This is a genomic window from Nitrogeniibacter aestuarii, assembly GCF_017309585.1.
Classification (GTDB): domain Bacteria; phylum Pseudomonadota; class Gammaproteobacteria; order Burkholderiales; family Rhodocyclaceae; genus Nitrogeniibacter; species Nitrogeniibacter aestuarii.
On record NZ_CP071321.1, the window covers coordinates 4,312,071 to 4,537,964 of the forward strand.

The 225,894-nt window shown below is 63.8% G+C and carries 227 protein-coding genes and 3 pseudogenes (2 of these 230 running past the window's edge); 102 read left to right on the plus strand and 128 right to left on the minus strand.

Going from position 1 to position 225,894, the window contains the following annotated elements; translation table 11 throughout:
* The 5 genes from J0W34_RS20030 to J0W34_RS20050 all read right to left on the minus strand — a co-directional run.
* Positions 1-164 carry the beginning of a sigma-70 family RNA polymerase sigma factor gene (locus J0W34_RS20030; RefSeq protein WP_230969964.1) on the minus strand. The gene continues 400 nt to the left of window position 1, outside the view, so 164 of the gene's 564 nt are visible here — the first part of the coding sequence; its start codon is at positions 162-164; its stop codon lies off the left edge, out of view.
* On the minus strand, positions 164-1,657 hold the full coding sequence (locus tag J0W34_RS20035; RefSeq protein ID WP_230969965.1) for a DUF4384 domain-containing protein: 1,494 nt from the start codon (positions 1,655-1,657) through the stop codon (positions 164-166). Before J0W34_RS20035 ends, J0W34_RS20030 begins: the two co-directional genes overlap by 1 nt.
* 28 nt (positions 1,658-1,685) lie before the next feature.
* Entirely contained in the window at positions 1,686-2,012 is a 327-nt protein-coding gene (locus tag J0W34_RS20040; protein ID WP_230969966.1) for a hypothetical protein, read from the minus strand.
* A 23-nt stretch (positions 2,013-2,035) separates the two neighbouring features.
* Positions 2,036-3,337 carry a hypothetical protein gene (locus J0W34_RS20045; RefSeq protein WP_230969967.1) on the minus strand — a complete coding sequence of 434 codons (1,302 nt, stop codon included), beginning with the start codon at positions 3,335-3,337 and terminating at the stop codon, positions 2,036-2,038.
* 207 nt (positions 3,338-3,544) lie between these two features.
* Complete coding sequence (locus J0W34_RS20050) at positions 3,545-4,837, minus strand: hypothetical protein (protein WP_230969968.1); 1,293 nt, start codon at positions 4,835-4,837, stop codon at positions 3,545-3,547.
* A 363-nt stretch (positions 4,838-5,200) separates the two neighbouring features.
* On the opposite strand from J0W34_RS20050, the gene J0W34_RS20055 reads away from it, so the two are divergent.
* Positions 5,201-5,683, plus strand: a complete 483-nt coding sequence (locus tag J0W34_RS20055) for a GFA family protein (RefSeq protein ID WP_227816012.1) — start codon at positions 5,201-5,203, stop codon at positions 5,681-5,683.
* 18 nt (positions 5,684-5,701) lie between these two features.
* Here the strand turns inward: J0W34_RS20055 and J0W34_RS20060 are convergent, their stop codons facing one another.
* The 4 genes from J0W34_RS20060 to J0W34_RS20075 form a co-directional block, all read right to left on the minus strand.
* Positions 5,702-6,943, minus strand: coding sequence for an eCIS core domain-containing protein (locus J0W34_RS20060; RefSeq protein WP_230969969.1), 1,242 nt, complete (start codon positions 6,941-6,943; stop codon positions 5,702-5,704).
* A gap of 99 nt (positions 6,944-7,042) precedes the next feature.
* The gene (locus tag J0W34_RS20065) at positions 7,043-8,374 is read right to left on the minus strand and encodes a mechanosensitive ion channel family protein (RefSeq protein WP_230969970.1); all 1,332 of its coding nucleotides are present in this window, start codon (positions 8,372-8,374) and stop codon (positions 7,043-7,045) included.
* A gap of 59 nt (positions 8,375-8,433) precedes the next feature.
* The gene (locus J0W34_RS20070; protein ID WP_227816009.1) at positions 8,434-9,519 is read right to left on the minus strand and encodes a CNNM domain-containing protein; all 1,086 of its coding nucleotides are present in this window, start codon (positions 9,517-9,519) and stop codon (positions 8,434-8,436) included.
* Positions 9,520-9,708: 189 nt separating this feature from the next.
* Complete coding sequence (locus J0W34_RS20075; RefSeq protein ID WP_230969971.1) at positions 9,709-10,413, minus strand: P-loop NTPase family protein; 705 nt, start codon at positions 10,411-10,413, stop codon at positions 9,709-9,711.
* Between the two features lie 230 nt (positions 10,414-10,643).
* Here J0W34_RS20075 and J0W34_RS20080 point away from each other — a divergent pair, with 230 nt between their 5' ends.
* Entirely contained in the window at positions 10,644-11,048 is a 405-nt protein-coding gene (locus J0W34_RS20080) for a heme-binding protein (protein WP_227816007.1), read from the plus strand.
* Positions 11,049-11,079: 31 nt separating this feature from the next.
* Here J0W34_RS20080 and J0W34_RS20085 read toward each other — a convergent pair whose 3' ends face one another.
* The 4 genes from J0W34_RS20085 to pgaA all read right to left on the minus strand — a co-directional run bounded on the left by J0W34_RS20085 (position 11,080) and on the right by pgaA (position 15,663).
* Positions 11,080-11,541: a hypothetical protein gene (locus J0W34_RS20085; protein WP_227816006.1), complete on the minus strand. Its 462-nt coding sequence runs from the start codon at positions 11,539-11,541 to the stop codon at positions 11,080-11,082.
* Between the two features lie 139 nt (positions 11,542-11,680).
* The gene (gene pgaD, locus J0W34_RS20090) at positions 11,681-12,211 is read right to left on the minus strand and encodes a poly-beta-1,6-N-acetyl-D-glucosamine biosynthesis protein PgaD (RefSeq protein WP_227816005.1); all 531 of its coding nucleotides are present in this window, start codon (positions 12,209-12,211) and stop codon (positions 11,681-11,683) included.
* Positions 12,166-13,443, minus strand: coding sequence for a poly-beta-1,6-N-acetyl-D-glucosamine synthase (pgaC, locus tag J0W34_RS20095; RefSeq protein ID WP_227816004.1), 1,278 nt, complete (start codon positions 13,441-13,443; stop codon positions 12,166-12,168). The genes pgaD and pgaC overlap by 46 nt, the downstream gene beginning before the upstream one ends.
* A 9-nt stretch (positions 13,444-13,452) precedes the next feature.
* A complete protein-coding gene (gene pgaA, locus J0W34_RS20100; RefSeq protein WP_230969972.1) occupies positions 13,453-15,663 on the minus strand; it encodes a poly-beta-1,6 N-acetyl-D-glucosamine export porin PgaA in 2,211 nt (736 codons plus the stop codon).
* A gap of 240 nt (positions 15,664-15,903) precedes the next feature.
* Here pgaA and J0W34_RS20105 point away from each other — a divergent pair, with 240 nt between their 5' ends.
* Entirely contained in the window at positions 15,904-16,785 is an 882-nt protein-coding gene (locus J0W34_RS20105) for a PA14 domain-containing protein (protein ID WP_230969973.1), read from the plus strand.
* 13 nt (positions 16,786-16,798) lie between these two features.
* Here J0W34_RS20105 and J0W34_RS20110 read toward each other — a convergent pair whose 3' ends face one another.
* From J0W34_RS20110 to J0W34_RS20150, 9 genes are all read right to left on the minus strand, one after another.
* Positions 16,799-17,893, minus strand: a complete 1,095-nt coding sequence (locus J0W34_RS20110; protein ID WP_230969974.1) for a flavin monoamine oxidase family protein — start codon at positions 17,891-17,893, stop codon at positions 16,799-16,801.
* Positions 17,894-18,048: 155 nt separating this feature from the next.
* Positions 18,049-18,684, minus strand: a complete 636-nt coding sequence (locus J0W34_RS20115) for an alpha-ketoglutarate-dependent dioxygenase AlkB family protein (protein ID WP_230969975.1) — start codon at positions 18,682-18,684, stop codon at positions 18,049-18,051.
* Between the two features lie 10 nt (positions 18,685-18,694).
* The gene (locus tag J0W34_RS20120) at positions 18,695-19,048 is read right to left on the minus strand and encodes a cytochrome b5 domain-containing protein (protein WP_230969976.1); all 354 of its coding nucleotides are present in this window, start codon (positions 19,046-19,048) and stop codon (positions 18,695-18,697) included.
* Positions 19,045-20,295, minus strand: coding sequence for a ferredoxin reductase family protein (locus J0W34_RS20125; RefSeq protein ID WP_230969977.1), 1,251 nt, complete (start codon positions 20,293-20,295; stop codon positions 19,045-19,047). The genes J0W34_RS20120 and J0W34_RS20125 overlap by 4 nt, the downstream gene beginning before the upstream one ends.
* The gene (locus J0W34_RS20130) at positions 20,292-20,591 is read right to left on the minus strand and encodes a hypothetical protein (RefSeq protein WP_227815997.1); all 300 of its coding nucleotides are present in this window, start codon (positions 20,589-20,591) and stop codon (positions 20,292-20,294) included. Before J0W34_RS20130 ends, J0W34_RS20125 begins: the two co-directional genes overlap by 4 nt.
* Before the next feature lie 152 nt (positions 20,592-20,743).
* Positions 20,744-22,183, minus strand: coding sequence for a choice-of-anchor I family protein (locus tag J0W34_RS20135; RefSeq protein WP_230969978.1), 1,440 nt, complete (start codon positions 22,181-22,183; stop codon positions 20,744-20,746).
* Positions 22,184-22,263: 80 nt separating this feature from the next.
* Entirely contained in the window at positions 22,264-23,469 is a 1,206-nt protein-coding gene (locus J0W34_RS20140; RefSeq protein WP_230969979.1) for a multidrug effflux MFS transporter, read from the minus strand.
* 94 nt (positions 23,470-23,563) lie between these two features.
* The gene (locus tag J0W34_RS20145; protein ID WP_230969980.1) at positions 23,564-23,908 is read right to left on the minus strand and encodes a hypothetical protein; all 345 of its coding nucleotides are present in this window, start codon (positions 23,906-23,908) and stop codon (positions 23,564-23,566) included.
* A gap of 5 nt (positions 23,909-23,913) precedes the next feature.
* The gene (locus J0W34_RS20150) at positions 23,914-25,425 is read right to left on the minus strand and encodes a YifB family Mg chelatase-like AAA ATPase (RefSeq protein ID WP_230969981.1); all 1,512 of its coding nucleotides are present in this window, start codon (positions 25,423-25,425) and stop codon (positions 23,914-23,916) included.
* A gap of 106 nt (positions 25,426-25,531) precedes the next feature.
* On the opposite strand from J0W34_RS20150, the gene J0W34_RS20155 reads away from it, so the two are divergent.
* Entirely contained in the window at positions 25,532-26,065 is a 534-nt protein-coding gene (locus J0W34_RS20155; RefSeq protein WP_227815992.1) for a GNAT family N-acetyltransferase, read from the plus strand.
* A gap of 7 nt (positions 26,066-26,072) precedes the next feature.
* Here the strand turns inward: J0W34_RS20155 and J0W34_RS20160 are convergent, their stop codons facing one another.
* From J0W34_RS20160 to J0W34_RS20190, 7 genes are all read right to left on the minus strand, one after another.
* Complete coding sequence (locus tag J0W34_RS20160) at positions 26,073-27,164, minus strand: DUF1513 domain-containing protein (RefSeq protein WP_230969982.1); 1,092 nt, start codon at positions 27,162-27,164, stop codon at positions 26,073-26,075.
* Positions 27,154-28,173 (minus strand): imelysin family protein, encoded by a 1,020-nt coding sequence (locus J0W34_RS20165; RefSeq protein WP_230969983.1) that lies wholly within the window; start codon positions 28,171-28,173, stop codon positions 27,154-27,156. The genes J0W34_RS20160 and J0W34_RS20165 overlap by 11 nt, the downstream gene beginning before the upstream one ends.
* Positions 28,173-29,636 (minus strand): di-heme oxidoreductase family protein, encoded by a 1,464-nt coding sequence (locus J0W34_RS20170; protein ID WP_230969984.1) that lies wholly within the window; start codon positions 29,634-29,636, stop codon positions 28,173-28,175. Before J0W34_RS20170 ends, J0W34_RS20165 begins: the two co-directional genes overlap by 1 nt.
* Before the next feature lie 78 nt (positions 29,637-29,714).
* Positions 29,715-30,971: an imelysin family protein gene (locus J0W34_RS20175; RefSeq protein ID WP_230969985.1), complete on the minus strand. Its 1,257-nt coding sequence runs from the start codon at positions 30,969-30,971 to the stop codon at positions 29,715-29,717.
* A gap of 158 nt (positions 30,972-31,129) precedes the next feature.
* Positions 31,130-32,134 (minus strand): tRNA dihydrouridine(20/20a) synthase DusA, encoded by a 1,005-nt coding sequence (gene dusA / locus J0W34_RS20180; RefSeq protein WP_230969986.1) that lies wholly within the window; start codon positions 32,132-32,134, stop codon positions 31,130-31,132.
* 71 nt (positions 32,135-32,205) lie between these two features.
* The gene (locus J0W34_RS20185) at positions 32,206-32,457 is read right to left on the minus strand and encodes an accessory factor UbiK family protein (protein ID WP_227815986.1); all 252 of its coding nucleotides are present in this window, start codon (positions 32,455-32,457) and stop codon (positions 32,206-32,208) included.
* A complete protein-coding gene (locus J0W34_RS20190) occupies positions 32,454-32,675 on the minus strand; it encodes a hypothetical protein (protein WP_230969987.1) in 222 nt (73 codons plus the stop codon). Before J0W34_RS20190 ends, J0W34_RS20185 begins: the two co-directional genes overlap by 4 nt.
* Before the next feature lie 78 nt (positions 32,676-32,753).
* On the opposite strand from J0W34_RS20190, the gene J0W34_RS20195 reads away from it, so the two are divergent.
* From J0W34_RS20195 to J0W34_RS20220, 6 genes are all read left to right on the plus strand, one after another.
* On the plus strand, positions 32,754-33,443 hold the full coding sequence (locus tag J0W34_RS20195; protein WP_227815984.1) for a TorF family putative porin: 690 nt from the start codon (positions 32,754-32,756) through the stop codon (positions 33,441-33,443).
* Between the two features lie 54 nt (positions 33,444-33,497).
* The gene (locus tag J0W34_RS20200) at positions 33,498-33,836 is read left to right on the plus strand and encodes a P-II family nitrogen regulator (protein ID WP_227815983.1); all 339 of its coding nucleotides are present in this window, start codon (positions 33,498-33,500) and stop codon (positions 33,834-33,836) included.
* Positions 33,837-33,850: 14 nt separating this feature from the next.
* Entirely contained in the window at positions 33,851-35,158 is a 1,308-nt protein-coding gene (locus J0W34_RS20205) for an ammonium transporter (RefSeq protein ID WP_230969988.1), read from the plus strand.
* A gap of 587 nt (positions 35,159-35,745) precedes the next feature.
* Positions 35,746-36,696, plus strand: a complete 951-nt coding sequence (locus tag J0W34_RS20210; protein ID WP_230969989.1) for a DnaJ C-terminal domain-containing protein — start codon at positions 35,746-35,748, stop codon at positions 36,694-36,696.
* A 3-nt stretch (positions 36,697-36,699) separates the two neighbouring features.
* Positions 36,700-37,008, plus strand: coding sequence for a chaperone modulator CbpM (locus J0W34_RS20215; protein WP_230969990.1), 309 nt, complete (start codon positions 36,700-36,702; stop codon positions 37,006-37,008).
* 400 nt (positions 37,009-37,408) lie between these two features.
* Positions 37,409-37,903: a hypothetical protein gene (locus J0W34_RS20220; protein ID WP_230969991.1), complete on the plus strand. Its 495-nt coding sequence runs from the start codon at positions 37,409-37,411 to the stop codon at positions 37,901-37,903.
* Between the two features lie 605 nt (positions 37,904-38,508).
* Here J0W34_RS20220 and purU read toward each other — a convergent pair.
* Complete coding sequence (purU, locus tag J0W34_RS20225; protein ID WP_230969992.1) at positions 38,509-39,384, minus strand: formyltetrahydrofolate deformylase; 876 nt, start codon at positions 39,382-39,384, stop codon at positions 38,509-38,511.
* Between the two features lie 40 nt (positions 39,385-39,424).
* Entirely contained in the window at positions 39,425-40,033 is a 609-nt protein-coding gene (thrH, locus tag J0W34_RS20230) for a bifunctional phosphoserine phosphatase/homoserine phosphotransferase ThrH (RefSeq protein ID WP_230971705.1), read from the minus strand.
* Positions 40,034-40,265: 232 nt separating this feature from the next.
* Here thrH and J0W34_RS20235 point away from each other — a divergent pair, with 232 nt between their 5' ends.
* Positions 40,266-40,583, plus strand: a complete 318-nt coding sequence (locus tag J0W34_RS20235) for a hypothetical protein (protein WP_227815977.1) — start codon at positions 40,266-40,268, stop codon at positions 40,581-40,583.
* Positions 40,584-40,652: 69 nt separating this feature from the next.
* On the opposite strand, the gene metW is transcribed toward J0W34_RS20235, so the two are convergent.
* The 11 genes from metW to gshA form a co-directional block, all read right to left on the minus strand.
* Positions 40,653-41,237, minus strand: coding sequence for a methionine biosynthesis protein MetW (gene metW / locus J0W34_RS20240; protein ID WP_230969993.1), 585 nt, complete (start codon positions 41,235-41,237; stop codon positions 40,653-40,655).
* A 112-nt stretch (positions 41,238-41,349) separates the two neighbouring features.
* Positions 41,350-42,471, minus strand: a complete 1,122-nt coding sequence (metX, locus tag J0W34_RS20245) for a homoserine O-succinyltransferase MetX (protein WP_230969994.1) — start codon at positions 42,469-42,471, stop codon at positions 41,350-41,352.
* A 141-nt stretch (positions 42,472-42,612) separates the two neighbouring features.
* Positions 42,613-44,346, minus strand: coding sequence for a phosphoenolpyruvate--protein phosphotransferase (gene ptsP / locus J0W34_RS20250; protein WP_227815974.1), 1,734 nt, complete (start codon positions 44,344-44,346; stop codon positions 42,613-42,615).
* A 76-nt stretch (positions 44,347-44,422) separates the two neighbouring features.
* Entirely contained in the window at positions 44,423-44,692 is a 270-nt protein-coding gene (locus tag J0W34_RS20255) for an HPr family phosphocarrier protein (protein ID WP_227815973.1), read from the minus strand.
* A gap of 26 nt (positions 44,693-44,718) precedes the next feature.
* The gene (locus J0W34_RS20260) at positions 44,719-45,111 is read right to left on the minus strand and encodes a PTS sugar transporter subunit IIA (protein WP_227815972.1); all 393 of its coding nucleotides are present in this window, start codon (positions 45,109-45,111) and stop codon (positions 44,719-44,721) included.
* Positions 45,112-45,184: 73 nt separating this feature from the next.
* The gene (locus J0W34_RS20265) at positions 45,185-46,213 is read right to left on the minus strand and encodes an FAD:protein FMN transferase (protein WP_230969995.1); all 1,029 of its coding nucleotides are present in this window, start codon (positions 46,211-46,213) and stop codon (positions 45,185-45,187) included.
* 42 nt (positions 46,214-46,255) lie between these two features.
* Entirely contained in the window at positions 46,256-47,308 is a 1,053-nt protein-coding gene (locus tag J0W34_RS20270; protein ID WP_230969996.1) for a M48 family metallopeptidase, read from the minus strand.
* Complete coding sequence (locus tag J0W34_RS20275) at positions 47,308-48,372, minus strand: YjgN family protein (protein ID WP_230969997.1); 1,065 nt, start codon at positions 48,370-48,372, stop codon at positions 47,308-47,310. The genes J0W34_RS20270 and J0W34_RS20275 overlap by 1 nt, the downstream gene beginning before the upstream one ends.
* Before the next feature lie 144 nt (positions 48,373-48,516).
* Positions 48,517-49,452 (minus strand): glutathione synthase, encoded by a 936-nt coding sequence (gene gshB, locus J0W34_RS20280; RefSeq protein ID WP_230969998.1) that lies wholly within the window; start codon positions 49,450-49,452, stop codon positions 48,517-48,519.
* Positions 49,452-49,706 (minus strand): hypothetical protein, encoded by a 255-nt coding sequence (locus J0W34_RS20285; RefSeq protein ID WP_230969999.1) that lies wholly within the window; start codon positions 49,704-49,706, stop codon positions 49,452-49,454. Before J0W34_RS20285 ends, gshB begins: the two co-directional genes overlap by 1 nt.
* Positions 49,703-51,001: a glutamate--cysteine ligase gene (gene gshA / locus J0W34_RS20290; RefSeq protein WP_227815966.1), complete on the minus strand. Its 1,299-nt coding sequence runs from the start codon at positions 50,999-51,001 to the stop codon at positions 49,703-49,705. Before gshA ends, J0W34_RS20285 begins: the two co-directional genes overlap by 4 nt.
* Before the next feature lie 372 nt (positions 51,002-51,373).
* On the opposite strand from gshA, the gene J0W34_RS20295 reads away from it, so the two are divergent.
* Positions 51,374-52,489 carry a ComEA family DNA-binding protein gene (locus J0W34_RS20295; protein ID WP_230970000.1) on the plus strand — a complete coding sequence of 372 codons (1,116 nt, stop codon included), beginning with the start codon at positions 51,374-51,376 and terminating at the stop codon, positions 52,487-52,489.
* A 6-nt stretch (positions 52,490-52,495) separates the two neighbouring features.
* Here J0W34_RS20295 and J0W34_RS20300 read toward each other — a convergent pair whose 3' ends face one another.
* Positions 52,496-54,142 carry an ATP-binding protein gene (locus tag J0W34_RS20300; protein WP_230970001.1) on the minus strand — a complete coding sequence of 549 codons (1,647 nt, stop codon included), beginning with the start codon at positions 54,140-54,142 and terminating at the stop codon, positions 52,496-52,498.
* A 232-nt stretch (positions 54,143-54,374) separates the two neighbouring features.
* Between J0W34_RS20300 and J0W34_RS20305 the strand changes: the two genes are divergently transcribed.
* Complete coding sequence (locus J0W34_RS20305; RefSeq protein WP_230970002.1) at positions 54,375-55,544, plus strand: hypothetical protein; 1,170 nt, start codon at positions 54,375-54,377, stop codon at positions 55,542-55,544.
* Positions 55,545-55,562: 18 nt separating this feature from the next.
* Here J0W34_RS20305 and pdsR read toward each other — a convergent pair whose 3' ends face one another.
* Positions 55,563-56,258 (minus strand): proteobacterial dedicated sortase system response regulator, encoded by a 696-nt coding sequence (gene pdsR / locus J0W34_RS20310; protein WP_230970003.1) that lies wholly within the window; start codon positions 56,256-56,258, stop codon positions 55,563-55,565.
* A gap of 163 nt (positions 56,259-56,421) precedes the next feature.
* On the opposite strand from pdsR, the gene J0W34_RS20315 reads away from it, so the two are divergent.
* From J0W34_RS20315 to J0W34_RS20330, 4 genes are read left to right on the plus strand one after another with little or no spacing between them, the layout of a single operon-like run.
* Positions 56,422-58,536, plus strand: a complete 2,115-nt coding sequence (locus J0W34_RS20315; protein WP_230970004.1) for a marine proteobacterial sortase target protein — start codon at positions 56,422-56,424, stop codon at positions 58,534-58,536.
* A 36-nt stretch (positions 58,537-58,572) separates the two neighbouring features.
* Entirely contained in the window at positions 58,573-59,310 is a 738-nt protein-coding gene (locus J0W34_RS20320) for a class GN sortase (protein ID WP_230970005.1), read from the plus strand.
* Positions 59,307-60,314 carry an alpha/beta hydrolase gene (locus J0W34_RS20325; protein ID WP_230970006.1) on the plus strand — a complete coding sequence of 336 codons (1,008 nt, stop codon included), beginning with the start codon at positions 59,307-59,309 and terminating at the stop codon, positions 60,312-60,314. The genes J0W34_RS20320 and J0W34_RS20325 overlap by 4 nt, the downstream gene beginning before the upstream one ends.
* Complete coding sequence (locus J0W34_RS20330) at positions 60,311-61,165, plus strand: DUF817 domain-containing protein (protein WP_230970007.1); 855 nt, start codon at positions 60,311-60,313, stop codon at positions 61,163-61,165. Before J0W34_RS20325 ends, J0W34_RS20330 begins: the two co-directional genes overlap by 4 nt.
* 95 nt (positions 61,166-61,260) lie before the next feature.
* Here J0W34_RS20330 and J0W34_RS20335 read toward each other — a convergent pair whose 3' ends face one another.
* Both J0W34_RS20335 and J0W34_RS20340 read right to left on the minus strand, forming a co-directional pair.
* Entirely contained in the window at positions 61,261-61,698 is a 438-nt protein-coding gene (locus J0W34_RS20335) for a cache domain-containing protein (protein ID WP_230970008.1), read from the minus strand.
* A gap of 264 nt (positions 61,699-61,962) precedes the next feature.
* Positions 61,963-62,862, minus strand: a complete 900-nt coding sequence (locus tag J0W34_RS20340) for a LysR family transcriptional regulator (protein WP_230970009.1) — start codon at positions 62,860-62,862, stop codon at positions 61,963-61,965.
* Between the two features lie 129 nt (positions 62,863-62,991).
* On the opposite strand from J0W34_RS20340, the gene J0W34_RS20345 reads away from it, so the two are divergent.
* The 5 genes from J0W34_RS20345 to J0W34_RS20365 all read left to right on the plus strand — a co-directional run bounded on the left by J0W34_RS20345 (position 62,992) and on the right by J0W34_RS20365 (position 66,150).
* Positions 62,992-63,537 carry a carboxymuconolactone decarboxylase family protein gene (locus J0W34_RS20345; RefSeq protein ID WP_227815955.1) on the plus strand — a complete coding sequence of 182 codons (546 nt, stop codon included), beginning with the start codon at positions 62,992-62,994 and terminating at the stop codon, positions 63,535-63,537.
* Positions 63,538-63,595: 58 nt separating this feature from the next.
* Positions 63,596-64,177: a pyridoxamine 5'-phosphate oxidase family protein gene (locus J0W34_RS20350; protein ID WP_230970010.1), complete on the plus strand. Its 582-nt coding sequence runs from the start codon at positions 63,596-63,598 to the stop codon at positions 64,175-64,177.
* Positions 64,178-64,217: 40 nt separating this feature from the next.
* On the plus strand, positions 64,218-64,691 hold the full coding sequence (locus J0W34_RS20355; RefSeq protein WP_230970011.1) for a nuclear transport factor 2 family protein: 474 nt from the start codon (positions 64,218-64,220) through the stop codon (positions 64,689-64,691).
* Positions 64,692-65,035: 344 nt separating this feature from the next.
* The gene (locus tag J0W34_RS20360; protein ID WP_230970012.1) at positions 65,036-65,326 is read left to right on the plus strand and encodes a hypothetical protein; all 291 of its coding nucleotides are present in this window, start codon (positions 65,036-65,038) and stop codon (positions 65,324-65,326) included.
* A gap of 92 nt (positions 65,327-65,418) precedes the next feature.
* Positions 65,419-66,150, plus strand: coding sequence for a hypothetical protein (locus tag J0W34_RS20365; RefSeq protein WP_230970013.1), 732 nt, complete (start codon positions 65,419-65,421; stop codon positions 66,148-66,150).
* A gap of 208 nt (positions 66,151-66,358) precedes the next feature.
* On the opposite strand, the gene J0W34_RS20370 is transcribed toward J0W34_RS20365, so the two are convergent.
* A complete protein-coding gene (locus tag J0W34_RS20370; RefSeq protein ID WP_230970014.1) occupies positions 66,359-67,720 on the minus strand; it encodes an SPFH domain-containing protein in 1,362 nt (453 codons plus the stop codon).
* 182 nt (positions 67,721-67,902) lie between these two features.
* On the opposite strand from J0W34_RS20370, the gene J0W34_RS20375 reads away from it, so the two are divergent.
* Entirely contained in the window at positions 67,903-69,369 is a 1,467-nt protein-coding gene (locus J0W34_RS20375; protein WP_227818091.1) for a circularly permuted type 2 ATP-grasp protein, read from the plus strand.
* A 2-nt stretch (positions 69,370-69,371) separates the two neighbouring features.
* Positions 69,372-70,361: an alpha-E domain-containing protein gene (locus J0W34_RS20380; protein WP_227818092.1), complete on the plus strand. Its 990-nt coding sequence runs from the start codon at positions 69,372-69,374 to the stop codon at positions 70,359-70,361.
* A gap of 50 nt (positions 70,362-70,411) precedes the next feature.
* On the opposite strand, the gene ccmI is transcribed toward J0W34_RS20380, so the two are convergent.
* From ccmI to J0W34_RS20430, 10 genes are all read right to left on the minus strand, one after another.
* Positions 70,412-71,647: a c-type cytochrome biogenesis protein CcmI gene (gene ccmI / locus J0W34_RS20385; protein ID WP_227818093.1), complete on the minus strand. Its 1,236-nt coding sequence runs from the start codon at positions 71,645-71,647 to the stop codon at positions 70,412-70,414.
* Positions 71,644-72,129, minus strand: a complete 486-nt coding sequence (locus J0W34_RS20390; RefSeq protein WP_230970015.1) for a cytochrome c-type biogenesis protein — start codon at positions 72,127-72,129, stop codon at positions 71,644-71,646. The genes ccmI and J0W34_RS20390 overlap by 4 nt, the downstream gene beginning before the upstream one ends.
* Complete coding sequence (locus J0W34_RS20395; RefSeq protein WP_227818095.1) at positions 72,126-72,719, minus strand: DsbE family thiol:disulfide interchange protein; 594 nt, start codon at positions 72,717-72,719, stop codon at positions 72,126-72,128. The genes J0W34_RS20390 and J0W34_RS20395 overlap by 4 nt, the downstream gene beginning before the upstream one ends.
* 7 nt (positions 72,720-72,726) lie before the next feature.
* A complete protein-coding gene (locus J0W34_RS20400; RefSeq protein ID WP_230970016.1) occupies positions 72,727-74,700 on the minus strand; it encodes a heme lyase CcmF/NrfE family subunit in 1,974 nt (657 codons plus the stop codon).
* Positions 74,697-75,143: a cytochrome c maturation protein CcmE gene (gene ccmE / locus J0W34_RS20405; RefSeq protein WP_227818097.1), complete on the minus strand. Its 447-nt coding sequence runs from the start codon at positions 75,141-75,143 to the stop codon at positions 74,697-74,699. Before ccmE ends, J0W34_RS20400 begins: the two co-directional genes overlap by 4 nt.
* The gene (ccmD, locus tag J0W34_RS20410; RefSeq protein WP_227818098.1) at positions 75,140-75,340 is read right to left on the minus strand and encodes a heme exporter protein CcmD; all 201 of its coding nucleotides are present in this window, start codon (positions 75,338-75,340) and stop codon (positions 75,140-75,142) included. Before ccmD ends, ccmE begins: the two co-directional genes overlap by 4 nt.
* Entirely contained in the window at positions 75,337-76,098 is a 762-nt protein-coding gene (gene ccmC, locus J0W34_RS20415) for a heme ABC transporter permease CcmC (RefSeq protein WP_227818099.1), read from the minus strand. The genes ccmD and ccmC overlap by 4 nt, the downstream gene beginning before the upstream one ends.
* Before the next feature lie 57 nt (positions 76,099-76,155).
* On the minus strand, positions 76,156-76,824 hold the full coding sequence (gene ccmB / locus J0W34_RS20420; protein ID WP_227818100.1) for a heme exporter protein CcmB: 669 nt from the start codon (positions 76,822-76,824) through the stop codon (positions 76,156-76,158).
* On the minus strand, positions 76,818-77,444 hold the full coding sequence (ccmA, locus tag J0W34_RS20425; protein ID WP_230970017.1) for a cytochrome c biogenesis heme-transporting ATPase CcmA: 627 nt from the start codon (positions 77,442-77,444) through the stop codon (positions 76,818-76,820). Before ccmA ends, ccmB begins: the two co-directional genes overlap by 7 nt.
* A 92-nt stretch (positions 77,445-77,536) precedes the next feature.
* Positions 77,537-77,740, minus strand: coding sequence for a hypothetical protein (locus J0W34_RS20430; protein WP_230970018.1), 204 nt, complete (start codon positions 77,738-77,740; stop codon positions 77,537-77,539).
* On the opposite strand from J0W34_RS20430, the gene J0W34_RS20435 reads away from it, so the two are divergent.
* Positions 77,739-77,999 carry a hypothetical protein gene (locus tag J0W34_RS20435; RefSeq protein ID WP_230970019.1) on the plus strand — a complete coding sequence of 87 codons (261 nt, stop codon included), beginning with the start codon at positions 77,739-77,741 and terminating at the stop codon, positions 77,997-77,999. The two genes, J0W34_RS20430 and J0W34_RS20435, sit on opposite strands and share 2 nt — an antisense overlap.
* A 20-nt stretch (positions 78,000-78,019) precedes the next feature.
* Here J0W34_RS20435 and J0W34_RS20440 read toward each other — a convergent pair whose 3' ends face one another.
* From J0W34_RS20440 to J0W34_RS20510, 15 genes are all read right to left on the minus strand, one after another.
* The gene (locus J0W34_RS20440) at positions 78,020-78,652 is read right to left on the minus strand and encodes a NapC/NirT family cytochrome c (protein WP_227818103.1); all 633 of its coding nucleotides are present in this window, start codon (positions 78,650-78,652) and stop codon (positions 78,020-78,022) included.
* Between the two features lie 24 nt (positions 78,653-78,676).
* Positions 78,677-79,126 carry a nitrate reductase cytochrome c-type subunit gene (locus J0W34_RS20445; protein WP_227818104.1) on the minus strand — a complete coding sequence of 150 codons (450 nt, stop codon included), beginning with the start codon at positions 79,124-79,126 and terminating at the stop codon, positions 78,677-78,679.
* Complete coding sequence (gene napH / locus J0W34_RS20450; RefSeq protein WP_230970020.1) at positions 79,123-80,037, minus strand: quinol dehydrogenase ferredoxin subunit NapH; 915 nt, start codon at positions 80,035-80,037, stop codon at positions 79,123-79,125. The genes J0W34_RS20445 and napH overlap by 4 nt, the downstream gene beginning before the upstream one ends.
* A complete protein-coding gene (gene napG / locus J0W34_RS20455; RefSeq protein ID WP_230970021.1) occupies positions 80,034-80,876 on the minus strand; it encodes a ferredoxin-type protein NapG in 843 nt (280 codons plus the stop codon). Before napG ends, napH begins: the two co-directional genes overlap by 4 nt.
* A 54-nt stretch (positions 80,877-80,930) precedes the next feature.
* On the minus strand, positions 80,931-83,474 hold the full coding sequence (gene napA, locus J0W34_RS20460; protein ID WP_230970022.1) for a nitrate reductase catalytic subunit NapA: 2,544 nt from the start codon (positions 83,472-83,474) through the stop codon (positions 80,931-80,933).
* Positions 83,475-83,476: 2 nt separating this feature from the next.
* On the minus strand, positions 83,477-83,737 hold the full coding sequence (locus tag J0W34_RS20465) for a chaperone NapD (protein ID WP_227818108.1): 261 nt from the start codon (positions 83,735-83,737) through the stop codon (positions 83,477-83,479).
* Positions 83,734-84,231 carry a ferredoxin-type protein NapF gene (gene napF, locus J0W34_RS20470; RefSeq protein WP_230970023.1) on the minus strand — a complete coding sequence of 166 codons (498 nt, stop codon included), beginning with the start codon at positions 84,229-84,231 and terminating at the stop codon, positions 83,734-83,736. The genes J0W34_RS20465 and napF overlap by 4 nt, the downstream gene beginning before the upstream one ends.
* Positions 84,232-84,372: 141 nt before the next feature.
* Complete coding sequence (locus J0W34_RS20475; protein WP_227818110.1) at positions 84,373-85,782, minus strand: exonuclease domain-containing protein; 1,410 nt, start codon at positions 85,780-85,782, stop codon at positions 84,373-84,375.
* Between the two features lie 36 nt (positions 85,783-85,818).
* Complete coding sequence (locus J0W34_RS20480; protein WP_227818111.1) at positions 85,819-86,007, minus strand: DUF3460 family protein; 189 nt, start codon at positions 86,005-86,007, stop codon at positions 85,819-85,821.
* Between the two features lie 79 nt (positions 86,008-86,086).
* Entirely contained in the window at positions 86,087-88,276 is a 2,190-nt protein-coding gene (locus tag J0W34_RS20485) for a RelA/SpoT family protein (protein WP_407941178.1), read from the minus strand.
* 55 nt (positions 88,277-88,331) lie between these two features.
* Positions 88,332-88,547 carry a DNA-directed RNA polymerase subunit omega gene (gene rpoZ, locus J0W34_RS20490; protein WP_227818113.1) on the minus strand — a complete coding sequence of 72 codons (216 nt, stop codon included), beginning with the start codon at positions 88,545-88,547 and terminating at the stop codon, positions 88,332-88,334.
* A gap of 6 nt (positions 88,548-88,553) precedes the next feature.
* The gene (gene gmk, locus J0W34_RS20495) at positions 88,554-89,168 is read right to left on the minus strand and encodes a guanylate kinase (protein ID WP_227818114.1); all 615 of its coding nucleotides are present in this window, start codon (positions 89,166-89,168) and stop codon (positions 88,554-88,556) included.
* 54 nt (positions 89,169-89,222) lie between these two features.
* A complete protein-coding gene (locus J0W34_RS20500) occupies positions 89,223-90,986 on the minus strand; it encodes a tetratricopeptide repeat protein (RefSeq protein ID WP_230970024.1) in 1,764 nt (587 codons plus the stop codon).
* Between the two features lie 73 nt (positions 90,987-91,059).
* The gene (locus J0W34_RS20505) at positions 91,060-91,737 is read right to left on the minus strand and encodes a PEP-CTERM sorting domain-containing protein (protein ID WP_230970025.1); all 678 of its coding nucleotides are present in this window, start codon (positions 91,735-91,737) and stop codon (positions 91,060-91,062) included.
* Positions 91,738-91,788: 51 nt separating this feature from the next.
* A complete protein-coding gene (locus tag J0W34_RS20510; protein ID WP_230970026.1) occupies positions 91,789-99,696 on the minus strand; it encodes an Ig-like domain-containing protein in 7,908 nt (2,635 codons plus the stop codon).
* 367 nt (positions 99,697-100,063) lie between these two features.
* On the opposite strand from J0W34_RS20510, the gene J0W34_RS20515 reads away from it, so the two are divergent.
* The 4 genes from J0W34_RS20515 (at position 100,064) to J0W34_RS20530 (ending at position 105,919) form a co-directional block, all read left to right on the plus strand.
* Positions 100,064-102,202: a type I secretion system permease/ATPase gene (locus tag J0W34_RS20515; protein WP_227818118.1), complete on the plus strand. Its 2,139-nt coding sequence runs from the start codon at positions 100,064-100,066 to the stop codon at positions 102,200-102,202.
* Positions 102,203-102,212: 10 nt separating this feature from the next.
* Positions 102,213-103,523 (plus strand): HlyD family type I secretion periplasmic adaptor subunit, encoded by a 1,311-nt coding sequence (locus J0W34_RS20520; RefSeq protein WP_230970027.1) that lies wholly within the window; start codon positions 102,213-102,215, stop codon positions 103,521-103,523.
* Positions 103,524-103,526: 3 nt separating this feature from the next.
* Positions 103,527-105,209 carry a TolC family protein gene (locus J0W34_RS20525; protein ID WP_230970028.1) on the plus strand — a complete coding sequence of 561 codons (1,683 nt, stop codon included), beginning with the start codon at positions 103,527-103,529 and terminating at the stop codon, positions 105,207-105,209.
* Positions 105,210-105,484: 275 nt separating this feature from the next.
* On the plus strand, positions 105,485-105,919 hold the full coding sequence (locus J0W34_RS20530) for a hypothetical protein (RefSeq protein ID WP_227818121.1): 435 nt from the start codon (positions 105,485-105,487) through the stop codon (positions 105,917-105,919).
* Between the two features lie 61 nt (positions 105,920-105,980).
* On the opposite strand, the gene nifS is transcribed toward J0W34_RS20530, so the two are convergent.
* The 4 genes and pseudogenes from nifS to J0W34_RS20550 form a co-directional block, all read right to left on the minus strand.
* A complete protein-coding gene (gene nifS, locus J0W34_RS20535) occupies positions 105,981-107,198 on the minus strand; it encodes a cysteine desulfurase NifS (protein WP_227818122.1) in 1,218 nt (405 codons plus the stop codon).
* Between the two features lie 137 nt (positions 107,199-107,335).
* Positions 107,336-108,241: a Fe-S cluster assembly protein NifU gene (gene nifU / locus J0W34_RS20540; RefSeq protein WP_227818123.1), complete on the minus strand. Its 906-nt coding sequence runs from the start codon at positions 108,239-108,241 to the stop codon at positions 107,336-107,338.
* 12 nt (positions 108,242-108,253) lie between these two features.
* Positions 108,254-108,577: a HesB/IscA family protein gene (locus J0W34_RS20545; RefSeq protein ID WP_227818124.1), complete on the minus strand. Its 324-nt coding sequence runs from the start codon at positions 108,575-108,577 to the stop codon at positions 108,254-108,256.
* Positions 108,578-109,076: 499 nt separating this feature from the next.
* Positions 109,077-110,727: pseudogene (locus J0W34_RS20550) on the minus strand (N-acyl-D-amino-acid deacylase family protein).
* Between the two features lie 458 nt (positions 110,728-111,185).
* Here J0W34_RS20550 and J0W34_RS20555 point away from each other — a divergent pair.
* Positions 111,186-112,469, plus strand: a complete 1,284-nt coding sequence (locus J0W34_RS20555) for an NADH:flavin oxidoreductase (RefSeq protein ID WP_230970029.1) — start codon at positions 111,186-111,188, stop codon at positions 112,467-112,469.
* 1,269 nt (positions 112,470-113,738) lie between these two features.
* Here J0W34_RS20555 and J0W34_RS20560 read toward each other — a convergent pair.
* Positions 113,739-114,824: an IS110 family RNA-guided transposase gene (locus J0W34_RS20560; RefSeq protein ID WP_230970030.1), complete on the minus strand. Its 1,086-nt coding sequence runs from the start codon at positions 114,822-114,824 to the stop codon at positions 113,739-113,741.
* 248 nt (positions 114,825-115,072) lie between these two features.
* Here J0W34_RS20560 and J0W34_RS20565 point away from each other — a divergent pair, with 248 nt between their 5' ends.
* The 5 genes from J0W34_RS20565 to J0W34_RS20580 all read left to right on the plus strand — a co-directional run bounded on the left by J0W34_RS20565 (position 115,073) and on the right by J0W34_RS20580 (position 117,232).
* On the plus strand, positions 115,073-115,345 hold the full coding sequence (locus tag J0W34_RS20565) for a hypothetical protein (protein ID WP_230970031.1): 273 nt from the start codon (positions 115,073-115,075) through the stop codon (positions 115,343-115,345).
* Between the two features lie 101 nt (positions 115,346-115,446).
* On the plus strand, positions 115,447-115,776 hold the full coding sequence (locus J0W34_RS20570; RefSeq protein ID WP_227818184.1) for a hypothetical protein: 330 nt from the start codon (positions 115,447-115,449) through the stop codon (positions 115,774-115,776).
* Positions 115,777-115,860: 84 nt separating this feature from the next.
* Positions 115,861-116,247: a hypothetical protein gene (locus tag J0W34_RS22345; RefSeq protein ID WP_227818183.1), complete on the plus strand. Its 387-nt coding sequence runs from the start codon at positions 115,861-115,863 to the stop codon at positions 116,245-116,247.
* Between the two features lie 43 nt (positions 116,248-116,290).
* Positions 116,291-116,542, plus strand: a complete 252-nt coding sequence (locus J0W34_RS20575) for a hypothetical protein (RefSeq protein ID WP_230970032.1) — start codon at positions 116,291-116,293, stop codon at positions 116,540-116,542.
* Positions 116,543-117,055: 513 nt separating this feature from the next.
* Positions 117,056-117,232 carry a hypothetical protein gene (locus J0W34_RS20580; protein ID WP_227818181.1) on the plus strand — a complete coding sequence of 59 codons (177 nt, stop codon included), beginning with the start codon at positions 117,056-117,058 and terminating at the stop codon, positions 117,230-117,232.
* 371 nt (positions 117,233-117,603) lie between these two features.
* On the opposite strand, the pseudogene J0W34_RS20585 reads toward J0W34_RS20580, so the two are convergent.
* Positions 117,604-118,629: pseudogene (locus J0W34_RS20585) on the minus strand (IS110 family RNA-guided transposase).
* A gap of 23 nt (positions 118,630-118,652) precedes the next feature.
* On the opposite strand from J0W34_RS20585, the gene J0W34_RS20590 reads away from it, so the two are divergent.
* Both J0W34_RS20590 and J0W34_RS20595 read left to right on the plus strand, forming a co-directional pair.
* The gene (locus J0W34_RS20590) at positions 118,653-119,228 is read left to right on the plus strand and encodes a hypothetical protein (protein ID WP_230970033.1); all 576 of its coding nucleotides are present in this window, start codon (positions 118,653-118,655) and stop codon (positions 119,226-119,228) included.
* Between the two features lie 18 nt (positions 119,229-119,246).
* Positions 119,247-119,747 carry a hypothetical protein gene (locus J0W34_RS20595; protein WP_230970034.1) on the plus strand — a complete coding sequence of 167 codons (501 nt, stop codon included), beginning with the start codon at positions 119,247-119,249 and terminating at the stop codon, positions 119,745-119,747.
* 267 nt (positions 119,748-120,014) lie between these two features.
* On the opposite strand, the gene J0W34_RS20600 is transcribed toward J0W34_RS20595, so the two are convergent.
* Complete coding sequence (locus J0W34_RS20600) at positions 120,015-120,950, minus strand: LysR family transcriptional regulator (RefSeq protein WP_230970035.1); 936 nt, start codon at positions 120,948-120,950, stop codon at positions 120,015-120,017.
* A 106-nt stretch (positions 120,951-121,056) separates the two neighbouring features.
* Between J0W34_RS20600 and J0W34_RS20605 the strand changes: the two genes are divergently transcribed.
* Together J0W34_RS20605 and J0W34_RS20610 are read left to right on the plus strand one after the other, a co-directional pair.
* On the plus strand, positions 121,057-121,608 hold the full coding sequence (locus J0W34_RS20605) for a pyridoxamine 5'-phosphate oxidase family protein (protein WP_230970036.1): 552 nt from the start codon (positions 121,057-121,059) through the stop codon (positions 121,606-121,608).
* On the plus strand, positions 121,605-122,198 hold the full coding sequence (locus tag J0W34_RS20610) for a glutathione S-transferase family protein (protein ID WP_230970037.1): 594 nt from the start codon (positions 121,605-121,607) through the stop codon (positions 122,196-122,198). The genes J0W34_RS20605 and J0W34_RS20610 overlap by 4 nt, the downstream gene beginning before the upstream one ends.
* Here J0W34_RS20610 and J0W34_RS20615 read toward each other — a convergent pair.
* The 9 genes from J0W34_RS20615 to nifE all read right to left on the minus strand — a co-directional run bounded on the left by J0W34_RS20615 (position 122,195) and on the right by nifE (position 127,759).
* Entirely contained in the window at positions 122,195-122,611 is a 417-nt protein-coding gene (locus tag J0W34_RS20615; RefSeq protein WP_227818175.1) for a hypothetical protein, read from the minus strand. The genes J0W34_RS20610 and J0W34_RS20615 overlap by 4 nt on opposite strands.
* 2 nt (positions 122,612-122,613) lie before the next feature.
* On the minus strand, positions 122,614-122,949 hold the full coding sequence (locus J0W34_RS20620; protein WP_230970038.1) for a hypothetical protein: 336 nt from the start codon (positions 122,947-122,949) through the stop codon (positions 122,614-122,616).
* 5 nt (positions 122,950-122,954) lie between these two features.
* On the minus strand, positions 122,955-123,227 hold the full coding sequence (fdxB, locus tag J0W34_RS20625; RefSeq protein WP_227818173.1) for a ferredoxin III, nif-specific: 273 nt from the start codon (positions 123,225-123,227) through the stop codon (positions 122,955-122,957).
* Positions 123,228-123,229: 2 nt separating this feature from the next.
* Positions 123,230-123,448: a CCE_0567 family metalloprotein gene (locus J0W34_RS20630; protein ID WP_227818172.1), complete on the minus strand. Its 219-nt coding sequence runs from the start codon at positions 123,446-123,448 to the stop codon at positions 123,230-123,232.
* Between the two features lie 153 nt (positions 123,449-123,601).
* On the minus strand, positions 123,602-124,063 hold the full coding sequence (locus J0W34_RS20635; RefSeq protein WP_230970039.1) for a NifX-associated nitrogen fixation protein: 462 nt from the start codon (positions 124,061-124,063) through the stop codon (positions 123,602-123,604).
* A gap of 33 nt (positions 124,064-124,096) precedes the next feature.
* Positions 124,097-124,513: a SoxR reducing system RseC family protein gene (locus J0W34_RS20640; RefSeq protein ID WP_230970040.1), complete on the minus strand. Its 417-nt coding sequence runs from the start codon at positions 124,511-124,513 to the stop codon at positions 124,097-124,099.
* Positions 124,510-124,983 (minus strand): NifB/NifX family molybdenum-iron cluster-binding protein, encoded by a 474-nt coding sequence (locus tag J0W34_RS20645; protein WP_230970041.1) that lies wholly within the window; start codon positions 124,981-124,983, stop codon positions 124,510-124,512. Before J0W34_RS20645 ends, J0W34_RS20640 begins: the two co-directional genes overlap by 4 nt.
* Positions 124,946-126,352 carry a nitrogenase iron-molybdenum cofactor biosynthesis protein NifN gene (gene nifN, locus J0W34_RS20650; protein ID WP_230970042.1) on the minus strand — a complete coding sequence of 469 codons (1,407 nt, stop codon included), beginning with the start codon at positions 126,350-126,352 and terminating at the stop codon, positions 124,946-124,948. Before nifN ends, J0W34_RS20645 begins: the two co-directional genes overlap by 38 nt.
* Before the next feature lie 9 nt (positions 126,353-126,361).
* The gene (gene nifE, locus J0W34_RS20655; RefSeq protein ID WP_230970043.1) at positions 126,362-127,759 is read right to left on the minus strand and encodes a nitrogenase iron-molybdenum cofactor biosynthesis protein NifE; all 1,398 of its coding nucleotides are present in this window, start codon (positions 127,757-127,759) and stop codon (positions 126,362-126,364) included.
* Positions 127,760-127,986: 227 nt separating this feature from the next.
* Here nifE and J0W34_RS20660 point away from each other — a divergent pair, with 227 nt between their 5' ends.
* On the plus strand, positions 127,987-128,592 hold the full coding sequence (locus J0W34_RS20660) for an OmpW/AlkL family protein (RefSeq protein ID WP_227818166.1): 606 nt from the start codon (positions 127,987-127,989) through the stop codon (positions 128,590-128,592).
* A 120-nt stretch (positions 128,593-128,712) separates the two neighbouring features.
* Here J0W34_RS20660 and J0W34_RS20665 read toward each other — a convergent pair whose 3' ends face one another.
* The 7 genes from J0W34_RS20665 to J0W34_RS20695 form a co-directional block, all read right to left on the minus strand.
* The gene (locus J0W34_RS20665; RefSeq protein WP_227818165.1) at positions 128,713-129,033 is read right to left on the minus strand and encodes a DUF3325 domain-containing protein; all 321 of its coding nucleotides are present in this window, start codon (positions 129,031-129,033) and stop codon (positions 128,713-128,715) included.
* A complete protein-coding gene (locus tag J0W34_RS20670; protein WP_227818164.1) occupies positions 129,026-130,708 on the minus strand; it encodes a PepSY-associated TM helix domain-containing protein in 1,683 nt (560 codons plus the stop codon). The genes J0W34_RS20665 and J0W34_RS20670 overlap by 8 nt, the downstream gene beginning before the upstream one ends.
* Before the next feature lie 13 nt (positions 130,709-130,721).
* The gene (locus J0W34_RS20675; protein WP_227818163.1) at positions 130,722-131,075 is read right to left on the minus strand and encodes a hypothetical protein; all 354 of its coding nucleotides are present in this window, start codon (positions 131,073-131,075) and stop codon (positions 130,722-130,724) included.
* Positions 131,076-131,149: 74 nt separating this feature from the next.
* The gene (locus J0W34_RS20680) at positions 131,150-133,555 is read right to left on the minus strand and encodes a TonB-dependent siderophore receptor (RefSeq protein ID WP_230970044.1); all 2,406 of its coding nucleotides are present in this window, start codon (positions 133,553-133,555) and stop codon (positions 131,150-131,152) included.
* Positions 133,556-133,887: 332 nt separating this feature from the next.
* Positions 133,888-134,910 carry a FecR domain-containing protein gene (locus J0W34_RS20685; RefSeq protein ID WP_227818161.1) on the minus strand — a complete coding sequence of 341 codons (1,023 nt, stop codon included), beginning with the start codon at positions 134,908-134,910 and terminating at the stop codon, positions 133,888-133,890.
* Positions 134,907-135,446, minus strand: a complete 540-nt coding sequence (locus J0W34_RS20690; protein WP_227818160.1) for a sigma-70 family RNA polymerase sigma factor — start codon at positions 135,444-135,446, stop codon at positions 134,907-134,909. The genes J0W34_RS20685 and J0W34_RS20690 overlap by 4 nt, the downstream gene beginning before the upstream one ends.
* A gap of 426 nt (positions 135,447-135,872) precedes the next feature.
* On the minus strand, positions 135,873-136,256 hold the full coding sequence (locus J0W34_RS20695) for a hypothetical protein (protein WP_227818159.1): 384 nt from the start codon (positions 136,254-136,256) through the stop codon (positions 135,873-135,875).
* 489 nt (positions 136,257-136,745) lie between these two features.
* Here J0W34_RS20695 and J0W34_RS20700 point away from each other — a divergent pair, with 489 nt between their 5' ends.
* The 6 genes and pseudogenes from J0W34_RS20700 (at position 136,746) to J0W34_RS20725 (ending at position 145,308) form a co-directional block, all read left to right on the plus strand.
* Complete coding sequence (locus tag J0W34_RS20700) at positions 136,746-138,650, plus strand: ATP-dependent nuclease (protein ID WP_227818158.1); 1,905 nt, start codon at positions 136,746-136,748, stop codon at positions 138,648-138,650.
* Positions 138,651-138,738: 88 nt separating this feature from the next.
* Positions 138,739-140,991 carry an nSTAND3 domain-containing NTPase gene (locus tag J0W34_RS20705; RefSeq protein WP_227818157.1) on the plus strand — a complete coding sequence of 751 codons (2,253 nt, stop codon included), beginning with the start codon at positions 138,739-138,741 and terminating at the stop codon, positions 140,989-140,991.
* Between the two features lie 195 nt (positions 140,992-141,186).
* Positions 141,187-142,619: pseudogene (locus J0W34_RS20710) on the plus strand (IS1182 family transposase).
* A gap of 432 nt (positions 142,620-143,051) precedes the next feature.
* Positions 143,052-143,546, plus strand: a complete 495-nt coding sequence (locus J0W34_RS20715; protein WP_227818156.1) for a hypothetical protein — start codon at positions 143,052-143,054, stop codon at positions 143,544-143,546.
* 162 nt (positions 143,547-143,708) lie between these two features.
* Positions 143,709-144,866 carry a GGDEF domain-containing protein gene (locus J0W34_RS20720; RefSeq protein ID WP_227818155.1) on the plus strand — a complete coding sequence of 386 codons (1,158 nt, stop codon included), beginning with the start codon at positions 143,709-143,711 and terminating at the stop codon, positions 144,864-144,866.
* Between the two features lie 211 nt (positions 144,867-145,077).
* A complete protein-coding gene (locus J0W34_RS20725) occupies positions 145,078-145,308 on the plus strand; it encodes a DUF2789 domain-containing protein (protein WP_227818154.1) in 231 nt (76 codons plus the stop codon).
* Between the two features lie 228 nt (positions 145,309-145,536).
* Here J0W34_RS20725 and J0W34_RS20730 read toward each other — a convergent pair whose 3' ends face one another.
* From J0W34_RS20730 to rsxA, 10 genes are all read right to left on the minus strand, one after another.
* Positions 145,537-146,478 (minus strand): GAF domain-containing protein, encoded by a 942-nt coding sequence (locus J0W34_RS20730; protein WP_227818153.1) that lies wholly within the window; start codon positions 146,476-146,478, stop codon positions 145,537-145,539.
* A 144-nt stretch (positions 146,479-146,622) separates the two neighbouring features.
* The gene (locus J0W34_RS20735; protein ID WP_227818152.1) at positions 146,623-147,132 is read right to left on the minus strand and encodes a hypothetical protein; all 510 of its coding nucleotides are present in this window, start codon (positions 147,130-147,132) and stop codon (positions 146,623-146,625) included.
* Positions 147,129-147,512: a hypothetical protein gene (locus J0W34_RS20740; RefSeq protein WP_227818151.1), complete on the minus strand. Its 384-nt coding sequence runs from the start codon at positions 147,510-147,512 to the stop codon at positions 147,129-147,131. The genes J0W34_RS20735 and J0W34_RS20740 overlap by 4 nt, the downstream gene beginning before the upstream one ends.
* Positions 147,496-147,774 carry an RnfH family protein gene (locus J0W34_RS20745; RefSeq protein ID WP_227818150.1) on the minus strand — a complete coding sequence of 93 codons (279 nt, stop codon included), beginning with the start codon at positions 147,772-147,774 and terminating at the stop codon, positions 147,496-147,498. Before J0W34_RS20745 ends, J0W34_RS20740 begins: the two co-directional genes overlap by 17 nt.
* A 13-nt stretch (positions 147,775-147,787) precedes the next feature.
* The gene (locus J0W34_RS20750; protein WP_227818149.1) at positions 147,788-148,480 is read right to left on the minus strand and encodes an electron transport complex subunit E; all 693 of its coding nucleotides are present in this window, start codon (positions 148,478-148,480) and stop codon (positions 147,788-147,790) included.
* On the minus strand, positions 148,477-149,148 hold the full coding sequence (gene rsxG / locus J0W34_RS20755) for an electron transport complex subunit RsxG (RefSeq protein ID WP_230970045.1): 672 nt from the start codon (positions 149,146-149,148) through the stop codon (positions 148,477-148,479). Before rsxG ends, J0W34_RS20750 begins: the two co-directional genes overlap by 4 nt.
* A gap of 1 nt (position 149,149) precedes the next feature.
* On the minus strand, positions 149,150-150,244 hold the full coding sequence (locus J0W34_RS20760) for an RnfABCDGE type electron transport complex subunit D (protein WP_227818147.1): 1,095 nt from the start codon (positions 150,242-150,244) through the stop codon (positions 149,150-149,152).
* Entirely contained in the window at positions 150,241-151,791 is a 1,551-nt protein-coding gene (rsxC, locus tag J0W34_RS20765) for an electron transport complex subunit RsxC (protein WP_227818146.1), read from the minus strand. Before rsxC ends, J0W34_RS20760 begins: the two co-directional genes overlap by 4 nt.
* Before the next feature lie 10 nt (positions 151,792-151,801).
* Positions 151,802-152,329, minus strand: coding sequence for an RnfABCDGE type electron transport complex subunit B (locus J0W34_RS20770; protein WP_230970046.1), 528 nt, complete (start codon positions 152,327-152,329; stop codon positions 151,802-151,804).
* Positions 152,330-152,339: 10 nt separating this feature from the next.
* The gene (gene rsxA, locus J0W34_RS20775) at positions 152,340-152,918 is read right to left on the minus strand and encodes an electron transport complex subunit RsxA (protein WP_227818144.1); all 579 of its coding nucleotides are present in this window, start codon (positions 152,916-152,918) and stop codon (positions 152,340-152,342) included.
* A gap of 262 nt (positions 152,919-153,180) precedes the next feature.
* Between rsxA and nifL the strand changes: the two genes are divergently transcribed.
* From nifL to J0W34_RS20790, 3 genes are all read left to right on the plus strand, one after another.
* Positions 153,181-154,710 (plus strand): nitrogen fixation negative regulator NifL, encoded by a 1,530-nt coding sequence (nifL, locus tag J0W34_RS20780; RefSeq protein WP_230970047.1) that lies wholly within the window; start codon positions 153,181-153,183, stop codon positions 154,708-154,710.
* A gap of 22 nt (positions 154,711-154,732) precedes the next feature.
* On the plus strand, positions 154,733-156,355 hold the full coding sequence (gene nifA, locus J0W34_RS20785) for a nif-specific transcriptional activator NifA (RefSeq protein ID WP_230970048.1): 1,623 nt from the start codon (positions 154,733-154,735) through the stop codon (positions 156,353-156,355).
* A 162-nt stretch (positions 156,356-156,517) separates the two neighbouring features.
* Complete coding sequence (locus J0W34_RS20790) at positions 156,518-157,975, plus strand: rhomboid family intramembrane serine protease (RefSeq protein ID WP_230970049.1); 1,458 nt, start codon at positions 156,518-156,520, stop codon at positions 157,973-157,975.
* Here the strand turns inward: J0W34_RS20790 and J0W34_RS20795 are convergent.
* A complete protein-coding gene (locus tag J0W34_RS20795; protein WP_230970050.1) occupies positions 157,972-159,414 on the minus strand; it encodes a tetratricopeptide repeat protein in 1,443 nt (480 codons plus the stop codon). The genes J0W34_RS20790 and J0W34_RS20795 overlap by 4 nt on opposite strands.
* Before the next feature lie 233 nt (positions 159,415-159,647).
* Here J0W34_RS20795 and J0W34_RS20800 point away from each other — a divergent pair, with 233 nt between their 5' ends.
* The 3 genes from J0W34_RS20800 to J0W34_RS20810 all read left to right on the plus strand — a co-directional run bounded on the left by J0W34_RS20800 (position 159,648) and on the right by J0W34_RS20810 (position 161,640).
* Positions 159,648-160,343: a Bax inhibitor-1/YccA family protein gene (locus tag J0W34_RS20800; protein ID WP_230970051.1), complete on the plus strand. Its 696-nt coding sequence runs from the start codon at positions 159,648-159,650 to the stop codon at positions 160,341-160,343.
* 69 nt (positions 160,344-160,412) lie between these two features.
* Entirely contained in the window at positions 160,413-160,874 is a 462-nt protein-coding gene (locus tag J0W34_RS20805) for an LPXTG cell wall anchor domain-containing protein (RefSeq protein ID WP_227818138.1), read from the plus strand.
* A 142-nt stretch (positions 160,875-161,016) separates the two neighbouring features.
* The gene (locus J0W34_RS20810; protein ID WP_230970052.1) at positions 161,017-161,640 is read left to right on the plus strand and encodes a glutathione S-transferase family protein; all 624 of its coding nucleotides are present in this window, start codon (positions 161,017-161,019) and stop codon (positions 161,638-161,640) included.
* 45 nt (positions 161,641-161,685) lie between these two features.
* On the opposite strand, the gene J0W34_RS22255 is transcribed toward J0W34_RS20810, so the two are convergent.
* Positions 161,686-162,273, minus strand: a complete 588-nt coding sequence (locus J0W34_RS22255) for a PEP-CTERM sorting domain-containing protein (RefSeq protein ID WP_265332855.1) — start codon at positions 162,271-162,273, stop codon at positions 161,686-161,688.
* Positions 162,274-162,565: 292 nt separating this feature from the next.
* On the opposite strand from J0W34_RS22255, the gene J0W34_RS20820 reads away from it, so the two are divergent.
* The 14 genes from J0W34_RS20820 to J0W34_RS20885 all read left to right on the plus strand — a co-directional run bounded on the left by J0W34_RS20820 (position 162,566) and on the right by J0W34_RS20885 (position 174,045).
* Entirely contained in the window at positions 162,566-162,892 is a 327-nt protein-coding gene (locus J0W34_RS20820; RefSeq protein ID WP_227818136.1) for a (2Fe-2S) ferredoxin domain-containing protein, read from the plus strand.
* Between the two features lie 14 nt (positions 162,893-162,906).
* On the plus strand, positions 162,907-163,179 hold the full coding sequence (locus J0W34_RS20825) for a nitrogen fixation protein NifZ (RefSeq protein WP_230970053.1): 273 nt from the start codon (positions 162,907-162,909) through the stop codon (positions 163,177-163,179).
* The gene (locus J0W34_RS20830; RefSeq protein ID WP_230970054.1) at positions 163,176-163,739 is read left to right on the plus strand and encodes a flavodoxin; all 564 of its coding nucleotides are present in this window, start codon (positions 163,176-163,178) and stop codon (positions 163,737-163,739) included. Before J0W34_RS20825 ends, J0W34_RS20830 begins: the two co-directional genes overlap by 4 nt.
* Complete coding sequence (locus tag J0W34_RS20835; protein WP_227818133.1) at positions 163,736-164,035, plus strand: hypothetical protein; 300 nt, start codon at positions 163,736-163,738, stop codon at positions 164,033-164,035. The genes J0W34_RS20830 and J0W34_RS20835 overlap by 4 nt, the downstream gene beginning before the upstream one ends.
* 68 nt (positions 164,036-164,103) lie before the next feature.
* Positions 164,104-164,856 (plus strand): molybdate ABC transporter substrate-binding protein, encoded by a 753-nt coding sequence (gene modA / locus J0W34_RS20840; protein WP_230970055.1) that lies wholly within the window; start codon positions 164,104-164,106, stop codon positions 164,854-164,856.
* 96 nt (positions 164,857-164,952) lie between these two features.
* Entirely contained in the window at positions 164,953-165,813 is an 861-nt protein-coding gene (gene modD / locus J0W34_RS20845) for a ModD protein (protein WP_230970056.1), read from the plus strand.
* On the plus strand, positions 165,810-166,202 hold the full coding sequence (locus J0W34_RS20850) for a NifB/NifX family molybdenum-iron cluster-binding protein (RefSeq protein WP_230970057.1): 393 nt from the start codon (positions 165,810-165,812) through the stop codon (positions 166,200-166,202). The genes modD and J0W34_RS20850 overlap by 4 nt, the downstream gene beginning before the upstream one ends.
* Positions 166,203-166,220: 18 nt before the next feature.
* On the plus strand, positions 166,221-166,889 hold the full coding sequence (modB, locus tag J0W34_RS20855; protein WP_230970058.1) for a molybdate ABC transporter permease subunit: 669 nt from the start codon (positions 166,221-166,223) through the stop codon (positions 166,887-166,889).
* Entirely contained in the window at positions 166,886-167,959 is a 1,074-nt protein-coding gene (gene modC / locus J0W34_RS20860) for a molybdenum ABC transporter ATP-binding protein (RefSeq protein ID WP_230970059.1), read from the plus strand. Before modB ends, modC begins: the two co-directional genes overlap by 4 nt.
* 115 nt (positions 167,960-168,074) lie before the next feature.
* Positions 168,075-170,924, plus strand: a complete 2,850-nt coding sequence (locus J0W34_RS20865) for a type VI secretion system Vgr family protein (protein ID WP_230970060.1) — start codon at positions 168,075-168,077, stop codon at positions 170,922-170,924.
* Entirely contained in the window at positions 170,921-172,048 is a 1,128-nt protein-coding gene (locus J0W34_RS20870; protein WP_230970061.1) for a hypothetical protein, read from the plus strand. The genes J0W34_RS20865 and J0W34_RS20870 overlap by 4 nt, the downstream gene beginning before the upstream one ends.
* 3 nt (positions 172,049-172,051) lie before the next feature.
* Positions 172,052-172,795, plus strand: coding sequence for a hypothetical protein (locus tag J0W34_RS20875; RefSeq protein WP_230970062.1), 744 nt, complete (start codon positions 172,052-172,054; stop codon positions 172,793-172,795).
* Between the two features lie 16 nt (positions 172,796-172,811).
* Positions 172,812-173,411, plus strand: a complete 600-nt coding sequence (locus J0W34_RS20880) for a hypothetical protein (protein ID WP_230970063.1) — start codon at positions 172,812-172,814, stop codon at positions 173,409-173,411.
* 43 nt (positions 173,412-173,454) lie between these two features.
* Positions 173,455-174,045 (plus strand): HD domain-containing protein, encoded by a 591-nt coding sequence (locus J0W34_RS20885; RefSeq protein WP_230970064.1) that lies wholly within the window; start codon positions 173,455-173,457, stop codon positions 174,043-174,045.
* A 27-nt stretch (positions 174,046-174,072) separates the two neighbouring features.
* Here J0W34_RS20885 and J0W34_RS20890 read toward each other — a convergent pair whose 3' ends face one another.
* Complete coding sequence (locus J0W34_RS20890) at positions 174,073-174,711, minus strand: glutathione S-transferase family protein (protein ID WP_230970065.1); 639 nt, start codon at positions 174,709-174,711, stop codon at positions 174,073-174,075.
* A gap of 9 nt (positions 174,712-174,720) precedes the next feature.
* Positions 174,721-175,314, minus strand: a complete 594-nt coding sequence (locus J0W34_RS20895; RefSeq protein ID WP_230970066.1) for a 2-hydroxychromene-2-carboxylate isomerase — start codon at positions 175,312-175,314, stop codon at positions 174,721-174,723.
* Positions 175,315-175,425: 111 nt separating this feature from the next.
* Here J0W34_RS20895 and J0W34_RS20900 point away from each other — a divergent pair, with 111 nt between their 5' ends.
* The gene (locus tag J0W34_RS20900; protein WP_230970067.1) at positions 175,426-176,325 is read left to right on the plus strand and encodes a LysR family transcriptional regulator; all 900 of its coding nucleotides are present in this window, start codon (positions 175,426-175,428) and stop codon (positions 176,323-176,325) included.
* On the opposite strand, the gene J0W34_RS20905 is transcribed toward J0W34_RS20900, so the two are convergent.
* The 3 genes from J0W34_RS20905 to J0W34_RS20915 form a co-directional block, all read right to left on the minus strand.
* Positions 176,322-177,104 carry a TIGR01458 family HAD-type hydrolase gene (locus J0W34_RS20905; protein ID WP_230970068.1) on the minus strand — a complete coding sequence of 261 codons (783 nt, stop codon included), beginning with the start codon at positions 177,102-177,104 and terminating at the stop codon, positions 176,322-176,324. The genes J0W34_RS20900 and J0W34_RS20905 overlap by 4 nt on opposite strands.
* A 42-nt stretch (positions 177,105-177,146) precedes the next feature.
* Positions 177,147-178,487: a (Fe-S)-binding protein gene (locus J0W34_RS20910; RefSeq protein ID WP_230970069.1), complete on the minus strand. Its 1,341-nt coding sequence runs from the start codon at positions 178,485-178,487 to the stop codon at positions 177,147-177,149.
* A gap of 108 nt (positions 178,488-178,595) precedes the next feature.
* Positions 178,596-179,744, minus strand: coding sequence for a GGDEF domain-containing protein (locus tag J0W34_RS20915; protein WP_230970070.1), 1,149 nt, complete (start codon positions 179,742-179,744; stop codon positions 178,596-178,598).
* 216 nt (positions 179,745-179,960) lie between these two features.
* On the opposite strand from J0W34_RS20915, the gene nifB reads away from it, so the two are divergent.
* The 10 genes from nifB (at position 179,961) to J0W34_RS20965 (ending at position 188,292) form a co-directional block, all read left to right on the plus strand.
* Positions 179,961-181,460: a nitrogenase cofactor biosynthesis protein NifB gene (gene nifB / locus J0W34_RS20920; protein WP_230970071.1), complete on the plus strand. Its 1,500-nt coding sequence runs from the start codon at positions 179,961-179,963 to the stop codon at positions 181,458-181,460.
* Positions 181,461-181,956: 496 nt separating this feature from the next.
* Positions 181,957-182,238 (plus strand): 4Fe-4S binding protein, encoded by a 282-nt coding sequence (locus J0W34_RS20925; RefSeq protein ID WP_227817554.1) that lies wholly within the window; start codon positions 181,957-181,959, stop codon positions 182,236-182,238.
* A 47-nt stretch (positions 182,239-182,285) separates the two neighbouring features.
* Positions 182,286-182,729 carry an ArsC/Spx/MgsR family protein gene (locus tag J0W34_RS20930; RefSeq protein ID WP_230970072.1) on the plus strand — a complete coding sequence of 148 codons (444 nt, stop codon included), beginning with the start codon at positions 182,286-182,288 and terminating at the stop codon, positions 182,727-182,729.
* Between the two features lies 1 nt (position 182,730).
* Positions 182,731-184,005 carry an FprA family A-type flavoprotein gene (locus J0W34_RS20935; protein WP_227817552.1) on the plus strand — a complete coding sequence of 425 codons (1,275 nt, stop codon included), beginning with the start codon at positions 182,731-182,733 and terminating at the stop codon, positions 184,003-184,005.
* Positions 184,006-184,202: 197 nt separating this feature from the next.
* On the plus strand, positions 184,203-184,490 hold the full coding sequence (locus J0W34_RS20940) for a 2Fe-2S iron-sulfur cluster-binding protein (RefSeq protein ID WP_230970073.1): 288 nt from the start codon (positions 184,203-184,205) through the stop codon (positions 184,488-184,490).
* 75 nt (positions 184,491-184,565) lie between these two features.
* Positions 184,566-184,931 (plus strand): 2Fe-2S iron-sulfur cluster-binding protein, encoded by a 366-nt coding sequence (locus J0W34_RS20945; protein WP_230970074.1) that lies wholly within the window; start codon positions 184,566-184,568, stop codon positions 184,929-184,931.
* 67 nt (positions 184,932-184,998) lie between these two features.
* Positions 184,999-185,571: a nitrogen fixation protein NifQ gene (locus J0W34_RS20950; RefSeq protein ID WP_230970075.1), complete on the plus strand. Its 573-nt coding sequence runs from the start codon at positions 184,999-185,001 to the stop codon at positions 185,569-185,571.
* Between the two features lie 6 nt (positions 185,572-185,577).
* Entirely contained in the window at positions 185,578-186,516 is a 939-nt protein-coding gene (gene draG, locus J0W34_RS20955; RefSeq protein ID WP_230970076.1) for an ADP-ribosyl-[dinitrogen reductase] hydrolase, read from the plus strand.
* Between the two features lie 136 nt (positions 186,517-186,652).
* Positions 186,653-187,339, plus strand: coding sequence for a thiopurine S-methyltransferase (locus J0W34_RS20960; protein ID WP_230970077.1), 687 nt, complete (start codon positions 186,653-186,655; stop codon positions 187,337-187,339).
* A 167-nt stretch (positions 187,340-187,506) separates the two neighbouring features.
* On the plus strand, positions 187,507-188,292 hold the full coding sequence (locus tag J0W34_RS20965) for an N-formylglutamate amidohydrolase (protein WP_230970078.1): 786 nt from the start codon (positions 187,507-187,509) through the stop codon (positions 188,290-188,292).
* 6 nt (positions 188,293-188,298) lie between these two features.
* Here the strand turns inward: J0W34_RS20965 and J0W34_RS20970 are convergent, their stop codons facing one another.
* The gene (locus tag J0W34_RS20970) at positions 188,299-189,426 is read right to left on the minus strand and encodes a response regulator (protein ID WP_230970079.1); all 1,128 of its coding nucleotides are present in this window, start codon (positions 189,424-189,426) and stop codon (positions 188,299-188,301) included.
* A gap of 151 nt (positions 189,427-189,577) precedes the next feature.
* Positions 189,578-190,375, minus strand: a complete 798-nt coding sequence (gene modA, locus J0W34_RS20975; RefSeq protein ID WP_230970080.1) for a molybdate ABC transporter substrate-binding protein — start codon at positions 190,373-190,375, stop codon at positions 189,578-189,580.
* Positions 190,376-190,561: 186 nt separating this feature from the next.
* On the opposite strand from modA (J0W34_RS20975), the gene J0W34_RS20980 reads away from it, so the two are divergent.
* The 6 genes from J0W34_RS20980 (at position 190,562) to J0W34_RS21000 (ending at position 194,204) form a co-directional block, all read left to right on the plus strand.
* Positions 190,562-191,029, plus strand: a complete 468-nt coding sequence (locus tag J0W34_RS20980; RefSeq protein ID WP_230970081.1) for a YeeE/YedE family protein — start codon at positions 190,562-190,564, stop codon at positions 191,027-191,029.
* Complete coding sequence (locus tag J0W34_RS20985) at positions 191,026-191,472, plus strand: DUF6691 family protein (protein WP_230970082.1); 447 nt, start codon at positions 191,026-191,028, stop codon at positions 191,470-191,472. The genes J0W34_RS20980 and J0W34_RS20985 overlap by 4 nt, the downstream gene beginning before the upstream one ends.
* Before the next feature lie 198 nt (positions 191,473-191,670).
* Positions 191,671-191,796, plus strand: coding sequence for a hypothetical protein (locus tag J0W34_RS22260; RefSeq protein WP_269144628.1), 126 nt, complete (start codon positions 191,671-191,673; stop codon positions 191,794-191,796).
* Between the two features lie 52 nt (positions 191,797-191,848).
* A complete protein-coding gene (locus J0W34_RS20990) occupies positions 191,849-192,583 on the plus strand; it encodes a peptidase (protein ID WP_227817541.1) in 735 nt (244 codons plus the stop codon).
* On the plus strand, positions 192,568-193,395 hold the full coding sequence (locus J0W34_RS20995; protein ID WP_230970083.1) for an N-formylglutamate amidohydrolase: 828 nt from the start codon (positions 192,568-192,570) through the stop codon (positions 193,393-193,395). The genes J0W34_RS20990 and J0W34_RS20995 overlap by 16 nt, the downstream gene beginning before the upstream one ends.
* A complete protein-coding gene (locus J0W34_RS21000; protein WP_230970084.1) occupies positions 193,392-194,204 on the plus strand; it encodes a transglutaminase-like domain-containing protein in 813 nt (270 codons plus the stop codon). The genes J0W34_RS20995 and J0W34_RS21000 overlap by 4 nt, the downstream gene beginning before the upstream one ends.
* Before the next feature lie 207 nt (positions 194,205-194,411).
* Here the strand turns inward: J0W34_RS21000 and J0W34_RS21005 are convergent, their stop codons facing one another.
* The 11 genes from J0W34_RS21005 to J0W34_RS21055 form a co-directional block, all read right to left on the minus strand.
* Positions 194,412-195,707 carry a Glu/Leu/Phe/Val family dehydrogenase gene (locus J0W34_RS21005; RefSeq protein WP_230970085.1) on the minus strand — a complete coding sequence of 432 codons (1,296 nt, stop codon included), beginning with the start codon at positions 195,705-195,707 and terminating at the stop codon, positions 194,412-194,414.
* A gap of 217 nt (positions 195,708-195,924) precedes the next feature.
* Entirely contained in the window at positions 195,925-196,320 is a 396-nt protein-coding gene (locus J0W34_RS21010) for a bacteriohemerythrin (RefSeq protein ID WP_230970086.1), read from the minus strand.
* The gene (locus J0W34_RS21015; protein ID WP_230970087.1) at positions 196,320-196,892 is read right to left on the minus strand and encodes a hypothetical protein; all 573 of its coding nucleotides are present in this window, start codon (positions 196,890-196,892) and stop codon (positions 196,320-196,322) included. The genes J0W34_RS21010 and J0W34_RS21015 overlap by 1 nt, the downstream gene beginning before the upstream one ends.
* Positions 196,893-196,922: 30 nt before the next feature.
* Entirely contained in the window at positions 196,923-197,759 is an 837-nt protein-coding gene (locus J0W34_RS21020; protein WP_230970088.1) for an SIR2 family protein, read from the minus strand.
* A 375-nt stretch (positions 197,760-198,134) separates the two neighbouring features.
* Positions 198,135-198,422: a hypothetical protein gene (locus tag J0W34_RS21025; protein ID WP_227817534.1), complete on the minus strand. Its 288-nt coding sequence runs from the start codon at positions 198,420-198,422 to the stop codon at positions 198,135-198,137.
* 176 nt (positions 198,423-198,598) lie between these two features.
* Positions 198,599-199,879 (minus strand): NAD(P)/FAD-dependent oxidoreductase, encoded by a 1,281-nt coding sequence (locus J0W34_RS21030; protein ID WP_230970089.1) that lies wholly within the window; start codon positions 199,877-199,879, stop codon positions 198,599-198,601.
* 400 nt (positions 199,880-200,279) lie between these two features.
* The gene (locus J0W34_RS21035) at positions 200,280-205,787 is read right to left on the minus strand and encodes an AAA domain-containing protein (protein WP_230970090.1); all 5,508 of its coding nucleotides are present in this window, start codon (positions 205,785-205,787) and stop codon (positions 200,280-200,282) included.
* Positions 205,784-206,974: a M48 family metalloprotease gene (locus J0W34_RS21040; protein WP_230970091.1), complete on the minus strand. Its 1,191-nt coding sequence runs from the start codon at positions 206,972-206,974 to the stop codon at positions 205,784-205,786. Before J0W34_RS21040 ends, J0W34_RS21035 begins: the two co-directional genes overlap by 4 nt.
* A 120-nt stretch (positions 206,975-207,094) precedes the next feature.
* Entirely contained in the window at positions 207,095-207,628 is a 534-nt protein-coding gene (locus tag J0W34_RS21045) for a hypothetical protein (RefSeq protein ID WP_230970092.1), read from the minus strand.
* Positions 207,625-208,074, minus strand: coding sequence for a hypothetical protein (locus tag J0W34_RS21050; RefSeq protein WP_227817529.1), 450 nt, complete (start codon positions 208,072-208,074; stop codon positions 207,625-207,627). The genes J0W34_RS21045 and J0W34_RS21050 overlap by 4 nt, the downstream gene beginning before the upstream one ends.
* 191 nt (positions 208,075-208,265) lie before the next feature.
* Entirely contained in the window at positions 208,266-209,174 is a 909-nt protein-coding gene (locus J0W34_RS21055; RefSeq protein WP_230970093.1) for an NAD(+)--dinitrogen-reductase ADP-D-ribosyltransferase, read from the minus strand.
* 114 nt (positions 209,175-209,288) lie between these two features.
* On the opposite strand from J0W34_RS21055, the gene nifH reads away from it, so the two are divergent.
* From nifH to J0W34_RS21110, 11 genes are all read left to right on the plus strand, one after another.
* Positions 209,289-210,173, plus strand: coding sequence for a nitrogenase iron protein (gene nifH, locus J0W34_RS21060; protein WP_227817527.1), 885 nt, complete (start codon positions 209,289-209,291; stop codon positions 210,171-210,173).
* Positions 210,174-210,276: 103 nt separating this feature from the next.
* Positions 210,277-211,752, plus strand: a complete 1,476-nt coding sequence (gene nifD, locus J0W34_RS21065) for a nitrogenase molybdenum-iron protein alpha chain (protein ID WP_227817526.1) — start codon at positions 210,277-210,279, stop codon at positions 211,750-211,752.
* Between the two features lie 68 nt (positions 211,753-211,820).
* A complete protein-coding gene (gene nifK / locus J0W34_RS21070) occupies positions 211,821-213,389 on the plus strand; it encodes a nitrogenase molybdenum-iron protein subunit beta (RefSeq protein ID WP_230970094.1) in 1,569 nt (522 codons plus the stop codon).
* A 134-nt stretch (positions 213,390-213,523) separates the two neighbouring features.
* Positions 213,524-213,751, plus strand: a complete 228-nt coding sequence (gene nifT, locus J0W34_RS21075; protein ID WP_227817524.1) for a putative nitrogen fixation protein NifT — start codon at positions 213,524-213,526, stop codon at positions 213,749-213,751.
* Positions 213,752-213,817: 66 nt separating this feature from the next.
* A complete protein-coding gene (locus J0W34_RS21080) occupies positions 213,818-214,009 on the plus strand; it encodes a 4Fe-4S binding protein (RefSeq protein ID WP_227817523.1) in 192 nt (63 codons plus the stop codon).
* A 151-nt stretch (positions 214,010-214,160) separates the two neighbouring features.
* Positions 214,161-214,892 (plus strand): dinitrogenase iron-molybdenum cofactor biosynthesis protein, encoded by a 732-nt coding sequence (locus J0W34_RS21085; protein WP_230970095.1) that lies wholly within the window; start codon positions 214,161-214,163, stop codon positions 214,890-214,892.
* Positions 214,889-215,167 (plus strand): DUF6129 family protein, encoded by a 279-nt coding sequence (locus J0W34_RS21090; protein WP_230970096.1) that lies wholly within the window; start codon positions 214,889-214,891, stop codon positions 215,165-215,167. Before J0W34_RS21085 ends, J0W34_RS21090 begins: the two co-directional genes overlap by 4 nt.
* 11 nt (positions 215,168-215,178) lie before the next feature.
* Positions 215,179-215,943, plus strand: a complete 765-nt coding sequence (locus tag J0W34_RS21095; RefSeq protein WP_227817520.1) for a 4Fe4S-binding leucine-rich repeat protein — start codon at positions 215,179-215,181, stop codon at positions 215,941-215,943.
* 13 nt (positions 215,944-215,956) lie between these two features.
* Positions 215,957-216,943, plus strand: a complete 987-nt coding sequence (locus J0W34_RS21100; protein WP_230970097.1) for a hypothetical protein — start codon at positions 215,957-215,959, stop codon at positions 216,941-216,943.
* Positions 216,940-217,251 (plus strand): DUF6156 family protein, encoded by a 312-nt coding sequence (locus J0W34_RS21105; RefSeq protein WP_230970098.1) that lies wholly within the window; start codon positions 216,940-216,942, stop codon positions 217,249-217,251. The genes J0W34_RS21100 and J0W34_RS21105 overlap by 4 nt, the downstream gene beginning before the upstream one ends.
* Before the next feature lie 122 nt (positions 217,252-217,373).
* Positions 217,374-217,763, plus strand: a complete 390-nt coding sequence (locus J0W34_RS21110; RefSeq protein ID WP_230970099.1) for a tautomerase family protein — start codon at positions 217,374-217,376, stop codon at positions 217,761-217,763.
* A gap of 37 nt (positions 217,764-217,800) precedes the next feature.
* Here J0W34_RS21110 and J0W34_RS21115 read toward each other — a convergent pair whose 3' ends face one another.
* Positions 217,801-218,496: a winged helix-turn-helix transcriptional regulator gene (locus J0W34_RS21115; protein ID WP_227817517.1), complete on the minus strand. Its 696-nt coding sequence runs from the start codon at positions 218,494-218,496 to the stop codon at positions 217,801-217,803.
* Positions 218,497-218,734: 238 nt separating this feature from the next.
* Here J0W34_RS21115 and J0W34_RS21120 point away from each other — a divergent pair, with 238 nt between their 5' ends.
* The 8 genes from J0W34_RS21120 (at position 218,735) to nifM (ending at position 223,698) form a co-directional block, all read left to right on the plus strand.
* Positions 218,735-218,950, plus strand: a complete 216-nt coding sequence (locus tag J0W34_RS21120; protein ID WP_227817516.1) for a tautomerase family protein — start codon at positions 218,735-218,737, stop codon at positions 218,948-218,950.
* A 54-nt stretch (positions 218,951-219,004) separates the two neighbouring features.
* Positions 219,005-219,220, plus strand: a complete 216-nt coding sequence (locus J0W34_RS21125; RefSeq protein ID WP_227817516.1) for a tautomerase family protein — start codon at positions 219,005-219,007, stop codon at positions 219,218-219,220.
* Positions 219,221-219,431: 211 nt separating this feature from the next.
* On the plus strand, positions 219,432-220,622 hold the full coding sequence (nifV, locus tag J0W34_RS21130) for a homocitrate synthase (protein ID WP_230970100.1): 1,191 nt from the start codon (positions 219,432-219,434) through the stop codon (positions 220,620-220,622).
* A 12-nt stretch (positions 220,623-220,634) separates the two neighbouring features.
* Positions 220,635-221,441 (plus strand): serine O-acetyltransferase, encoded by an 807-nt coding sequence (gene cysE / locus J0W34_RS21135; protein WP_227817514.1) that lies wholly within the window; start codon positions 220,635-220,637, stop codon positions 221,439-221,441.
* 11 nt (positions 221,442-221,452) lie between these two features.
* Complete coding sequence (locus J0W34_RS21140; protein ID WP_230970101.1) at positions 221,453-221,980, plus strand: hypothetical protein; 528 nt, start codon at positions 221,453-221,455, stop codon at positions 221,978-221,980.
* Between the two features lie 25 nt (positions 221,981-222,005).
* On the plus strand, positions 222,006-222,353 hold the full coding sequence (nifW, locus tag J0W34_RS21145) for a nitrogenase-stabilizing/protective protein NifW (protein WP_227817512.1): 348 nt from the start codon (positions 222,006-222,008) through the stop codon (positions 222,351-222,353).
* A gap of 27 nt (positions 222,354-222,380) precedes the next feature.
* Positions 222,381-222,857 (plus strand): nitrogen fixation protein NifZ, encoded by a 477-nt coding sequence (locus J0W34_RS21150; RefSeq protein WP_230970102.1) that lies wholly within the window; start codon positions 222,381-222,383, stop codon positions 222,855-222,857.
* A gap of 4 nt (positions 222,858-222,861) precedes the next feature.
* Entirely contained in the window at positions 222,862-223,698 is an 837-nt protein-coding gene (gene nifM / locus J0W34_RS21155) for a nitrogen fixation protein NifM (RefSeq protein WP_230970103.1), read from the plus strand.
* Between the two features lie 3 nt (positions 223,699-223,701).
* On the opposite strand, the gene J0W34_RS21160 is transcribed toward nifM, so the two are convergent.
* Together J0W34_RS21160 and J0W34_RS21165 are read right to left on the minus strand one after the other, a co-directional pair.
* Positions 223,702-224,601, minus strand: a complete 900-nt coding sequence (locus J0W34_RS21160) for a DMT family transporter (protein WP_230970104.1) — start codon at positions 224,599-224,601, stop codon at positions 223,702-223,704.
* 457 nt (positions 224,602-225,058) lie between these two features.
* On the minus strand, positions 225,059-225,894 hold the 3' portion of the coding sequence (locus J0W34_RS21165) for a ribose-phosphate diphosphokinase (RefSeq protein ID WP_227817508.1). It continues 106 nt past the right edge of the window; the window shows 836 of its 942 coding nt (coding positions 107-942); its start codon lies off the right edge, out of view — the gene reads right to left on this strand; it ends in the stop codon at positions 225,059-225,061.

The following is a 225,894-nucleotide window of genomic DNA, read 5'->3' on the forward strand; positions in this document are numbered from 1 at the left end:
AAGGTGTCCTGCAGGGCGTCTTCGGCCAGCGAGCGCTCGTTCAGCAGCCGCAGGGCAATCGGGTACAGACGATGGGCGCTGGCGTCATACAGGGCACGCAGGGCCGCGCGGTCGCCCATGGCGACCCGACCGATGAGGGCTTCCAGCGACTCGGGGGCGTTCATTACTTGCCCGGGACGAGTTCGCGGCTGGCAACCGCCACCGGGCCGTTGGCAACGGCTTCGAGAATGCGCTGCACCTCGCCGAAGTCGGCCACCTTGTTCAGGTCCTGAAAGTCACCCCAGCGCAGCGCGGCGGGGATGTCATTGTAGATCTCGCGCGGCGCGCCGAAGCAGGCCACGGGCACGGTGCCGTTGGCGCCGGGTTGAAGCTTGAAGCCCTGATTGCCCGGCAGTTGCAGCGACTGACCCGGCTCGACGCGCGGATCGGCATCGAAGCGGTTGGGAAAGATGCGCTGCAGCTTACCGGCGGCGGTACGGGCGTAGCAGTACGCATAGGCCGGCGCGTTACTGCTCAGCGTGAAGCCCACCCCTGCACCGGCGGGTAGCGGCACCGGTTCGATGGCCAAGGCGATGTTGCCGGCCGAGGCCTGGCTGCGCGGCGTGGCGTCCTGCGCGGGCACGGCGGGCGGCTGGGGGAACGGGCCTTCGAGGAAGACGGTGAAGAAGGCCAGATCCACCGCCGGCGTGTCTCCCATGCCCAGCGCATTGCGGTAGGTGGCCACGGCCTGGCGCAGGGCCGGGGTGACTCGGCCGTCGGCCGGGCCATCGTAGAAGCCACGGTTACGCAGCTGGGTCTGGAAGTAGGCGGTCAGCTCGCCGCCGCGCTCCATGCCGATGAACCAGTCTTCGATCTCGTCACGCACTTCCGGGTTCTTGGCATCGGTGCCGATGCATTGCCAGTAGGGCAGCTTGAGCAGGCGGCCGAAGAGTTCGACCGACGACAGCTCCACCATGTTGCGCAGGGCCTGGGCGGTGCCGTCGGTGCGCTGGAAGGAGGTGGAGAAGTTGATGCCGATCTTGGAGAAGGTGGCCTGGGCGTCGAGGGCGTCGCCCTCCTTGACGATGGTGGTGAGATTCTTGGAGACCACCCCCGGCAACAGGGTCAGACGCTCGGTGTCGGCCATGGCCACGTCGAGCCCGAGCACGTTGAACTGTCGGCTGGTGGAAGCCCCCGCCCCCAGCGTGCTGCCCACCGAGACACCACCGTCGGTCTGGCGCTTGAGCACGCCTTCGTCGAGCTGGCTGATGGAGCCGCGCAGGTTGTACTGCGGCACCACGTTGAAGGCGGTGCGGTTCTTGGCGTTGGAGAGGAAGGCCACCGCGTTGTTGGCGTCCTGCCCGAAGGCGCTGACCTCGATGGCGCGGCTGCGACGGGTCTGGTCCGACAGGGCCGACATCATCATGTCGCGGGTGCCGGCGGCCACCTTGCGCGTACTGTCCGACAGGTCCTCGATCACTACGCTCACGTCGCGCACGCCGTAGGAGATGTAGAGCTTGTCCATGCAGCGCAGGGCGTCGGAAAAATTGGTGACGTTGCGCTGGGGCCGGGTTTGCGGCGGCGCCACGGCGGCGGCCACGTCCTGCTGTTTGGGCGGCAGCGGCGCACAGGCCGCGAGCGTCAGGGTGGCGAGCAGCCAGAGCGGTTTTGTTGTCATTTTTCGGGCGCTGAGAAAAGAGTTGGGATCAGCGGCAGTTGTTGCCTGCCTGGATGATATCGCCGGTGATGATCACCGTTGTCTCGCGTTTGGCCGAGGTGCCGATTTTCTTGTTGTCTTCGATCACGTTGCCGATGGCAATGGTGCAACCGTTGTCGAGGGCGGTGACACCGGTGCCGGCGCCGCCGGCGTCGTCGTCCTGCAATTTGGCACGGGCGCGTTCGGAAGCCAGCACCGCCTGCTCGCTCTTGGCACGGGCGATGCGGGCATTGACGTCGTCGGGGATGTCCGGCGTGCCCGCGATGGCCGGCGCCAGGGCGACGAGCAGCATCGCGAGGGTGATTGTCCTGATCATGGTCGCGTCCTCCGGGGCCGGGCTCAGCGCTTGCCTTCCACACCACCGACCAGCACGCGCTGGTCGCCGCCGTTGGCGTTGATGGCGTTCTGCAGCACGTTGCCGGTGACGGTCACATTGGTGTTGGCAGTGCCGCCATCGGCATTGCGCACGCTGCCCAGGTTGATGGACTGGCGGGTGTTGCTGCTGTTGCCGGCAAACTGGCCGATGGCGCCGGTGACTTCGGCCCGGGTGGTGACCACGGCGCCAGTGTTCTCGGCGCTGCCGATGGACACGTCCTGAACGGCATTGCTGGCGCCGTTGGTGGTCTGGATGATGTCGCCGCTGTTGACCACTTCAGTGATGGCCTGGGTGCGCGAGCCATCCACGCTGCCCACCTTGATGCGCTGCTCGATGTTGGTGCCGGCGCCCTGCAACTGCGAGATCGTCCCGGCCGTGGTGGCGTCGGTCTGGATGTTGCCCGACGAGTTGTTGGCGCTGCCTACACTCACCGTCTGCACCGAGGCGCCGCCACCGCCGTCGGCACGCTGGCTGACCGAACCGAGCACGGTACCGTTGGTGCGCGCTTCGGCGGGCGAGCCGCCATTCACGCTGCCCACGTCGATACGCTGCTCGACCTGGCGGTTGGCGATCTGGCTGACCGAACCACTCACGGTGCCATTGGCAGACACACTGCCGCCGCCTTCCACGTTGTTGACCGCACCCACGTTGAGCGACTGGGTACCCGCACCGGGCGTACCGCGGAACTGGATCACCTCGCCGCTGAGGCTGCCGCGCGCATTGACGCTGCGTGCCTGGGTGCTGTTGATGCTGCCAACTTCAACGCTCTGTACATTGGCACCCGCGCCGCTGGAGGCGCCGTTGTTGGTCTGGGTGATGCCCGGGCCGGTGATTTCGCCATTGGTGCGGGCGGAGCTGACGGTGGAATCAACCAGCGATCCGGCACCGACGCGCTGGGTGATGGATGAGGCGTTGTTGTTGGTCTGGGTCACGTTGGCGCCGATGCCGCCGTTGAGCTCGGCATTGTTCGCGCGCGTCTTGCCCTCGACGCCGGCCACGGAAACCGACTGCTCCGCCGCATTCTCACCGCGCAGGGTCTGGGTCACATTGCCAGTGAGCGAGCCACGGGTGCTCAGGTTGGTCACACCGCTGGCCGGAGGCGCTTCCGGATTGCCCGGATCTGCATTCAGTTTCGGCGCCGGCACGGCCAGCTTTTCGCTGACCACCAGGGTATTGGACAGGCCATCGCGGATCGACTGGGCAAACAGCGGAGTGCAGGCCAGAGTCAGGAAGGCGGCAGCAAGGGGGCGGCGGGCGATGTTCATGGTGATTCTCCAAAAGGGCGGGTCGCAAATGTGCGTCCCATGGAGATACTTCGTGTCGTATCGTAATTTGGATGCAGCCGACGCGAAAAATATTTTTTCAATGCCGGTGTGAAGGTTTTCTCTGGAGTGCAACGCGGCGTTCACGGCGGCGCTACTTCCTGCGCTTTCGCCACATTCAGGGCGCGGCAAGCCGCGCCCTGAATGCGCTCACTGATTGCCTTCAAGACCACCGATGAGCACAAGCTGGCGTCCGTCGCTCGCCCCGCCGGCCTCCTGGAACACCACATTGGATACGGTCACGTCAGTGGAGACGGAGCCCCCATAGATGTGGCGCACGCTGCCCAGGTTGATCGTCTGGCGCATGTCGTCGCTGGCGCTGGCAAACTGGATCAGGTTGCCCGTCACTTCAGCACGGATCGTTGCCGTTGCTGCGGTGTTCAACGCGCTGCCGATGGAGACATCCTGCACAACATCCGAGCTGTCGGCAGTCGCCTGTACGATCTCGCCGGTGTGGAAGACTTCAGTGACCGCCTGGGTACGCGAGCCCTCCGCACTGCCCACGGCAATCCGTTGATCGACGTTGTCGTCAAAGGTGATCGTCTGGCTGGTGCTGCCCAGGGTGGCGTCAGTGCGCACGATGCCGCCGGAGCCGTTCGCGCTGCCCACGCTCAATGACTGCCTGGCGCCCGAGAGCCCACCGCCCTCGGCCCGCTGGGTGACGGACGCCAGCACCACGGCACGGGTGCTGGCATCAACCGGCGCCCCTCCGGTGACACTGCCGACATCGATGCGCTGATCAACCTCGCGCGAAGCCACCTGAAAGACTTCGCCACGCACCTCGCCGCGCGCCGCCACCTGCCCACCGCCATCCACGTTCGCCACCGAACCTGCGTTCAGCACCTGAGCGCCGGAGGCTGACCCGGAAAGCACTTGCTGGACACCGCCGGTGACCGAACCGCTGGCGCTGACCTGGCTAGCCTGTGTGCCGGCAATGCTGGCGACCGCAATCTCCTGCGAATTACGCGCCGGGTCGATGGCCGTGGTGGTGTTGCTCTGGCTGACATTCCGACCGCTGATATCGCCGAGCGTGGCCGCCGAGGCCATGGTTGACGTCATCAGGGTGCCTACGCCGATGCGCTGCGTCACCTCGGCGGCATTGCGGGTCAGCTGCTGCACATCGACAGTGACGATACCACCCAGTTGAGCGTCATCGACGCGCACGGCGCCGAGTACGCCAGCCACCGACAGGATCTGGTCCGCACTGCGTGCCCCGCTTTGCCGCTGCACAAGGACACCGCTTGAGACACCACGAGTGCGCAGATTGCCCACGTCGCTGTCACGCGAGGCAGTCACGTCAGCGGGCACGCTGACCACCGGAACCGCGAGCGTTGCGTTACCGATGAGGGAATTGGTCAGCCCGTCTTTGGCGGACTGGGCGAAGAGCGGGGAACAGGCCAGAGTGAGCAAGGCGATGGCGAGGGGGCGACGGGCGAAGTTCATGATGTTTTCTCCAGAACGGGTCGTGCAGCGAAGTGCTGCTTGTGAGTACTTCGTGCCGACCTGCGATCTGGATGCACCCGGATGAAAATTTTTTCGTCGCCGCGAGATGGGGTCATCAACCCATGGGTCCGCCCCCCTTGATTTCGGGATAGTCAGCCCACGACATCGGCACACACCGCCTGGACGGATCGCCGTCCGGATCCCCCTCTCAGCAAGGGGATCAACATGCACATGCTATTCAGAACCGCAGCCCATCGCTTCGCCGCGAGCGGGGTGCGCGCACCGCCTGAGGCCGAGCACGGCTGCTTGGCGCCTACGGCCGCAGCCGCGATACTGGAGACCTCAGCTTTCCGGAGACTCTCCATGCATCTCGACGGTTCCTGCCATTGCGGCGCCGTGCGCTTCTCACTCGAATCGGCGCATCCCTACCCCTACAACCTGTGCTATTGCTCCATCTGCCGCAAGACCGGTGGCGCCGGCGGTTATGCGATCAATCTGGGGGGCGATGCGGCCACGCTCAAGGTGGAGGGTGAGGCCCATGTGCGCATCTATCAGGCCATGATCGGCGAGGGTGCCGAGCGCCAGCAAAGCCCGGCGAAGCGGCATTTCTGTGGCGAATGCGGTGCTCACCTGTGGGTGTGGGACCCGCGCTGGCCCGAGCTGGTCCATCCGCTCGCCTCGGCCATCGACACGCCGCTCCCGGTGCCGCCGGAGCGCACGCATCTGATGCTCGGCTCGAAAGCCGCCTGGGTGCAGGTCCGGGCGGATCCGCAGGACAAGCACTTCGATGACTACCCGGACGAGTCCATCGCCCAGTGGCATGCGCGGTTGGGGCTGGCGTGCTGAACCCGGACGGGGGGTCAATCAGAACAGGTCCAGCATTTCATCCACGCTGTTCAGTGCGTCGTTGATCGCTTTCAAGGTGGCCTTGCGTGCCGCCATTTCGGACTTGCTCAGGTATTTGACCGTCACCTTGGTGAGGCCGATCACGCTGTGGTAGTTGAGCTGCTTGACCAGGTCCATCTGGTCCCAATCGACATGCACGCAGCCATGAGAGCTCGAATCAAGCGGCCCGGCATGAAGCGCCTCGCCGCCGTTGTAGAACACGGCATAGCTCATGTTGGCGCTCAGGGATTTTGAATAGCGCCTGCCCGGCCCCTCGCGATCGCTCTTGTCATAGTCCACACCCGGCGTGCCCGAATACGTCCCGCTGTTGTAGCCCACCCCCATGATCCGTTTGACCGTGAAGGTGCCGCTGTCCGTTCTGCCCAGGGTGCGCGAGCCGCCGCCCACCGGAAAATTGAAATCCGGCCACTTGACCGGGTTGTCGTAATACTGGGCTGAGGCCCAGCCGGTGGAATAGACGTGCCCGCCGGCGTCGGTCTGCAGATCGTTGAAGGTGACGTTCACATGCTCGATCCAGGGCTTGGTTTCCTTGTCCTTGCGCTTGTTGAAGCTGTCTTCGACCAGACCGGACGCCGGGTCGTCCAGCGTGCCGAAGTTGAAAGAGCGTTTGGCATTGGGGCGGTAACACTGAACCGTGGGCGGGTTCTGGGTCACATGGGCCAGCTCATGGGCGAGCAGGCGGCGCCCGTCGTGGGTGTGGGGGGCGTAAGTGCCCTCATTGAAGACGATGTGGTTGCCCGCCGTGTAGGCCAGCGCCCCCATGGCACGGGCGGCACCGCTGGCGGCAGGCCCCGCGTGGATGCGGATCTGGCTGAAATCGAACGCCCCACCCGCACCCCCGCCCATCACGGCGGAAAAGCGCTTCTCCATGTCCGCGCGCGTGGCGGCTGCCAGCGGTTCGCCTGCGGCATTCATGAGTGGATGGGCCAGCGGACGCTGCGGCAGGGAGGTCGGCCTGCGGGGCGTGGGCGCCCCCGCCGCCGACGGCGTGTTGGCGACAACCCGGTCGGCCACGGCTTCGGCGTGGCGCTCAAGCGCCTCGTCGTGACTGTGGCTGGGCGCCGACAGACCCGGGCGCCCCCGGTCGACGCTGGCGGACGCGCCTGTCGACCGGACGCCGTCCAGTGTTCTGCCGCTCGCACGCGACGTAGAAGTTTCCCCCGCCTGCCGGGTCGGGGTCCGTGGGGCGTGGCTGCGCATGGCACGTCTCCGGTGGATGCAGTTCCACCGTAGGTGACGCAGGCATGACAGTCAAATCAGGGTAGCGATCGACAGCCCCGATCTTCCGGGGTGCGCAGATCATGCCCGCCCGTTCGCCCCCGGTGCTGAAAGGCCCTCGTTGAGCACCCGCACCTCGCGCTGCGGGAAGGGGATCTCGATGTTGTGTTCCTGCAAGGCCTCGAGAATCATCAGCATGAGATCGCCGCCGACCCGGTTTTCGCCATCATCGATGCCCTGCATCCAGAACTCGACGAACATGTTGATGCCGTTGTCGCCGAAGCTGTCGATCTCGCAGTCGGGCCGCTCTTCGATGGGCACGTGATCGCCGCTGAGCACCTTGGGATGACTGGCGACCACCTGCTTGATGATCTCGCACAGCTCGCGCACATTGGTCTTGTAGGCCACGGAGAAGTCCACCCGGTAGCGCTGCTCCTTGTTCTTGTGCGTCCAGTTGGTGAAGGTCTCGGTCATGAACTTTTCGTTCGGAACCATCACGTCCTTGCCGTCAAAGGTCTCCAGCGTGGTGGAGCGCAGGGTCATCTCGCGCACGATGCCGGTGCGCCCGTCTTCGAGCTCGATGTAGTCGCCCACCGAAATGGAGCGATCGAGCAGGATGATGATGCCGGAGATGAAATTCGAGGCAATCGCCTGCAGACCGAAGCCCAGGCCCACGCCCACCGCACCGCCGAACACCGCCAGCGCGGTGAGGTTGATGCCCATCACCTGCAACAGCAGCAGGAAGATGATCACGAAAATACCCACTTCGAGCATCTTGGCGGCTAGCTCCTTGGTGCGCACATCGAGCTTTTCCTGGCGGCGGATGATCTCCTGACCGGTGCTGTTGGACACCCGGCCGAGCCAGAACAGCAGCGAGCCGAACAGCAGCACCCGGCCCAGGTCGTAGGCGGAGATCTGGATGTTGCCGACGGTGAACGATACGGCGTCGAGAATGGCCACCAGCGGCACGAGCAGCTCGACCAGATGCAGGAAGAGCAAGGGCAGGCCGATCCAGCGGAAGACGAAGGCAATGAACTCGCTGCGCACATGGTCGCGGATGATGGTGTTGAGCACCAGCATCATCGCCACCACCATGGCGGTGCGCACCAGCCAGGCCTGACCGATCAGGTTGCGGCTCAGTTCGACCGCCACGCCGAGCATGACGATGGCGATCAGGGGGAAGAACAGGCTGCCGAGTTTGGCCGTGACGATGCGCAGTGGCGGGTAGCTACCGCCTTCGGGCAGCTCGGCGAACGCCGGCACGAAATGGCGAATGCGATTGGCCAACAGTGCTGCAATGCCGAAGATGACCAGCACCAGTGCCAGTTGGATGTAGGTGGCGCTGGCCATCAGGGCCTCAAGGGTTCTGGCCCCGGCCTCCAGCACCATGGTCTTGTAGTGATCGGTATCCATGCGCGTGTCTCTTGTTGGGTGCCCGGTGGCGCCAATGCGCCCCGCTCATCGTACCGGGCTCAGGGCTCGGCGGGCTTGGTTGTCGCCTTGGTGGCGGCGGCGTCGCGCTTGACCTGCCCCCGGTGACGCAGGATGCGGGCGCGGGCCAGCGCCTGCATGTCCACGTTCGAATCTAGTTCATCGACGATTTCGATACCCAGCAGGGTTTCAACTGCGTCTTCGAGGGTCACCACGCCCTCGGTCTGGTCGTAGCGGTCGCACACGATGAACAGATGCTCGCTGCGTGACACGAACATGTCGATGAGTTTGGACACCGGTATGTTCTCGTTCACCCGGGTCACCGGCTTGATGATGTCACGCTTGTCGGCCAGTTCATCGGCCACCAGCTCATGAAACAGCTCTTTCGAAATCACCACGCCGACGATGTCGTCGATGCTGTTGCCGAACACCGGCACCCGGGAATATTCCTTGAAGCGCTGCAGATCGAGCGAGGCCTTGTCATCGAATACACCGAGCAGCGCGTCACGCTGCACACTGAACAGCACGCTGCGCGGGGTGAGGATGTCGCGGGCGCGGATCTCGCGCAGGCGCACCGCGTTCTGGATGATGCGCCGCTCCTTTTCGTGCAGCACGCCCTCGTCTTCGGCCACGGAGGCGGTGGCGATCACCTCCTCCTTGGTGATCAGCGCCCGACGCCCCGGCGCGATGAGACTGGTGAGCCGGTTCATAACGACCAGGATCGGGTAGGTGATGAACACCAGCAGCTTGATGATGCGTGTGGCCGGGCCGGCCAGTTGCTTCCAGTAGAACGCGCCGACCGTCTTGGGGATGATTTCCGAGAGCACCAGGATGAGCAGCGTGAGCACCGCCGAGATGTAGAACATGTACTGCTCGCCGAACAGCTTGGCCGCCTCGGCACCCACGCCGGCAGCGCCCAGCGTGTGGGCGAAGGTGTTGAGCGTGAGGATGGCGGCAATGGAAAAGTCGATGTTGTCCTTCTGGAATTCCATCAACCGCCCCAGCGCGGGGTTCTTGTCCTTGGTCAGCTCAATGTGCGAGACCGTGATCGACAGCAGCACGGCCTCCAGGATCGAACACAGGAAAGACACGCCCACGGCGAGCATGAAGTAGGTGAAGATCAGCATCGGGCGTCTCGGGCGCGAGCAACAGGCTTGTTTGTCATCAGGTATTCGGACCGCACGTATCGCGGCGCGTTCGCAGGGTGGGTGATCTCGTCGATCCTGACGTCGCGTCTTTCGCTCCCTGGGGCGGGGCGCCACGAAAAAGCCCCCGACACGGCGGGGGCTTTTTGTTGCAACGAGCCGGCGTCCCGATCAGAGCGGCAGTCCGTCGAAGGTCGCATAGGCCGAACGCAGCCAGGTCTTGACACGCTGGCGTTCGAGCAGGCCCAGAGCGTTGTCGCCGATGCGGTTGTTGCTGGCCGCCCAGAAGCTGGCGTTCTGGCGATCGACTTTCTGCATGCTCGACTCGTGCAGTGCCGGCAGGGTGATGACCCGGGCACCGGCCGCTTCGGCACGCTTCATGGCGTCGGACTCTTCCATGTAGGCGAAATCGCTGCCACGGCCGTAGTTCTTGACCACGATGTAATTGGGCGCATCGCCATAGGTGTCGAGCAGGCGGTCGAGCAGCGCCACCGAGTCCACGCCACCGTCGGCCACATGCCAGAAGTTCACCGCATGGCCCATCTCGCCCATGAGGGCGATCAGGTCGGACTCCTGAATCCAGCGTGCCAGCGGCTTGGCGGTCTGGGCGGCCAGATCGACGATCACGCTCGGCGCGGCCTCGGCGGTTTCGTCGGTATCGAATACCGACACCACGTGATCGAGCCCCTCGAAGCTGTCCACCACCACCGGCGAAGCATAGTCGGCATAGAACCGCAGGAACGACGTGTGCGAGCGGTCGGTGTCGAAACCGGTGAACGGACGATTGTGATCGATGAAGTACTGCGCAAGGAGACGTGCGACGACCGACTTGCCGACGCCGCCTTTTTCGCCACCGATGAAGTTGATGGAGCTCATGGGCTGAATCCTGATGTTGCTGGCATTGAAACGACCGGGACACCCGGTCCGGGCGCCCACTATACGCAGGTTTCCATGAAGAATCCGCGACATCGGATCGGCGGCCGCCAGCGCATCCGGGCCATCGGCATTCGGGTTTCCCCCTCCGGCGCATCCGTTGTGGCTGTGACAGGATGAACGCCGCCCCCAGAGGGCACCGATAAAAACGTTGCAGTACGGGAGAACTCACCATGAAATCCAAAGCCGTTCTGACCCAGGCCGAGGTGACGCGAATCGTCACGGCGGCACGCGAAGAGGCGCAGCGTCAGCAGTGGGCCGTGTCCATTGCCGTCGTCGACGATGGCGGACATCCGCTTGCGCTGGAGCGCCTTGACGGCTGCGCGCCCATTGGCGCCTACATCTGTGTCGAAAAGGCGCGCACCGCCGCGCTGGGCCGGCGCGAGTCGCAAGGCTATGAAGAGATGATCAACGGGGGGCGGACCGCCTTTCTGTCGGCGCCTCAGCTGAGCGGCATGCTCAGCGGTGGTGTGCCGGTGACGGTCGATGGTCAGGTGGTGGGTGCAGTTGGCGTGTCGGGGGTCAAACCCGAGCAGGATGTGCAGGTCGCCCGGGCGGGCGTCGACGCACTGGCCTGAAGCGGCATCGGCCCCACCGGGCCGGATACGATCAGGTGCCCCGGCAGTCGTGCGCGCTCGTCACACCCGGAACGCTCTGTCGAAGGCGGCTCATCTCCTGCGCCACCAGACTGCGGACCCGGTCGACCTGCTTGACGTTGCGCGTGCTGATCGTGACCGTATCGAGCACGCCGTCGCCATAGTGCTGAAGCGCGCTGGCGGCCGCCTCGGGCGTTTCGATCCCCTGGGCGACGGCTTCCTGACGGCTCCGGGCGAAACTCCGGATCCGGTGAACGAGATCCTTGTGCTGACGCAGGCGCTCTTCCGCCCGGCGCTCACTGTTCTGGCGGCGGCTTTGGGAGCGGCCGAACGGCCCGTTGAACAGCACCAGGACGCCCACCATCAGCACGCCCAGAATGAGTCCGACGATGATGATGACGAAGAAGATTTCGCTGCCACCGGCAGCGGCATCCACAAAGGTACCGAACAACTCGTTTTCCGACGCTGGATCCATGACTCTTTCTGCTGCCTGACGGCCCGAGAGGGGCCTCTACCAGCGTCCAAAGTAGCGGAAACCCGCGGCGCCGAAAATCGACATTTGTGACAGACCGGGGATTATTTCACGCCCCCCGTGCAAGACCCGGTGGCATGCCTCAGCCCGCCGCCGTGCGCAGCGGCATGTCGCTGCCGCCCGAGTCCGGCCGGTCACCGAGCTCAACCGCCACAGAGGCAATACCGCCCTGGTCGTCGTGATGCACGATGGCAATCCGGGCCTGCCGCCAGTCACCGACGGCGTTCGCGGTTGTGCCCGCCTGCTTGGCAATCGCCTCGATCGACACGGCGGTGCGCTCGCGCCGTCGCTCCACGCCTCGAAAGCGGATGTGGTTGTACTTCGCCCAGCCGATCAGCGCAGCCGACAGCGTCAGGATGATCATGAGGTAGATCTCGACGATGTCGATGAAGCCGACATAGCCTTCGAGGGCGATCATGTGGAAGCGGAAACGCTCGATGCCGAGCCACCAGCCGGCCAGCGTGACCACCGGCAACCACAGATAGAACCACAGCCCCCAGAACACCAGCGTGAGCGTGCGCGACATCAGGCGCTGCTGCCAGCTTTGCAGATCGGGGCGATCGATGATCAGCGATGTTGGGTGGGCGCGAGGCCGCGGTCCGGGCTTTTCCATGTGGCTCTCTTCCTTCCACGCAGGATCACGGCAGGCAGCGCGACCACGGTCGTGGAGACATTGATGAGCCAGTACGCCAGCGGGTACCAGATCATCCAGAAGTAATAACGATACAAATCAGGTTCATAGCGGCGATCGAGGAACATGCTCACGCCCACCTGCAGCAGACAGGTGGTGCCGATGACCAGACCGCTCCAGCCGGGCAGCAGGGTGTGCACCCGCATCTCGGGGGGCAAGTCCACCACCAGCCCGAGCAGGAACAGCAAGGCCACCGCGCCCATGGTGTAGGCCCAGGCGACGCTGGCGAAGTACTCGAGATACACCGGCCACAGACGACGGTTGGTCCACTGCAACAGCACCCTGCGCTGCGCCATCAGCACCTGGGTGCCCCCCATGGCCCACCGCAGGCGCTGGCGCCACAGGCCGCGAAGGGTTTCGGGCATGAGAATCCAGCACAGTGCGGCCGGCTCGAAGCGCACATCCCAGTGACGCACCTCGAGCTTCCAGCTGATGTCGATGTCTTCGGTCAGGGCCTCGGGGCTCCAGTAGCCCGCGTCATGCAGGGCGGCGCGACGGAAGCAGACCATCACCCCCGAGACGGTGAAGATCTTTCCGTAGGTGCGCTGGGCACGCTTGATCAGCCCGATGATCGACGAGAACTCACCCACCTGGATGCGACCGAGCAGGGTCGACCGGGTACGGATGCGCGGATTGCCGGTCACCGCGGCCACCCGCGGGCTGCGTACCATGTGGCGCATCATCCAGCGCAGACAGAACGGATCGACGCGCGAGTCGCCATCGATGCACAGGAAGAAGTCGTGCTTCGCCATCATGGCGGCGGTGTTGAGCCCCACTGCCTTGCCCTGGTTCTGCGCCAGGTGCACGGCACGGATCTGCGGATGCATCTGCGCCAGGGCGTTGATCACCAAGGGTGTGTCATCGGTACTGCCATCGTCGATGAGCAGGATTTCGTATTCCGGGTAATCGATGGCCAGCAGCGCATCGACCGTGTCGGCAATGCAGGCCGCTTCATTGTGGCAGGGCACGAGAATGCTCACCGCCGGGTAGCGGTCCAGTTCGGGCGGCTGGTCCACCGGCGGGTCGCGGCGCTCGTAGTGCCCCCAGTAGAACAGCCCGCCGGCCATCCACAGGTAAGCCATGAACAGGGGGTAATAGAAGGAGAAGCCGAAGACCCCGGCCACCACGATCGCAAGCAGGCTCATGTCATCCATGCCGCCCCCTCAGAATCGCCAGTTCACGCCGGCATACGCGTCCTTGCGATGCTCTTGCGTACCGTCGTACGGAAACATGCGAACGCCCAGCCCGTAGTCGATGGCCAGCGCCGGCCCGAGCTGCCAGCGGTGGCCGTAGCGCACCCCATGGAACACGTTCCAGCCGTAGGTCGGGTCCGGCGCTCCCGGGCGGCCGAAGGCGCTCTGGCGGTACTGACCGACGAAGGCGGACAGTTCGTGCGTCATGAAGTGGTCGTAGCGGCGCCAGCCGGTCAGGTGCGCGCTGACGCCCACCGACACGGCAACATCGCGCTTGGGGTTGTAGTAGAAGACATCCACCCGCTCACCCTGGCTGGTGTAGGCGTCCGCCGAGAGGTCGACCCGGTGATTCGGGCCGCTGGTCACGCGCTGGGTCACGCCGAGGCTGAGCGCCGTGCGCCGGTTGCCGTCGTTGAAGTCGTGATGGGTCACGCCGAGCGAGACCGAGCGCGACTCATGCCACTGATAGCTCACCGACGCGCTGTAGCGATCGGCCAGGGTCTGGAAGGTGTCGTTGCGCCCCTTGAGCGGCACGTCGTCGGTGTTGTGTTCGACACCGGCCCGAATCGCCCAGTGATCCGTTGGCGACCATGCCGCGCGCAGGCTCATCGTCGAGTCGCGGCCATTGTTGAGCGCCTGCCCCACTTCCCCGACCACGCCCCAGTCGCGGGCGGTGTACTCCAGCCCCATGCCCACCCGCTCGTGCCGCGGCCTGCCTCCATCGAAGTCGGAGGCCATCTGCAGATGATGGGCAAACACCCGCCACTGGCTGGCAATGGGCGCAGAGTACAGATAGGTGTGCCAGGTCAGATCCTTGTTACCCACCACCGAGCCGGCGCCCTTGCCCGCCTCGACGCGACTGTCGAGCTCGGCACGGCGCACCACATCCATGTCACGCGCCAGTCGGCGCACACCCGGATGTTCGGGCGCTGTCGCCATCAGTTCGTCCGCCAGTGGGTCCGCAGCAAGCCGGTCACCGACACCGCGCAGGGCGCCCACCAGCCCGATACGCGCATCGATGTCATCAGGCCGCACGGCCAGCAGGCGGCGGTAGATGGCTTCCGCCTTGCGGGGCTGACCCCGAGCGGCCGCAACGCTCGCCGCGGTCTGCAGTGCGCCGGCGTTGTCGGGCGCTTCGGCCAGCACGGCGTCGATACGCGATTGCGCCAGGCCGTGACGGTTCGCATAGAGGGCGGCGCGAGCGGCGAGAATGGCGGCATCGCGTCGCGCGCCCTCCGACCCCGCGGCCGTCAGGTCGCCCAATCGGCGGATGACGGCATCGGCGGCATCGTGGTGTTCGGCTTCCAGTTCGGCAAAGTAGAGCGCCTGCAACCAGGCGATGCGCTCCGGATCGGCTGCCAGCGCTTCGCGATACCGACGCACGGCAGCGTCAGGCTGGCGCAAGCGGCTGTGCGCATCACCCAGCAGGGCGGCCAGATAGGCCGGCAAAGTCCCTTCGGCCTCAAGCGTCTGCGCCAGCGCGACGGCCTCGGCGTTGTGCCCGCGCATGACGAGCGCCTCGATGCGATCGAGCTGCAAGCGACGCAGGCGTGCGGTCGCGCCAGCGGTTCTGGCCTCGGCGATGCGCCGGTCCGAGGCGGCCAGCGCGTCATCCAGCGCACGATAGCGCTGGGGCGACCAGCTGTCATTCAACGCCCGGGCGGCCGCACGGATTTCCCGCGCGCCTACGTCCGCCGGATCTTCGGGCGGTGCTGGCGGAGGCGGAGGCGGCGAGACCGGCTCGGGGGGCGGCGCCATGGCCAGATCCAGGCCCTGTCGGTATTCCGTCGAGCGCGGCTTGCGACGCAACAGTTCCCGGTAGGCGGCCACGGACTGATCGCGCTGCCCCGCCAGTCGCGCAGAACGGGCCACGGCCGCCAGCACGTACTCCGGCAGCGGACGCAGGGGGAGCCCTTTGGCGGCGTACAGCGCGGCATTGTGCAGCTCGGCCCAGCTACGCACCACGATCAGGTCGTAGCGGTACTTCATGACCTTCGGCTGCGCCTCGACAAGGGCTTCGAGCATGGGCAAGGCGGTGGCGTAATCGCCGGCCCGGGCGGCCTCAACGGCCACTGAATGCTCGGCCGCCGGACGACGCACCTCGGCCCCGGCCGGAGCACTCACAAGCGCGCTCGCCAAGAGGATGAAGATGAGGTGAAGAATCCGCCGTTCAGGGCTCATTGACACAACCGTTTAAATTACTTTTTTCACTTTCGACACTATTTCATGCGTCGCAAAATGCCTAGCGGAAGTATTTGGCGGTTCTTGAGCAGTTGCTGGCCGGCTTATGGAGAGAAATGTCACAGACCCGTGAAGGAAGGTGGAAACATCTGCGACACGGCGCCTCATAACGTGACTTTAGTCGTACGTGCATACCCGCCTGATTGCGGACAATGATTTCAAACAGATCCGGGAACCCTCATGCCCAACTCCAGACATCCTCAGGCATTGCACAGAAATCACAATGCGATTTTCCATGGCCTTGCGGCCGTGCTGCTCATGGCGGGCGCCGTGTTTGCCTCGGCAACGGCTGAGGCATCACCCATGCTCGACCCCTATGCCTTTCGGAATACCAGCACCGGCGACGGATTGAATTCCCAATGGGTACAGACCGCCGACGACTGGCGTTTCAGCGATTACGTCTACAACGGTGAGCGCATCGGTGACACCAGCTGGGGGAGTGGTTTCTGGGCCGTAAGCGATATTGCAACTGCGATGGCACTCAATGCCGGCGCCCCGAACCTGGTCGCTCGCGCCCAGGGCATCACCCGCGACCTGAGTTTCGCCAACACCCTCTACAACGACGGCTGGGGCCAGGGCACCGGGTGGGACAAGGACCACGTGCGTCCGCTGGCGCCCGTGGTGGCTGACAGCGGGCAGGAAACGAACTACGCGGCCACCTTCACGGGCTACATCTACATTCCGCAAGCCGGCGTGTACGACTTCGGCATCTTCGTGGATGACGCCTTCACCCTGTCACTGCTGGGCGGTAACGGCAGCCTCGTCGTCGGACGCGAGACCTTCATCGGCTCAAGCGGCCGTGATTTCTACACGCTCTCGGGGAGCGTGGGCGGCAGTATTGAACTGGCGGCCGGCTTCTATGGCATCGAGCTCGACTACTTCAACCGGCTTGAAGCCGGCGTGCTGGAACTGGGCTGGTGGCAGCCGGGCCAGACGGAATGGACGCCGATCAGTGGCGATCTGCTCTACAGCGCATTACCGGTGCCCGAGCCGTCCTCGGCGCTGCTGCTGCTGATCGCCGGTGGCGCCCTGGTGGCCAACCGGCGCCGGCGTCACCGCTGAGCCGGAACGGACCTCAGGCGGCGGCGCGCCTGAACCAGACGAGCAGCGCCTTGTGCACCCGCCCGGCGGCCTCGAGCGCACCTTCCATATAGCCCGGCGCATAGGCAGCGGTTTCACTCCCGCAAAAATGGATGCGCCCCTGCCAGCACGGGCGCTGCAGCACCTCGGGCGCGTCCGTCGGATGATCGGCCACCTGCATGCGATCGAGTTCGGCGCAGGTCAGCGGTTCGGTCGCCCAGTCCTGCACATGACAATCAACGGGTTCGGCCTGCGGGCCGAAGAATTGCACCAGCTGACTTGAAGCGAGCATGGGCAGACCGCTGGCAAATTGCTTGCGCTGATCCGCCCCGAGCCCGACAAAGGCGGCCAGTGCCGCATGGCCGGCCTCGTCGCATGCATCCCAGACCTCGCCCAGCACGGCACTCGGATACGGAGCAACCGCCGTCCCCGAGCGTCCTTCCTGCCGCCAGAAATCCGAACGCTGCCCCGCCAGCAACTTGGCCTGCGCCGCCATCCAGGTCGGCATCTCGCGCATGGCCACGCGGATCTGCGGCGGTAGCGACGGCTCGAAGCTCACGGACGATTCGATCAGTCTCGGCGGCATGGCGAACACCGCCACCAGCGACTCGACCCGCTGCGGCCCGGACGGCGTGGCAAATTCGAGTGTCACGTGGCCGCCCTGGTCGCTGACGGAGGTGAGCACATGCTCCAGTTGGAGCGCGGTTTCCGGCAGGCGGGCCGCCAGGGTGTCGGTCAGCACCGCCATGCCGCCGGCCAGGCGCGACGCATTGGCGTGCACGTCGTCCTGCTCGACGAGTTTGGGTTCGGCCCCGGCCTCGGACTGCACCATGTGTGTCCCGTGCTCATGCTGGCACAGGTGGTCAAGACCGAGATGCTCAACCAGCGACGCCATCCGCCGCTGGTGCTCGGGCCAGAACCAGGTGGGTCCCAGATCCCCCCGACCACCATCGGCCAGGGTCACCGAGCCAATGCGTCCGCCGACCCGATCACGCGCTTCGAACACATGCACGACACAACCGGCAAGGGACAAGGTATTGGCAAGTGCAAGGCCGCTCAGCCCGGCACCCACAATGGCAACTTCGATCATGGCCGTCTCCATCCATCATGGCTCTGGCCTTGTCGATGCAAACTCCGTTCCAGCCGGCGGAACCCCGTGACAGAGGCCATTGCGCCCTGCGCGCACTCGAATGGCTGGCGATTTGTCGACACTCGCGCACGACTTGTCGCACACCCGCCAGAGCATCAGCGGCCTGCCAGCACCTGCCGGAAGGTCAGATTCACCCGGGGGGATTCGACCCCCGATTCGGGGAGCACGGCATGTTCCCAGTCACGCTGAAACGGGGCTTGCATGAACAGCAGCATGCCACCGGGCACCGGAAGACGTCCGGGCACCCCCGGCGTACCGGGTTTGGGCCGCCAGCAGAAATGCCGGGTCGCCCCGACACTGAGCGACGCGATCTCGGCCATGGGCCCCAGATCGTCGTCGTCATCCGCATGCCAGCTGACCCGATCTTCACCATTGCGATAGAGATTGGCCAACACCGCGTTGAAGCGCCGGCCGGTCGCGGCCTCGACGACGGCTCTGAGTTCGTCGAGCAGCGGCGTCCACGCGTGGGCATTCTGCAACTGGTCGTGATAGCGATAAGCCACGCCCGGATCGGAGAACCAGCACTGGCAGCGCGACAGGGCCATCCGCCGGCCGGCCACCTGATACCCCCCGTCGCTCCAGGGAATGCTCTTGTACAGCGCCTCGAAGATGCGATCGGCGCTGGCCGCGTCCCACAGGCGCGCACAGCCCAGCAAGGGCTGGCTGGCATGCGGCTGCAGGCGCACCGCCGGATCAGGATGAGGCAGCATGCCGGTCGCAGGCCGTGTCATGACACATGGCCTAGGGCGTCAGATCGCCAATGCGGTAGTGGGTCAGCAACGCGTCCGCCCCGGGCGAGTGAGGTCGGCCCCGCGTCTTGGTGTCGTAGGCCTCGGTGGCCTCCTTGCCGCACCAGGGCAGGATGATCGACGGGCGTGTCGGGTGCTCGGGCAGATAGGCACTGAGGTCATACACGGCCCCGTGGATGGCCATCCAGCAGTCGGCTTCGGTGGCGTGTTGTGCCACCTCGGCCAGGGTGTAGCTGGGCGTCACCGGCGTTTGCGTCTTCTCGGATTCGGCCTGACCCGCCGCCCACACGCTGAAGACAGCCCCCCAGAACAAGACGGTGCTGAACTGAAACAGTCGCTTCATCATCGGAAATCGAACCTCTCGTAGTGAATGCACCCGGCCGGCACGCCGCGTGACTGCAATACATGCACCGCGGCACTGACCAAGGCCGGGGGGCCGCACAGCAGGCATTCCCGCCCGACCAGCACCTCGCTCGCAGGCAGTATGGCATCGAGATCCGGCGGGCCGCCATCGGCCACCACCGTCTGCAGGCTGACCCCGGCGTGCTGGCGGGCCAGGGCTTCCAGTTCTGCCACAAAGGCGGCGTCGGCCGGACTCTGGTAAAGGTAGATCAAGGTCACGGGCCGGGCCGGAGGCGAAGCGCGCAGCAAGGCCAGGAAGGGCGCAATGCCGATCCCCCCGGCCAGCCACACGGCAGGCTTGTCCGCCTCGACAGCACCGAAATCTCCAAAGGCCCCCTGCACCCGCGCCGCCACCCCCGGTTCGATCGACTGGATGTGCCGGGTGCAATCACCCAGCGCCTTGATGCCGATCTTGAGACTGCCATCGGGCGCGATGTGCGTGAGCGTGAACGGGTGATACTCGTGGCAGCCACGAAACCGCGGCCCCTCGAAGAATGCCACCAGAATGAATTGCCCCGGGCGCGCACGCACCCCCCGCGCCATGGGCTTGAGTGTGAGTTCGACAATGTCGCGCGCGGGCCGGCTCACCGCGCTGACCACGTGCGGCAGTGCCCCCAGCCCCACATCCGAGCGCAGCACACGCCACAGCAGCACACCCAGCGCCAGTACCGGCATCCACAGCAACCAGTCGGTGATCCCCAGCGCCACCAGATGCGCCAGCCCGAGGGGCACCGACAGGGCGAGCAGGCCATGCAGCCAGCGCCACGCAGAATACGAAAGCCGGGCACTGAGCGCCGACCCAAGCCCCGCCATCAGGCACAGCAAGGCCGCCCAACCCAGCCAGCCGGCCAGATCCTGCCGGGCCGGAGAGAGCACCGACCAGGCATAGTCGGGCGCGTCGGGGAGCCAGTCGGCCGCCAGCGCGAGGGGATGGGCGAGCAAGAAGACATAGGCCCACACGCCGAGCACGTGATGCCAGGCATACATGCGCTCGAGCCCGCCGAACCAGCGCGCCAGCCGCGGCTCGCGCATCATGCACACCAGCGAGGCGAAGATGAACCCGTAGCCCAACCACCCGAGGACGATGCCGGCCCCGCGCCAGCCGACGGCAAAGCCCGGCCATGCCCACCAGAGCGGCACGGCAATCAGGCCCACGACAACCACAGGCAGGGTCCAGCGAGACGGCTTCACTGCGGGCGCTCCCGATCGGGCAGGAGATGCGCGCAGGCGTCGCGACGCGCTCTGGGCAAGGCCAGCGCCCGTTCGCGCGCTCGATCGACCATCTCCTGGTGGTGCAGCTCGAGATAAGCGCGGCAGGCCGCATAGTCGGTGAATTCGCGCAAGCGTGCCTGATGTTCGATGCGCTCCTGCGGCGTCATCAACTGCCAGCCGGCGGTGTTGTCTTCACCCGCGCGCCACGGGCCACGCGCCCAGGCGGCGTTGCCAAGCACCACACCCGCAGCGAGGAGTAACGCAAAGCGAAACATGATCGTCCTCCATGTCACGCACTGATGGATCATCAGCCTCCAATCTACGCGTGCGGCCAGATCGTACCGTGACCTGCATCAAGCTTCGTCTGTGCCGCTGTCATGAAAAAGCCCCGCCGTCGCGGGGCTTTTCCGGGGGCGGGCGCCACCGCTCAGCGGCGGCGGCGAGCCACCGCGCCGACCAGGCCCACGCCGGCCACCAGCATCGCCCAGGTCTCGGGCTCGGGCACCGGTGCCAGCGCATACAGGGTGGTGGTCGAGGAGACCTCATTGGACACGGCCAGGAAGTAGCTGCCGTTCATCTTGAAGGCCTTGAGGCCCTCGGGCGACAGGTCATTGGCGCCGACGATCATGTCGATGAACGAGGCGTTGGCCGGATCGGTGATGTCGTACATGGCGATGGCGCTCTCGGTGGTGCGCTCAAGGCCGATGAAGGCAATGGTGCGCCCGTCGATCTCGAGCAGGCTCACGCCTTCGGCCTCGACGCCCTTGTTGTCGCTGCGCCCGTCGTCGTAGATGCCCAGATCGTTGGCCACGATCTCGAGCATGTTGCCCGAGTCGAACACCTGGTTGCCGTTTTCGTCCCAGATGGAGAAGGATCGGCCGCCGAACGCGACCAGGTCACCCGCGGTGGTGTCGATGGTCGACACGGTGATGCGCTGGTATTCGGTCGGCAGCCCGGAGACCACGTCCTTGGCGCGGGCCTCGTCGCTTTCGTCGGCGCGGGCGTCGCCCTCGTTGGCGGTCACGAAGTAGGTCTGGCCGTTGGCCTCGTAGGCGGCAATCGCGTCGGGCTGGTACAGACCACGCACATTGACCGGCACCGGGTTATAGACGCCGTCCTTGTCGTAGATGTCGATGGCGTTGCCCGGCTGCGAGAAGTCCTTGGTGCCCAGACCGACCAGCTGGGTGAAGCTGCCGCTGTTCAGGTCCAGCATGCCGACGGCGTTGGCCTCCTGCAGGGTCACGAACGCCTTGGTGCTGTCAGCCGACACGGCGATGTACTCGGGCTCGATATCGGCCAGGGTGGCGGAGCGCACCCCGTTGATCTGCGGCACGCCAGACAGGCTGGCGGTGCTCACCGAACGGCTGGCCACATCGATGATCGACACGCTGCCGAAGGGGTCCACGCCACCGGCGGGCTCGCCCTCGTTGGCCACCAGCACGCGGGTGCCATCGGGCGTGAACGTGACCATGTCGGGTAGCGCACCCACAGTCACGAACCCGTCCGCCGCCAGCGTGGTGGTGTTGAAAAAGCGCACCGTTCCGGCATCGGTCACCGTCGGCGCCGCCACGGCCACAGCTGCCAGACCGTTCTTGACGCTGACGCTGTTGATGGTGCCGAAGGCGGACAGATCGATGCTGCTCACCAGCGAGCCGTCGGTCACGCTGAGCACGTCGATCCGGTCCGGGTTGGTGACCCAGAGGGTATTGGTGAGGGTGTCGACATCCACGATCTCGGCGGCCCCACCGGCTTCAGATGTGGACCACAGCTGGCTCCAGCCGATGCTCGGCGTGGTGGCCGCCTGGGCGAAAGAACAACCGAATGCGGCAGCGACAACGACTGCCGTGGCGAGCGGTTTGCGGATCATGACCTCTTCCTTTTCTTTTTTGAACGCAGCACGACGCCCGCATCGGCGCCGCAGAAAGGAAGCAGTTTTGCCAGCGAAGGTTACGCGGTCGTGACAGGTGCCGCGCGGGCGCGCAGCGTGCGCACCCCCAGGAACGCGCAGAAGCCCAGCGCCAGGTAAGCGCCCATGCCCAGGCTCAGATCCAGGGTGGAGACCCACAGCAGCGGCGCGAACACGGCCGCAGTCACGGCGTTGGTGGCCGTTTGCATGAAACTCTGGCAGCTCGACACCATCCCCCGGCGCGCCGGAAACAGATCCAGCGCCATCAAGGTCAGGCTGGGCATGGCGATGGACATACCCATCACATAGAACGGCAGGGGGAGGATGCTCTGCGGCAGCCCCGGCGGCAATGTGGCGTTGACCAGCACATTGACGCACTCGGCCAGCCCCATGCAGATGTAGCCGGCCAGGATGGTGCGCATGGGCGTCCAGCGTGTCGCCAGGCGACCGGAGATCCATGCGCCGACCATCATGCCGATCATCACCGGGATGAACAGCCAGCCGAAGCCCTGGGGCGAAATGCCCAGGTGGTCCACCAGGAACGCCGGGGCCGAGAGCACATAGAGGAAGAAGCCGTTGAAATTCAGCGCCACGGCCGCCGCGATGAGCAGGAACTGCCCGTTGCGCAGCACCGAACTGTATCCGCGTGCCACGTTGGCCGGATGCAGGCTCTGGCGCTTGTCCTCGGGCAGGGTCTCGGGGAGCTGGAAATAGGTCACCACGCCCAGCACCGCGCCGAGCATTGCCAGAAACCAGAAAATGCCCTCCCACGGGAACACCGCCAGAATGGCGCCGCCGATGATCGGCGCGACGGCCGGTGCAATGGCGAACATCATCACCACGCTGGACATCAGCTTCTGCGCCTGCGGGCCGTCGAGCACGTCGCGCACCACAGCCCGCCCCACAACAATACCCGCGCCACCGCACAAACCCTGCAAGGCGCGCCCGACCCACAGCCACTCGATGCTCGGCGCCAGGGCGCAGACAACGGACGCAAGCACGTACAGGCCGAGCGCGGCGAGGATGATCCGCCGACGGCCGAAACTGTCGGACAGCGCCCCATGCCAGAACACCATGAGGGCAAAGGGAATCAGATAGGCGGAGAGCGTCAGCTGGACATCGTAGCGGCTCGCCCCCAGGTCCGCCTCGATCTCATGGAACGCAGGCAGATAGGTGTCGATCGAGAACGGCCCGATGGCCGCCAGTGCCGCCAGAATGACCGCCAGAAAGCGGGTGGAAACGGGCATGAGTTGGGGAATGGCTGTTTTCGTTGGTATGCAGCGAGTGTAACGCCAAGCCGCTTGCTCATGCGTTGCGGTGGTCCGGCAACAGGGCCCGCCCTCAGGGCTGACAGAAAAGCACGAACATGTAACCGACCCCGGCAATGAGCGCGACGACCAACAGCGCAATCACGGCCAGCACCGCAGCCACGAGGAACTGACGCTCGTGAACGCATGCGCGGATGGCGTGGGCGAGCCCGGCAAGACCGAAAAACAGCGGCGTGAAGGCAAAGCCCAGGGGATAAATCAGATAGATCGTACCGATACTGCTCGTATCCCCCGACGGGCCCCGCGGCATGGAACCGAAGCGTTCGGCGCAATAGACGGTGACCGGAATCATGAGCACCCCGACCACCGCGAAGATCCAGGTGAGCATACCGACGGCGGCCCTTCGGTCTTTGGCCACGGCACTCATCGCGAAGCGCTCGAGTTCAATGCGTTGCGCCGGTACTGCACCGCCTCGGCCACATGCGCACGACCGATGACGCCCGCGCCCGCCATATCGGCCAGCGTCCGGGCAACCCGGAGCACACGGTCATGACCACGGGCCGACAGCCCGAGCCGATCAATCGCACGGGCCAGCATCTGGCGGCCTGCGTCGTCCACCTGAGCATGCGCGCGCAGTGCCTCGCCGGCAAGACGGGCATTGGGCGTCCCCTGCCGTTCCATGGCGATACTGCGCGCTGCACGCACCCGCTCGCGCACCACACTCGATGCCTCCCCCGGCTGCGCCGCGTGCAGCTCATCGGCCGTGAGCGCCGGCACTTCGAGCATGACATCGATGCGGTCGAGCAAGGGGCCGGAGAGTTTGCCGCGGTACCGCGCCACCTGATCCGGGCTGCACCGGCAGCGCCCGCGTGGGTCGCCCAGATAGCCACACGGACAGGGGTTCATCGCCGCGACCAGTTGAAACCGTGCAGGAAAGCGCGCACGATGCTTTGCCCGCGAGACATCCACGTGCCCCGTCTCCAGCGGCTCGCGCAAGGCCTCGAGCACCCGGCGATCGAACTCGGGCAGTTCGTCGAGGAATAGAATTCCATGGGTTGCCAAGGAAATTTCGCCAGGCGACGGAATACTGCCACCGCCGATCACTGCCGCCACGGACGATGAGTGGTGCGGGCTGCGGAAGCTGCGTTGCCCCCAACGCGCGATATCGAAGCTGCCCGACAAGGAATACACCGCCGCCGAGGCCAGTGCCTCACCCTCGGTCATGGGCGGCAGAATGCCCGGCAGACGCTGCGCGAGCATGGATTTTCCGGTGCCCGGCGAACCGAAGAACAAGAGCGAGTGCCCGCCGGCCGCCGCTACCTCCAATGCGCGCCGGGCTTCCATCTGCCCTTTCACGTCGGCCAGATCCGGCACCGCCACCACCTCGCTGCCTGCATCCGGCACGGCGGGTCTGGGCAGGCTGTCATGGCCGTTCAGATGCGCCACCACGGCCAGCAGGCTCTCCGCCGCGAGCACCTCGGCATTGCGAACCAAGGCGGCTTCACGCGCACTGTCGGTGGGCAGGACGAGCGTGCGGTTGGCGTCACGCGTCTTGAGCGCCATGGCCAGCGCGCCGCGCACTGGCCGCAGCAGCCCCGTGAGCGACAGTTCGCCCGCGAACTCGTGGCCTTCAAGAGACGCCGGTTTGATCTGATCGGAGGCCGCCAGAATGCCCAGAGCGATGGCCAGATCGAAGCGCCCGCTTTCCTTGGGCAGATCGGCTGGCGCCAGATTGACAGTGATGCGCCGCGCGGGAAACTCGAACTGACTGGTCTGGATGGCGGCGCGGACGCGGTCGCGCGCTTCGCGCACTTCGGTGTCCGGCAGCCCCACGAGGGAGAACGCCGGCAATCCATTGGCGAGGTGAACTTCCACGCTGACCGGGGGCGCATCCATGCCATCCAGGGCACGGGTAAGAACTATGGCGAGACTCATGGTGCCGAAGTCTAGCGCCCGGCAACGGCCATGTATTCGTCATAGTTCACTTTCGCCCATGATGGCGACCATTGAGCCCGGCCCGAGGGCGTGACACCATGTGCGGATGATCGAGTCTGTTTCCCTGATGCCGTGTGACGCGCACGTCCATCTGGACGCCGTCACCGAGATCCTCAACGACGCCATCGTGAATTCGACGGCGCTGTACGACTATGCGCCACGGTCGCGCGAACGCATGCTGGCCTGGTTCGACACCAAACAGGCGGCGGACCATCCGGTCATCGCGGCGGTGGATGCCCGGGGCACACTGCTCGGCTTCGCCACCTACGGCCCGTTTCGGGCGTTTCCGGCCTACAAATACACCGTGGAGCATTCGGTGTACGTGCATCGGGACCATCGTGGCCGGGGACTCGGGCGGCAGTTGCTCGGTGCCATCGTGGACGCGGCCGAGGCGGCTGGACTGCATGCGATGGTCGGCGCTGTCGATGCAGACAACACGGACAGCATCGCGCTCCATGAGTCCATGGGTTTCGTTCGGGTCGGCGCCCTGCCTCAAGTGGGCTTCAAATTCGGCCGCTGGCTCGATCTGGTCCTTCTCCAGCGCATTCTCGCCGGCCCCGCGGACCCGATGGACGGCTGAGCGCAGTTCAACTGCGGCGCACGGCCACCATGTGATTGTCCCAGCGCACCTGCGCGAAATCGGCGCGGCGCGTGGCGTCGCCCACCGGCTCCAGCCGACCATGTCCATCCGAGGCCCACAGTTCGCCATCGGCGGCGGCGAGGCCGCAGACGTCGCCCTGTTCATGGTGACCGAGGTAGTCGCCCTCGGCGCTCCAGTTGAGCACCACGCCGCCGCGCGGTGAGGACACCGCAAAGCGACTGCCATCTTCGGTAAACGCCACGCTGCCGCAGTAGTGCTGCAGGCGATGGCGGATGTCGTCGGGCGCCCACAGCATCTGCAGCGGCTGGCCGCGGCGGTGCAGCGCCATCATGGGCGGGTCGTCCGCCTTGTCGCCCTCGTACTGCATGGCAATGGCGACCCGGTCGTCGGCACCGAGCGCGATGTGACGGATACTGAGCTGGTGCCACTGCGCTGGCGGCTCGACTTTCTCGAGCAAGGCACCTGTTTTTCGATCCACATAGGCCAGGTTCGGCGCCATGGTGGGCAGATTGAGCTTGGCGCGCGGCGTGTCCGGGTGGGTGAGAATGCCGCCGTTGGCCACCACCAGGGTCTCGTCATCAGCAGCCAGCAGCAATTCGTGCGGACCCACGCCATGGCTGGCGAACTCATCCACCTTGCGCCAGCCGTCGGTGGTGTCGAGCACGCCGATGCGGCCCTCGCCCGCCTCGAAGTCATTCTCCACCACATAGAAGAGCCGACCATCCGCACTGAAGACCCCGTGGCCGAAGTAATGACGATCCGGTGCCGAGCGCAGGCTGGCCACCAGCGTGCGTTCGACCACGTCGATCACGCGCAGGAAGTCGCCCGGTCGACGCGCCACCACCACCGCCGTGCGGCCATCTCGCGACAGGGCGATGTCGTGACCACGCGCGGGCAGCGGCAGGTCAAGCAGCACGCGTCCGGTGGTGTCGAACAGGGTGGCAAAGTAGCGTCCGCCCCCGTCAGCGCGGCAGCTGAGCAGTTGCGCGCCCTGCGGGCTGGCCACGAGACGCGACGTGGTCGCGCCCGCAGCCACCGCAGCGAGCCCTTTGAGAAAGCGTCGTCGATCAATCGCCATCGAGGTTGTTGAATCCCAGTGTCAGATCCAGGGCAGGCGCCAGATCGCTGCCGACCATGGTTTTGAGCTCGGAGACCCGTGCGCGCAGCGTCTCGACCTTCGGTCGTTCGACCGGATCGGCCACGGCCTCGTCGAGCGGCTTGCCGATGGCCTCGAGCGCATCGAGCGCGGCCGCCCAGGCCTTCTCCAGCTTTCCGTCGAGTCCGACCGCCTTGGCGCGCGCCTTGTATCCGACGCGGTACAGCGCACGGGTGGCGTTCAGATTTTCACGAATGGCCGCCAGTGACAGTCCGCTGCGCCAGCCCTCGGCGCGGGTGCCGCGGGCGTATTTCAGTTCGCTGCCCAGAGGCAGGGCGAGCTTCTGTGCCACCACCCGTTCCAGTTCGGTGTTGATGCTGCCGAGCAATTCGCCATCGCGCTCGGCCGCGTCCTCGGGCGGCGAGGGCGTGGCCCAGTTGCGGACGATATCGGCCGACATGGTGGCCAGGTTCTCACCAATGGTGCTCAGCACCTTGCAGCGCGCATCGAAACCCGGCGCATCGTATCGGTCGATGCCCTCACCGTAGAGCAGCCGCTCCATGGCGCTGAAGCCCTGAACCGCCACCGTTCCGTTGGCAAAGGCATCCGGCTCGAGCACCGACGGGTCCTTGCCGACGTCGGCCGTCAGGCGGACGAGGTGCTTGCCGACCGTGCCGTGTTTGTCGGGCCACAAGTCGAAGCGGTATTCGCGCATGAACAATTGCACCGCACCGAAGCGGATGTGCTGGGCCCCCTGCCAGGCGATGAAGGCGGGGGCAAAGGCCTGCCTGGTGGCATCGAGCGTTGCCCCGGACGGCCGCGCGCAGAACGCCTTGGCCGCCGACTGCAGCGTGGCGGTGGTGCCGGCCAGCTGTGTGTAGGCGGGCTGAATGTGCGCCGTCGTGGTGCGCTCGACAAAGTCGTCCGGCGTCTCGGCGCGCGCAACAGCGATCGCCAGTGGCGCAAGCAGGAGGGCAATCAGGCGGCGCATCACAGGCTCTCCACGAATCGGATCAGGGCTTCCCGGTCTGCCGCCGGCATGGCGGCCACCGCATCGCGCTGGGCCCGGGCTTCGCCCCCGTGCCAGAGGATGGCTTCGAGCACACCACGGGCACGCCCGTCGTGCAGGTACTGGTTGTGGCCATTGACCATCGGCGTCAGACCGATGCCCCACAGGGGCGGCGTCTTCCATTCGCGGCCATTGGCCATGCCTTCCGGGCGGCCATCGGCCAGCCCCTCGCCCATGTCGTGCAGCAGCAGGTCGGTATAGGGCCAGATGTGCTGGTCGCGTTGCTCGGGCGCCACGGCCTCGTCGGCACGGGTCTGGTAGCTCGGCGTGTGGCATCCGGTGCAACCGGTCTCGTAGAACAGCCGCTTGCCGGCGAGCACCTGAGGGTCGCCCGCGTCACGGCGCGCCGGTACGGCCAGATTGCGCGCATAGAACGTCACCAGTGCCATGACCTCCTTGCCCGCTTCGAGGTTGTCGTATTGCGGACTGTTGCCATCGGGCGCTTTGCGGCAGTCGACCTGCGCCTCCGTGCATTCGCCCCAGCCGTAGGGATTGAAGGGCGTCGAGATGCCGATATCGCCCGTGAAGGCCCCCTGCGACTGCTCATCCACGCTCGGGGCGCCCGCCTTGTGGCCGAAGCGGCCGAGCCGGGGCGCGTTGGCCGAAGGGCTCCAGACCCGGTTGGGCCGGCCGGAGATGCCATCGCCGTCCGCGTCGTCCGGGTCGGCCTTGGCAAGAATGTCCTTGTCGGAAATGGCTTCGAGCAGGCCGAGGCCGAGCATCTGGGGCGCCACCCGGGGCGAGAGCATCGCCTGCGGATGCAGCGGGCCGTAGCCAAGATCTTCCGCGCTGTAGGTGGGCTTGCGCAGCGTGACCACGGTGCCGTCGGCGAGCTTCACCGGCATGGGTTCATAACGCACCCGGAGGCGATATTCCGCCTTGTGACCGGCAATGGCGAAGTCCTGCAACTGGGTGCCATAGACCGGATCGGGAATGTTGTTGACCCGGTGCTCGGCGAGCAGGCGACGGTCTTCATCGGTCTGCGGCGGAATGCTGATGCGCAGGAACATGGACACCGCGTTGTCGTCATCGCCCTCGGGGGGATGACCCCGGCCGTCCTTGAGGTGGCAGCGCTGGCAGGAGCGCGCATTGTAGAGCGGGCCGAGGCCATCGGCGGCCTGCGTCGAGGCCGGGGCGCTCACCCACAGGCGCTTGAAGAATCCGTTGCCGATCTTGAACTGCATCTCGCGCTCGAAGGCCATGTTGGCCGACGGCTGCGAGAAGACGTCCTTGTTGATGCGCTTGTGATGGGTGGCCGCGCCGCCGGGCAGGGCCTCACCGGCTTCGGGTTGAGAGAAATCGATCGTCTTTGCCTCGACGGCCAGGCACAGGGGTGCCGCAGCGATCAGGACAAGGGCGGTGGCGTGTCGAGCACATGACTGCATGACTGGCTTCCGTTGGCGGGCAAGACATCAGCGCACTCCGGTGACCCCGCCGGACCACCGAAGCGCGCAATCCAGGTCTTACTGACCGACCTTGTCAGGCGCGTCGAGGCTGTCGGAGCCTTCGAAGGCGATGTGCTCCAGGCCCAGGGCAGTGACCGCCCCTTCAATGGCACGCGTCTGCGCCAGCAGGGCATCGATCGCGGCCTGGACCCGGGCATTGCCCTCGGCATTGCCCTCGCCGATCATCTGGTCATAGGCTTCGCCCGCCTTGGCACTGTCCACCAGCGCCTGCATGCGCGCCACGGTCTCGTCCAGACGCTGGCGCAGGGCGGCATCGACCTTCGGGTCCTTGGCGGCCACCAGATCCGCAAGGCTCGGGCCGCTCATCTTGCTGCCATCCACCTTGACGTAGGTGCCGGTGTAGACGTTTCGAATGCCCAGCGCATCGTTGTAGTGCGAGTAGTGGGTGTTGTCCGAGAAGCAATCGTGTTCTTCTTCCGGGTCGTGCAGCATCAGGCCGAGCTTCATGCGCTCACCGGCCAGCTCGCCGTACGAGAGACTGCCCATGCCACCCAGGATGGTCCCCAGCCCCTGCCCTTCGGGTGCCTCGACCACGGCTTGACGGGCCTCGCCACCCGGTGCCCACTGGGCACTCATCCATTCGAGTTCCTTGACCAGCAGATCGGTGGCCGCCTTGAGATACTGGGCACGACGGGCGCAATGGCCGCCGGTGCAGTGGGCCGGATCGAAATCGGTGGCCGGTCGCTGACCGGCGCCCGGGCCGTTTCCGTTCAGGTCCTGCCCCCACAGCAGGAATTCGATGGCGTGATAGCCGGTGGTGACGTTGGCCTCGATCTCGTCCACTTCGTGGAGCTGGGCAATCAGATCCTCGTCGATCTTGCTCGCATCGATGGTGCGACCGGACAGCTCGAGCTTTTCATGGGCAATGATATTGACCGTGTAGTACGGATTCTCGTCGGATTCGTCGCCGTAGCTGGCATCCACATAATCAATCAGGCCCTCGTCCAGCGGCCACGCATTCACCTTGCCTTCCCAGTCATCGACAATGGCGTTGCCGAACCGGTAGGCCTCGGTCTGCTGGTAAGGATGGCGTGCTGCCACCCAGGCCGCGCGCGCCGCGGCCAGCGTCTTGTCGTCGGGGTGGGCGATGAGCTCATTGACGGAACGCTGCAGTTGCTTTGCGGTGGACAGCGCGTCGCCATACACGGCCTGGGCCAGATCGGCGTAGTGAGTCATGACCGCCTGGCTGGAGGGTGCCGCCAGCGTGACGGTACTGAGGAGCGCCGTGATGGCGCCCGCAAGAATGCGTTTCATGGAACAACTCCCATTCGGTTTGAGGCCTGGGCGACATGAGACGTCACCCGCTTCGATTTCGTTCTTGCGAATGGTAATGCGAATTGTTCTCAGTTTCAAACGTATTTTGCCGCCGCGCTTCTTCCGGCGCGATTTACCGGACCACGCCACCCCGGCGCTCAAGCCGCGCTGCGCTGCTCCACGGCGTCACTGGCTTCCAGAATCAAGGCCGGATTGTTGTCTTTCAGACGCAGGTGGTCGGAGAGCATGCGGCGCCATTGACGGGCACCCGGCATGCCCTGATACAGACCGAGAATATGCCGGCAGATCGTCTTGAGGGGCACCCCTTCGGCCACCTGCGCTTCGGCAAAGGCGGCCATGGCTTCGGCCACCTGACGACGGGTCGGTGGCGGATGATCGTCGCCCCAGGCGCGGGCGTCGGCGTCCACCAGCATCCAGGGGTTGTGGTACGCCTCGCGCCCGATCATGACGCCATCCACGTGGGCCCATTGCGGCTCGACCTGATCCCAGTTGGTGAAACCGCCGTTGATATGGATTTCCAGCGCCGGGAACGCGGTTTTGAGCCGGTGGACATAGTCGTACTTGAGCGGCGGAATCTCCCGGTTCTCTTTCGGCGACAAACCATTGAGGATGGCATTGCGAGCATGGACGACGAACACCGTGCATGCACTGCGCTGGTGCACCCGCCCGACGAAGTCTTCCAGATAGTGATAGTCCTCGATGTTGTCGATGCCAATCCGGTGCTTGACCGTCACCGCGATGCCGACCCGGTCCTGCATGGCCTTCAGGCAATCGGCCACCAGATCCGGCTCGGCCATCAGGCAGGCGCCGAACGCCCCCGACTGCACGCGCTCTGACGGGCAGCCTACATTGAGATTTACCTCGTCGTAGCCCCATTGTTCGGCCAGCTCGGCGCATCTGGCCAGGTCGGCAGGGTCACTCCCCCCCAGCTGAAGCGCCAGCGGATGCTCGCAGTCATCGAAGCGCAGGAAACGCGCCGCGTCGCCATGGATGAGCGCGCCAGTGGTCACCATCTCGGTGTACAGATAGACACGGCGGGAAATCTGGCGGGCAAAGTAACGGTAGAACCGGTCCGTCCAGTCGAGCATGGGCGCGATGCTCACGCGTCGGGCGGACAGGTCGGCAGGGGCAGGAGAAGACATGGAGGAACCAGGGTCAGGAGCGAAAAACGGCCCTTACGGGCCGTTTGTGTCGGCAAGGCGTGTGTCGCGCGTCAGTCAGCCGACTTGGCGGCGAGCTGCGCTTCGAGCTCGGTCACACGTTTTTCCAGGGCGGTGAGCTGCTCGCGTGCACGGCTGAGCATCTCTGCCTGGATGTCGAATTCTTCGCGCGTGACCAGATCCATGCGGGTAAAGGCACTGCTGGCCATGGCCTTGACGTTCTTTTCAATGTCCTTGGCCGGAGAGTTGGCCGCGATCTCGGACAGTTTGCCGGCAATCTGGTCCAGGAAGCTGGTGGGATTCATGGCGCGTACTCCTCGAAAGTCTGTATCGGGGCCATTTTCCCGCAAAAGAGCCCGGTGTGCACTTGTAAACAGCCCGGCGCCACCGTGAAATATTCCGTCACAAATAGCTCGATATGTGCACCGTTCAGGTGCGCACCATTATTGTGCATCATTTTGGTGCGCGCGATTTTTTCGGTGCGCTGCACCGCACAACCCGACTCGTTTTCACCGTAACCCATTGATTTACGGTTCCAAAAAAACTGGCACGCTTCATGTTAATAGGTCTGCGCAAGTTTATTTTCTGAGGACCCCTCATCATGCGTAAGAACCTGATCTCTGCTGCACTGGCAGCATCCTTCCTGGCCAGTGCCGCCGGTGTTGCCCAGGCCGAAGAGAGCCCGATTTCCGCCAACGTGACGTTCACGTCGGACTACGTCTATCGCGGTATCTCCCAGTCCAACGAGAACTTCGCCGTGCAGGGTGGTTTCGACTACGCCCACGACAGCGGCTTCTACATCGGCACCTGGGCGTCGAGCATCGACTGGCTCGACAAGGGTGGCGCCGAGGTTGACGTGTATGTCGGCTTTGGTAACAGCATCGGCGACACCGACTTCAGCTACGACGTCGGCGTGCTGCAGTACTTCTATCCGGGTGGCGAGATCGACGGTGAAGATGCCGACACCACCGAAGCCTACATCGGTGTGGGCTGGAAATTCCTGTCCTTCACCTACTCCTACGCTTTCACCGACCTCTTCGGCGTGCCCGACTCCGACGGTTCCGAGTACTACGACCTGTCGGCTGACTTCGATATCGGCGCCGGCTTTGGCCTGGGCGCTCACGTCGGTCGCCAGAAAATCGAAGGTGGCGGCAGCTACAACGACTGGAAGCTGGGCGTGACCAAGGACTTCGTCGGTCTGACCTTCGGTCTGGACTACATCGACACCGACATCGACGACACCGACGGCGCCGACGAGCGCATCGTGTTCTCCGTCACCAAGTCCTTCTAATCACATCTCTCACGGCGGGGCCTTGCCCCGCCCATGGAACCACAGGGAGCTGTCATGAAATACCTGATCGCCATCATCAAGCCCTTCAAGCTGGACGAAGTGCGTGAAGCCCTGTCCGCCATTGGCGTGCAAGGCATCACCGTGACCGAAGTCAAAGGCTTCGGTCGCCAGAAAGGCCACACCGAGCTGTATCGCGGCGCTGAATACGTCGTCGATTTCCTGCCGAAAGTGAAACTCGAGGCCGCCATTCCCGCTGCCATCCTCGATCAAGCAGTCGAAGCCATCGAAAAAGCCGGCTCCACCGGCAAGATCGGCGACGGCAAGATCTTCGTGTTCGACCTGGCCCAAGCCATCCGGATCCGCACCGGTGAGACTGGCCCCGACGCACTCTGAGGAGCTATCAAAGAATGAATACCCTGCTCAAGACCCTACTTGGTGCGACGGCGCTGATCGCCGCACCCGCGTTCGCTCAGGACGCTGCTGTCATCGTCGATAAAGGCGACGTTGCATGGCTCATGGTTGCCACCCTGCTGGTGGTGTTCATGGCCGTCCCCGGCCTGGCCCTGTTCTACGGTGGTCTGGTCCGTTCCAAGAACATGCTCTCCGTGCTCATGCAGGTGATGTGCGTGTTCTCCCTCGGCGTCATCCTGTGGGCCTTCTACGGCTACTCCGTGGCCTTCACCGAAAGCTCCGCGTTCTTCGGCGGTCTGGACAAGATGTTCCTGTCCGGCATCACCATCGACTCGCTGGCTGACACCTTCACCGACAACGTGAAGCTGCCCGAGCTGCTGTTCGTCGCCTTCCAGGCCACGTTCGCCGGCATCACCTGCGCACTGGTGGTGGGCTCCTTCGCCGAGCGCATGAAGTTCAGCGCCGTGCTGCTCTTCACCATCATCTGGTTCACCTTCAGCTACCTGCCGATCTGCCACATGGTCTGGGGTCCGGGCGGCTACCTGCTCGAAGACGGCGCGCTCGACTTCGCTGGCGGTACCGTGGTGCACATCAACGCCGGTGTCGCCGGTCTGGTGGGCGCCTACCTGGTGGGCAAGCGTATCGGCTTCGGTCGTGAGTCCATGGCGCCGCACTCCCTGACGCTGACCATGGTCGGTGCATCCATGCTGTGGGTGGGCTGGTTCGGCTTCAACGCCGGTTCCAACCTGGAAGCCACTTCCGGCGCCGCACTGGCCTTCATCAACACCCTGGCCGCCACGGCTGCTGCCACCCTCTCCTGGGTTGCCGCCGAAGCCATCGCCAAGGGCAAGCCCTCCATGCTGGGTGCCGCTTCCGGTGCCGTGGCTGGTCTGGTCGCCATCACCCCGGCCTGCGGTTCCGTCGGCCCGATGGGTGCCATCGTGATCGGTCTGCTCGCCGGTGTGGTCTGCCTGTGGGGTGTGAATGGTCTGAAGCGCATGCTCGGTGCTGACGACTCCCTGGACGTCTTCGGCGTGCATGGTGTCGGCGGTATCCTGGGTGCCATCCTGACCGGTGTCTTCACGGCCCCGTCCCTGGGCGGTACCGGTGGTGAAGACTTCTCCATCGGCAGCCAGGTGTGGATCCAGACCTTCTCCGTGATCGTGACCATCGTCTGGTCCGGCGTGGTCTCCCTGATCGCCTACAAACTGGTCGATATCGTGATCGGTCTGCGCGTGCCGGAAGACGAAGAGCGCGAAGGCCTCGACATCACCGCACACGGCGAATCGGCTTACAAGTACTGATCCGCCTGAGCCCGGCACACTTCGGTGTGCCCGGCAGGAAACCCGGCGTGACCGCAAGGTCCGCCGGGTTTTTCTTTGCCCGCACGCGGCAATGTCAGCCTTTCCCGATTGACCTCCCGCGACTAGACTCTGTGTGCCACGCACCAAGTCATGCGCATGCCGTTGGAGTGGCAGCCCGCAGCCGTGAGGGAGAGACAATGACCGCAAGAGCCGGCCTCATCTGCGCCATTGACATGGCGACGCGCCTCGCGGCCGCCCCGCCACGGGCAAACGACACCGAAGCGATGAAGGCCGACCTCGATTTCGTCGCTTATCACGGTGGCACCATCGCCACCGCGCATCGATCCCGACCGATCAGCCCGCGCTCATCGACTGCAACACCGGCTCGCCGTCCGCTCAGGCCGGCTTCGCCTCGCGGGTCGCCAGCCACGAAAACGCGCGCATTCTTCAAGGCGGCATCGACGCGTGGCGAACAGCCCGTACGACTCCGTGACACGCTCGAATGCCCGTGTCCTGAACCTCGCTTGACTTCAGGGCTCGAACCCTCATCTAGCTGATGAATCATTGACCGATCGGGGGACTCCCACATGGAGTATGTCGACTATTACGGCGTGCTCGGCGTCGCGCGCGATGCCACTGCGGACGAGATCAAGAAAGCCTTCCGCAAGCTCGCACGCAAATACCATCCGGACGTCTCGAAAGAGCCGGATGCCGAAGCTCGCATGCAGGAAATCAACGAAGCCTATGCCGTGCTCTCCGACCCGGAGCGCAAGGCGGCCTTCGACAACCTGGGCAAGGGCTACGCCGGCGGGCAGGATTTCACCCCGCCACCAGGCTGGGATTCGGGTTTCGAGTTCTCGGGTGAGGGCATGTCACCTGAAGATGCCGCCCGCTTCTCGGCCTTCTTCTCGGAGATGTTCGGCGGCATGGGCGGCGATCCCTTCCATGGCCACGGCCGAAGCCATCGCCACACCCAGGGGCAGGACCACCACGCCCGTATCCAGCTCGATCTGGAAGACAGCTTCACCGGCCCGACGCGGCAGCTCAGCCTGCAGGTACCGATGATGGACGCCCACGGTCGCGTACAGCTCAACACGCGCACCCTCCAGGTCAAAATCCCGGTCGGCATCCGTGCCGGCCAGATCATCCGCCTGGCTGGGCAAGGTCATGCCGGCCCGAGCGGAACACCCGCTGGCGACCTGCTGCTGGAAGTGAGCTTCCGCCCGCATCCACGCTTCCAGATCGACGGGCGCGACCTGAGCATGGAACTGCCTGTCAGCCCCTGGGAAGCCGCGCTGGGCGCCGTCGTCCCGGTGCCGCTGCCGGTCGGCAGCGTCAAGGTGCGCATCCCCGCTGGCGCCCAATCCGGCCAGTCGCTCACCGTCCGTGGCAAGGGCCTGCCCGGCAACCAGCCCGGCGATCTCATGCTCAAGCTCAAGGTCGTCCTGCCCAAGGCAGACACCGACGAAGCCAAAGCCCTCTACGAACGCATGGCCACCGAACTGGCCTTCGACCCGCGCGCCACGACCGGAGGTTGATCCATGAACACCAAAGACATCATGAACCCCACCGTGCTCGACGACTGCTGGCTCACCGTCGACCAGCTCGCCGCCGCGTGCGCGGTCGAGGTCACGTGGCTGCATCAACGCCTTGACGAGGGCTTCTTCCCCCATGCCGAGTGCGTGGCCGGCGTCTGGCGCTTCAACGGCCCCTGCCTGCAGCGGGCTCGGCGGATGCGGGAGCTGGAACGCAACTTCGACGCGGAGCCAGAACTGGCGGCGCTGTTTGCGGACATGCTCGATGAGATGGACCGGATGCGGGCGGAGTTGCGGCGGATGGGGTTGCGGTAGCTCTGCGGTGACATCTGCACGACCCGGTCAATGGCGCAGTAGGCCGGATAAGCGCAGCGCCATCCGGCACAGCGGTGCGCCCACGATGCACGACTACCGGATAGCGCTTCGCTTATCCGGCCTACGCAACTAAGAAGTGTTGCGTCAGCTACAAACCTGAAGCGGCCCATCCTTGGTAGGGCGCAATAACCAGCGGGCATTGCGCCGGATGTATTGCCGAGGCACTATGGAAAGCCATTCGGCGCAATGCCCGTTGGTTATTGCGCCCTACGCGAGCTAGCCAGAGACGCCAACGTCTCGGCAGCTGAAATATCTCACCCCGATCTCACCTTGAAATTGTCTTTAATGCATCTACTATTCCAATTGGGTTCAGGAAGAGTGCAATTAAGGAGCAGATGCCATGACGAAGAGCGGAAAACCGAAATTTGGATACTGGATAGGGCTATCGACTATCTGCATTGCTTTCGTTGCAGCCTGTGCCCCCAAATCATCGGTCACGACTGAGCGCTGCAACGGGGTGAATGCCTTGATTGCGCAGGAGATAACTCAGAACAACACCATAGACACCTCCCTCGTCTTGGCGAGCAAATTCTCAGCGGCAGCAGAGGCAGACGCCGAAAAAATGGTTTTAATAAAAGCTGGTTCTGGCGAAGTTAATTTTGAAGGCAAACTCGGACGCGAAATTAAAACAGTAGTAGCAACGAAGACTAAAGTTACGACTGAATTTTTTCAACAGGACCATAGCTTTGCGCAGGTCGCATGCTGGTTCGACGATATATTGAGTCGAAAAAATATCTCTAAGGATGACAGGAGAAAGTTTGAACAATTCAGACAAGAAATAGCCAAAAACCGGGTCACGTATCTAGATGCATTGACGGGATTAAAAAAAAATTAGTAAATTTAATTCGTAGCTACATTTTGCTTTCTGGATATTCGAATGAATTACCAGAAAAATGGCCGGCAGGCCCAAAAGCTTATGAAGCATACGTTAGAAAGCATATTTCAGCAATTGGGGTTTCCAGTGCAGAACTGAGTCGCGATACTTTTTTTCTTGGGCACATAACTGATAGATATTCTCGAGTTTTCCCAAGAACAAACGAGACCCTACTCAACCTCGGCAGAAGAGCATTAACGAACCCCCAAAATAGAGAAAGAGTCAATTATTACTCGTGCATAGCAGCCACCACTCTAGGAGAAATCTTGGCAGGCTTCACCGACCCCAATGTGCGCCAAGCTTGCTATCGAGACAAAGTCCGGTCTGACGACTGCATGCTCCTTATTAATGGCCAACTAGAAAAGTATTCGCAGTTGAAAATAGGTTATGATTTTTATGGTGTTTGCGGAAAATACGTCCTGAAGAAATACTATCCAGACGCACAACAGTAGCGCCCACTTTACCCGCTTCCAATGCCTCGCCTTGAGGTACCCAGCACCCTCAATCATCAACCCAATAGCAAAAAGGCACCCGCAGGTGCCTTTTTTATTAATCCACCGAAACGATCAACGAAACACGATCGTCTTCCGCCCATGCACCAGCACCCGGTCTTCCAGGTGGTAGCGCAGGCCGCGCGCCAGCACGGTTTTCTCGATGTCCTTGCCGTAACGCACCATGTCTTCGACCGCGTCGGAGTGGTCGATGCGGATCACGTCCTGCTCGATGATGGGGCCCTGGTCGAGGTCTTCGGTCACGTAGTGGCAGGTGGCGCCGATGAGCTTGACGCCTTTATCCCAGGCCTGGTGGTAGGGCTTGGCACCGACAAAGCTGGGCAGGAAGCTGTGGTGGATGTTGATGATGCGGCCCGGGTAGGCGGCGCACAGGCCCGGCGAGAGGATCTGCATGTAGCGGGCGAGCACCATGGTGTCACCGCGCACTTCCTCGAACAGGCGCTGCACTTCGGCGTAGGCCGAAGCCTTGTTGTCGGCGGTGACGGGGACATGGTGGAAGGGGATGCCGTGCCACTCGACAAAACCGCGCAGGTCGGCGTGGTTGGAGATCACGCAGGGGATCTCCACGTCCAGTTCCTTGCTCTTCCAGCGGGCGAGCAGGTCGTAAAGGCAGTGTTCCTGCTTTGACACCAGCACCACCACGCGCTTCTTGACCGCCGAGTCGGTGATCTTCCAGTCCATCTGCAGTTCGTCCGCCAGCGGTTTGAAGCGCTCGCGGAATTCGGCCAGATGGAAGGGAATGGAATCGGCGCGGATCTCGATGCGCATGAAGTAGCGACCAACCTCCTCACCGGCTTTCGGTGGCTCGGCATGAAGGGAGGTTTCCAGAATCCAGCCGTTCAGATCGGCGACGAAGCTGGAGACTTTGGCGACGATGCCGACCTGATCGGGGCAGGAGGCCGACAGGGTGAAGAAGCGTTCTCGGTGCATGGTGTCTTCATTGCGACGCCTTGTGGGCGCCGCGCTCGTGTCAGATGCGCTCGGAGGCGGCGAGGATCTCGGCCATGAGCTGGTCGTAATCGCGAGTGACCGGGAACTGCGGGAATTCGTCGATCACATTCTGCGGCGGGCAGAACAGGATACCGGCGTTCGCTTCGCCCAGCATGTTGGTGTCGTTGTAGGAGTCGCCCGCGGCGATCACCTTGAAATTGATTTCCTTGAAGCGCTGCACGGCTTCCTGCTTCTGGTTGGGCATGCGCAGGTGGTAGTTCACCACGAAGCCGTCCGCATCGGTCTCGAGCTTGTGGCAGAACAGGGTCGGCAGACCGAGCTGGACCATGAGCGGCTTGGCGAACTCGTAGAAGGTGTCGGACAGGATGATGACCTGAAACCGGTCGCGCAGGGCGTCGAGAAAGTCCTTGGCGCCGGGCAGCGGGCTGAGGGAGCCAATCACCTTCTGGATGTCGGGCAGACCCATCTTGTGCTCGCGCAGGATGTCGAGCCGGTACTGCATGAGCTTGTCGTAGTCGGGCTCGTCGCGGGTAGTGCGCTTGAGCGCTTCGATACCGGTGACGTTGGCGAATTCGACCCAGATTTCCGGAATCAGAACGCCTTCGAGATCAAGACAGACGAGTTGCACGGGATCAGCCCTTGTGGTCATGAAGGAATTGGGCCGCATTCTATCAGGGATACGCGTGCTTGCTGCGTGCATCGGGACACAAAGGCCGTTGATTTCTCACTGCTTTGCCGGCAACGGAAAGCTTGCAAAAGGACTCAACATACGGCAACGTACGGTTACTTGCCCGGGCACGGGCGAGCACCCAGAATGGGCGTAGCAACCCACACCACCAAAACACGGGAGGAGAGAGCTCATGTCGCAGGAAGTGATCGTGTCGTTCGGCGCCGGGCAGGAGTATGAATTCATGGTGCATGCGGACGACAAGGCCGGCATGGACAAGGACAGCGCGCGCGCCTGGCTGGCCGCCGAGTTCGAGGATCTGGAATGCACGCCGAGCAACCCCATGGGCAAGGTGCTCGTGCTCGACATGATTCTCAACGTCGCCAAGTACGGCGGCGAACAGCGCTTTGCCGAAGGCGGTGACTGGGCAAAACGCTTCGCCGCCACTGTGGCCACGTCGCTGGACCGCCCGGCGGTGAAGGTGGATGTGGCCGCTTTTGTGGTCGGCTAAGGGGCGGCACGCCAGCACAACAGCAAAAAGCCCGCATTCGCTGCGGGCTTTTTGCTGGGCACGCGGCGCCTAGTGACCGAGCCGGAAGAGCCCGACACTGGCCAGGAAGTTGTGATCTTCCTTGACCAGCTCGCCCCGGTCGAAACCCAGCCCCTCGTGGATCTTGATGCCGTGCATGGCGCACAGGGCCTCGAAATCGGCGATGGTGAAGAAACGCACGTTGGGGGTGTTGTACCACTGATAGGGCAGATCCTCGCCCACGGGCATATGCCCCTGAAGGATGGATTCGCGGTGTTTCCAGTAGGCAAAGTTGGGGAAGCTCACCACCGCCTCGCGCCCCACCCGCAGCATCTCTTCCAGAATGCCCACGGTGTTGTGCACAGCCTGCAGCGACAGGCTCATGATCACGTGGTCGAAGTAGCCGTCCTCGAACCCGGCCAGGCCTTTCTCCAGATCGATCTGCAGCACGTTGACGCCGTTGGCGACGCAGGCACGCACATTGTCCGGGTCTTTCTCGACCCCGTAGGCGAGCACCTGGCGGCTGTCTTCGAGGTAGCGCAGCAACTGGCCGTCACCACACCCCAGATCCAGCACCCGTTCCCCGGGTTCGATCCAGGCGGCGATCACTTCGTGGTCGTATCTTAAACTCTTCATTGTCCGAGACTATCTCCACTGTGACTCGGCGTGCCGCCCGTCCGCCGGGCCGCCCCAGGGGCGGGCGCCGCCCCCTCGGGGGGCAGCGAACGAAAGTGAGTGTGGGGGCACTTCATATACGATCGAACCAGGCGGACAACACGCCGTGGTACTGGGGGTCATCGAGCAGGAAAGAGTCATGACCGGCCGCGCATTCCACCTCGGCGTAGCTCACGTTGCGGCGGTTATGCAGCAAGGCGTTGACGATCTCGCGGCTGCGCTCGGGCGGGAAACGCCAGTCGGTCGAGAACGACACCACCAGAAAGTCCGCCTGCGCGTTGGCCAGCGCGGTATTGAGATTGCCGCCGTACTCGAAGGCCGGGTCGAAGTAATCGAGCGCCTTGGTGGTCAGCAGGTAGGTGTTGGCATCGAAGTAGCCGGCGAACTTGGTGCCCTGGTAGCGCAGGTAGGATTCGATCTCGAATTCCACATCAAAGCTGTACACCTGCTTGCCGTGGCGCAGGTTGCGCCCGAACTTGGTGGCCATGGCGTCGTCGGACAGGTAGGTGATGTGACCGATCATGCGCGCCAGTTTCAGCCCGCGCTCGGGCACGACGCCATGGGCGTAGAAGTTGCCGCCATGGAACTCCGGATCGGTCAGGATGGCCTGGCGCGCCACTTCGTTGAAGGCGATGTTCTCGGTCGACAGCTTGGGCGCCGCGGCAATCACGGCGGCACTACCGACACGGTCGGGGTAGCGCAGCGTCCATGAGAGTGCCTGCATGCCGCCGAGACTGCCGCCCACAATCGCGGCAAAGCGCTTGATGCCGAGCCTGTCGGCCAGACGCGCCTGGGAGTCGACCCAGTCTTCCACGGTCACGAACGGGAAGTCGGCGCCATAGGCGACCCCCGTGGCCGGATTGATCGACGCCGGGCCCGTGCTGCCGTAGCACCCGCCCAGATTGTTCACGCCGATCACGAAGAATTTGCGCGTATCGAGCGGCTTGCCCGGGCCGATGAGGTTGTCCCACCAGCCCTTGTTCTCGGGCGCGTCGGCGTAATGGCCGGCCAGATGGTGGGAGCCGGACAGGGCGTGGCAGACCAGCACGGCATTGCTGCGCTCGGCGTTCAGTTCGCCATAGGTCTCGAAGACCAGTTCGTACTCATCGAGCTGACCGCCACTTTTCAACGCCAGCGGCGCTTCAAAGCGCATGCGTTGTGGCTCGACCACCCCGACGGATTGAGGTTGCGTCATGTTCGTCCAGAAAAACAAAAACCCGGTCGGCGTCTGGCGCGGACCGGGTTGCCCTCGCTTTAGCCGAATTTTTTGAGCGCCCGCAAGCTGATGTCAAATCGGCGCTGATAGCTGTGAAATTAGCCGCCCTTGGCCGGCTTGTCAAACCGAAAGCCGTTCCACCGCCTCGCGCACGCGCTCCTGCTCGTCCATCTTGAGGATGCGTTGCACCTTGGGCGCAAGGTCACCCACATCCGCCCGAAGGATCTCCTGCTTGACGCCCAGCAGCTGGGTTGGCTGCAAGGAGAAATACTTGAGGCCCATGCCCAGCAACAGGCGTGTGAACGCCACGTCGCCGGCCATTTCGCCACACACCGACACCGGCAGACCGAAGCGGGCCCCCGCCGAAATGGTGCCGCCAATGAGCTTGAGCACGGCCGGGTGGAGCGGATCGTACAGATGCGCCACCGCCTCGTCGGTACGGTCGATGGCCAGGGTGTACTGGATCAGATCATTGGTGCCAATGGACAGGAACTGCAGGCGGCGCACGAACATGCCCAGCGCCAGCGCCGCGGCCGGCACCTCGACCATGCCGCCGACCTCGACCTTGGGATCGAACTTCTGTTTGGCCTCGGTCAGTTGCGCTTTGGCCTGCTCGATGAGCGCCAGACTCTGATCCATCTCGTGGGCATGCGCCAGCATCGGCAGCAGGATCTTGATGGGTCCGTAGTGCGATGCACGCAGCAGCGCACGCAGCTGGGTGAGGAACATCTTCGGCTCCGACAGCGAATAACGCACTGCCCGGAGACCCAGCGCCGGATTGGTTTCGGTACTGCGCTTGCCGATGGTATCGAGCGCCTTGTCGGCACCCACATCCAGCGTACGGATGGTCACCGGCATGCCACCCATGTTCTTGAGCGCGGTGCGATAGGCTTCGAACTGCTCATCCTCATCCGGCAAGGCGTCGCGACCAAGGAAGAGGAACTCGGTGCGGAACAGGCCGACGCCGTCAGCCCCCACCTTCTTGGCCTCGGCGGCATCCTTGGGCAGCTCGATGTTCGCGAGCAGGGCGATCTGCTCGCCATCGAGCGTGGTGGCTTTGGCGCTCTTGAGTCTTTGCAGCTTGGAGCGCTCGAGCTCCAGCTCGGCCTGACGCAGCTTGTATTCTTCCAGGATGCGTTCGTCGGGGTCGATGATGACCACCCCGCGCGTCCCGTCGACGATGATCAGTTCTGCATCTTCGACCAGCTGACGCACGTTGTGCAGCGCCACCACGGCCGGGATACCCTGGCTGCGCGCCACGATCGCGGTGTGGCTGGTGGGCCCCCCCACATCGGTGACGAAGCCGGCAATGTTGTGATCGCGAAAACCGATGGTGTCTGCCGGCGACAGATCGTGGGCGACCACGATGGAGCCCACATCACTCTTCTTCTTGCGCGGCAGCCGTCCGGGGTGCCCGAGCAGCTCCTTGACCAGACGCTCCACGACCTGGATCACATCCGCCTTGCGCTCGCGCAGGTAGGCGTCCTCGATCTGATCGAACTGTTCCACCACCAGTTCCATACGCTGCACCAGCGCCCATTCGGCGTTGCAGCGGCGCTCCTCGATCAGGGTGCGCGCCGAGCCGATGAGCATCGGGTCGTGCAGGAACAGGATGTGCAGATCGACCAGTGCGCCCACCTCGGTATGGGCCTGGTGCTCGCCCGCCATGGCACGCAGCTCGGTCAGCTCACGCTGAACGGTCTCGATGGCAGCGTCGAATCGCTCCAGCTCATTTTTGAGCTGGCGCGGCGACACATGGTAGTGATTGACCTCGAGCAGCGCGTGCGAGACCAGATGCACATGGCCGATGGCAATACCGTTTGAAACGGGCAGTCCGTGCAGCGTAAAGGGCATGTCGCCAATAATCTCCCTGAGTGTGGTTCAGGCCCGCCGGTTTCAACCGGCTTGTTGTCGGGGCCGTGCGCGGCGTCTATTCGTCTTCTTCGAACCGGTCATTGATCAGACCGACCACAGCCTCCAGCGCTTCCTGGGCCTTTTCGCCCTCGGTGTCGATGGTCACTTTCGCCCCCTTGGCCGCTGCCAGCATCATAACCCCCATTATGCTCTTGGCATTCACCCGACGGCCATCGCGTGAAATCCACACTTCGCAGGGGAAGCTGCTCGCCAGCTGGGTCAGCTTGGCCGAGGCACGCGCATGCAGCCCCAGCCGGTTGATGATTTCCACTTCCTGTTTCGGCATTCCCGTCCCGTTCCCTCTATTCACCCTCAAATCGGTTTCATCCGGACCACGCCGTCGCATGCGCCCGTGATGGCGCGCTCCACCAGCGCGCCCAATGTCCCTTGTTCCCGGTAGGTCAGCACCCGCATCAGCATCGGCAGATTGACCCCGGCCACCGCTTCGACCCGCCCCGGCTCGATGAGCCTGGCGGCCAGATTGGCGGGGCTCGCCCCGAAGATGTCGCACAGCACGAGCACGCCCTGCCCCTGATCGAGCGACGCCAGAAGGCTGCGCCCGTCTGCCAGCAGATCGCGCGGATCGTCCCGCGGCATGACCGCAAAGGCTTTCATGTGCATGGGGCAGCGATTCAATACATGGCAGGCACACTCGATGAGTGCCTCCCCCAGCGTGCTGTGTGTCACCAGCAGCAATCCGATCATGTCCGCCCCGTCTTAGGCCCTGCCGACGATTGTAGCCGAGCGCTACTGGCCTGTGGATAAGGGTTTGATCCGATCAATCGTCCAGCACGGTGTACTCGCTGCCGCCGAGCGGCTGCATGCGCTGGCCCATGGCATGGGTGACCTCGATGCGGCCATCGGCATCCACCCGCAGCACATGGTCGAGCCCGAAGCGGCGAGCCATCGCACGCCATTGATCCCCGGCAATGAAGATCGGCTTGCTCGCCACGTCGGAAAGCACCCCGGCCACGGCTCGCGGGGTCACCAGCACGGTCACCGCCTGGGTACCGGTGGCCGGCTCGCCCGTGCGCGGATCGAGCAGATGACTGTAGCGACGGCCGTTCAGTTCGAAATAACGCTGGTAATCGCCCGAGGTGCCGATGGCTTCGCCGTCGTACAGTGCAAGCGCGGCAATGGGCGTCGGTGCGCGCGGATGCTGGATGCCGATCTGCCAGGGGCGGTCGCCTTTCTTGCCCAGCGCCATGACATTGCCACCGATGTTGATGAGGGCGTTGGTCACGCCTTGCTGGCGCAGTATCGCCGCGGCACGGTCCAGCGCGTAGCCCTTGGCGTAACCCCCAAGATCAAGCTGCACTGCCGGGTTGTCGGACCACACCCGCTGACCATCGATGTGCAGGTCGTCCATGCTCGGTGCGCTGGCCAAGAGCGCCTTGACCGCCGCGGGGTCGGGCAATCGGGCCTCGAAGGTGTCGGTATGAAACCCCCACAGGGCAATGAGCTTGCCCAGTGCGGGATTGAACAGCTGATCGCCCGTGGCCGCCAGCGTCTTGGCCTCGCTCAGCATCGCGGCCAGTTCGGGCGAAACGGTGGCCGCTTCGCCACGGGCCAGCGCCGCATTCAGTTCGGTCAGCTCCGATGGCTCCCAGGCGTGATAGGCCCGGTGCATGCGGTCGAACTCACGCAGCACGGCCGCCATGGCCGTACCGGCGGCCGCTTCATCTTCGCCCCACACGGCCACTTCCACCCGGGTGCCGAACACATAGCTTTCGCGATGCCACACCTGGGGCCGATCACAGGCGGCGAGCAGAAAAACACTCAGGACAATGACAAGGAGGCGGCGCATCGACTCACGACAGAATGGGCGAACCCCCGAAGTCTAGCGGCTTCACTGTTCGCTTGCGCGGCGCAGGCGCTCGATGCGCTCGGGCGTAGGCGGATGACTGGCCACATAGTCGCTCCAGTGACCATCCGCCTCGTCCTCGGTCAGATCACCCTCTTCGATGGCCTGACGGGTCAGCGCGTCGAGCATCTCGGCGAGCAACATCGGGGACTGGTGGGTTTTCTTGAGCAGGTCGGCACCATAGTCGTCCGCCTCGCGCTCGAAGTCACGCGAGTAGGCCGAGTTGAGGAGCACCGAGGCCCCGGCCGTGGCCAGCGCGCTCGCGTCACCAGTCCACACGGTCACGACAGCGGCCAGAATCGAGGCCTGCACCACGTTGCGCAAACCGTGTCGATGTCGCACGTGACCCAGTTCGTGGGCCACCACGGCCGCCACATGCTCGGGCGTCTGTGCCAGCTTGACCAGTTCATCGGTCACCACCACCGTGCCACCGGGCAAGGCGAACGCGTTCGCGCCGACCTGGGGGGCACTGCGAAAGTGCAGGGTGACCGGAATCTGGCGCTCGCGGGCAGCCATCAACGGCGCAATGGCCGCGCGCAAATCTGCCTGCTGCTCATCCGACAGCTGCGTGGGCTTTAGAAAATCGATCTTGTCGAGCGACACCATGAACTGCTTGTCGATCATCTCGACGGCGGAGTCGGGCAGTGCCTGGGCAATCCACTTGGCCGCCAGCGGCACACCCCAGCGATACCCGGCAAAACCCACCACCGCCAGCACCATCAAGGCAATCAGAACGCGCAGGCCACTGCCCTGCCAGACGGTGATGGCACGCTCACGGTGACCACAGGCGGCGAGGAACTGGCTCAGCGCCGCGCCCTTGGGCACTTCGCACACCCGGCCGTCCGGCAGATCGAGGCGCCGTGTGGCGCCGAGCGGCTCATGCCATGACAGCGCATTGACCACATAGCGCTCGCGCGCGTCCGATCCGTCCAGCCAGACCACATCGACTCCTGTCCCGGTCACCGTCAGCCGGACCGGCGTCGGCCGGCTCGACTGACCGTCGAAAAGGCGCCCCTCGACGCTCGCTTGCCCGGCCATCAGAAGCCCAGGTCGATGTCGAGCAGATCGGCGGCCTCTTCACCGAGCACGCGCGCCTCTTCTTCCTGCTGCGCCACGAACTCATCAATGGAGCCCGCCGGCAGCATGGCAATGTTCTCGACCCGGTAACGATGCAGTCGCACCACGGCGAACGGCCGGTACAGACCCAGCGTCAGGGCCGTCAGCAGCCAGTTCGTGAGGACGATGAAGACATACTTTCGCGCTTTCATGCGCGAAACGAAGCCGTGGTTCGCCAGGTTCATGCGGTTGAACACCAGATTGGTCATGCGCACGCTGATGTAGGGTGCCACGATGGCCGCCCCCACGTAGATGCCAAGCACGCCAATGAAAATGCTGCCGATGATGGCATCGCGGTTTCCACCCGCGCCCAGCGCGCCGATCACACCAAAGCCAGCAAAGGCAGAGGCCACGAGAATCAGCACCAGCCCGGCCCCCATCAGCATCTTGTAGATGGGGCCGATCGGCAACTCGACCTCGAAGTCTTCGGTGCCGAAGTGCAGGGAATTGACCAGATACCTGCGCTGCGCCTTGAGCGCGTAGGGGGTCAGGATGCCCAGCGTGAACGCGGCGGCAATCGGCCAGAGTACCCATGCCTTGGCGGCATCGCCCACCCCGCCGGTGAAGCGGAAACGGAGACCGCGCCAGCTGGTGTTGTGGGCACGGAAGCGCATGGCCTTGGAAATCATCCACGGCAACAGCGCCAGAAACAGGAGGGTGACCAGCAGGTTGAGAATCGGGTTGAACTCGGCCGCGATGTTGGCCACGACCAGCACGGCGGCCACCAGCAGGCGGCCCTTGAGGATGTTCACCGGGTCCGCGTGATACTCGAAGGGCGACAGATCGAGCACCGTGTTGTTGAGAAAGTAACGCTCTCGGCGCACTTTGGCCCAGGCAGAGTAGATGCCCAGGGTGACGATCGACAACACCACATTGACGATCCAGATCTTGAAATATTCACCGCCGGAGCCGGTGAAACTGAGGGGCAGTTCATCCTGAACGGCCGTGTTCGCGCCCATGACGGGCAGCGTCTGATTGGTATCCATCGACAAATCCATTGTTTTTATGTGTGCCTGAGCAGGGCTGTTTCCGGCGTGCGTAACGCAGGTTGCGCGCGCAGCCAAGACCCTATCACAGGGATGCCGATGGAATTCAGCCTTCTGTCACACTTAGGCCGCCGTTGGCGACGCTCAAGCCCCTTCGAGCGCTTCGACCACCTTGTCGGCCACCCGGTAGCCTTGCTGATCGTGAATCTCGACCATGCAGGTGGGGCTGGTCACATTCACCTCGGTGAGGTGTCCGCCGATCACATCGAGCCCGACGATCAGCAGGCCGCGCGACCACAGGGTGGGCGCCAGCGTCTCGGCGATTTCACGCTCCCGGTCGGTCAGCGGCATGGCCACACCCCGGCCACCCGCGGCCAGATTGCCACGCGTCTCGCCCGCCTTGGGGATGCGCGCCAGGCTGTAGGGAATGACCTGACCGCCGATGATGAGCACGCGCTTGTCGCCGTCAACGATCTGCGGCAGGTACTTCTGCGCCATGATCGTGCGCCCACCCATGTCGGTGAGCATTTCGATGATGGCGTTGCGGTTCGGATCATCCGCACGCACGCGGAAGATGCCGGTGCCGCCCATGCCGTCCAGCGGCTTGAGGATGGCGTCCCCCATGTCGTCGATGAAGGCGTTCAGGTCGTCGGCGGCACGGGCAATGAGAGTGGGTGCAGTGAACTGGGCAAACTCGGTGATGGCGATCTTTTCGGAATGGTCGCGTACCGAGCGCGGGTTGTTCCAGACCTTGACGCCGGCCGTCACGGCGCGCTCAAGCAACCAGGTGGCCGTAATGTATTCGAAGTCGAACGGCGGGTCCTGGCGCATGAGCACCGCATCGAACGCACCCAACGGCTCGGTCGTGGTCTCGCCCGGCGCATACCAGGCGTTGTTGTCGTCCGACACGGTGATGGCTTGCGCACGCGCCATCACCTGCCCCTCCCGCCACATCAGGTCAGGCCTCATGATGGCGTGGATGCTGTGCCCGCGCGCCTGAGCGGCACGCATGATGGCGATGCTCGAATCCTTGTAGGCCTTCAGGCCGGGCAGGGGGTCAAGAATGAAGGCCAGACGCATCAGGAGTTCTCGTGTTGAGCAGGGTCGATCAGGGGCGGGCGCAAGGTGACATAGACCCGGCGCGCCACGTAAAAACCGATGGCGGCCACGATGAGCCCCACCGGTAATACCACCACCGCGCTGGCCATGGGCATCATCTGCGCCTCGGTGGTGGATGCAGTCAGCGAAAGCGCCCCGATCAGCAGGACGGCGCTGGTGATGGCGCCACCGATCATGGCCATCAGCAGCGCCAGGGGCGCCGGCCAACGGGTCATGCCGCGACCTGTTCCAGCGAGGTGCTCGCCGTCTCCTCGATTTCAACGGCGGCAGCCAGCAAGGCCAGTCGGGCGACGACGCCATAGGCGTAGAAGCGGTTGGGCGGCGCATCCGGCCCCTGGGCTGCATCCGGCAGGGTGCAGCAGGTATCGAAGGCCAGCGGTTTGAAGTGCATGCCCGGGGCGTTGAGGTTCTCATCACGGCCACGCTCGGTGTGGACGCGGTAGAAACCGCCCACCACGTAGTGATCCATCATGTAGACCACCGGTTCGGCCACCGCATCGTTGCAGGTCTCGAAGGTGTGCACGCCTTCCTGGATGATCACTTCCTGCACTTGCAGGCCTTCCTTGATCACCGACATCTTGTTGCGCTGACGTCGGTTGAGACCTTGCACCTCGGAGGCATCCTTGACCGTCATCACGCCCATGCCATAGGTGCCAGCGTCGGCCTTGACGACCACAAAGGGCTCGTCGGACACACCGTATTCCTTGTACTTGGCGCGAATCCGCGTCAGCAGGGCATCGACCTGACTCGCCAGGCACTCTTCACCCGTGCGCTCCTTGAAGTTGATCTGCCCGCACACGCCGTATTCCGGGTTGATTCGCCACGGGTCGATGCCGATCACCTGCGCGAAATCGTTCGCGATGCGCGAATAGGCCGCCGCGTGATTGGACTTGCGACGCGAATGCCAGCCGGCGTGCAGCGGCGGGATCAGCCACTGGCCGTCCAGATTGCGCAAGACCTCGGGCACACCCGCCGACAGATCGTTGTTGAGCAGTACCGCGCAGGGGTCGAACCCCTTGACGCCCAGTCGGCTGCCATGGCGCTCGAGCGGTTCAAGAGTGAGCGAGGAGCCATTGTCGAGCTCCAGCGTGGTCACCTCGGTCACCTCGGGCGACAGGCTGCCCAGTCGCACTTCCAGCCCCGTCAGCCGCAGGATCGACACCAGTTGCGCCACGTTCTGCAGATAGAACTGGTTGCGGGTGTGATTCTCCGGGATGAGCAGCAGGCGCCGGGCATCGGGGCAGATGCGCTCGATGGCGGCCTGGGCTGCCTGCACGCACAGGGGCAGGAACGAGTCGTTCAGGTTGTTGAAGCCGCCCGGAAACAGATTCAGGTCAACCGGCGCCAGCTTGAAGCCGGAGTTACGCAAGTCGGTCGAGCCATAGAACGGCGGACGCGTGTCCAGCCACTGGCTGCGGAACCATTGTTCGATTTCGGTGCGGTTGTCCAGAAAAGCGCGCTCGAGTTCGAGCAGCGGACCGGTCAGCGCCGTGGTCAGGTGGGGAACCATGTTGTTTTTGCTCCTTGTGCCGGCGCGCGCCGGCGTACACGGGGTTTGCGCAATATTACACCCGATGCCCGGAAGCCTTGCAGCGGGGAAGACCCGGACACGGTATCGAGCCTGTGGCATCAAATATGGAAAAGCGTTCAATTTCGAGCCGAAGTCACCCCTGCCGGGTGAGCCTCGACTGCTTTAAGAAAACCTTTTTGATATCAAGACCCTGGAAATTCATTGTCGGAAACACGACAATGCCGACGCCCTAACATGGTGCATATCTCATTGATTCATATTCATTTTTTTGTAAGCAAGACTTGAAATTTCGCCTTAATGCACGATAATCCGCGGCCATTCGTAGTCAGGTCGTCAGGAGACGTAGTACCCATGTCCGCACAATTCGCCAGCCTTCCGCTTCCCTTCGCCCAATTCCCCATTGCCCGCCTTGGCAGCCGCTTCGGCTATCGCTTCGAGGGCGATCAGGTTGAACTCAACGCGGACATCGAATCCGTCAATGGTTACAACGACCTCATGAGCCTTCAGCTGTGGGCCTGCGACGCTTCCGGTCAACCCGATCGCGCCATCAAGGTCGGCGAATGCGCCGCCGACGCCTTCAACGGTGCCTGGGGCTGGAGCGACGCGCTGCCGCCGGCCGGCCGCGAAGCACGCACCATGGTGCTGGCCCTGACCGCCAATGGCGAAGTCCAGGACTCCGTCACCCTGCCGAATGCCCAGCAGTTCAGCCAGCCGCGTCTGGCCGGTTGCAGCGGCTACCGTCTGGAGAATGGCGACGTCGAAATCAGCGTCGAAGCCATCGAGAACCCGCGTGAGAGCGACAACGTCAGCGGCGACCTCAATGTCGAGCTGTGGGCCCTCGAAGCCCCTTACGCCGGTGGCGCTTTTACCGGCACCCAGATTGCCCAGGTCAATGTCGGCCGTCTCGGGGGCGAGCAGCGTCTGGACAACCTCAACTGGCACGTGGCTGCCACGCTGCCGACTGAAGGCCGCTGGTACATGACGCTCATGCTGCGCGAGTGGACCGCCAACGGTTATGTCACCCGCGATTTCGCGGCCTACCCGCAGATTTTCGATGCCGATGCGCGCGATGTGACCGCTCAGCCGGCTGTCCAGACCCCCGCGCCGGCCGCCAAGGCCCCGGCAACGGCCAAGGCCCCCGTCGCCCCGGCAGCCAAGCCTGAAGCCAAGCCCGCCGCTCGCAAGGCCGAGCCGAAAGCCGAAGCCAAGCAGCCGGCCGCCAAGCAACCCGCTGCGAAGCCGGTCGCCAAAGCCGAAGTCAAGGCCCGGCCGATGCAGGCCGAAGCCGCTCAGGTGTCCATCAACACCGCGTCGGAAGCCGAGCTGGCTGCCATCAAGGGGCTGAGCAAGACCGTGGCCAAAGCCATCGTTGCAGGTCGTCCGTACGCGTCGGTCGACGCCCTGGAAGGCGTGAAGGGTCTGGGCAAGAAGACCCTGGACAAGCTGCGCGCGTCGCTCAAGAAGTAATCGCCCTCAGGCGGGCGGCAGCGTGGCGGTGAAGCGCACGCCGTCGCCCGTGGGCAGATTGGCCGCCGACAGGTGGCCACCGTGGAACCCGGCGATCAGCCGGGCCACAAACAGGCCAAGGCCCAGGTGCGGATTCTCGCCGCCATCGCCTTTGCGCCCGGATACCATCGAATCGAACAACTTCCCTTCAAGCGCCTCCGGGAGCAGTGTCCCGGTATTGCGTACCGACAGGGTCACACCATCCTCGTCCGACGCCAGCTCGATCGTCACCGGCGTGCCTGCGGGTGCGAAATCGACCGCATTCTCGACCAGCTTGTCGAGCATCTGTGCGGCCAGGTCCGGCGCGCCACGTACCCACAACGGCGCCGCCCCGAGCATCGACTCGATGCGCGCCTCCCCATGCGCCACCCGGTAGCCCTGAATACACTCTGCGACGACCGCATGCAGGTCGTAACGCTCGGGCTCCGTGCTGGCAAGCGCCTGCTCCATACGCGTCGCCTCGCTCATGCGCGACAGAATGCGTGTCAGCCGCGCCAGGCCCGCATGCGCACGCTCGATGTAGGCCTGGGACGAGGCCGGCAAGGGGTCGAGCTGCAGGTTTTCAAGCGACGAGCGCACCACGGCGATGGGTGTGCGCAACTCGTGCGACAGGCGGCTGGCCATGTTCTCCAGGTAGCCATGGTGTTGAGCCAGTCGCCCCAGCAGACGCGAGAAGCTGCGCGACAGGTCGCCCACCTCATCGCCGGCACGCGAGGCCGCCGCCAGCTGGCTGATCCGCCCCTGGGCATCGACCGCGCTCTCGGCCTCATCACGCAGCCGGCGAATGCGCCACGACAACCGCGACGCAAACCCCAGCAACACCAGCGTGGCAATCGCCAACCCGGTCAGACTGAGCAAGGTCAGGCGCTCGATGGCTTCATCACGGACCGAGAGGATGGCATGGGTGCTCTCCTCGACCACCACGGCCCCCTCGACCCGGTCACCGACCCACACCGGATGGGCGGCGGCAACCACCACCACATCGCCACTCCCCACAGGGCGTGTCCAGCTTGCGGTCGCACCGAACAGCGCACTGGCCACGGCCTGTCCCGACGGCGGTGTCACATCGCTCAGCAAGGCCTTGATGTCCGCCTGAGCGCGTACCTGACCACCGGTCAGCTTTCGCCACCACCGGGTGATGGGGCCGGGCGGCCGGATCTGGTCCGGATCCACCAGCGCACCACTCATGGCAATCACATCCAGATCGCGGTCCACAACCCAGATCCGGGCCGTGTTGCGCTCCAGCCCCCGCAGGATGGCGGCCACTTCGCGCGCGCCATCCACGGGCGCAGCGGGGCGGACAGGCGGCTCGGCTGCCAGCGGATCGCTGACCCGGTCAGGCATGCTCGAGATACTCAGATCGAGGATTTCCTCGTTCGGGAGAATCGAGTCACTCAGACTCACCTGACGCCCGGCGCCATGCGCCGCAAACAACTGGGGGCGCTCGTGCAATGCTGTCGCCACCGCGCGGGCAGTCGCCACCAATGCCGAGCGCTGGCCTTCGCGCAGAAAACGCGCCATTTCCTCCACGTATTGCAGCCCCACCCAGGGCAGGGCAAGCAACAGCAGAGAGACCAGAGCCAGTTTGGCTCGCAGGCTGAATCGGATTCGCATGGACGCGTGAAGAATGGCCGTGACTCGATCAATCAAGTCTATAACATCGACCCGTTTTCATTCCGGCGCCACAGGACCGACCCTAAACGCATGGAATACAGCGATTTTTTTGCAACAAGATGCAGTTGGCGTGGTAAAACATAGCCCAATCGATGCTCGCAATCTGTAGTTACAAATAGAGCGCATCCACGACGACACATCGCTCGCGTACGCTTCAGGGGGAAGCCAGGCAGTGACAACGTATGCCATTGTATTCAAGGGGGAACTGCGCGAGGGCTTCATTCGCGAAGCAGTCATGGCCGCGTTCAGGGAGCGCGCCAACCTCAGCGAAAAACAGATTGAACAGATCTTTTCGGGTCGCACGGTCACGCTCAAGAAAGGCCTGACCCGCGATGCGGCCAAACAGTTCGCCCGCGATCTGCGTGCGATCGGCATGCGCATCATTGCTGCCACCGAAGGCGGCAGTGGCACCGCCCCGGGCGCCCCGCCCGCACCCGGCACTCATCACATTCTGTTTGCCGGCCGCGTGGCTGACGGATTCGACGCCGAAGCTGTCAAGCTGACGGCCTCCAAACGCCTCAAGTTCAGCGATCAACAGGCCGACCTGCTGTTTTCCGGCAAAGAGGTGACGATGAAGCGCGGGCTCAGCGAGGACAAGGCCCGCCACTATGCGCAGACCCTGCGCAAGCTGGGCATGGAGGTCCGCGTCGATCCGCCCCTGCCCACGCTGCCCGAGGAAGACCCCGCCCTTGTCGAGGCCGAAGCCTCGTTGGTCCAGACCCAGCTGGCGCCGGCCGCACCGTATAACTTCGAAGAGACGTTCCACAGCAGCTCGAGCCTCGAGCCGCTCAACGGCAGCGCGGCAGACGAAGGCGCCATGGCCGGGATTCACCCGTCACTGCTCGCACCGGCCCCCGAACCTGTACCCGAGCCCAGATCAGCTGCTGCCGCCAAGGCATCCAGCCACCAGCACGCTGACACGGTGGTGAATCATGACCTGGTGGCCGCGTATGCGGATGCATTGAACGACCCGGCCGCCGATCCGGAAATCGACGCCCTGCGGGCAGCCCACGACTATCCCGAGCCACCCCAGACCATTGCCGCCGGGTTCGACATCGCACCCGAGCCGCAGATGCCGGAGGTCAAGGTCCAGAGCCCGTTCGACCCACCCTCGGAGCCGGTGCCTCCGGCCCCCGAGACGGTCATGAGCCCGCTGGACGAGCCGGCCCCCTCGCGGCCACCTGCCGCCGCCCGGGGCCGCGCCACCGAATCGGTGATGCCCCCTGAAGACGATCACGAACTGGAAGAAATTCAGCGTGCCGCCGAAGAAAAACGCAAATGGCTGCTGGCCGGCGGATTCATCGTGCTGGTGGCGGCCGGGGCCGCCTGGGCTCTGATCTGATCCCGGGGCGCTGACACGTCAGGCCCGCGCCTTCCACCGATATCCCGCGCCATACACGCTGTCGATCTGGTCGAACGCCGGGTCGATGGCGGCGAACTTCTTGCGAATCCGCTTGATGTGCGAGGTGATGGTGCCGTCGTCCACCACCAGCTTGGCGTCGGACATGAGCTGATCGCGACTTTTCACGTGGCCGGGATGCCGCGCCAGGGTGTGGACCATCCAGAATTCGGTGAGCGTGAGCGGTACCGGCTCGCCTTTCCATGAGGCGGTGAGGCGGCTCACGTCTAGCATCAACTCATCGCGCTCGACGCGGTCCTCCTGCGGGGCGGCGTCGGCCAGCACGTCGAGCCGGCGGAACAGGGCGGCCACCCGTGCCAGCAGGTGGGGCAGGCTGATGTCCTTGGTCAGGTAGTCGTCTGCGCCCAGGCGCAGGCCGGACACCACATCGAAGTCGCTGTCGCGCGCGGTCAGGAAAATGATGGGCACCCGCTGTGACAGGGCCCGGAGTTCCGCGCACAGCGTAAAGCCCCCTTCCGGCTCGTCACCCAGCCCCACGTCGATGATGGCCAGGTCCGGCAGGCGGTCGCGGAACGCGGCGAGCGCGGCCGGGCGGTCGGCATAGGCCGCCACCTCGTAACCCTGCCGGGCAAAGGCGTCCGAGTAATTGGCGCGGATGGCCGCCTCGTCTTCCACGATTGCAATGCGTCTTCCCATGGGGCGCTACTTTAGCACCTCGCCCGGCGCGATCCGCATGCCGGATGCACCTGCCCTTTTTTTGCCATATTTGATCGGCAGCTTGCCCTTTTCGCTGCCCAAATCGGTCCGCTTGCCCCGTTTCAATGACGCCATGCAAAAACGTCATGAAATGGAGAACGCCATGACCCCCGCCCCGCTCAGATTTGCCGACCGCGCCCGTGAAGTGGTCGAACTGCTCGCCCGCCTGCTACTGATGTTCGTCACCGGCCTGGCCGTCAGCGTCGCCCTCGGGGGCGTCGTGCTGTTGCTGTCCGGCCCGGCCCACGCCGCCCAGGAGGACGGCATCACCCAGGGCACCTTGCTGTTTGCCGGCGCGGGTGAAGGCGACCCCGAAGCCGCCCCCCTGCTGCACACCGATGTGGATCTGCGCATCAGCGGGCCCATCGTGCGTGCCAAGGTGGTGCAGCGTTTCCGCAACCCGGCCAATGACTGGAAGGAGGGCAGCTATGTGTTTCCGCTGCCCGAGCATGCCGCCGTGCATCGCATGCGCATCCGCGTGGGCGACCGCCTCATCGAAGGCGAGATCAAGGAAAAGGCCGAGGCCAAACAGATCTACGAACAGGCCAAGCGCGAAGGCAAGCACACCGCGCTGGTCTCGCAACAGCGGCCCAATATCTTCACCACCAAGGTGGCCAACATCGGCCCCCGCGAGGAGGTGCGAGTCGAGATCGAGTACCAGCACACCCTCGACTACACCCTGAGCGGCGACGTCGGCCGCTATCAGCTGCGCTTCCCGATGGTGGTGGCCCCGCGCTACATCCCCGGCCAGGTGATCGCCGACGAGGAGACCGGCACCCTGATCGGGACCGACGTGGTGCCTGATGCCGCCGCCATCCTGCCGCCCATGATGCTGCCGGATGAGGCCGGCCCGATCTACAACCCGGTGAGCCTCAACGTCTATCTCGACGCCGGCGCCCCCATCGGCGAAGTGGCCAGCCCCCATCACCGGGTGCGCATCGACACCCTCAAGCCCTCGGTGCGCCGCATCCGCCTGAGCGAGGGCCGCACGCCCGCCAACCGCGACTTCGTCCTCAACTGGTCCATCGCACCGGGCAAGACGCCCCACGCCACGCTGTTTCTGGAGCCGGGTCTGAACAAGGACCATGTGCTGCTCATGCTCACCCCGCCCGAGCCGGGCAGCGTCACCGCCCGCCTGCCGCGCGAGGTGGTGTTCATTATCGACACCTCCGGCTCCATGGAGGGGCAGTCCATCGAACAGGCGCGCGAGGCACTGGCCATGGCCTTGACCCGCCTGACGCCGGAGGACCGCTTCAACGTCATCGAATTCAACTCGGAGGCCTTCAGCCTGTTCGATCAGGAACGCGAAGCCACTGCCGGCAACGTGCGCCTGGCGGTCGACTGGGTGCGCGCCCTGCGCGCCCGTGGCGGCACCGAAATGGCCGCCGCGCTCGATCTGGCCCTCAAGGGGGAGCGGGGGCGCGACCGGGTGCGTCAGGTGGTGTTTCTCACCGACGGCGCCGTCGGCAACGAGCAGCACCTGTTCGGTCTGATCAAGGCGGGCCTGGGCGATTCACGCCTGTTTACCGTGGGTATCGGCTCGGCGCCCAACAGCCACTTCATGCGCAAGGCGGCGCAGGCCGGTCGCGGCACCTTCACCTACATCGGCAAGATCGACGAGGTGCAGGCACAGATGAACGCCCTGTTCGCAAAACTCGAGTCACCCGTCGTCAAAGGCATTACCGCCCACTGGCCCGACGGCGCGAATGCCGATGCCACCCCGGACCCGCTGCCCGACCTGTATCTGGGCGAACCGGTGATCGTGGCCGCCGCCATCGACCATGGCGCCCGCGGCGAATTGCGCCTGACGGGCGACTCGGGCGACATCCAATGGACCAGCTCGCTGGCCCTGGCCGACGCCAACCCCGGCGAGGGCATCGGCGTGCTGTGGGCGCGTCGCAAGATCGACCAGTGGATGGACACGCTCTCCGAAGGCGCCACCGAAGACGAGGTGCGCCCCCATGTGCTGGCGCTGGCGCTGGAACACCAGCTCGTGAGCCGCTTCACCAGCTTCGTGGCGGTCGACAAGACCCCCGCCCGCAGTGCCGAGGCGGCCCTCAAGTCCGGCGCCGTGCCGGGCCACTTCCCGGCCGGCTGGTCGCCCAGGGGCGTGTATGGCGAATTGCCGCGCGGGGCCACCGACGCCCGCTGGCACGCCCTGATGGGTCTGCTCGCACTGGCCCTGTTCCTGATGTCGCGCCGCCTGCGCATCCGTTGATTCCTCTCACCCGTACCGCCTTCAGGAGAACCGATCATGAAAACCGCCTGCCACCATTGCGATCACAGTGAATTCCTCGGCGTCGAGTGCGCCTGGCCCGCCCGCGAGTGCCTGAGCGACGAGGCCACCGGCTCGCGCCATACCCGCCGCACCATGCAGCGCATCTTCCAGCTCACCGCGGCCGCCTTTCTGATGGTCGCCATCTGGGAGTTCGGTCAGGCCGGCTACATCCACGCCAAGGCCTGGCTGGCGCAACACCTCATCGCCGACGCCTGGGAACGCACCCTCGCCGGCGAAACCCAGGTCAAGCCCTGGCCCTGGGCCGACACCTGGCCGGTGGCCCGGCTGCGTGCCCCGAAGCAGGATGTCGATCTCTACGTGCTGGCCGGCAGCAACGGCCGCACCATCGCGTTTGGCCCGGGTCATGTCTTCGGCACGGCGGAACCCGGCGCCACCGGCAACAGCGTCATCGGCGCGCACCGTGACACCCACTTCGCCTTCCTGCAATGGCTGGAGCCGGGGGACGAGCTGGAGGTGGAGACCCCCACCGGCTTCGTCCAGGTCTATAAGGTGAGCAGTCGCGAGGTGGTGGACAAGGACGACACCGAGGTGCTCGATACCTACCCGGGCGAAACCCGTCTGACGCTGGTCACCTGCTACCCCTTCAACGCGATCTCGGCAGGCGGGCCGCTGCGCTATGTGGTGACGGCCGACAAGGTGGCCCCGCCGCAGGTGGCTGCCGACGACCGCAGCGTGCCGAGGATCTGGCTGTGAGGCGCGCTGCGCTGGCCGGTCTGGCGGTGAGCCTGGCGGCGGTGAGTGTCTCGGTCTATGCCTTCGCGTGGCGACCGGTGGACGGGCTCTTCAGCCCGCCCCGCCGCGCGCCGGGGCCGACGGCCATCGAGCACTTGCGCGAGCCGGGTCGGGTGGGGCTGCGTATCGAGCGCATCAGCGCACTCGACGGTCAGGTGCCGACCCTGGTGGTCACCGCCGACCGGTTGCGTCGCCCGGGTGCGCGCGGCAGGCGCCTGCGCCAGCAGCTCGCCGGCCAGGGGGTGGCGCTGGCGCCCTACGGGCAGACCGTCGGCAACCTGGTGCTGCTTCACGGGCTCGGTAACCGCAAGGAGAACATGCTGCCCATTGCCGAGCGCTTCGCAGCCGCCGGCTTTCGCGTCATCCTGCCCGACCTGCCCGGCCACGGCGACAGCCCGCGCAATCACACCGAATTCGGCCACGACGCCTTCGAGCGCACCCTTCCACGACGGGTGCTGGACGATGTCAGTCGCCAACTGAAGCTGGCGCCACAGCCGGCCATGCTCTGGGGCTACTCCATGGGCGGCGCCTACGCCGTGCATGCCGCCGCCGAGGCGCCCGAGCGCTGGCAGGCGGCCGTCATCGTGAGCAGCTTTGATCGCCTCGATCAGGTGGTTCAGGCCCACCTGGCCCGCCAGATGGGCTCCCTCGCGGGCATCTATCAGCCCTCCGCCGCGCGCCTGGCCCATTGGCTCGGCTCGCCGGACATGGACGCCGTGCAGCCAGTGGCGCTGGGCGAGCGCCTCACCCTGCCGGTGATGATGATCCACGGCGACAGTGACACGACGATCGATCAGGCCCGGGGCCGGGCGCTCTTCGACGCCATCGCCTCGTCCGACAAGCAATGGCTGACCGTCCCGGAAGCGGGTCACCGCAACGTACTGCTGACGGCCATGCCTGTCTACGCCCGGATGTCGGCATGGATGCTGGCCCGGATCGACACCGCACACGGAGACCCTCGATGACGAAACCGCACAGTCAGGCGATCGAGTTGGTGCCCTCGTTGACCGTCGCACGCTCAAGCCCGGTCGGGCTTTGCGCCCTTGTCCGGGAAGGTCTTGCGTTCGGCATCAAGCAGGCTCGCGCCTGCCTGTTTGCGGGGCTCTTCCTGTCCGCGGTGTTTCTGGTACCCAACGGCGGTCTGTGGGGCGTGCCGCGCTACGACGTGTTGCTGGTGATCGCCCTGGCGCTGCAGTTCGGCATGGTGTGCTCGGGGCTCGAAACGCTGGATGAACTCAAGGCGGTGAGCGTGTTTCACCTCATCGGCTTCGCACTGGAAGTGTTCAAGACCTCGAGCGCCATCCAGTCGTGGTCCTACCCGGACTTTGCCTACACCAAGGTGCTGGGCGTGCCGCTCTTCTCCGGCTTCATGTACGCCGCGGTGGGCAGCTACATCATTCAGGCGTGGCGGCTGTTCGATCTGCGCGTGCGTCATCACCCGCCGTACTGGATGGCCTGGGTGATGGCGGTGCTCATCTACGGCAACTTTTTCACCCACCATGCCATTGGCGACTATCGCTGGTATCTGGCCGCCGCCGCGCTCGGCCTCTATGCGCGCACGTCGGTGTCGTTCCGCAGCCTCGACCGGCGCCGCCAGATGCCCTTGCTGCTGTCCTTCCTGCTCATCGGCTTCTTCATCTGGCTGGCCGAGAACATCAGCACCTTTTTCGGCCTGTGGGCCTACCCGAACCAGTTGGGCGCCTGGTCAACGGTGCACCTGGGCAAGTGGAGCAGTTGGTCGCTGCTGGTGGTCATGACCTTCACCATCGTGGCCAACCTCAAACACGTCAAGGCCTGCATTCACGTGCCCGACTGACGACCCCGCCATCAACAAAAAACGCCGTGAGACGCACAGCGTCATCACGGCGTAAAGCACTCATCACGGGCCACCAACCCGTAAAGTGCGTCCGATTACTTGTAGTAACCGACCGCGCAAACCTGGTCACCCACCTTGGTGACGAAGCTCACTTTCTGGACCGGGTCAGCGCCACCCGGGCGCGGCCACACGTAATCCACCTCGGCAATCGCGCCTTCCTTGGCCACAGCGTAGAAGCTCTCGCCAATCGCCTTGCCGGCCTTGTCCTTGAGACCCTTCATGCTTTGACCGGTCAGCTTCGGATGCGCGGTGAAGTTGCCGTCGGGGCCACCGCAGAACGGGTACAGATCACGGTCGGCAAAGCCGGCTTCACCCTTGGCCATCTGGCTCAGGGCCGTCGCCTTGTCGACGCTGATGGCCGCCACGGCCTTTTGCAGCATGGCCTTGGCCTCGTCGGCATTGCCGAAATCCGCCGCCGCAATGGCCGCGTAGGTTGCAAAGCCGAGCATGGCGGCTGCAAATGTTTTCTTCATGGTTCCTCTCCTCATCGTTCTGTTCCTCCAGGGCATCCGCCATGGGGGCGCCGGAGCGCGAGGCGAAGAATATGCATTTGTCGTATTTGTGACAACAGCCTTATTGGCACAAACGTTCGTCACAGCGCATGCGGAAGAATCGCCATCCCATTGTTCCCACAGGGATTTCACGCGCTGCCTGCGGGCGCCTCCCGGCGGTGAAGAAAAACGTCTCCATTTGTGACCGGACATATGACAGGCCGCCCCCTACCACAGCCCGACCGCCTAGTTCAGCGCCGGATCGTTCATCAGCCGCTGCGCCAGCAGGTCGACAAACGCTCTCACCTTCCGCGACCCCTGCGGGCCTTCCCGGTGCACCAGATGCACCGGTCGCGGCGGTGGTTCGAATTCGGCCAGGAGAATCTTCAGACGCCCATCGGCCAGGTGCGGTGCCACCTGATAGGACAGCAAGCGGGTAATGCCAAAGCCTTCGACCGCGGCGCTGATGGCGCCATCGTTGGTGGAGACACTCAGGCGGGGATTGAGACGCACCAGTCGATGCCCCTCCGGCGTCGAAAAGCGCCAGTCGTAGGCATTGGTACCGGCGCTTGAACTGATCATGTCGTGCTCGGCCAGTTCATCGGGCGACGCGGGCAGGCCGCGACGGGCCAGATAGTCGGGCGACGCACACAGCACCATCCGTACCTGGCCGACACGCCGGGCGCGCAGGCTCGAATCCGGTAGCTCGCCGATACGCACGGCCACGTCGACGCCTTCATCGATGAAATTGACCACCCGATCGACGAACAACGCATCGACACGGGTCTGTGGATAGCGCTGCAGGTAGTCGACGATGCCGGGCATGACGAATATCTGGCCGAACAGCACCGACGCGGTGACCGTGAGATTGCCCCGGGGCGCGGCGTTGATGCCCGCGGCGGCATCGTCCGCCTGCACCACCTCGGCGAGGATGCGCCGGGCATCTTCCAGATAGCGTGCGCCCGCCTCGGTGACGCGGACATGACGGGTGCTCCGGTGCAACAGCCTGACCCCGAGCCGCGCCTCGAGCGCTGCCACCGCGCGCGTCACGGCCGGCGGCGACATGTTCATGCGCCGGGCGCCCGAAGCAAAGCCTTCCATCTCGGCCACCGCCACGAACACCTGCATCGCGTGAAAACGGTCCATCGCTTTATTCCACCAAACGCAATAGTGAATTCTGTTTTTCAAAGATTCTTCTTCAGACAGAAACGTAGCACAGTTGCATCACCCGCTGAGCACCGCGGGATCAATCAACCAATCATCTGGAGAATCACCATGAGCCGACTCACCGTCATCGACGCCAACAACGCCAACGAAGAACAGAAAGCCCTGCTCGACGCCATTGCCGCCCAACTGGGCATGGTGCCCAACTTCCTCAAGGTCTTTGCCAACTCGCCTGCCGCCCTGCGCGCTTTCCTGGGCCTGCACGGCATTGCCGGTGAAGGCAGCCTCGACCCCCAGACGCGTGAGCGCATTGCGCTGGCCCTGGCCGAGCAGAACAGCTGCGAATACTGCCTGTCGGCCCACACCGCCATCGGGCGCAAGGCCGGCCTGTCGGGCGCCGAGATCGACGCCAACCGCGCCGGCACCAGCCAGGACGCCAAGGCCGCCGCCGCCGTGAAGCTCGCCCGCTCGCTGGTCGAACACAAGGGTGAAGTCACCACCGCCGAGATCCTCGAAGCACGCAACGCCGGCTACGACGACGCGCAGATCGTGGAAATCATCACCCACGTCGGCATGAACATCCTCACCAACATCCTCGGCAAGGCCAGCCGTGTGGAGATCGACTTCCCCAAGGTCGAACTCAAGCGCGCCGCCTGATACCGCGCCGGTGCGCCCACCTCCCGGGCGCACCGGCGACCTCGACAGGAGAAACGTCATGGCACATCGCTATGCCCAGATCGCCTTCACCGACAAGGTGCGCCAGGCCCAGACCGCGCAGGGCAGCCGACAGGCCTACGCCCGGCTGGACGAGGGTCAGCCCCGCCACCACCGGCTGGGCGACTTCGAAGCGGGCTTCATCGCAGCGCGCGACAGCTTCTACATGGCCACCGTGAACAGCGATGGCTGGCCCTACGTGCAGCACCGCGGCGGCCCCGCCGGCTTCGTACGCGTACTCGACGACAGCACACTGGGATTTGCGGATTTCGCCGGCAACCGGCAGTACGTCAGCCTGGGCAATGCCCTCGGCGACGACCGGGTGTCCCTGTTCTTCATGGACTACCCCAACCGGGCCCGCCTGAAACTGTTCGGACGCATGTCACTGGTCCCCGAAGACGATCCGGCCACCCTCGCCCGACTCGAAGACAACAGCTACCGCGCCCGCGTCGAACGCGGCTTCCTCATTCGCGTGGAAGCCTTCGACTGGAACTGCCCGCAGCACATCACACCGCGCTTCACCGAAGCCGAGTGGGCCGCGCGCACACATGGCGAGGCCGGCGCATACCGCCCCGACCGCTGAACGATCACCCACACCTCCAACCGACCTCAAGGAGCCCCTCATGACCGACGCACAACGCCCCCCGCTACCGCCCTTCGACGCCGACGCCGCGGCCCTCAAGGTCCGCCTCGCCGAAGACGCCTGGAACAGCCGTGACCCGGCCCGAGTCGCACTCGCCTACACCCCGGACAGCCGCTGGCGCAATCGCGACCTGATCTTTCAGGGGCGCGACGCCATCGTCGATTTCCTGACCGCCAAGTGGGCGCGGGAACACGACTACCGCCTCATCAAGTCCCTCTGGGCCCATGGCCCCGACCGCATCGCCGTGCGCTTCGCCTACGAATGGCGCGACGAACGCGGCCAATGGTTTCGCGCCTACGGCAACGAAAACTGGCGCTTCGACGCCAACGGCCTGATGGCCGAACGCCACGCCAGCATCAACGACCGCCCGATTGAAGCACATGACCGGCTGTTTCACTGGCCCCTGGGACGCCGGCCGGATGATCATCCGGGGCTGGATGCGTTGGCTTTGTGATCATGGGGTTGGGCAGCTTCGGGGTAGGAGTGGTCGGTTTCTGTATCGGGCGACCCCTCCGCGCCGAACCTGACGCGGCCCTTTACCTAAAGCTCTCGGACAGATTCGATAGACACCACGCCATGCCAATCGTATGCTCGCCGTGTCTAGTGGATACGAAGTTCCCTTGTTACGCCTGCTGGGTTTGTTGATTTGGTTATGACTGAAAACAAATACGCCACACCGACCAATCCCAAGTACCACATGGGGTTCAAGGCTGCGGGACCCTGCAAGCTATACCACATCGACGTGGTTATTCCCGCAATTTTGCGGTCTACATCAAGTCATGCATACAGATAGTTCGAATGACCGAAGAAGATTTTAGGGAAATAAACTGGTCAGACGAGTTCTATATAGAATTCATTGATGGAAAGAGGCAACTATTTGCTTCAGGCCCAGGAATTAACTGGGATTCAGGTATCAATGAAATCGATGAAAATGAGGGAAGAGCCAACATCTCATGTTGTTTGCAGAAAAAGAGTCCTTCTCAACAGAGATTTCGCTTAATCCATGTATGGGTCGACGAAATTAGAAGAATAGAGGCAATCAATGGCCACGTCCTTTGGCCAAAAAACCATAACAAGGGTGTCAAGTAGATTACGGCCCTGCGGGCCTGGGCGGGGCAAATCAAGTTTCGCTCAAGTTGCCTCCTACAACGGCGTTAGGCCTCAACAATATCTTCCGAGACATGGAACAAGATATCTTCGATTTTTTTGCCAAGTACATCGAGGAACTCGATGCCGATAGTGGCGGCGGAGGCGGGGCTAAGGTACCAGACTTTGAATTGCTCCCGAGGGACTTTCTTGATTTTGCCGAACGCGATCTCGATGCACCGAGATCAATCCACACGCTTGTAAATGCGACCTCCAATCTTAAGCGCGCAGTTGACTGTCAGCTCGATTACTTTCTTTGTACCTTGAACCTCGACGGGTTCTACCGAAGCAAGCGGCTCGGAATTGACAGAAAGCTAGGACTTCTAAAAAGGGCGGGAATCTTCCGATCTCGGTCAATTGAGAAACTAAATTCACTTAGGAATCGTCTGGAGCATCACTACGAAGCCCCCAAGATCGAAGATGTGGAGGTGTACTTTGACTTGGTAGCTGCCTTCGTAAGCGTTGTCGAGTCGGTCATTCCACTAGCGGGCTTTCAATCAAACCTCTGTAACTCGTTAGTTTGTGGAGGCGGTGTCGAGTCGGACTTCTCGCACGGAGAACCGCGCCTACGTTTAACGCTATCTCATACGCCATCTAATTACCGGCGTGTCTTCGAATCAGACCTGTCGAAGTCCGTCGACCCAGTTGCTGACCTAGAGAATTTTTCGTATCTGCTGCGAGTCCATATGCTCTTGCGGAAGCTGGAGGAATCAGGAATTACGGAAACTCATTTTCTTAGAGCTCTGAGCGGGAGCGAACGAGTATGAGGTCTAACTTGTACGTCAAACGCCTGCTTCGAAGCGGTTGAAGTCGTTTACCTGGAACTCTCCCAAGCCCGCTCGCAGCCCCAAGCATTCACGACAATAGAAACGATATCTCAAAAAAAAAGCTCCCCGACGAGGGAGCCCTTCTTCATTACTTTCCACCATCCTCCGATGGCGGCCATGGCTGCGCCACCGTGCAGCCGCGTGTAATTTACTTCCCGGAAATTTCCCGGTCGTAATTCAGGCGCTTGGCCGCGTCGAGCGTGAGCATCTGCATGAAGGCCTTGGTTTCGGCATCCGAACCCACCGGTGAGCCCGAGCCGCCACCGCCGAAGACGTTGGTCGGTACGGCGCGCTTGGCGAAGGCGTCGGCCCACAGTTTGTGGATTTCGACTTCGGTGCGCAGTTTTTCGGCCAGGGCGTTGTCGGCCTGCAGGATGGCCTTCTTCTGGTAGGCCTCGGCGTCGGCGAGGGTGCGCTGGGTTTCAGCCTCGATCCGCGCCTTTTCCAGGTTGATCTGTGCGGTTTCGCGCTCGATCTGAGCCTGCTCCTTGAGCTTGTTGGCGGAGGTGAGGGCCAACTGCTTGTCGGTTTCGGCGTCGGTGGTTTTCTGGATCTGCTCGACTTTTGCCATGGCCTGACGCTCGGCGACCTCACGCTCACCTCGGGCGATGGCCAGCAGGCGCTGCTCTTCTTCCTGGATGCGCTGTTCGCGGGCGATGGCGCGGTCGGCAGAGGCTTTCTGCTTGAGCTGCATGCGCTCGACGAAGCGGCTGTTGGGGGTCATGTTGGTGATGCGCGCGTCGACCACGCTGATGCCGAAGGTGGTGAACTTCTGCGCCTTGCGCCGTGGCGTGCCCTGTTCGTCCAGCACCTTGCGCACTTCGTAGACCACCTTGGATTCGTCGCCGAACTCTTCCTGCTCATTACCCAGGGCCACGTTGGCCGAGCCACGCACCTTGCGCCCGGAGTCCTGATAGACCTCTTCACGGCGGACCAGATAGATGCCGTTGTTCATCTGGTTTTCGAATTCGCTGTTGAATTCGGTGCGGGCGCCACTGTAGTACTCCTCGGCGCTCATGAGCGAGGCAGTCGCCTGCAGGGTTTCCTTGAAGGCGGGCATGAGGGCCGTGCGCAGCAGGTTGGCCGGGGTGCGGTATTCATGCGCCAGCTGCAGGAAGCCTTCGTTGTCGGTGGGGATGGAGAAGCGCACCGTGGCTTCCACGTTGGCATCCACCTGGTCGAGGAACATGATGTTGAGCGGCGGCATGTTGGCGCTGGTCTCATCCCCTTCGACCTCGGCGTACTCCATGTTGGCTGCGGCGCCGGCTTCGGATTGCACGGTCATGGCGCGCTTCCAGGCATTCCAGCGTCCCCACAGGAAGAACTGGTAGCCCACGTCGGAGACGGCGTGTTCCTGACCGGTGATGGTGCGCACGTGATACACGTAGCCCGGCTCGGCGTAAAAGATGGATTCCTTGACGATTATGCCGGCGCCAAGCAGCAGGGCGATCGGGAGCAGAATCTTGCCGGTGTTCAGGCCGATGCGGGAGAGCGGGTTATTCAGAGCCAACGTGGTTCCCCTTGATGGTGTCGAAATCAGGCGGGGATTTTACATGTCATATTCCGTTGGTTTAGTGTCAAAACCCTCAAAAAATGCCCCTTTTGCAGCGCACCATTCCCGGCGTATAGTGGAACCTAATTCCCCATGTGTCTGTCCGTTTTTATATACGGATCACGCGCCAGGAGCGTCCCATGTCGCAAATCGACTGGAATCAGTACGACCCGAATGCCTTTTACGACGAACTGATTGCGGCGCCCGGAAGGCCTCGCCCGGCGGCAGAAGCGCTCTGTCGCTACCTGGCCAGCCTGGGCGAGCAGGACATCAAGGGCCTCAAGGAGGCGGCCGAGGTGGCCATCCAGGTGATGGGTATCACCTTTACCGTGTATTCCGATGGCGACATGATTGATCGGGCCTGGCCGTTCGACATCATTCCCCGCGTGATCCCACTGAACGAATGGCGCACGGTCGAAGCCGGCCTCAAGCAGCGCGTTCAGGCGCTGAACATGTTCATCGACGATCTCTACAACGAACAGAAAATCGTCAAGGATGGCGTCTTTCCGGCGGAGTTGCTTGCCAAGTCGGTGAACTTCCGGCCCCAGTGCGTGGGCATTCATCCGCCTGGCGGCATCTGGGCGCACATCTGCGGCTCCGATCTGGTGCGTGACAAGGACGGCACCATCTACGTACTGGAAGACAACCTGCGCATCCCCTCCGGCGTGTCCTACATGCTCGAGAACCGCAACGTCACCAAGCGCGTGCTGCCCGATCTGTTCCAGACCAGCGGCATCCTGCCGGTGGACGACTACGCCGACCAGCTGCACGAGATGCTGGTCTCCATGTCGCCGCGACAGGCCGAAGAGCCCAACATCGTCATTCTCACACCGGGCATCTACAACTCGGCCTATTACGAGCACTCCTACCTGGCCCAGCAGATGGGCGTCGAACTCGTCGAAGGCTCCGACCTCATCGTGGGGACCGACAGCTGCGTCTACATGCGGACCATCGACGGTCTGGTAAGGGTGGATGTGATCTACCGACGCGTGGACGACATGTTCATCGACCCCAAGGCCTTCAACCCGGACTCGGTGCTGGGCGTGCCGGGACTCATGGAAGCCTGGCGGGCCGGCAACGTGGCACTGTGCAACGCCCCGGGTGCCGGCGTGGCGGACGACAAGGTCGTTTATGCCTACGTACCGAAAATCATCAAGTACTACCTGGATGCAGACCCGATCATTCCGAACGTGCCCAGTTACCTGTGCATGCACGACGACGAACGCGAATACGTGCTGGCCAACCTCGACAAACTTGTGGTCAAACCGGCCAACGAGTCGGGCGGCTACGGCATGCTCGTCGGGCCGCACTCGACGCCTGAAAAACGGGCCGAATTCGCCGAGCTCATCAAGAACGATCCGCGCAACTACATGGCGCAACCGACCCTGAGCCTGTCGGTGGCGCCCACCTTGACGGACGAAGGCCTCGGGCCCCGGCACCTCGACCTGCGCCCCTTCATTCTGTCCTCGGCCAACAATACCTACGTCACCACCGGCGGGCTGACCCGCGTCGCGCTGGTGAAGGGTTCGCTGGTGGTCAACTCCTCGCAGGGCGGGGGGAGCAAGGACACCTGGATCGTTGATACCGACGCCATGGGAGGTAACTGATCATGCTGTCACGTGTGGCTGAAAACCTCTACTGGATGGCCCGCTACATCGAGCGCACCGAAGATACGGCGCGCCTGATCCGGGTGACCCGCTTCCTCATGCTCGACTTCCCCGGCACCACGACCCTGTCGTGGTCTTCACTGATCAACATCACCGGTGCCGACGAGCTGTTCAACGAGCACTACGACGAGCGCAACGCCCAGAACGTGCTCACGTTCCTGTGCGCCGACCGTCGTTACGGCGGCTCCATCATGGGCTCGCTGGCGGCCGCGCGCGAGAATCTGCGCACCACCCGCGACGTGATGCCACGCGAGGTCTGGGAAGAGATCAACGGCATCTATCTGCATGGCAGCAAGCTGCTGTCGGGCACCATCGACGTGCGCAAGATGGACGAGTTCCTGCACACGGTGATCCGCGGCTGTCAGGCGCTGACCGGCATGCTCGATGGCACGCTGAGCGAGTCGCCGGCACGCACCTTCTGCGCCGTGGGCGGCTACCTGGAGCGGGTGGACATGACGTCGCGGATTCTCGACGTCCGCTCGGCCAACCTCCTGCCGCGGACTGCCGACGATCTCAAACCCTTCGAGCAGCTGCAGTGGATGAGTGTGCTCAAGAGCCTGACGGCTTACCAGATGTATCGCCAGCAGGTGCGCACCCGTGTGCGCGGCAAGGACGCGATCCGCTTCATCCTGCTCGACGAGACCTTCCCGCGGGCCATCAAGCGTTGCCTCAAGCGCCTGAACGGCAAGCTGGCCACCTTGCCCCGCAGCCAGGACGCCTGCACGGCGGTCAGCACCGTGCAGGCCTTGCTGACCCGCGAGAACCCGGAAGAGCTGTACGGCGCACCCGACCAGTTGCATCAGTTCCTCGACGAACTGCAACTGGGGGTGATCAACGTGCACGAAACGATCCGCAAGACCTGGTTCGGCGGGGTGGACAGCCCGGCCCCGGTGGTGGACATGCCCACCACCCAGCAGGCGCAGGACGCCTGACAAGAAAACGGGGGCCGCGGCCCCCGTTGTTCATTCCCGGCGCGTCGAACTCAGGACGCGCGCTCGGTGTTCAGCACCAGGTTCACGCCAGAGGCGTCGGGCGCCACGGTGACCGGCGCGGCTTCGAGATCGCCGGCACCTGCCCCGGCCTTGCCACTCTTGGAGATGCGCGCCCCGATCGCCACTTCGGCCGGAATCGGGCGGTTGCCCGCCATGGAAGGCACCCCTTCGAAATCGAACCTGATCGGCAGATCGGCAACGGTCTGACGCAGGATGGCAAACGGCATGCCTCCGCCCACCGGACGCACGAAAATGAACACCACATCGCCCGGTTCGGCCTTGTCGGCCAGCTCCGGCGCCAGCGTCAGCTCACCCTTGATGGCCACCCCGGCGCCGGCCGCAACCGGCTCGGGCATGGCCAGCGGGGGCAGGTTGCCGCGTTGACGCGCTTCGTTGATGCCACCACGAATCGACTGGGCCAGCTCGTTATCCGGCGGCAGAACGACGAGGATCTTCTCCCATTCGCTCGAGGCCCGGGCGTAGTCCTGCGCCTGGAAAGCCGCGCTCCCCGACAGGGCGAGCGCCTTGATGTTCTGCGGATCCAGTTCCAGCGCCTTGGCAATCAGCTGGGCCGGCTCGCCGCTCAGATCCCGATTGTTCGCCGCCGCCAGCGCGTCGGCCCAGTCGGCATACACCTGGGATTCGTCGGGGACCAGTCGCGCCAGCTCCTTGTAGGCCCCGGCCGCTTCGGCAAAACGACCCATGGCGTTGTACGACCGGGCCAGCATGAACCACCCCTGCGGATCGTCCGGCGATTCCTTCAGCTTTTCCGCCAGCCCCGAGACCATCTCTTCCACCTGGGCCTGGGTCACCTGCTGCTCACCGGGCGAGCGGGCCACGGTATTGGCTGGATCGATCCCCGCGAGCGTGCCGGTTTCCAGGTAGACGAAGCCCGCCACCAGCGGAACGAGCACGACCGTGGCAATACCCCAGGCCTTGGCCGGCTTGACCGTCAGCGCCAGCGACTCGGCCTCGCCCTCGTCGAGGGCACGCGCTTCGAGCTCCTCTCGGGTCTTGGCGTAATCCTCATCGGAAATGCGACCGGCTGCGTGCTCGGCCTCCAGATCCTTGAGCTGTTCGCGCAGCACCGCCAGCGCGGTCCGCGCCTGATAGGCACCTACGTCTTCCTGGGCCATGCGACGCACGCCGGCACCGAAGAGGGGCGGCACGAGCAACAACAGGGCGCCGACCAGCAGCAGCCCGGCAATCACGAGAAATGTGCTCATGCGTCGGCCTCCGGTGTGCCATCGCCTTTGAGCAGCGCTTGCGCCCGTGCCCGCTGTCTTTCGTCCAGATGAACGCTCTCGGCCTTGTTCCGGCGCGCCAGGCGCAGCATCAGGAACACGATGCCGAGCACCGCCAGTGTCGCCGGGCCGGCCCACAACAGGATGGTGCTGAGCTTCATGGGCGGCTCGTAGAGGACGAAGTCACCGTAGCGGGCGACCATGTAATCAACCACATCGTCTTCACTCTTGCCGGCGCTCAGCTGCTCACGCACCTGATCACGCAGATCGAGTGCCAGGTCAGCCTGGGATTCGGCGATGGACTGGTTCTGACAGACCAGGCAGCGCAGTTTTTCGGAGAGCTTCAGGACCCGGGACTCGAGCGCCGGATCGGCGACCACCGGCTCGGCCTCGCGGGCGTGGACGCCCAGCACGGTCAGCCCCAGGCTGGCCGCCAGGATCAGGCGGCACATCGTTGATCTCATGCCCCGGCCTCCAGTTGCGCCACGCGCGGCAGGATGTCTTCCTTGAGCGACTGCGGCGTGATCGGGCCGGTGTGCTTGTAGCGAATCACCCCTTTCTTGTCGATCAGGAAGGTTTCAGGCACGCCATAAACACCAAAGTCGATGCCCACGCGACCGTCCAGATCGAGAATCGACACCGCGTACGGATCACCGTGTTCGGTAAGCCATTCGTTGGCCCGATTGACCGCCATGGGCAGTTCCATGTCGTCGGTGATCTTGCGCTGGTCGATCAGACCATCGCCCTTCACTTCCTTGTAGTTCAGGCCGACGATGGGCACCGAGCTGTGCTTGGAAAATTCGACCAGCACCGGGTGCTCCTGACGACAGGCCACACACCAGGACGCCCAGACATTGAGCAACCAGACCTTGCCTTGCATGTCGGCCAGACCGAACTCGGTGGTCGGGTCATCCAGGCGCGAGAGCTTGAACTGGGGTGCCGGTTTATCAATCAGCGGCGAGGGCACGTCACGGGGGTTGAGGCCCAGGCCCAGGCCAAGGAAAACCACCAGCCCGAGAAAGATGAACAGGGGAACGAGAAACTTCGCTTTCATTGGACTCTCATGCAGCCTGGCGCGCACCGGCATCCGGCACGGTCCTTGAGGCCAGCTTGCGGTATCGACGGTCAGCCGCGGCAATGCCGCCACCCAGGGCCATCAGGGCACAGCCGACCCAGATCCAGCTGATGAAGGGTTTGTGATAGAGACGCACGATCCAGGTGGTGTCGTCGATCTGCTCGCCCATGGAGGCATAGAGATCGCCGAACAGGCCGATATCGAGCGACGCCTCGGTCATGGGCATGCCGCGCGCGGTATAGACCCGCTTTTCGGGCGTCAGTGTCGCCACCGGCTTGCCATCCCGGGTCACCTTGAGTTCGCCACGCGAGGCTTCGAAGTTCGGCCCCGGCGCATCGGTGATCGACATGAGCTCGAAGTCGTAGCCGGCCAGTTGGGCCACGTCACCGACCTGCATCTTCACGTCCACGTTGGTGTTGGTGCCGTTGACCATGGCCACGCCAATGATGAACACGCCAATGCCGATGTGCGCGGAGAACATGCCCCACCAGCCACGGGGAATGGCCGACAGGCGCGCGCCCAAACCGGCACCGGGGCGCTCACCGAGACGGTCGGCCAGCAGCAGCAGGCTGGCCATGATCACCCAGGCCGCCATTGCCAGGCCCAGCACCATGCGCCAGGTGATGTGCCCGGCCGCCCAGCTGGCGAGCACGCCGATCGCCACCGAGCCGACCAGCCAGGGGGCCAGCTTGCGTGCGATCAGCGCCACGTCATGGCCTTTCCAGCGCAGGAACGGACCGATCACCATGAGCAGGATGACCGGCACCATCAGCGGCAGGAACACGGCTTCGAAATACGGTGGGCCGACCGAGATCTTGCCCAGCCCGAGCGCATCGAGGAACAGCGGATACAGCGTCCCGAGCAGCACCGAAGCGGCGACCACCGAGAGCAGCACGTTGTTCATCAGCAGCAGGGATTCGCGCGAGACCAGCGAGAACTTGCCGCCGCCGGCCAGCTTCGGCGCGCGCCAGGCGAAGAGCATCAGCGAGACGCCGATCACGAGCACCAGCAGGCCGAGAATGTACATGCCGCGGCGCGGGTCGGTGGCGAAGGCGTGCACCGAGGTGAGCACGCCGGAGCGGACCAGGAAGGTGCCGAGCAGCGACAGGGAGAAGGCCGCGATGGCCAGCAACACCGTCCAGCTGCGGAAGGCGCCGCGCTTTTCGGTCACGGCCAGCGAGTGAATCAGCGCGGTTCCGACCAGCCACGGCATGAACGAGGCGTTTTCAACCGGATCCCAGAACCACCAGCCGCCCCAGCCCAGTTCGTAGTAGGCCCAGCCGGAGCCGACCGCGATCCCGAGGGTGAGGAAAACCCACGCCACCGTGGTCCATGGCCGCGACCAGCGCGCCCAGGCCGCATCGAGGCGCCCCGAAATCAGCGCGGCAATGGCGAAGGCAAAGGCCACCGAGAAACCGACGTAGCCCATGTAGAGCAACGGCGGGTGAATGATCATGCCCGGATCCTGCAGCAGCGGGTTCAGATCCTGGCCCTCCAGTGCGCCCGGCAGCAGGCGCTCGAACGGGTTGGAGGTGAAGATGATGAAGGACAGGAAACCGGCACTCACCAAGCCGAGCACGCCCAGCACGCGGGCGACGAAGATGTCGGGCAGGGTGCGGGAAAACACCGAAACCGCCACGGTCCACAGGGCGAGAATCAGCCCCCACAGCAGCAGCGATCCCTCATGGCTGCCCCACACCCCGGTGATGCGGTAGTGCAGCGGCAGGTTGGTGTTCGAGTGCTGGGCCACGTACTGGACCGAGAAGTCGTTGTGCACGAAGGCCCAGGTGAGGGCCGCAAAGGCCATGGCCATGAACACGAACTGGCCCTGGGCGGCGGGGCGCGCCACGGCAATCATGGCCGCGCGGTTGCGACTGGCGCCGATCAGGGGCACGACGCCCTGAACCAGCGCAATGACGAAGGCGAGAATGAGGGCGAAGTGACCGAGTTCGGGAATCATTGGGCCACCGTCGTTGCTGTCTTGTGGGCCTGGTCGATGGCGTCCTGCGCCTCCGGCGGCATGTAGTTCTCGTCATGTTTGGCGAGCACTTCGGAGGCCATGAAGGTGCCATCGGCACCGATCGCCCCTTGCGCCACGGCGCCCTTGCCTTCCTTGAACAGGTCGGGCAGCGGCCCCTTGTAGGCGACCGGCACGGTCTTGGCCGTGTCGGTGATGGCGAAGCGGACGGTCACGCCATCGGCATCGCGCTTGATCGAACCTTCCTCGACCATGCCGCCGATGCGGAAGGTGCGGCCCTGCGGCACTTCACCCGCAGCCACTTCGGTGGGGGTGTGGAAGAACACCAGATTCTGCTGGAAGGCGGAGAGCACCAGGGCGACAGCGCCCCCGAGCAGTGCCACCCCGGCCACCACCAGCATCAGCCGTTTCTGTCTGGCTTTCATTGTCGAGTCTCCTTGCGTGCTGCCGTTGCCTTGGCGGCCCGACGCAACTTCTGTAGTCGATGAATCACCTGCTTCCGACGCCCTAACACCAGCACAAGTTCCAACAAAATCAAGGCGAAGGTGACGCCATAGGATCCCCAGACGAAAAACGCCTTGCCCCCCATGGCCCAGAATTCGGCAGCGGATCCCCAGTTCATGCCCGGGCCTCCTCGGCATCGAGCACCTCGCCCACCCAGTCGGTATGGCGTTCGCGCTCGAGAATCAGGGATCGCACACGCCACAGGGTGACCGCGATCGTGTAAGCCCAGGCGGCCAGCGCCATGATGAGCATGCTCCACAGCATGGTGGTGGCCATGGAGGGGGCCTTGGTCAGGCTGACCGAAGCTCCCTGATGCAAGGTGTTCCACCACTTCACCGAGAAATAGATGACCGGCACGTTCACCGCGCCCACCAGCGCCAGAATCCCCCCGGCCTTGTCGGCCCGGCGCGGATCCTCGATGGCCCGCGTGAGCGCGATGAAACCGAAATAGAGGAAGAGCAGCAGCAGCTGCGAGGTCAGGCGTGCATCCCAGACCCAATAGGCACCCCAGGTGGGCCGCCCCCACAGGGCACCCGTCCACAGCGCGACAAAACAGAACATGGCGCCGGTGGGCGCCAGTGCCTGCGCCATCATGGACGACAGGCGGGTGTTGAACACAATCCCCACTGCCGACCAGAAGGCCATCACCAGATACACGAACATGGACATCCAGGCTGCGGGCACATGGATGAAGATCACCCGGTACACCTCGCCCTGAACGGCATCGGTCGGTGCCACGAAGAACCCCATGTACAGGCCGACGACCGTGAGCACGACCGCCACTGCCAGGAACCAGGGGGCCAGCTTGCCTGCCAACGGGTAGAACATGTTGGGGGCCGCGTAGCGAAACAGGTGGAAGCGTTGCGGGGTATCCATCTCGTTCAGGGTCTTGTTTCCAGCCGTTTTTTCCGGTCTGGAGAATATAGGGGGGCTCTACTCTACCGCGATTCGCAATGCGGCCGCACACGCCCACGGAGTCAACGCCAGTGCGGCAAGCGAACCGCCGCCGAGCAACAACAGGTGCGCTGACGCGCCGATGCCCGACAGATGGGCATCTACGGCGCCGGCACCGAAAATCAGGATCGGTACAAACAGGGGTAACACCAGCAGCGCCAGTAACATTCCCCCGCCGCGCAAGCCCAGCGTCAGTGCCGCACCCACGCCACCCAGCAAAGAGAGGATGGGGGTTCCGAGCGCCAAGGATAGGATCAGCACCCCGGTGGCGCTTTGCTCCATATCAAACAGCAGTGCCAGCAAGGGCGCGGCGATGATCAACGGCACCGCGGTACTCAGCCAGTGGGCGAAGAGCTTGGCCAGCACCCACAGCACGGCGGGCTCGGGCGAGAGCAGCAGCTGCTCAAGCACACCGTCGGCATGATCCTGACCGAAAATGCGATGCAGCGAGAGCAGCGTGGCCAGCAAGGCAGCCACCCATAGCACCCCCGGCGCAATCTGGCGCAGCAGGTTGGGCTCGGCACCCACGCCGAACGGAAACAGGCAGGCCACGATGGTGAAGAAGGCCAGGGTCACCAGCACATCGGCCCGGTTGCGCCAGGCCAGCAGCAGGTCGCGGCGCAGCACTTCAAGGAAGACACTCAGCATGCGGCCTCCGCCAGATCGAAGACCCGCAGCGGCGTTTTGAAAGGCACGTCCTGATGGGTGGTCATTACCACCATCCCACCCTGTGCGCAATGGGTATCGAGCCACTCGGCCAGATCCTTGACCGCACCCACGTCAAGCGCGACGAAGGGTTCGTCCAGCACCCACAAGGGCACCTCTTCGGACAGATACAGCCGGGACAGACCCACGCGCCGGCGTTGCCCCTGGGAGAGCACCTTGGCCGGTAGATCACGCTGGAGGCTCAGACCGATTCGATCAAGCGCCGCATCGCAGGCCGCTTCATCAGCCGCGCGACCGTGGGTGGCCGCCGCGAAGCGCAGGTTTTCGATGGGGGTAAGCAAATCGTTGAGGGCCGCCGAATGGCCCAGATAGAGCATGTCGCGGTGGAAGGCATCGCGCGCGCGATCGATGCGCTCGCCCTTCCAGCTCACATGGCCATGTTCGGGCATGGACAGACCGCACAGCAGTCGCAGCAGGCTCGTCTTGCCCACCCCGTTCGGACCGCCAATGCGCACGAGCTCACCCGGACTCACGGTGAGGTTCACGTCGGCGAAGAGAAGACGGTCGCCGCGCAGACAGGCGAGTTCGGTCACTTCCAGCATGGACGCGATTCAATCACATGCGGGGGGAAAAAGGTATGAGGACGGTCAACTTGTCTCGTCATTAAGCGTATCAGGCGGCGACGCCACCGTTCTCAACGCTGCCGCGCCACCCTTTCATTGATTCTGGACGCTGCTTTCGTGATCAACGCGTTGAGATCAAGCGCGTCGAAAACGCTTCCGAACCCCAAAAAACCCTTGATGGTGAACTTACGACCGAAGAATTCGCCCCAGGGCATATGCTCGGTGAGGGTGTGCTCGTCAATGACCTTCGACGATCCGTGCTCGGTCAGACGCATGGCGAGCCTGACCTTGGGGCGCCACAGCAACAGCAGACTGATCGGCCTTGCATCCGCCAGGCAGGAATCCACCCGATTCGAGATGACGCTTCCAGTCGGCGCGAGGCATCACCGACAACCCGGAGAACAACACCCGACGTGGCGCACGACGCCCGAAGAAGCGTTTCAGCATGAAATCAGAGGCAAGCCTTCATGGCGCGATTTTGGCACACGCCCCGACACCCAAGAAAAAGGGCCGCTCACGCGACCCTTTGAATGACCCGATTCGACCCGGGTGACTTACTGCTGCTCCGCCGGCTTGGCGTCCGGATGGAACACTTCAGGCGCTGCACCGCCCTTGTCGGCGCCGATCTCCTGATCGACAGCGGGCAACTGGTGCGCAATGCCCTTGTGGCAATCGATGCAGGTCTTGCCGTTCTCGAACCCCTCCTGGTGCATGCGCGTGGAGCGCCGGCCCTGGATGGAGTAGTCGAAGTACTGGTAGTTATGGCAATTGCGGCACTCGCGCGAGTCGGTCTTGCGCATGCGCTCCCACTCATGCTGCGCCAGTTCGAGCCGCTTGGCGTTGAACTTCTCGGGCGTGTCGATGGTGCCCAACAGCTTGTGCCACACCTCGTTGGATGCCTGGATCTTGCGGATGATCTTGTGCGTCCACTCCTTGGGCACATGGCAGTCGGGGCAGGTGGCGCGCACGCCGCTGCGGTTGGAATAGTGGATGGTGTTCCGGTATTCCTTGTAGACGTTCTCCTTCATCTCGTGGCACGAGATGCAGAACTCTTCCCGGTTGGTCCATTCCATGGCGGTGTTGAAGGCCCCCCAGAACAGGATACCGGCCACAAAGACGAGGGCGATCAGGCCGAGTCCGGCGCCGCGCATTCGGCCCCACAGGCCTTTCTTGTTTTGGTCACTCATGTCGTGCTCCCCAGCGCGGCCCGATCAGCGCAGGCCTTCGGCTTTCTTGAAGGTGTTCTCCACCAGCGGCTTGGCGTCGGTCTGCGGCACGTGGCACTGGTTGCAGAAGTAGCGACGCGGCGAAATGTTGGACAGCTCCTTGCCGTCTCGGTCCTTGAAGTGGGTGATGCTCACCTTGGTGGCGCCGGTCTCGCGATAGCGCGTCCACGAGTGGCAGTCCATGCACTTGTTGAAGTTGGTGGTGATGGAATAGCCATCGATCTTGTGCGGAATCAGCGGCGGTTGCTGCACGTATTCGCGGGCCGAGGGTGCGTGGTCCTTTTCGACCACATACTTGCCCGGCTGCTGTGCCTCGGAATCCACATCCGTACCGCGAATGGACTTCACGGCCTCGGCGGCCTGTACGCCAACGGTGGCGCCCAGAGTCAGGGCTGCCAGGGCAGCCATAAAGAAATGACGGGTCTTGTTATTCATGACTCGCTCCTGTCGAATCGGGTGGTCAATCTGAATACATCCTTGCCGCACACGTCGATGCAACGTCCGCAGCTGGTGCAATCCTTGTCGAGAATCAGGGGGTGGTCCTGCCCCACCGCCTTGAGCGCCGGCCGGATCACCTGAGGCTCCGGACAGACGTTGAAACAGTCCATGCAATCGTCGCAGGCACGCCGCTTGTCCGCCGTGACGCGGATCAAGGCGCCGCTGCCCAGCAGCCCGTAGAACGCGCCCACCGGGCACACATGGCCACACCAGCCGCGGCTGGCGAACAGCAGGTCGTACAGAAACACGGCCAGCACCACGCCCCAGGCCAGACCGAAGCCGAAAATCAGCCCCCGGTGCAGCATGGACACCGGATTGACCCACTCCCAGGCCAGCGAGCCGGTCAGGGCCGAAGCCCCCAGGGTGAACGCCAGCAGCCAGTAGCGGGTGTAGGCACTGGGCGTCTTGCCGCCCTTGATGTTCAGGCGTCGGCGCAGCCAGGCGGCCGCGTCGGTCACCAGATTCACCGGGCAGACCCACGAGCAGAACAGCCGCCCGCCGAACAGCAGGTAGAACGCCAGCACGATGCCGCCGCCCAGCAAGGCTTCCTGGTAGGGCAACTGCCCTGCAGAGAAGGACTGCAGCAACAGGTACGGATCGGTCAGCGGCAGCACGCCCAGCGTGAGGCTGGAACTGAGGTTGCCCTTGACGATCCACCAGCCGAACCAGGGGCCGACCAGAAACAGCGCCAGAATGCCGAACTGGCTGATCCGGCGCAGCAACAACCATTTATTGGCGCGCAGGCGACCCTTCACGCGCACGGCCTCAGCACCCGGCTGGGTGCTGGCGCGCGAGCGCTTTGCGCTGCGCTCGGTGGCGACGTTGTTCGTGGTGGCCGCCGTGTTCATGGCTTCCACCCCGAGTCGAGGCCGCCGGGCTTGGCGGGCTGATAATCCGGCGTCACGCGGGTATCACCATATTCGCGATCTTCCAGGCCGCGCATGGGCAACTGCTCCTGCTCGCCGATGAGCGATCCGCCCGCCTTCTCCTTCTCCGCCCAGCCCTTGCGGTAATGCTCGGCCGACTGACCCTGCGCGAGCTTGTGCGGCAGCACGCGGATGGCCGACTCGGGCAGCACGCAGGATTTCTCGCACTTGCCGCAGCCGGTACAGGCGTCCGAATGCACGGTCGGCAGCAACATGGCGTGCCGGTCGGAGCGCGGGTTGTGCACCAGTTCCAGCGTGATGGCCTGGTCGATGACCGGGCACACCCGGTAGCACACGTCGCAACGCAAGCCGAGGAAGTTCAGGCAGGTTTCGTGATCGATGAGCACCGCCAGCCCCATGCGCGCCTCGCCGATGTCGGTCAGCTCGCGATCGAGCGCCCCGGTCGGACAGGCTTTCACACAGGGGATGTCCTCGCACATCTCGCAGGGGATGTCGCGGGCGGTGAAATACGGCGTACCCACCGCCACGTTGTCCCCCAGCTCGGAGAGCTTGAGCGTGTCGTACGGGCAATCGCGCACGCACAGGCCGCAACGCACACAGGCAGACAGAAAATCCGGCTCCGCCAGGGCACCCGGCGGACGAATGGCCATGGCCGGCTTGGCGCTGGCCTCGCGCCCGACCATACCCACGCCGAGCGCAAGCATGCACGCGCCACCGGCCGCGCCGGCCATTTCCCGCAGGAAACGGCGACGCGCCTGAAGCGCCTTGTCGCTGGGAGTGACTGTGTTCTGGGAGCTCATGATGTGTCGTCCCGTCGGGGCGGCGAATACCGCCCCGGTGCGGGTGTTTGCGGATCAGGCCTTGGTCACCTTCACGGCGCACTTCTTGAAGTCGGTTTCTTTCGAAATCGGGCAGGTGGCGTCGAGCGTGAGCTTGTTGACCAGACGGCCTTCGTCGAAGAAGGGCACGAAGATCAGGCCCACCGGCGGCTTGTTGCGACCGCGGGTTTCCAGCGTGGCGACAATCTCGCCACGGCGGGAGGCGACCTTCACCTTCATGCCGCGCTGCAGGCCGCGCTTGGTAGCATCGTCCGGGTTCATGAACACCTGCGCTTCGGGCACCGAACGGTGCAGCTCGGGCACGCGGCGAGTCATGGAACCGGTATGCCAGTGTTCGAGCACGCGGCCGGTACACAGCCACATGTCGTAGTCGGCGTCCGGGCTCTCCGCAGGCGGCTCGTAGGGCAGCGCAAAGATGACGGCGCGCTTGTCCTTCTTGCCGTAGAACTGGATGTCGGAACCCTTCTCGACGTACGGGTCGTAACCCTCGCGGAAGCGCCACAGCGTTTCCTTGCCGTCGACCACCGGCCAGCGCAGGCCGCGGGCCTTGTGATAGGCGTCGAAGTCGGCCAGATCGTGACCATGGCCGCGACCGAAGCTGGCGTATTCCTCGAACAGACCCTTCTGCAGGTAGTAGCCCAGTTCCTTCGACTCGTCGTTCATGTAGCCGGTCCAGGCATGGTCGTTGGCCTTGGCCACATCCTCAAGCTTGAACTGGTTCACCTGACCGTTCTCGAACAGCACGTCGTACAGGGTCTTGCCCTTGTACTCCGGCTTCTTGGCAATCATGTCGGCCGGCCAGGCGTCTTCGACCTTGAAGCGCTTGGCGAACTGCACGAACTGCCACAGATCCGACTTCGCTTCACCCGGAGGCGCCACCTGCTGGCGCCAGAACTGGGTACGACGCTCGGCGTTACCGTAAGCGCCTTCCTTCTCGGTCCACATGGCCGTGGGCAGGATCAGGTCGGCCGCCAGGGCGGAGACCGTCGGGTACGGGTCGGAAACCACCACGAAGGCTTCCGGATTGCGCCAGCCCGGGTAGGTTTCGTCATTGGTGTTCGGGCCGGCCTGCATGTTGTTGTTGCAGGTCACCCAGTAGCACTTGAGCTTGCCGTCCTTGAGCATGCGGCTCTGGAGCACGGCGTGGTAGCCGATCTTGCCATTGAGGAAGCCCTCGGGCAGCTTCCAGATCTTCTCCGAGGTGGCCCGGTGCTCGGGCTTCATCACCACCAGGTCAGCCGGCAGACGGTGCGAGAACGTACCCACCTCACGCGCGGTGCCGCAGGCGGAGGGCTGACCGGTGAGCGAGAACGGGCCACAGCCCGGCTTGGAGATCTTGCCGGTGAGCAGGTGCACGTTGTAGATCATGTTGTTCGCCCAGCTCCCACGGGTGTGCTGGTTGAAACCCATGGTCCAGTAGGACACCACCTTCTTGTCCGGGTCGGCGTAGAGCTTGGCCAGGCGCTCCAGGCGTTCGGCGGGCACACCGGAGAGCGCGGAGACTTTCTCGACGGTGTAGTCGGAGACGAACTTGGCGTATTCCTCGAACGTGATCGGGCTGGAACCGCCGGCCTTGCTGGCGTTCTTGGCCGCCTGTTCACGCGGATCGGTCGGGCGCAGTCCGTAGCCGATGTCGTCGTTGCCCTTCGCGAAGTTGATGTTCTTCTCGATGAAGGCCTTGTCGACCGCGTTGTTCTGGATGATGTAGTTGGCGATGTAGTTGAGGATCGCCAGATCGGTCTGCGGCGTGAAGATCATGCCGTTGTCGGCCAGTTCGAACGAACGGTGTTCGAAGGTGGACAGCACATGCACTTCGCAGCCATCGTGGGTCAGACGACGGTCGGTGAGACGCGACCACAGGATCGGGTGCATCTCCGCCATGTTGGAGCCCCACAGCACGAAGGCGTCGGCGTTCTCCAGGTCGTCATAACAGCCCATCGGCTCGTCGATACCGAAGGTGCGAATGAAACCGGCCACGGCGGAGGCCATGCAGTGGCGGGCGTTCGGATCGATGTTGTTGGAACGGAACCCGGCCTTCCACAGCTTGGAGGCGGCATAGCCTTCCCACACCGTCCACTGACCGGAGCCGAACATGCCGATCGACGAGGTCAGTTCGGTGACGGGCTTGCCTTCGTTGGCTTTCAGATCCTGTGCCAGCGCGGCCTTCCACTTCTCTTCCATGATGTCGAAGGCCTGGTCCCAGCTCACCGGGGTGAACTCGCCGTTCTTGTCGAACTTGCCGTTCTTCATGCGCAGCAGTGGCTGGGTGAGGCGGTCCTTGCCGTACATGATCTTCGACAGGAAGTAACCCTTGATACAGTTCAGGCCCCGGTTCACCGGTGCGTCCGGGTCGCCCTGGGTGGCGACCACACGGCCATCCTGAACACCCACAAGCACGGAACAGCCCGTACCGCAGAAACGGCAGGCAGCCTTGTCCCAACGCACGTCGGTCGCGGTCGCATCCGCCGCATTGACCACCGTCGGCAGCGTGACACCTGCCGTGGCAGCCGCCGCCGCGACGGCATTGGCCTTGATGAATTCACGTCGATCCATAGTCATTTTCAAGCCTCCTGTTCCTGCAATTCGATACCGTCGTCGGTGTATTCGTAAGCCAGCGTCACGCCATGAACCCGTTTGTTCACGTTGACGGCCAGAATGGAATCCATCATCGAGTAGTCCTCGCCATCCTCGACGGTGACGATCACGCGCCCTCCGTCCGGTGAGGTCCCGTGCACTTCAACGCCCGGGATCTCGAGCAGTTCGCGGGTCAGATCCGCAGCCTGCTCGGGAACGACCCGGACCACTAAACTTGCGATCTTCATTGTTCGGTCTCCATGGGGAGGACGGCGCTGACCGCCCCGACGGGGCATGGCGCCACACAGGCACCACATCCGGTGCACACGTTGTCATCGAGTTGGGGTGTCGAGATGCCGCCGAGGGTGGGGCGAAAGCGGATGGCGGACATCTCGCAGTTTTCACCGCAGATGCGACATTCCACGCCTTGCCGGGCAATGCAGCCCTCGGAGATCACCGCCTTCAGTGACCACGGCGCGGCATCGGCCTCGCGAACGAGGGCGGCCGGCTTGCAAGCCGTCACGCAATCGCCGCAGAAGGTGCACTCACCCTGATGGAAATCCAGCGTCGGATAACCACCGTCACCCTTTGCAATGACCCGGGTGGGGCACGCCTTCACGCAGTCGTCGCAACGCGTGCATGCGGCCTCGAAGGCGCCATGGGGCAATGCCCAGGGCGGTCGGGGTACATTGGCAACCTGTCGGAAACGGCCGCGAAGGAAACCGCGGCGAGCCACATCCATGACGTTCTCAAAACCCTACAAATCTTAAGGGTTCCGATTGAACGCCAACGCGGACGCCCCAACCTTGACTGTGGTCAACTCAAGTGGAGGTTGTGCACCGCTTCGGTGAAACTTGCACCATCAAGGTGCAAAAAACCGGGCTCAGAGGGCAATGGGGGCCACGTTCTGCCGGTGAGCGAGAGCATCGAACCAGCGCACCAGCAGGCGATAGATGTCGATATCGAAGGCGTATCGGGCGCCGCTGAGCGCGTCGGCCACGTCGGCCTCGGTACGCTCGGTGGCCAGGTAGCACCAGCGATCAATCAGGTGGAACTCGCTGCGGCCGGTGTTTTCATCATGCTCCGGCACGCAGATCGGCCCGTCCCACGGCCAGGGTTTGATGCCTTTGCCGGCCAGCGCGGCGCTCAGGCGGGCATCATGATCCTCGGTACTTTCCTTGCCGGCACACACGCCTGCACAGCGTTTCATCTGGTAGGCCATGCAGGCACCGGTTCGACCCGGCTCGATGCCGAGACGACGCGGACACAGCTTGTACAGAAGCGCCAGCTCGCGCAGCAGGTTGTCCGCTTCCTTCTTCGTGCGGAAGGCCCCGAACACATCGGACCATTCACGCGGGTCCGAATCGGTCAGCGGCACGCGCTCAAGCACATTGGCCTTGCGCTTGTTACTGGTCACCACGCGCAGGCCGAACACGTCCTCATTCTTGCGCAACATGCGGTTGTGAAGCGGTTTGTGGTGCTTCACCAGGCAGGCTTCGAGCAAGAGCGCACCGAGTTCGCCAGCGGTCTGCTCCCACTCGACCCGGCGGATCTGGCGCGCCATCTCCGCCTCCTTGCCATTCATGCGGTCGGCCGCGAAATGCGACATCACGCGAGCACGGATGCGCTTGCTCTTGCCGATATACAGCGGCAGGTCGTTTTCACCATAGAAGAAGTAGACACCCGGGCTGTCCGGCATGCCTTCGAGTACGCCCTCGGGCAAGCCCGGGGGCCGCGACGGACGCTTCATGGCCTTGTCGATCGCACGTTCGAGCGTGTCGTCGGGGAAGCCCGCGGCCGCCTGGGCCATGAACTGCCACAGCACGTCGGCGTCGCCCATGGCGCGATGCCGGGCCTCGCAACTCAGGCCGAAGCGCTCGATGATGGCGTCCAGACCATGCCGGTGGTGGCCGGGGTAGAGCGCGCGGGAGAGCTTCACGGTACACAGCACCGGCGCATCGAACTGTCGCCCCATGCGCTCGAAGGCGTTCTTGAGAAAACCGTAATCGAAGCGCGCGTTGTGGGCCACGAACACGGCGTCGTCGAGCAATGCCCAGACCGCGTCTGCGAGCGCTTCAAAAGGGGGTGCATCCGCCACCATGGCATCGGTGATGCCGGTGAAATTCTGGATCGTGCCGGGGATGTGAACGCCCGGATTGGTCAGGGACGACCAGCGTTCGACCACCTCGCCATCCTCGATGCGCAGGACGGCGATTTCGGTGATGCGATCGCGCACCGGGTGAGCCCCGGTGGTTTCCAGGTCAACGACCGCGAGGCGTTGAGGTAAGGCCACTCAATCAGGGCGCGTCACTGACACGCCCGCCAACCATTATTCGTCGGTCTGGTAGTAGTACGGCTTGACCGGCACCTTGGCCGCGTTCTGGCGCTTGCGGGTGTCCTGGTCCTGAGGCTTGTCCCACCACAAGGCACGGCCCTTCTGCTGCTCTTCTGTCTGCTCCGGATGCTTTTCCATCCACTCGCGCATGAACTTGGTGTGATCGGATTCGTACAACGCCATGGTTTTCTCCTGAATCGAGCCGCGATTCTAAGCACTTGCCGCCGGGGCGCCAAGTCTTCTGGGCACGCGGCCCTGACTGTTACCGCTTGATTTCCGTCTTGTGTCGCGAGACCTTGGTCACCGCCGGCTGGACGCGCACATGGCGCAGCACCTTGGCCAGATGGCGCCGGTCGATCACTTCGACATTGAAGTAGAGCACCGTGTAGGGCGGCTGCTCCGAGTCCATGGTCACATTGAGAATGTTGGCCTCGGCTTCGGACAGGGCCGAGGCCACCTTGGCCAGCACCCCCCGGTTGTCGATGGTGACCACACGGATGCTGACCTCGAACATGCGATCGGGGTCCGGCTCCCAACCCACGTCGATCCAGCGACCCCGGTCACCACGCAGACGTGCCACGGCAGCGCAGTCGTGGACATGAACTTCAAGCCCCTGACCTTTGCGTACGGTCGCGATGATTTCATCACCGGGAATGGGGTGACAGCATCGTGCCAGTTGCACGGCCGCCCCTTCCGTGCCGCGGATCATCACCGCACCGGCGGGTTTGGGCTTGATCACGTCCGGGCGTCCGGATTCCTGATCCTGCGCCTGCGCCAGGCGCCGGGCGACGATTACCGGCAGACGCTTGCCCAGCCCCAGGTCGGCGAAAATCTCGCGCTTGGTGCGCACGCCGCGATCCCGCAGGAAACGGTCCCAGGCGAATGTGGAAATCTGACCGAGCGACAACCCGTGGGGGCGCAGCGCCTGATTGAGCAGTCGCTCGCCCAGAGCAACGGCCTCGTCCTGCTGGACGGTCTTGAGGTAGTGGCGAATCTGCGCCCGGGCCTTGCCGGTGCGCACATAGCTGAGCCAGGCCGGATTGGGGCCGGCATGCGCTGCGGTGATGATTTCGACCTGGTCACCGTTGCGCAACTCGGTCCGCAAGGGCACCAGTTCGCCATTGACCCGGCAAGCCACACAGCGGTTGCCGATATCCGTGTGCACCGCGTAGGCGAAGTCGACCGGGGTCGATCCGCGCTGCAGCGAAAGGATGTGTCCTTGCGGGGTGAATACGTAGACCTCGCTGGGAAACAGGTCGATCTTGACGTGTTCGAGGAATTCGGTGGCCTCGGCGGAGGCCGACTGCAGGTCGATGAGCGACTGCAGCCAGGAGTGGGTCTTCTGCGCCAGCTCTGACAGACTGGATTCGTCATCCTTGTACAGCCAGTGCGAGGCCACGCCGGACTCGGCCACATGGTGCATCTGCCGGGTGCGCACCTGCACCTCCACCGGGGTGCCGTAGGGGCCGATCAGGGTGGTATGCAGCGACTGGTAGCCATTGGCCTTGGGGATGGCGATGTAGTCCTTGAACTTGCCCGGCACCGGCTTGTAGAGCGCATGCAAGGCCCCCACGGTGAGATAGCACGAGGGCACGTCAGGCACGATGACCCGGAAGCCGTAGATGTCGAGCACCTGGGAAAAGGTCAGGTGCTTTTCGACCATCTTGCGGTAGATACCGTAGATGTGTTTTTCCCGCCCCTGGATCTCGGCCGAGATGCCCCACTGCGGCAAGCGGCCTTCGAGGGCACCGAGCACCTTGCCCACCAGCTCCCGCCGGTTGCCCCGGGCGGACTTCACCGCCTTGTCCAGCACCGCATAGCGCATGGGATGCTTGTGCATGAACGACAGTTCCTGCAGCTCGCGGTACAGCTGGTTGAGCCCCAGACGGTTGGCGATGGGGGCGTAGATTTCGAGGGTTTCGGTGGCGATACGGCGGCGCTTGGCCGGGCGCACGTAATCGAGCGTGCGCATGTTGTGCAAACGATCGGCCAGCTTGATGAGGATGACCCGCAGATCGGAGGCCATCGCCAGCAGCATCTTGCGGAAATTTTCTGCCTGCGCTTCTTCCTTGGAGCTGAACTCGATCCTGTCGAGCTTGGACAGGCCGTCAACAAGTTCGGCGGTCTGCTTGCCGAAGCGTTCGGTGAGCTCTTCCTTGGTGACGTGGGTGTCCTCCATCACGTCGTGGAGGAGCGCGGCCATGAGGGCCTGCGGGTCGAGGTTCCAGTCGGCGACCAGTTCGGTCACCGCCACCGGGTGGGTGATGTAGGGCTCGCCGCTGGTGCGATACTGCCCCTGGTGGGCGTTACGCGAGAAGTAGTAGGCGTTCTCGATGCGGCCGATGTCCTCGGCCTTGAGGTAGGACGCCAGTTTCTTCTTGAGCCGCTCGAAGTCCAGCGACGGTACGCTGGACACCGGCGGCGCAAAGGGGGCGGGGATGGGACGCGCAATATCCAAGGATCAATGCCTCATTCACGATCGCCCCGTTCCGGCCTCCTGAGGAGGCTCAGGCCTGGCCCTTGTTGAGCACTTCCAGCCCGACTTTGCCGGCCGCAATTTCACGCAGGGCGATCACAGTCGGTTTGTCCTTGTCGTTCTTGTCCAGTTCCACTTGCGGCTCGTTGCCGGCGGTGAGCTGACGGGCACGGTAGGTGGCGGCCAGGGTCAGCTGAAAGCGGTTCGGGATGCGTTTGAGGCAATCTTCAACGGTAATACGGGCCATGGCGGCTCAATCCTTCTCTAGGAAATCAAAATAGGCGAGATGACGCGCATGCTGGTTGGCGTAGCGGAGCCGAGCAGCCCGCACGACCGCCACCAGATCACCCAGCGCATCAGGCAATTCGTTGTTAATTATAACGTAATCGAACTCTGAAACATGGCGCATTTCGCCGCGCGCCGCAAGCAGGCGACGGACGATGACGTCCTCGCTGTCGGTGCCACGCCCCCGCAGACGATTCTCCAGTTCATCCATGGAAGGCGGAATGATGAAGATGCCGACGGCTTCCGGGAACATCTTGCGGACCTGCTGGGCACCCTGCCAGTCGATCTCGACCAGGGTGTCCCGCCCGGCCTCGATCTCGCCACGCAACCAGGCCTTGGAGGTGCCGTAGTAGTTGCCGTGCACTTCGGCCCACTCTAGGAATTCACCGGCATCACGCAGGGCACGAAAACGGCTCACGTCGACGAAGTGGTATTCACGACCGTCCTGCTCGCCGGGGCGCGGGTCGCGGGTGGTGTAGGAAATGGACAGCTGGACGCCGGGATCGGCTTCGAGCAACCCCTGAACGAGTGTCGTCTTGCCGGCCCCGGAAGGGGCCGTCACGATGAACAAGGTGCCGGGCATGCGCGCCTCAATGGAATGTAATCTGCCAAGTCTAACGCGAAGCCCGGCCGCGCTCTACAGGGTCTTGGCGGCTTCGCTCTCGATCCGCCACTGTCCGTCGCGCCGTGACCATGTCAGGGTCTTGAGTGACTTGTCGCGGTAGTTGCTCGAGGCATAGTGCTGAACGAAGCGGCTCATCCAGGTGTCATCGTCGATGCGGGTCCACTCCACCGACTCGATGGTGATCTCCAGACGTCCCGGCTTGCTGAGCTTGCGTTGGCGATCCTGCTCCCAACGCTTGCGGCTCATCCCCGCGATGGGGGATGTATCGGCGACGTAGGCGTCGACATAGGCGTTGTATTGCTCGCCCTGCCACGCCATCCGCCAGCGTTCGAGCGCGTCCGACAGATCCGCTTGATCCTGCACGGCGTCGACAGGCTCGACCGCGCGCTCCGGGGCTGCTGGCGCTGCCGTCACCGGCGCTTCCTCTTCAGGCGGCGCGGCAGCCGTCGCGGAAGCCGCTGTTGCTACCGGCGCCATGACATCGCTGGCACGCGGCGTGGCCGGTTCAGCAGGGGACTCCACCGTCCGGGCGGGAGCAGCTTGTGCAACGCCCGCTACCGCGGGGGCCGCCTCGGACGTCAGATTCGCCAGCCGCTCACGTGCCGAGGCGTGCCCGGGGTCGAGCTTGAGTGCCTGCTGCAAGGACTGGCGCGCCGCCTCGGTGTCGCCGCGGGCGATCTGGACCGTGGCCAGCGTGTCGTACAGCGCGGCCTGTTCGCCGCCGACCCGGAGGCTGCGTTGCGCGCGCTCCAGCGCCTTGTCCAGATCCAGCCGCCGCGTCGCGCTCAGGAAGGCGGCATTGTTGAGCGCCACCAGGTTGTCCGCATCGCGCGCAAGCACGTCTTCATAGGCGGCCAGCGCTTCATCACCGCGGCCGGCACGGTCCAGGGCCTGTGCGTGCTTGAGTGCAAGCAAAGTGTCGGCAGGTCCTGTATCGGCAGCACGGGCGTAAGCGTCGGCCGCGTCCTGATGCCGTGACAGGGCGCTCAGGACATCGCCCTTGAGGACATAATCACTGGCGGACATCGATGTCAGCCCCTCAAGCGATGTGAGGTGGGCCAGTGCAATCTCGGGCCGTGCTCTGGCAAACTCGGCGCGCGCCAGCGGCGACAGTGCCAGTGACGATCCCGGCATCTCCGCGCGCACCTGATCGAGCACGCTGACGGCTTCGTCTGCCCGCCCTGCGGAGAGCAGCGCTTTGCCCAGGTCGACGCGAGCGGTCGCATCACTGCCCGGCAGTTCGACGACGCGCGTCAGCTCGTCAACCGCCTTGGCCGGCTGCCGGTCGAGCAGATAGAGCCGGCCCAGCGCCTGCCCTGGCGGGACTGCGGCGGGGTGTGCGCTGACAATACTGCGGACCCGCTCGATGGCCGCAGGAAGATCCCCGTTCTCCAGCGAAAGCCGTGTGTGCGCCTCCAGCACCTTGGCATCGGTCGGCTGCTGCTTGATGGCTCTCAGCGTCCAGTTCAGGGCCGCCAGCCGTTCGCCTCTGAGCTGCATGGAAGAGGCCACGCCCAGCAAAGCAACCACGTCGTCGGGGCGCCGCGACAGAGCGCGCATGAAGGCAGCCTGCGCCGCCACCGAATCGCCCGAAGCAAGCGCCTCCGTCCCCTGCTTCAAATCGTCGCCATACGCGCCGGGCGTCATCAAGGTTTCGGTATTGTCGAGGGGGTCGAACACGATGGGCGCGGCCTGCGCGCTCAGGCTCAGACACAGGGAGAAGCTGGCGATCAGCGCAAACGCGCGTGGCCGGTGGGGACGAATCATGTCGGTCATGGGCAGTCGTTATCCGGGAAGCTGAACGCAAAAAGGGGCCGAAGCCCCCTTTTGCACGAACGTCGGGCCGTGATCAAGCTTTCTTGCGACGTGTCACACCCAGACCGGCAATACCGGCCAGGCCGAGCAGCGCCAGCGTACCGGGCTCGGGCACCGAAGCACCGCGCGCAGCAGAGATCATGTCCTGAGTCGCACCACCCATCCAGGCCGTCAGATCATAGGTATCGACGTTCGGCGTCGGATCCGACAGGTTGGTCAGCCAGTCCGTGGCCAGGGCGATGGCGTCCTGATTTCCCGCGTAGTTCTTGAAAGAGCCCGTGCCGAAGAAATCGGTCCCGGTGTTGGCGGTGTCTGTCAGCTCCCACAGGGCCAGCTGGAATGCAGCGACTTCGACGCTGTTGGTCAGGTTCAGACTGCCAAAGCGCTGGTCGTACAGTGACTGGATACCCACGACCGACTGCGGGAAGGCAGCATCGCTAGTGGAAGTCGGCGTCATGTCGGCCGTACCGTCGTAAGCGCTGATGGTCACGGCAGCGCCCATCTCGATGCAGAAGGCGATGAAACTGTCTGTGGTATCGAGATTCGTGACGTTGTAGTAGCGCGCACTCACCGGGGAGGAAGCACCATTGATGTCGACCGTGTAGGTGTAGCTCGGCACCTGGCGTGGGTCGACCTGCAGAAAATCGGCCATGGCCGGCGAACTCATGAATGCAATGGCCGAGGCCGCTGCAAGTGCTTTGAATTGGTTCATATCCCTCTACTCCTGAAATGGATCTTGAGCTTGAGTCAAGATGGTTGAAACTCAGGCAGCGGCCTGTTCGTAAAGATCTGCCAGCTGGGTCATGGCGGCGATGTCGGCGCTGGCACTATCGAAGCTGCCCGGGAACGCGTCGAGCGGATCGCTGCTACCCAGCAGCGCATCCAGGCTGCCACCCATGTCGAGCAGGTCGGCCATGGAGGACAGATCGACCCCGGCAGCGTCCGCGTCGGCCTGGGCCACGTTGAAATAGACGTCGGTCATATCCACGGTGGAACCGTCGGCCATGGTGGCGGAGCTGCGCTCCAGGTGCAGGTTGCCCTGCGCGTCCATGAACGGCAGTTCTTCATAGGCCACCTGCAGGCTGGCCACACCGGCCTCGGTCAGGCTGAGCAGTTCGCCTGCGTCGGTGGCGTGATTGCCGTTGGCGTCCTGCCAGATGCTGAGCTTGGCGAAGTCAGCGTCGTTGGCATCGACCACGCCATCACCGTTGGAATCGAAGCTGGCCAGCTTGGCGAAGCCGTCGCCCTTCTGGGAACCGCCGAACAGCTCGGAGATGTCGTCGATCATGCCGTTGCCGTTCAGGTCGATGGCGAGCATGCCGTCGTCGGCACCAACCCAGCCCGAAGCGATCGCCTGACCGTTGCCGAACAGGTCGAAGGTGCCGCCAGCGGCATCGCGGGCCACGGTCTCGACTCCGTCACCGTCCAGATCGATCACGATCGGGGTGATGGCAGCGTCGAGGGACAGGTTGCAGGCACCGGCGTTGATCCAGGTCCAGTCGGTGGTGGTGTAGTCTCCGTCGCAACGATTGACGTCGGAATCCTTGCTGTCGTCTGAACCGACATCCTTGTAACCCCAGTTCCAGTTGCTCATGTTGGCCCAGTTGCCCCAGGAGGCCTGGTGCCACACGTTCGACTTGTCGAAGGCCACGTAGTACCAGCCTTCGTTCACCCCGTCGAACTTGTAGTTGCCGTTGGCGTCGGTGTAGGTGGTGGCAACCTTGTAGTCGCAGTAGCCGTTCCAGCCATAGAGCGTCACCTTGATGCCGCCAATGCCGAGCTCGCCGGCATCCTGGATGCTGTTGTGGTTGGCATCTTCCCAGACACGGTTGCCCACGCACGCCTTGGTGGCGCACAGACCGACGTCGATCGAGTTGATGACCTGACCTTCACCCACGGTAAAGCAGTCGGTGACGCCGTAGGCATTGGCATCGCTGTCGTTTTCCCAGGTCGAGCCGCTGGCGTCCTTGGTGGTGACCTTGTAGCCGTCGGGCTGGATCACTTTCACCTGGTAGGTGCCGGCGCGCACGTTGTCGAACAGGTAGTAACCGTCGGCATCGGTGGTCGTACTGGCGACCACGCAGCCACTGCCGTCGAGCAGTTTGACCGTCACGCCCGCCGCGCCCGCTTCGCCTGCGTCCTGGATGCCGTCGCAATCCGCGTCAATCCACACACGGTCGCCCACCTGGCCGAGGGACTCGGGCAGGTCGAAACACAGCGTGTTGGCGGTTGCGTCGGTGTCGGTGCCACCGCAATTGACATCCACACCGCCGTCGTCCTGCACACGGAAGGTGATGGCAGCGTCGGTACTGCCCGAACCGGTGAACACGAGCTTGCCGGCTTCGATGTCGGCAACACTGATCGTCTGGCCTGCGCTCACCGCTGCGCCGTCGAGCGTCAGCGAACCGGCGCCCGGCAGGGTGTCGATGATGACCGACGCGAAGTTGTCGCCGTCGATGTCACTGAAGCCGAAGTCATCCACTCCAACGGTGTAGACACGCGTGTCATCCACGGTCACGGTCTTGTCGGCCCCTTCCGGCGCGTCGTTGACCGGCTTGACGTCGATGCACACATCGACGGTTTCACCGGCCACCGTGGTGGCAGTCGTGGTGGTCTTGGTCAGACGCACGTTGTCGTAGTAGGTCACGCACGTGGAATCGAGCACGATGGTGAGCTTTTCGCCATACACGCAGTCGCGGCTGGTAAAGCCCGTGCCTTCGAAACTCAGGGTTGCGGTCTTGAAGCCGTCCTTGGACACGCCGCCCAGATCGCTGGCCGTCAGGCAGGCGATCAGGGTGTTGCCCGCATAGACCTTGACCAGTGCGCTGTTGTCATCCTTGGAGGTGCTGCCGAGGTTGCCGACATCCACCTTGAGCTCGTACTTGACGCCCTCGACGAACTTCTCGGCCAGCGTCTGGCTGATGCCCTTGGTACCGACCGACGCCACGTTGTAGCCGTCGGAGACGATGCCTTCCTCGTAGCGACCCGGATTCCAGGTCTTGCTGTCGGTACTCCACCAGGTGTTGCCCGTGCTCCAGCCCGGGATCGACGACGATGAGTAGCCGTTCGAGAGGCACTTGTCCTCGAAGCTGGAATTGCAGATATAAACCGATTCGGTGCTATCCACGTACTCGACGGTGCCGATGGTGTAGCTGAAGCCGTCGTTGCCGTTGTAGTTCGTCGCAGGCGTGTAGGTGAAGCTGCCGTCGCCATTGTCGACAATGGTGCCGTGCGCCGTCTGGGTGAACTCCATGATGGTCTGGCCATCTTCCAGATCGACGGTGAAGGTCACCGACTTGTCTTCGCAGGTCATGATGCAGGTGTTGCCTTCGACCAGACCGCCATCGATGGTCAGGTCATCGGCGCAGCTGTTGACCGAGATCACGCCGGTTTCCACAACGCTGTCGAAGGCGTAGAGGGAGACGTTGTCGATGATGCCGCCCACGCTGTCGTTGGTCCCGACCGCTTCACGCAACTCGAGCCGATCCAGGCCGCCCGTGCCTTCCACCACAAAGGTGTAGGTGGTCAGTTCGGTGGAGGTCGGCGAAATGGTCGCGACCTTCTCACCGGCCCAGTACACATCGACCACGTTGGTCGCCAGGTTGGTGCAATCGCGCGCGGCCACGTCCAGCGACAGTTCGTACTGCTGACCGTTGCTGGTCTGGACGTCCTGATACACGCCATTGCCGTCGACGCAGGTGTTGTTGGCGTCGAGTTCGAGCACATTCTGGCCGGTGGCCCCGGTTACGCCGAAGTGATGCGCTCGGCCGATCTCGATCTTGTCGCCCAGGCCCGTCCAGCCCGTGACCGACTCGTACATGCCCCAATCGCAGTTCGGATCCTCGAAGCTGCCATTGACGATCAGATTGGTCGTGCTCTTGCTCGAGAAGAACAGGAAGTCCGAATCCTTGCTATCGTCGCCGCCGATGTTGGCCGTCGTCAGCTCGTAGCCATCGGGCACGGTCATCTGGATCTTGTAATCACCCCAGACGACGTTCTCGAACAGATAATTGCCGTTGGCGTCGGTCGTGGTCGTGCTGGAGGTGTCATCGGCCGTGCCGAACTGACCGTCCGCGCCCGCACCCACCAGGGTCAACTCGACGCCGGCAACACCGGCCTCGCCGCTGTCCTGAATGCCGTTGCCGTTTGCGTCGTTCCAGATGGTGTCGCCCAGATCCACCTTGCACTCGGTCAGACCGGCGTCGAGATCGAGATTGTTCTCGCCCACGCCCAGGGTCACGACCTGGCTGACGCCATCGGCATTCACGTCGGAATCAGCACTGTCGTCAGCGCCGCTGTCCTGAACGGTGAACTCGTAGCCGGTGGGCTGGTCGACCGTCACCTCGTATTGCTGCCCTGCGGTCAGGTTCTCGAACAGATAGTTGCCGTTCGCATCGGTCACGTCGGTCGCGGTCACGTCGTCGGCCGTGCCGAAGACGCCGTCCGCACCGGCACCCGTGAGCGTCACGGTCACACCCTCGACACCCACTTCATCTGCGCCCTGGACACCGTCTTCGTTGGCATCCAGCCAGACACGATCACCCAGCGACGCATTGGCCGGCGGTTCGCCGACCGTGATGGTTGCCGTCGCTTCGGAGATGTCTCCGTTGGCATCGACAATCTGATACGTGAAGGTGTCCGAACCGTAGAAACCGTCATCCGGCGTGTAGGTGAAGGTGCCGTCGGCGTTCACCACCACGGTGCCATTGCTCGGGTCCGTGACCTTGCTCCAGACGTTACCGCCATCGGCCGACGGGGTGTCGTTACCCGCCAGATCGCCCGCGACCGGCACACCATAGTCGGTGCTCAGCGCGTCGTCTGCAGCCACCGGCACGTCATTGGTCGGGGCGACCGTGATGGTTGCCGTTGCGGTGGTTTCATCACCGTTGGCATCAACGATCTTGTACTCGAAGCTGTCCGGACCGTTGTAGTCGGCATTCGGCGTGTAGGTGAAGGTGCCGTCCGGGTTCACGGTTACGGTACCGTTGCCCGGGCCGGAGACCAGTGACCAGACGTTGCCGCCATCGGTCGACGGGGTGTCGTTGCCGCTCAGGTCACCATTGAGGACCGCATCTTCATCGACCGTGTAGTTGTCATCGACAGCCACCGGCACGTCGTTGACCGGGTCGATGGTGATGGTGGCCGTGGCCGTCGTCGTGTCGCCATCGATATCGGTGATGGAGTATTCGAAGGAGTCGGTGCCGTTGTAGTCCGGGTTCGGGGTGTAGGTGAAGGTACCATCGGCATTCACCACAACCGTACCGTTGGAGGGGCCGGAGACCAGGGCCCAGACGTTGCCGCCGTCAGCCGACGGGGTGTCATTGCCGCTCAAATCGCCGGAGACCGGGACATCTTCGTCGGTGGTGTAGGCGTCATCAGCCGCCACCGGGACGTCGTTGACCGGGTCGATGGTGATGGTGGCCGTGGCCGTCGTCGTGTCGCCATCGATATCGGTGATGGAGTATTCGAAGCTGTCGGTGCCGTTGTAGTCCGGGTTCGGGGTGTAGGTGAAGGTGCCGTCGGCATTCACCACAACCGTACCGTTGGACGGGCCGGAGACCAGGGCCCAGACGTTGCCGCCGTCGGCCGACGGGGTGTCGTTGCCGCTCAGATCACCCGAGACCGGGACGTCTTCATCGGTGGTGTAGGCATCGTCCATCGCCAGCGGCACATCGTTGGCCGGGTCGATGGTGATGGTGGCCGTGGCCGTCGTCGTATCGCCGTCGATATCGGTGATGGAGTACTCGAACGAGTCGGTGCCGTTGTAGTCCGGGTTCGGGGTGTAGGTGAAGGTGCCGTCGGCATTCACCACAACCGTACCGTTGGACGGGCCGGAAACCAGGGCCCAGACGTTGCCGCCATCGGCCGACGGAGTGTCATTGCCGGTCAGGTCGCCGGAGACAGGCACGTCTTCGTCGGTCGTGTAGGCATCGTCAGCTGCGACCGGTACGTCATTGGTCGGGGCGACCGTGATGGTTGCCGTCGCGGTGGTTTCATCACCGTCGGCATCGACAATCTTGTACTCGAAGCTGTCCGGACCGTTGTAGTCGGCGTTCGGCGTGTAGGTGAAGGTGCCATCCGGGTTGACGGTCACGGTACCGTTGCTCGGGCCGGAGACCAGCGACCAGACGTTGCCGCCATCAGTCGACGGGGTGTCGTTGCCGCTCAGGTCACCATTGAGGACCGCATCTTCATCGACCGTGTAGTTGTCATCGACAGCCACCGGCACGTCGTTGACCGGGTCGATGGTGATGGTGGCCGTAGCCGTTGTCGTGTCGCCATCGATATCGGTGATGGAGTATTCGAAGGAGTCGGTGCCGTTGTAATCCGGGTTCGGGGTGTAGGTGAAGGTGCCGTCTGCATTCACCACAACCGTACCGTTGCTCGGGCCGGAAACCAGGGCCCAGACGTTGCCGCCGTCGGCCGACGGGGTGTCATTGCCGCTCAGATCGCCGGAAACAGGCACGTCTTCGTCGGTCGTGTAGGCGTCATCCGCCGCCACCGGCACGTCGTTGGTCGGATCGACCGTGATGGTTGCCGTCGCGGTGGTTTCGTCACCGTCGGCATCGACAATCTTGTACTCGAAGCTGTCCGGACCGTTGTAGTCGGCATTCGGCGTGTAGGTGAAGGTGCCATCCGGATTGACGGTCACGGTACCGTTGCTCGGGCCGGAGACCAGTGACCAGACGTTGCCGCCATCTGTCGACGGGGTGTCGTTGCCGCTCAGGTCGCCATTGAGGACCGCATCTTCATCGACCGTGTAGTTGTCATCGACAGCCACCGGCACGTCGTTCACCGGATCGATAGTGATGGTGGCCGTGGCCGTCGTCGTATCGCCGTCGATATCGGTGATGGAGTACTCGAACGAGTCGGTGCCGTTGTAATCCGGGTTCGGGGTGTAGGTGAAGGTGCCGTCGGCATTCACCACAACCGTACCGTTGCTCGGGCCGGAAACCAGGGCCCAGACGTTGCCGCCGTCGGCCGACGGGGTGTCGTTGCCGCTCAGGTCGCCGGAAACAGGCACGTCTTCGTCGGTGGTGTAGGCATCGTCAGCCGCGACCGGCACGTCGTTGACCGGGTCGATGGTGATGGTGGCCGTGGCCGTCGTCGTGTCGCCATCGATATCGGTGATGGAGTATTCGAAGGAGTCGGTGCCGTTGTAGTCCGGGTTCGGGGTGTAGGTGAAGGTGCCGTCGGCATTCACCACAACCGTGCCGTTGGACGGGCCGGAAACCAGGGCCCAGACGTTGCCGCCATCGGCCGACGGGGTGTCATTGCCGCTCAAATCGCCGGAGACCGGGACATCTTCGTCGGTGGTGTAGGCGTCATCAGCCGCCACCGGGACGTCGTTCACACGCACCAGACCGACATCGGTATGCAGATTGTCTTCAACACCCGACACCACGAAGGTGCCAGACACGCCCATGTCGTCAACATCGGAATCGATGTCATCGAAGGCATTGAGGTCGACGTCCTGCAGGGTGAATTCGTAGTTGGCAGGCGCCTCGACCGTGATGTAGTACTCCTGCCCGACGACGCCTTCAAAGTAGTAGAACCCGTCCGCGTTGGTCGTGGTGGTTTCGGTGGTGTCGTCAGCGCTGCCGAAGACGCCATCGGCACCAGCGCCATGCAGGGTCACTTCAACCCCTGCCACACCGGCTTCAGTACCGTCCTGCAGGCCGTCCGCGTTGTCATCCACCCAGACCTTGTCGCCAACGATGGCCGTCTGGAGTCCTTCGATGGTGACCGTGGCCGTCGCGGTTGCCACGCTGCCGTCGATATCGACAATCTGATATTCGAAGGTGTCGGTGCCCACATAGCCAGAGTTGGGCTGATAGGAGAAAGTGCCATCCGGGTTGACCGTCACCGTGCCATTGGCCGGACCGGACACCAGGCTCCAGACGTTGCCGCCGTCTTCGGACGGCGTGTCGTTGTTGGCCAGCGAAGCGCTGACGACCACACCCACATCGGTGGTGTAAAAATCGTCGACAGCCACCGGCACATCATCGACCGGCGTCACGGTCAGCGTGAAGCTGTTGGGCGTCGGATCGGTATCGACACCACCGCAGTTCGGATCGACACCACCGTCGTCCTGAACCTGGAAATCAAAGCCGGTCACGCCGTTGTAGCCCGCATCCGGCACGAACACGAAATTGCCTGCCTCGATGTCAGCGACGCTGACCGTCTCGCCCGCCGCGACGGCGACACCATTAAGCAGCAGCTGACCATTAGCCGGGACGGACGACACCACGACAGCCTGAAAGGCGTCGCCGTCGGCAGGGTCGGAGAAACCGAAGTCATCCACGGCAAAGGCGTAGCTGCCATCTTCCTGCAGTGAAGCATTTGCGTCGGCGCCTTCCGGTGCGTCATTGACCGGAAAGACCGTGGTCGTCACGTTGATGTCGAAGACCACCTGGGTGGAATCGTAGGCAACGATGTAGAAAGGAATTTCGCCGTTGAAATCCGGCATGGAGCTCAGATCGATCTCGATGGTGTCGCCATCGACCTTGGTGATGTAGCTGTCCGCCGGAACTTCAGTGCCGTCCGGAAAGTAGATCTTCCAGATCAGCGGGCTGAGGTCGAGGTTGTAGCCGATCATCTCCATGATGTCGAACCGCTGAGTTTCGCCCTCGCAGATTTCCAGTTCCGCACTGTAGTTGTTGAGCGCCATGTTGCCCCCTATCTGGTTAAGTCGTCAGCGCCGGTCGCGGCGCGCGTCGGAACACGAAAAGCAAAAACCAGACCCCGGTTTGTAAATTTTCTAAACACCCTGCTCAAACAAGTGTTTACCCGCCAACATCAACATCCATGCGGTTTTTAATCACGCTCGCCATGAAGGTCTTTGACACCTTGTGTAAATTATTCCGACAGCCATGTAAGAATTTTTCTTACACGCATTTCGTGGCATCTTAGGGGCTGAAATTCGGAATCGGCGTGACGAAATTTGCCGCGGGCCACGGCTGGACCGTGCGATCATCCGCCCCACATGATCGCACCCGCTGCGTGACAAATGCATAAACCCCCAAGGGGTATCACTCATGACATCAACCCCACCCCGGTCTCTCGTGGCCGACCCCGTCCTCGACAGCCTGGCCTTTCTGGCCCGCTTTTTCGGGCGCGCCGTCGAGGCCGAGCAGATCGTCGGCGGCATGCCTCGTGCCCATGGCCGTATCGACCTTGCACACCTGGATGAGGCTGCACGCAACGCCGGGCTCGGCCTGACGCGTCACGAGGCAACGCCGGACACCGTGAAAGCCACGGCACTACCGGCCATGGTGGTCGGCAAGGACGGGGACGTGATGGTGGTCGTTCATCGAAAGGCAGACCAGGTCGAAGTCCATCAACCCGGCATCGAGGGCACCCGCTGGATGGCGCTGGGCGATCTGGTCGAATCCCATCCCGGGCAGTGGATCTTCGTGCGCCCGCACCTGCGCTTCGATCAACGCAGTCTCATCTATCACCTGGACAAGCCGCAACGCTGGTTCTGGGACGTGTTCCGCCGTAATCGCAAGATCTACAGCTGGGCGCTGCTGGCCACGGTCGTCATCAACCTGCTGGGGGCCGTCGTGCCCTTCTACACCATGGCGGTGTACGACCGGGTGGTGCCCAACAACGCCACCGACAGCCTGTGGGTCCTGACTTCGGCGGTCGTGGTCATCACCGTGTTCGACATGGTCATGAAGCTGCTGCGCGGCTATCTGGTCGAGAGCGCGGCGCGGCGCGCCGACGTGCAATTGTCGAGCAACATCTTCTCCCAGGCCGTGCGCCTGCGTGCGGCCTCCCGCCCGGCCAGCGGTGGCGTGCTGGCCAACCTGGTGCGCGACTTCGAAGCCGTGCGCGAATTTGCCGCTTCCAGCACCATCACCCTGCTGGGCGATCTGCCCTTCATGCTCTTCTTCCTGGTGGTCATTGCGCTCATCGGCGGCTGGCTCGCCCTGGTGCCGCTCACGCTCATCCCGATCACGCTGGGGGTGTCGTGGTGGCTGCGCAAACCCATCGGCAAGGCGCTCAACGCCAACATGGAAGAGAGCTCGCAACGCACCGCCCACCTGTTCGAAGTCATGAACGGCCTGGACAGCGTCAAGTGCCTCAATGCCGAAGCCTGGGCGCGTCGCCGGTGGGAGTCGCTCACCGTGCGCATCTCGGAAAGCACCATGCACATGCGTGAATGGGCCAGCGGGGGCAATCACTTCGCCGCCAGCATGACCGGGCTGTCCACAATCATGATCGTCATGTTCGGCGCGCTGCTCATCGCCGAGGGCGAGCTGACCCTGGGGCAGCTCATCGCCACCTCCATGCTGGCGGGCCGGGCCATGGCGCCGGCCAACCAGATTGCCGGGCTGATCCTGCGTTTCGAATCGGTCAAGACCGCCCTGGGCGCGCTTGAGCAGATCATGAACTCGCCCACCGACGACCGGGACGACAGCCTGTTTCTGCCCAACCTCAAGGGCGACATCAAGTTCACCGACGTTCACTTCGGCTACCCGGAGGCACCGCCGCTCCTCGCGGGCCTCAACCTGCGGATTGCGCCGGGCGAGCGCGTCGGGTTCATCGGCCGCATCGGCTCCGGCAAGACGACACTGCTCAAGATGCTGCTCAATCTTTACAGCGCCAATCAGGGCGCCGTCACCATCGACGGTATCAGCGTCAGCGAGATGGACCCGCACGCCCTGCGACGCCAGATCGGTTACGTGCCGCAGGATGTGGTGCTGTTTCATGGCTCGGTGAAGGAGAACATCCTGCTCGGCAGCACCGACGTGGACGACGAAGCGCTCATCGACGCCATTCGCACCGCCTGCCTCGAAGACACGCTTGCCCGCATGCCCCATGGCCTGGGCACCCAGGTGGGCGAACGGGGCGAGCGCCTCTCGGGCGGCCAGCGCCAGGCGGTGGCGATCGCCCGCGCACTGGCACACGAGCCGACCATGCTGCTGCTCGACGAACCGAGCTCGATGATGGACCCGGGCACCGAGGCACAACTCATCCACAACCTGCGCGAACGCCCCGACATGACCCTGCTGCTGGTCACCCACCGCACTGCCATGCTGCCGCTGGTGGATCGTCTGGTGGTCATGGACAACGGCAAGGTCATCGCCGACGGCCCGCGCGACGACATCCTGCGACGCCTGGCCGGCAACCGCAACACCGCCGGGGCCGCCACCGCGGCTGCCGCCTGAGGAGTCCGACATGGCCATCGACATCGACGTGCAGGCCCTGCACCCGGACTACGACCGCGGCCCCCACAAGGCCGCCCTGTGGCTGGTGGGCACCATCGCCCTGCTGCTGCTGTTCCTGCTGGTATGGATGGCCTTTGCGCGCATCGACATCTCGGCCCAGGGCAGCGGCAAGGTCATGCCCTCGGACCGTCTTCAGACCATCCAGAGCCTGGAAGGCGGCATCATCGAATCCATCGCCGTGAAAGAGGGGCAGCGTGTTGCCAAGGGCGATCTGCTGGCCACCGTGCGCAACTCGCAGTTCGATGCCGATCTGGGCGAGACGCAGCAGGCGTTGTGGGGCGCGCAGACGGCCATCATCCGCCTGGACGCCGAACTGGGCGGCACCACCCCCGTTTTCCCCGATGCGCTGCGCAAGCAGGTGCCCGAACTGGTGGCCAAGGAACAGGCCCTGTGGGCCTCGCGGCGCGACGAGCTCGATACCACGGTGGATACCCTGCGCAGCCAGAAGGACCAGCGCGAGCGCGAACTGAGCGAAGCGCGCGCCCGTGCCGGGGCCTTCCGCGCCCAGCTGGCCATCGCCGAGGAAACCCTGGCCATCGAGACCCGCCTCAACACCTCGGGGGCAGGCGCCCGCGCCGATCTGCTCAGTGCCCGTCAGCAGGTGGCCGGCCTGCGCGGCGATCTCAACGCCGCCTACAGCACCATCAAGCGACTGCAATCGGCCATCGGCGAAGCCGAAGCGCGACTGGTCGAGACCCGCGCACGCTTCATGTCGGAGGCCAGCCGCGAGCGCAGCGAAATCGAACTGCAACTGGGCACCCTGCGCGAGCAGCTCCCCGCCCGTGCGGACCGGGTCAGCCGCCGCGAGATGCGCGCGCCGCTCGACGGCGTGGTCAACCGCATCCTGCTCAGCACCGTGGGCGGTGTCGCCGGCCCGGGCGAGACGGTGATGGAACTGGTGCCGGACGAAAACCGCCTGATCATCAACGCCCGCATCAAGCCCGCCGACATCGCCTTCATCCGGCCGGGTCAGGACGCCCGCGTGCGCGTGTCGGCCTACGACAGCTCCATCTTCGGCTCGCTCGAGGCCAAGGTCATCCGCGTGGGTGCCGACGCCATCACCGAAGAGCGCACCGGCGAGGTGTACTTCGATGTCTCGCTCGAAGCGACCAACAACTATGTGGGCGAAGCCAGCGAGCACCTGAGCATTTCACCGGGCATGACCACCGACGTGAGCATCCTGACGGGCAAACGCACGGTACTTGAATACCTGCTCAAGCCCATCGTCAAGACCTTTGACACCTCCTTGAGAGAACGCTGATTCATGCGCACGCTGGCCCCCACTGCCGTCACGCTGGCCCTTGCCCTGTCCCTCGCGCTGCCGGCGCACGCCGAGCGTCTGCCGGTCGTGGTGCAGGACGTCCTCGCCCGACACCCGGATGCGGCCTCAGCCCAGGCCTTGCTTGAGGCCTCTGAGGCCGTGGTGCGCCAGTCGCGCTCGCGTTTCTTCCCGACCCTGAGCGTGGGCTGGACACGCAGCAGCAATGAGGTCGAACAGCTCGGCCAGCCCATTGATCGCGACACCCGTCGCAGCGAAGCCGCGCTGAGCTGGAACCTGTTCTCCGGCGGCGCCGACGTCTATCGACTCAAGAGCGCGCGCAACGAGCGTGACGCCGCCGGCTCATCGCTTATCGACGTGCAGGAGCAGCTCGCCCTGCGGGTAGCCGATGCCTATGCCGACGTGCTGCGCCTGCAGCGGATCAACGCCGGCGGCAAGGCGCTCAGCCAGTCACTCACCCATCTCAAGTCCCAGGTGGAGGCCCGGGTGGACGCGGGACGGATCTCGCCCGCAGACCTCACCCAGGTGGATGTCTCCATCATCGAATCGGAAGAGCAGGTAGCCTCGCTGGATGCGGCGCTGGCGGCCGCGCTGATGCGCTATGAGCAACTGACCGGCACGGCACCCGACGCACTCGTGCCCCCGGCCTTCGACGCCCTCGACTTTTCGCGGGCCGCACGGCTGCAGGCCACCCTCGACAACAACCCCGGTCTGCGTGCAGCGCGCCAGGGTATCGACGCCCGCAAGGCCGACGTCGGGGTCGCACGGGGCGCACTGATGCCCACGGTGGACGTGGAAGTCCGCCGCCGCCTCGGTGCCACGATCGAGCCGGTCGAAGTCTCGGACACCGTGCGCAGCCAGCAGCTGGCCATCAATCTGGACGTACCCCTGGGCGGCGGCAGCTGGTATCGGGTGGACGAGGCCAATGCCCGCCACCAGGCCGCGGTGGCCGACGCCGCCTCGCTCGAGGAGCAACTGAGTATCGACGTGGCCACCCAGGTGGCCGAACTGGACCGTCGCGAAAGCACCTACCAGGCACTCACCCGCCGACTGGGCGCCAGCCGCACCCTGATCGACGCCTATGGCGAACAGTTCAACGCAGGCCGCCGCAGCCTCACCGATGTCCTCAGCGCTCATCGCGGCCGCTTCGATGCCGTCCTCGCACACGCCAACAGCGAATACGAGCGCTTTCGGGCCCAGGCGACCTTGCTCGCCCTGTCGGGGGACCTGCGCACCGCGCTCACCGAGTCCTACCGCGATCGCGAGTATCTGGCTGCAGCCCCTGCACCCGTGACGCCTGCCGACACCCCCAGCCGGGTCGATACCCCGGACACCGAGCGGGTCAAGACCTTGCTCGAAGCCTGGCGTCTGGCCTGGTCATCCAAGGATTACGACGCCTACCGCGGCCTGTACCTGACCGAGTTCGGCGGCGGCGGCGACGCCACACGGCAGTGGGAGCGCGAGCGCGAGCGCCGGCTCGCCAAGCCCGGCGCCATCGATGTCGAGATCGGCGCACTCACGGTCTCGCGTCCCGATGCTTCAACAATTGTCACGGTTTTCCAACAGAACTACCGCTCGAACGACTACAATGACGCGGTGACCAAGCAACTGACTTGGACGCGCGAGGCGGATCAATGGCGGATCGCCGACGAGCAATCCAGCCCCTGACCTGAACGCAGGCTCCGTTAGACCGGATACAACCCGCGCGTACTGCCCCTGGCGGTGCGCGCTGTTGCCGTTTACGGTCCGGAACCGGGCGACTGCCCTCGCAAAAAATTACAACCGGCGAACGAACTTTCACATGGGGCCACGAGTCACATCGAAAGTCATTCACAAGCCGGGGCTTGAAATCGGAAAGGTCACCCCCATCTTTCCGGCATTGGAGTCTGGCCGCCCACCTGAAACCCCGGTGAATGCGGCCGAACTGGAGTCTGGAGTCATCGATGAGCAGTAAATCGGACAAGAACGTTCGCAAGATCATTGGCACGGCCGCCGTTGCCCTCACCCTGCCTGCGGCTGCCGCCGCCGCCACCGCGCCTGCCGCGACCGTGGTCGAGAAGGCGTCCATGACGAGCCAGGCGAACAAGCGCCAGGCCCGCGTGAGGGAAGAGGACATGGAGCCGGAGCTGTTTCCGCTCAAGCTGCGTCCGGCGCTCACCGCCGCCAAGGAAGTGGGCGAGAAGCCCATCCAGGTCAAGGTGATGGACGCGGAAGGCCGTCGTATCCTGCTGGCCCGCGCGCACGGCAACATCACCCTGGGCCCGCTGCCCGCGGGTGAGTACCGCCTGCAGCTGGTCTCCGGCGCCACCACCGAAGAGCACGACATGAAACTCGGTGCCGGCAAGCGCGGCCTGCTGCGCTACGAACTGGGCACCTGAGCCGCTGCACCCAACAAAAACCCCGGCCGCGGCCGGGGTTTTTGCTTTTCATCGCACCCGATCAGGCATAGGTCGGTGCGAAGGCCTCTTCCGGCGAGGCCGCCGGCGCGTCGCCGTTCCAGTACGGGGAGAGCTTGCGCAGCTGCTCGATGATCGGTGGCACCGAAGCGATCACGCGATCGACCTCCTCGATGGTGTTCCAGCGCGACAGCGAGAAACGGATGGTGCCGTGGGCCGCCGTGTAGGGAATGCCCATGGCGCGCATCACGTGCGAGGGCTCCAGCGAACCCGAGGTGCAGGCCGAGCCCGAGCTGGCGGCAATGCCCATCTTGTTGAGCAGCAACAGGATGGCCTCGCCCTCGATGTACTCGAAGGCGATGTTGCTGGTGTTGGGCAGACGGTTGCTGGTGTCACCCGTGGCAAAGCAGTGGGTAATCTGGCTCAGAATGCCCTGCTCCAGACGGTCGCGCAGTGCCTTCACCTGGGTGTTTTCGGCCTCGAGATGCTGCATGGCCAGCTCGCAGGCCTTGCCCAGGCCGACGATGGAAGCCGAGTTCTCGGTGCCGGCGCGACGACCGCGCTCCTGGTGACCGCCGCGCAACAGCGGACGGAAACGACAGCCCCGACGCAGGTACAGCACGCCGATGCCTTTCGGGGCATGCAGCTTGTGACCCGAGAGCGACAACATGTCGATCTTGGTGTTCTTCAGGTCGATGGGGATCTTGCCCACGGCCTGCACCGCGTCGGTGTGGAACATGATGCCCTTGGCGTGCGCCAGCTCGGCCATCTGCTCGACCGGGAAAATGGTGCCGGTCTCGTTGTTGGCCCACATGGCGGAGACGACGGCAACACGGTCATGCAACATGGACTTGTATTCGTCGATGTCGATGCGGCCTTTCTTGTCCACCGCCAGCTTGTGGACGATGTAGCCTTCCTTCTCCAGCCACTCGCCCAGACTCAGGATGGCCGGGTGCTCCACGTTGGTGATGATCACCGTGTTGCGCTCGGGCTGCGCCTTGAGGGCCGACAGGATGGCTGTCGAGTCGGACTCGGTGCCGCAGGACGTGAAGATGATCTCCGAGTCGTGCTCGGCGCCGATCAGCGCCTGCACCTGCTGGCGCGCCGTCTTCAGTGCCCGGCCCACCTGGGAGCCAAAGGCATGGATGGACGAGGCATTGCCGAAATGTTCGGTGAAAAAGGGCAGCATGGCCTCGACAACCAGCGGATCGACACGCGTGGTGGCGTTGTTGTCGAGGTAGATGGGTTCCAGATTGTCCATGATGGGGCTCCGTCTGATTCCGTGGGGGCGGAGGCGAGCACGACAACGGGTCGCGTCCGCCTTACTTCGGTCGGGTCAGCCGCCTGTCACGACGACCGCCCGGCCTTTATGCGTGGGGCTTCGTGCCGGGCTGACGCTCAGGCTTCGACCGGCATCATCGAGTCGGGCAGCACCTGCACCAGCTCGCCCAGGGCCTCGATCATCTTGGCCTGGATGCCGCCGAGGGTTGCCGCTTCCATCATGCAGCCTTTGCAGGCGCCGGTGAGGGTCACGTAGATGTTCTTGCCCTGCACATCGGCCAGGGCCACATCGCCATGGTCGCGCTGCAGTTGCGGACGCACTTCGTCGAGCACCTCTTCGATCTTCTTGATCTTCTGCACCAGGGTCAGCTTCTTCGCCGGGGCCGCCGGTGCGGCCGCAGCAGCGACCGCCGTCTCGGCCGGGGTCGGGGACATGGCCTCGCCCTCGCCGGTGCGCTCGGCTACGACAGCGGCCAGAATCTCTTCGATGCCTTCGTGGCAGGCGGCGCAACCACCACCGGCCTTGGTGTAGAAGGTGACCTGCTCAACCGTGTTCAGGTTGTTGGCGCGGATCACGTCTTCGATCATCACCGCGTCGATGGCGAAGCACTTGCAGATCAGCGCGCCTTCTTCGTGATCGTCACTCCACTCTTCGCCACGGTAATTGGCCACGGCGGCCTGCAGGGCTTCGCGGCCCATGACCGAGCAGTGCATCTTCTCCGGCGGCAGGCCGTCGAGGAAGTCGGCGATGTCCTGGTTGGACACTTCCAGTGCCTGGTCCAGGGTCATGCCCTTGATCATTTCGGTCAGCGCGGACGACGAGGCAATGGCCGAACCACAGCCAAAGGTCTGGAAGTGGGCGTCCTGAATGACTTCCGTCTCCGGGTCGACCTTGAGCATCAGGCGCAGGGCGTCGCCACACTGGATGGAGCCCACATCACCGATACCGTTGGCCTCTTCGAGGGGGCCGGAATTGCGCGGGTTGAAGAAGTGCTCGCGCACCTTGTCTGAGTAATCCCACATGATGGTCTCCCGTCAAACAGAGAAGGATTCACCGCAGGCACAGCTGCCGGCAGCGTTGGGGTTTTCGAACTTGAACCCGGTGTGGGTCAGCGTGTCGATGAAGTCGACGGTGACGTTGTCGATCATCGGCAGGGTGATCGGGTCCACCAGGACCTTGACGCCTTCGATGTCGAATTCCCAATCGTCGTCGGCCTTTTCGGCCTCGAGTTTCATGCCGTATTGCAGGCCGGAACAGCCGCCGCCGGAGACGACCAGACGCAGGCCGAGGACAGGGGTTTCGGAACCTTTGATGAAGCGCTCAACGGCTTTGATGGCTGCAGGTGTCAGGTTGATCATGATCGGTCTCCAAGGGTTGATGCCCATCCCCTGCAAGGGCTGTGCCTGACTTCACCTGAAGTCATTTTCCCTTATGAATCATGACTTTGAATTCATGTCGTCGCGCGTTCACAGTTGTCGCCTTTACGACAATGGCCGCCGGGAGCGGGGGTTTTGTCGCGCCGCACCACCGACCATCCTCCACCCATGTCATGCGCCTGCCCCAAGGCTGACGCCGCATCGTGTTCCGTTGGGGTCATGGCGTTACGGGTGTATTCCCGTCAGCGCAGAAGATCACCACCGTACGCCGGCACGCCCCCCGCCCCCTTTATGTTGCGGCAAGCTGCGGTGTTGTTCTGATTCGGGAAACTGCCCGAAGACAGGCGGTCTTGTCGTGGGCGCTTTTCTGGCCCACCAGCGGGCCACGCGGATGATGACGTCAGGGGGCGGCGTCGATCGGGCGGCCGACGGACCGGATCGCCCGGTACGTCCATGGCCCGGGCCGCCACCAGCGCGGGGGTCACGCCGCTGCGCGCACCGTTTGCGGACCGCGCACCAATCGCCCCGGAAGCGCGTCCGTGAGCTGACCGTTGCGATGAACCACCCGGCCACTGACGATTGTCGCGGTGTAGCCCGCCGAGCGTTGCACCAGGCGCCGCCCGGCACTGGGCAGGTCACGCGTCACCTCCGGCGCGTAGAGGTGCAGCTGCTCAAGGTCGATCACGTTCATGTCGGCCTTGTAGCCCGGCGCCAGAATGCCGCGATCGTTCAGTCCGACGGCGCGTGCGGTGTCCCGCGACAGCATGCGCACCGCTTCGCCCAGGCTGAGGCGCTCGCCACGGCTGCGGTCACGCACCCAGTAGGTGAGCATGAAGGTCGGAAAGCTGCCGTCGCAGATCGTGCCGCAGTGGGCGCCGGCATCGCCCAGACCGAGCACCGCCCCGGGGTGGCGCATCATCGCCAGAGAGGTGTCGAGAGAGCCGTGTTCGTAGTTGCACAGGGTGACGTAGAGCATGGCGCGACCGTCGTCTTCGAGCATCAGGTCGTAGGCCAGCGCCTCGGGCCGGACGCCAAGGCGTCGGGCCCGTTCCTCGATGCTCTGCGAAGATGGCTGCTCGTAGTCGGGCGGGTCGCCCAACTGGAACATGTGGTGGAATTCGCGCGCGAGGCGCCCGAGCACGATGGTCGGGTCCGGGTCCGCCGCCTCGGACAGGATGCGCTCGCGCACTTCGGGCCGGCGCAGCGTGCGGATCTTTTCGTCGAAGGGCAGGTCCGACAGCGACATGTAGGTCGGGGTGGTGTAGAAGGTGTTCAGCGTCAGGTCGTGGCCGAGCATCACGCCGATGGCACGACTGAGCACCTGGGCGCGAATCGGCGGACCGGCCTCCTCCGAGCGCGCAGCCCAATCAAGCACCTCGTGCCAGCGCAGCGTCATGGGGCCGTAGCCACCTTCGAGCAGCGAAACCGACAGGGGGCGCCCGGCGCGGCGCGTCAGCCAGGGCCATGAGTTCATCTTCGGCGGCCTCGAAACTGGGGGTCGATTTACCGTCGCTGGAGCGGTGGAAGAAGGTACGCGAGGTGCTCAGACCGAGTGCGCCCGCCGCCATCCCCTCGCGCACCAGCGCCGCCATCTGCCGGCAATCGGCTGCCGTGGCGGGCGCCCGGTCGGCCCCTCGCTGCCCCATGACGTACACCCGCAGCGCCGCATGGGGCATCTGGCTGCACACATCCATGTCGAACTGCCGGTCGGAGAGGAAATCGAGGTATTCCGGGTAGGTCTCCCAGCGCCAGGGCAAGCCATCGACCAGCACCGGATGGGGGATGTCCTCGACGCCTTCCATCAAACGGATCAGCAGATCGTGCTCGTCCGCGCGACAGGGCGCAAAACCCACCCCGCAGTTGCCCATGACCACCGTGGTCACCCCGTGGGACGATGACGGCACCAGCCGCTGTTCCCAGGTCACCTGCCCATCGAAATGCGTATGGATGTCCACGAAACCCGGGGTCACGACCTGCCCCCGCGCATCGATCTCCTCGCGCCCGTGGCCGCTGACCACACCGACCGCCGCCACCCGGCCATCCTTGATGGCGACATCGGCAATCCGCGCCTCGCCACCTTGCCCGTCCACGACCTGACCGCCCCGCACCACCATGTCGTACGTCGAATTCATGGCTGCACACCTCCAACATTCCGGCGCACCATCCGCGCCCGAGTGACCCGGAGGCCGTGTGTCCCTGTTGCGCCGACGTGCAGACACACAGCTTCGGGCATGCGTCTGGAACGCTTCGAATTCTAGAAGTCCGATCCGGGGTGCGCTGAGACTTTCTGACGACTGGCGAGCGCTTCTGCCTGCGGACGTCGAGCGACCCCGTGGTCTGAATGCCTCTTTCGGACAGGCATCTGATTCCAAAGCAGTTTTTCCACCCGCGCCGAGACGGCGTTCGCGTCCGTTCAAGCCGTTAGCCACATGCTGCGCTCCCACCGCCGCCAGCGTCTTAGGCGCACCGCCCACTCCAATCAACTAAAACCAGGAGTGACACACGGCATTGCGCCGACGCCCCCCGAGCCGGCATCAATACACCCACGTGTTGCTGCATGGTGAGCGACCGCAACGTGGAGGACGGATAGATGACACCCGACCAGGACCTGCTTTTCTCACCCATCCGCATTGGCACGCTCGAACTACCGGCGCGGCTGTTCAAGACGGCCACCGCCGAAACCCGCGCCACCGCCGACGGCTTCGTCACCGACGCGCTGGTGGCCTTTTATCGCCTGCTCGCCATGGGCGATACGCCGCTGATCATCACCGGCAACATCTACGTGAGCCGGCAGGGCAAGTCGGCGCCGCGCCAGGTCGGGGCCGACCATGACGACAAGATTCCCGGGCTCAAGCGCATCACCGACAAGGTTCATGCCCACGGCGGGCACATCTTCGCCCAGCTCAACCACTGTGGCCGGCAGGTGATCCCCGATTTCGTCGGGGCCACCGATGTGGTCTCACCCTCCGACCGCAAGGACCTGCTCACCGGCACCCAACCCCGCGCGCTCACCGAAGCCGAGATCGCCACCATCGTCGCCGACTTCGGCGCCGCGGCGCGTCGCTGCAAGGCCGCTGGTTTCGACGGCGTGCAGATGCACTCGGCCAACGGCTACCTGCTCAGCCAGTTCCTCACCCCCTACACCAATCGCCGCGGCGACCGCTACGGCGGTGAGCTCGAGGCCCGCACCCGCTTCGGCTGCGAGGTGCTCGCGGCAATCCGCGCAGAAGTGGGGCCGGACTTCCCGGTCATCATCAAGATGAACGGCCATGACGACCTGTGGCTGCGCCGGGGCCTCAAGACCCACGCCCTGGTCGAGGCCGCGCGCATCTTCGAAGCGGCCGGTGTCGATGCGGTCGAGGTCTCGGTCGGCCACTACGAATCCGGCTTCCCCATGGTGCGCGGCACCTTCGAGCACTGCCTGCGGGCCATGGTCCAGGGCAGCATGGCGCACCTGCCCTTCTTCCGCCGCCACGGCATGCGCCTCTTCCGCCCCTTCGTGGCGCTGATGAGCAACTGGCTCTGGAAGGGCCGCGAAGGCTTCAACCTCGACTACACCCCGAGCTTCAAGTCCCGCCTGTCGATCCCGGTCATCTGCCTGGGGGGCTTTCGCACCCGCGCCGCGATGACCGACGCCCTTGAACGTGGCCTGTGCGATGCCGTCTCGGCCGGCCGCCCCTTCCTCGCCGACCCGTTCTTCTTCGCGCATACACGCGATCAAACAAGGGGCCCGCGTTGCGTGGATTGCAATGCCTGCGTGGGTCATCTCGGGGCGCAACCGGCTGACTGTTACCACCCCTATGTGAAGACTGAGAAAGCGGCGATGCTGGAACGGATGGGGATTGAAGCGGAGGTATTGCCGCCGGTGTCGTGACGGCTTCGGGCAGGCATTCACGCCAAGACGGGGCCTGGGGCATATGCGCATGTCGGATGACCCGAAGGCATCATCCGCGGTATCCGGTATTGCGAGCCTGCACGTGGCGGATGACGCGTTGCGCACCCGCCCTGGAACGAAGGGTGGTCGTATATCGAGCAGAAGCCGCCGTTCGAGATCACGCGTTGACGTCTGATTCGAAGCTGCCCCTCGCTCAGCAGCATGCCAACCGCAAGCTCAGATGGGTACAGGACATTCGAATGCAGGGCCAAATAACCATTGAGCATTGCGCCGCAGGTGGTGCCGAGGCACTATGAGACATCGTTCGGCGTAAGGCCCTTCGCGGGCGTTTTTGGGATAGTGCCCAACACGAGCCTGAGCCCCGTGCGCTGACGGGATTGCCTTCGCGGTTTAGGAGGCACTAAATGGAACGCGACCGTTGAAAACTAAAGCCTTTTCATCCAAATACAAACATGCCATAAGAGTGACGACGGAAAGTTTTCCGTCGTTTAGGACGTCTACTTATAGTTAGGCCGTTTATGTTCTGTCGCACTGACTATGACCAATTGGTACAAATTGAAGGCAACCGCCTCCAACACCTTGGGGCATATCGGGGGCTCTACTACATTTGCTACCCGCAGTACGCGTTTCAAGTTCCTGATGGTGAGGAATCAATCCGCATTACGCGCTCTCCGAAAACACAAGGAGACAACGGAGTACACTTTTGGCTTGCCGCAGAGCTTGCCGATAACTGGCGTGGGCGAGAGTCATATCTGCATAGTTACTTGTCAGGCGCCTATTTCGAGCCAATCGGTGAACAACCATTTAACGACTTGGTAGCAACACATTGCAGCAGTCTTATTGCCCCACCGATGCTTCCGTTGGTAAGTGGGCAGATATTTCTAGGCGCGCTGCTCATGTATTCCATGAGGACAGAGTTCTTCGTTTCAGCCATAGCGGAGTATGAGAATGAATTCATTCATTTTGCGTGGAAAACTACGGCCTAACAGGGCGTATATGGACTCCCCCACAAATCAAGTCTGATCGACAGTCTGGTTGAATCGGATAAATCACTTGCAGTCGTATATCCGGCATCTTGATTGGGCTCGCTTTGGCCCGTGCCGTCATGGAATCTGCCGGGAATGCGCCAATCGGTACAAACGGCAGGCAAGCTGCCGGAAGAGTTATCGGCGTCGGTTCCCGTCGGTGTGATCCGGTTGGCCATGATGGGCGATCAGTCTTGTGGCAAGTGGTGGTGGTTGAAACGGTTCAGTGCGCGGTGACGAAGGTGGCGCGGTTCATTTTTCGTTGCTCGCTGATGGTGTTCGATTCATAGGGCACGCCGTCTCTGAGCACTGCGTAGCAGATGCGGGCCATCTTGTTGGCCAGGGCGCAGGCGGCCTTGTTGTGGCAGGCGCGTTGTTGCACCTGAAGCGCCCATTGCCTGAGCGTGTCGATCTGCCTGCCGGCCTGAAGTGAGACGGTGGCTGCTCTGAGACTGGCTCGGGCGCCGTGGGTGAGCAGCATGCGCAGATATTTGTCACCCCGCTTGGAGATACGCCCCAGATGCCGGGTCGAACCGGAGGAGTACTCCTTGGGTGTGAGGCCGAACCAACTGGCGAAGTGCCGTGCGTCCTTGAAGTGACTCACATGCCCACCCGTGGCGGCCACCATGGCGGTGGCTGTGAGCAGCCCGATGCCCGGCACAGATAGCAGCGCCTGGCATGAAGCACTCTGTCGTGCGCATTGGCTCAATTGTTGTTCGATCTGGGCGATCCGTGCCTCAAGCAGGCGAATCTCTTCAAGCAACTGTCGAACAGGCTCTCGAATCAGCTCGGGCAAGGCGCTGGCCGGATCGGCCACGGCGCGGCTGATGGCTTCGATGCCGGTGCGGGCGCCTTGAGGGATGCCCAGGCCGAACTCGCGACAAAAGCCGCGTAGCGCGTTGATGCGCGAGGTGCTCGTACCCATCCAGAGCGAACGGGTGCGGTGCAGTGACTGCAATGCTTGCTGCTCGACCGACTTGATCTGCACCGGGCAGATGTCGGAAGCCCGGGCCGCTTCGAGCAGGGCGCGGGCATCGGCCGCATCGGTCTTGTTACGCCGGACGTAGGCACGTACATAGGCGGCCGGCAATAAACGGACTTCGATGCCTTGAGCGCCAAGCCAGCGCGCCCAGTGATGGGCTGAGCCGCAAGCCTCCATGATGACGAGGCGAACGGCACGATTGGCAAACCAGCGCTCGAACTGACTGCGGGTCAGGCGGTGTGATTCAATGGCTTCCCATTTGTCATTGGCCACGGCAATCTGGAATACACTCTTGGCAAGATCAACGGAAATGGTCGTAGCATTCATGTTGGACTCCTCCTCGGTGATTACCGATCCCCACGCCAATGACGACCGGTTGGTGCCATTGGGCGCCACAACGACGGGGGAGTCCATCCCATCAGTCAAGGTCGCTACGGCCTGCGGCCTCCGCTGGACGCGACGCAAGCGGCGCGCCCCTTACCTACAACGTTATGCGTCGATAGCTCCGTATGGCCTACACGACCTGCGCTAGGTGCGGCGAGACGTTTCACCTTCGGGTTACTTCCGGAGAAGCCGTGGATGCGCTGCGGAATGAAGAAAGCAATGGCGGCGTGCTTTGTTTCGGCTGCTTCAAGTCAATTGAAGAGCTTGATGTGGTTCAGGTCGTATCTTGCAATTCTGATGTGCCGCAGGCCGCAGTAGGCGAAGTTGGAGCCGTTCTAATGGTCCATACCGTCGCCGGAGAGCCGGCGGGCTATGAAATTGAGTGCGTCCTGCCAGACGGGACAAGCAAGTGGCAAGGCGTGTTTATGAGGGAACAAATCAAGTGGCTACCTTCGTCCCGCTGAGTGCGCCGCATAACATTTCCGTCAACACGGACCTGTGCAAGCGTGGCTTCGCCTCGCTTGCACAGGCCGGTTACGTCAACCGTTATAAATCAGAACGATAAATGGATCAGCGACAGAGTTACACGGTTTTCCTACCGGATTGGGAATACATATTGCCCAAGCTTTGTTCCATAATCGAAGCTTCGTATCAAGTAGGTGACTTCGCTTCATTTGAAGATAAGTTTTTAGCTTCAGAGAACGACGAAGCTTTTTGGTCGGTGCCTGGAGACTCAGGGTGTGAGCTATCAATCAAGCTAGAAAAATATGAAGGCTACCTGTTTGGTACACTAAACGGTGTTGGCAACGCATTTGCTTCTGGGGCGCAATTTTTGTGGGAGTCATATCTTTCGCAAGGTGGTAATCCAGAGGCCCAAGAGTCTCCGACCAAATGATTTATAACAAGGTTGTAAAAACCGTTCCGCTATGCCCCACTGGACGCGGCATTCGCCGCGCCTTTTACAACGGCGTTGGGCGTCATGAATATTCTTCGATTTCGTGAGCGAACTAGAACCGAGGGCCGCTTTATTCGGCAGGCGTCATCACGCGATGTATATGGGCATGTTGTGCTCGTGGTCGAGCCATCAAGTTCGCAGATGTTGTCCTTTTCGTGGGAAGTATCTTCGGAAGAGATACCACGTGAGTATTCTTCCGCTGTTCTGAACGGCATCACTGGACTACTTGAAAGGTTGGAATTGCATTGCGTTGAAACAACCGTGCGCGTAATCGGAGGCTCATTCAACGCTACGGATTCCAGTCCAAAGTGCTACACCGTCGCTGCTGGCTCAGCTTTTCAAGATGCAATCAGCAATTCCGGGGTCGTCACTGACGCCCAACAATTCATTCCACCGGACGCTGCGCGATAAAACCGCGCAGCGCCGGTGAATTTCGACGTTGGGCATCTTTGCCATGAAGCTTATCCCTGACGCCAAGATGGTTGATATTCGAATCGTTGAAGTCCCGTACCCATGGAAAGGGGTTGTGCCTGAACGTGAATTAGGTTCAATGGAAAACCGTAGCTTCATCAAGCTGGTCCATGAGCCAACGCATACGCCATTTTCAGTTGATGTTGGTTCCTCGGCGTTTGATGCAAACCAAATCGGTCGTCTCAGGGCAGAGGCGAAGCTGGCGTTTATTAAGGTACTGACCGGCGATGCCTAACAATCACATCAAGCCGCCCTTCGGGCTGGGACGCTGCGCTTCGCGCCGCGCCCCTTATGTTGGTCGTTAGCCATGCGCACGAGCTTTCCCGTTCCTGCAACATTCGATGATCTAACCGGCCGGCTGTGGCATCTCGGAGAAATTCCTGATGTCTCTGCATCGAACTGCCGTTCGGTTCTCGGCAGTCCAACGTTCGTCGAATATGATGAGTCCCGAACCTTCGGAGGTTTCGAGGATTGGTGGATATTTCGAGTCTCTAGTGACACGCTTGTCGTATTTTGCTACCGAATACCGTACTCATATTTGGCAATTCTCTCTAACCAGCCAGCCTCCAGTGACGCTCTGGTCTTTGCGCGAAGTATTTTCATCTCTAACCCAATTACGGTTTTCAACAGCCCTTATGAGAGCTGAGCAACATGGCTAACAATCACACCAAGTTCGCTCACTTTCGTTCGCTGGGACGCTGCGCTTCGCGCCGCGCCCCTTATGTAAATCGTTATACGCGAGAAGCTCGTGACATTTCTTGAAGCTGCAGCAATCTCAATTGGCGATCTGGTGGCGGCCCTGCTGGGCATGATCTTAGGAAAAGCTTTTAAGCTTGATCCAAAGAAAGCGAAAAAAGTTGGCGAGCTCGTGATCATTTGGACTCTCTTGCTCACCCTTTTATTGATTACATTTATATATTCATAAACGTCTTTAAATTTTGTATTTTGTATAATCAGTCGCTTCATCCGACCGTCAAAAAGCTGTGCTTTTCGCCGTTGGCTGAGCTGTCTACAAGGGCTTCCCCCCGAATATCAAGCATCGGTTCAAGTCATCTGATTCTCCGTTTTCGAATCGACACGGCGCTTGCTTGAAGCTGATGGACTGCGTGACTACAACCGGTCATGTTGGGACTCAATGGCCCGGACCCTGATGAAAGACGCGCGTAGGGGCCTCATTCGTTAGCCGGGCTCTGTGTTTCACACCCCTTAAGCTCAACAGGTACACCCCACGCGGGTCCAACCCGCTTCACATCAACGCTGTGTCGTCCTGCCGGAAACTGCTGTTGTTCGTCTGTCTCAATGGTCGGTCGTGCTGAGCCGGAACTGCTCCCCGTAGTGCAAGAGCGCCCAGACCAGTCGCGCGTTCTTGGCCGCAATGGCCACCGCCGCTTTCCAGTAGCCGCGTCGCTCCACCAACGCACGCGCCCATCGGCTGAAGCGATCCTGCTTGTCACCAAGTCCTGCCAGGATGGCTCTGGCCCCCATCATCAGCAATGATCGCAGGTAGGCATCACCGGCTTTGGTGATGCGCCCCAGTCGCGTCTTGCCCCCACTGCTGTACTGACCGGGCACGAGGCCGAGCCAGGCAGCCACCTGGCGGCCGTTCTTGAAATCGTGACCATTGCCGATGGTGGCCACCAGCGCGCCAGCGGTGGCCGGGCCGATACCGGGCAGTGTCATCAGTGCGCGAGCTTGGGCATCATCTCGGGCCATTTGCTTGAGGATGCGGTCGTATTCGTCGATACGGCGTTCCAGATCGGTGGCGTGTTCAAGCAGGTCGGTAACGCAGCGCCGGGCCCAGTCGGGCAGCGCATCGATGTGAGGGCGGATCTGAATGCGTAGCCGCTCGACCTTCAGCGGCAAGACGATGCCGAACTCGCTGATCAGCCCACGGATGCGGTTGTAGGTAGCGGTGCGCTCGGTGACAAAGCCCTGGCGCGTGCGGTGCGGGCACAGCACGCTTTACTGCTGTTCGTTCTTCACCGGCACGAAGCGCATGTGAGGGCGTTGCACCGCTTCGCAGATGGCCGCCGCATCCGCCGCGTCGTTTTTACCGCGCCGGCCGCTGAGCCGATAAGGGGCGACAAACTTGGGGGCCATCAATCGCACGGTATGACCGAGCTTCTCGAACTGCCGTGCCCAGTGATGCGCACCGGAGCACGCTTCCATGCCGATCAGGCACGGTGGCAAAGAGGCGACCAGATCAATCAGCTGCGCTCGCGCCACCCGGGGACGCACCAGCTCCGGCCTGCCTGATTGACCCACCCCATGCAAAGCGAATACGCTCTTGGCCAGATCGATTCGAAGGACAATAATGGTCATGGACTTCCCCTCCTGCGTGATTGATGAGAACCGCTATTCCCATCATGGCACCCGATGCCGAGTGCGGCTTCGCCCGCACTACCGGGACGGGGAAGTCCCTTTCATTCGTTAGCGGTAAAGAAATGAAATGCATCATTGCATTTTCGGCGTTGCTTCCGTCCTTGGTATTTGCTGGCGGTGATTACGTATCGGGGAAGGTAAGTGACTTTACCGGCAACGACGGAGAGTATTCATTCACCTTTGCTGCCGAAAGAACACTCGTCGGACTCGAGGCATGTTCAGTGCTCAAGGTTCATGTCACGCACAAGCGCGTACCTTGGTTGTCGTGGCTACCCTTTGTTCACTCAAGCCACCCAACCCAAGAGCAAACAAACATGGCAGCAGTAGTGCTTAAGCAAGCCGCAGAAGCAGGTCGCCCAGCGCTCTTTGGTTATCTGGGTGATGGTCTCATTGCTTCAGGTGCGCCATGCACTTTTAGGAGCCACGGTCTGTTGCTAGACGACAATGAGGGTAAAGAACTCGTGCTTTCTTTCTATGACAGGACGGGAGCCTCCGCTCACACTATGTTCCAGCGGACGCTCGAAGACTCGCGCAGCTGAATACGAGCGTTCGCCACGATGAACCGAACCGCCTTGGTGCGCCTTTTCGCGGTATTGCTGACAGCAGGGCTGCTGCTCGCGTTAGCACCTTTCTTCTCATCTCTTTCACCGAGTGAGCAGGCCATCGCGGCGCTTCCAAGGATCAAGGTTCCAAGCCTGGCCCCTGAGCAGTTCAAAATTGTCGAAAACCCGGTTTCAAACAATCAGTCACCATCGAAGCTGATGTTGCTTCGTCAAAAGAATGGGAAGTTGTTTGTTTGGTCAATTCCCGTGCGTGATGGTGTTTTTGCAATGCCTGATATTCACTGGTGGCGCCCAGGAATGTCATGCCCCTCGTTTGCTCCAGACTTTGCAAACGAAGTCATCGCGTGCACTGGCTCTGATCTCCCGGCGTGGTGGAGGGAGCACCTACGCTGGCATCTTGATGGAACAAACATCAGCGGTCGTGTCGACGACATGCCGCGAATCCAGGGACAGGAGCGCTTAGGTGAGTTCATATTTAGCATGCGTCGTGGCTAACTCGACCGGCAAGCGGGGCGGCTGTCGTCGCCTCTTCACTCTGCGTTAAACGTCCGCAATGAGGCGCAACCTGGCCTCTAGCGAGCCCCGTTATCCTCGGCGGGTCGATTGCCGCGACTCACCCATCCTCACCGCCCCCTCAAAGACTCCCCCACCAGCACCTTCGCCTTCAACACCATGATGTCCTCGAGCAATTCGCACTTGGCGGTCGTGTTCCTGATGGCCGATGCCGTTGCTGTAGACGGTCCAGCGCCCGTATCGGCTCGCTCAATCCGCCGTCGCAGGCCCTGCGTTGCGGGCGGAGATTGCGGCGCGCAGATGGGGCGACGCCCAGTTCACGAATGCGCGCACACGCGACGACATGAGGCGGCCCGAGGGCATGAGCAGGTGCACCGGCTCGGGCGGTGGCATCCAGTCATCCAGCACCGACACGAGACGGCCATCCGCCAGGGCGTCGGCCACCTGGTAGCCGAGGAAGCGGCCAATGCCCAGGCCCTTCAGGCAGGCGTCGAGCGCCACGGGGACCTGATTGGTGGCAAAGCGCTCCTGCAGGGCGATCCGCTCCCGCTGGTTGTTCTGCTGAAAGACCCACTCGCCCATGGCGCCAAAGCGGGCGAAGCCGACCATCTGATGCTGGCCGCGCTGAGCCGCCAGATCGCCCGGCACCGTCGGCACTCCGTGGCGCTGGAGATAGCCCGGACTGGCGCAGAGCACGCGGCGTGTCTCCCCCAGCCGGGCGGCGACCAGCGATGAGTCGGGCAACGACCCGATGCGCACCGCCAGATCGAAGCCTTCGTCGAGCAGGTCGACCACCCGGTCGAGCAGGATCAGCTCGGCGCGCATGCCCGGAAACGCGGCCAGAAAGTCGCTGACGATGGGCGCCACATGCAGGCGCCCGAACATGACCGGCGCGGTGATCAGCAAACGGCCGGCCGGGGCTTGCTCCCGATCGGTGAGCGCGTGCTCCATGTCGTCGATGTCGGCCAGCAGCCGTCGGCAACGCTCGAAATACGCCCGGCCTTCGTCGGTGAGCGCCATGCGCCGGGTCGTGCGATTGATGAGGCGTACGCCCAGCGTGTGTTCGAGCGCCGCCAGCTGGCGCACCACCGAGGCCAGCGAGCTGCCGGCGCGTTCAGCCGCGGCGGTCAGGCTGCCGGCTTCGACGATGCCGACGAACACGGTCATGGCTTTGAGCTTGTCCATAGGGCGCCAATTAGTGCGATTTGCGGAGTAATCAAATGCAGATCATGGCATTTATTCTGGATCACTGAGCAATGATGATGGTGGTGCCCGAGTCCCGGAGAGCGCCATGCCTGCCCATTTCGCCCGATTGACCTACACCCGCTCGGTTCAGCGCGTGCAGGAAACCTACAACGGACACCGCCTGACCCTGCCCGACGCGGCAACGCCTGCCGATCCCGTGGTGCTGGGCGAACGGGAGCGCAGCTTCATCGCGGCGCGCGACAGCTTCTACCTGGCCACTGTGAGCGAGACCGGTTGGCCCCATGTGCAGCACCGGGGCGGCGCCACGGGCTTCCTGCGCGTGATCGACGCTCACACGCTGGCCTTTGCCGACTACCCGGGCAACCGGCAGTACATCAGCGTCGGCAACCTGCAGCACTCGCCCCGGGCGGCGCTGATCATGGTCGATTACAACGCGCGCCGGCGGCTCAAGGTGCTGGCCGAGATCCGCGTGGTCGATCGGGAGGTGGCGGACTTCGACCTGCTCGACCGCCTCGCCGTACCCCACGGCCAGCCCTTCGAACGCGTGATGGTGCTCGACGTGCACGCCTTCGACTGGAACTGCAACCAATACATTTCGCCCCGTACGGGGCCTTCAACCACGGAGGAGACCCCATGAAACTCTATGATCTGGAACTGTCGGGCAATTGCTACAAGGTGCGCCTGTTTGCGGCGCTGACGCAGATTCCGCTCACCGTGACGCCGGTCGACTTGCCGGGCGGCGAGCACAAGCGCGCGCCCTTGATCGAACTGAATCCGTGGGGTCAGGTGCCCGTCCTCGAAGATGCAGACGTGGTGCTGCGCGACTCGCAGGCCATTCTCATCTACCTGGCCAGCAAATTCGGCAAGACCGACTGGTGGCCCGCCGAAGCCCTCGGCCAGGCAAACATCGCCCAGTGGCTGTCCACCTCGGCCAATGAAGTGCAGAACGGCCCCGGCGCCGCGCGCCTGGTGGACAAGTTCGGCTACGCGCTGGACAAGGCCGACGCCCTGCGCCGCGCGGACCGCGTCCTGCCGCTGATCGATGCGCATCTGAGCGCGCATGACTGGCTGGCCAACGGTCGCCCGACCATTGCCGACTGCGCGGTGATGCCCTACGTGGCACTGTCGCATGAGGGCGGTGTGGATCTGGCGCCGTACCCGAACATCCGCGCCTGGATCGAACGCATCAAGGCGCTGCCGGGCTTCATCGGCATGCCGGCGATCTAACCGAGCACGTGCTCGTAGGCGCGACGGATCAGTTGCTGATCCAGCGTCGAGAGGCGGCGCGCGTCCATCATGTTGATGAAGCGCCCGCCAGCGTGGCCAGCCGCCTCGAAGGGCGGGTCTTCCAGGGCGAAGAAGCCCATGAGCACGGGCACATCGCCCTCGGCCGTGGCCACCCAGGCGCGAAACTCGCCTTCGGCTTCCACCGCCGATTCGGGCAAGCCCAGGCGCACCGCGGCCGCCCGCGCATGCGCCGCCGGGTGGATGTCCACCGGAGACGACCAGTCTTCGTCACGAAGGCTGGCCTCGGGCGGCATGGGCTCGAAGGCCAGCAGGCCGTCGGGCAGGCACAGGAAGCGCACCATGGCGCTGGTCTTCTGCTTGTGCAGCAGGATCAGGCGGGGCGTGAGCGACATGGTCAGGCGGGCATCTCCATGAGCACCACGTCACCGCGCAGGGCGTCGGGCGTGCCCCACACCTGAACCGCCTCGACGAACTGGCCCGCCAGCCGCGGATGCGGCTGCAGCACCTGGTATTCGGCGAACACCCGGCCATCGGCAAAGAAGGTGGCGGTGCCGTAGCGTGCGCTACCGCGCCAGGTGGCGATCAGGGACGATTCCTTCGAGAAGGGATCGGTCTTTTCGCTCAGCTGCACAGCCGCCCAGCTCGGCTCGTCACCGATGGACAGGCCGAGCCTGGCCACCTGCGTACGGATGGCCTCGCAGACCGCCGCACCCACCTGGGGAGAGGGCACGTCCATCAGGCCGAGGTGTAGGTGTAACAGTCCTTCGGGCAGACGCGACCACAGGAGCCACAGCCGATACAGTCGGCGCCGTTGGCGATGGCCATGACCATCATGTTGTCGTCGTCTTCGTCCTCGTCGTCATCGTCGAGCTCACGCTCCACGAGGTCGAGCACGTTGCGCGGGCACACCTTGTAGCACCGGCCACAGCCGATGCACTTTTCCTGGTTGAGGGCATCCACGAAGGTGGGGGTCCACGCCTCGCCGCCACGGGTCAGTCCGGTAATCATGATCAGCTCGCCACTTCACTCAGCGCCGCCTGCAGGCGCGCGTTGGCATCGGCCCATGCCTTGCAGGCATCGTAGGTGGTCTGGGCGATGACGGGGATATCGTCGTAGGCCGCCGGCAGGCGATCTTCAACGAGATCGTGCAGTTCGGAGGCCTTTTCGGCGGAGATGCGCTTGAGCTTCTTGACCTCTTTCTCGAGCGCCTTGAGTTCTTCGTCGGTCATTGGATGACTCCTTTGATCGGTTGTTGATGCGTTCGCCGCTTGCGCCTCCCCCTTCCAGGGGAGGTCGGGTGGGGGATGGGTCTCATCAGTGATTCCCGGGCGAAAACCCCATCCCCACCCTCCCCTTGAAGGAGAGGGAGCGGCGCCCCTTCGTTACATGCCGGCCACGTCCGGGTGCTTGCCGATACGCTCGATGGCGATCGACAGCAGCTTGTCGGCCTCGTCCTTCATCTTGGACAGGGTCGGGAAGCCGAAGCGATGCACATCGCGCAGGGTCTTGTCGATCACCACCAGGTAACCCACGGTGATCAGCGCACGGCCGAACCCTTCATGCGTCAGATGGATGAGCGGCACGGCCAGCTGACGGCACTCTTTCTCGATGAGCACGGCAATGGCGTTGTAGAAGCACTTCACGCGCGCCAGGGTCTCTTCGTCAGGGTCGCCCACGATGGGGATATCGGCCTTCTTCTCCTTGGTGAGCACGAACGGGTCGAGCAGCTTCTCGATGGAGTAGCCGGCATAGGTGCCATAGGTGTCCAGGGCGCGCATCTGGCGCGACATTTCCTTGATGAAATCCGTCTCGAGGATCGGATCGTCTGCGACCACGTCAGTCATGGTGTTGCTCCTTCACAAAAGTTGAAATGCGTTTCAATCGTCCAATCGGGGTGTCACCCGCAGGGCAGGAATCACCCGCAGGGCGACACGTCCGATGGTCATGGCGCCGAGGAAACCGCCCACGGCACCGACGATGGCGGTGGTGTCCGAGCCGGTGGCATTGCCGATGCCGGCCCCGACCATGAGCCCGATGGCCGGCCATACGTAGCCGAGCAGGGCCTGAAGGGTGAGCGCGCGCACCGGCACACTCACCGTCACGTGCTCGCCTGGTCGCAGCTGGCGCGTCGCAGGCACCCGGAGCACGGTGGCGGGCAGGCCTTTGGCGACCTGACCGACCCCGCAACTGCTCCCGTGCCCACACGCGCTGCAGCCGCCCGTGTCCACCACCACGAGCGCCTCGCGCCCCTCGATGGCCTGGACAATGCCGGGGTGTGATAGACGTGCATTCATCCATCCCACCCTTCGTCGGCCATGTCCGCGAATCGGTCTTCGGACCGGTTCTGCGCCGCGATGGCCTTGTCCACCCAGGGGGTGCCGCCCTCGCGCATGGCGGTGGACAGCTCTTCGAGCAGGATGCGGATCTCGTCCACCTCATCGCAGCGGATGGGCTGTATGCCACGGGCCAGACACTGCTTGATCGCGGAGGCCCCCACGGCCATCACGTACACCGCCTGGCAACCGTCCAGAAAGCCGATCTTGGCGGCCAGCTTGTCCTCGTTACCGTCCTGGGCTTCGGCGGCAAACTCGCCATAGCCGACGAGGTTGGCCTTGCCGGGCTCCACGTCGTAGATGGCAAAGGCTTCGGCCGAGCCGAAGTGCTGATTGACGCGCTCCCGGTCGGTGGAAGCAAAAGCAACTCGAATCGTCACGGCCGGTTCCTCCTTAATGGACCACGCCAGCTGCAGTCGCCGGTTCGCCATGGGTTTCTCCTGCGCCTTCGGACGCGCGGTAGATGGATCGATAGGCTTCGATTTCATGGTGTGCCCCCAGGATGAGGTTCGCGAGGTCGAACAGGGCCTGGCGCGAGCCGCGATAGCCCACCCAGGTGCGTGCATAGCCGCCCACCAGGTCGTACTGGGGAAAGCCGATGCGCATGAGTGGAACGTCGAGCCGGTGCGCGGTCTCGGCGCCATGGGAATTGGTCATGAGGAACTGGGCACCGCCCTTGCGCGCCGCCTTTTCGAGATCTTCCAGATCACCGACCAGCACCTGGTCGACCGGCAGGTCGGCCAGGGCCGGGCCCTTGGCGGGGCTGACGGCGCCGACAATCTCGGCGCCCATACCGGTCATGAAGCGGGTGATCTGGCTGAGCAGGTCGGGGTCGGCGGCCACACCCACACGGGCGAAGCCGAGCATGAAATGCGCGTCGACCATGGCGTCCTGCAACTGGGCACGATGGCGGTCGATACGTGCCGGCACCGGTTTGCCGGAAATCTCCGCCAGGGCCAGAGTGAAGGCATCGCAGGTGTCCAGCCCCATCAGTCCGTCAAAACGGTAGTCGGGCACGCCGGTGCGCTCACGCAGCCGGTCGGCCGCCTTGTAGAGCGACGGACCGATCACCAGCGTGGCGGCCGACTCGCCCATGGCCGTGATCTCGGCGCGCGGCGTGCCGCCCAGGGTGTAGGGGGCATGCGGCTGGAAGGCCTGGTCGGTGAGGTGCCCGTCGAGCGAGTCGCCCACATCGGGCAACACCACGGCACGCATGCCGAAGGCTTCGATCCATTCGCGGATCGCTTCGACATCACCGGGGGTGAGCATGGACGAGGCCAGCACATTGACCTGCTTGGGGCGCTTGCCGGCCAGGTTGCTCGTCGGCACCAGGGTGTCGATGATCGCCTCCACCGCCAGCGCAAAGCCCGACTCGAAACAGCCCACATAGTCCGGCGTGTTCACCGGCACCACGGTCACGTCATCGAACTCCGGAAACTGGCTGCGAAACTCGCGCACGCTGCGATGGATGTCCGTGCCCTGGGTCTCGGACAGGCCCGTGGTCACCAGCCCGATCACATCCGGCCGGGTTTTCGAGGCCAGCGTGTGCAGGGCCTGCACCACGTTGTCGTCGGCACCCAGAATCGTGGAGACCTGATCCATGGCCGTCGTCTGCAAGGGGATCGGCTCGCGGAAGTGGCGCACGAAAAACACCTTGCCGAAGGCGGTGCAGCCTTGCGAGCCGTGCATCAGCGGCATCGAGCGACCGAGCCCGAGGAAGGCCAGCGAGGCGCCCACGGGCTGGCTCACCTTGAGCGGATTGACCGCCAGCGCTTTCTTGGTGGGGATGATGTCAGCCATGTTCGTGCCTCACGCGCTCATCAGGGCGCCACTGGTGCCCTGGCCCCAGGGCGCAGGACGGCGGACCGCCTCCCACACCGGGCTGTTCATGGAAAGCGCCAGCTGGCGCGCCAGCTCGGCCATGCCGGCGTAACCGGCGTAGGCGAATTCCCGCTCCTGGTTGATGTCGAGGAAGGGAATCTTGGCCTTCAGGGCGGTGTAGAGATTGCGGCCCCCGGCAATGAGGATGTCGGCCTTGTATTCGCGATAGACATCGAGCAGGGCCTTGGGGCTGCCGTCCTCGATCATCTTGGTGTCGTCGCCCATGATCTCGCGGATGCGCGCCTTGTCTTCTTCGGTGGACTTCTTGGTCCCGGTGGCCACCACCTTCATGCCCAGATCCTGCAGGGCCGAGACGATGGACCAGCTCTTCACACCGCCGGTGTAGAGCAGCACGCGCTTGTCCTTGAGCAGGGGCCGCCAGGGTTCGAGCGCCGCCATGGCCGCGGCCGTCTCGCGGGCGATGACGATCTCGGTGCGGGTCTTGAGGTCTTCGTCACCGATCAGCTCCGCAAAGCCGCGCAGGGCGGCGTTCATGTCCTCGATGCCGTAGAAGCTGCCCTCGAAGAAGGGCACGCCATGGTTGTCCTTGAGCTTGCGCGCCACGTTGAGCAAGGCCTTGGCGCACACCACCATGGTGGCGTCGGCCTTGTGCATGGTCTGCACTTCGCGGAAACGGGCATCCCCCGACAGGGTGCACAGAATGCGGTAGCCCAGCTCGTCGAAAAGCGGATGCACATGCCAGAACTCGCCGGCGATGTTGTATTCGCCGATCAGGTTCACGTCGTAGGTGGGGCGCCCGTCGATGCGCGGCGGTGCCGGCTCGGGCTCGGCGGTACCGACCACGTACTTGAACATGGCCTCGCCGGCGATGCGGTTGCCCAGATTCTTGGTGCCGTAGAAGCCGGCGGCATCCACCGGCACCACCGGCACGCCCCAGCGCTCGGTGGCGGCTCGGCAGGCGGCCTCCACATCGTCACCGATCAGCGCGGTCACGCAGGTGTTGTAGACGAACACCGCCGCCGGCGCGTAGCTCTCGATGGCCTGCTTGATGGCGTGAAACAGCCGCTTCTCGCCGCGCCCCATGACCACGTCGGTCTCGGACAGGTCGGTGGTCATCCCGATGCGATAGAGCTGCGGGCCGGAGGAGCGGGTGCCCCGGTTGTCCCAGCTGGAGCCGGCACATGCGATGGGGCCGTGGACGATGTGCGCCACGTCGGCAATGGGCAGCAGGGCGATCTGTGCGCCGTCAAACGAACAGCCACCGGCCGCCGCACCCGGCTTGGGGCGGGCACATCCGGACTTCTCTTTCGTGTTGTGACTGCAGGCCGGCTCGTCGAGCAGGGCCTGGATATCGCTGGCTTTCATGGCGTTCTCCACGGTTGCAGTGGAGATTTAGCAAGTAGGGTGCCAACGCCAAGCCATTGTTTTCAATGGATTCTGATGTTCACCCCCCATGTCACAAACACGACAATTCGCAGCAAACGCGCCTTGAGTCGCGATGTCGACATTGATACAGATCATTAACCCTTATAACGAAATGGTTAAAGTCGCCGCCAAGCTTGATTTCAAATCACCTGTACCGAGGCCAGATCATGAAGAAAACCCTGCTTGTCGCTGCCATCGCCGCCACCCTGAGCGTCCCCGCCTTTGCCCAGTCCCAGGGCGACTGGATGGTCCGCGTACGTGCCGTAAATATCGACACCGCCAACAAGTCCGACGCCATTGCCGGCCTCGCGGGCAAAGACGACATCCATGTGAGCGACAAGGTGATCCCGGAAGTGGACATCAGCTACTTCATCACCCCCAACATCGCCGCCGAGCTGGTGCTCACCTACCCGCAGGAACACAACGTCAAGCTCAACGGCACCGACCTGGGTACCGTCGAGCAACTGCCGCCCACCCTGCTGCTGCAGTACCACTTCATGCCCGAAGCCCAGTTCCGCCCCTATGTTGGTATCGGCGTGAACTACACCCTGTTCACCAATGACGAGCTGATCATGGGTCTGGAGACCGAAGACAGCAGCGTCGGCCTCGCCCTGCAAGTGGGTATGGATGTGAAACTGGCCGACCAGTGGTACCTGAACGTGGACGTCAAGAAGATCAAGATGGGCACCGACGTGAGCATCAACGGCAACAAACTCACCCATCTGGACATCGACCCGTGGCTGGTGGGTATCGGTGTCGGTTACCGGTTCTGAGAGCGCCGGTCACGGGGCGTCACCCTCCCTCTCGACTCCCTTGCTTTGACCGATTCGGGGCGCATTGGCGCCCCGTTTTTTCGTCCGTCGCCGGCTCGTGCTGCCCGCCCGGCAACGGGATCACCCCCGGGCCGGAAACGCCAACGGCCTGAGCCAGTGCGCCCGCCAGGCAAGCACCTGCGCAATCAGGAGGCCGGCGCCCGCCAGCAACATCCACCAGACAAGCACCGCCATCGACGGTCGATCCGCGATGAAGCAGCACACCGCGCAGAGCACCAGCGCCAGCCCGCCGGCACGGCGCAATCGCACGGCAACGCCCCCGCACAATACCGCGTCGCGCCCCACCACCTGACGCCAGTGCACCTCCAGACTGAGGGCCAGCCAGCCCATGCCGGCGACGGCGCAGAGGGCGGCCAGACACAACCAGATCGCTTCAGCCATGGGCCCCCTCCGCGACGGTGGATGAGACGCAAAGCTGTTGCCGCCCTTCGAGTTTTCGTGCCGCCCAGATGCTCACGGCGGCAGTGGCCAGCAACGCGAGATCGACCCCGGCCACGGCCCAGTAGGGGTCGGTCACCATCGTCTTGATCAGATGGTCGCCGGTGGTCAGCCAGTTCAGGCCGACCGCCATCAGGGCGAGCCAGGCAATGGCCCGGCATTGCTCCCGCCAGGCCGGGTTCATGCGCGCCTTGAGCACTGGCCGACTGCGCAGCCACGCATGCCCCAGGGTGAGCAGCCACAGCCCCCAGAAGGCGAGTTTTTCCCACGCCCCTTTGCCGTCCACCTCCGGCGGCAACAGACGATTGACCACCAGCATGCCCACGGCCGCCATCACCATGCCGGTGACGGTGGTCACCGCCAGCGCATCGACCACGCGTGCGCCCTGACTGCCGGTGTCGGCATGCATGCGCCTGCGCTTGCCCACGAAGAAGATGAAGCCCGTGGCGATGCAGACGCAGCCGATCAGCCCGCCCAGCACGTAAAGCCATCTGAGCAGCCAGTGTTCGAAGTGCTGCAGATGCAGGCCGGTGAGGAATTCGTTGATGTGCCCGACCGCGCTGGGCGGTGGTTCCTCGCGCAGCACCTCGCCGGTACTGGCCTTGAAGTGGATGGCCTGCCCGACCAGCGCCACTTGGTCGCTGCCGGCGCGATACAGGCTGACATAGCTGTTGGCGTCTCCCAGATGCTCGATGGTGAGCAACCCCACGTGGCCCGGCATGTCGCGCGCTGCCCAGCGGCGCCGGGCCTCGGCCACCATGGCGTCGACCGAGGCCAGCGGCGCGGCGATGCCGGCCGGTTCATGCGGCAGCCCGGTGTGCTGCGCCTCGAGCACCTCATGCTGCTTGTGCAGGGGTTTGAGCAGGGTCTGGCTGGTCGGGAAGTACACCGTGCCGGCAAAGATCACCAGCCCGGTCAGCGCGAAGAAGAAGTGGAACGGCAGGGCCACCACACCGGTCAGGTTGTGAAGGTCCAGCACGCTGCGCTGGGTACGCCGCCGGGGCCGGAAGGTGAAGAATTCGCGAAACATCTTGCGGTGCATGATCACGCCGCTCACCAGCGCCACCAGCATGGTGAAGCCGGCCACACCGACCAGCCAGTAGCCCAGGTTCAGCCACGGCCAGTTCAGTTGGTAGTGCATGGGATAGAACCACTCGCTGCCGATCTTGAGCGCGTCCGCTTGCAGGAACCGGCCCGAGCGCGGATCGATGGTCGCCCACCCATGCACATGCGCGTGCTCGTCAGCCGCGTCCTTGAGCCGGTTCGGCACATCGAATTCGGCGCCGATCTGAAGCACCGGGTCGCGGTGCGTGGTGTAGGCCCACAGCGACGCCATGGGCAGGGTCTCCGGCGCGGGCAACGGCCCCACGACACGCGCCTGGGTCGCCGCCATATCAACCGGATGCGGCTTGAGCTGCGCATACACCGGTTGCAGCACCGCATCGAAGCTGGGCATCGGCTGCGGGTCGAAGCGTGTGTCGGGAATCGCCCACCGGTCGATCTCGCGATCGAACACCGACAGGGTACCGAAGAAGAAGACGACCATCAGCACGAAGCCGAGCACCAGGGCCATCCAGGTGTGCAGCCAGGCCATGGCCTGGCGGAAGTGGGAGAACATCGCCAAGGCCTCCTCAGGAAAGCATCATCTGCTGCACGCCCCAGGCGGCAGCCGTCATTGAAATAGCGCCGGCCACCAGGACTACCCAGACGCGCACCAGCCGGGCGGCGGCAAAGGCCCAGAGAAACAGCGACAGATAGACCGGAAAGACGAGCAGCAACAGCGCTGTTTCGGCTTCGTGGAAATCGATGCCCAGCGCCACCGACCCCGCCATGCCCAGCGAGACGAAGCCCCAGGCAAAGGCATAGCCCCCCAGCAGCGCAAGCGCCAGGCGGTGAAGGAGCGCCCATGACGGTCGCCTGCCGGGCGCGTCGGTATTGCCCCGATCAGGGGTCGGGGCGGTGTCCTGTGAAGTTGCACTCGTCATCGTTCTGCCTTTGCTTCAATAGGTATCGTCGACTGGACGCACCGGAGGCCGGGCGGTCCGGCCTCCGGGCGCGCTCACAGCGTGTAGTCGAGCGACAACAGCATGGTTCGGGGGGCGCCGTAGATGGCGCCGTACTGGACCGTCCGCAGATATTTCTCGTCGAACAGGTTGTAGACGTTCAGGCGCAGGGCGGCCTTGTCGCTCAGTCGGTAGGTCGCGAAGGCGTCGGCGATGGTGTAGGCGTCCTGCCACGCGCCCCCGTCCTTGGAGACGTCGGACTGCCAGCGCACGGCCGTCCCCACCCGCAGGTCGGGCAGCCCGGGCACGCGGGTGTCGACACGGAGCTTCAGGGTGCGACGCGGCACCCATTCGTAGATGTCCTTGCCGTCTTCGCCGGTCAGCCTGAGCGCGGTGTAACCGGCGGTGATCCGGGTATCCGCGCCGATCTGCCCCGTGGCTTCGATTTCGATGCCGCGCGAGGTCACATCCCTCGGCTCGTAGTAGTTGCGCTGGGCAACCGCGTCGAACCCGGCGATGGTCGCCAGCCCCTGCTGCTCGGCGGAGAACACGGCGAAGGTGGTCAGCAGCTTGCGATCGAGCCATTCCGCCTTGACCCCGACCTCGGCATTGACGCCCTTCATCGGCGCCAGGAAGGCGCCATTGATATCGCGCTGGTCCTGCGCCTGGAAGATGTCCGAATACGAGGCATAGGCCAGCGCGTCGGGCGTGATGTCGTAGGTCACCCCGACATACGGACTCGCCTTCTCGGTGGTTTCGTTGTCGAGATTGGTGCCGCCGCCATAGATGGCCGTCCCGTCCCGCGTCAGACGGATGGCATTGACCCCGACGATGCCCTTGAGCCGGTCGGTGAGCGCCAGGCGGGTGGCGGCATACAGGCGGGTGATGCGCTGGTCGCCATCCGAGGCCACGCTCCTGGCACCCCAGTCGGGCTCGGGATAGACGTCGCCGGCATACGGAAAGGCCGGCAAGACCGGGAAGGTGGCCCCCGCATACGAGTAGGTGAGCGATGTCTGCTTCGAATGGCTCAGCCCCAGGACCGCGTCATGCTGGCGGCCAAAGGCGTCGAACCGACCGGTGAGATTCACATCGACGATATCGCTCTTCGACTCGCTCTGGCTGCGGTAGGGCCAGCCGATGAGCCCGGTGTTGTCGTTGTTCAGATAGCCGGTCAGCGAGTAGGCGTAGAACAGCCGGGTGCTGCCATCCCCCTCGGTGTGGTTGTAGCTCAGCTTGGCTTCCCAATCGGGCGACAGCGCGTGCAGGTACTCCACAAAGGTGTTGACCGACCGATTGTTCCAGCGTGTCCAGTCCTGCGAGGTGGAGGCCGACACATCGAAATCGGCCAGGGTGCCGTCCGCATAAGGCAGCGTCAGCGAGCCCCACATGGGCGAACGTTGCCGGGCGTCCTGGTAGGTCAGACCGAAGGTCAGCACGCCGTTGTCACCGACCTGCCCTTCGAGCACCCCGTAAATGGCGGTGCGCTTGTCGTGCAGTGCGCGCAGGTGCGAGTCCTTGTCCTCGTGCGCCACCACCAGCCGCCCGGCCCAGCTACCGTCCTCGGTCAGCACCTTGTTGTAGTCGAGCGCCACACGTTTGAAGTCATGCGAGCCGCCGGTGATCTGCACCTCGCCGCCATCGTGGTTGGTGGGCCGCTTGCGCACGAAGTTGATGGTGCCCGACGCGTTGCCAACCCCGGTGAGCAGGCCGTTGGCCCCGCGAATCAGCTCGATCTTCTCGAACAGGAAGGTATCCATCTGGCCTTCCACCAGCCCCCAGTCGTTGGTCATGCCCATGCCGTCGATCTGGGTGAGCATCACGTCGAAGCCACGGGCGTTGTAGCCCGTCCGGTTGGTCTCCCACGCTTCCACGTTGATGCCGGTGCCCATGCGCAGCGCGTCGTTGCTGGAGCTGATGCCGAAGTCACGCAGGCTTTCCTGCTCGATGGTGCTGATCGTCTGCGGCGTGTCCTTGATCTCCATGGGGAGATTGGTGGCCCCCTTCGAGACGCGGAACTCCCGTTTGTACTGGACGGACACCGTGGGCAACTGCACCGGGGCCTGCGGTTTGGCCGCCGGGGCCGGTCGCAGCACATAGCGCCCCTGGTCATCGGTCGCGGCCTTCAGGCCGGTTCCGGCCAGCAGGGCCGCCAGCGCCGCGTCGGGCGTGAGGCGGCCCTGAACACCGGGGCTCTGCCTGCCCCGCGCCAGTTCGGTGCTGCCGGAGAGCAACACCCCCGATTCGCCCAGGAAGCGCGTCAGCACCGTGTTCAACGGGCCGGCGGGGATGTCATAGCTGCGCGCGCTGGCCGCCGCAGGGGCTTGCGCCTGGGCAGCGCCGATCCAGCCGGCGGCAACGCCGCCCAGCAGCAAATGGACGGTGAGGGCCGTGGTGCGCAGGGCGTGGCGTGGCACCGGCGTGTGGCACGCGAGCCGGCCATGCGGCGATGGGTGACGAGTCATTCGGATTACCCCTTTTCAGTCGTTTTCTGGTTCGAGTCACGGACCGGAACGCGTCAGCGTCCGCAGGCCGACCACCGCCCCCGCGCGGCGGCGGGGTCGGGCGTCGGCAGGGGATTGGCTGGTGCCGGCACGCGGTGCATCCCCGGGGGCGATGGGGGCGCTCGCTGGCGGCATTGGCTACTCGCACGCCCCGGTCAAGCGGGGGGCGTGCAGGGCGACGATGTGTGAGTCCTCACCTGGTCAACCGGATGAGCGGGAAAAATGTGGAAGCCATGGGTGAAATTTTTTCGGCCCGGTGCCGCGCACGCCCTTGCCTGCAGGGTGTCGGGGCGTTACCGGGGCGCCGTCGATGACCGGCCGCGTGCTTCGATGGAGGTCCACCAGGGCAAGGTCTGCTCCACCCGGATGGGCAGCGCCTGCGCCAGCATGGCCAGGGTGCCGTCAACGTCGTCCAGGGGATAGCTGCCGAGCACCGACAGGCCGGCCACCTCGGGCGCCACGGCGATGTGGCCACGGCGATAGCGGGCGAGTTCGGCCACCACCTGCGCCAGGGGGATGTCCTGCGCCAGCAGGACGCCACGCGCCCACACCGCCCGCGCGAGGTCGGCCGGAGTCGGCGGTTCGATACGCTCGGCGTTGAACACCACCTGTTGCCCCGCGCGCACCACGCTGCGGGCGGCGGTGTCGGCCAGCACCAGCTCCACCGCACCTTCATACACCGCAAGCTGCGCACCGCCGTCGTCATCCAGCCGCACATTGAACCGGGTGCCGAGCGCGCGCAGGCGCCCGCAAGCCGTGTCGACCACAAACGGCCGGCCCGTGTCGGCGGCTGTCTGGATCAGGATCTCCCCGGCACGCAGACGCAGGCGGCGCAGCTCGGGCCGGTAGTCTTCATCAAACGCACTGGCGCTGGCGAGCCAGACCTGTGTGCCGTCCACCAGCACGTCCTTGCGCCGTTCGCCCGTGGCGGTGCGGTGGTCGGCAAAGGCCGCGGCGAACGGATCGACCCAACCAGCCGCCGGCCAGCCGAGCACGCCCGGCACACTACCCAGCCCCGCCAGGGCCGCAATACCGAGCAGGAGTGTTCGGCGCCGGGCCACCCGTCGATGGGCAACCTGCAGCGCATCGGCCGCCAGACGGGGGGCCGACACCGTCTGCAGAGGGGCAAAGCGCTGGCTGACGCGCTCGACGAAAGCCCAGGCCGCCCGACATTCGGCACCGCTGGCAAGCCAGGCCTGCCAGCGCTCATGATCGGCCTCGCTCGCGCTGCCGGACTGGAACAACGAAAACCAGGCGGCGGCCTGCTCCATGGCCTCATGGCTGGGCGCACACAAGGCCTGCGGCGTGATGCTCACGTCTGCCCCGGGCGCGACTCGGCCAGACCGGCGGCTTCGAGACGCACGCAGTGGAACATGGCCTGGGTGATGTAGGTGCCGACCGTACGTGAACTCACGCCCAGTTCGCGGGCGATTTCCTGATGCGTCATCCCGCAGGCGGTGGACAGCACGAATGCCCGTGCGGCCTTCGGTGGCAGGCTGCGCAGCATGGCATCGATCTCCTGCAGCGCCTGCAACACCAGATATTGGTCTTCGGCGGAGGGCACCTCGGCTTCCGGCAACGCAGACAGGGTATCCAGCCAGGCCCGCTCGACCTCACGGTGCCGCCACAGGTCGACGCACAGCCCGTTGGCGACCACCCGCAGATAGGCGCGCGCCTCCGGCTGGCTGTCGAACTGCCGGGGCGAGCGGAGCAAGCGGATGAACGTGTCGTGCGCCAGATCCGCCGCCTCGGCCGCATCCCCCAACCGGCGCCGCAACCAGCCCTGAAGCCAGTGGTGGTTGTCCCGGTAGAGGCAATCGACAGAAAGCGAAGGCGCGCAGTCGGTGGGCATGAGGATCGAATCGGCAGTGGATATGCGCTATTGCAAATGCGAATTATTTGCAATTATCCACACCGATATCACCCGGCGCAAGCCCGACAACCGACACCGGGACTCAGGGCTTGCAACGTCAATGCTTGATCCGGATGGGAGTCAGGCCAGAGTCAGACGGGGGCCAACGTCGGTGGTCGGGCAGTGGTGCCAAGAGCGCTGTATGGAGGCCTCTCCGCTTCAGCGACTGCTCTTCGGCCTGAGCACCTCAATCAACCCCACAAAATGTAGACGTTGATTGCCGCTCAGCCTCTCACATCTGCGGAAGACGGGTTTCGGCGCGGCGAATGCAAACGGCCACCTCAAAGGGGGCGCGTCATTGCCAATGTCAGCCGGGGGAAACTACGCGCGGCACTTTTCAGGTGGTCTGAATCGCCAGGTTTCGGCTCATTCTGCGTCACGCCCCTTAATCAAGTACCAAGCCCCCAAGATGACAAACATCACGCCGCCTGCAATTGGCTTCCAGCCAAGCTCCCAATGCGATTGATGCGCGCTGAACAAAAAGGCAACGCCCATGAAAAGCGCAATAGCTCCCATGACTCTATTGCGCAAACCGAAAGACTTGGATTCTCGAATTTCGCGCTCCTTTTTCGCGTCTTCTTCGAGCGTCTTCTGAGTCGAGAAACGGGATACGTAGCCCATCGTCCAAAGACCCAATACTGCGAACACCATTGTCACAATGACCGTTATCGGCCGGTCAAACCAGACGGGCACTGATGCAACGGCAACGCCTAGAAACATCAAACCAACGATAGCGCGCAGAATCCACATCGCCGCTCCTGAAATATCAACACAGCCGACCACAATATACGCCGTGCTTTGGCGGCTGGGCGCAGAGTAGAGCCATTCAGAACTGCCGACATGTCGTAGCAGAGTGTTCGGGGCTTACTACCCTAAGGGCATTCTGCTATGTGGCCACCCAGAGTCCCTCGATGAATCAACCAGCACTAAGCCTTATGGCCATTTCGTTCTGCCCCCAAGCGACCGCTATTGGCCAAAGATTCAGATTCGTGACTGTTTTTCTGCGGTCATTGGATGGGGAAGTGCTCCCAACGGCGAGAGCTCGGCCATTTCGGACAGACGACTAGCTCCGAATGAACGACAGTTTTAAGGCGGACAACAGACCTTGATACCAACTTGGCGTGAAGGACAACTAACTGATGCGTAAAGGCTAACGTTCGAGCCTGTGCTTCCGAAAGAAGACTCCCATGGCAACTTCATATTCGACGTCGCGCTGATTTATTATTCAGACATACAGAAGTGCACGCTTCGTCTTACACACGAGGTTCAGGCTTCGTTCATATTGGAGGTCAGACATTGAGGCTACAACGCCTGAAGGTTCACAACTACCGCAGCATCCGCGACTTGGACCTAGAATGCCAGAATATGGTGACGCTGCTTGGGCCAAACAACCACGGCAAGTCCAACCTCCTGTCTGCCTTAGAGTTCGGTCTGTCTACCTCGGCCAAGCCGACGGAAGCGGACTTTTTCACCCACCGCGAGGACGATGTTTTCTGGGTGGAGATGACTTTCTGCGAACTGACGGACCAAGAGAAGAATACCTTTAAGCGCTACGTTCGCTCTGATGGCACGGTTCGCGTGCGCAAGACCTGTCGCAGAAAGGACGATGGGTTGAAGGCCGCCTATAACGGTTGGGTCGAGCAGCCCGACGAAGTCTGGTTGCGTGGGGAGAACGCCGGGGATTACAGCAGCCGGGAAAGGATCGGCGCCACACCCCTCAAGGATTTGGTTCCGCCCGAGGGCCGCGTCACCAAGGTGATGGTGGAGGAGGCCCAACAACATTACATCCAGGCGCACGAGGCGGAACTTCACTTCACCGAGGCCCTAGAGGAAGGTGCGTTTTTGGGGCAGGCGAACATCGGCGGTGGCACCCTGCCAGATTTTTATCTGATACCCGCCATCCGGGACCTCACCGAGGAGATCAAGATCAAGGCCACCACGTCCTTTGGCCGTCTGCTAAGTCGTTCCATCCGGGAGATGGCGGAACGTGATGAACGGTTCATCCAAGTGAAAGACCAGCTGAAGGCCTTGATCACCTCCCTCAATGACCGTCAAGTGACTGTGGCTGACAAACCCAACGAGCTGCAATTGCTGGAACAGGGCATAGAGGAAGAGCTGCAAACCTGGGGCGTTAAGGTCAACATCGAGGTTACGGCCCCCGATATCGAACGGGTTTTCGAACTGGGTACCGACCTGCACCTAGACGACGGCATCCGAACTACAGCCGACCGCAAGGGTCATGGCCTACAACGGGCAGTAATCTTCGCTCTGCTCCGCTCCTGGGCCAAGGCCCTGAGAGCCAAACCCGAGGGCGAGCAGGAGCTGGCTCCGCGAAAGCAGTCCGAGTCGGTCATATTCGCCATGGAGGAACCCGAACTCTTTCTCCATCCCCATGCCCAGCGGCGCTTGGCGGCATCCTTGCGGGACATCGCCACTACTCCCGAGCACCAAGTCTTCCTGTGCTCCCATTCCACCCATTTTGTGGATCTGGCCCACTACCAGGAAGTCGCCATCGTCAGTAAGGAAGACCCCGTGGCTGGCAGCCGGCTACGCCAATGCGTCGTCGAACTGTTTGAAGAGGAAGGCCTCACCGAGCGCAAGAGGCAGTTCCAAATGGCCCAATGGATAAACCCAGACCGGGCCGAGATGTTCTTCGCACGCCGCGTGGTGTTTGTTGAAGGAGAGACCGAACGGGTGCTGCTGCCCTATTTGGCGGAGCGACTCGGGGTGATCGATACCGATGTATCAATCGTCGACTGCGGCTCCAAATACAACTTGCCCCTCTACATCACCATTGCAAAGGCTTTCCAACTGCCCTACGTAGTGATCCATGACGAGGATCCAGTGCCTGATCCTATTCCAGCAAGTTGGGATGATGACAAACGTAAATCGAAGCAGCGGACCTTCGAGTTGAATGCTCATATGGCCGCCCTTGTTGAGACGCCGCTCGGTACGCTTGAGGTGTTGTCACCCGATTTCGAACAGGCGAGCGGAATTTCAAAGAATCAGGGAGCAAAAAAGGGCAAGGCTCTTGCCGCCCTAGACCACTTTGTCGGCCTGGATGTAGACGCCATCCCAGAGCGGCTGAAACAGATCGTCCAATCCGCATTCTCCAAGGGAAAAGAACAGTCCGCCGCTCAGTGAAATAGGCCCGACACTGCGTTAATGAGTGATGCTTCTATCTGATGAAAACGCAACCATACAATCCCATCCCAAAGAGTTGGTGACAACCATGTCTGATTATGACTTCAAGCCACTAAATGACAAGGAGTTTGAAATCCTATGTGCTGATCTAATTGGTGAGGTCGAAGGCACTCGGATCGAGCGATTCAAGGCAGGTCGGGATGCTGGTGTTGACGGACGTTTCTTTTCAAGTGAAAGCAAAGAGGTGATCCTGCAGTGCAAACATTGGAGTAACACGCCGTTTAGACAACTTCTTCGTGCATTAGAGTCCAAGGAGAAGCCAAAGCTTGACAAGCTTAAGCCACACCGATATCTACTAGCAATTTCTAACTCGCTTTCGCGCGCGGACAAAAAAAAGATTCAACGAGCACTTACTCCCCACATTGCCTCAGAACGCGACATATATGGAAAAGAGGATCTAAACGACTTACTTAAAGATAACGCTCACATCGAACAAAGGCACTACAAGCTCTGGCTTCATAGCTCCAACATTCTTGGGCATATCGTCAACAGCGCCATTTTGGGAAGAAGTGCCTTTTCGCTTGAGGAAATAGTTAGATCGTCCTCGCGGTATGTCGTCACCGAGAACCACCAGGCAGCTCTGAATATATTGGCCAAACTAGGCGTGGTCATAATTACAGGAGAGCCGGGAGTTGGCAAGACTACATTAGCAGATCATCTATGCTTACATTATGTCGCCAAAGATTTTTCCTATTTGAGAATTGCCGACGATATTCGAGAGGCCGAATCGGCATTCGATCCAGACAAAAAGCAAATTGTGTACTTTGATGATTTCTTGGGACGAAATTACTTGGACGCCCTTAGGGGCCACGAAGGCAGTCACATTACTCAATTTATTCGACGAATAGCAACCAACAAAAATAAGCGATTCGTACTTACATCAAGAAGCACAATCCTAAGTCAAGGCAAATTCCTAATTGATTCACTTGAGCACAGCAATATTCGAAGAAACGAATACGAAATAAGAATTCAATCTCTTACCGAACTAGACAAAGCGAAGATTCTTTACAACCATATTTGGCATTCAGAACTTGATAACGAATACATCGAGGAGCTCTATTTTGAAAAGCGGTATCGAAAAATCATTGGACACAAAAATTTCAATCCTCGTTTGATCAGTTTGGTTACTGATGCTTCGAGACTAGAAGTGTGCCCACATGCTGACTATTGGGAATACGTCCGTGAGTCTTTAGACAATCCATCCCAAGTTTGGGAAAATCCTTTCGTCGCGCAGCAAGACGACTTCGCCCGCGGAATTATATTGCTAGTGGTACTCAACGGGCACGCTATTGATGAAAGCGCCCTCGCTGAGGCGTACCATCGATACATCGCCTGTCACGAGAATCGTCACCTTCATGGTCGGCACGAATTTCAGTCCAATATCAGGTTGCTTACGGGATCATTTCTCAATAGAGCAATATCTTCACATGGGCCATCGACAATCGACCTTTTCAATCCATCTATCGGCGATTACGTGTTGAGACGATATGCTGAAGATATAGTCGCATTGCGCCTTGGATTGCAGAGCCTTAGAACTATTCGATCAACGATAACATTAGCAAGCCTTCGGGGCGACGGCTTGCTGTCTAGCATTAATGTAAGGACGATCTGCGAAGCATTGTTTGAGCATTTTGCCGCCACCAAGTTTAACGAGGTAAGTGTTGCTTATATTTCGGCTCTCGTTGACGTCTATATGCGATGTGATGACATAAACAAACCGCCGTCGTCGGCCTCGTATTCAGCTGTCTTATTCATCCTCGAGAAAGGACTGGGCGATGCGACTGACCACGCGTTTAGGAGCATCGAATGGGGATTAGGTCAACTCATCGTAACACCTGAGCACGCTTTGAATTTTGTCTCTATCAACATTGAAAATACTCAATCAGCGATCGAAATAAAAGCTATGTCATCGCTTTTGTTGGCGATCCCGAAGGAGATCTCAGGATATGCCGAAAACGTACAAGCGGCAAAAGAGCACGTTCTAGATATCGTATCGGATTGCTTTTCCGATTTCATCGATGTGTACTCCGCGTTTTCCCGAGTCGATTACGGCGAGGTTGGCGATGCTAGCTATGAGTTGGAGAAATTGATTAAACAACAGTTCATTGACCTTGGTGTGGATGTCGATGCCGACGACGTCGCGCGTGTTTTGGATTCCTATGACGTGGAGGATGCGTTGCGCAGCTATTTTGAGAATTCCTACGATGGTGATGATCGGAGAGACGAAGGGCCGACAATGCACGCCGTCGACGAAGTCGAGGATTTATTTGATAGAGGCTGAGGAACGTCGTACGGGCAAGGTCGGCGATCGGCCGCAAAGGCCGAGTCGCTTCCGTAGGCCGTTCGACAGCTTTCGAGGTGGAGCACCCGCTCTGGAAACAGCTTTCTCCGAATCCTCACCGGCCGGTAATGGCCGAGGCTGTGTAAAAACAGCCCTCATGGCATGATGTTCGCATCATCAGGATGATCAGATGCCATGAAGCGATTCATTGAAGGGCAAAGCCGCATACAAGGCAGCTTGCTGCCGGAGACGCTGGATGACTTTGTGTCCGAGACCAATCCGGTTCGCGTCATTGATATCTTTGTTGATGAACTCAATCTGCGACAGTTGGGTTTTGCTGGTGTCGAGCCGGCGGAGACAGGTCGGCCGGCGTATCACCCGTCGGTGCTGCTCAAGCTACATCTACGGCTATCTGAACCAGGTTTCAGTCAAGTCGGCGCTGGAGCGCGAGGCGCAACGGAACGTCGAGTTGATGTGGCTGGTGGGCCGTCTGGCGCCTGATTTCAAGACCATCGCCAACTTCCGCAAGAACAATCCGAAGGTATTCGCGGCGTATGTCGTCGGTTCGTTGTGCTGTGTCGGGAACTGGAGCTGTTCTCTGAGTCGGTCGTCGCCATCGACGGCAGCAAATTCAAGGCCGTCAACAACCGAGATCGCAACTTCACCAGTGCCAAGCTGCAGCGGCGCATGAACGAAATCGAAGCAAGCATCGAACGCTACTACCTGGCCGAGATGGATACGGCGGACCGTCGCGAGCCCGAAGTGGCTCAGGTGAAGAAGGCGCGGCTCACCGACAAGATCAAACATGCTGAAGGCGCGAATGAAAAGAGCTCGAGGCCATCGGCGCGGAACTCGAGAACACGCCCGACAAGCAGATCTCCCTCACCGACCCCGACGCCCGCGCCATGAAGACGCGGGGCACCGGTATCGTGGGCTACAACGTTCAGACGGCCGTCGAGACGAAGCACCATCTGATCGTGGCGCACGAAGTGACCAACGACGGACTCGACCGGGATCAGTTGAGCAAAATGGGCAAACAGGCTCGCAAGGTCATGCGGGTGGAGTACCTCACTGCCATTGCGGATCGGGGGTATTTCAAGAGTCAGGAAATCCTCGCCTGCCACAAGGCCGGGATCGTGCCGCTTGTGCCCAAAAGCATGACTTCCAACGCTAAGGCAGACGGCCGGTTTGATCGAGCGGACTTCGTGTATGACCGCGACAACGGCGAGTATGTTTGCCCGGCCGGCGAGCGCCTGATCTGGCGCTACACCAGTGATCAGGCTGGACTGAGGGTGCATCGCTATTGGAGTTCGAAATGCCCGACCTGTCCTATCAAATCACGATGCACTCCCGGGGACTATCGACGCGTCAGTCGCTGGATCCATGAGGAAGAACTGGAGGTCATGCAGGCGCGGCTCGACGAAGCGCCTGAGAGTATGCGCATCCGTCGTCGCACCGTGGAGCATCCGTTCGGGACGCTAAAGGCATGGATGGGCGCAACGCATTTCCTGACCAAGGGACTTGAACGCGTGAAGACCGAGATGAATCTTCACGTTCTGGCCTACAACTTGAAACGGGTGATGAATCTGATGGGAAATGAGGCCTTGATAAGAGCGATCCGGGCCTGATCAGGCCTTTGTTCGGTCGCAAATTCGCAACTCACCTCTCGCCGACGGAATCGATTGACTCGGGGACGTCCTGAATTTCTCGATCCAGGTGCGCGTCCAGAGGCGTTTTTACACAGCCTCGGCCGGCTGCAGAAGCTCAATCGTTACGGCCTGACTGACAGCAACGACCGAGCACCAGTCACCTGATCATCGTCGGCTCGTCAGCCCAATCCATTGACCAGCCGTGTGCGCACCGGACCGCTCCGCACTTTCCCCTACGCCCGAATCCACTGATTTGCACCACCGGCCGCAACTGTCTCCAACGCATTCACGCCACATTCAAGTTACAGCGCCCCGCCATGCCCGTATGCTAGCGATGCATCGATGCCGGATGCGCCGGGCGTCGGCCTTGATGGCAACGATTCACCCCACACACAGCAAAGCGAGACCCGAATGGATTCCGAAACCCCCGTCGAGAAGGCCAACATCGATCAGTGCATCCGCAAGCTGAACACCCGGCACAAGCAGCGCCTGGGGCCGGTCGGGCCGCCGTTGGGGATGTTGTTGATTCTGCTGTTCGCGATTGCGCTGCTGCCGCTGTTCCTGTTTCTCAAGTTCTTCAACACGGTGTATTTCTGGATCCGGCGACAGAAGCCGATCGATCCGAAGCCGTATTTCAATTACGACCGGCATCGTCTGGCGCACCTGCGTTTTGCCGACAAGGTGTGGTGCGAGTATTGCGAGTGGGCCAATGGCTCGCTGCAGTGGGCGCTGGCGATCACCAACGAGATTGAGCGGCGTTATTGCCCGATCCAGAATCAGTGCCACCCCCATTGCGAGAAGGCCAAGGCTTGGCGGGATGAGTTTCTGGTCTATCAGCACGACAAGAACGATATCGAGCGCTACTACGACGAGCGCTATCTGCAGGAGTCCCGGCTCGATGATTGAAGGCTAGAAACCGGGAGCCATGAAGGCGTCATGACGGGCCCGTTCTGACGCCATTCCCGAAATCGGGAATTCCCCTCTGGCGCGCTTTTTTTCAGCGTTTTCGCTTTTACATTCAGGCCGGAAGGGTGACAATGCAGTATCACCCTCAGATGCCGTCGAACATTGGCCGCCTGCCATCCCCTGACGCTCGCGTTCGCCGATCGCGCGCTGGAATCCAGCTACCTCGAGTCGTCTCTCGAGCGGGAGCGTATTCAGGGGCGCGCCGCCATCATCGTCGGCAGTCTGGTGTACGTGCTGTATGGCGTGCTCGACCGCTGGCTGGTGCCCGACGATGCGAAAACAGCCATCTGGACGCTGCGCCTGTCGATGCTGCTCGTGCCCATGTTTGTTTACTGGGCCAGCTACACCCCCCTGTTCAACGCACACCGCCATGTGCTGCTGGCGAGCGTCGGGTTGGCGGCCGGCGTGGGCATCATTGCCATGCTCACTTTCCTGAGTGTCGAGAGCGCGGCCTATTTCTACCCCGGGCTGGTGCTGGTCACCTTCTATACCTACAACTTTGTCGGCACCCGCTTCATCCACGCCCTGTGCATCGATTTCGCCCTGCTGCTGGGCTACAACATCGTGTTCGGCGCAGTGCATGCGTATCCGTTCGAGGTGCTGGCCAGCCACGACTTTTTCATCCTCTCGGCCAACCTGATCGGCGGCACGGCGGGCTACCTGAACGAAAAGCAGAAGCGCCTGCTGTTCCTGCGCGAGCGGGAGCTGAACGAGGAGCGCCACAAGCAGCTCACCCGTGCCCTGCATGACTCACTGACCGGCCTCCCCAACCGGGAGCTTCTGCATGACCGGCTTGAGCAGGCGCTGATGCGCGCCCAGCGCGACGAGGTGACCTACTGCGGCTACTTCATCGACCTGGACGGGTTCAAGAGCGTCAATGACCGCCTGGGGCACCAGATCGGCGATCAGTTGCTGCATCAGGTGGCACAACAGCTCAAGAGAACGGTGCGTCAGTCGGACACGATTGCCCGGCTGGGCGGGGACGAGTTCTTCTACCTTGCCGAAGGCATCCGGACCGAAGCCGACGCCACCGCGCTGGCACACAAGATCATTCAGTCCATCGAAACGGCCATGGGCGATGTCGCCGCTGACCTGCCCCTGGGGGCCAGCATCGGCATGTGTCTGTTCCCCTACCCGGGCCTGACGGAGGTGTCGGACATCATCCGTCAGGCCGACCACGCCATGTACCGTGCCAAGCTCGGCGGCAAGGGCGTGCCCGTGCTGGCGACGGGTGATCTGGAACTGCAAACCTCGACCTGAGGGCGCCTGGGTGGTGTCAGCGCCGCACGACCCATCTCACGACTGTCCGGCGGTCGATTTGACGTGACCTTGGCGGATGACGGCAAACAGGCCGTGACTGTCAGAACCGGCCGACAGACAAGCGCGGCCCGGCCTCCTATATTGGAATCATGTTGATGCGCCGCGTCATGCGCGCCGCAGCCATGTCACAACCCCGACAGGAGGAATTTCCATGGAGAAGCCCGTACACACGATGAGGAGTCTGTTCGATCAGCTCGGCCTGCCGAGCGACAACGCGTCCATCAAGACCTTCATTGCCGAGCATCGGCCCCTGCCGGATGCCATGCGCCTGTCCGACGCGCCGTTCTGGAGCAAATCGCAGGCCATGTTCCTGCGCGAGGAGCTGATGGACGATGCCGACTGGGCGATGGTGATCGACGAGCTCAACGCCGAACTGCACTGAAACGAGAAAGCCGCCACGAGGGCTCATGCCGTTCAGTTAAGGCACGGCTCTTCCCCCTTCAAGGGGGAGGTCAGGAGGGGGATGTGGTTTGAGCTGCCCAGTTTCACCCCAACCCCACCCCAACCCTCCCCTTGAAGGGGAGGGAGCGACCCGTCTATAAGGCTCGAATTCGCTTAACTGAACGGTATTACGCCACGAGGGCGGCTTTTTCATGGGCGCAGCGCGGGTTCAGAAATACATGGCCACCACCGCCGAAAGCCGTCCGTCCTTCAGCACCGGAAGGGCCACCACCGACTTGAGCTTGGCGTTCTGCGCGGACAGGGCGATCGGGTCGCTGTTGCCGGACAGGTCCTGACTGATCTGGGGCCGACAGGTGAGCAGGACACGCCCAAGCGCCCCCTGGCCTTTCTCGATGCGCGAGAAGTAGTGATTGTGGTCGAAACCCGGCGTGCGGTCGCAGTCACCGCCTTCGAACACCAGCGTTTCGTGCGCTGCATCGGGCACCCAGATCTCGAAGCGGTGGGCGATCGGCGTGTTGAGCGCCGAGAGGAAGGTCATGACGTAGGCGTGACCGGGCATGTAGGGTGAGGGCAGCCCGAGCCCCTTGTTGATGCCCACCTCCAGCGCCTCCTTGGCGCGCAGGAAGCGCTTCGAGTAGCCCAGATCGCCCATCACCACGGGCTCACCGCTTTGCCACACCAGCCCCGGCAGCCCGAACCCGGGGCGGAAACTGGTGTGCCTGGAGATGAATTCGAAGCCCTCGGCATGACCGAAGTAGCCGTCCACGAGCGACATCTCCAGCGATGCATCCGGGTTGTTGTGCCACAGCTCGATGGCGCCCACGTGCTTGTCGTCGTCACCGCAGAACAGCACCACCACCGACACCAGCAGGTCGCCCGCGAAGATGGGGATGGCCACGCCGCAGGTCAGCCCGGCATTGGCGGCGGCGTCGCGACGCACGAAGTAGGAATTCTGCAGGTCCTTGAGGATGACCGGGCGCCGCTCGGCCCAGGCCCGCCCCGGCAAGCCTTCGTCGTACCCGAAGAAGGTCCGCTCGCTCACCAGGCGGAAACCGTCGAGGCCGCCGTACAGCCCGTCCTGAAACTCGAGCAGGCTACCGTCCTTGGACGGCGTCCAGATTTCGACGACGCGAATGAAGGTGTTGAGCATGAGAGCCTCCGGGCCTGACGTAACGCCAGACCCGAAGCGAGTTTCATGCCGGCCGTTCTCGGAAAGATCTGTCGCCTTCTTCGGCGAACGTGCTGACAAAACGCCAGTCAGCGAGCATCAGCAAGCACCGATACGGTGCGTCGATCAGGCGGCGTCGGCCATTTGGAGGCGCTCGGCCAGGTCGGCCACCACGCTGCCACCGACCTGATCGAGCGGGTCCAGGCGCGCCAGCTCGTCGAGCACGCTCGTGGCACCGTCCAGGTTGCCGCGTCGCAAGCGCACAAAGCCCATGGCCTTGAGGCTGTAGAGATAGAGCCGGTTGTGACCCTGCGCGGCCTGCCAGCGCGCATCGTCGGCGAGCAGACGTGTCGGGTCGGCATCGAAGCCGCCGGCCGCGGCCGCACGCTCAAGGGTCTCGTCAATGAGCGCTTCGGCCGCTTCGAGGCGGCCGGAGTACGCCAGCAACTTGTACATCGCCACATTCAACTCAAGCCGCGCCGGCATGGCGTGACGGGCGTCGTCGATCAGGCGCTCGGTGCGGACCCAGCCGTGGCGCAGATCAAGCGGTGCGTTGAGCAGGGCGTTGATGGTGTCGGCATCGGCGCCGGCTTCGGGCAGGGGGAGGTCATCGAAAAGGTCTCGGACCTGCATCATGGTGCGGTCTCCGGCATCAGACAGTGGAACAGGCCCTCGGCGCGGATCATGGCCTTGAAGGCTTTCATGACCGGTCGGGACAGCATGGATTCGGCCAGCACGCGGCGCTCGTAGATCTGCATCCGGAAGGCCTCGTCGTCGCGGCGACGCCCCTCGTCGATGAGCGCATGCTCGGCCTCGCCGAAGTGCCACGAGGGCAGCTCGCGGGTGGCCTCGTAAAGACAGGCCATCACCCGCTTTTCGTCGGCCGCCATCTTGCACTTGCCATCGAGGATCTTGAGCATCACGGTGATGGCGCAGTCCACATCCTGCGGCGTGAGCCGCCGGGCGCTCACCCAGGCCGCCACGGCCCGGCGCTCGGCCTCACTCGTCGTCGTCACCGTCCTGATCCTTGCGCGGCACGGTGGACGGATCGCAGATGATGGCACGGTAGATCTCGACCCGGTCACCCGGTTTGAGGGCGGCATTGGGTTTGACCAGCCGGCCGAAGACACCGATCTTCTGGGCCGACAGATCGATGTGCGGAAACTTCTCGAGGATGCCCGAGCGCTCGATGGCTTCCTCGGCGGTGCTTTCATCCGGCACCTCGATGGTCATCCACACCTGCTGGCCGGGTTCGGAATAGGCGATACCGATCTGCATGAGTCGACTCCTTTCAGGCGGTGGCAGCGTCCGACGGCTCGGCCTCGGCCGCCTCGGCGCGCTGGGCGCGGCCCTCGAGGCGCGCATCGATCAGGCGCTTGCCCGCCAGCATGAAGCCGAGCACCGCAAAGGCCCCGGGCGGCAGGATCATGAGCAGGGCGCCGCCATAGCCGGGGATCTGCATTTCGAGAAAGCCGAAGGCCGGCCCGAGCAGGCCCGAGGCGTTGGCGAACAGGGTGCCGGCCCCGAAAAACTCCCTCACCAGGCCGATGGCGGTCATGGCGCCGGTCATGCCAAGGCCGATCGCCAGCCCGTCCACCAGCGAGGGCAGCACGCCGGTGCGCGCCGCGAAGGCCTCGGCACGGCCGAGAATGGCGCAGTTCACCACGATCAGCGCAATGAACAGGCCGAGCACCTTGTACAGCTCATGCAGCCAGGCGTTCATGACCATGTCGACCAGCGTCACCAGCGTGGCGATGAGCACGATGAACACGGGAATGCGCACCGTGGGGCTGACGATGCGGCGGATCATCGACACGATCACGTTGGATACCACCAGTACCGCCGTGCTCGCCAGGCCCATGCCCAGGCCGTTGGTGCCGGAGGTAGTCACCGCCATGGTGGGGCACAGGGCCAGCATCTGCGCCATGACGGTGTTGTTGTCCCACAGCCCGTCCTTGACGATCTGTTTGTAGTCGGTGCTCATGAGGCATCTCCCAGCATTTGCTGCTTGTGGCTTTCGAAGAAGAGCAACCCCTCTTTCACCGCCTTGACTACCGCGCGCGGGGTGATGGTGGCGCCGGTGAGCTGGTCGAACTCGCCGCCGTCCTTCTTCACCGCCCAGCGCGCCGGGGCCGGGTTGTCCAGCGAGCGGCCGTCGAAGCCGTGAATCCAGGTCGATTTGCCCGCTTCGATCTTGTCGCCCAGACCCGGCGTCTCGGCATGCTTGAGCACGCGTACGCCCAGCAGGGTGCCACCGGCATCCACCGCCATGAGCACCTGGATGTCCGACGAATAGCCATAGCTCGAGGTCTTGAACATGGCAGCCTTGACCGTGCCGCCCCCCCGCGCCCGGTACACGGTCAGCGGGGTGCCGTCACGATCGAGGGTGACCGTGTCATTGAGAAAGTCGTTGTCCGCCAGCCCGGCCGGCAGCACCTCGTTGAGCGAGGTGCGCAGGTCGTTGGCCTCGGCCTCGGCGATCGGGCCGGTGGTCAGCCTGGCGCCCACGGCCAGCGCGCCACTGGCGAGCAGCGCCACGGCGCCCAGCAGCAGGGGTTGATAACCGAGCCGGTCGCGCCAGGCATCGATGACCGACGATGCGCCGTCGCCCACGGGCGCCTCGACCGGTGCGGTGTGTCCGTGATCGTGCATGTCAGCCCACCTCCCGCTCGGGCAGATCGAGCGGCCGGCCGCGCCGGTCGCGCCCGAGGATGCGCGGCTTGATGTATCGATCGATGATGGGCGTGAGCGCGTTCATGAGCAGCACTGCAAACCCCATCCCTTCCGGATAGCCGCCGTAGGTGCGGATGATCCAGGCAAAGAATCCCAGCCCGAGTCCGAACACCACCTGGCCCCACTTGGTGTTGGGCGAGGTGACGTAGTCGGTGGCGATGAAGAAGGCACCCAGCATGGCGGCGCCGGACAGCAGATGCACTTCAGGCGCCAGGAAACGCGCCGGATCGACGCCGTGCCCGATCGCCGCCGGAATCGCCAGCCCGGCCATCACGGCCACCGGAATGTGCCAGGTGATCACCCCGGCCACGAGCAGGAACAGGCCACCGCCGAGCAGCAAGATGGCGGACGATTCGCCCAGGCTGCCCGGCCGCATGCCCGACCAGCTCACCAGGTGGTCGCCCGGCGACAGGGCCGTCATGAGATCGACCCCTCGGGAAAGCTCGGTCTTGGCATGGCCCAGCAGGGTGGCGCTGGTCAGCGCGTCGGGCACGGGATTGAGCCCGAGGAAGATGCGGAAGCCTTCGAGCAGGTCGGGCGAGGCGCCGTGCATGACCGACACCGGCATCACCCAGGTGGTCATGGGAATCGGGAAGGACACCAGCAGCGCGACCCGCGCGACCATGGCCGGGTTGAAAACGTTCTGCCCCACGCCGCCGAACACCTGCTTGCCGATCACGATGGCGACAAAGCCACCGACCACGGCCAGCCACCAGGGCGCCCAGGGGGGCAGCGTGAGGGCCAGCAGCCAGCCGGTGAGCGCGGCGGAGCCGTCCATGAGCGTGGCGCGGATACGGGTGCGCCCAGCCAGGCGCAGGCACAGGGCCTCCCAGCCGATGCATGAAGCAATGGTGCTCACGAACAGGAAGAAGGCCGGCCAGCCATACAGCCAGAAGGCAAACAGGGTGGCAGGGGCCAGCGCCGCCTGCACCCGGAACATGGTGCGGGTGACCGAGTTGCCCCCGTGGGCGTGAGGCGAGGCGACCGGCACATCGGTGAGCGCGAGGGGATTCATGCGTCGGCTCCTTGGGCAGCAGCGGCCTTGGCGGCCTTTTCAGCCGCCGCCTTTTCAGCGGCCTCTTTCTTCTCGCGCTCCTTGGCTTCGCGCTCGGCCTTGCGGCGGGCGGCGGCCTCGGCCTTCTCGGCCTTCTCGCGTTCGAGTCGGGCCGTCTTCTGTTCGGCCAGCTTCTTGGTGGCGTCGTTGCGCAGCTTGGCGCGCCCTTGCGCGGCCAGTTCGCCCTTGGCATGCACGAAGTACTGTACCAGCGGAATCTTTGACGGACACACATAGGCGCAGCAGCCACAGGCAATGCAGTCCTTGAGGCCGATATCCACCGCGTCGGCCAGCGCATCGTTGCGGATGCGTGCGCTCATTTCCAGCGGCAGCAAGCCGGCCGGGCAGGCCTTCACGCAGCTGCCGCAACGGATGCAGGGGTCGGGCTCCTGGGCGGCCACTTCGTCAGCGTCCAGCGCCAGAATGCCGCTGGTGCCCTTGACCACCGGCACGCGCCAGTGCGGCACCTGCATGCCCATCATGGGCCCGCCGAGCACCCGCCGCGCCAGGCCGATGCCCTCGCCCCTGAGGCCGCCGGCGTAGGCGATGACCGCCTCGGCCAGGGTGCCCAGACGCACTTCGATATTGCCCGGCGACTTCATGCAGTTGCCGTTGAGGGTGACGATGCGCGAGATCAGCGGCTTGCCTTCGACCACGGCGGCACGTACCGCGCGGGCGGTACCCACGTTGTGCACCACCACGCCGATGTCGGCGGGCAGGCCGTCGGCCGGCATCTCGACGCCGGTGAGCACGCCCACCAGCTGCTTTTCGGAGCCCATGGGATAGCGTGCCGGCACCGGACAGATGCGCACGGCCGGCTGCGACTGTGCCGCCACCGTCATGGCCGCAATGGCCTCGGGCTTGTTGTCCTCGATGCCGACCAGGGCGGTTTTGGCGCCGGTCGCGCGCAACATGAGGGCGATGCCGTCCATGACCTCGGTGGCGTAATCGCGCATCTGGCGATCGTCGCAAGAGAGGTAGGGCTCGCATTCGCCACCGTTGATGATCAGGGTATGCACCCCGGCCTTGCGCGCACCGCCGAGCTTGACCGCCGAGGGGAAGGCCGCGCCACCCAGGCCGACGATGCCGGCGTCGAGCACGCGTCGGGCGATCTCGTCGGGCTCGAGTGCCGCCGGGTCGTCGCAGGGCGTCAGCTCGCACCAGGCGTCCTCGCCGTCGGGCGTGAGCACGATGGCCGACAGGGTCAGGCCCGAGGGGTGCGGCGCGGTGATGTCGGTGATGGCGGTGATCGTGCCCGAGGTGGGCGCGTGAATCGGGGCCGAGATCATGCCCGCCGGATCGGCAAGGCGCTGGCCCTTCTTCACGGTCTGACCGACCATCACGACCGGGCGCGCCGGCGCACCGAGATGCTGTTGCAGGGGCAGGTACAGTGCCTCGGGCAAAGGCATCACGCGGGTGGGCGCATCGGCGGCCGGGCGCTTGCGGTCGTCCGGGTGCACGCCCCAGTCGTTGCCTCGAAACGCCTTGAACAGGTTCATGAATCCCATGGCGTGCTCCTCAGGCGGCGACCGGCTTGGGCATGACCCAGTGCTGCAGGGTCACGGGCAGCGGGCGCATGGAGAGGGCCTCGGTGGGGCACTTCTCGACACAGGCCTCGCAGCCAGTACAGGCGTCGCGCATGACGTTGTGGATCTGCTTGGCGGCGCCGATGATGGCGTCGGTGGGGCAGACCTTGCTGCACCGGCAACAGCCGATGCAGATCTCTTCGGCCACTTCGGCAATGCGCGGGCCGACATCGCCCATGGCGGACAGATCCACACTCAGCCCGAGCTTGGCGGCAATCTCGGCGGCCAGGGCCTTGCCGCCCGGCGGGCAGCAGGTGGCCGGCGCGCTGCCGTCGATGATGGCGTTGGCGGCGCCCTCGCACCCGGGGAAGCCGCACTGGCCACAGTTGGTGCCCGGCATCATCTCGACGAGTTCATCCACGATGGGATTGCCCTCGACGCGCAGGACGCGGTTGGCCACCCCGAGCAGAATGCCCAGCACGGCGCCGAGAAGGGTGAGGCTGGCAACGGCAGCGATCATGGCGGACCTCCTACACTTTCATGCCCGAAAAGCCCATGAAGGCCAGGGCAAGGAGACTGATGGTGACAAAGGCGATGGGCGCGCCCGCGAAGGCAGCAGGCACCCGCGCCAGGGCGATGCGCTCGCGCAGGCCGGCGAAGATCAGCAGCACCAGCGTGAAGCCCAACGCCGAGCCGAAGCCGTAGAGCAGGCTCTTGAAGAAGCTGAAGTGTTCGGCCACGTTGAGCAGGGCCACGCCCAGCACCGCGCAGTTGGTGGTGATGAGCGGCAGGTAGATACCGAGCGACTGGTACAGGGCCGGGCTGCTCTTTTTCACGAACATTTCGGTGAACTGCACCACCGAGGCAATCACCAGAATGAAGGTGAGGATGCGCAGGTACTGCAGCCCGAAGGGTTCGAGCAGCCAGTTTTCGAGCATCCACGAGGCGGCGGCCGCCAGCGTGAGCACGAAGGTGGTGGCCATGCCCATGCCCAGCGCGCTGTCCATTTTTCTGGACACGCCCATGGCGGGGCACAGGCCGAGAAACTTGACCAGCACCACGTTGTTGACCAACGCGGTCGAGAGAATGAGTAGCAGGATGTCCTTCATGGCGATGGCTCCAGGTGTCGCCAGGGACGTTGCATAAGCTATGCCAAAGGGACTGCACCAAAAAAACCCTACAATTTTCAGGGCTTTATGGCGCAGCGCACCAGCCGCGTGCCGGGAAGGCTTGCCACAATGTCACAAAGGCGACAAAACACCCTCCAAAACAGGGGCTTCCGGGGCGTGGTGCACTGCAAAGCCTTGAAAGACGGGCCAAGGCATGCTTTCTGCTTTTGCCATTCATGTCACTCCAGTGAGGACATGAACAATGACAGCAATGACACGCGGCAAATCAAAACCAAAACGCGTCTCATCGGCAGACGACCTGCCCTTCGAGGTATACCGCCAGGCCGTGGATCAGGCCGACATCGCCATCTCGATCACCGATCAGCGGGCAAACATCCTGTATGCCAACACGGCATTCACCGCCATCACCGGCTACGCGGCTGACGAGATCATCGGCTGCAATGAGTCGGTGCTCTCGAACCACACCACGCCGGCCAAGCTGTACAAGGAGATGTGGGCCCATCTGTCGGAGCAGCGCCCATGGAGTGGTCGGGTGCTCAACCGCCGCAAGGATGGCCAGCTCTATCTGGCGGACCTGACCATCTCGCCGGTGGTCGGGCCGGATGGCACCACGAGTCACTTCCTCGGCATCCACCGCGACGTGACCGAGTTCAACCGTCTCGAGCGGGTGGTGCGCAACCAGAAGATGCTCATCGAGTCGACGCTCAACGCGGCGCCCGTGGGCCTTGCCCTGCTCGACACGACCGGCCGGGTGATTCTCGACAACGAAGCCTGCAAGCGCCTGACCTCCGACATGGGCACGCAGGAGCCGGCGCATTTCATTCTCGACATGCTCATGCCCGACTGGCGTGAGTTGCTGGGCGACGATCCCTCGCGCTGCGCCTTCGCCAATCGCGAGGTTCGCATCGACCGCCGTGGCGGCGCCCAGCGCTGGCTGTCGGTCACCGCCTCGATCATCGAAACCCAGAGCGATTGTGCCGACACCTACTTCACCGCCTCGCAGCAACCCGGCCTGCTGCTGGTGATCAATGACGTGACCGAGTTGCATGTGGAGCAGGAGCGCGCCCGCGCGGACGCGCTCAAGATCGCCCTCATCGACGAAGAGCGCAACGCAGCCATCCGCGAAGGCCTCTCGGCTGCGCTCTACCGGCTCGACGAGCCGCTCAACATGATGACCTCGGCCCTGCATGTGCTGCGCCGGCGCGAGCCAGCCACCGCCGAGATCCTGAACGAAGCGGTCAACGCCAGCCGCGAGCACATGGACGCGTTGCGCCAGGTGATCCCGCCGGCGCCGCCGGAGAGCCAGTCGACGGTGAATATCAACGAGATCGTGCGGGACGTGCTCGAAATCAGTGTGCCGCGCATGCTGGCAGCCGGTGTGACGGTGGACTGGAAGCCCATGTCCACCCTGCCCAACATCCAGGCCCGGCCGCTGCAGCTGCGCATGCTCTTCAAGGCGCTGGTCGACAACGCCATCGAAGCCATGAACACCAAAGGCTGGCGGCAACGCGAACTGACCGTGACCAGCAGCCTCACCGACGCGCGCGTGGTGGTGTGCGTGCTCGACACCGGCCCCGGCCTGAGCGACGCCGCCCGCCATCGCGCGTTTGAACCCTTCTTCTCGGCCAAGAGCGGCCGCCATCTGGGCACCGGGCTGTCCCGCGCCCAGCAGATCGTCTCAGATCATGGCGGCCTGATCGACCTCAATCCACGGCCCGACGGCGGCTGCGCCGCCATCGTGGAGCTGCGGATCGACGGCGACCCGCTCTGAACCGACGCGAACGGACCCCATCATGCTCGATCACGCAAAACGCCCGCATGACGTCAATCCGCACACCGGCTACTGCCGGTCGCACGAACTCAACCAGCTGCTCATCGGCGCCCTGTACGCGGTCAGTCGGGCGCTGAGCCGCTCGCTCGACTTCAACGACACGCTCACCGAGGTGCTGCGCGTGCTCCATGAAGAAGCGGATCTGACGCGCGGGCTGATCGCCGTGGTCGATGGCGAAGGCCAGCTGGCCGTTCATGCCATGTATTCCCCCGATGGCGACCCCACCCCCACCATGCGCTATCGCTCGGGCGAGGGTGTGCTCGGCGCGCTGCTCGAAACGCCACGCACCTTCAAGACCACCCACCTGGGCCAGGAACCGCGCTTCCTGAACCGGCTGGAACGCTACGACCGCAATCTGCCTTTCATCGCCGTGCCCATCCGCTTGGGCAGTGACCTCAAGGGCGTGCTGGCGGTGCAGCCCATGCACCCGGACGAAGGCCTGCTCGACGAGCGCACCCAGTTCGTCGAGATGGTCGCCAATCTGGTCGGCCAGAACCTGCGTCTGGCCACCGAAGTGATCGAGGAGAAGAGCTCGCTGGTGGCCGAACGCGATTCGCTGCGTCGTCAGGTGCGCCGGGAGCACGGCTTCGACAGCATGGTGGGCCACTCCACCGTGATGCGCCGCATCTTCGATCAGGCGCGCATGGTGGCCAAGTGGAACACCACCGTGCTCATCCGCGGCGAGACCGGCACCGGCAAGGAACTGATTGCCAACGCCATCCACTTCAACTCCCCACGGGGCCGCAACCCCTTCGTGCGCCTGAACTGTGCCGCCCTGCCGGAAAACCTGCTCGAGTCCGAACTGTTCGGCCACGAGCGCGGTGCCTTCACCGGCGCCACCGACTCGCGCAAGGGCCGCTTCGAGCAGGCCGATGGCGGCTCCCTGTTCCTGGACGAAATCGGCGAAATTTCCGGCGCCTTCCAGGCCAAGCTGCTGCGCGTGCTGCAGGAGGGTGAGTTCGAACGCGTGGGGGGCAGCAAGACCATCAAGGTGGATGTGCGCATCATCACCGCCACCCATCGGGATCTGGAAACGGCTGTGGAAGAAGGCGATTTCCGCGAGGATCTGTTCTATCGCCTCAACGTCATGCCCCTGTTCCTGCCCCCCCTGCGCGAACGCATCGAGGACATTCCCGAGATCGCGCGCCATCTGCTCAACAAGATCGGTCAGGAGCAGCAGCGCAAGCTCACGCTCTCCGACATGGCCACCCGACGCCTGGCCAGCCACCCGTGGCCCGGCAACGTGCGAGAACTCGAAAACTGTCTGGAGCGCGCCGCCGTGCTCTCGCCTGACGGCCAGATCGACGTGGACCTGATCCAGTTCCAGACCCTGCGCGGCGGCGGACGCCCCATGGCCCCGAGCATGCCCTCGCCCATGACCACCCCCAGCGCACCGAAACCCGGCGTCCCTCCACCGACCAACGTGGATCTGGACGACCCCACGCTGTCGGAGCGGGAGCGCGTGATCGCCGCCCTTGAACAGGCCGGCTGGGTACAGGCCAAGGCCGCGCGCCTGCTCAACATGACCCCGCGCCAGATCGCCTACCGGATCCAGACGCTGAACATCGAAGTGAAGCAGTTCTGAAGCAACGGCCCGAAACGGGCAGCGTCGTCCATCGGACAGGCGCCGACACGGCGGTTTCAGCCATGGATCGGGCCGATCGTCGGTGGCGGAACCCGGCCGCTCGATCAGGCCGGCATTTTCGCATCGACAGCCCCGCGAAGCCGCTGATAGCATGCGAACGCCATGTTCATGATGCCTTACGTCACCCGGCTCATTCGGGGCTATATCCCCTTCGCCATCGCATTGATCGTTGCGGTGTGCTGCTTCAATTTCTTCGTGCTGCAGGCCAACGACGCCCAGCGCTACCAGTGGGCCTATGACTACTACGCGAGCAGCGTCCTCGCCCCGGTCGAGGCTGAGGCGTTCAAGGCCCACCTGCGTGAGCAGCGCAATGGCACGGCGCTTCGCGATTTCGAAGCCCTGGAAGCGCAAAACGCCATCCCGCTGATGCTTCAGCAGATGGAGGCCGACCCCCAGTTCAGCGCGCGCATTGATCAGGGCACGCTACTGACCACCAACGATCCGCAATACCATGACTGGCGGTCCGCGCGTGCGCAGTTCGAGCAGCTCGAATCACGCATCGTGACCGAGCGATTCGCGTTCGATACGGCGGCCCCCGACTGGGCCGGCGCCATCACGCACCAGTTTCTTCACGGCGGGACGGGTCATCTGGTGGGCAATATGGTGGTCCTGCTGCTCGTCGGCCCGGTGGTTGAGGCACTGATCGGCTTCATCCCGTTCGTGTGCCTGTTTCTCGTCGGTGGCATCGCCGCTGCCGGCGCGCAATGGCTGGTCACACAGGGCGCACCGGGCGGTCTGATTGGCGCTTCGGGTGCCATCTCGGCGGTCATGGCCGCGTTCGCGGTGCTGCTGGGCACGCGACGCATTCCGTTTTTCTATTTTCTGGTGGTGTATTTCGACGTGATCAAGGCGCCTGCCTTGATCGCACTGCCAGTGTGGCTGGTGAATGAAGCGGTGCAGTTCTACTGGTTCGGCGACGCCTCCCGCATTGCCTACGGAGCCCATTTCGGGGGTCTGCTGGCGGGTGCACTGCTGGTCCTGCCCCTCAGACCGCGGGCGATACGCAAGCTGGCGGCCGCCAGCGAATCGCAGGAGGCCGACGATCCGCATGCCCCGGCGAGCTCGTCGGCCGCACGACACCTCGAACGTGCGCGGCGTCTGATGGCGCGGCAACAGTTCGATGAGGCGCGCGCAGTCTATGCGCAGGCCGCACAGGACGCCCACGGTGATATCGACACCCTGCGCGAATGCTTCAATGTCGCCCGGCTCTCACCGGCAAGCCGCGACTATCACCGCATCGTGATGCGGATTCTCGCGCTGAAAAGCCGCCAGCAGGAGGTCCAGCACCTCGTGCTCGACACCTTTTCGCACTATCTCACCGAGGCGCAGCCGCGCCCCTTGTTGAGCCCAGCACTGGCTACCGTGCTGATCGAGCGCTTTGCCGAGACCGGCTGTCTGCCCCAGCTGGAGCGGACCATTCGCGTCCTGCACGCCAGTGCCCCAGCGCATGAGCAACTCGCCCCGCTGATCCGCCGGGCAATCGCGGCCATGAACACGGCTGGCGAGCCTCAGCGCGCGCAGGCGCTCAAGACCTTGCTTGACCGGAAAGCCCCGGCCTAGCCGGGCGCCGGGCGCACTGCCTGGGCTTTCATTTGCGCAATGACCGTGCGCAGCTGCCGGGCCTCCGGCACGCGAACATGATCCGGAAAACGGCGAATCAGGGTACGCAACATCTGGTCGGCCACATCGTCCCGCCCCAGGTCCTCGCACAGGATTCGCCCGCCGAGAAAGTAGGCTTCGGCGAGCAACGCATGGGGACCAAAGGCCTTTTCGAATCCGTTGAGGATGGCAATGGCGGCCTTCGGGTCCCGCTCGGTGCGGGCGGCTTGCGCAAGTGCCATGACCTCACTGGCACGCTCCAGCCGGAATGCCGGATTCCGCTCCCGGCAGCGCTTCCACACATCCACCGCGGCTTGCGTCTTGCCCGCGTCGAGCATGCGCGGGATCAACCTGAGCGCGTGGTTGCACAGCCGCTCGTCCTTGCCGGCCAGGAAGAGGAGCTTGTTGTAACGATCCATCGCCGGGATGTTGTCGTGATCGAGACGCTGGGCCTCGTAGGCCATGTCGAGCGCATCCTGGATATTCCCTTCGCCGATCAGCTGGGCGATACGTCGGTCGTCTTCGTTCTCGGCCGTCGTCGTCCTGCTCGCCGCCTGCCCTCTTCGGGGGGCATCAACCTCCAGCCCGAGTGCCTCGTGAAACTGGTACAGCACATAGCCGAGCATGTTGAAGGCAATCAGGGTGAAGTACATGGCCAGCCCCGTCATGAGCAGGACCGCACCGGCCACCCGGGTGTGCATGCGCTCGGAAAAATCGCGCAGCTCCGCCATGCCCGCTTGGAATGCCGTCGCATCCTGCCGGGCCGCAGCGTCCTGCAGACTGATCTGCAATGCCTCCCACTGTTCTCCGAGGGGCACCAGGGTGTGCTCGAGCGAGGCGCCAATCAGGAACATCTGGCCGCCCGAGAGGCAGAAAAGGAAGACGCACAGCAGAACATAGGGCTTGCCGATGCGACTGATGGTACTCACGGCCACGGTCGGATCGAGCGCAGTGAGCAGGCTGCCACTGATGATCAGCCCCATGAGCGCCGCAGGCGTGACCACCGTGACCAGGAAATTGGCGAGTTGCGCGAGGCCGTTCCCGAAAAAGCCGGCCACGAAACCGACCAGCAGGCCCGGAATCAGGAACAGGCCGAAGATCTTGTAGGGCATGGCCCGCATCGCGTCGTCTTCGAGCGGGGAGAACTCGGTCGGCGACAGACGCCCCAGCGCCGTTTCGGACAGCACCCGGCTGCCATATCGCAGCAGGAAGATCCACGCCAGCAGGGACAGTCCCCCGATCGCCAGCACCATGGCCACCGGATGGTTGGCGTAGGCCCCGAGTGCCGGAATCGCCGAGAACAACAGGACACGCAGGATCGCCTGGGGATACATCGGGAACAGGAAGAAACGGGGCACCCGTGTCCAGAACGGGGGAATCGGGGCCAGGGCTCGATCCAAGATCGCCACTCCAGTTGTTTCAAAGCCGAGACATTATGCCGTTTGCACGTGAATCCATTGTGATCTGGGTCACTTCCAGGCGGGCCTGCGCCATCACGCCCCGTCTGTCCGACGGTCGCGTGTGTCGCAGCAGGTCTTGAGCACATGAATCGCCTCGGCGAGAAGTATGTCACCCACACGCACCCGGCCCACCTGCTATCCTCTGCCCCCCGAATTTGACATTGGCATATCTCATGGAACTTCAATCAACCTCAGTCAATGATCAGGCACTGAGCCGTCCGGCATTCATCCGCTCGACCTATCTGCACCTGGCTGTCGCCATCGTGGCCTTCGCCGTCCTCTCGGCCCTGTGCTTCTTCAGCGGCATCGGCTTCGCCATGCTCAAGCTCCTGTCCGGCGCGCCCTTCGGCTGGCTGGCCATGCTTGGCGGATTCATGGTGGTGTCCTGGATCGCCACCCGCTTCGCCGACACCGCGGAGTCGCGCAACCAGCAACTGACCGGCCTCGGCCTCTACGTGCTGGCAGACACGGTTCTGTTCGCGCCCATGTTCGCCCTCGCTGCCGTAGCGGCCCCCGGTGCCATTTCCTCGGCGGTGCTGGTGACCGCATTGCTGGTGGCCGGCCTGACGTGGACCGCAATGACGGCCAAGACCGACTTTTCCTTCCTGGGCGGCTTTCTCAAGATCGGTGGTCTGGTGGCGCTGGGCGCCATCGTGATGAGCGTCTTCATGGGCTTCACCCTGGGGATCTGGTTTTCGGCCGCGATGATCCTGTTCGCCGCCGGCGCCATCCTGTACGACACCTCGAACATCATTCGCCACTACCCGACCGACCGCCCCGCCGGTGCCGCGCTGCACCTGTTCGCCTCGGTCACCCTGCTGCTGTGGTACGTGCTGCGCTTCCTGATGCAGCTGGCCAACAGCGACTGATTCCGCTCCGGGACATAAGGGCGGCCTGACCGCCCACCCAACTTTCAACGCAACAAGGGGAACACCATCATGGGTTTTATTTCGAAACTTCGCAGTGCGCTGCTGCCGCCGATCCTGATCCTGTTCGGGATCGGTCTTGGTGTCGGCGCCGTCGACGAGATGAACACGTCCAAGGCGCTCGCAGATCATGGCGTCGCCACCAAGGCACTGGTCGAGGAAATCACCTGGAAGAAGAAGACTGGCGTCGAGAAGAGCTTCAAGGCAAAGGTGGTTTTCCAGCTTGAAGACGGCACGGTTCAGCGCGACACGATCAACGTGGGGACCGATCTCGGAAAGCGCCTCAGGGACGACGAGTCGATCACGCACATCGACATCAAATATCTGCCTGAGAATCCCGCCAAGGCCGAGCTGGCCAACCACACCGACCAGTCCACCTGGATGTTCGGCGCCTCTGCGGCACTGACCCTCGTCGGCGTGGGCATCCTGGTGTTCAGGCGCCGCAAGAAGCAGGCGGCATTAGCCGCCGCCTGACCCGGCAGACGCTGATTCGGAAAACAGCGCCCTTGGGCGCTGTTTTGCTTCCTGGCCGGGCCGGAACGCACCGCAGACTAGCCCTGGCGCCCGGTTGCCCGGTATGCTGAGACCTACTCACCTGGCGTATGCGTGTATCAACATGTCCAAGATCGATTTCTATACCCACCCCATGTCGCGCGGCCAGATTGCCCGCTGGGCGCTCCACGAGGTCAGTGCGTCGTACGACACCCACCTGGTCGACTATGGCACTACGATGAAAGCCGAGGCCTATCTGGCGGTCAACCCGATGGGCAAGGTACCGGCCATCGTCCATGAAGGGCGCGTCGTGACCGAGTGCGCGGCCATCTGTGCCTACCTGGCCGACGTCTTCGCGGATGAAGGCCTCGGGCCGCTGCCCGAGGAACGCGCCGACTATTACCGCTGGCTCTTTTTCGCCGCCGGCCCGCTGGAGCAGGCCAACACCCTGACCATGCTGGGCGCCTTGCCGAGCGAAGAGCAGCAACGCACCGTCGGGTGTGGCGATCCGGCGCAGGTCATCGATGTGCTCGAAGCCAAACTCACGGAATCACCGTTCATCTGCGGCCGGCGTTTCACCATGGCCGATGTGTATGTGGGCAGCCATGTGGACTGGGGTCTGGCTTTCGGCATGCTGCCCAGGCGCGACGCCTTCGAAGCCTACGCGGCGCGAATGCGGGCGCGGGAGGCTTACGAAGAAGCCAAGGAAATCGACAGCGCGCTGATCGCCCGCCAACAGAGCGAGTAACAAAAAAAGCGGGGCATGCCCCGCTTTTATGATGGCCCGCCCGCTTCAGACCGCGCGCTTGCGACGGGCGCTGACACCAAGGCCGGCCAGACCCAGGCCGATGAGCGCCAGTGACGCAGGCTCCGGCACCACATTGCCCGTGGTCACCATCACGTTGTCGATGGAGGTATTGCCCTCGATCGACCCGCCCGTGATGCTGAAACCGGACACACCGTTGTTCGAGTTGAACGCGATGGTCTGATAGACACCGGGATTCGAGTAAGCCCCCTGCATCACCGTGATGGTCTCGCTGACCAGCGTCGCGCCGTTCATGTCGAAGGCCTGAAACAGTGCCCCCGACACCCAGGTCGTGGTGTCGATCGAGAAGGCCGTGATCGTGCTGCCGAACGACGGGGTGAAGAAGATCTCGGCGATGCTGCCGTTGTTCAGACCATCGGCAATCCACAGACCATCCGGGTTGTTTCCACGACCACCGCCCACGCCGTAGACGTTCTGCAGGTTCGAGTTCGTGCCGAGCCAGCCGGATTCCCAGGCCGGGAAGGCGCCTTCGAAATCTTCCAGCAGCACCGCGGCAGATGCTTGTGTCGACAAAGCCATCAGGCCCGTGAACGCAAGGGCAAGAGGAGTTCGCATGTGTTTTCCTTATTGTGTGTATGTGTTTTTTTTGCCGACCTCTGCGGCCATGATATTTAGCAACAATATTGAAAACACCAGATGTGATCGAACACACGTTCGTGTTCAATTACTTGACCTTTCGTCGTGGTACGCCAGCGACTCACGCCCGGGGTGAATCCCGGCTTCTTCACGTCAAGATCGGTCCATTGTCGGGTTTGCGACAAACCAGCCAGTTCTTAAACCTCTGATTAAGTGCAGTTTTTTTCAGGCATGCGGCTTGCAATGAGACGTGAAAACCACGGAGGTCATCATGCCCAAGCCGAAAAAACATGTACTTGTCTGCGTCCAGGGTCGTCCGGAGGGGCACCCCCGGGGCTCCTGTCAGGCCAGCGGATGCGGTCCGCTCTGGCAAGCATTCTCGGACGCGTTTGCGGCTCGAAAACTGTGGGAGCAGGGCTTGCAGCTGACGAACACCGGCTGTCTCGGGCCCTGTCAGACCGGGCCGAGCGTGCTCGTGTATCCAGAGGGGACGATGTACGCCCATGTCACGCCGGGCGACGTGGACGAGATCATCGACAAGCATCTGCTGGGTGACGAACCGGTCGAACGCCTGGTGGCGCCGGCCGAGGTCTGGTAAGCGGAGGACGTGCCATGGCAACCGAGCAATACGACATCGGCGAGATGGTGTTCGCGGTCAATGACATCGTGAACGACGGTGGCATGCCCGGGGTGGATGAGGAGGGACTCATCGCCGCGGCCGGGACCCGAGGGGTGGTGGTTCAGTTTGGCCATGCCGAACTGGCCCCGAGCCAGGAAATCTACCTGGTGCGCTTCGAGACCGGCCCCGACGACACCCTGGGCAACCCGGTCGGTGTGCTGCCCGAGGAGCTGACGCAGGAAGCCCCCGCAGAGCCTTCGACATGAGCAGGCTCGGCATCTTTTTTGGGACCGAAACCGGCCGCACCCGATTGCTGGCCAAGCAGATCGCCCGCCAACTGGCGAGCGACCATGGCGTCACGACGGAAAAACCGGCCAATATCGGCCGCACCTCGGTGCAGGACTTCCTCGCGTGTGACGCCTACATCCTCGGCCTGCCGACGCTCGGCGAGGGGGAGCTACCCGGCCTGAACACCGGTCTTGACCAGCCCAGCTGGGCCGAATTCATGCCACGGCTCCAGCCGGGCAGCATGAACGGCAAGGTCGTGGCCATTTTTGGCCTGGGGGACCAGGAGAAGTATCCGGAACATTTCGTGGACGGGATCGGTCTGCTGTATGACGAGCTGACCGATCTGGGCGCCCGCGTCGTGGGTCGATGGCCGACGACCGGATACAGCTTCACCGGGTCGGTTGCGGTGGACGGAGACGAGTTTCTTGGCCTGGCGATTGATCAGCACGCTCAGGCCGCTCTGACGGACGAGCGGGTGGCCAGGTGGCTGGCCCTGATCGTGCCGGATCTTGTTGCCAACGAGGAGCTTGTCTCATGAACGCCAACCCCTGGACGCTGCCGAAACACAATCGCATCCGCCGCCTGCTCGTGAGTCTGGGCGAACGCGTGGCGCGCGCTTGCGAGATCATCGAGGATGAAGACCCGGACACGGTCACGCTCCGTCACTCGGATCTGCGGCGTCTGCGTGCACGTATTTACCTCCAGGGGCAACCGCGGGGCACCTATGGCATTGCCTTCGAGTTTCCGTCGGCCGTCCCTCAGGTACTCGCGCGCCAGGAGGCACTCGATCTGGGCGCCGCGGTCCGCTGCCTGGCCACCCACTTCGATGCCTGATCGCATGAACGCAGCCCCGGCGCTACCATGACCGGGCTCGTGCTCCCATCCACCCATCGCTGAAACGCATGCCGACACGTCACCACCTCGCCCTCGCGCTTTGCATCGCCACCGGCTCCCTTGCCAATGCCGGCGAGGTGAGCGTCGCCGTGGCCGCCAATTTCACGGCCCCGATGCAGGAGATTGCCGCCGCATTCGAACAGACCACGGGCCATCAGGCCAAGGTGTCGTACGGGTCGACCGGAAAGCTGTACGCGCAGATCGTGCACGGCGGCCCTTATGAGGTGTTTCTGGCGGCCGACGCCGACAGGCCCGAGAAACTCGAGACCGAAGGCATCGGCGTCTCCGGGCAGCGTTTCACCTATGCGATCGGCAGGCTGGTGTTGTGGTCACCCGAGCCCGACCGGGTCGATCCCGCCGGCGCGGTACTGGCCACCGGGGACTTCCGTCATCTGGCCATCGCCAATCCCAAGACAGCGCCCTACGGGGCCGCGGCCATGGAAGTCATTGCCGCGAAGGGCCTGGGCGCCAGGCTGGAACCGCGGCTCGTGCGCGGCGAGAACATCTCGCAGACCTGGCAATTCGTGGCCACCGGCAACGCGGAACTCGGCTTTGTCGCGGCCTCGCAGTTGTTCAAGGACGGCAAACCCCTGGGGGGTTCACGCTGGGACGTCCCGACCGACCTGTACCCCCCCATCCGCCAGGATGCCGTGCTGCTCAAGAAGGGTGAAGCCAACCCGGCGGCGACGGCGCTGGTCGACTTTCTCAGGAGCGATGCGGCACTGGACATCATCAAGTCCTACGGCTACGCAAGGCCCTGAACACCATCCCTGACTGACGTCGCGGAGTTTCTCCGGAGAGAATGATCGCCCCATAAACCACACTTAAATCATGGTTTTTGAAGATCGAGCCAGCTCATGAGCCCTTACACCCTGCCGGACGCCGAGCTCGAGCGCATGTTGCTCGAAGACGCGCCTCAAGGCGACGCCACCACCTTTGCGCTTGGCATTGGTGCGGCGCGCGCGCGCATGACGTTTCGGGCACGTGGCCCGATGACGGTCTGCGGCAGCGAGGAGGCTGCACGCATGGGCGTGCTGCGTGGCCTCGACGTGTGCTTGTCCCGGGTCTCGGGTGCGCGGGCCGAGGCTGACGATCAGCTGCTGAGCTTCACCGGCCCGGCCAGCCAGGTTCATCTTGTCTGGAAGACGGCGCAAACGCTGATGGAGTACCTGGCCGGGATCGCCAGTGCAACACACGACATTGTCGTCGCTGCCCGCAACGCCCGCGCCGATTGCGCCGTGGTCTGCACCCGCAAGACCTTTCCCGGCACAAAATCCGCCAGCATCAAGGCGGTGCTGAGCGGGGGCGCCGGTGCCCACCGCCTGAGCCTCTCTGAAACCCTGCTCGTTTTCGACGAGCACCGCTGCCTCATGCACGAACCGCCGGCCGGGGCCATCGCACGCCTGCGCCAGCGCTGGCCCGAACGCCCGGTCGTGGTCGAAGTCGCCAGCCAGACCGAAGCCCACGCGTGGATCGAGGCCGGTGCGGACGTGATCCAGCTGGAAAAATGGTCGGCACAAGCCACCGCCGCCTTGCGCGCCAGCCTGCGCGATGGCCCCCGGCGCCCGCTCATTGCCGCTGCCGGCGGCATCACCGCAAGCAATGCCGCCGACTACGCCCGCGCCGGCGCCGACATACTGGTCACCAGCGCCCCGTACTTCGCCCCGCCACGGGATGTGGCGGTCACCATTGCGCCCGACAGGGGAACCCAAGCATGAAAATCGCCATCGCCACCAAACATTTCAAGGAGGTCGGCGGCCACATCGGTAAATCGCTGCACTGGCTGCTATACGACCTGACCGAACACCACAGCACCCGACTGCTGCCTGCGCCTGAGCGCATCACGCTGAGGCGGGACCAGATCTTCCATGTGTTCGAAGACGATCGCCCGCACCCGCTCGACGGGGTCGACATCATGGTCGGCGCGAGCGCCGGGGAAGGCTTCATGCGTCACATGCGCAAACGCGGCGCCCAGGTGATGCTCACCAGCGAAAAAGACCCCACCATGGCGGTCACCCGCATCATGGCCGGGGAAGCGCTGCCGGGCCCAGGCTTCGATATCACGACGTCGCTGTGTAAAGTACGGGATCTTTTCTCGAAACACTGACCGACGCGTCTCTCACTCGTGCTCACGGAAGACCTTGCTGCCGTCTGGCTGACCCTGAAGCTTGCCACCGTGGTCACGGTGCTGCTGCTCATCCTGGGCACGCCCATCGCCTGGTGGCTGGCCCGCACCCGCTCGATCTTCAAGGGCGCCATCGGCGCCGTGGTCGCGCTGCCACTGGTCTTGCCTCCGACGGTGCTCGGTTTCTACCTGCTCATCACGCTCGGGCCGAACGGCCCCGTCGGCCAGCTGACCGAAGCGCTGGGCATCGGCCTGCTGCCCTTCACGTTCCCCGGGCTGGTGATTGCCTCGGTGATCTACTCCTTGCCCTTCGTGGTCCAACCGATCCAGAACGCATTCGAAGCGATCGGCGAACGCCCGCTTGAGGCCGCAGCCACCCTGCGCGCCAGTCCCTGGGATGCCTTCTGGTCGGTTGCAGTGCCCCTGGCGCGGCCCGGTTTCATCACCGGCGCCATTCTCGGCTTTGCCCACACGGTGGGCGAGTTCGGCGTGGTGCTCATGATCGGCGGCAACATCCCGGAAAAGACGCGGGTGGTGTCGGTCCAGATCTATGACCATGTCGAAGCCCTGGAATACACCCAGGCCCACTGGCTCTCGGGCGGCATGGTGGTGTTCAGCTTCGTGGTCCTCATGGGCCTCTACACCCTCAATCGGGGCCGGCTGCGATGAATGGCGACATCCGCGCCCGTTTCCGTGTTGACCGGGGCGAGTTCTGTCTGGATGTGGATCTGACCTTGCCGGGCCATGGGGTGAGCGTCCTCTTCGGGCATTCGGGCTCGGGCAAGACCACGATCCTGCGTGCGATGGCCGGGCTTGAACAGGCACCGGCCGGCCATTTCGCCCTGGGGGACACCGTGTGGCAGCATGCCGGGCAGTTCACGCCGGTGCATGAGCGCGAAATCGGCGTGGTCTTTCAGGAAGCCAACCTGTTCCCGCACCTGAACGTGCGCCGCAACCTGGAGTTCGGCCTGCGCCGCGTGCCTGACGGCAAGCGCAGCCACCGCCTCAAGGACGTTGCCGACATGCTCGGCATTGCCCATCTGCTCGATCGCAAGCCCAGCCAGCTCTCCGGGGGCGAGCGCCAGCGCGCTGCCATCGCCCGTGCGCTGCTCAACACCCCACGCATCCTGCTCATGGATGAACCGCTGGCGGCGCTCGACCTCAAGCGCAAGCGCGAAATCCTGCCCTATCTGGAGCGCATGCACCGGGAGCTGGACATCCCGGTCGTCTATGTCAGTCATTCGCCCGAAGAAGTGGCGCGGCTGGCCGACCACCTGGTGTTGCTCGATGAGGGCAAGGTGATCGCCAGCGGCCCGCTCAACGACGTGCTGGCCCGCATCGACCTGCCCGCCGCCTTTGCCGACGACGCCGGCGTGGTGCTCGACACGGTCGTCGAGGGCCAGGAAGAAGACCACATCACCCGCTTGCGATTCCCCGGTGGCACCATCCGGGTCGCACAACGGGAAGAACCGGTGGGCACGCCGCTGCGCTGTCGCATTCACGCCCGCAACGTGAGCCTTGCCCTCGTGCCGCAGCCGGAAACCTCCATCCTCAACTGTGTCGGCGCGGTGGTCGTGGACATCGCCCCCACCAACACACCCGGCCAGGTGCTGGTGCGTCTCGATTGCGCCGGCGAGCCCTTGCTCGCACGCATCACCGAGCGCTCCCGGCGCAAGCTCGACATCCGCCCCGGCCTCGCACTGCGCGCCCAGATCAAATCCGTCGCGCTTCTGGACTGAACGGCGCACCAGGCCGCCGGCGAGGAACAAGTGCATACCGCCGGGAACTTGTGCATTGACATGGCATATATGACATGCTCGAATTCGGCCTCGGATATCCACTTGGCTTACCTCGATGTCATCACTGCGCCAGCTCTTCACCGCGCACATTTCCCAGCACGCCCGTCTCCTCCACATCGAGACGCCCCTTCCCGAGTCCGCGCTGGTGGTCGAACGCCTGACGGGCCGGGAAGCGATCAGCGAACTGTTTCGCTTCGAGGTGGACTGCCTGTCGGGCAACGCGCACTTTGAACTGAAGCAACTGCTGGGGGAGGAAATTACCTTGCGCCTGCTGCAGGCCGACGGCAGCCTGCGCAACTGGCATGGCTATGTGACCGAAGCCATGAACCTGGGGGCCGACGGTGGGCTGGCCCGCTACCGGCTGGTGGTCGAACCCTGGCTGGCCTTCTGTGCCCAACGCCGCGACTGCTTCCAGTTCCAGGACAAGGACGTGCTCGGCATCGCTGAAGAGATGTTCGGCGACTATGTCATGGCCGACTGGCGCGCCGATGTGACCCAGACCCTGCGCCAGTACAGCCGCATCACCCAGTACCGCGAAACCGATTTCGATTTCCTGCGCCGTCTGCTCGCCGAAGAGGGCCTGTCGTGGCGCTTCGAGCATGACCAGAGCACCACGGCCAGCGACGATGCATCGGCCTCCCATGCCCGCCACAAGCTGGTCATCTTCGACCGCGACGCCGAGGCACCCGACAGTCTCCAGCCCACCATGCGCTTCCATCGCAATGACGGCCCCGAATTCGAGGACAGCATCAATGTGCTGCGCGACATTCGCCAGGTGGTGCCCAATGCGGTCACCCGCAGCAGCTGGGACTACAGGAAACTCACCGCCACCGCCGCCCAGGCGACCAGCCCGCTGGCCATGGGCGAGCTGCCCACGCTGGAAATCTACGAAGGCGCCAGCGCCTATCGCTTCGAAGACACTGCCGCCGCCCAGCTGCGCACCGATCTCATGCTCGCGGCCTTCGAATCCGAACACCACCGCATTGCCGGCGAAGGCGCCGTGCGCCAGATGGCCGAGGGCACGCTCTTCACCCTCACCCAGCATGATCACTACCAAGGCGACGACGCCCGCTTGCGCCTGCTCAGTGTCGAGCACCACGGAGCCAACAACCTGGGCGCCGAAGCGGCGCAGTTGCTGGGCAACACCGAGCTGGAGCAAGGCACCTACCGCAACCGCTTCGTGGTCCAGCGCGCGGACGCCCCGGTGGTGCCCGCGCCCATGGCACGCCCCCGGGTCAGCCAGCAGGTGGCGCTGGTGGTGGGCCACCCGGAGGCGGCACTGACCACCGATCGCGACCACCGCATCAAGATTCAATACCCCTGGCAGCGCGGCGAGGCGCCCAACGCGGGCGGCCTCAACGACACCGGGCCGGCCGCCACCGAGGGCAACGCCCCGGGTGACGCCACCTCAGGCACCTGGGTGCGGGTGGCCGAATGGCTGGCCGGCCCCAACTGGGGCAGCCACTTCCTGCCGCGCATCGGCACCGAAGTGCTGGTGGACTTCGTCGATGGCGATATCGACCGGCCCATCGTGGTCGGTCAGTGCTACAACGGCGCCGACCTGCCCCCGTTCTCGGCCGGCGTCGATTCAGGCGCCAACCACCCCGGCACCGTCTCGGGCTGGCACAGCCACAACCACGAAGGCAAGGGCGCCGGCACCAATCAGTGGCTCACCGACGACGCCCCGGGCCAGTTGCGCACCCGTCTGGCCACCAGCGAAACCGACGCCCAGCTGGGCCTGGGCCACCTGGTGGATCAGCGCCTGGACAGCGCCCATCGCGGGCCCTGGCGCGGCACCGGCTTTGAGCTACGCACCGACGGCTGGCTGGCCGTGCGTGCCGGCGAAGGCATGCTCATCAGCACCACCGCCCGCCAGAACGCCACCAGCACCCAGATGGATGTGGCCGAAGCTGTCGGCCAACTGCGCGCGGCCGAGCAGAGCGCCCAATCGCTCAATGACGCGGCCAGCGCATCCGGTGCCCTCGGCCTCAAGGCCAACAAGCAACAAACGGCATTCATCGACGGGCTCGATCCACAGAAAGAGGGCAAATTCGAGGGCAGCATCGGCGGGCAGGAAGCAAAGAAAGCCCAACCCGGCAGCCGAACTCTGGGCGAGCCCACCGAACGCTTCGCCAAGCCCTATATCGTCACCGAAGGGCCGGACGACATCGGCCTCTCGACCCCCGCCAGCAGCATTCTCTTCGCCAGCCAGAACCTGCACGCCACCGCGCAGGAAGACCTGCACATCGCCAGCGCCAAGACCTTCTCCGCCACCGCCGGCGAAGCGGCCAGCCTCTACACCCACGCGGGCGGCATCAAATCCATCGCCGCCGCCGGCACCCACACCCTCCAGGCCCACACCGACGAGATGGAAATCCTCGCCGACGACTCGGTGACCATCACCAGCTCGAACGACGAGATCCACATCCAGGCCAAGGACAGCATCGTGCTCAAGGCCGGGCAGAGTTCCGTCACGCTCAAGGGCGGGGACATCACCTTTGCCTGCCCGGGGACGTTCTCGGTCAAGGGCAGTGGGAATGCGTTTGTGGGGCCGGGGAGTCAGGCGGCATCGCTCGAAGGTCTTCCCAGCGGCACACTTCAGGAAACGCCGCATTTCATCGAGGTCAAGCGGGCGTACTACGACGGGTCGGCCGTCCAGGGCGCCGACGTCAAGGTGCGGTTCGACGACGGAACGATCCGGACCGCCAAGCTCGACAGTTCCGGCTTTGTCCGCATCGATGGAACCCCTGCAGGTTTTGCGGAAATCGAAATTGGCGAGGATGTTCGCGACTGGGCATTCGATGAGCCCCCGGAGCCCAACTGGAATCCGGCCTATGGCAAGCAGCTCAATGATGAGCAGAAAGCGGCGCTGTTTCAACTCTATGCTGACGAGGTGCAGTCATGAAGGACGCGCTCGACTGGTTCTGGGGGGTGCTTCTTGGTGACTTCAACGAAGATCCGTCGATGTCGCAGACGATTGTCTCGAGCATCATCACCGCTATCCCGATCATTGATCAGATTGCCGATGTGCGCGACGTCATCGCCAATCTGTACATGCTGACCGAGGACCCGGAGGACACCTGGAAGTGGGTCGCCCTCTGCATCACCCTGATCGGCCTCATCCCGGTGCTGGGCAGTTTGCTCAAAGGCGTCTTCAAGATTCTCGTGCGTGCCATTCGCGAGGGCTCTCGGCATGCGGATGAAGCCATCGAGATGATTCTTGCGCTGGTGCGGGGCGCCGGTAAGGGCGACCCGGTTCGCTGGCTGCGCAACCTGCCCATGGATCAATATGCACGCGACGTCGTGCGGCAGTTTTCCGAGATCACGACCAAGCTGCGTCTGGCAATTGCCGATGTACGCCACAGCTGGCTCGCCAAGTGGGTGATGGGCGACAAGATCCGACGTCTCCAACTGGTCGAGGATCAGATCAAGAAGCTTCAGGAAATGGGAGAGCAGCGTATCCCCGATACGATGCGTTTCCTCAAGCGGGAACTGGACAGACTGCTCGATCGTGCTCAGCCGGGCCGTATTGACGGGGCTTCTGACACCGCCAATACGCTGGCGCACTCTGCCAAACCCCTCATGCGCCTCGATTATGAGGTCGCCGTCCGACGCCGGATCGGTGAGCGGGTCGAACGGATGCGCGCCGAAGGCATGTCGAACGAGGATATCGCTCGGTTTGCTCATCAGGAGCGACGGGCGATCGGCAAGGAATTCAAGGATGCGACGGACCCTGACCTTGCTCAAGTCATTTATGCTAGAAATGAGCGGGTCTACGGTGACCCGCTAGGGCCGAAATACGAAGATCTCCGCAGGGGCTACCGTATCGACGAGAACGGCAACCAGATTCCTGTGGGGCGTGGCCCGAAAACGGATGAGCAGATCATTGAGGGCGCGCAGAGAACCGGTGGCGACGACTTTCCCTGGGAAAGAATTCTGGAATACAACGCAGCCAAGCAATCGGGCGACGCGTCACGAGCTCGTCAGTTATTGGACGAGATTGACGCCATCGTCAATCCGAGGAGATAAGGCATGAAGCATAAATCCGTCATCCTCGCGCGCCATCACACGAGTGGTGATTTGATCACGCTCGATGAGAACAACCCAGACTGGTATGCATTACCGGAAGAGGAATGGCCGGCAGACGGCGATACACCTCTTGAGTTGCGTCACTCCGTACCGGTCAAAGGTAGCTATTACCAGCATGAGAGCCAGCGCTATTGCGCATACTGGGCGTCCGACGGCGATTTCTGCTTTCGTGACAGCAGCGATCACGTATGGCCACTCTTTCACCGCAATGCCCGCGGCGAAATTTCCACACACGCACGCGTGGAAACGACCATCGCACCGGCCTTGGACACGTCCGGATTCGAACGTGTGGGTTTTCTGTCATTCACGCTGTCACTGGATGGGCAGCGCGTCTTCGCGATCGATTACGACGCACGCCTGTTCCGCCGTTTGTATCAGAGCGACACCACCCCCTTTGCAGATCGCACACTCGGTAGTTGGGACTTTTTCGTGGGTGTGCATGAAGCAGTCGCGTTCCTGAACAGCGCCGCAAAACAGGCGAACTCACAGGCCGATTCGAGCAGCGACGTAGTGGTTCTGCCAACCAGCGAAACACCCATCACACTGGCGACGGGGCAAACATGCTCTCGGGCGGGTCGCTGGGGACGTGTGGACGATCTGTACGAAAACCACCTGCTCTTCGAAGGGGAAATCATGCCTAAGTCGCGGGGGAATGAAGTGCAATGGGTCTGGCTGGCGCGAGAGTAACCGGTTCGCTGGCTCGATGGATGGCAGCAGAGGCCTGCAATGTCTGATCATCGACCTCCGGACAGAATCGGCCTCCACCACCTACTGCGCCGGCCGGTATGCGCACATGGCCGCCATGGACTTTACGGCGGTGTCGATGCTTGAAGACGTCGCCGACTGGGACTTTTTCGTCTGGCTGGCGCGCCTGGACGAAGTGATGAACTGCCGCCCGGCGTCCGATACGACGTTCCATGACACCATGGTCATCGAACTGGGGCACGAGCCCCTCGACAACGAAACCTTCACCGCTCACCTGCGCACCAACCTGTACGCACTGGGTTGGCAGCTAAGGTTGTCCTCGGCACGCTCGCAGGGCGAGATGATTGACCAGGGTACGCTCAACCGGGTCATCGATGTCGACGCCCCGGTGGCCTGGCTCAGCGATTCGGGCAGGGATCTGCTGCGATTCGAGCTGCTGTCGCCCGATGGACGGACCCGCTGCATTGCAGAACAGGATTCGGCGCCGGTGGTGTGGTTGAGGTCGGCGACGGTCACGATCCGATTCAGCCGGGGGCTGGCGATGGATCCCGACACGCACAGGCCCCGTCGCTTTTTCACCACCATCGAGCGTCGATGAGCGCACTATCTCTTCGTTCTGGCCGCACACTGAATGAGCCGCGATGACTGAAACCCCATGGCAGGCCGTCGCCCTGCGTTGCTACCGCAGTGAAGGGCGTCACTACCACACCGAACACCACATTCGCGCCATGCTGTCGCTGTTCGCACCCGTTCGCCATGAGGCGCACGATGCACAGGCACTGGAAGCGGCCATCTGGTTTCATGACGCGGTCTATGACCCGACGGCCGACGACAATGAAGCACGTTCGGCGGCCCTGGCGCGCGCGCAACTGGTGTTGGCGGCTTGGCCCATCGACCGGGTCGAGCGTGTGTGCACGCTGATCGAATACACCGCGACGCACGACATTCCGCCCGGCGACGTGGATGCGGCGCTACTCATGGATCTGGACCTGAGCATCCTCGGTGCCCCGCCGGCCATGTATGACGCTTACACGACACAGATACGCGCCGAATACGCCCATGTGCCCGACCCGGCGTTCAAGGCGGGGCGGCTCGGCTTCATCCGCCACATGCAGGCCCGGCCACACATCTATCAGACCCACACGTTTCGGGCGCGGTTTGAAACCCGGGCCCGCGCCAATCTGGCGCGCGAGGCCCGAACGCTTGGCGAACCGGGCGCGGCGGGTGCCTGAGCCGGACCCCACCGTCGCCCGATGCGGTCACACCCGACGCTCGCTGTCGTCCGGCGCCAGGCATCGCGCCGGTGCCGTCGCGCGGTAGCCGGGCAGTGCCTTCATGCGCTGGAACCACTGCTGCAAGCGGGGAAACCGATCCGGAATGAACACACCGTACGCTTCGGCCAGGCCGAAACGGGCCGTCAGCGCGCACTCCGGGAAAGAATAATCCTCGGCAAAGAAGAGGGACTCGCCCAGTTGGGCGTCCAGATGGACCAGGGCCTGCTCGAAACCCTCGACACCCGCCTGAATGCGTTCCAGATCCCACTCGGCTTGCGGCTTGCCGCGCTTTTCGAAGATCACCTCGCGCAACGCAGCGCCCACCACGCCATCGCTGTAGGCATTGAGCTGACGGGCCCGAATCCGCCCCTCGGCGCTCGCCGGCAGCAAGCGGCCGGAGACATCGGCCAGGTATTCGAGGATCACGTTCGATTCGTGAATCACATGGGCCCCTGACACCATCACGGGCACCGTCTTTCCGGGCGTCAATGCCTCCCATTGCACTCGATGCTCGGGTGCTTGCCAGTCCAGCACACGGACATCCACTTCACAGGCGTGCAGGGCCAGCCGCACTTTCCAGCAGAACGGGCATTCGGGCTTGTTGTAGAGCGTCACATCCGGCATGGGTGGTCCTCAGTTGCGGGCCGCACGGCGCTCGCGCAGCTCGTCGAGCACGAAGTCGATGCGGTCCTGCCCCCAGAAGATCTGATCTTCAATCACGAAGGTGGGCACACCGATCACACTGCGTTCGGCCGCTTCCTCGGCATGGCGGGCCAGTTGCGCCAGATAGGCCGGATCTTCAATCGCGGCGGCCAGTTCGTCGCGCGCCAAGCCGATGCTCTCGCCCACCTCGAGCAACACCGCCGGGTCACCGATATCCCGCCCATCGGCCCACTCGGCACGCATCACCTCGACGATGTAGGGGCGCAGCAGGCCTTTCGCCTCGGCCAGCAACGAACCGGCACCCGCCCGCGTGGGGTCGGTGGTGACCGGCGGCGGCACGACGGGAATCCCCATGCGCCGGGCGAAACGTGCCACGTCCTGGCGGGCCAGCGGCATCTTGCTCTTGGCCCGGTCGGGCGACGAGCGCAGATCCCAGCCACCCACGGGGCGCCAGTGCAGGCGCACGTTGTAGTCGTCAACAATCGGCCACAGGGTCTTGCTGGCCAGGTAGCAGTAGGGACTGCGGAAGTTGAAGTACAGGGTCACGTCGACAGGATCGCTCACGGGCATCTCGCGTCACAGGGCAATGGTTTCAGCCTAGCCCGACAGCGATTTATGATAAACATCAAAACAGTCACATGATCTGTGAATCAGATTCACAACCGGAGTTCCCACGTGGACAAATGGACCGAGATGCAGGTGTTTGTCGAGGCGGTGCGCCGTGGCAGTTTTTCTGCCGCCGGTCGCCAGCTGGACCTGTCGCCGTCGGCCGTCAGCAAGTTGCTGTCGCGACTCGAATCGCGCCTCGGGGTGCGCTTGCTCCATCGCACCACACGCACCCTGAACCTGACCGAAGGGGGCGAGCGTTACTACGCGCGCTGCCAGGAGATTCTCGCCGACATCGAAGACGCCGAAGCGGCCCTGACAGGCTTCGTGCGCGAACCGGCCGGCATCCTGCGCATCAACAGCACCCCGGGCTTCGCCAAGCACCAGTTGCTACCGCTGATGCCGGCGTTCACGGCCCGCCATCCGCAACTGACGCTGGAGTTCCAGCTCACCGGCCAGGCCATCGACCTGATCGCCGAAGGCGTCGACGTGGCGATCCGCCTCGGGGCGCTAAAGGACACCAGTCTGGTGGGGCGCAAGCTGGGCGAGAGCCGGCGCGTGGTGTGCGCCAGCCCGACCTATCTGGCCACTCACGGAACGCCGCACACCCCGGCTCAACTGCGTCAGCACGACTGCCTGTGCCTGTCCACCAGTGACGCCTTCAATCAGTGGCAGTTCAGCGGTCCCGACGGCGTTGAGCTCGTCGAGCCGCGCGGCCGCTTCGTGACCGACAACGTGGACGCCCTGCATGAATACGCGCTGCTCGGCGGCGGCGTTGCCCGCCTGTCGCTGTTCATGGTGGCGCGCGATATCGAGGCCGGCCGGCTGGTGCCGTTGCTCACCGGCTATGGCATCGAGCATCAGCAGATTCATGCGGTCTATCCGCACCGCAAGCACCTGCCGGCCAAGGTCCGTGCGCTGATGGACTATCTGAGCGAGGCGTTCACGCCGCCGCCCGACTGGGCTTAGGGGGATTCAAGCAGCAACGCCACGGCGGCGCCAAAATCATCCACCACCCGCGCCGCACGAACCGCTTCATCCTGCTCATCGTCCGGCCGGTACTTGCCCGTCCGCACCAGCACCCCGGCAATCCCGGCCTCTTGTGCCGCCCCCACATCGTCATGCAGGTCATCGCCGATCAACACGGCGCGATCCGCCGAGACCCCCAGGGTGTCGAGCGCGGCATGGAAAAACCCGGCGGCCGGTTTGCCGACGATCTCCGCGCCGACGCCGCTGGAGAACTCCAGCCCGGTGACGAACGCCCCCATGTCGAGCGACAGGCCGTCTTCTTCCCTGAAGTAGCGGTTGCGCGCCATGGCGATGAAGGGCGCGCCGTCCATGAGCAGGCGGAAGGCGCGGTTGAGGTGCTCGTACGTGAGGTGCGGCCCCATGTCGCCCATCACCACCGCATCCGGCGCCGCGGCGCTGGGGCCCATCTCGGCGTCGAGCGCCGGGTGGATCAGATACAAGGGCTTGAGGCCACGGGCGTCGACCACGTGTCTGGCGGCCGCGGCGGCGGTCTGGATCTCACTCTCGGCAATGTCGAAGCCCAGGCGCTCGAGCAGCGTTGCGATATCGGCGCGCGGCGAGCGCGTGGTGTTGGTGAGAAAACGCAGTTTCAGACCCGATTCACGCAATAGCGCCAGTGCCCTCACGCTGCCCGGGATGGCGGCGTCGCCCACATGGAGCACCCCGGCCAGATCGATCAGCACCGCCTCGGGGCGGCGCGGCAGTGTCAGTTCAGTCATGCCCACACTCCTGTCGGTGGGCCCGCACACGCGTGCCCGCGTTCAGGCCAGCGCCCGGGCCAGCACCATGGCCACATGCACCGGTTGCCGACCGCTGCCTTCCTCGATCTGGTGTCGGCAGGAAAAGCCATCGGCAATCACGATGGTGTCTTCGTCTGCCTGTCGGACCGCGGGCAGCAGGGACAGTTCGGCCATCTGCCTCGAGGCTTCGGCGTGTTCGGCTTCGAGCCCGAAACTGCCGGACATGCCACAACAGCTCGAATCGATCAGCTCGACATCGAGTTCGGGAATCCAGGCCAGCACCTTGCGCATCGACTTCATGGCCCCGAAGGCCTTCTGGTGGCAATGTCCGTGCACCAGCACCTTGCGCGCGGGCAGGGGCTTGAGCTTGAGTTTCATGCCCTTGTTGCCCTCGCGCATGAGGAATTCCTCGAACAGGAAGGCCTGCTTGCCCAGCTCACCCACCTGCGGTCCGAGCGACAGGCTGTAGAACTCGTCACGCAGGGCGAGCAGGCAGGAAGGCTCCAGGCCGACGATGGGCGTGCCGTCTGCCAGCGCCGGCGCGAGTGCGGCCATCATGCGCTTGGCCTCGGCTTTGGCGGCCTCCACATTGCCTTGCGACAGGTAGGTTCGACCACAGCACAGGGGCCGGTCCGGCTCGGCGTCGTCATCACCCGGCCGCAGCACGTCCACCGCGTAACCGGCAGCGCGCAGCACACGAATGGCCGCAGCAGCCACGGCGGGCTGGTAGTAGTGGGTGAAGGTATCGACCAGCAGATACACCCGACCCCGCTTGCCCGGCTTGCGCATGGGGCGGGCCTCGAAAGGGCTCTCGGCCAGCTCGGGTATCACCCGCGAGGCGGAGATGCCCAGCAGCTGCTCGGCGGCTTTCGACACGAGGGCACTCCGATTGCGCCACTTGACGGCCGCCTTGAGCGGGCCGTGATAGCGGTGCAGCCATTGAGGCAAGCCGCCGAAGAGTCTGGCGCGGCGGGGGGCACCGTGGGCCGCGTATTTCTGGGCCAGGAATTCGGTCTTGATCAGCGTCATGTCCACCGCGCTGGGGCATTCCTTCTTGCAGCCCTTGCAGGAGACGCACAGATCCATGGCCCGTTCCAGATCGGGGTGGAGGAACGGGGCATCGCCCAGCTCGCCGTTGAGCGCCGCCTTGAAGGCCTTCACCCGCGCACCGGTGGAGTGCACCGGATCATGGGTGATGCGGTAGCTCGGGCACATCACGCCCTTGCCGTCCCGCTGGCATTGCTGGTTGTTCATGCACACCGCCACCGCCTTGGCATAGTTGCCGCCGGTGGCAGGAATGCCGGCATAGGCGTCTCCCATGCCGTAGGTGTCGTAGGCCGACCAATCAAGATGCGTCTTCATGACCGGTATCGAGCAAGTGAAATGCCAGCCATGCCGCCAACGCCCTTGGCCCGCGCCAATCGCCCCGGAGACCCGGGGCAGACCGGGTTTCAGGGGCCGGCGGCAGCGTTACGGCTGATCGCCGTTCGCGGGCACTTCCGCCACGATTGTCGGCATTGCAACAACCCGTGGTTGCAGATCGTCCACCACTTTGTTTCGACCGGCACGCTTCGCTTCATACATGAGGGCATCGGCGCGCCGAACCAGTTCGTCCGCCGAATCACCCGGCCGGGCCCGGGTCAGCCCGAAACTCATCGTCACTTTCGGAAGGTTGCCCCCGGCGCAACTGGCGGCCAGCGCATCGCGCAGGGCATCCACCCGGTCACGAATCGCGTCCGCCGGAAATCCGGGCAGAACCATCAGGAATTCTTCGCCCCCCCAACGGCAGAGCATATCGTCGCTGCGCAGAGCGCTGGCCATGTGCCGACCCACATGGGCCAGTACCCGGTCTCCGGCCTGGTGGCCATGAACATCATTGACCGACTTGAAGCGGTCGATGTCACAGAGCACGACAAACAGGGTCTCATCGCCGAGCTCGGTCGCATCGAGCGACGCTTGCAGGACGGACATGCCGTGACGCCGGTTGAACAACCCTGTCACCTCGTCGTGTTCGGCCATCGCACGCAGTGCCTTCTGCTGCCGGGCGAAGGTCTGACGCACCATGATCACCACGAAGACGATCGGCAACGGTGCGCACAAGGCGTTCAGGAAGTAGAGCGCCGACTGGATGTCACGCAATGGCGCGACGATCGCGCCGGGTGGCAGGATCAGATACAGGACGGCGAAGACGATTGAGACGAGCACGCCGGCCACCAGCGCCCGGTCGGAGCGCAGGTAGGGATTGAGCACCAGCAGGCAGGCCGCCGACCACAGGTAAAGCTGAAACCCCCCACCCAGCCCGACCTGCCATGCCGCAAAGACGGCGTGCATCACCATCTCGGTGCTGGCAACGGCAATGCCGACCCCGTTCAAGCCCCGCAAGGCGAGATATCCCCCCACCACCCAGAACATCAGACTGAGCACGTTCACCCACACCATCACGGTCAGGCCAAAGTAGGCGAAGAACCCCAGCATCGCCCCATGGGCGAGCAAGCCGATCACCGCCCCCAGCACCGTGACCGGCAAGGCACGCAGGCGAGCGCGTACGCCGCGGGGTGTACGATCGGCCCGACGTGCTGCGGAGGGTCTGGACGCGCGCGTGCGCTCACCGGTTTTCAACGTGATCTGGTTCCTCGATTCGGTCGGGCTCGTCTTCGGTCTAACGGATCGATGCACATCGATCTTGAGCCCCGGTGCACCCTGTCACCTTTGTGACAATGGGGCGACATGGCACATCTTCAGAACACATCAACATTATGTTTTTTATAGCATTTTGTGCTTGGCACGCCCGTTGCTGCAGTACTGCCACACCCCCTTTTTCAGAGGAGCGGCAACGTGGAACTCCCAGTCCTTTCAAGTACCCCGACCGAAGCCGAAGGCGGCGGTTGCTCATCGAGCGGCTGTGGCACAGCGCCCGACGCACTGTCCCATCTGCCCGATCACATCCGCAGCAAGGTGCAGGATCACCCCTGTTACTCGGAAGAAGCGCACCACTACTTCGCCCGCATGCATGTGGCGGTGGCGCCGGCCTGTAACATCCAGTGCAACTACTGCAACCGCAAATATGACTGTTCGAACGAGTCGCGCCCCGGCGTGGTCTCCGAACTGCTGACGCCCGACCAGGCGATCAAGAAGATCAAGGCGGTGGCCGCCGAGATTCCGCAGATGACGGTGCTGGGCATCGCCGGACCCGGAGACCCCCTCGCCAATCCGGACCGCACCTTCGAGACCTTCCGGATGCTCTCCGAGCAGACGCCTGACATCAAGCTGTGTGTGTCCACCAACGGGCTGAACCTGCCCCAGTACGCCGACGAGATCGCCAAGCACAACATCGATCACGTCACCATCACCATCAACTGTCTCGACCCCGAGATCGGCGCGCAGATCTATCCCTGGATCTACTGGGAGAACAAGCGCATCCGCGGTGTCGAGGGCGCGAAGATCCTCATCGAACAACAGCAGAAAGGCCTCGAGGCACTGACCTCGCGGGGCATTCTGGTGAAGGTCAACTCGGTGATGATCCCGGGCGTCAATGACGAGCACCTGAAGGAAGTGTCGAAGGTGGTCAAGGCCAAGGGCGCCTTCCTGCACAATGTGATGCCGCTCATCGCCGAGGCCGAGCACGGCACCTACTACGGCATCATGGAGCAGCGCGGCCCGACCGACGAAGAGCTCCAGTCGCTGCAGGACGAGTGCTCCGGCGACATGGCCATGATGCGCCACTGCCGCCAGTGCCGCGCCGATGCGGTCGGCCTGCTGGGCGAAGACCGTGGCGACGAGTTCACCCTCGACAAGATCGACGTCATGGACGTGGATTACGAGGCGGCCATGGAGCGTCGCAAGGTGGTGCACGACGACATCATCAGCAAGCTCGAAGCCGAGCGCGCGGCCAAGAACGCCAAGATCCCGGTGCATCTGTCCATCGCCCCCGACGCCCGTCCGGTGCTGATGGCCGTGGCCGGCAAGGGCGGCATGGTGGCCGAGCACTTCGGTCATGCCAAGGAGTTCCTCATCTACGAGGCCTCTCCGGAGGGCGTGCGCTTCATCAGCCATCGCAAGACCGAGCTGTACTGCGCGGGTGGCGACACCTGTGGCGAAGGCGACGACGAGCCCGAATCCGTCCTCGAGCGCAACATCCGCACCCTCTCGGGTTGCGAGGTGGTGCTGTGCTCCAAGATCGGCTTCGAACCGTGGGGCATGCTGGAAGACGCCGGCATCCAGCCCAACGGCGAGCATGCCATGGAGCCCATCGAGGACGCGGTGATGGCGGTCTACAAGGAGATGTTCGACGCCGGGAAACTGGCCGAGCCCGCTCCGGCAGCCCAGGTCGCCTGATTGTTTCAAGGGAACAGCACGATGGCCCAACACGCCACCAAAACCGACGCCTCGCCAACCTTGCGCACCTTGTGTATGGCTGCGGGCCTCGTGCAAGGGTCTGTTTCCGGCCAATCGGCGGTCGCGCTTGGGTCTTTTTGTTCGCGCGGCAAGGCGCACCGACGCGGCCTGGGTGGATCCCCAGGCAAGGAGGTGCAACGCAGCAGCGGGGACAAAAAGACCCAAGCCCGAAGGGTTGGGTCGATGAGCACCCGTGACTGCGTTGCGCTCGTTGCCAAGGGGACCACCCTTGGCCGCCTCGCACGCCTTGTCCCGGGCACTCATCGACCCAACGCGATCCGTCGCTTGGCCGGAAGCAGACCCTTCCCGCTTCTCGCGATCAACGCCCAAACGCTTCGTCTGGCCAATCCGATACGCCCGAAAACCAGCCCGGTCACCGCCGCGCTGAAGACGGCAGCACGGATCAACACCACCCCCCGACACTGAGGAGCCGACCATGGCATTGCAAATCACCGCCCAATGCGTCAATTGCTGGGCCTGCTACGACGTCTGCCCCAACGACGCCATCTACGACGACAAGCCGCACTTCCTCATCAACGAGGACAAGTGCACCGAATGCCTCGGGGACCACGACGACCCCCAATGCGCGGCGATCTGCCCGATCGAATGCGCCATCGTCGATGAACTGGGCGATCCGCTCAACGCACCGGGTTCGCTGACCAACATCCCGATCGAGAAGATCGCGGAGATGGAACTGCTACCCGCGGAGTACCTGTAACCGTCCGGGCGGGGACGCCCGCCCGAACGCACAAGGAGGGAGCCTTCATGGCGACCGTGACGTTTTTCGAGAAACCCGGCTGTGCCGGCAACAAGCAGCAGAAGGCGCTGCTCGAAGCCGCCGGACACCAGCTCGTGGTGCGCAGCCTGCTGGCCGAGCCGTGGACGGCCGAGCGCCTCATGGACTTCCTCGCTCCCCTGCCGGTGAGCGAATGGTTCAACCTGAGTGCGCCCGCCGTGCGCGATGGCGACATCGTGCCCGAACGGCTCGACGCCGACGCCGCCATGGCCTTGCTGCTCGACACGCCACTGCTCATCCGCCGCCCGCTCATGGAAGTGGATGGCACCCGTATGGTCGGCTTTGACAGCTTCGCCGTGGACGCCTGGATCGGGCTCGATCCGGCCGCGGCGACTCAAGGCAACCTCGAAGGCTGCGCCAAAGGCAGCGGCGCTCACGCACCCTGTCCGGACCCGACGGCCGAGGAGGTCTGACATGGTCCCCGCAGGTCTTTCAGACGGTGCGGTCGAACTGGCGCCGGGCGTCCACTGGGTGGGCGCCCTGGACCCGCATCTGCGCAATTTCGACATCATCCTCAAGACCGCCAACGGCACCAGCTACAACAGCTACGTGGTGCGCGGAAGCAAGGGCGTGGCCGTGATCGACACGGTGAAGGAAAACTACGCCGACACCTTCTTCCGCCGGCTGGAATCCGTCGCCCGCTACGACGAGATCACCACCATCGTGCTCAACCATCTGGAGCCGGACCACAGCGGCGCCTTGCCCGAGCTGCTGCGCCGTGCGCCGCAGGCCAAGGTGTATCTGTCGAGCCGCGCGCAGATGATGCTCAAGGCCCTGCTCAAGCCCAGCGAGAGCCAGCCGCCCGACTACACCCCGGTCACCACCGGCGACCAGGTGAGCCTGGGCGACCGCACCCTGCGCTTCCTGCACACCCCGTACCTGCACTGGCCCGACACCCAGTGCACCTATCTGGTCGAGGACGGCATGCTGTTCTCGGGCGACATCTTCGGTTGTCACTTCTGCGATCCGCGACTGTTCAACGATCTGTCCGGCGACTTCCGCTTTTCGTTCGAGTACTACTACCAGCACATCATGCGGCCCTTCCGCGAACATGTGCTCGATGCGGTGGCCCTCATCGAGCCCCTCAAGCTCGAACTCATTGCCCCCGCCCATGGCCCCATCCTGCGTCATCAGCCGCGCGACTATGTGCTGCGCTATCGCGAACTGGCCACCCCGCGGCTGTGCAATGAAGCGCGCAGCGAGAAGACCCTGGTGGTGTTCTACCTCTCGGCCTATGGCAACACGCGGCTCATGGCCGAATCGATTGCCGAGGGTGCCGAGCGTCTGGGTGGCGTGCGCGTCTCGCTCTACGACCTGGAAGGCGGCGACCCGGACGGCTTCACCGATCTGGTCGAAGAAGCCGACGGTCTGGCCATCGGCAGCCCCACCATCAACGCCGACGCGGTCAAACCCATCTGGGACCTGCTCTCCTCGCTCACCAGCGTGAACATCAAGGGCAAGCTGGGCGTGGCCTTCGGCTCCTATGGCTGGAGCGGCGAGGCGGTGCGCCTGATCGAAGACCGTCTGCGCGGGCTGAAGATGCGCGTCCCGGTCGAGGGCCTGCGCGTCAAGCTGGTGCCCGCGCTTGATGAACTCGACCACTGCCGCGATCTGGGCGAGAAAGTCGCCCGCCACCTCACCGGCCAGGTGGAAAACCGCGTCATCGACATGTCGGAGCTGGTCGGATGAATGCGCACAAATATCCCATCTCCGCAGGTCGGCCTGAGCGCAAGCGAAGCCCGACAGGCATCGCCACGAGCTGGCACACCGGATGCCGGGCTTCGCTTCGCTCAGGCCGGCCTACGCCCTTCGATCACCTCATTGTGGTACCCGCAGCGTCCAGTGACGCCCTGGGCTTCCACCCGTAATCGCTCAAGGAGAACCCCATGCCCAAGGCACAAGTCACGTTTGAAGACATCGGCGTCACCGTCACCGTCCCGGCCGGCACCCGGCTGATCGAGGTCTCGGAAAAGGTCGGCGCCGGCATCACTTATGGCTGCCGGGAGGGCGAGTGCTGCACTTGCCTCACCAAGGTCATCAAAGGCGCGGAACACCTCGCCACCCCCTCGGTACTCGAAGACCAGGTGTTGAAAGACAACCTGGCGCCCCGAGGGCATCGCCTGGCGTGCCAGGCGCAAATCCTGGGCGGTGAAATCACCGTCCGCCCCGGCTGACCGTTCAGTCAGAAGGTCGCTCCCCCCAACAGGGAGAACCTTCATCTCACTCGACATTCTTTTGGAGAAAGCATCATGTCTCTCGTGACATTCACCAGCACCCTGCACAAGGACAAGACGGTCTATGCCGTGGCCGGCAGCCACACCCAGACCATCCTCTCACTGGCCAAGGAACACCACATCCCCATCGACTTCGGCTGTGGCGAAGGCGACTGTGGCACCTGCCTGGTCAAGGTCTCCTCCCTCGACGGCAAGCGCCGCCCCATGGGTGGCCCGCTCAACAACCGCGAAGTGGCCGTGCTCAAGGAAATGGGCAAGGTCAATCAGGAGGAGCTCGAGAAGATGTACGTGGACGACATCCCGCCCAACCACTGGCGTCTGGCCTGCCAGATGATCGTGCGTGGCGGCGAAGACCTGCTGGTGGAATATCCCAGCAAGTAAGTCCCCCTGTCCGATGACCGCCCTGCCAACACGGCGGGGCGGCCATGCTAGTCTGGAGGCCACGCACATGAACGCTACCGACCCCATCGCCATGCGCGACACCGTGCACATCGACCTGCTGCGTCGTCCGGTCGACCCGACGGTGGCCGCAGACCCGAACCGGGCGTTGTTTGCCAGCCTGGTGGCGGGCCAGTGCGCCGGCTTTGGCTGCCTGCCCGCCGATCTGGGTCTGGGTACCGTCGCCTTCGTGCGCATGCTGAACCACTTTTTCCCCGGCCCGGTGCCACGCACCATCGCGCGCGAGATCGAAGACATCCCCGAATGGACCGATCTGCAGCAACTGCTTCTCAATCACCGCGGCAAGCGTCATCGCGCCGAAGAATGGATGGCCGACATCGTCGCCACCGCCTGCGCCGGTCGCGATCACCTGTGGCAGGACCTTGGCCTGGCCAATCGCGGTGAGCTGTCGATCCTGCTCAGGCATAACTTCCTGCCCCTGGCCGGACAGAACACCGGCGACATGAAGTGGAAGAAATTCCTCTACAAGCAGTTCTGTGAAGCCGAAGGCATCTATGTGTGCCCTGCGCCTTCCTGTGGCGAGTGTGCGGAGCATTCGAAGTGCTTCGGTCCGGAAGAGTGAGTGGGCATGCCACCCGTGACCGCCCCCCGCCAGCGCAGCACGCCGACCGGCTGGCCGGACGCACGGACGCTGCGCGACCGCGCGGTCGGCGCCTACCTGGGCCTCGCCATTGGCGATGCGCTGGGCGCGACGGTCGAGTTCATGACCCCGCGTGAAATACAGGCCAGGCATGGCGTGCACAAAGACATCACCGGCGGCGGCTGGCTCAGGCTCAAGGCCGGGCAGGTCACCGACGACACCACCATGGCGCTCGCCCTCGGCGAAGCCATCCTGGCTCAGGACGGGCACGTCGAGCCCGAGGCCTGCGCCCGGGCCTTTGATGACTGGATGCGCGCCAAGCCGGTCGACATCGGCAACACGGTGCGGCGCAATCTCATCACCTGGCGGCGCACCGGCGAGGCGAAGGCCCCGTATTCGGAGCACGACGCCGGCAATGGAGCGGCCATGCGCCTGCTGCCCGTGGCCCTGGTCAGCCTGGGCCGCTCGCTGACCGACATCGCCACGGCCAATGCCGCCCAGGCCCATGTGACCCATCACAATGCCCTGTCGGACGCCGCCTGCGAATGCCTGATCGCGCTCATTCATGCCGGCCTGCTTCACCGCCCCGCAGAGGCACTCATCGCCATCGACCGGCTGTTTGACACGCAACCGGTGTTCAAGCTGCCCGCCAAACGGGTCGAAAACCCGAGCGGCTTCATCGTGGACACCATGCACGCCGTGCTGCAGACGCTGGAAGACTTCGAAGATGTGTTCCCGGCGCTGGTGGACATCGTCAATCGTGGCGGCGATGCCGACACCACGGGTGCCATCGTCGGCATGCTGGTCGGCGCACGCCATGGCGTCGATGCCCTGCCCAAACGCTGGGTGCGCGCGCTCGACCGCGCGACCCGTGATCGCTGCACCTACCAGGCCGAAGCGCTCCTCGACCACGCTCTTCGCCACTGATCTTTCGCTGGCGCAGCCCGATGCTGCGCCTCCGCACCGGCGAGGCCACAGACGGCCCGCCGGCCTCGCGCGACCCGCTCCCACCGGCCGGCGTGCCAACGCTGGATACGGGCCAGGGCCCGAGGAGCACCCCATCATGTCTGCCTCACGCAGCACACCGCGACCGCTCGAGACGCTCGCCACCCATCAGGACCATCAGGACTGGTTGCGCATGTGGCGCAAGGGACAGACGGATGACTTCCACCAAGCCAAGATCAACCCGCTGCTGCGACGCTTCTGGCACACCCTGGTGCCCGATCCGGCCGCCCGTGTGTTTGTCCCCCTGTGTGGCAAGAGTCTCGATCTGCTGTGGCTGGCCGCCCGCGGCCACGAGGTGATCGGGGTCGAACTCAGCCCCGTCGCCATCAACGCCTTCTTCAGCGAATGCGGCCTCAAGCCCGACAAACGAAAACGCGGCAAGCTCACACGACACGACAGCGAGCGCATCAGCCTGCTGTGCGGCGATTTCTTCCGGCTCGAACCGGACGATCTGGGCGCGATCGACGTGGTGTATGACCGCGCAGCGCTCACCGCCTTGCCCGAGGCGCTGCGGGCGCCGTATGTGGCGCGCTTGCGCCACCTCGTCCCGCCGCAGTGTACGGTTTTCCTGGTGACGGTCGCCGACGTCGATCCGGACGCCCCGGACGAGGTGCGCGCCGGTGGCATCGACGAAGACATTCGCCGTCTGTATGCCGCTCACTTTGACATCGACATGGCGCATCGGGAGCCCGGCTTCACCGATCTGGAACACACCGCCTACCGTCTGAGGCCTCGCCCGCGTTGAGTCCGACCGGGTTTATTTCCACCAACGGCGCCATTACCGGCACTTTCGGCCTATAGTTGAAGGATCGCCGCGGCGCGGCAGAATCACGGAAAGGCGTGGATGCACACCTCACGATTGGGCTACTACACACAACGGCAGGCCATGGATCTCAAGCCGTTCATGCGCGCTTGAGCGGCGCCGCGGAACACCTCGAGGCACCCGCGGGGGGCGACCTGGGGATCATCATCACCTGCGAGCACGGGGGCAATCGCATCCCGGAGCAGTACCGCATCTATTTCAGCGGTCGCCATGATCTGGTGCGCTCGTCGCGCGCCTACGACCCCGGCGCCATGGAGATGGCCCGCGCGGCCGCGACCGCCTTCAGCGCGCCATTGCTCGCCTCGCGCGTCACGCGTCTGCTGGTCGACCTCAATCGTGCGTTGAGCCATCCGGAATTGCACGACGAAGCGGTGCGCCAGGCCTCCAAGGAAGAGCGCGACGGCATCCTCAACACCTACTATCACCCCTACCGCAAGCAGGCGGAAGATCTGGTGGCCAAGTCGATCGAGCGCTACGGCCGGGTGCTGCACCTGGCCTGCCACAGCTTCGAGCACGAGCCGACCACGACCCGCGAAGCCGACATCGGCCTGCTGTACGACCGCCGTCGCGAGCCGGAAAAACTGTTGTGCGAGCGCTGGCAGGCCGACATGGCCGAGCGCGACCAGCGCCTGTCGATCCGGCGCAACTACCCCTCGCGCAGCGAGGGCGGCAGCCTCATGTCGAAGCTGCGCCGACGGCATTGCGCCGATGTCTACATGGGCATCGACCTGATGATCAACCAGCGCCATGCCGACACCGGCGGACACCACTGGTCGTCCCTGCGCGGGTTGATCCTGCAGAGCCTGAGCGACGTCCTGGAGCGGCCCATCAAGACCGAACAACCGGTTCGCATCACCTACGGCTCGGAAATATGAGCGCCCTCAGGACTGGATCTCGCCTGCCAGGGTCTGCAGCGCCTCGACGACGATCTTGAGCTTTTGGTGAACTTCGCCGGGCTTGCCCACGATTTCGCCGATTTTCTGCCGTAGCTCGACCAGATCCGCGATCAGCACGTTCTCATGCTCGACATGCAGCCCCATGTGATGAAATGCGGTTTCGAATTCGTCGATGACCGCATTCACCAGCGCGCCGGTCTGCATCAGGTCGGCCATCTGCCGCGCGTCCAGGTCGATCACCGAATCGCGGATCTCGTGGACCGCATACCGGATGCCCTGTTGCTTGAGCAGATTGTCATGCTCCAGGAGCAAGCCCTGAATACGCGATTCAACACCTTCGGTCAGCGTCGCCACGTTGTCTCTGATGCGCCCCAGCCGCGTAGCGTCGTCGACCGGCAGGTTGGTGATCAACACCGTGACATGGTCGAAGTTAACGACGAGATTGCGCTCGATCTCCAGCACCCGCCCGAGCGTGCGGCGCTGCAGAATCATCGTCTCCTGCTCTGCCGCCAGCGGGCCCTCATCGGTCGTGAGCACATGATGATCGCCATCCCACACCAGATACACCGCGCCCTCGAGCTCATACTGGCGCAACGCATCCACGGCCAGCCGGGCCACGGCCTGCACGTTCTGGCACGCAAAGCTCTTGGAGAGAAACTGCATCACCACCCCCAGCTCTCCCATGGCCGACATCGACGTGAAGGCCACGTTCTGGGCGTATTCCATCTGAGCGCGCATGCCTGCGCGTGCTTCGAAGAGCGCGAGCAAGGCGTCGAGTTTGAATTCGATCAGGGCGTCAGGCGCCGGCGACGCCACCAGATCGTCCGCTTCGAGACCATCACGCCCCATCATGTCGGGCGGACACAGCAGTAGCTGGTAGATGTCGGCGTGGTCGAAGTCGCCCTTGAGGCCACGATGCAACTCGAACCCGCCGTCATCGGGCAGTGACAGATCAATCAGCACGGCGTCGGGCACATGTCTTCGTACCCCGTTCAGGCAGGCTGCCGCCGAACCGAACGCGCAGCATTCGGCCTTGCCGGCCATGTGCCGGCGCACACGATCAACAAACGCATCATCGGCGCTGACCACGTGCAGGAATAACGGATTCGACACGGTATTTCTCCCTCGATGCGCCGTCTTATCCTTCACGGCTGACCCTCAGGGTATCGGCGCATCCGCGGCAAACTTCAGCCACAGATGCGCCGCGCCGGCCGCGTGACGGCATGCCGGACACCAACGCCCGGGCCCGGGCGAGCCGACGTGGCTACTTGAACCCGTATTTCGCCAGGATGGCCTGTCCGTCCTCACTGCGCACGAAGTCGGCAAACGCCTTGGCGGCATCTCCCGCGCGGGTCGCGACACCCATGCCGTAGACCGCGCCGACATTGATCTCGTCCGGCAGTTTCACCCAGGTCAGGCCGGGCACCTGCGCCGCGGTTGCCACCGCGTTGGTGCAAGAGGAGACGAACACATCAGCCTGATGCCCCTCGAAAACAGCCGGATACGGCAGTGCCTTGCGTTTCTTGTCGACCGCGCCGCCCGTCAGTTTCAAGGCCTTGGCGTCGAGCGTGGCGAAGGCCCCTGGCCGGAGGGCCTCCACCTTGCGAAACATCTCCCAGGTGTAGTCGCCCGACGGGTCGGCCTTGGGCGTCGAGGTGCCGAGGCGCACTGCCGGATCGAGCATGACGTCGATCGCCTGCGGTTCGCTCACCGCTCGGCCCGGCGCCGCCATCAGGCACAGGACGTTGCGGGTGAAGCGGTCACTGCCACTGAGCATGCCGGCCGCTGCAAGCGCGTCGCTGTGCTTCTTGGATGCGGAAAGAAAGACGCCCACCGGTTCGCCGGCCTCGATCATCTGCCGCAGCTTGCCCGAGGGGCCGAACAGCAGCTCCAGTTCCGGGCCACCGCTGGCATGAAACACGTCGCGCATCTCGGTCACTGCCAGCCTCAGACTGCCTGCCGCCATCACGCGGGTCGAGCCTTCGGCGGCCATCACCGCAGCCGACCCGAACACCAGACTTGCCATCACCACACCCACCGCCTTTGCACACGAAATGCGCATCCTGACCTCCTTTGTCTGACCTCGAATCCGTCAGCGTAAAGGATTGGGCATACGCGCGAAATCGCTGTACACGCAGGGATATCACGCTCACATATGCCCAGACGTTCTATGAAACAAAGTGGCGGTTTCGTATTTCAGCTTTTGCTAATGTAATAATGTTTCGACTCTTTCCGAACGCACAGGCACATGGTCGATTCACTCTTCCCCAACGGCATCGCCCCCTACCTCACGGGCGGCATCCTCATCGGCCTCGGTGTCGCGCTCCTCTACGTGGTCACCGGCCGACAAGGCGGCGCCAGCACGTTCTTCAGCTCAAGCTGGAGCTGGCTGCTCAACACCCCGTTCTTCCGGCAACCGTCCCTGCGCGGCTCGCGCCAGTGGCGATTGGTGTACGCCGCCGGCTTCGTGCTTGGGGGGCTGATCTACCTGGGTCTCGGACTGCCGCAGGCACCCAGCCACATGCCGGCCTGGAAGCTGGCGCTCGGCGGCGTACTGATCGGCTACGGCGCACGCCTGGGTGGCGGTTGCACCTCCGGCCACGGCATTTGCGGCATGGCTTCGCTCAATCGCGGCTCGATGCTCATCGTCCTCACCTTCATGACCACCGCCATCATCACCGCATGGGTCATGAAAGCCCTGGGGGTCGGCGCATGAACAGACCCCTCGACCTGTTTGCATCGCTGGTGGCCGGCACGCTGTTCGGCTTCGGTCTGTCGTACGCCACCATGATCCGTCCTGAAGTGGTGATCTCTTTCCTCACCTTCGACGATCTGGGCCTGCTGTTCGTGCTCGGCGCGGCCACCGGCATCAACATGCTCGTCTTCCAATGGCTGCCACGGCTGCGCCGTCAGCCGCTGCTCGGCGGCGCATTCGAGGCCCGCCCCTTCTCGGTGGACAAGCGCAGCCTCACCGGCGGCGCCCTGTTCGGCGTTGGCTGGGGCATCTGCGGCGTGTGCCCGGGCCCGGCCCTGGCGGGGCTGGGAGCGGGCAACACCGACCTGCTCATCGCCCTGGCCGGGATCTTTGCCGGCGCGCTGCTCCATGGTCTGCTCGAAGACCGCCGCAACGCGACGACCACAGCCCAGCTTCAGAGCTAGGACCCTCGCTGCTCCCGGCGTTGAGCCACCAAAGCAGGCCTCGATGACGGTGGCGCTGCGCCGCGACCCGCGCTGCACCCGGGCCGCCCGCCGGAGGGCGGGCACATGCTTTCTTTCATCACCAGCCGGTTCTGGCGACCGAATCGGCCTATAGTGGGGACAACGGTCGCGTCGCGGTCGCGCATCAGGAGCACGGCCATGAGCAAAGCTCGACAAGGCAACAAGGAAACGCGCAAGCAGCCCCGACTGACCCCCAAGGAAAAGAAGATCGCCAAGCGTGCCAGGAAACACGCCAACGATCCGACCCCGTTCCTGCCCGGCTGAACGTTATCACCCATCCCAGCCAACCATCGGTGCCGGCATACGCCGGCCGCACATGACTTACTGTGTGGGTGTGCTGCTCGACAACGGCATCGTGTTCGCGTCGGACTCACGCACCCACGCCGGGGTCGACAACTTCGCCCGCTTTTGCAAGATGACCGTTTTCGAGCGCCCCGGCGACCGGGTCATCGTCATGCTCAGTTCCGGCAACCTGGCCGGCACCCAGGCCGTTGTGAGCCGCTTGCGGCAGCGCAACGAGCGCACCGACGTCCCCAACCTGTGGGGCGCGCAGTCCATGTTCGATGCCGTGTATCTGGTCTCGGACGCCATGCGGGAAGTCGATCAACGCGATGGGCGCTATCTGGCGCAATCGGATATCGGCTTCAACGCCTCATTCATCATCGGCGGCCAGATCGGGGCCGAAGCGCCCCGACTGTTCCGCATCTACGCGGAGGGCAACTTTATCGAAGCCGCAGAGGAAACGCCTTATCTGCAGACCGGCGAAACCAAGTATGGAAAGCCCGTCATCGACTGGGCCATCACGCCGGACACCCCGCTGAACGAAGCGGCCAAGTGTGTGCTCGTCTCCTTCGATTCGACCATGCGCAGCAATCTGTCCGTCGGCATGCCCATCGATCTGCTGTGCTACGCCAAGGACAGCCTCGCCGTGCGCATGTGCCGCCGACTGGATGAGGGCGACCCGTATTTCAACGCCCTGAGCCAACAATGGAGTGAAGGGACGCGCGCCGTCTTCGCCCAATTGCCGAATCCGTCATGGCCGGCCCGCTGAACGGGGCGCCACGGGCGCTCGATGAACCGGGTGTCAACAGCCCTGGTGTGGTCATCACCTGCGAACACGCCGGCAATCGCATCCCGGCACCCTATCGCAAGTATTTCTCCGGCCACTTCGACCTGGTCAGAACCCATCGCGGCTATGACCCCGGCGCGCTTGAGATGGCCCGCACCTGTGCCACCGCTCTCTCGGCCCCGCTGCTTGCCTCGATGGTCACGCGCCTGATCGTGGACCTGAACCGCTCGGTGCGCCACCCGGCGCTGCATTTCGACACCATTCGGCAGGCGCCTGAAGACATACGCAAGGCCATTGTCGAGGCGTACTACGCGCCCTACCGCAGTCGCGCGCAGGCGCTCATGGACACCATCGTCACCCACCATGGCCAGGTGCTGCACCTGTCCTGCCACAGCTTTGTGCCGGAGCTCGACGGCGAGCGACGCACCGCCGACATCGGACTGCTGTACGACCCCAAGCGCGCCCTGGAAGCAAGCCTGTGCGAACAATGGCAAACAGCCATGGCCCGCCGGGATCATCGCCTCGCCATCCGTCGCAACTATCCCTATCGCGGCAACGGCGACGGTCTCACGACCACGTTTCGACGCCGCTATGCCCCCGACGCCTACCTGGGCATCGAGCTGGAAATCAACCAGGAGCATGTGTTCGCTGGCGGACATCACTGGACCTCGCTGCGCAAACTCATCGTCGACACCCTGTCGGAGCTACTCCAGCGCCCGGTCAAACCGGATCCGGCGGCCGCCCGCCATCCGTCGGGATCGCGCCCTAGCCAACGGGAGGAGACCTCCTCATGAAGATCGCCATCGGCTACGAACTCGTCTTCGAATGCCCGAAACCCACCCCCATGATCCTGACGCTGAGCGTGCACTACACGCGGGTGTCGGACATGATCATCCCGGACCACATGGTGGCCGACCCGCCGGTGCCGATCCGCGCCTACCGGGATCGCTTCGGCAACTGGTGTTCGCGCGTCATCGCGCCGGCCGGCCGCCTGAAGCTGTCAACCCAAGCGCTCGTGAACGACACCGGGCTCCCCGACGTGGTGGTGCCCGAAGCGCGTCAGACACCGGTCGAAGCACTGCCGGACGACACCCTCGAGTTCCTGCTCGGGAGCCGCTATTGCGAGACCGACCTGCTCTCCGACACCGCCTGGCAACTGTTTGAACAGACGACACCGGGCTGGCCCCGGGTCCAGGCCATCTGCGATCTGGTCCACAATCACATCCGCTTCGGCTATGAACACGCCGATGCCACCAAGTCGGCCTGGGGCGTGTGGAACGATGGCATCGGCGTGTGCAGGGACTATGCCCACCTGGCCATCGCCTTCTGCCGCTGCATGAACATCCCGGCGCGCTACTGCACCGGCTATCTGGGCGACATCGGCATGCCGCCCCCCTACGGACCGATGGATTTCGCCGGGTGGTTCGAGGCCTATCTGGACGGTGAGTGGTACACCTTCGATGCGCGCAACAACACCCCCCGCATCGGCCGGGTACTCCTCGCCCGTGGTCGCGACGCCGCCGACGTGGCACTGAGCAACGCCTTCGGCGCCAACGAACTGAAGAACTTCCTCGTGCGCACGGACGAAGTCCCCGACAGCTGACGCCCCTGCAGATCGTACCTGCCGGGGCGGTCTCACTCGAAGACGACCGCCTAGCGGGTCACTCGCAGGGATCCCGCCCCCGGGGCGCATTCATGCCGTTTCCGGTCACGAGCCGTCAGGGCGGCGGTAACCGTCCCTTCTTCAGTGACCGGAATCTTCGCTGGCGCGATACGCCATGATCTGCTTGAAGATCGCCCCGGCGGGGTATCAGGGGTAAAGCCCCCGCTCGGCACGGGCTTCGAGCACCCGGTGGCAGGCGATGATGAAGGCGGCGGTGCGTAGCGACACCTGTTTCTCCTCGGAGACCCGCCAGATCGCGCCGAAGGCGTTGACCATGATGCGCTCGAGCCGGTCATTGATCTCGTCTTCGGTCCAGAAGAAGCTCGAGAAATCCTGCACCCATTCGAAGTAGGACACGGTCACGCCGCCGGCATTGGCGAGCACATCGGGCACGACGAGGATGCCGCGGTCCTTGAGGATGTCGTCCGCCGCCGGCGTGGTCGGGCCGTTGGCGCCTTCGACCACGATCTTCGTCTGCACCCGAGGGGCCCGGACTTCGGTGATCTGCCCCTCAAGGGCGGCCGGCACGAGAAATTCGCAAGGCAGCTGCCAGAAATCCTCGATGTCGATCGGCGTGGCGCCGGGGAAGCCGGCCAGCGAGCCGTTCTCAGCCACATGGGCAAGCGCTGCCGGCACATCAATGCCCGCCTCGTTGTGCAAGGTGGCGCCGTGGTCGGCAGCGGCGATCACGCGGGCACCAGCCTCATGAAACAGGCGTGCTGCGATCCCGCCGACGTTCCCGAAACCCTGCACCACGACACGCGCGCCTTCCACCTCGATGTGCTGGTGACGCGCGGCCTCCCGGGCCGTGATGAACACACCGCGACCGGTCGCCTCATGGCGCCCCAGGCTGCCGCCAAGTGCCACGGGCTTGCCGGTTACCACCCCCGTGGCCGTGCCGCCACGATTCATGGAAAAGGTATCCATCATCACGGCCATGGTGACCGCATTGGTGCCCACATCCGGGGCGGGAATATCGCGGTCGGGGCCGATGATCAGGCCGATTTCCGAGGTGAAGCGCCGGGTGATGCGGTGCAGTTCATCCTTGGTGACCGCACGCGGATCGACCCGGATGCCGCCCTTGGCACCGCCAAAGGGCAGGCCCACTGCCGCGTTCTTGACCGTCATCCAGCCTGCCAGCGCCATCACTTCGTTGAGCGTGACCGCCGGATGGAAGCGGATGCCGCCCTTGCCGGGCCCGCGCGAGAGGTTGTGCTGGACGCGATAGCCCTCGTAATGGGCGATGGTGCCGTCATCGCGAACGATCGGCACATCGACGATGAGGGTGCGCTTGGGATGCTTGAGGGTTTCGATCCAGCGTTCCAGTTCGCCTAGGTAGGGGCGGACCCGCTCGATCTGCTCGATGAAACTGGCGTAAGGCTCGGGGGCGCTGGGATTGAGATAGGACAGGCCTCCCACGTGGGCCAGGTCGGTATCATGCATACGATCTCTCCGGGCAAGCGGCTGCGCAGGCCCGGAAAGGCGTCACGTCGACCGGGCGTACGCAACCCGTCTGGCGTTCAGGGGCGTTGCTACGTCCGTGAGCGTCTCGGTACGGCACCGGTGAGCGACACGCTGTTCGTCCACCGACACCACGTGCGTATCCTGATGGACTATAGCCCTTCGCCTTCGTTCCGTCCGGCGAGAAAAATGACCGGGCTCAGGCCGGCTGCGCCATGTCGTGTGCCTTGAGGCAGGCCGCCAGCGCCGAATCCATGGTCGCCAGATGCCCCCGGAACCAGTCCGGCAGCCCCTTGACGTAGGCTCGCGCCATCACCAGCGAACCCTGCTGGACGCGGGCCGACAGATGACTGAGGTCGGCCAGCACGCGCGCATGTTCCGCCTCGTGCTCACGAACGGCCGGGAACCGGCACGATTTCATGAGCTCGTACTCGCGCTCGAAATGCTTGCGCGTGTGCATGCGCGCCTGCTCGAACAGCACCGGAAAATCGGCGTCCGACGCCTGTTCGAGGGCACTCACGAAACTCAGGAACTCGCGGTGGGTATCATCCATTTCAGCCACGCCGAGGGCGTGGCCTGCGTCGTCCCACTGCATCAGATGGCCCCGTGGTTCTCGCGCTTGTTGCTGTTGGTCCTGGTCATCATGTCCTCGACCGACGCCTCGGGCATCTTGAACTTGTTGCTCTTGGTCGCTTCGTACATGGTCACCAGCTTGTCGGCGGCGCTCTGGCCCTTGAAGTCACTCTTTTCAAGGGCGAGTTCATCGGTCAGCTCGTTCCAGACCATGCCTTGCACCATCGGGATGAACACCACGCGGGCACCGTTCACCGTGGTCTGGAACTCGTCGTCGATGTTGACCGTGTAGAGCACCACCTGGGTGTCGGCATCGAAGGCCTCGCCCAGCTTCTCGAGCACGAAGGGGAATTCCTGCAGTTCGTCCAGCGAGCCGGTGAGCAGCTTCACCGATTCCGGCCCGGTCAGCAGGGCCACTTGCTTGAGCACACTCTTGGGCGGCTTGCGACGCCCCTGGTCATCGGCAACCTCGCCTTCGACCAGGATGAATTCACCGCGGTAAGACTGCCAGCCGGTCTCGGTGGCGGGCTCACAGAAGTTTTCATTGAAGAATAAGGGCTGGAATTTTTCCATCAGGGGGGAAGCGACCAACATGATCTTGGCTCCGGAAAATGGGTAAGTGATTCAGGCGGTTTCGGTGGCACCGATGAAGTCGAACACGTCCTCTTCGATGATCTCGAGCCCCACCTTCTTGCAGAAACGGCGTTCCTTGTCGTTGGGCTCGGGCAGCAGGATCCAGCCCGAAGGCTCGCCCGCGCCGTAGATGATGTCGGCCATCACCATGCGCTCGGTGTCGCGATTGAGGCGCAGCCCCATGAGCAGGTAGCGCTTGCCCGTGCGGTACTCCTTGAGCTCCGGCGGGATGGCGAAGCCACCCATCAGCTCGGTGATGTAGTCCACATAGTCGGCGTCGGAGGCGATGTAGACGCCTTCCGGACGCGGCGTGCCCATGGGCTTGAAGAGCAGGGGCAGGCTCATGTCGAGCGCGTCGACCTCGCTGTAGGCCGTGCCACTCCAGGTATAGAGCTTGTAGCGGAAGGGCGTGCCGCCGATGCGGGCGATCCCGACAATCAGGTTGTGGGGCTGGTCGGCATAGGAGTCCTGCAGCTGGGTGTCGCGATTGATGTCGATCACGTACTTCGGACGGATCGACTGCAGCCAGTCGTGCACGGCGCCACGGGTGTATGCCGTATCGCCGTAGGTACGATTGAGGAAGCGGGTGACAGTGGTACGTCCGCGCTTGAGTTCGACATTCATCGCCGCACGCGGAAATTCGTACATGAGCTTGGGCGCCATCGGGCGGCCGTCGTTCATCGCCAGAATGAGCTGGTCGCTGGTGGCGGGGATGGGGTCGCCAGTCTGCACGTTCTTGACGTCAGAGAGCACACTCGGGCCCAGGTACGGCACGATGGTGCCGTTGCCAAGGCCGGTCATGAGCAGTTCACGCTGATCGGGGGTCATGGGGCTTGCTCCGTAAGTCCAGGGCGGTCATGCCAACCGGAGTGCAAGAAGCGGGCCCGATGTAAAACGACGATTAATCAGTAACTTGGGGTTTTTGTCACTGTCGCATTGTGGACTTTGCGACAGGCAGGGCGCCATCGGAGAGCACCGATGGCGTGTCGGGAATGTGGGTCCCGACGGGAGAGCGCGCGACGATCTCGGCGGGAATGGCCGTCCGCGCGGGCATACCGACCGTCCGGCGACAAGTGAATTATGACATTGGCAATGTCATACGGGTTTGGGACAATGCGCCTCGTCCGCCCGGCAGCATCTCGCGATGAGCTCTGGGGTCAATGACGTCGCGGGGTGCTGCCACCGGCGGACAATTTGATGCGTTTACTGGCCGATCGCCAAGCGGTGCATCATCATCTTGAGGGCAAGATCATCCCCGGCATCGGCGGGTCGCGCGTCGTCAAGGCGATTGACATGTCGGACGGCCGACTGCACATGCGCATCGGCCTCAACGCCGTTCATCGCCAGCATGGTCTGCTCAGGGTAGGTGGTGGTGGGCTGCTCGGCGGTGTCATCGCCCGCATGGGTGATCATCGGCACCAGCAGCAGCGCCGCGGCAAAAACGATCGACATCAACAGGGGCAGCGTGGAATCGGGTCGGTTGGTGTTCATTGGGCACCTCAATCTGTCGTGGCCTGTATTCAGGGTTTCAGACTAATGTGCCCTGCTGTCGCGACGTGTCGGTGCCCGCTCAAAGCCCTGTCGGAACGGTCCTACAGCAGGGCGCCCCGGGCTCAGGGCCGACACATCACACACGACCGCCGGCCCTGCAGGCGCGCCAGGCCACCTCAGTCGCCACCCTTGAGCTTGGCGATGCCGATCGCCTTCATCACCACTTTTTCGTAGACCGGCTCGGTCGAGCCCTTCTTCATCTTGCGGATGAAGTATTTTTCGAAGGCGATCTTGGCCAGGTGCACCCACTTGCCCTGGGCGAACCAGTTCATGTTGCGCGGCGGGATCTGCGGCAGGGCCACGAAGGCGGCGCCGGTGTCGCCGAAATCGGCCAGACAGATAGCGTTCCAGGTGGCGGTTTCGGTGGGCTCGCGCCCGTCCATCAGCGCGCGGATGTTGAGCGCCGTGGCCGTGACCATGGATTCGATCATGTAGCCGGTCTTGGGCGTGCCCGTGGGCACCGGCGTGGCCTCGACCGGCGGAATGGCGACGCACACACCCACCGAGAAGATGTTGGGGAAGGCCGGGTTGCGCTGGTGCTCGTCGATGATCACGAAGCCGCGCGGATTGACCAGCCCTTCGATGCCGAACACCGCGTCCACGCCCTTGAAGGCCGGCAGCATCATCGAATACTTGAAGGGCACTTCGTGGCGCTTTTTCTCCTTGCCGTCCTCGTCATGCTCGATCACGTGCATGAGGCCGTCTTCGATCTTCTCCACCCTGGCGTTGCAGATCCACTTGATGTGACGGTCGCGGTAGGCCGACTCCATGATGCCCTTGGAGTCGCCCACGCCGGCCAGGCCCAGGTGTCCGATATAGGGCTCCGAGGTCACGAAGGTCATGGGTACCCGGTCGCGGATCTTGCGCTTGCGCAGATCGGCGTCGAGGATCATCGCGAACTCGTAGGCGGGGCCGAAGCATGACGCCCCCTGGACGGCACCCACCACGATCGGGCCAGGGTCCTTCACGAAGTTCTGCCACGATTTTTCGGCCGTGACCGCATGATCCACGTGACACACCGACTGGGTGAAGCCCCCGTGCGGGCCGAGCCCCGGCACCTCGTCGAAGGCCAGTTTCGGCCCGGTGGCTATCACCAGATAGTCGTAGCTGATGGACTGCCCGTCATCGAGCTCGATGGCGTTGTCCTCGGGATGGACGCGCTTGACGCCCTGGGCAATGAAGTCGATGTCCCTGCGCCGGAGCGGCTCGGCGGGATCGAGTTCGATATCCTCACGGGTACGCCAGTTGACGGCCACCCACGGGTTCGAGGGTACGAAATGAAAGCGCGCATCCCTGGCGACCACGGTGATGCGATCCCCGGGTCGGGCGTTGTCACGCATTTCATAAGCCATGGGCAAGCCACCGATGCCGGCCCCGATGATGACGATGTGTGCCATGAGTCTTCCTCCTCCTCTTCGCGGATCGAACTCGGAGCACCTCGGCGGGACGTGTGGTCGTCCTCTGTCGGGGAGGTTGCGTGGCCGCGATCCTGGGTGTCGCCTCACCCGGGCGCGGTACGCACGCGGTCTCTGACGACTCAATTAAATAAGCATTTGCTTATATACTAGATCGACAAACATCCATATGCAACAGCCACTTATGCTGCATCGCAGTAAGCCGATTGGCTGAGCCCTCCCGAGGCCCGGAAATGCCGCGCGCGCTCGCCACACCCGCTGACTGGCAAAGCGCGTCGAGATGCGGCACGTCCCGACCTGCCGTTCCGCCTTCGCGACAGCCGGCGCAATGATCGATGGTGAGCGCCGCGCCGGGGGCCACAACCCCGCTGCCCCGGAGCGGTCAGCCCGGTCCGGCCCCGTCCGGCAACGCGTCTACGTAGTCCTTGCGCAGCTTCTCGGCGACCAGCTTGTCCATCTCGCGGCGCGCCCGCTCGTGCGTGTCGAAGGCCTTCAGCAGGGTTCGACCGCTGGTGCCGATGCGTCCATAGGAGACGGACAGATCCGTTCCGGTCACCCGGACATGCCAGAACTTGCGAGCGCTACCCTGCTCGCACACCAGTTTGCGTTCGATCGCCGGCTCGTCTTCCGCCGCTTCCGGAGCGGATGCCGGTGCAAACGCCGCAACGGCAGCCGGTTCATGAACCATGGGGGCTGTGTGACCGTGGTCCAGCTGCACCTGGAGCGCCGGATCCTCGCTGGTGGCCAGCAGACGCTCGATACGGTCGATGACCCCCTCGGCATCCCGGAGCCAGTCGGCACCGGGAATATCGAGCACGTTCCAGCCGAAACTCCGGAGGATCGCCGGGCGGAAGACATAGCGCTCGGTCGCGTCCATGACCGACGCGTCGGGTGTGTCGAGCAGGATCGCCAGCCGGTAGCCGGCGCGGTCCGCGTCGACAATTGCCAGATCGCAACGAAAGCCCGAACGCCCCACATTGATTTCGACCCGGTGTCCGCGTGCACGCAAGGCCGCCGCCATGGCGTCGCGGATGGCGTCGGGGGGGACGTCCTGACTGAAGGCGCTGCGTGCGCCCTGGCCAAAGGTGCCGAGCACCGATTGGGCCCGTTCGAACTGGCCGGTCGCGCTGGCCTGGGCAAACTGCAGGAAGCCGCGCAGGGCCGCCGCCCCGTCGTTATGCACATTGGTGATCGCTTCGGCCTGGATGGTGGTGACCACGCCCATCCGGTGGCGGGCGCGGCTGAAGATCACGTTCAGGCGCTTCTCGCCGCCCCGCTGGTTGATCGGACCGAAGTTCATCAGCATCTTGCCGTTGGGGCCCGGTGCGTAACAGATGCTCAGGAGGATGATGTCGCGCTCGTCCCCCTGGACGTTTTCCAGGTTCTTGACGAACAGTCCATTGAACTGGCCGTCGTCCTCGCGCACGTATTCCTGCTCCAGGCGTATCGCGAATGTTTCGTCTTCGGCGGCCAGTTCGTCGAGCGCCGACTCGATGGCTCCCTGCTGGGCTTCGGAGAAGGCGACGATACCGATGCTGTGGCCCGTCTCGCGCCAGAGCAGTTCTCGCACGGTGCAGGCGATGAAACGCGCTTCCGGGGTGTTGCAGCGATCTTCATACACCCCGTCGGCAAGCAGATGGAAACTGATCGGCCGTTCAAGCAGCTCGTCGGCCCCGATCACGCCGGCATCGTCCTGGTCGGAGCGCAGCACCGGCACCTCGTCGTTGAGCTGCTCGATCGTGCGGTCCGGAATCGTGACCAGGCGGCCATCGTAGAACGCCGCGTTGGAGAAACTGATCAGCGATTCATGCCGGCTGCGGTAGTGCCACGCGAGCAGGGTGGCCGGCAGATTGCGCGCCGCCTGATTGAGCAGGCTGTCGGCATCGAGATTGATGGCAATGCGCTCGCCGTCCTCATCCACCAGCACTTCGTCCTCACCGTCATTCGAACTGCTGGAAAAGAAGCTCGTGGGCGGCAGCTGCATTTCATCGCCCACCACCACCACCTGGCAGGCGCGACTGAGCGCCGGCACGGCCTCTTCCATCGGAATCTGGCTGGCCTCGTCGAAGATCACCACGTCGAACAGGTCGGGCGACAGGGGCAAGGTATCGGACACCGACAGCGGGCTCATGAGCCAGATGGGCTTCAAGTCGTTGACGACATCGCCGGTCTCGGCGTCGCTCAGATCGCGAATCGACCGGTAACGCATGCTTTTGCCGAACTCGCGTTCGAGCTCTCGCCGGCCGGCGGCATAGCGCTTCTTGAACTGCTTGTCGTCTTCGTCCAGCTGGGCGGCCGAGAGCATGGAGACGCGCACATGGTCCGCGAACTTGCGGTGCTGTGTGGCCAGGACCACCTCGGCGTTGAGTCGGTTCATCTCGCTCTGGGCCTGAGCGATGGCCCTGGCGGACTGGGCGAGGGCAGCACCACCGAACTGCGCCAGGACCGGATGGCTTCGCTCCATGCGCTTGAGGTTTTCATCCAGGATCAGCGCATCGAGCACGTCGGGCGCCGCCTCCAGCGTCTGGACCGTGGCCACGAAGGCCGGGTCGGTCTCATGCACCGCACGCAGCAAGGGCAGCATGTCGGGCACATCGTCGAGCACTTCGCGCAGGTCGCGACCGAGCTCGTCAATCTCCTGCAAGGTGCCCCCCGCGCGGAGACTGAGCGCCTCCGCGACCGTCCGGGCCAGCGTCTCGAGCGCGTCGAGGCTGGCGCTGGCGACGCGGGCAGCGGCGACCGGGTCGGGTGTCTGGCGCAAGCCATCGACAAGCCGGCGGGGCGCCCCCTGGTGACCGAGTTGATCGACCAGTTCGGCGGCGGTGTCGACAAAGGCCTGCACATCGGCCACGCCGTAGCGCCGTGCGCTTTCCGCCGCCAGGGCGTCCTGCGCTTCGATGGCCGCGTGTTCGGCGGCGAGCGTCTCGAGCACCCGGACGTAGTCCGGACGCACCGCATGACGGGAAAAATCGTATCGACGCTTCATTTCACCGCGCAGGCGCCACCAGGCGGGCTGAATCCAGCGCAGCAGGGAAGGCTCGAGCCGCCGGGCCAGGTCGAGAGCCGACCGGGTATCGCCGCTGTCGAGTTTGTCCTGCCAGTGCCCGGTCTGTGATTGGGCCGTGGCGACTTCTTCGGCGCGCGCGGCAAGCTCCTGGCGAAGCGACTGGAGCGCGGCAAAGCCGCTCGAACCACTGTCGAGCACGTCCAGATGCGCCGCCAGACCGGTCTGCACCAGCTGCGCGCTCTCGGTCGCGATGGCGAGCGCCTCGTCAAGGGCATGCTCGGGGCCGATCAGCCCGGCATCGTCGTCGAGCACGGCGCCCAGACGATCGAACTGAGCCTCGATCTGCGTGCACACCGCCTCGATGCGGGCGACGGGGTGCTCGTCCAGCACCACGTCCCGCGCCAGGCGGGCCAGCGGATGCGCGGCGAAACCACGCATGCCGAAACGCTCCTGGACGAAGCGATGGAGACGCTCCGCCAGCGACCGGTGGGCATCCCAGGTGGCGAGGCTGGGCAGCTGTTCACGCTGAAGGGCATCGGCGTGAGGCACCGCGGCGGACACGGCGATACGCCGCAGCAGGGCGCGGACGGTGCCATCGAGCGGCGCCTGCTGGCCCGCGAATGCCGACTCGAAGGCGTCGATGCGTCCCTGATGGGCAGACACCAGATCGACGAGCGCCTGACGGCGTGACTGCAGGGCCTCACTCTGCTCGCGCGCCGAAGTCCATGCTTCATAGCACTGCTTGAGGTCGGCGATGAAGGCTTTCTTGTCGGCCTGCGAGTCGTGAATCAGACAACACAAGGGGTCGAGACCGCTCTGCTTCAGGCGGTGATGCACCACATCGAGCGCGGCGCGCTTCTCGCACACGAACAGCACGCGTTTGCCACGGCCTGCGTAGTCGGCAATCAGGTTGGTGATGGTCTGGGACTTGCCCGTCCCGGGCGGCCCTTGAATGATGAAGCTGCGCCCGCTGCGGGCGAGACTCACGGCCGCGTTCTGGGTGGCGTCCGAGGCCACCACATTCCATTGCTCCATCGGTGGGAGCGGCGGTGGCGAATCGGATTCGATCTCACGCGGATCGACCGAAAACACCCGGTCGAAGGCAGGGTTGTCGGTGGGCTCTTCGATCAGCTGCCGATAGTCCTGGACCAGCGACATCTTGCGGTAGTTGAAGTTGGCCAGGGTCACCTGGGTGAGATCGAGATCCCAGGCGTAGCGATGACCCTCCGATTCCTCAAGAATGAATCCCTCGCGCACCCCCGCTTCGGCCTCGACCATCCGGGGTCGCCGCAGCTGACGGGCGGGCGGCGCGCCGGCTTCGAATCGCTGGGGCAGCGGGCTGGGGCGAACCCGGTGTTCGAACAGCGCCTGACCGAGCGGTCGATAGTCGTCCCGGGCGTAGCTGTAGGGCGGCAGGCCCGCTTCGGCGCCGCGACGCTGGGCGCGACTGGACGCACGCCGCCGCACAAAGCGCTGCATGCGCTGCAGCGCCTTCTGGCGGACCAGCCGGATCGACGCCTTCTCGATACAACGCAGTTCGACGGACGGCTCGGTGCGGCGAATCTGTGCCAGCAGATCGGCATGGATCGAGGCGATGGAGGTCGTGCTCAGGTCCGCCGTCTCGGGCAGATCGATCCCGTAAAGCTGATCCAGGTGATGGCGCAGGACCGGATTGAACTCGGCCTCGGCGCTTTCGCTCTGGATGACGTACTGATCGCGCACCCCCTTGCGCTTGACCAGACTCACCGGCAGCCACAGCAGCGGCGTGAGGATGCGTTCGTCCGGGCTTTCCTTCAGGTTGTGCCAGCGCAGAAACGCCACCACCACGCGCAGATTGCTGAAGCCATACTCGGCGCGGTCCCGACGCGATTCGGAGATCAGGCGATCGAGCGCCGAAGGCAGGTAGGGCTGGTCGTCGAAACGCAGCCAGCGCTGCAGCGAGACCGCATTGCCCGACAGCAGCTCCTTCGCGAAGGGGCCACCCCAGGTGCAGATCTCTTCTGCGCGCACCCGGTCAACCTGCAACATCAGGGGCACGCTGGCAACGGTCAGATTGACGCTGGCCGCGGTGGCCTTGTAATAGAGCAGGCGGTTGCGCCGCGAGATGTCGAAGAGCCGGTCGCGCAGATGCCCGAGCACCGCCGTTCGGCGCGACTCGAGGCCGGTCGTGCCCTCGAGCGCCCGATCAACGTCCACACCGATGGGCTGGTCGCGCCAGGTGCGCAGCCGCGTCGCCAGGCTGGCCACATCGGTGGCCCGGTCGTGGCGGTTGATGTGGGTCATCTCCACGATGACGGCCGCCACCACCGGGTGCAGGCGGGAATTGATCCTGAACAGATCGCGCCTGAGCAGCACGAACCGGCGCAGGTCCTCATCCGAGGCGAAATCAAGCCCGCAGGCAAGCGCGGCCAGCGCCATGCCGAGCAGGAAGACGTCGGTGATTTCGTCGTGATGGCCGAGGCGCATCTCCCAGGAGGCCGGCCCGGGCAGATAGACCGGTCGATCCACGGACTCGGCGGCCTCCGTCTGGATCGCCTGGTCCGACACGTTGCGCTGGCCGCTCTGGTCGGGATCGATGCGCAAGGCGCCGACGATGTTCAAGCCCGAGGCGGTTTGCGGCTGAACGCGCCGGATGGCCTCGATATTCATCGTCGGGGCCTCGCCTTCCGGGCGGCGCAGCGCGAGGGCGCCACTGTCGGCAAAGACCAGATCGAGATCACCCAGCGCCGCGACCCGTCCCTGCGCATGCAAGGCGGCGACCTGCTCGAACAACGGCAGCATCAGGACCAGCACGTCGTCGGTCGACAGGCCAGCGCCGGCCTGCGCTTCGATCAGCGTGCGCAGCGCACCGGTGTTTTCATCCGGCATGATCGGCATGCTCATGCGCTCACCTCATTGGCCAGCTGGCGTTTGTAGCGGTCCAACTGCCGTTTGTTGAATCCGGCATCGCGCTGGAGGTTCACCTGGAGCGCGTCGAAACTGCCCAGCGCCCCGGCCATCCGGCCGGCCCGCAGCAGTCCCGGATCGCGCAGCTCCGGGTCCGCCAGTGCCAGGTCGACCATGAGTGCATTGAGATAGCGATACACGCTGTCGCTCACGAGATCAGGCGTGAAGCTCGCGAGGTCGACGCCTTGCTCATCCTCGCCCCAGTCGGGAAAGAGGCCACGCACCTGCGCCATGACGGCGTCACTCACGCAGCTCGTGTCCGTGAGGTAGTGGGCGAGAAACCCGCGGGTGAGTGTCTGCAGGCGGGCCTGATCCGGCAGATCCAGCTGATCGAGGTCCAGCGCGCCGACGAGCCGCTTGCGCAGCCAGGCCTCCAGGCCCTCGTCGCGCGCCCACCACAGGGCCAGCGCCCGCGAGCGGATGAATGTCTCCGGATGCGAATACCCGGTGCTCGCGCCCTGCTCGGTGGATTCGATCTCCTCGGCCTGGCGCAGGTAGGCCGCCGCGTCCACCGTGCCGATGCCGGTCACCACCTTGACCAGGGTGGTGATCGCAGGCTCGAGCGCACCGGCTGCGATGGCACTACCGCGATCGGCGAAGACCTCGGTATGCAGGCTGTAGCGTCGGTAGGTCTCCCGGTGGCTATCGCTCGAACCCTGTGCCGATATCGCGTCGTGCAGGATGCGGTCGGCGACGAGGAACTGCCCGTCGTCGCGGGACCACAACAGGTGATGCGCCAGTTCATGGCCGAACACCGCCAGCAGTTCTTCGGGTGACAGGCGCTCGAGCAAGGGGCCTTGCAGCACCATGTGGATCTCGCCGGGCACAAAGACCAGCGAGGCGTTCATTTCCAGCCCGGAGGACTGGTACAGTGTGGCCGTCCCCGCCAGACCGAGGCGCTGCATGGCGGTTGCCAGCGCGGCATGCACGTCCCCGTGCGCCTGCGCGTCGATCCGGTAGGTGTCGCGCAACAGCTCTGCGCGCAGGGATTCGAGCTGTTCGGAGCCCAGCGTGCGCTCGCTTGCCCAGCGCCAGACCTCCGGTTCATGGGTGCGCAGATAATCCACCACCCTGGTGTGATAGGTCAGTGGCTCAAGCGCACTGAAATCCGGGCCGCAAGACATGGGGCTCCCTCGATGGAAATCTCCAGCGATTCTACAAGGGCTTGCATGGCAATGCCGTTGCCATGCGCCGGAATCTCATCGGGCATGTGCCGTGGTGCCCAGGGGCCCCGGCACCTGGCCTTACCTGACGGGACGGATCTGCGCGACCGGCGCGAAGTCCATGGTGCGGGTTTTCGCATTCCAGAGGAGCGGACGCCAGCAGAAAGTTGCCTCGGCTCGCGAGACCGCCTTTTTTTGCCCGCACAAGGGCCCCCCGACCATCAACAGTGCCGTTGCCGGCGTGGTGCTTCGATCGATCTGCACGCCGCCATGTCCCGCACTAAAGACGTCGCTCGCCTGACCATCTCCTCGGCTGACAAACACCGTTGCCTGACTGCCGCCCGAACCCGAAAACAGCGACGCGGCCCCCTTGCAGACGAAGCCGCCCTCATTCACCACGAAGTCATCGATCCCGTCATTGGTCAGATCGGCGGTATGGATCAGCTCCGGCGATCGATCAGGCTGAGCACCCACCGCCTGGCACGCGCGGATCATCTCCTGCACCTTGCTCTTCACCTGGAGCGGCAACGGCGGCAGGGCCGAGGACTGCGTTTGGGCAGTCGCGGGAACGACGAAGAATGCAGTCATGAGGAGCGAGCGGGATAGCGAGATCATGGAGACCCTTGGCAATTGAGGTTGTGGTCGGTACGGCTCAACCAGAAAGCAAGAATGGCGGCCGTCGTGATGGCAACGAGCAGCTCCAGCCGTGGCAGGTGACCGAACACCGCCGCCTGCAGGACCGAGCCGACAGCGCCGGCTGCACAGACAAGGCCGATCAACCGGGGGCGCGCCTGACCGAGCCGTCCTCGCAGGTAGCGGTGGCAGAGACCGGCAGCAGTGGCTGGCAGCAGGCCCACGGGATACGCGAACATCAGGATCAGCGCGATGGCGCCGCCGAATTCGCCCCAACGGTCATGGCCAAACTGGTTGTCCGGGTCGTGGATGAGGTCGGGCAGCACGATGAACAGGATGAAGCCGACCGTCATCAGCAGCGCTCCGAACAGGGGGCCGCCGAGGATGTACCAGCGCAGGATGCGGCGACGGGGGCGGTTCGATGTCATAGGCGTGAAGACTATGCCAACAGCATTCTCTGGTCAATCACAAGGTGTGATACCACTGCGTGAGACGGATCACGGCGCTTTCGGCTGCGGATTGCACGCCCCGATGTCCGCACCCTGCCCCCGGTGCAGGGCTGAACACCCGATACCGATGGCAGCACAACCGATGGCGCCTGACCGGTGCGGGACGCCACTCACGTGGACAGATTGACCTCCACAACGCCGCCGATCACGAGAAACTCACCCTCGCCCTGCAGCCGGTCGGGCATCAGTCCGTAGTGGTAGAGGATCTTCTCCATGGGGATGTCGGCGCACAGGATGTAGTCGCCGAACTCGCCAGCGCGGTCGCGGCTGGCGGTGAAGGAGCTGAGGTTGTTGAGCAGGATGATCGGGTTACCGTGCTCGGTCTCGCCCAGAACCTCGTGGTCGCCGATGCGATTGACCCCCCGGTAGAGCGTGATGTGGCGCACCGCCCGGTGGCGGACCGTCAGTTCATATTGGCACCAGGTGTAGAGCAGATCGAGCTGGGCTTCGAGGGCGTTGGTGCCGTAGAGACCGCGGCTGCGGTCTTCCTGATAGCGATACCAGGCCGGCGATGAGGGGTCACGCAGCGATTCCCCGTGAAAACGCGGCACCAGCCCGAACCGGGATTCCACCCAGGCCTTGAGCACCGCCCCCTCGCGGTTGTCCGAATTGAAACTCCAGCCGCGGATGAGCCGCTCCCAGTTGGCGCGGGCGCGCTTCTTCTGTCTGGCCCCGCCGGTGTAGCCGGCCGCTTCGAGTTCTTCCAGACAGAAACGCACCGTCAGGTAGTCCCGAAACACGTCCACACGTGCCGCCACATCGGGCTGGGCCTCCAGACGGCGGAACAGGTCGCGATGCAGCTCGCGAATGCCGTCGATGTGGATCGGGGTCGGGTAGCGCTGGAAGGTGATGCCGCCGAGGATGACCGCCGGCAGGTTGCAGCGATTGATGGGCAGGCGTGCGTAGGCGGGCAGGGTGGATGCGTCAGCCGTCGGGGATTTGTCGTTACCCCGACAAGTCGTGGGGTTATTGTCGCATGTCGCCGACGCAACAGCCTTGTCGGTCCGATCAGAATCCATTGTGTTTACAAACCCTTAGAGGCTGCCAGCCGGCCTGGCACGCGTTGTGCAGAGGAAGAGGCGCGACTCTCAACAATCCTCGCAAACCGACTGACAGATTAAGGAGATTACACCATGGCTAAATTGCGTCAATGTGCCATCTACGGTAAGGGCGGTATCGGCAAGTCCACCACCACCCAGAACCTCGTGGCTGCGCTGGCCGAATCCGGCAAGAAGGTGATGATCGTGGGCTGCGACCCCAAGGCCGACTCGACCCGACTCATCCTCCACTCCAAGGCTCAAACCACCGTGATGCACCTGGCTGCTGAAGCCGGTTCGGTGGAAGACCTCGAACTCGAAGACGTGCTCTCCGTCGGTTTCGGCGGCACCAAGTGCGTTGAGTCCGGTGGTCCGGAGCCTGGCGTGGGCTGCGCCGGCCGCGGCGTCATCACCGCCATCAACTTCCTGGAAGAAGAAGGCGCCTACGACGAAGACCTGGACTTCGTGTTCTACGACGTGCTCGGCGACGTGGTGTGTGGTGGTTTCGCCATGCCCATCCGCGAGAACAAGGCTCAGGAAATCTACATCGTCTGCTCCGGCGAGATGATGGCCATGTATGCGGCCAACAACATCTCCAAGGGCATCGTGAAGTACGCCAACTCCGGTGGCGTGCGTCTGGCCGGCCTGATCTGCAACAGCCGCAACACCGACCGCGAAGACGAACTGATCATGGCTCTGGCCGAGCGCCTGGGCACCACCATGATCCACTTCGTGCCGCGTGACAACGCTGTGCAGCACGCCGAGATCCGCCGCATGACGGTCATCGAGTATGACCCGAAGCACAAGCAGGCCGACGAGTACCGTGCGCTTGCCCGCAAGATCGACCAGAACACCAACTTCGTCATCCCGACCCCGATCGAGATGGAAGAGCTCGAAGAGCTGCTGATGGAGTTCGGCATCATGGAAGCGGAAGACGAGTCCATCGTCGGCAAGACCGCTGAAGAGCTGGCCGCTGGCTGATTGCCCCCGCCTGACGGGGCATGACGCCCCGTCGGGTTCAGATTGAAGTCACGTTTTTTTGATGTCTTGCGCGGATTGGCGCAGATGTCGAAGGAGAAATGAAATGGCTGTACTGACCCGTGACGAAACCGAAGCCCTCATCGCCGAGGTGCTCGAGGTTTATCCCGAAAAAGCCAAGAAGGACCGCAAGAAGCACCTGGCGGTCAACGATCACGAAGTTGAGCAATCCAAGAAGTGCATTACGTCCAACCGCAAGTCGCTGCCGGGCGTGATGACCATCCGCGGCTGTGCCTATGCCGGTTCCAAGGGTGTGGTGTGGGGTCCGATCAAGGACATGATCCACATCTCCCACGGCCCCGTCGGTTGCGGTCAGTACTCCCGCGCCGGTCGTCGTAACTACTACGTCGGCACTACCGGCGTCGATACCTTCGGCACGATGAACTTCACCTCCGACTTCCAGGAGAAGGACATCGTCTTCGGCGGCGACAAGAAACTCGCCAAGCTGATCGAAGAGATCGAACTGCTGTTCCCGCTGCACAAGGGTATCTCCGTGCAGTCCGAGTGCCCGATCGGTCTGATCGGTGACGACATCGAAGCCGTCTCCAAGAAGGCTTCCGCCACCATCGACAAGCCGGTTGTGCCGGTGCGCTGCGAAGGCTTCCGCGGAGTGTCGCAGTCCCTCGGCCACCACATCGCCAACGATGCCATCCGTGACTGGGTGCTCGACAAGCGTGATGGTCAGGACTATGACTCCACCCCCTACGACGTGGCCATCATCGGCGACTACAACATCGGTGGCGATGCCTGGGCCTCCCGTATCCTCCTCGAGGAAATGGGCCTGCGCGTGGTTGCCCAGTGGTCCGGCGACGGCACCATCGCTGAAATGATGAACACGCCGAAAGTGAAGCTGAACCTGCTGCACTGCTACCGCTCGATGAACTACATCAGCCGCCACATGGAAGAGAAGTACGGCATTCCCTACATGGAATACAACTTCTTCGGCCCGACCAAGATCATCGAATCCCTGCGCCGCATTGCCGCCTTCTTCGACGACTCCATCAAGGAGAAGTGCGAACAGGTGATCGCCAAGTACCAGCCGATGATGGACGAAGTCATCGCCAAGTACCGCCCGCGGCTGGAAGGCAAGAAAGTCATGCTGTACGTCGGCGGTCTGCGCCCGCGTCACGTGATCGGTGCGTACGAAGACCTCGGTATGGAAGTGATCGGCACGGGCTACGAATTCGCCCACAACGACGATTACGACCGCACCATCAAGGAGATGGGTGACGCCACCCTGCTGTACGACGACGTCACCGGCTTCGAGCTCGAAGAGTTCGTCAAAGCGCTCAAGCCCGACATGGTCGGCTCCGGCATCAAGGAGAAGTACATCTTCCAGAAGATGGGCATTCCGCTCCGCCAGATGCACTCCTGGGACTACTCCGGCCCGTACCACGGCTACGACGGTTTCGCCATCTTTGCCCGCGACATGGACATCGCTCTGTCGAACCCGATCTGGGACAACATGGTCCCGCCCTGGAAGAAGGCCGCTGCCCCGGACGAGCTCCAGAAGGTCGCGTAACAACGCACACATCATTTAATTCTTGTGCCCCTGTCTGCAGATGAGCAGCAGGGGCGTGGAGAAACGCAATGCAAACCGCAGACAAGATCAAGCCGTGCTATCCGCTGTTCCGCGACGACGACTACAAAGAGTCCCTCGGCAACAAGCAACAGGTTTTCGAAGAGAACCACTCCAAGGAAAAGATCTGGGACACCTTCATGTGGACCACGACCCAGGAGTACCAGGATCTCAACTTCCAGCGTGAAGCGCTGACCGTCGATCCGGCCAAGGCCTGCCAGCCGCTGGGCGCCGTGCTGTGTGCCTCGGGCTTCCACAAGACCCTGCCGTATGTTCATGGCTCCCAGGGTTGCGTGGCCTACTTCCGCACCTACTTCAACCGTCACTTCAAGGAGCCGTGCTCCTGCGTGTCCGACTCGATGACGGAAGATGCAGCGGTGTTCGGTGGGCAGAAGAACATGTTCGACGGCCTGGCCAACGCCAAGGCCATGTACCAGCCGGACATGATCGCTGTTTCCACCACCTGCATGGCCGAGGTGATCGGTGATGACCTGAACGCCTTCATCAACAACAGCAAGAAGGAAGGTCACATTCCCCAGGAATACCCGGTGCCCTTCGCCCACACCCCGTCCTTCGTCGGCTCGCACACGACCGGCTGGGACAACATGGAAGAAGGCATCCTGCGTTCCTTCACGCTGAACAACATGGAAGGCAAGGTGGTCGGTTCCAACGGCAAGGTGAACCTGGTCGCTGGCTTCGAGACCTACCTGGGCAACTACCGTGTGGTCAAGCGCATGCTCACCGAGATGGGCGTGGATTACACCATGCTGTCCGATCCGTCCGAAGTGTTCGACACCCCGTCTGACGGCGAATTCCGCATGTACTCCGGCGGCACCACCATCGACGAGATCAAGGACGCCCCGAACGCCTACAATACCCTGCTGCTGCAGCCGGCCCAGCTCGAAAAGACGAAGAAATTCGTTGAAAACACCTGGAACCACGAAGTGCCCAAGCTCGAGATCCCGATGGGTATCGACTGGACCGACGCGTTCCTGATGGAAGTGAGCAAGATCACCGGCAAGCCGATCCCCGAGTCCCTCGAGATCGAGCGCGGTCGTGCGGTGGATGTGATGGCCGACAGCCACGCCTGGCTGCATGGCAAGAAGTTCGCCCTCTACGGCGATCCGGACTTCGTGCGCGGCATGGTCAAGATCCTGCTCGAGTGCGGCGCCGAGCCGACCCACGTGCTGGTTCATAACGCCAACAAGCGTTTCGGCAAGGCCCTGACCAAGATGCTCGAAGAGAGCCCCTTCGGCCAGAACGCCACCGTGCATATCGGCAAGGACCTGTGGCACCTGCGCAGCCTGTGCTTCACCGACAAGCCCGATTTCCTGATCGGCAACTCGTACGGCAAGTACATCCAGCGTGACACCCGCCACAAGGGTGAAGAGTTCGAAGTGCCGCTGATCCGTCTGGGCTTCCCGCTCTTCGATCGTCACCACCTGCATCGCCAGACCACCATGGGCTACGAAGGTGTGATCCAGGTTGTCACCACGCTGACCAACGCTGTCCTTGAGCAACTCGACAAGGAAACGATCGGCATGGGGACCACCGACTACAACTTCGATCTGGTTCGGTAAACGGTGGGTTACGGCCGCCGCGGGCGGCCTAACCCACCCTACCTCCCTAGGGAATCGTAGGGTGGGTTAGCGGAGCGTAACCCACCGCTCCGCGCCCGCACGTGGCGGCCACCTACGCCACAAGGAGCGTAAGCATGGCAAACATCATGATCCGCAAGAACGACGAGGGCGGTCTGGTCTTCTACCTCCCCAAGCGGGATCTGGAAGCCTCGATCGAGTCCATCGAGTTCGACGAGGACGAAAAATGGGGTGGCGAGCTCAAGCTGGATAACGGCGGGTCTTACTACATCGACCCGATTGCCCGTCCGCCGCGCCTGCCGATCTCCCTTCGCGCCAAACGCCTCAGCGTGGCCGAGGACTGAAGCCCGACATCTCATGGCCGGACACCGTTGTCCGGCCCCGATGTTCAACCTTTAGGAGAAATCACCATGGCTATGACGATTGATCCCGACATGTGCACCGCGTGTGACGACTGCCGTCCGGTCTGCCCGACCAAGTCGATCCAGAAAGGCAAGATCTTCTACACCATCGACGCCTCGACCTGTACCGAGTGCGATGGCGACGCAGACTCGCCCCTGTGTGTGGACGTGTGTCCTTCCGGCTGTATCAGCCCGCTCTGAGCGGGCCTGTCAGTCAGTAAAACTTGCACCCGGAACCGTCGGCTGCCCTCCTGGTCGGCGGTTCCACCTCCAGTTTGCTGATCCAAGCACCGATGTCGATGCTTCGCTGAGCACGCTGTGCGCTCAAAACCCAAAACTCAGGAGCCTCACCATGTCCAAGACGCCCATTGCCTCCCGTGAGGCCGCCCTGCGCCTGGCCCTGGCCGCCCGCGCCCTCGACGGACTCGATGTCCCTGCCTTCGTCGCCGCACTGACCGAGCGCCTTGGTGCCCCCATCACCGAAGCCAAGCTCGCCGGCATCACCTCGGACGATCTGTGCGAACTGCTCGCCGGTGAATTCGCCGATGAAGGCTGCAAAGTCGGCGCCAGCGAGGAACAGCTCAAGGAGGCCGTGCGCCTGCTGCAGGGCGAGGGGGTTGAGTCCGACGTGTTTCCAAGCATCGAAGCCTACGCCGACGGCGACATGCCCGGCTCGTTGCGTGTGGCCGTGGCCGCGAATCGGGGTGAAAACCTCGACGGCCACTTCGGCTCCTGCGACCGCTTCCTGATCTACCAGGTGGCCAAGGACGAAATCCGTCTGGTCGAGGTGCGCAGCACCGCGGAAACCAACGAGGCCGACGACAAGAACGCCGCCCGCTCCGCGCTCATCAACGATTGCCAGATCCTCTACGTGCAGTCGATCGGCGGCCCCGCCGCCGCCAAGGTGGTGCGCGCCGACGTGCACCCGGTCAAGCTGCCCACCGGCGGCCCGGCCCGCGAAGTACTCAAGCAACTGCAGGCGCGCCTCGACAGCCCACCGCCCTGGCTGGCCCAGATCATGGGCGTTCCCTCCGCCTCCCTGGCGCGCTTCGAAGCGGCCATCGAGGAGGAGGAACACGCATGATCACCACCGAACAGCTCAACGCCGTGGCCGAAGCGGCTCGCGCCAAGGCCGACATCGCCGCCCTGCGCGAGCAGTTTCCCGCCCTGCACTTCACCGAGTGCTCGGACGACGACGTGTCGCCGAACTACCGCCCGGCCATCGACGCCGGCAAGCACTACCTCTATTACATCGCCGGCGCCGATGGTCATTGCCTGTCCATGACCAACGACCCCGAGATGGCCACCGGCATCCTGCTGGCTGAGAAGTACGATGGGGCCGAGGATGAGGACGACTGACCGCAGCGGCCATGAGTGGTGAGCCCCACGCCGGCCCCGCACACACGGACAGAACCGCGGACGCGGGACTGTGCGAGGGGTGTGCCTATGCCGACACCTTCCTGAGCGACGGGCGCTGCGTGCCCGGCGACATCTGCGTGCGCGCCCACTCGGGGCGGCAGATCGATCGCTTCATGCGCTTCAATCGCGACGAAGCCGTCAAGTTCGTCAACGACATCTTCTGGGAGCGCCGCGCCATTGCGGCCCGCTACTCGCCGCTGGAGTCCATCGAACATCTCAAGCGCGACCCGGATGAAGTGGTCCGCCGCAACGTGGTGCTCAAGCTCCCCGAAGACCAACTGAAGGACATGATTGGCGACCCCGATCGGGAAGTGCGCCAGTCGGTCGCCATGCGTTTGCCCACCGAGCTGCTGCCGCGCATGATGCACGACCCGGACTACATCATCCGCGCCACGGTGGCGCGGCGCCTGCCCCACAAGTTTCTGAGCCGGATGGCCACCGACCACGAGCGCGAAGTGCGCAAGATCGTCGCCAGCCGGCTGCCGCCGTTCGCCCTGGAATGCGTGGCTGACGACGAAGCCCCCGAAGTTCGCGCCGTTGTGGCCGAGCGCGCGCTGCCACCGTTGGCAGACCGCCTGCTCGACGACGCCGAATGGTGGGTGCGCCTCGCCGCGGTCGAGAACGCCTCCCTCGAGGCCCTCGAAGCCCATCAGGACGACCCCGAACCCGACGTGCGCGAGGCGGTGCGCGTTCGTCTGCAGCACGGTGCTGCCTGATCCGGAGACCCCCATGAAAACGCCCCAGGCCTGGTCCGAGTACTGCAAGAGCCTCGCCCCCGCCATCGTCATGGCCTGTTCGCAGGTACCGGCCACTCAGGGCAGCACCGCCCTGACCAAGGCCATCGGTGCCGCCCTGCCGGAATGGAAGTTCCGCCACGCCCTGTGCCATGGCGGCTGGTATCGGCTCGGCGGCATCGTCTTTGCCGACGGCGAACGCGTGGCCGACGACATCGAAGCCTGGGCCGAAGAACGCCTGGACGCCGTCGATCAGGACGCCGGCGCCCTGGCCGAGGAATTGCTCGACCAGTACGGCGACAAACGCCTCTACGCCACCCGCCTGGTGGGCAAGACGCACTACTTTGTCGCCCCCGCCGGTGAAACGGCGGACGACTTCCTGCAACTGGAGATCGAAGAACTGCAGGAAATGCGCGCCCACCGCCTGTTCGAGAACGACGCCCACACCCTCGAAGAGCTGGTCGCGCCGGACGACCTCACCCCCAACCTCACCCCGGTGGGCCTGCCCTTCTATCGTCTGAGACGCTTGCAGCATCTGGGCGCCTTCGTCGAGCGCATGCAGCAAGGCAAGACCGACGCCACACCCATGCAGCGATTTCTCAACGACTGGAGTGACTCCAGCGCCGACAGCGCCACCCGCTTTGCCAACCAGTGGGTCATCGCCACCCGCGAACACCAGGACCGCTTCGGCCAGCCGGTCCTCAACGCCCGTCCCATGGCCGCCGTCGAGGGCGAACCGCCCGAGTTCGAGGCCGAAGGGTCAATGAACGGCACCGCCCTGTCCACCGCCCTCCAGCAGTTCGACCGCGCCGTCGGCTACCCCATGGCCTGGTACTTCCACATGCTCGCCACCCACGCCGTCCCCTACTGGGTCGCCCAGACCGTGGTCGAAGACAACCTGGGTGACTACGCCTACCTGCCCGAGAAAGACGTGGCGGTGGTGCGCAAGTGGCTGCACACCCCGTACGCGGTGAACACATGACCTACGACCAGTTCTACCTGAGCTACACCGGCGTTGCCTTGCCACTCAGGATGGTCAGCCCCATCGACCAGGCCGCCACCGAAAACCGCAATACCTGGTTCGGCGTGTGCGTGGACGACGCCGGCCGCATCACGCTGATTCACAAGCGGGTATATGGGGAACTTGAACTGTCGCATCGCTATGAATACGACGAGGCGGGTCGGTTGAGCCTGGCGGAGATTGTTAATGTGGACAACGAAGGGCGGCGCCTGAGTTTCGATACCGCCGGTCGTGTCCTTCAGGAAGTCGAATTTGACGTCGAAAGCTAATTCACGCCTTTCGCGAGCTTTCAGCGTGCGCAAACAAAACTCTTATGGCATATTCTGAAGCCTTTTCAAGCTTGGTTTCCATTCAGGTCGCCAAGGCACGATGAATCTCAGAAGAGGCTTTCTTGGCAATCGTCCGCATCGATTTCTCCCAACATCAATCCGAGCAATTCGGCCAATCCGTCAGCGAAGTCGTACATAGGACGATGCAGACGGTGCTTGGCGTTCCCCCATCTGAGAACTTCATCGTCTGCCAGCGCTATCCGGAGGGCTCCATCCTGCATGCACCGGGCGAGTGTCCGCCAGAACGCTTAGACAGAATCGTATTCATCCAGATCACGCTGAATCTCGGCAGATCCGCGGAGCTCAAAAACCAGTTCTTTGCCGAACTGAGCGATTCGCTGGTTGCAACGGTTCACCTGGACCCGCAAAACATCTACATCAACCTCGTGGAGGTCGCGCGGGAGAACTGGTCGTTCGGGTATCGTCTTCAGCCAGCTCAGCTCATCGACTGATCGCCGCTTTTGGCCGGTTTGGCAATCAGCCCCACAATTAGGCCACAGCCTCGATCTCCCGCGCCGGCCGAATCCCCGCAAACACGCTGTCCGACAACCAGTGCTGCACATTACGCGTCAGCGCCGACGGCCCGACCAGCTTGAGGCGCTTGTCCACGATGGCGCCGCGGTAGCTCTCATCCCCCATCCAGCACGCGACCATGGTGCGCAGGTCGGTGGTGAAGTAGACGTCCACCTCCTTGCCCGGGTCTTCGAGACAGATATCCACATTGCAGCCTTTCACCAGCAGCCACCAGTCAGAGAGCTTGGGTAGGTCGGTGAACTTGAAGCGGATGACCGACTGATCGCCGGGCAGGTTATCGGTCACGACGCTGCGCTGGAGGTAGAGCATGAGCAACTCCACATCCAGATCGCTGTCGCGGATGTCGCCCCGCGCCCAGCGCATGCCCCAAGTGCCGAATGACTGGAGCAGGGGGAGCGTTTCCTTGCCGGCCTGGGTGAGAAAGTATTCGTAGCCCCGCTGCCCCGGCATCTTCTTGCGCAGGATGATTTCCGCATCCGCCAGATCATTCAGCCGCTTGGTCAGGATGGTGGGGGAGATGAAGGTCAGCCCCCGTTGCATTTCGTTGAAGCGGGTGGCGCCCATGTGCATTTCGCGCAGGATGAGCAGGGTCCACTTTTCGCCAAGCAATTCCATTGTCTTGGCCACGGGGCAGAACTGACCGTATTCCATGTGACACCTCGCTGATGGTGGCATGACCCGGCATCACGCTCAATGCCAGGCGGGGCGCGGCTTTGGCGCCTGTTTGTCGTTAACGCTCTTGTCAAAGTGTAGTGCGCAACTCCGGAAAGTGTAGTGCTTTGCTACGGCTTTCGCAGTATTTCGGCCGGCGGCCGATCCCTAGACTTCAGTCATCAGGTCAGACGCACCTGACACCCGAACCAAATGACTGATTTCAAGGAGAAACACCATGCCGCTCATCACCGTTCATCTGATCGAAAACGTGTTCACCCCGGCCGAGAAGGCCGACATGATCGCCAAGCTCACCGACACCATGGTTGCCATCGAAGGCGAAGCCATGCGCGGGGTGACCTGGGTGAAGGTCGAGGAAGTGCCCGAAGGGCAATGGGGCATCGGCGGTCAGGCCCTGACCGCCGAGATGATCCACAAGATGAAGAACGCCTGACCAGCACCAGCCAAACTGAATCACACCAAACAACTGATTTTCAGGAGAAACACCATGCCGCTCATCACCGTTCATCTGATCGAAAACGTGTTCACCCCGGCCGAGAAGGCCGACATGATTGCCAAGCTCACCGACACCATGGTCGCCATTGAAGGCGAAGCCATGCGCGGAGTGACCTGGGTGAAGGTTGAGGAAGTGCCCGAAGGGCAATGGGGCATCGGCGGTCAGGCGCTGACCGCCGAGATGATCCACAAGATGAAAAACGCCTGAGTCCCGGCGTCGTTTGCAACAAACCCGCGATGCTTCTTTGCATCGCGGGTAGCGCTTGTTCACGCGGTTGCCTCAGCCACCCCGACAACAGCCCTGTCGCATTCACGACAAGCCGGGCAAACACGACACCTGAAGAATTCGATTTCTTCCATTAAAACAACGCTCTGAATCATGGCACTACCCTTGCTACGGCTAGACCAAGGAGTACGCCATGACCCAATCCATCCACATCGTTGTCAATGACACCACCTTGCGCGACGGCGAACAGTCCGCCGGAGTGGCGTTTTCGCTGGACGAGAAACTGGATATCGCCCGGGCGCTGGCCGCCGTGGGCGTGCCGGAGTTGGAAGTCGGCATTCCCGCCATGGGGGCCGAGGAATGCGAAAGCATCCGCGCCGTGGCCGATCTGGGCCTGCCGAGCCGCCTGATGGTGTGGAGCCGCATGCGCGAAGACGACATCGTCGCCTGTGCGGGGCTGGGCGTGGATCTGGTGGACATCTCGGTGGCCGCCTCCGACCAGCATCTGGCCCACAAGCTGGGCAAGGACCGCCACTGGCTGCTGGCCACCCTGCCACGCACGATCGCCACGGCCCGCGCCCTCGGACTGGAAGTCGGCCTGGGCTGTGAGGATGCTTCGCGTGCGGACATGGATTTTCTCTGCCGGCTGGCCGAGGTGGCGCAGCAGGCCGGCGCGCGGCGCCTGCGCTTCGCCGACACCCTGGGCATTCTCGAGCCCTTCGGCACCTACGAGCGCATCGCCCGGCTGCGCGCCAGCACCGATCTGGAAATCGAGATGCACGCCCACGACGATCTGGGTCTGGCCACAGCCAACACGCTGGCGGCCTGCAAGGCCGGAGCGACGCATGTGAATACCACCGTCAATGGCCTCGGGGAGCGCGCGGGTAACGCCCCGCTCGAAGAGGTGGTGCTCGGCCTGCGCAAGCTCCACGGCCTCGAGACCGGCGTGGAACTGCGCGCCTACCCGGCCCTGTCGGCCACCGTGGCCGCCGCTTCGGGCCGCAGCGTGCCCTGGCACAAGAGCATCGTGGGCGCAGGCGCCTTCACGCATGAGGCCGGCATCCATGTGGATGGGCTCATCAAGAATCCGGACAACTACCAGGGCTTTGACCCCTCCGAGGTCGGCCAGGCGCATCGCATCGTGCTGGGCAAGCACTCGGGCGCCCGCGCCGTGCAGGTGGTGTTCGACCGAATGGGTGTGAGCGTGGATGCCGACGAATCGCACCGGGTGCTGCCACTGGTGCGCCAGTTTGTCTCCCGCCACAAGCACACGCCGGACGATACCGATCTGCTCGAGTTGCTCGCTTCGGTGCGCGCCACCCGTCATCTGCCGCGCCTGCCGGTGCTGGCTCACGAGGCCACCCCGGCAGGCCAGCAGGCCTGAAGGAGTTATGAGATGTCCAACGCCATGACCGCCATCAACACCGACACCCCCGACGCGCAGCCCCCCGGCCTGTGGGGCCTGCTGCGCGAAGATCTGCGTTGCGTGTTCGACCGCGACCCGGCCGCGCGCTCGACCTTCGAAGTGCTGACCACCTATCCGGGGCTGCACGCCATCCTCGCCCATCGCATCGCGCACCGGTTCTGGCGCGGCGGCTGGCGCTACACCGCACGATTCCTCTCTTTCGTCGCTCGCATGCTCACCAATGTGGACATCCACCCGGGTGCGACCATCGGGCGACGATTCTTTATTGATCACGGCGCCTGTGTCGTCGTGGGCGAAACCGCCGAGGTGGGTGACGACGTCACCCTGTACCACGGGGTCACGCTGGGCGGCACCACCTGGAACAAGGGCAAGCGCCACCCGACGCTCAAGGATGGCGTGGTGGTGGGCGCTGGTGCCAAGGTGCTCGGCCCGATCGAAATCGGCGAGCGCTGCCGTGTGGGCGCCAATTCCGTGGTCATCAAGGACGTGCCCGCCGACAAAACCATCGTCGGCATCCCCGGCCGGATCGTGAACACCGCCCCGGGACGCCGCACCGCCGGCGGCATCGACCTGGACCATCACCTCATGCCCGATCCGGTCGCCAAGTCGATTGCCTGCCTGATCGACCGCATCGAAACCCTGGAAACCGAACTGGCCGTGCTGCGCAACGAGCCGCTCCCCGCCGACCGCGAGGGCGAATGCCGTGTGTGCTCGGCTGGCGACCTGTGCTGTGAGTCCGAGTCGATGCATCCGCGCGACGACGAAGCCACGGTGTGAGAGAGACAACAATGGATCTGCTCGACTTCACTGACTGCAACCTCTACTTCGAGGACGCCTTGCCCGCCGAGGCCGAAACCCTGCTCGACAAGGCCTCGGCCGAGTATGGCGAGCCGGGCGCCGAAGCCGCGTTGCTCAGCGCCTATGCGCTGGCGCCACGCAATCTCACCGTGCTGGTGGGCCTCTATCGCTTCTATTTCTATCAGCACCGCATGGAAGACGCGCTGCATGTGGCCGAGCAGGCCATGAGTGTGTCGGGCGCCACCCTGGGCCTGCCTGCCGACTGGCGGCACCTGACGCCGGAATGCGTGGCCGCCGCAGCCGCCGACCGCCGGTTCGCCCTGCTGCGCTTCTACCTGCTGGCCCTCAAGGCCGCGAGCATCGTGCTGCTGCGCCTGCGCCGCATCGACGAGGCCAAGACACGGCTGCGGATGATCGCCACCCTCGACAGCAAGGACCACCTGGACAGCGCCAAGCTGCTCGAGGTGATTGCCGAATTCCACGAACAGCCCGACGACGAGACCGCGTTGGCCGCCTAAGGCCGTTCAGCCCCAGGAGAGAACGATGGACGATACCCTGACCCTTGAAGACGCCATGGAAGAGCTGAGCTCGGCCGAAGACTTCCTCGATTATTTCGGCGTGCCCTACGACGCCTCGGTGGTGCACGTGAACCGCCTGCACATCCTGCAGCGCTTCCATGACTACCTCGCGAAGAACGTGTCGCAGATGCCAGAGGCCGAAGACGCCGCCCGCGCGGTCTACACCGAGTGGCTGACCCGTGCGTACCAGGACTTCGTTTCCTCGGACGCGCTGACCGAAAAGGTATTCGCCGTCTTCCAGACCGAATCCCTGCCCGACGGTGGCACGAGTTCTTTCGTGTCGCTCGAGAAGGTCTTCAAGACCGAAGACTGACCGTACCCAAGACAAGGAGGCTCCACCATGATGAACGCACGCTGGGATTACGGCGAAGCGGTCCGGGTGATCCGCAACGTTCGCGATGACGGGACGTATCCGGGCATGAATCCGGGGGACTTTCTGGTCCGCCGGGGCAGCGTCGGCTACGTGATCGATGTGGGCAGTTTTTTGCAGGACCAGATCATCTACTCGGTGAACTTCCTCGATGAGGGTCGTATTGTCGGCTGTCGCGAAGAGGAGCTGATCGGCGCGGATGATCCGTGGACACCCTCGCGTTTCGAGTTCCGCGACAAGATTAAGGCCATCAAAGGCCTGTCCGTTGGCGGCGAAGTGCTGGTCGAACTAGGTGCCACCGGCGAGGTGGTCAAAGTGATCCGCGACAATCCGGATGGCGTGACCTACCACATCCACTTCGACAGTCTGCCGGGCCGGATCCTCCAGATTCCCGAAGCCCTGCTCGAACACCGCGATCCGGTCGCCGCCCAGGAAGCGACGGAGTAAGGCCATGGCGCACGCGTACACGGAACTCAAACTCGCCTGGGGGCTGTTCGAAAAAGCCCCCGATGCGCTGGCCGACACCGAGAAGCAGCGCCTGCTTCAGGTGGCCGAGCGCCAGGCGCAGATCGAGCGCCAGGTGCTGGGCACCCGGGAGGCCGCCGGTGTCATCGTGCCTGATCACGCCATGGCCAACGCGCTGGCCGGCATCCGCAGCCGCTACGACAGCGACGACGATTTCCAGGCCGATCTGTTGCGGCTCGGGCTCGACGAGTCGGAACTCAACGCGGCGCTGCGCCGCGAACTGCGGGTAGAAATGGTGCTCGAGAAGGTGGCCGCGCGCGCACCCACGGTCACCGCCGTGGATGCCGAACTCTACTATCGCACCCACCCGGAGGCCTTCGACCGCCCGGAAGCGCGCCGTCTGCGGCATATCCTGATGACCTTCAAGTCGCCGGGAGAACGCACTCAGGCTGTCGAGGCCCTGGAGGCGGTGCGCGCCCTGGCCCCGACGCCCGAGGTGTTCGCCGAAAAAGCGCTGGCTCACTCCCACTGCCCCACGGCCATGGACGGCGGGGTGCTGGGTGTGGTCAAACGCGGGCAGCTGTTTGCCGAACTCGAACCCGCGGCCTTTGCCCTGGCCGAGGGCGACGTCAGTGAAGTACTCGAGTCGCCCATGGGGCTTCACGTCATCCGCTGTGACGAGATCCTGCCCCATGGCCTCATTCCCTTCGACGAGATCGCCAAAGACCTCATCGGAAAGCTCGAAGAACGCCGCCGCGCCCGGGCGCAGAAAGACTGGCTGCGCCAGCTCACGGCACCCGAGGCGGCCACATCGGCATCCTGATGCTCACATCGGCTGGCGGCGTCTGGACCGGAACCAGGGTCTGAACGTCTCCCACTGGTGAAGCACCAGCCCGGTGAGAATCAGCATCACCCCGAACCAGAGGCGCGGGGTGGTGTGCTCGCCATTGAGGGCCTGCCCCAGCAACAGCGCCAGTACCGGCGTGATGAGGGTGATGAGCGCCACCCGCGAGGCTTCGAGGTGCCGGATGCAGTGGTAATACGCCGCAAAACCGATCACCGAGCCGAACACCCCGAGATACACGATGGCACTGAGCGCCCTGGGGGCCACCTCCATCGGCACCTGCCCCTCGGCAAACCACCACACCAGGGCAAAGCCCGGCAATGCCGCCCCCACGGTCCCCACGGTGGTCGCCAGTGGCGGGCTGTCGTTGCCGATACGCTTGATCCACACCATGCCCGCGGTGTAGCAGATCATCGCCACGACCAGCGCCAACAAGCCCGCCACGGTCGCCCAGCCACCACTGATACCGCCCTGCAGAAAGATCACCGCCAGCCCGCCGACACCGAGCACGGCGCCCGTCAGGCGCTTCTTCGTGAGCGAGCGCTCACCCAGCCACAGGGCGGCCAGCACCGCTGCGGCCAGCGGCGAGAGCCCGAACATGACCGAGATGAGGCCCGAGTGCACATGGCGTGAGGCCCAATAGGTGAGTGCCATACCCACGAACAGGCTGGCGCCACCGACCGCATAGACACGCCGCGCGTGGGCATGGGTTGGAAACGGGATACGGAACACCACCAGCACGAGCGCACCGATGATCACGCCGATGAGCATGCGCGAGAACAGGGCAAAGGCAAAACCGGCCCCTTCGGTGCTCCACTGGATGGCGAGCGGCGTCGTGGCCCAGATGAGGATCACGCTCAGGTAGGCAATCTGGACAGGCATGTCGCACCTCCATTCGATTCCGCTTGATGGACGTATTGAACGAAGGGCACACGCGGTCGCATGACCTGCTCCGATCGCTGCGCGCACCCGCGGGAGGTGGCAATGTCGGCGCGGAAGAGACAGGTCAGCAGGCTCATGGGTTTTCTCCTGGTGGTTGAGCACAAGAACGGTGAGGCAAAGGCATCACCCGGAAACAGACCGCCCGAAGGCGGCATTCATGACAGACACGAGGTGGGGAAACAGAAACAAAAGGGCCGCGGTGGTGTTCACCGCGGCCCCGAGCAAATTCGGTATGAATCGAACGCTAGCTGCGTTCAGGCCCCGGCCACGCGCGAACGCGCCACGCACACAGGGTGCGTCGCATGAAGCGCGGCAGCGGACGGAGCAGGTTTGAATTCATGTCGATGAGTGTGCCGTCATGCCGGCAGGGTCGTCAATCGTTTTGTGTTTCACGGGCTTACTTGAAGAGCGCGCCCACACTCTCGCCACTATGGATGCGCTCGATGGCCGCCGCCAGCAGGGGCGCGACCGTCAGGACCGTGAGCTTGTCCAGGCGCTTGGTCTCGTCCACATGGCAGGTGTTGGTCACTACGATGGACTCGAGCGCCGAATTGCGCAGCCGCTCAATGGCGGGGCCGCACAACACGCCATGCACCGCACCGGCATGAATGCTGCGCGCACCGGCCGCCTGCAGGGTTTCGACCGTGGACACCAGGGTGCCGCCGGTGGAGATTTCGTCCTCGAAGATCACCACGTCCTTGCCGCGCACTTCACCCACCACCTGGCCCTGCTTCACCTCGGTGTCACTCACCCGCCGCTTGTCGATAATGGCCATGGGAATGCCCAGGCGCTCGGAGAAGCGCCCGACACGCTTCGCGCCGCCGGCATCGGTCGCCACCGCCACCATGTTGGACAGGTCGTAGTGCTCGCGGAAGTGGTTGGCAATGGTGGGGATGGCGGTGAGGTGATCGACCGGCACACTGAAGAAGCCGTGCACCTGGTCCGCGTGCAGATCCATGGTCAGCACCCGATCAGCCCCGGCCGTATGCAGCATGTCGGCCACCAGGCGCCCGGTGATCGAGATGCGCGGCGCGTCCTTTTTGTCGGAACGGGCGTAGGAGTAATACGGAATCACCGCCGTCACCCGCTTGGCCGAAGCACTGCGCAGGGCGTCGAGGGTGATCATGAGTTCCATGATGTGATCGCTCACCGGCGTGGTGAAGGACTGAACCACGAACACATCGCGCTCGCGCACGTTGTGCTGGACCTGCACGTGCAGGTTATCGTTGGAGA

Coding starts and splice junctions, on each gene's coding strand:
- nifA (WP_230970048.1), top strand. CDS start 154,733: ATGCTCGATCACGCAAAACGCCCGCATGACGTCAATCCGCACACCGGC.
- nifN (WP_230970042.1), bottom strand. CDS start 126,352: ATGGCTGACATCATCCCCACCAAGAAAGCGCTGGCGGTCAATCCGCTC.
- J0W34_RS20345 (WP_227815955.1), top strand. CDS start 62,992: ATGAGCCGACTCACCGTCATCGACGCCAACAACGCCAACGAAGAACAG.
- J0W34_RS20340 (WP_230970009.1), bottom strand. CDS start 62,862: ATGGACCGTTTTCACGCGATGCAGGTGTTCGTGGCGGTGGCCGAGATG.
- J0W34_RS20675 (WP_227818163.1), bottom strand. CDS start 131,075: ATGACGAGTGCAACTTCACAGGACACCGCCCCGACCCCTGATCGGGGC.
- J0W34_RS21100 (WP_230970097.1), top strand. CDS start 215,957: ATGAAAACGCCCCAGGCCTGGTCCGAGTACTGCAAGAGCCTCGCCCCC.
- J0W34_RS20705 (WP_227818157.1), top strand. CDS start 138,739: ATGTCTGATTATGACTTCAAGCCACTAAATGACAAGGAGTTTGAAATC.
- J0W34_RS20260 (WP_227815972.1), bottom strand. CDS start 45,111: ATGATCGGATTGCTGCTGGTGACACACAGCACGCTGGGGGAGGCACTC.
- nifW (WP_227817512.1), top strand. CDS start 222,006: ATGGACGATACCCTGACCCTTGAAGACGCCATGGAAGAGCTGAGCTCG.
- modD (WP_230970056.1), top strand. CDS start 164,953: ATGAGCCCTTACACCCTGCCGGACGCCGAGCTCGAGCGCATGTTGCTC.
- J0W34_RS20335 (WP_230970008.1), bottom strand. CDS start 61,698: ATGAAGAAAACATTTGCAGCCGCCATGCTCGGCTTTGCAACCTACGCG.
- nifH (WP_227817527.1), top strand. CDS start 209,289: ATGGCTAAATTGCGTCAATGTGCCATCTACGGTAAGGGCGGTATCGGC.
- J0W34_RS21105 (WP_230970098.1), top strand. CDS start 216,940: ATGACCTACGACCAGTTCTACCTGAGCTACACCGGCGTTGCCTTGCCA.
- J0W34_RS20560 (WP_230970030.1), bottom strand. CDS start 114,824: ATGAATGCTACGACCATTTCCGTTGATCTTGCCAAGAGTGTATTCCAG.
- J0W34_RS21035 (WP_230970090.1), bottom strand. CDS start 205,787: ATGAGCATGCCGATCATGCCGGATGAAAACACCGGTGCGCTGCGCACG.
- J0W34_RS20960 (WP_230970077.1), top strand. CDS start 186,653: ATGTCTGCCTCACGCAGCACACCGCGACCGCTCGAGACGCTCGCCACC.
- nifD (WP_227817526.1), top strand. CDS start 210,277: ATGGCTGTACTGACCCGTGACGAAACCGAAGCCCTCATCGCCGAGGTG.
- gshA (WP_227815966.1), bottom strand. CDS start 51,001: ATGGTTCCCCACCTGACCACGGCGCTGACCGGTCCGCTGCTCGAACTC.
- J0W34_RS20530 (WP_227818121.1), top strand. CDS start 105,485: ATGAGCAGTAAATCGGACAAGAACGTTCGCAAGATCATTGGCACGGCC.
- purU (WP_230969992.1), bottom strand. CDS start 39,384: ATGCACCGAGAACGCTTCTTCACCCTGTCGGCCTCCTGCCCCGATCAG.
- J0W34_RS20510 (WP_230970026.1), bottom strand. CDS start 99,696: ATGGCGCTCAACAACTACAGTGCGGAACTGGAAATCTGCGAGGGCGAA.
- J0W34_RS20645 (WP_230970041.1), bottom strand. CDS start 124,983: ATGGCGAACCGGCGACTGCAGCTGGCGTGGTCCATTAAGGAGGAACCG.
- J0W34_RS20165 (WP_230969983.1), bottom strand. CDS start 28,173: ATGCGCCGCCTGATTGCCCTCCTGCTTGCGCCACTGGCGATCGCTGTT.
- J0W34_RS20525 (WP_230970028.1), top strand. CDS start 103,527: ATGCGCACGCTGGCCCCCACTGCCGTCACGCTGGCCCTTGCCCTGTCC.
- J0W34_RS20210 (WP_230969989.1), top strand. CDS start 35,746: ATGGAGTATGTCGACTATTACGGCGTGCTCGGCGTCGCGCGCGATGCC.
- draG (WP_230970076.1), top strand. CDS start 185,578: ATGCCACCCGTGACCGCCCCCCGCCAGCGCAGCACGCCGACCGGCTGG.
- J0W34_RS20830 (WP_230970054.1), top strand. CDS start 163,176: ATGAGCAGGCTCGGCATCTTTTTTGGGACCGAAACCGGCCGCACCCGA.
- J0W34_RS20520 (WP_230970027.1), top strand. CDS start 102,213: ATGGCCATCGACATCGACGTGCAGGCCCTGCACCCGGACTACGACCGC.
- J0W34_RS20800 (WP_230970051.1), top strand. CDS start 159,648: ATGGAACTTCAATCAACCTCAGTCAATGATCAGGCACTGAGCCGTCCG.
- fdxB (WP_227818173.1), bottom strand. CDS start 123,227: ATGATTACCGGACTGACCCGTGGCGGCGAGGCGTGGACCCCCACCTTC.
- J0W34_RS20350 (WP_230970010.1), top strand. CDS start 63,596: ATGGCACATCGCTATGCCCAGATCGCCTTCACCGACAAGGTGCGCCAG.
- J0W34_RS20115 (WP_230969975.1), bottom strand. CDS start 18,684: ATGACACGGCCTGCGACCGGCATGCTGCCTCATCCTGATCCGGCGGTG.
- J0W34_RS20045 (WP_230969967.1), bottom strand. CDS start 3,337: ATGAACATCGCCCGCCGCCCCCTTGCTGCCGCCTTCCTGACTCTGGCC.
- J0W34_RS20255 (WP_227815973.1), bottom strand. CDS start 44,692: ATGCCGAAACAGGAAGTGGAAATCATCAACCGGCTGGGGCTGCATGCG.
- J0W34_RS20155 (WP_227815992.1), top strand. CDS start 25,532: ATGATCGAGTCTGTTTCCCTGATGCCGTGTGACGCGCACGTCCATCTG.
- J0W34_RS20875 (WP_230970062.1), top strand. CDS start 172,052: ATGAAGCATAAATCCGTCATCCTCGCGCGCCATCACACGAGTGGTGAT.
- J0W34_RS20265 (WP_230969995.1), bottom strand. CDS start 46,213: ATGCGCCGCCTCCTTGTCATTGTCCTGAGTGTTTTTCTGCTCGCCGCC.
- J0W34_RS20930 (WP_230970072.1), top strand. CDS start 182,286: ATGGCGACCGTGACGTTTTTCGAGAAACCCGGCTGTGCCGGCAACAAG.
- J0W34_RS20465 (WP_227818108.1), bottom strand. CDS start 83,737: ATGAAGATCGCAAGTTTAGTGGTCCGGGTCGTTCCCGAGCAGGCTGCG.
- J0W34_RS20925 (WP_227817554.1), top strand. CDS start 181,957: ATGGCATTGCAAATCACCGCCCAATGCGTCAATTGCTGGGCCTGCTAC.
- pdsR (WP_230970003.1), bottom strand. CDS start 56,258: ATGGGAAGACGCATTGCAATCGTGGAAGACGAGGCGGCCATCCGCGCC.
- J0W34_RS20445 (WP_227818104.1), bottom strand. CDS start 79,126: ATGAATAACAAGACCCGTCATTTCTTTATGGCTGCCCTGGCAGCCCTG.
- J0W34_RS21000 (WP_230970084.1), top strand. CDS start 193,392: ATGAAGATCGCCATCGGCTACGAACTCGTCTTCGAATGCCCGAAACCC.
- nifV (WP_230970100.1), top strand. CDS start 219,432: ATGACCCAATCCATCCACATCGTTGTCAATGACACCACCTTGCGCGAC.
- J0W34_RS20950 (WP_230970075.1), top strand. CDS start 184,999: ATGAACGCTACCGACCCCATCGCCATGCGCGACACCGTGCACATCGAC.
- napF (WP_230970023.1), bottom strand. CDS start 84,231: ATGGATGTGGCTCGCCGCGGTTTCCTTCGCGGCCGTTTCCGACAGGTT.
- J0W34_RS20640 (WP_230970040.1), bottom strand. CDS start 124,513: ATGAATGCACGTCTATCACACCCCGGCATTGTCCAGGCCATCGAGGGG.
- J0W34_RS20500 (WP_230970024.1), bottom strand. CDS start 90,986: ATGACCGACATGATTCGTCCCCACCGGCCACGCGCGTTTGCGCTGATC.
- J0W34_RS20120 (WP_230969976.1), bottom strand. CDS start 19,048: ATGATGAAGCGACTGTTTCAGTTCAGCACCGTCTTGTTCTGGGGGGCT.
- rsxC (WP_227818146.1), bottom strand. CDS start 151,791: ATGGGATTCATGAACCTGTTCAAGGCGTTTCGAGGCAACGACTGGGGC.
- J0W34_RS20150 (WP_230969981.1), bottom strand. CDS start 25,425: ATGAGTCTCGCCATAGTTCTTACCCGTGCCCTGGATGGCATGGATGCG.
- J0W34_RS20790 (WP_230970049.1), top strand. CDS start 156,518: ATGTTCATGATGCCTTACGTCACCCGGCTCATTCGGGGCTATATCCCC.
- J0W34_RS20435 (WP_230970019.1), top strand. CDS start 77,739: ATGGCGAGCCTGACCTTGGGGCGCCACAGCAACAGCAGACTGATCGGC.
- J0W34_RS21045 (WP_230970092.1), bottom strand. CDS start 207,628: ATGATCTCGCTATCCCGCTCGCTCCTCATGACTGCATTCTTCGTCGTT.
- J0W34_RS20220 (WP_230969991.1), top strand. CDS start 37,409: ATGACGAAGAGCGGAAAACCGAAATTTGGATACTGGATAGGGCTATCG.
- J0W34_RS20555 (WP_230970029.1), top strand. CDS start 111,186: ATGACACCCGACCAGGACCTGCTTTTCTCACCCATCCGCATTGGCACG.
- J0W34_RS20440 (WP_227818103.1), bottom strand. CDS start 78,652: ATGAGTGACCAAAACAAGAAAGGCCTGTGGGGCCGAATGCGCGGCGCC.
- J0W34_RS20515 (WP_227818118.1), top strand. CDS start 100,064: ATGACATCAACCCCACCCCGGTCTCTCGTGGCCGACCCCGTCCTCGAC.
- J0W34_RS21095 (WP_227817520.1), top strand. CDS start 215,179: ATGAGTGGTGAGCCCCACGCCGGCCCCGCACACACGGACAGAACCGCG.
- metX (WP_230969994.1), bottom strand. CDS start 42,471: ATGACGCAACCTCAATCCGTCGGGGTGGTCGAGCCACAACGCATGCGC.
- J0W34_RS20905 (WP_230970068.1), bottom strand. CDS start 177,104: ATGACTGAACTGACACTGCCGCGCCGCCCCGAGGCGGTGCTGATCGAT.
- J0W34_RS20835 (WP_227818133.1), top strand. CDS start 163,736: ATGAACGCCAACCCCTGGACGCTGCCGAAACACAATCGCATCCGCCGC.
- J0W34_RS20050 (WP_230969968.1), bottom strand. CDS start 4,837: ATGAACTTCGCCCGTCGCCCCCTCGCCATCGCCTTGCTCACTCTGGCC.
- nifK (WP_230970094.1), top strand. CDS start 211,821: ATGCAAACCGCAGACAAGATCAAGCCGTGCTATCCGCTGTTCCGCGAC.
- J0W34_RS20680 (WP_230970044.1), bottom strand. CDS start 133,555: ATGACTCGTCACCCATCGCCGCATGGCCGGCTCGCGTGCCACACGCCG.
- J0W34_RS20190 (WP_230969987.1), bottom strand. CDS start 32,675: ATGGGTTACGGTGAAAACGAGTCGGGTTGTGCGGTGCAGCGCACCGAA.
- J0W34_RS20275 (WP_230969997.1), bottom strand. CDS start 48,372: ATGGATACCAATCAGACGCTGCCCGTCATGGGCGCGAACACGGCCGTT.
- rsxA (WP_227818144.1), bottom strand. CDS start 152,918: ATGAAGGACATCCTGCTACTCATTCTCTCGACCGCGTTGGTCAACAAC.
- J0W34_RS20080 (WP_227816007.1), top strand. CDS start 10,644: ATGAAATCCAAAGCCGTTCTGACCCAGGCCGAGGTGACGCGAATCGTC.
- J0W34_RS20695 (WP_227818159.1), bottom strand. CDS start 136,256: ATGTGGATTCTGCGCGCTATCGTTGGTTTGATGTTTCTAGGCGTTGCC.
- J0W34_RS20355 (WP_230970011.1), top strand. CDS start 64,218: ATGACCGACGCACAACGCCCCCCGCTACCGCCCTTCGACGCCGACGCC.
- J0W34_RS20205 (WP_230969988.1), top strand. CDS start 33,851: ATGAATACCCTGCTCAAGACCCTACTTGGTGCGACGGCGCTGATCGCC.
- J0W34_RS20085 (WP_227816006.1), bottom strand. CDS start 11,541: ATGGATCCAGCGTCGGAAAACGAGTTGTTCGGTACCTTTGTGGATGCC.
- J0W34_RS21125 (WP_227817516.1), top strand. CDS start 219,005: ATGCCGCTCATCACCGTTCATCTGATCGAAAACGTGTTCACCCCGGCC.
- ptsP (WP_227815974.1), bottom strand. CDS start 44,346: ATGCCCTTTACGCTGCACGGACTGCCCGTTTCAAACGGTATTGCCATC.
- rpoZ (WP_227818113.1), bottom strand. CDS start 88,547: ATGGCCCGTATTACCGTTGAAGATTGCCTCAAACGCATCCCGAACCGC.
- J0W34_RS20590 (WP_230970033.1), top strand. CDS start 118,653: ATGAGAACCGCTATTCCCATCATGGCACCCGATGCCGAGTGCGGCTTC.
- ccmI (WP_227818093.1), bottom strand. CDS start 71,647: ATGAGCACATTTCTCGTGATTGCCGGGCTGCTGCTGGTCGGCGCCCTG.
- J0W34_RS20160 (WP_230969982.1), bottom strand. CDS start 27,164: ATGGCGATTGATCGACGACGCTTTCTCAAAGGGCTCGCTGCGGTGGCT.
- J0W34_RS20665 (WP_227818165.1), bottom strand. CDS start 129,033: ATGGCTGAAGCGATCTGGTTGTGTCTGGCCGCCCTCTGCGCCGTCGCC.
- J0W34_RS20850 (WP_230970057.1), top strand. CDS start 165,810: ATGAAAATCGCCATCGCCACCAAACATTTCAAGGAGGTCGGCGGCCAC.
- J0W34_RS20060 (WP_230969969.1), bottom strand. CDS start 6,943: ATGCGCAGCCACGCCCCACGGACCCCGACCCGGCAGGCGGGGGAAACT.
- J0W34_RS22260 (WP_269144628.1), top strand. CDS start 191,671: ATGAGCAAAGCTCGACAAGGCAACAAGGAAACGCGCAAGCAGCCCCGA.
- J0W34_RS22345 (WP_227818183.1), top strand. CDS start 115,861: ATGAATATTCTTCGATTTCGTGAGCGAACTAGAACCGAGGGCCGCTTT.
- J0W34_RS20690 (WP_227818160.1), bottom strand. CDS start 135,446: ATGCCCACCGACTGCGCGCCTTCGCTTTCTGTCGATTGCCTCTACCGG.
- J0W34_RS20770 (WP_230970046.1), bottom strand. CDS start 152,329: ATGATCGCTGCCGTTGCCAGCCTCACCCTTCTCGGCGCCGTGCTGGGC.
- J0W34_RS20605 (WP_230970036.1), top strand. CDS start 121,057: ATGCCTGCCCATTTCGCCCGATTGACCTACACCCGCTCGGTTCAGCGC.
- J0W34_RS20505 (WP_230970025.1), bottom strand. CDS start 91,737: ATGAACCAATTCAAAGCACTTGCAGCGGCCTCGGCCATTGCATTCATG.
- J0W34_RS20745 (WP_227818150.1), bottom strand. CDS start 147,774: ATGCAGATCGGTATCGCCTATTCCGAACCCGGCCAGCAGGTGTGGATG.
- napH (WP_230970020.1), bottom strand. CDS start 80,037: ATGAACACGGCGGCCACCACGAACAACGTCGCCACCGAGCGCAGCGCA.
- J0W34_RS20130 (WP_227815997.1), bottom strand. CDS start 20,591: ATGTTTCGCTTTGCGTTACTCCTCGCTGCGGGTGTGGTGCTTGGCAAC.
- J0W34_RS22255 (WP_265332855.1), bottom strand. CDS start 162,273: ATGCGAACTCCTCTTGCCCTTGCGTTCACGGGCCTGATGGCTTTGTCG.
- metW (WP_230969993.1), bottom strand. CDS start 41,237: ATGAAGAGTTTAAGATACGACCACGAAGTGATCGCCGCCTGGATCGAA.
- J0W34_RS20985 (WP_230970082.1), top strand. CDS start 191,026: ATGAACAGACCCCTCGACCTGTTTGCATCGCTGGTGGCCGGCACGCTG.
- J0W34_RS21055 (WP_230970093.1), bottom strand. CDS start 209,174: ATGGATTCTGATCGGACCGACAAGGCTGTTGCGTCGGCGACATGCGAC.
- J0W34_RS21020 (WP_230970088.1), bottom strand. CDS start 197,759: ATGACCCCCGATCAGCGTGAACTGCTCATGACCGGCCTTGGCAACGGC.
- napG (WP_230970021.1), bottom strand. CDS start 80,876: ATGAGCTCCCAGAACACAGTCACTCCCAGCGACAAGGCGCTTCAGGCG.
- J0W34_RS20300 (WP_230970001.1), bottom strand. CDS start 54,142: ATGCGAATCCGATTCAGCCTGCGAGCCAAACTGGCTCTGGTCTCTCTG.
- nifT (WP_227817524.1), top strand. CDS start 213,524: ATGGCAAACATCATGATCCGCAAGAACGACGAGGGCGGTCTGGTCTTC.
- J0W34_RS20175 (WP_230969985.1), bottom strand. CDS start 30,971: ATGAAACGCATTCTTGCGGGCGCCATCACGGCGCTCCTCAGTACCGTC.
- J0W34_RS20430 (WP_230970018.1), bottom strand. CDS start 77,740: ATGCGTCTGACCGAGCACGGATCGTCGAAGGTCATTGACGAGCACACC.
- nifM (WP_230970103.1), top strand. CDS start 222,862: ATGGCGCACGCGTACACGGAACTCAAACTCGCCTGGGGGCTGTTCGAA.
- J0W34_RS20825 (WP_230970053.1), top strand. CDS start 162,907: ATGGCAACCGAGCAATACGACATCGGCGAGATGGTGTTCGCGGTCAAT.
- J0W34_RS20315 (WP_230970004.1), top strand. CDS start 56,422: ATGACCCCCGCCCCGCTCAGATTTGCCGACCGCGCCCGTGAAGTGGTC.
- J0W34_RS20635 (WP_230970039.1), bottom strand. CDS start 124,063: ATGACTGACGTGGTCGCAGACGATCCGATCCTCGAGACGGATTTCATC.
- J0W34_RS20105 (WP_230969973.1), top strand. CDS start 15,904: ATGCCCAACTCCAGACATCCTCAGGCATTGCACAGAAATCACAATGCG.
- J0W34_RS20140 (WP_230969979.1), bottom strand. CDS start 23,469: ATGCCCGTTTCCACCCGCTTTCTGGCGGTCATTCTGGCGGCACTGGCG.
- nifL (WP_230970047.1), top strand. CDS start 153,181: ATGACAGCAATGACACGCGGCAAATCAAAACCAAAACGCGTCTCATCG.
- J0W34_RS20660 (WP_227818166.1), top strand. CDS start 127,987: ATGAAGAAAACCCTGCTTGTCGCTGCCATCGCCGCCACCCTGAGCGTC.
- nifS (WP_227818122.1), bottom strand. CDS start 107,198: ATGGACAATCTGGAACCCATCTACCTCGACAACAACGCCACCACGCGT.
- J0W34_RS20170 (WP_230969984.1), bottom strand. CDS start 29,636: ATGCAGTCATGTGCTCGACACGCCACCGCCCTTGTCCTGATCGCTGCG.
- J0W34_RS21120 (WP_227817516.1), top strand. CDS start 218,735: ATGCCGCTCATCACCGTTCATCTGATCGAAAACGTGTTCACCCCGGCC.
- ccmD (WP_227818098.1), bottom strand. CDS start 75,340: ATGAACTGGGGATCCGCTGCCGAATTCTGGGCCATGGGGGGCAAGGCG.
- J0W34_RS20575 (WP_230970032.1), top strand. CDS start 116,291: ATGAAGCTTATCCCTGACGCCAAGATGGTTGATATTCGAATCGTTGAA.
- ccmC (WP_227818099.1), bottom strand. CDS start 76,098: ATGGATACCCCGCAACGCTTCCACCTGTTTCGCTACGCGGCCCCCAAC.
- modA (WP_230970080.1), bottom strand. CDS start 190,375: ATGCGCATTTCGTGTGCAAAGGCGGTGGGTGTGGTGATGGCAAGTCTG.
- J0W34_RS20980 (WP_230970081.1), top strand. CDS start 190,562: ATGGTCGATTCACTCTTCCCCAACGGCATCGCCCCCTACCTCACGGGC.
- J0W34_RS21115 (WP_227817517.1), bottom strand. CDS start 218,496: ATGGAATACGGTCAGTTCTGCCCCGTGGCCAAGACAATGGAATTGCTT.
- J0W34_RS20910 (WP_230970069.1), bottom strand. CDS start 178,487: ATGAAGACGCATCTTGATTGGTCGGCCTACGACACCTACGGCATGGGA.
- J0W34_RS21005 (WP_230970085.1), bottom strand. CDS start 195,707: ATGCATGATACCGACCTGGCCCACGTGGGAGGCCTGTCCTATCTCAAT.
- J0W34_RS20865 (WP_230970060.1), top strand. CDS start 168,075: ATGTCATCACTGCGCCAGCTCTTCACCGCGCACATTTCCCAGCACGCC.
- J0W34_RS20890 (WP_230970065.1), bottom strand. CDS start 174,711: ATGCCGGATGTGACGCTCTACAACAAGCCCGAATGCCCGTTCTGCTGG.
- nifU (WP_227818123.1), bottom strand. CDS start 108,241: ATGTGGGATTACTCAGACAAGGTGCGCGAGCACTTCTTCAACCCGCGC.
- J0W34_RS20380 (WP_227818092.1), top strand. CDS start 69,372: ATGCTGTCACGTGTGGCTGAAAACCTCTACTGGATGGCCCGCTACATC.
- J0W34_RS20670 (WP_227818164.1), bottom strand. CDS start 130,708: ATGTTCTCCCACTTCCGCCAGGCCATGGCCTGGCTGCACACCTGGATG.
- J0W34_RS20270 (WP_230969996.1), bottom strand. CDS start 47,308: ATGGCCGGGCAAGCGAGCGTCGAGGGGCGCCTTTTCGACGGTCAGTCG.
- J0W34_RS20940 (WP_230970073.1), top strand. CDS start 184,203: ATGCCCAAGGCACAAGTCACGTTTGAAGACATCGGCGTCACCGTCACC.
- J0W34_RS20810 (WP_230970052.1), top strand. CDS start 161,017: ATGTCCAAGATCGATTTCTATACCCACCCCATGTCGCGCGGCCAGATT.
- J0W34_RS21015 (WP_230970087.1), bottom strand. CDS start 196,892: ATGTTGGTCGCTTCCCCCCTGATGGAAAAATTCCAGCCCTTATTCTTC.
- J0W34_RS20320 (WP_230970005.1), top strand. CDS start 58,573: ATGAAAACCGCCTGCCACCATTGCGATCACAGTGAATTCCTCGGCGTC.
- ccmE (WP_227818097.1), bottom strand. CDS start 75,143: ATGAAAGCCAGACAGAAACGGCTGATGCTGGTGGTGGCCGGGGTGGCA.
- J0W34_RS20295 (WP_230970000.1), top strand. CDS start 51,374: ATGTCCGCACAATTCGCCAGCCTTCCGCTTCCCTTCGCCCAATTCCCC.
- napA (WP_230970022.1), bottom strand. CDS start 83,474: ATGACTATGGATCGACGTGAATTCATCAAGGCCAATGCCGTCGCGGCG.
- J0W34_RS20990 (WP_227817541.1), top strand. CDS start 191,849: ATGACTTACTGTGTGGGTGTGCTGCTCGACAACGGCATCGTGTTCGCG.
- J0W34_RS20195 (WP_227815984.1), top strand. CDS start 32,754: ATGCGTAAGAACCTGATCTCTGCTGCACTGGCAGCATCCTTCCTGGCC.
- J0W34_RS20075 (WP_230969971.1), bottom strand. CDS start 10,413: ATGAGCTCCATCAACTTCATCGGTGGCGAAAAAGGCGGCGTCGGCAAG.
- pgaD (WP_227816005.1), bottom strand. CDS start 12,211: ATGGAAAAGCCCGGACCGCGGCCTCGCGCCCACCCAACATCGCTGATC.
- ccmB (WP_227818100.1), bottom strand. CDS start 76,824: ATGCTGAGTGTCTTCCTTGAAGTGCTGCGCCGCGACCTGCTGCTGGCC.
- gshB (WP_230969998.1), bottom strand. CDS start 49,452: ATGCGTCTGGCCTTCATTCTTGACCCCCTGCCCGGCCTGAAGGCCTAC.
- J0W34_RS21050 (WP_227817529.1), bottom strand. CDS start 208,074: ATGACATCGAACCGCCCCCGTCGCCGCATCCTGCGCTGGTACATCCTC.
- dusA (WP_230969986.1), bottom strand. CDS start 32,134: ATGTCTTCTCCTGCCCCTGCCGACCTGTCCGCCCGACGCGTGAGCATC.
- J0W34_RS21010 (WP_230970086.1), bottom strand. CDS start 196,320: ATGCAGTGGGACGACGCAGGCCACGCCCTCGGCGTGGCTGAAATGGAT.
- J0W34_RS21140 (WP_230970101.1), top strand. CDS start 221,453: ATGGATCTGCTCGACTTCACTGACTGCAACCTCTACTTCGAGGACGCC.
- J0W34_RS21080 (WP_227817523.1), top strand. CDS start 213,818: ATGGCTATGACGATTGATCCCGACATGTGCACCGCGTGTGACGACTGC.
- J0W34_RS20330 (WP_230970007.1), top strand. CDS start 60,311: ATGACGAAACCGCACAGTCAGGCGATCGAGTTGGTGCCCTCGTTGACC.
- J0W34_RS20805 (WP_227818138.1), top strand. CDS start 160,413: ATGGGTTTTATTTCGAAACTTCGCAGTGCGCTGCTGCCGCCGATCCTG.
- J0W34_RS20595 (WP_230970034.1), top strand. CDS start 119,247: ATGAACCGAACCGCCTTGGTGCGCCTTTTCGCGGTATTGCTGACAGCA.
- J0W34_RS20945 (WP_230970074.1), top strand. CDS start 184,566: ATGTCTCTCGTGACATTCACCAGCACCCTGCACAAGGACAAGACGGTC.
- J0W34_RS21040 (WP_230970091.1), bottom strand. CDS start 206,974: ATGTCTTGCGGCCCGGATTTCAGTGCGCTTGAGCCACTGACCTATCAC.
- J0W34_RS20390 (WP_230970015.1), bottom strand. CDS start 72,129: ATGAGATCAACGATGTGCCGCCTGATCCTGGCGGCCAGCCTGGGGCTG.
- J0W34_RS20360 (WP_230970012.1), top strand. CDS start 65,036: ATGACCGAAGAAGATTTTAGGGAAATAAACTGGTCAGACGAGTTCTAT.
- J0W34_RS20730 (WP_227818153.1), bottom strand. CDS start 146,478: ATGCTCAACACCTTCATTCGCGTCGTCGAAATCTGGACGCCGTCCAAG.
- J0W34_RS20395 (WP_227818095.1), bottom strand. CDS start 72,719: ATGAAAGCGAAGTTTCTCGTTCCCCTGTTCATCTTTCTCGGGCTGGTG.
- pgaA (WP_230969972.1), bottom strand. CDS start 15,663: ATGAGCCCTGAACGGCGGATTCTTCACCTCATCTTCATCCTCTTGGCG.
- gmk (WP_227818114.1), bottom strand. CDS start 89,168: ATGCCCGGCACCTTGTTCATCGTGACGGCCCCTTCCGGGGCCGGCAAG.
- J0W34_RS20035 (WP_230969965.1), bottom strand. CDS start 1,657: ATGACAACAAAACCGCTCTGGCTGCTCGCCACCCTGACGCTCGCGGCC.
- J0W34_RS20610 (WP_230970037.1), top strand. CDS start 121,605: ATGAAACTCTATGATCTGGAACTGTCGGGCAATTGCTACAAGGTGCGC.
- J0W34_RS20870 (WP_230970061.1), top strand. CDS start 170,921: ATGAAGGACGCGCTCGACTGGTTCTGGGGGGTGCTTCTTGGTGACTTC.
- J0W34_RS20935 (WP_227817552.1), top strand. CDS start 182,731: ATGGTCCCCGCAGGTCTTTCAGACGGTGCGGTCGAACTGGCGCCGGGC.
- J0W34_RS20735 (WP_227818152.1), bottom strand. CDS start 147,132: ATGATGCAGGTCCGAGACCTTTTCGATGACCTCCCCCTGCCCGAAGCC.
- J0W34_RS20600 (WP_230970035.1), bottom strand. CDS start 120,950: ATGGACAAGCTCAAAGCCATGACCGTGTTCGTCGGCATCGTCGAAGCC.
- J0W34_RS20185 (WP_227815986.1), bottom strand. CDS start 32,457: ATGAATCCCACCAGCTTCCTGGACCAGATTGCCGGCAAACTGTCCGAG.
- J0W34_RS20215 (WP_230969990.1), top strand. CDS start 36,700: ATGAACACCAAAGACATCATGAACCCCACCGTGCTCGACGACTGCTGG.
- J0W34_RS21150 (WP_230970102.1), top strand. CDS start 222,381: ATGATGAACGCACGCTGGGATTACGGCGAAGCGGTCCGGGTGATCCGC.
- cysE (WP_227817514.1), top strand. CDS start 220,635: ATGTCCAACGCCATGACCGCCATCAACACCGACACCCCCGACGCGCAG.
- J0W34_RS20065 (WP_230969970.1), bottom strand. CDS start 8,374: ATGGATACCGATCACTACAAGACCATGGTGCTGGAGGCCGGGGCCAGA.
- J0W34_RS20715 (WP_227818156.1), top strand. CDS start 143,052: ATGGATTCCGAAACCCCCGTCGAGAAGGCCAACATCGATCAGTGCATC.
- J0W34_RS20135 (WP_230969978.1), bottom strand. CDS start 22,183: ATGATCCGCAAACCGCTCGCCACGGCAGTCGTTGTCGCTGCCGCATTC.
- J0W34_RS20750 (WP_227818149.1), bottom strand. CDS start 148,480: ATGAGCACCGACTACAAACAGATCGTCAAGGACGGGCTGTGGGACAAC.
- J0W34_RS21030 (WP_230970089.1), bottom strand. CDS start 199,879: ATGGCACACATCGTCATCATCGGGGCCGGCATCGGTGGCTTGCCCATG.
- J0W34_RS20285 (WP_230969999.1), bottom strand. CDS start 49,706: ATGACCCGTTGGCCGGCGCCCCTGGCGCTGCTGATGGCCATGATCGGT.
- J0W34_RS20880 (WP_230970063.1), top strand. CDS start 172,812: ATGGATGGCAGCAGAGGCCTGCAATGTCTGATCATCGACCTCCGGACA.
- J0W34_RS20235 (WP_227815977.1), top strand. CDS start 40,266: ATGTCGCAGGAAGTGATCGTGTCGTTCGGCGCCGGGCAGGAGTATGAA.
- J0W34_RS20615 (WP_227818175.1), bottom strand. CDS start 122,611: ATGTCGCTCACGCCCCGCCTGATCCTGCTGCACAAGCAGAAGACCAGC.
- J0W34_RS20885 (WP_230970064.1), top strand. CDS start 173,455: ATGACTGAAACCCCATGGCAGGCCGTCGCCCTGCGTTGCTACCGCAGT.
- J0W34_RS20820 (WP_227818136.1), top strand. CDS start 162,566: ATGCCCAAGCCGAAAAAACATGTACTTGTCTGCGTCCAGGGTCGTCCG.
- J0W34_RS20040 (WP_230969966.1), bottom strand. CDS start 2,012: ATGATCAGGACAATCACCCTCGCGATGCTGCTCGTCGCCCTGGCGCCG.
- modC (WP_230970059.1), top strand. CDS start 166,886: ATGAATGGCGACATCCGCGCCCGTTTCCGTGTTGACCGGGGCGAGTTC.
- J0W34_RS20480 (WP_227818111.1), bottom strand. CDS start 86,007: ATGGCGTTGTACGAATCCGATCACACCAAGTTCATGCGCGAGTGGATG.
- J0W34_RS20570 (WP_227818184.1), top strand. CDS start 115,447: ATGGATCAGCGACAGAGTTACACGGTTTTCCTACCGGATTGGGAATAC.
- J0W34_RS21025 (WP_227817534.1), bottom strand. CDS start 198,422: ATGAACACCAACCGACCCGATTCCACGCTGCCCCTGTTGATGTCGATC.
- J0W34_RS20200 (WP_227815983.1), top strand. CDS start 33,498: ATGAAATACCTGATCGCCATCATCAAGCCCTTCAAGCTGGACGAAGTG.
- J0W34_RS20725 (WP_227818154.1), top strand. CDS start 145,078: ATGGAGAAGCCCGTACACACGATGAGGAGTCTGTTCGATCAGCTCGGC.
- J0W34_RS20070 (WP_227816009.1), bottom strand. CDS start 9,519: ATGCTGATCTTCACCTACTTCATGCTCGCCGTGGGCGTGTCTTTCCTG.
- J0W34_RS20110 (WP_230969974.1), bottom strand. CDS start 17,893: ATGATCGAAGTTGCCATTGTGGGTGCCGGGCTGAGCGGCCTTGCACTT.
- J0W34_RS20400 (WP_230970016.1), bottom strand. CDS start 74,700: ATGATTCCCGAACTCGGTCACTTCGCCCTCATTCTCGCCTTCGTCATT.
- J0W34_RS21085 (WP_230970095.1), top strand. CDS start 214,161: ATGTCCAAGACGCCCATTGCCTCCCGTGAGGCCGCCCTGCGCCTGGCC.
- J0W34_RS20995 (WP_230970083.1), top strand. CDS start 192,568: ATGGCCGGCCCGCTGAACGGGGCGCCACGGGCGCTCGATGAACCGGGT.
- J0W34_RS20055 (WP_227816012.1), top strand. CDS start 5,201: ATGCATCTCGACGGTTCCTGCCATTGCGGCGCCGTGCGCTTCTCACTC.
- J0W34_RS20630 (WP_227818172.1), bottom strand. CDS start 123,448: ATGACCGACGAAGAACTCAAGGCGCTCGAGAAAGAGGTCAAGAAGCTC.
- J0W34_RS20760 (WP_227818147.1), bottom strand. CDS start 150,244: ATGAATCCCCTCGCGCTCACCGATGTGCCGGTCGCCTCGCCTCACGCC.
- ccmA (WP_230970017.1), bottom strand. CDS start 77,444: ATGCTGGAAGTGACCGAACTCGCCTGTCTGCGCGGCGACCGTCTTCTC.
- J0W34_RS20375 (WP_227818091.1), top strand. CDS start 67,903: ATGTCGCAAATCGACTGGAATCAGTACGACCCGAATGCCTTTTACGAC.
- J0W34_RS21160 (WP_230970104.1), bottom strand. CDS start 224,601: ATGCCTGTCCAGATTGCCTACCTGAGCGTGATCCTCATCTGGGCCACG.
- modA (WP_230970055.1), top strand. CDS start 164,104: ATGCCGACACGTCACCACCTCGCCCTCGCGCTTTGCATCGCCACCGGC.
- rsxG (WP_230970045.1), bottom strand. CDS start 149,148: ATGCACGATCACGGACACACCGCACCGGTCGAGGCGCCCGTGGGCGAC.
- J0W34_RS21090 (WP_230970096.1), top strand. CDS start 214,889: ATGATCACCACCGAACAGCTCAACGCCGTGGCCGAAGCGGCTCGCGCC.
- pgaC (WP_227816004.1), bottom strand. CDS start 13,443: ATGGATGACATGAGCCTGCTTGCGATCGTGGTGGCCGGGGTCTTCGGC.
- J0W34_RS20365 (WP_230970013.1), top strand. CDS start 65,419: ATGGAACAAGATATCTTCGATTTTTTTGCCAAGTACATCGAGGAACTC.
- J0W34_RS20545 (WP_227818124.1), bottom strand. CDS start 108,577: ATGATCAACCTGACACCTGCAGCCATCAAAGCCGTTGAGCGCTTCATC.
- nifE (WP_230970043.1), bottom strand. CDS start 127,759: ATGAAAGCCAGCGATATCCAGGCCCTGCTCGACGAGCCGGCCTGCAGT.